At 59.9% G+C, this 224,934-nt stretch carries 221 protein-coding genes, 3 tRNA genes and 1 riboswitch (1 of these 225 only partly in view); of the genes, 133 read left to right on the top strand and 91 right to left on the bottom strand.

Translation table 11 applies throughout. The annotated features are described in order from the left end of the window. The 23 genes from rpsB to ispD all read left to right on the top strand — a co-directional run. A protein-coding gene (rpsB, locus tag ACM6IQ_RS18495; protein WP_007907989.1) for a 30S ribosomal protein S2 crosses the window boundary here: on the top strand, positions 1-301 show its final stretch. It extends 437 nt beyond the left edge of the window; the window shows 301 of its 738 coding nt (coding positions 438-738); the start codon falls outside the window, past its left edge; the stop codon is at positions 299-301. A gap of 193 nt (positions 302-494) precedes the next feature. Then, complete coding sequence (gene tsf, locus ACM6IQ_RS18500) at positions 495-1,358, top strand: translation elongation factor Ts (protein ID WP_017336701.1); 864 nt, start codon at positions 495-497, stop codon at positions 1,356-1,358. Between the two features lie 209 nt (positions 1,359-1,567). Further along, complete coding sequence (gene pyrH, locus ACM6IQ_RS18505) at positions 1,568-2,311, top strand: UMP kinase (RefSeq protein WP_003172271.1); 744 nt, start codon at positions 1,568-1,570, stop codon at positions 2,309-2,311. Continuing rightward, complete coding sequence (gene frr, locus ACM6IQ_RS18510; RefSeq protein WP_008028968.1) at positions 2,308-2,865, top strand: ribosome recycling factor; 558 nt, start codon at positions 2,308-2,310, stop codon at positions 2,863-2,865. Before pyrH ends, frr begins: the two co-directional genes overlap by 4 nt. 13 nt (positions 2,866-2,878) lie before the next feature. Further along, positions 2,879-3,634, top strand: coding sequence for a polyprenyl diphosphate synthase (gene uppS, locus ACM6IQ_RS18515; protein WP_017336702.1), 756 nt, complete (start codon positions 2,879-2,881; stop codon positions 3,632-3,634). After that, positions 3,634-4,446 carry a phosphatidate cytidylyltransferase gene (locus ACM6IQ_RS18520; RefSeq protein WP_017336703.1) on the top strand — a complete coding sequence of 271 codons (813 nt, stop codon included), beginning with the start codon at positions 3,634-3,636 and terminating at the stop codon, positions 4,444-4,446. Before uppS ends, ACM6IQ_RS18520 begins: the two co-directional genes overlap by 1 nt. Beyond that, complete coding sequence (gene ispC, locus ACM6IQ_RS18525) at positions 4,443-5,633, top strand: 1-deoxy-D-xylulose-5-phosphate reductoisomerase (protein ID WP_414879501.1); 1,191 nt, start codon at positions 4,443-4,445, stop codon at positions 5,631-5,633. Before ACM6IQ_RS18520 ends, ispC begins: the two co-directional genes overlap by 4 nt. A gap of 53 nt (positions 5,634-5,686) precedes the next feature. Further along, positions 5,687-7,039, top strand: coding sequence for a sigma E protease regulator RseP (rseP, locus tag ACM6IQ_RS18530; RefSeq protein WP_017336705.1), 1,353 nt, complete (start codon positions 5,687-5,689; stop codon positions 7,037-7,039). A gap of 75 nt (positions 7,040-7,114) precedes the next feature. Beyond that, on the top strand, positions 7,115-9,490 hold the full coding sequence (gene bamA / locus ACM6IQ_RS18535; protein WP_017336706.1) for an outer membrane protein assembly factor BamA: 2,376 nt from the start codon (positions 7,115-7,117) through the stop codon (positions 9,488-9,490). A gap of 45 nt (positions 9,491-9,535) precedes the next feature. Beyond that, positions 9,536-10,039: an OmpH family outer membrane protein gene (locus ACM6IQ_RS18540; protein WP_414879502.1), complete on the top strand. Its 504-nt coding sequence runs from the start codon at positions 9,536-9,538 to the stop codon at positions 10,037-10,039. 3 nt (positions 10,040-10,042) lie between these two features. Beyond that, the gene (gene lpxD / locus ACM6IQ_RS18545; RefSeq protein ID WP_017336707.1) at positions 10,043-11,098 is read left to right on the top strand and encodes a UDP-3-O-(3-hydroxymyristoyl)glucosamine N-acyltransferase; all 1,056 of its coding nucleotides are present in this window, start codon (positions 10,043-10,045) and stop codon (positions 11,096-11,098) included. Between the two features lie 108 nt (positions 11,099-11,206). Continuing rightward, complete coding sequence (gene fabZ / locus ACM6IQ_RS18550; RefSeq protein ID WP_017336708.1) at positions 11,207-11,647, top strand: 3-hydroxyacyl-ACP dehydratase FabZ; 441 nt, start codon at positions 11,207-11,209, stop codon at positions 11,645-11,647. Further along, on the top strand, positions 11,644-12,420 hold the full coding sequence (gene lpxA, locus ACM6IQ_RS18555) for an acyl-ACP--UDP-N-acetylglucosamine O-acyltransferase (protein WP_017336709.1): 777 nt from the start codon (positions 11,644-11,646) through the stop codon (positions 12,418-12,420). The genes fabZ and lpxA overlap by 4 nt, the downstream gene beginning before the upstream one ends. A 2-nt stretch (positions 12,421-12,422) precedes the next feature. Beyond that, the gene (lpxB, locus tag ACM6IQ_RS18560) at positions 12,423-13,553 is read left to right on the top strand and encodes a lipid-A-disaccharide synthase (protein ID WP_414879503.1); all 1,131 of its coding nucleotides are present in this window, start codon (positions 12,423-12,425) and stop codon (positions 13,551-13,553) included. An 11-nt stretch (positions 13,554-13,564) separates the two neighbouring features. Continuing rightward, positions 13,565-14,191 carry a ribonuclease HII gene (gene rnhB / locus ACM6IQ_RS18565; protein ID WP_017336711.1) on the top strand — a complete coding sequence of 209 codons (627 nt, stop codon included), beginning with the start codon at positions 13,565-13,567 and terminating at the stop codon, positions 14,189-14,191. Between the two features lie 76 nt (positions 14,192-14,267). Beyond that, positions 14,268-17,789 (top strand): DNA polymerase III subunit alpha, encoded by a 3,522-nt coding sequence (gene dnaE, locus ACM6IQ_RS18570; protein ID WP_017336712.1) that lies wholly within the window; start codon positions 14,268-14,270, stop codon positions 17,787-17,789. A gap of 140 nt (positions 17,790-17,929) precedes the next feature. After that, positions 17,930-18,877: an acetyl-CoA carboxylase carboxyltransferase subunit alpha gene (locus ACM6IQ_RS18575; RefSeq protein ID WP_084322283.1), complete on the top strand. Its 948-nt coding sequence runs from the start codon at positions 17,930-17,932 to the stop codon at positions 18,875-18,877. A 134-nt stretch (positions 18,878-19,011) separates the two neighbouring features. Further along, on the top strand, positions 19,012-20,340 hold the full coding sequence (gene tilS, locus ACM6IQ_RS18580) for a tRNA lysidine(34) synthetase TilS (protein ID WP_414879504.1): 1,329 nt from the start codon (positions 19,012-19,014) through the stop codon (positions 20,338-20,340). Between the two features lie 274 nt (positions 20,341-20,614). After that, positions 20,615-22,246 carry a CTP synthase gene (locus ACM6IQ_RS18585; RefSeq protein WP_017336716.1) on the top strand — a complete coding sequence of 544 codons (1,632 nt, stop codon included), beginning with the start codon at positions 20,615-20,617 and terminating at the stop codon, positions 22,244-22,246. Positions 22,247-22,251: 5 nt separating this feature from the next. Then, positions 22,252-23,097 carry a 3-deoxy-8-phosphooctulonate synthase gene (kdsA, locus tag ACM6IQ_RS18590; RefSeq protein WP_017336717.1) on the top strand — a complete coding sequence of 282 codons (846 nt, stop codon included), beginning with the start codon at positions 22,252-22,254 and terminating at the stop codon, positions 23,095-23,097. A gap of 156 nt (positions 23,098-23,253) precedes the next feature. Continuing rightward, positions 23,254-24,543: a phosphopyruvate hydratase gene (gene eno, locus ACM6IQ_RS18595; protein WP_008039408.1), complete on the top strand. Its 1,290-nt coding sequence runs from the start codon at positions 23,254-23,256 to the stop codon at positions 24,541-24,543. A 171-nt stretch (positions 24,544-24,714) separates the two neighbouring features. After that, positions 24,715-24,993, top strand: a complete 279-nt coding sequence (ftsB, locus tag ACM6IQ_RS18600; protein ID WP_008028992.1) for a cell division protein FtsB — start codon at positions 24,715-24,717, stop codon at positions 24,991-24,993. Further along, positions 24,990-25,697, top strand: a complete 708-nt coding sequence (ispD, locus tag ACM6IQ_RS18605; RefSeq protein WP_017336718.1) for a 2-C-methyl-D-erythritol 4-phosphate cytidylyltransferase — start codon at positions 24,990-24,992, stop codon at positions 25,695-25,697. Before ftsB ends, ispD begins: the two co-directional genes overlap by 4 nt. Before the next feature lie 79 nt (positions 25,698-25,776). Here ispD and ACM6IQ_RS18610 read toward each other — a convergent pair whose 3' ends face one another. Continuing rightward, entirely contained in the window at positions 25,777-26,673 is an 897-nt protein-coding gene (locus ACM6IQ_RS18610) for a LysR substrate-binding domain-containing protein (protein ID WP_414879505.1), read from the bottom strand. 107 nt (positions 26,674-26,780) lie between these two features. Between ACM6IQ_RS18610 and ACM6IQ_RS18615 the strand changes: the two genes are divergently transcribed. The 15 genes from ACM6IQ_RS18615 (at position 26,781) to ACM6IQ_RS18685 (ending at position 41,201) form a co-directional block, all read left to right on the top strand. Then, entirely contained in the window at positions 26,781-27,893 is a 1,113-nt protein-coding gene (locus ACM6IQ_RS18615) for an S-(hydroxymethyl)glutathione dehydrogenase/class III alcohol dehydrogenase (RefSeq protein ID WP_414879506.1), read from the top strand. 8 nt (positions 27,894-27,901) lie between these two features. Next, a complete protein-coding gene (gene fghA / locus ACM6IQ_RS18620) occupies positions 27,902-28,747 on the top strand; it encodes an S-formylglutathione hydrolase (RefSeq protein WP_414879507.1) in 846 nt (281 codons plus the stop codon). 43 nt (positions 28,748-28,790) lie between these two features. Then, complete coding sequence (gene ispF, locus ACM6IQ_RS18625) at positions 28,791-29,264, top strand: 2-C-methyl-D-erythritol 2,4-cyclodiphosphate synthase (protein WP_084322292.1); 474 nt, start codon at positions 28,791-28,793, stop codon at positions 29,262-29,264. Then, the gene (gene truD, locus ACM6IQ_RS18630) at positions 29,261-30,319 is read left to right on the top strand and encodes a tRNA pseudouridine(13) synthase TruD (RefSeq protein ID WP_017336723.1); all 1,059 of its coding nucleotides are present in this window, start codon (positions 29,261-29,263) and stop codon (positions 30,317-30,319) included. Before ispF ends, truD begins: the two co-directional genes overlap by 4 nt. Beyond that, positions 30,307-31,056, top strand: coding sequence for a 5'/3'-nucleotidase SurE (gene surE / locus ACM6IQ_RS18635; protein WP_017336724.1), 750 nt, complete (start codon positions 30,307-30,309; stop codon positions 31,054-31,056). The genes truD and surE overlap by 13 nt, the downstream gene beginning before the upstream one ends. A gap of 38 nt (positions 31,057-31,094) precedes the next feature. Then, the gene (locus ACM6IQ_RS18640) at positions 31,095-31,730 is read left to right on the top strand and encodes a protein-L-isoaspartate(D-aspartate) O-methyltransferase (protein WP_174602683.1); all 636 of its coding nucleotides are present in this window, start codon (positions 31,095-31,097) and stop codon (positions 31,728-31,730) included. A gap of 202 nt (positions 31,731-31,932) precedes the next feature. After that, entirely contained in the window at positions 31,933-32,790 is an 858-nt protein-coding gene (locus ACM6IQ_RS18645; RefSeq protein ID WP_017336726.1) for a peptidoglycan DD-metalloendopeptidase family protein, read from the top strand. Between the two features lie 105 nt (positions 32,791-32,895). Next, a complete protein-coding gene (rpoS, locus tag ACM6IQ_RS18650; protein WP_008154012.1) occupies positions 32,896-33,903 on the top strand; it encodes an RNA polymerase sigma factor RpoS in 1,008 nt (335 codons plus the stop codon). A 228-nt stretch (positions 33,904-34,131) separates the two neighbouring features. Next, a complete protein-coding gene (locus ACM6IQ_RS18655; RefSeq protein ID WP_414879508.1) occupies positions 34,132-35,145 on the top strand; it encodes a LacI family DNA-binding transcriptional regulator in 1,014 nt (337 codons plus the stop codon). Beyond that, complete coding sequence (locus tag ACM6IQ_RS18660) at positions 35,145-36,149, top strand: ABC transporter substrate-binding protein (protein ID WP_017336728.1); 1,005 nt, start codon at positions 35,145-35,147, stop codon at positions 36,147-36,149. The genes ACM6IQ_RS18655 and ACM6IQ_RS18660 overlap by 1 nt, the downstream gene beginning before the upstream one ends. Further along, complete coding sequence (locus tag ACM6IQ_RS18665) at positions 36,150-37,019, top strand: ABC transporter permease (RefSeq protein WP_414879509.1); 870 nt, start codon at positions 36,150-36,152, stop codon at positions 37,017-37,019. It abuts the gene before it with no gap. Next, on the top strand, positions 37,016-37,810 hold the full coding sequence (locus ACM6IQ_RS18670; RefSeq protein WP_414879510.1) for an ABC transporter permease: 795 nt from the start codon (positions 37,016-37,018) through the stop codon (positions 37,808-37,810). The genes ACM6IQ_RS18665 and ACM6IQ_RS18670 overlap by 4 nt, the downstream gene beginning before the upstream one ends. After that, positions 37,807-38,838 (top strand): ABC transporter ATP-binding protein, encoded by a 1,032-nt coding sequence (locus ACM6IQ_RS18675; RefSeq protein WP_017336731.1) that lies wholly within the window; start codon positions 37,807-37,809, stop codon positions 38,836-38,838. The genes ACM6IQ_RS18670 and ACM6IQ_RS18675 overlap by 4 nt, the downstream gene beginning before the upstream one ends. Positions 38,839-38,863: 25 nt before the next feature. Then, positions 38,864-39,694 (top strand): phosphodiesterase, encoded by an 831-nt coding sequence (locus ACM6IQ_RS18680; protein ID WP_017336732.1) that lies wholly within the window; start codon positions 38,864-38,866, stop codon positions 39,692-39,694. A 187-nt stretch (positions 39,695-39,881) separates the two neighbouring features. Beyond that, positions 39,882-41,201 carry an OprD family porin gene (locus ACM6IQ_RS18685; protein WP_414879640.1) on the top strand — a complete coding sequence of 440 codons (1,320 nt, stop codon included), beginning with the start codon at positions 39,882-39,884 and terminating at the stop codon, positions 41,199-41,201. Positions 41,202-41,632: 431 nt separating this feature from the next. Here ACM6IQ_RS18685 and fdxA read toward each other — a convergent pair whose 3' ends face one another. Beyond that, a complete protein-coding gene (gene fdxA, locus ACM6IQ_RS18690) occupies positions 41,633-41,956 on the bottom strand; it encodes a ferredoxin FdxA (protein WP_007908827.1) in 324 nt (107 codons plus the stop codon). 142 nt (positions 41,957-42,098) lie between these two features. Continuing rightward, a complete protein-coding gene (gene mutS, locus ACM6IQ_RS18695; protein WP_414879511.1) occupies positions 42,099-44,678 on the bottom strand; it encodes a DNA mismatch repair protein MutS in 2,580 nt (859 codons plus the stop codon). A gap of 210 nt (positions 44,679-44,888) precedes the next feature. Between mutS and ACM6IQ_RS18700 the strand changes: the two genes are divergently transcribed. The 23 genes from ACM6IQ_RS18700 to recX all read left to right on the top strand — a co-directional run bounded on the left by ACM6IQ_RS18700 (position 44,889) and on the right by recX (position 62,069). After that, positions 44,889-45,623, top strand: a complete 735-nt coding sequence (locus ACM6IQ_RS18700; RefSeq protein WP_031318438.1) for a helix-turn-helix transcriptional regulator — start codon at positions 44,889-44,891, stop codon at positions 45,621-45,623. Positions 45,624-46,141: 518 nt separating this feature from the next. After that, the gene (locus tag ACM6IQ_RS18705; protein ID WP_414879512.1) at positions 46,142-46,717 is read left to right on the top strand and encodes a DUF642 domain-containing protein; all 576 of its coding nucleotides are present in this window, start codon (positions 46,142-46,144) and stop codon (positions 46,715-46,717) included. Between the two features lie 70 nt (positions 46,718-46,787). Then, positions 46,788-47,135 carry a phage holin family protein gene (locus tag ACM6IQ_RS18710; protein WP_017336738.1) on the top strand — a complete coding sequence of 116 codons (348 nt, stop codon included), beginning with the start codon at positions 46,788-46,790 and terminating at the stop codon, positions 47,133-47,135. A gap of 88 nt (positions 47,136-47,223) precedes the next feature. Continuing rightward, positions 47,224-47,748, top strand: coding sequence for a hypothetical protein (locus tag ACM6IQ_RS18715; protein ID WP_017336739.1), 525 nt, complete (start codon positions 47,224-47,226; stop codon positions 47,746-47,748). 3 nt (positions 47,749-47,751) lie between these two features. After that, positions 47,752-48,363: a phage baseplate assembly protein V gene (locus ACM6IQ_RS18720; protein ID WP_414879513.1), complete on the top strand. Its 612-nt coding sequence runs from the start codon at positions 47,752-47,754 to the stop codon at positions 48,361-48,363. Positions 48,364-48,373: 10 nt separating this feature from the next. Further along, positions 48,374-48,706, top strand: coding sequence for a phage baseplate protein (locus ACM6IQ_RS18725; RefSeq protein ID WP_017336741.1), 333 nt, complete (start codon positions 48,374-48,376; stop codon positions 48,704-48,706). Further along, positions 48,703-49,698, top strand: coding sequence for a baseplate J/gp47 family protein (locus ACM6IQ_RS18730; RefSeq protein WP_017336742.1), 996 nt, complete (start codon positions 48,703-48,705; stop codon positions 49,696-49,698). The genes ACM6IQ_RS18725 and ACM6IQ_RS18730 overlap by 4 nt, the downstream gene beginning before the upstream one ends. After that, on the top strand, positions 49,695-50,330 hold the full coding sequence (locus ACM6IQ_RS18735) for a phage tail protein I (RefSeq protein WP_414879514.1): 636 nt from the start codon (positions 49,695-49,697) through the stop codon (positions 50,328-50,330). The genes ACM6IQ_RS18730 and ACM6IQ_RS18735 overlap by 4 nt, the downstream gene beginning before the upstream one ends. Beyond that, a complete protein-coding gene (locus tag ACM6IQ_RS18740; protein ID WP_414879515.1) occupies positions 50,331-52,232 on the top strand; it encodes a phage tail protein in 1,902 nt (633 codons plus the stop codon). A 14-nt stretch (positions 52,233-52,246) separates the two neighbouring features. After that, complete coding sequence (locus ACM6IQ_RS18745) at positions 52,247-52,675, top strand: phage tail assembly chaperone (RefSeq protein ID WP_414879516.1); 429 nt, start codon at positions 52,247-52,249, stop codon at positions 52,673-52,675. 101 nt (positions 52,676-52,776) lie between these two features. Then, positions 52,777-52,986, top strand: a complete 210-nt coding sequence (locus ACM6IQ_RS18750; protein WP_017336746.1) for a hypothetical protein — start codon at positions 52,777-52,779, stop codon at positions 52,984-52,986. Positions 52,987-52,988: 2 nt separating this feature from the next. Next, a complete protein-coding gene (locus ACM6IQ_RS18755; RefSeq protein WP_017336747.1) occupies positions 52,989-54,155 on the top strand; it encodes a tail protein in 1,167 nt (388 codons plus the stop codon). After that, positions 54,155-54,661: a phage major tail tube protein gene (locus tag ACM6IQ_RS18760; RefSeq protein WP_017336748.1), complete on the top strand. Its 507-nt coding sequence runs from the start codon at positions 54,155-54,157 to the stop codon at positions 54,659-54,661. Before ACM6IQ_RS18755 ends, ACM6IQ_RS18760 begins: the two co-directional genes overlap by 1 nt. Before the next feature lie 76 nt (positions 54,662-54,737). Further along, positions 54,738-55,322, top strand: a complete 585-nt coding sequence (locus tag ACM6IQ_RS18765; RefSeq protein ID WP_414879517.1) for a phage tail assembly protein — start codon at positions 54,738-54,740, stop codon at positions 55,320-55,322. Positions 55,323-55,450: 128 nt separating this feature from the next. Beyond that, positions 55,451-57,133, top strand: coding sequence for a hypothetical protein (locus ACM6IQ_RS18770; RefSeq protein ID WP_414879518.1), 1,683 nt, complete (start codon positions 55,451-55,453; stop codon positions 57,131-57,133). Then, positions 57,133-57,516: a phage tail protein gene (locus ACM6IQ_RS18775; protein ID WP_017336752.1), complete on the top strand. Its 384-nt coding sequence runs from the start codon at positions 57,133-57,135 to the stop codon at positions 57,514-57,516. Before ACM6IQ_RS18770 ends, ACM6IQ_RS18775 begins: the two co-directional genes overlap by 1 nt. After that, complete coding sequence (locus ACM6IQ_RS18780; protein ID WP_414879519.1) at positions 57,509-57,721, top strand: tail protein X; 213 nt, start codon at positions 57,509-57,511, stop codon at positions 57,719-57,721. Before ACM6IQ_RS18775 ends, ACM6IQ_RS18780 begins: the two co-directional genes overlap by 8 nt. 9 nt (positions 57,722-57,730) lie before the next feature. Then, positions 57,731-58,747, top strand: coding sequence for a phage late control D family protein (locus ACM6IQ_RS18785; RefSeq protein WP_414879520.1), 1,017 nt, complete (start codon positions 57,731-57,733; stop codon positions 58,745-58,747). 47 nt (positions 58,748-58,794) lie between these two features. Then, the gene (locus tag ACM6IQ_RS18790; RefSeq protein WP_414879521.1) at positions 58,795-59,358 is read left to right on the top strand and encodes a glycoside hydrolase family 19 protein; all 564 of its coding nucleotides are present in this window, start codon (positions 58,795-58,797) and stop codon (positions 59,356-59,358) included. Next, positions 59,340-59,876, top strand: a complete 537-nt coding sequence (locus ACM6IQ_RS18795; RefSeq protein ID WP_414879522.1) for a lysis protein — start codon at positions 59,340-59,342, stop codon at positions 59,874-59,876. The genes ACM6IQ_RS18790 and ACM6IQ_RS18795 overlap by 19 nt, the downstream gene beginning before the upstream one ends. Before the next feature lie 80 nt (positions 59,877-59,956). Beyond that, positions 59,957-60,457: a CinA family protein gene (locus ACM6IQ_RS18800; protein ID WP_031318442.1), complete on the top strand. Its 501-nt coding sequence runs from the start codon at positions 59,957-59,959 to the stop codon at positions 60,455-60,457. A gap of 83 nt (positions 60,458-60,540) precedes the next feature. Next, positions 60,541-61,593, top strand: a complete 1,053-nt coding sequence (recA, locus tag ACM6IQ_RS18805; protein WP_017336758.1) for a recombinase RecA — start codon at positions 60,541-60,543, stop codon at positions 61,591-61,593. 8 nt (positions 61,594-61,601) lie between these two features. Next, on the top strand, positions 61,602-62,069 hold the full coding sequence (gene recX, locus ACM6IQ_RS18810) for a recombination regulator RecX (protein WP_017336759.1): 468 nt from the start codon (positions 61,602-61,604) through the stop codon (positions 62,067-62,069). Positions 62,070-62,112: 43 nt separating this feature from the next. Here the strand turns inward: recX and ACM6IQ_RS18815 are convergent, their stop codons facing one another. Beyond that, positions 62,113-63,231 (bottom strand): TIGR00730 family Rossman fold protein, encoded by a 1,119-nt coding sequence (locus ACM6IQ_RS18815; RefSeq protein WP_017336760.1) that lies wholly within the window; start codon positions 63,229-63,231, stop codon positions 62,113-62,115. 366 nt (positions 63,232-63,597) lie between these two features. Between ACM6IQ_RS18815 and ACM6IQ_RS18820 the strand changes: the two genes are divergently transcribed. Then, positions 63,598-63,798: a hypothetical protein gene (locus ACM6IQ_RS18820; RefSeq protein ID WP_017336761.1), complete on the top strand. Its 201-nt coding sequence runs from the start codon at positions 63,598-63,600 to the stop codon at positions 63,796-63,798. Position 63,799: 1 nt separating this feature from the next. Here the strand turns inward: ACM6IQ_RS18820 and ACM6IQ_RS18825 are convergent, their stop codons facing one another. Beyond that, a complete protein-coding gene (locus ACM6IQ_RS18825; RefSeq protein WP_017336762.1) occupies positions 63,800-64,225 on the bottom strand; it encodes a PA3611 family quorum-sensing-regulated virulence factor in 426 nt (141 codons plus the stop codon). A 188-nt stretch (positions 64,226-64,413) separates the two neighbouring features. Between ACM6IQ_RS18825 and ACM6IQ_RS18830 the strand changes: the two genes are divergently transcribed. From ACM6IQ_RS18830 to ACM6IQ_RS18840, 3 genes are all read left to right on the top strand, one after another. Next, positions 64,414-65,157, top strand: coding sequence for a tRNA-uridine aminocarboxypropyltransferase (locus ACM6IQ_RS18830; RefSeq protein ID WP_017336763.1), 744 nt, complete (start codon positions 64,414-64,416; stop codon positions 65,155-65,157). Between the two features lie 209 nt (positions 65,158-65,366). Beyond that, positions 65,367-66,017, top strand: coding sequence for a response regulator transcription factor ErdR (erdR, locus tag ACM6IQ_RS18835; RefSeq protein ID WP_017336764.1), 651 nt, complete (start codon positions 65,367-65,369; stop codon positions 66,015-66,017). Between the two features lie 75 nt (positions 66,018-66,092). Next, positions 66,093-66,455 carry a diacylglycerol kinase gene (locus ACM6IQ_RS18840; RefSeq protein WP_017336765.1) on the top strand — a complete coding sequence of 121 codons (363 nt, stop codon included), beginning with the start codon at positions 66,093-66,095 and terminating at the stop codon, positions 66,453-66,455. On the opposite strand, the gene ACM6IQ_RS18845 is transcribed toward ACM6IQ_RS18840, so the two are convergent. Further along, the gene (locus ACM6IQ_RS18845; protein WP_031318445.1) at positions 66,452-67,378 is read right to left on the bottom strand and encodes a LysR family transcriptional regulator; all 927 of its coding nucleotides are present in this window, start codon (positions 67,376-67,378) and stop codon (positions 66,452-66,454) included. The genes ACM6IQ_RS18840 and ACM6IQ_RS18845 overlap by 4 nt on opposite strands. Before the next feature lie 122 nt (positions 67,379-67,500). On the opposite strand from ACM6IQ_RS18845, the gene fpr reads away from it, so the two are divergent. Further along, on the top strand, positions 67,501-68,280 hold the full coding sequence (fpr, locus tag ACM6IQ_RS18850) for a ferredoxin-NADP reductase (RefSeq protein WP_003443014.1): 780 nt from the start codon (positions 67,501-67,503) through the stop codon (positions 68,278-68,280). Positions 68,281-68,412: 132 nt separating this feature from the next. On the opposite strand, the gene tsaA is transcribed toward fpr, so the two are convergent. From tsaA to rimO, 6 genes are all read right to left on the bottom strand, one after another. Next, entirely contained in the window at positions 68,413-69,111 is a 699-nt protein-coding gene (gene tsaA / locus ACM6IQ_RS18855) for a tRNA (N6-threonylcarbamoyladenosine(37)-N6)-methyltransferase TrmO (RefSeq protein ID WP_017336767.1), read from the bottom strand. A 192-nt stretch (positions 69,112-69,303) separates the two neighbouring features. Further along, a complete protein-coding gene (locus ACM6IQ_RS18860) occupies positions 69,304-70,074 on the bottom strand; it encodes an SDR family oxidoreductase (protein ID WP_414879523.1) in 771 nt (256 codons plus the stop codon). Positions 70,075-70,269: 195 nt separating this feature from the next. After that, entirely contained in the window at positions 70,270-70,740 is a 471-nt protein-coding gene (locus tag ACM6IQ_RS18865) for a DUF1456 family protein (protein ID WP_017336769.1), read from the bottom strand. 75 nt (positions 70,741-70,815) lie between these two features. Beyond that, positions 70,816-71,526: an rRNA pseudouridine synthase gene (locus tag ACM6IQ_RS18870; RefSeq protein WP_017336770.1), complete on the bottom strand. Its 711-nt coding sequence runs from the start codon at positions 71,524-71,526 to the stop codon at positions 70,816-70,818. A gap of 187 nt (positions 71,527-71,713) precedes the next feature. Beyond that, entirely contained in the window at positions 71,714-72,187 is a 474-nt protein-coding gene (locus ACM6IQ_RS18875; protein WP_017336771.1) for a GNAT family N-acetyltransferase, read from the bottom strand. Between the two features lie 114 nt (positions 72,188-72,301). Beyond that, positions 72,302-73,639 carry a 30S ribosomal protein S12 methylthiotransferase RimO gene (rimO, locus tag ACM6IQ_RS18880; protein WP_017336772.1) on the bottom strand — a complete coding sequence of 446 codons (1,338 nt, stop codon included), beginning with the start codon at positions 73,637-73,639 and terminating at the stop codon, positions 72,302-72,304. Between rimO and ACM6IQ_RS18885 the strand changes: the two genes are divergently transcribed. After that, complete coding sequence (locus ACM6IQ_RS18885; RefSeq protein WP_414879524.1) at positions 73,638-73,874, top strand: hypothetical protein; 237 nt, start codon at positions 73,638-73,640, stop codon at positions 73,872-73,874. The genes rimO and ACM6IQ_RS18885 overlap by 2 nt on opposite strands. Before the next feature lie 52 nt (positions 73,875-73,926). After that, complete coding sequence (locus tag ACM6IQ_RS18890; RefSeq protein WP_414879525.1) at positions 73,927-75,828, top strand: potassium transporter Kup; 1,902 nt, start codon at positions 73,927-73,929, stop codon at positions 75,826-75,828. A 209-nt stretch (positions 75,829-76,037) separates the two neighbouring features. Here ACM6IQ_RS18890 and ACM6IQ_RS18895 read toward each other — a convergent pair whose 3' ends face one another. Beyond that, positions 76,038-76,343: a DUF3077 domain-containing protein gene (locus ACM6IQ_RS18895; protein WP_414879526.1), complete on the bottom strand. Its 306-nt coding sequence runs from the start codon at positions 76,341-76,343 to the stop codon at positions 76,038-76,040. A gap of 575 nt (positions 76,344-76,918) precedes the next feature. Here ACM6IQ_RS18895 and ACM6IQ_RS18900 point away from each other — a divergent pair. From ACM6IQ_RS18900 to ACM6IQ_RS18910, 3 genes are read left to right on the top strand one after another with little or no spacing between them, the layout of a single operon-like run. Further along, positions 76,919-77,683, top strand: coding sequence for a MarR family transcriptional regulator (locus ACM6IQ_RS18900; RefSeq protein ID WP_414879527.1), 765 nt, complete (start codon positions 76,919-76,921; stop codon positions 77,681-77,683). A gap of 1 nt (position 77,684) precedes the next feature. Continuing rightward, entirely contained in the window at positions 77,685-78,383 is a 699-nt protein-coding gene (locus ACM6IQ_RS18905; RefSeq protein ID WP_414879528.1) for a hypothetical protein, read from the top strand. Beyond that, on the top strand, positions 78,380-79,051 hold the full coding sequence (locus tag ACM6IQ_RS18910; protein WP_414879529.1) for a PP2C family protein-serine/threonine phosphatase: 672 nt from the start codon (positions 78,380-78,382) through the stop codon (positions 79,049-79,051). The genes ACM6IQ_RS18905 and ACM6IQ_RS18910 overlap by 4 nt, the downstream gene beginning before the upstream one ends. Before the next feature lie 122 nt (positions 79,052-79,173). Here the strand turns inward: ACM6IQ_RS18910 and ACM6IQ_RS18915 are convergent, their stop codons facing one another. The 4 genes from ACM6IQ_RS18915 to ACM6IQ_RS18930 form a co-directional block, all read right to left on the bottom strand. Beyond that, complete coding sequence (locus ACM6IQ_RS18915; RefSeq protein WP_414879530.1) at positions 79,174-80,469, bottom strand: AcvB/VirJ family lysyl-phosphatidylglycerol hydrolase; 1,296 nt, start codon at positions 80,467-80,469, stop codon at positions 79,174-79,176. Then, complete coding sequence (mprF, locus tag ACM6IQ_RS18920; protein ID WP_017336777.1) at positions 80,469-83,111, bottom strand: bifunctional lysylphosphatidylglycerol flippase/synthetase MprF; 2,643 nt, start codon at positions 83,109-83,111, stop codon at positions 80,469-80,471. The genes ACM6IQ_RS18915 and mprF overlap by 1 nt, the downstream gene beginning before the upstream one ends. Positions 83,112-83,388: 277 nt before the next feature. After that, positions 83,389-83,465: transfer RNA gene (locus ACM6IQ_RS18925), tRNA-Met, on the bottom strand. Positions 83,466-83,671: 206 nt separating this feature from the next. After that, positions 83,672-83,748, bottom strand: a tRNA-Met gene (locus tag ACM6IQ_RS18930). Positions 83,749-84,049: 301 nt separating this feature from the next. Between ACM6IQ_RS18930 and dinB the strand changes: the two genes are divergently transcribed. Further along, positions 84,050-85,111, top strand: a complete 1,062-nt coding sequence (gene dinB, locus ACM6IQ_RS18935; RefSeq protein ID WP_414879531.1) for a DNA polymerase IV — start codon at positions 84,050-84,052, stop codon at positions 85,109-85,111. Positions 85,112-85,203: 92 nt separating this feature from the next. On the opposite strand, the gene ACM6IQ_RS18940 is transcribed toward dinB, so the two are convergent. The 4 genes from ACM6IQ_RS18940 to ACM6IQ_RS18955 form a co-directional block, all read right to left on the bottom strand. After that, the gene (locus ACM6IQ_RS18940) at positions 85,204-86,157 is read right to left on the bottom strand and encodes a hypothetical protein (RefSeq protein WP_017336779.1); all 954 of its coding nucleotides are present in this window, start codon (positions 86,155-86,157) and stop codon (positions 85,204-85,206) included. A gap of 17 nt (positions 86,158-86,174) precedes the next feature. After that, positions 86,175-87,890: a proline--tRNA ligase gene (locus ACM6IQ_RS18945; protein WP_414879532.1), complete on the bottom strand. Its 1,716-nt coding sequence runs from the start codon at positions 87,888-87,890 to the stop codon at positions 86,175-86,177. A 130-nt stretch (positions 87,891-88,020) separates the two neighbouring features. Further along, complete coding sequence (locus tag ACM6IQ_RS18950; RefSeq protein WP_017336781.1) at positions 88,021-89,580, bottom strand: AmpG family muropeptide MFS transporter; 1,560 nt, start codon at positions 89,578-89,580, stop codon at positions 88,021-88,023. 43 nt (positions 89,581-89,623) lie between these two features. Beyond that, complete coding sequence (locus ACM6IQ_RS18955; RefSeq protein ID WP_238588318.1) at positions 89,624-90,004, bottom strand: MGMT family protein; 381 nt, start codon at positions 90,002-90,004, stop codon at positions 89,624-89,626. A gap of 135 nt (positions 90,005-90,139) precedes the next feature. On the opposite strand from ACM6IQ_RS18955, the gene ACM6IQ_RS18960 reads away from it, so the two are divergent. Continuing rightward, positions 90,140-91,150 carry a DUF481 domain-containing protein gene (locus ACM6IQ_RS18960; RefSeq protein WP_414879533.1) on the top strand — a complete coding sequence of 337 codons (1,011 nt, stop codon included), beginning with the start codon at positions 90,140-90,142 and terminating at the stop codon, positions 91,148-91,150. Between the two features lie 110 nt (positions 91,151-91,260). Here ACM6IQ_RS18960 and ACM6IQ_RS18965 read toward each other — a convergent pair whose 3' ends face one another. Beyond that, positions 91,261-91,470: a cold-shock protein gene (locus tag ACM6IQ_RS18965; RefSeq protein WP_002554837.1), complete on the bottom strand. Its 210-nt coding sequence runs from the start codon at positions 91,468-91,470 to the stop codon at positions 91,261-91,263. Positions 91,471-91,824: 354 nt separating this feature from the next. Here ACM6IQ_RS18965 and dcd point away from each other — a divergent pair, with 354 nt between their 5' ends. Both dcd and ACM6IQ_RS18975 read left to right on the top strand, forming a co-directional pair. Further along, complete coding sequence (dcd, locus tag ACM6IQ_RS18970; protein ID WP_007904652.1) at positions 91,825-92,391, top strand: dCTP deaminase; 567 nt, start codon at positions 91,825-91,827, stop codon at positions 92,389-92,391. 106 nt (positions 92,392-92,497) lie between these two features. Further along, the gene (locus ACM6IQ_RS18975; RefSeq protein WP_017336784.1) at positions 92,498-92,707 is read left to right on the top strand and encodes a hypothetical protein; all 210 of its coding nucleotides are present in this window, start codon (positions 92,498-92,500) and stop codon (positions 92,705-92,707) included. A gap of 48 nt (positions 92,708-92,755) precedes the next feature. On the opposite strand, the gene pdeM is transcribed toward ACM6IQ_RS18975, so the two are convergent. The 11 genes from pdeM to ACM6IQ_RS19030 form a co-directional block, all read right to left on the bottom strand. Further along, positions 92,756-93,412, bottom strand: a complete 657-nt coding sequence (pdeM, locus tag ACM6IQ_RS18980; RefSeq protein WP_414879534.1) for a ligase-associated DNA damage response endonuclease PdeM — start codon at positions 93,410-93,412, stop codon at positions 92,756-92,758. Continuing rightward, positions 93,412-95,895 (bottom strand): ligase-associated DNA damage response DEXH box helicase, encoded by a 2,484-nt coding sequence (locus ACM6IQ_RS18985; RefSeq protein WP_414879535.1) that lies wholly within the window; start codon positions 95,893-95,895, stop codon positions 93,412-93,414. The genes pdeM and ACM6IQ_RS18985 overlap by 1 nt, the downstream gene beginning before the upstream one ends. 204 nt (positions 95,896-96,099) lie before the next feature. Further along, a complete protein-coding gene (locus ACM6IQ_RS18990; RefSeq protein ID WP_017336787.1) occupies positions 96,100-96,864 on the bottom strand; it encodes an ABC transporter ATP-binding protein in 765 nt (254 codons plus the stop codon). A gap of 13 nt (positions 96,865-96,877) precedes the next feature. Next, positions 96,878-97,996 (bottom strand): succinylglutamate desuccinylase/aspartoacylase family protein, encoded by a 1,119-nt coding sequence (locus ACM6IQ_RS18995; RefSeq protein WP_017336788.1) that lies wholly within the window; start codon positions 97,994-97,996, stop codon positions 96,878-96,880. A gap of 12 nt (positions 97,997-98,008) precedes the next feature. After that, on the bottom strand, positions 98,009-98,719 hold the full coding sequence (locus ACM6IQ_RS19000; protein ID WP_017336789.1) for an ABC transporter permease: 711 nt from the start codon (positions 98,717-98,719) through the stop codon (positions 98,009-98,011). Continuing rightward, the gene (locus ACM6IQ_RS19005) at positions 98,716-99,444 is read right to left on the bottom strand and encodes an ABC transporter permease (RefSeq protein WP_017336790.1); all 729 of its coding nucleotides are present in this window, start codon (positions 99,442-99,444) and stop codon (positions 98,716-98,718) included. Before ACM6IQ_RS19005 ends, ACM6IQ_RS19000 begins: the two co-directional genes overlap by 4 nt. Before the next feature lie 56 nt (positions 99,445-99,500). After that, positions 99,501-100,283 carry a transporter substrate-binding domain-containing protein gene (locus tag ACM6IQ_RS19010; RefSeq protein WP_017336791.1) on the bottom strand — a complete coding sequence of 261 codons (783 nt, stop codon included), beginning with the start codon at positions 100,281-100,283 and terminating at the stop codon, positions 99,501-99,503. Between the two features lie 319 nt (positions 100,284-100,602). Continuing rightward, entirely contained in the window at positions 100,603-102,291 is a 1,689-nt protein-coding gene (locus ACM6IQ_RS19015; protein ID WP_414879536.1) for an ATP-dependent DNA ligase, read from the bottom strand. Beyond that, on the bottom strand, positions 102,288-103,322 hold the full coding sequence (locus tag ACM6IQ_RS19020) for a ligase-associated DNA damage response exonuclease (RefSeq protein WP_414879537.1): 1,035 nt from the start codon (positions 103,320-103,322) through the stop codon (positions 102,288-102,290). Before ACM6IQ_RS19020 ends, ACM6IQ_RS19015 begins: the two co-directional genes overlap by 4 nt. Positions 103,323-103,500: 178 nt before the next feature. Beyond that, the gene (locus ACM6IQ_RS19025) at positions 103,501-105,951 is read right to left on the bottom strand and encodes a penicillin acylase family protein (RefSeq protein WP_414879538.1); all 2,451 of its coding nucleotides are present in this window, start codon (positions 105,949-105,951) and stop codon (positions 103,501-103,503) included. A 279-nt stretch (positions 105,952-106,230) separates the two neighbouring features. Further along, positions 106,231-106,875, bottom strand: a complete 645-nt coding sequence (locus tag ACM6IQ_RS19030; protein WP_414879539.1) for a glutathione binding-like protein — start codon at positions 106,873-106,875, stop codon at positions 106,231-106,233. Positions 106,876-107,021: 146 nt separating this feature from the next. Here ACM6IQ_RS19030 and ACM6IQ_RS19035 point away from each other — a divergent pair, with 146 nt between their 5' ends. Further along, complete coding sequence (locus tag ACM6IQ_RS19035; protein WP_414879540.1) at positions 107,022-107,579, top strand: cysteine hydrolase family protein; 558 nt, start codon at positions 107,022-107,024, stop codon at positions 107,577-107,579. A 106-nt stretch (positions 107,580-107,685) separates the two neighbouring features. Here ACM6IQ_RS19035 and ACM6IQ_RS19040 read toward each other — a convergent pair whose 3' ends face one another. The 4 genes from ACM6IQ_RS19040 to ACM6IQ_RS19055 are packed head-to-tail and all read right to left on the bottom strand — an operon-like array spanning position 107,686 to position 109,412. Continuing rightward, complete coding sequence (locus ACM6IQ_RS19040) at positions 107,686-107,895, bottom strand: SEC-C metal-binding domain-containing protein (RefSeq protein ID WP_007906737.1); 210 nt, start codon at positions 107,893-107,895, stop codon at positions 107,686-107,688. After that, positions 107,892-108,386 carry an LEA type 2 family protein gene (locus ACM6IQ_RS19045; RefSeq protein ID WP_017336798.1) on the bottom strand — a complete coding sequence of 165 codons (495 nt, stop codon included), beginning with the start codon at positions 108,384-108,386 and terminating at the stop codon, positions 107,892-107,894. The genes ACM6IQ_RS19040 and ACM6IQ_RS19045 overlap by 4 nt, the downstream gene beginning before the upstream one ends. Positions 108,387-108,433: 47 nt before the next feature. Further along, positions 108,434-108,910: a YchJ family protein gene (locus tag ACM6IQ_RS19050; RefSeq protein WP_414879541.1), complete on the bottom strand. Its 477-nt coding sequence runs from the start codon at positions 108,908-108,910 to the stop codon at positions 108,434-108,436. 4 nt (positions 108,911-108,914) lie between these two features. Next, on the bottom strand, positions 108,915-109,412 hold the full coding sequence (locus ACM6IQ_RS19055) for a DUF6231 family protein (protein ID WP_017336800.1): 498 nt from the start codon (positions 109,410-109,412) through the stop codon (positions 108,915-108,917). 189 nt (positions 109,413-109,601) lie between these two features. Here ACM6IQ_RS19055 and ACM6IQ_RS19060 point away from each other — a divergent pair, with 189 nt between their 5' ends. From ACM6IQ_RS19060 to ACM6IQ_RS19075, 4 genes are all read left to right on the top strand, one after another. Further along, a complete protein-coding gene (locus ACM6IQ_RS19060) occupies positions 109,602-110,297 on the top strand; it encodes an OmpA family protein (protein ID WP_414879542.1) in 696 nt (231 codons plus the stop codon). 91 nt (positions 110,298-110,388) lie between these two features. Continuing rightward, the gene (locus ACM6IQ_RS19065; RefSeq protein WP_414879543.1) at positions 110,389-111,099 is read left to right on the top strand and encodes an OmpA family protein; all 711 of its coding nucleotides are present in this window, start codon (positions 110,389-110,391) and stop codon (positions 111,097-111,099) included. Between the two features lie 148 nt (positions 111,100-111,247). Next, the gene (locus tag ACM6IQ_RS19070; protein ID WP_017336803.1) at positions 111,248-111,526 is read left to right on the top strand and encodes a DUF1145 domain-containing protein; all 279 of its coding nucleotides are present in this window, start codon (positions 111,248-111,250) and stop codon (positions 111,524-111,526) included. Next, positions 111,519-112,277, top strand: coding sequence for a collagen-like protein (locus ACM6IQ_RS19075; protein WP_017336804.1), 759 nt, complete (start codon positions 111,519-111,521; stop codon positions 112,275-112,277). Before ACM6IQ_RS19070 ends, ACM6IQ_RS19075 begins: the two co-directional genes overlap by 8 nt. Before the next feature lie 175 nt (positions 112,278-112,452). On the opposite strand, the gene ACM6IQ_RS19080 is transcribed toward ACM6IQ_RS19075, so the two are convergent. Then, positions 112,453-112,917, bottom strand: a complete 465-nt coding sequence (locus tag ACM6IQ_RS19080; protein ID WP_017336805.1) for a CopD family protein — start codon at positions 112,915-112,917, stop codon at positions 112,453-112,455. A 99-nt stretch (positions 112,918-113,016) separates the two neighbouring features. On the opposite strand from ACM6IQ_RS19080, the gene dinG reads away from it, so the two are divergent. The 5 genes from dinG to pdxH all read left to right on the top strand — a co-directional run bounded on the left by dinG (position 113,017) and on the right by pdxH (position 121,012). Next, positions 113,017-115,161 (top strand): ATP-dependent DNA helicase DinG, encoded by a 2,145-nt coding sequence (gene dinG, locus ACM6IQ_RS19085; protein WP_017336806.1) that lies wholly within the window; start codon positions 113,017-113,019, stop codon positions 115,159-115,161. A 95-nt stretch (positions 115,162-115,256) separates the two neighbouring features. Then, positions 115,257-117,767: a beta-galactosidase gene (locus ACM6IQ_RS19090; protein WP_414879544.1), complete on the top strand. Its 2,511-nt coding sequence runs from the start codon at positions 115,257-115,259 to the stop codon at positions 117,765-117,767. A 221-nt stretch (positions 117,768-117,988) separates the two neighbouring features. After that, on the top strand, positions 117,989-119,134 hold the full coding sequence (locus ACM6IQ_RS19095) for a serine hydrolase domain-containing protein (protein ID WP_414879545.1): 1,146 nt from the start codon (positions 117,989-117,991) through the stop codon (positions 119,132-119,134). 114 nt (positions 119,135-119,248) lie between these two features. Continuing rightward, on the top strand, positions 119,249-120,340 hold the full coding sequence (locus ACM6IQ_RS19100; RefSeq protein ID WP_017336809.1) for an OmpA family protein: 1,092 nt from the start codon (positions 119,249-119,251) through the stop codon (positions 120,338-120,340). 24 nt (positions 120,341-120,364) lie between these two features. After that, positions 120,365-121,012: a pyridoxamine 5'-phosphate oxidase gene (pdxH, locus tag ACM6IQ_RS19105; protein ID WP_414879546.1), complete on the top strand. Its 648-nt coding sequence runs from the start codon at positions 120,365-120,367 to the stop codon at positions 121,010-121,012. Positions 121,013-121,017: 5 nt separating this feature from the next. Here the strand turns inward: pdxH and ACM6IQ_RS19110 are convergent, their stop codons facing one another. After that, positions 121,018-121,254: a hypothetical protein gene (locus ACM6IQ_RS19110; RefSeq protein WP_017336811.1), complete on the bottom strand. Its 237-nt coding sequence runs from the start codon at positions 121,252-121,254 to the stop codon at positions 121,018-121,020. A 168-nt stretch (positions 121,255-121,422) separates the two neighbouring features. Here ACM6IQ_RS19110 and ACM6IQ_RS19115 point away from each other — a divergent pair, with 168 nt between their 5' ends. Further along, positions 121,423-121,887 (top strand): glycine zipper 2TM domain-containing protein, encoded by a 465-nt coding sequence (locus ACM6IQ_RS19115; RefSeq protein ID WP_017336812.1) that lies wholly within the window; start codon positions 121,423-121,425, stop codon positions 121,885-121,887. Positions 121,888-122,204: 317 nt separating this feature from the next. Here ACM6IQ_RS19115 and nhaA read toward each other — a convergent pair whose 3' ends face one another. Then, positions 122,205-123,392 carry a Na+/H+ antiporter NhaA gene (nhaA, locus tag ACM6IQ_RS19120; protein ID WP_414879547.1) on the bottom strand — a complete coding sequence of 396 codons (1,188 nt, stop codon included), beginning with the start codon at positions 123,390-123,392 and terminating at the stop codon, positions 122,205-122,207. Between the two features lie 238 nt (positions 123,393-123,630). Here nhaA and ACM6IQ_RS19125 point away from each other — a divergent pair, with 238 nt between their 5' ends. Next, positions 123,631-124,725 (top strand): PLP-dependent cysteine synthase family protein, encoded by a 1,095-nt coding sequence (locus ACM6IQ_RS19125; RefSeq protein WP_414879548.1) that lies wholly within the window; start codon positions 123,631-123,633, stop codon positions 124,723-124,725. A gap of 87 nt (positions 124,726-124,812) precedes the next feature. Here ACM6IQ_RS19125 and ACM6IQ_RS19130 read toward each other — a convergent pair whose 3' ends face one another. The 3 genes from ACM6IQ_RS19130 to ACM6IQ_RS19140 form a co-directional block, all read right to left on the bottom strand. Further along, positions 124,813-126,426 carry an NAD(P)/FAD-dependent oxidoreductase gene (locus ACM6IQ_RS19130; protein ID WP_414879549.1) on the bottom strand — a complete coding sequence of 538 codons (1,614 nt, stop codon included), beginning with the start codon at positions 126,424-126,426 and terminating at the stop codon, positions 124,813-124,815. Between the two features lie 95 nt (positions 126,427-126,521). Continuing rightward, positions 126,522-127,175, bottom strand: a complete 654-nt coding sequence (locus ACM6IQ_RS19135; RefSeq protein ID WP_017336816.1) for a COG3650 family protein — start codon at positions 127,173-127,175, stop codon at positions 126,522-126,524. 59 nt (positions 127,176-127,234) lie between these two features. Beyond that, positions 127,235-127,834 carry a short chain dehydrogenase gene (locus tag ACM6IQ_RS19140; protein WP_017336817.1) on the bottom strand — a complete coding sequence of 200 codons (600 nt, stop codon included), beginning with the start codon at positions 127,832-127,834 and terminating at the stop codon, positions 127,235-127,237. A 105-nt stretch (positions 127,835-127,939) separates the two neighbouring features. Here ACM6IQ_RS19140 and ACM6IQ_RS19145 point away from each other — a divergent pair, with 105 nt between their 5' ends. Next, positions 127,940-128,848 (top strand): LysR family transcriptional regulator, encoded by a 909-nt coding sequence (locus tag ACM6IQ_RS19145; RefSeq protein ID WP_414879550.1) that lies wholly within the window; start codon positions 127,940-127,942, stop codon positions 128,846-128,848. Between the two features lie 98 nt (positions 128,849-128,946). Here ACM6IQ_RS19145 and ACM6IQ_RS19150 read toward each other — a convergent pair whose 3' ends face one another. From ACM6IQ_RS19150 to ACM6IQ_RS19170, 5 genes are all read right to left on the bottom strand, one after another. After that, the gene (locus ACM6IQ_RS19150; protein ID WP_017336819.1) at positions 128,947-129,648 is read right to left on the bottom strand and encodes an ABC transporter ATP-binding protein; all 702 of its coding nucleotides are present in this window, start codon (positions 129,646-129,648) and stop codon (positions 128,947-128,949) included. Beyond that, positions 129,649-130,416: a high-affinity branched-chain amino acid ABC transporter ATP-binding protein LivG gene (gene livG, locus ACM6IQ_RS19155; RefSeq protein ID WP_017336820.1), complete on the bottom strand. Its 768-nt coding sequence runs from the start codon at positions 130,414-130,416 to the stop codon at positions 129,649-129,651. After that, complete coding sequence (locus tag ACM6IQ_RS19160; RefSeq protein ID WP_017336821.1) at positions 130,413-131,669, bottom strand: high-affinity branched-chain amino acid ABC transporter permease LivM; 1,257 nt, start codon at positions 131,667-131,669, stop codon at positions 130,413-130,415. Before ACM6IQ_RS19160 ends, livG begins: the two co-directional genes overlap by 4 nt. After that, positions 131,666-132,589, bottom strand: a complete 924-nt coding sequence (gene livH, locus ACM6IQ_RS19165) for a high-affinity branched-chain amino acid ABC transporter permease LivH (RefSeq protein WP_017336822.1) — start codon at positions 132,587-132,589, stop codon at positions 131,666-131,668. The genes ACM6IQ_RS19160 and livH overlap by 4 nt, the downstream gene beginning before the upstream one ends. A gap of 232 nt (positions 132,590-132,821) precedes the next feature. After that, complete coding sequence (locus tag ACM6IQ_RS19170; RefSeq protein ID WP_017336823.1) at positions 132,822-133,949, bottom strand: branched-chain amino acid ABC transporter substrate-binding protein; 1,128 nt, start codon at positions 133,947-133,949, stop codon at positions 132,822-132,824. A 339-nt stretch (positions 133,950-134,288) separates the two neighbouring features. Between ACM6IQ_RS19170 and ACM6IQ_RS19175 the strand changes: the two genes are divergently transcribed. Beyond that, positions 134,289-134,594: a DUF2288 domain-containing protein gene (locus tag ACM6IQ_RS19175; protein WP_414879551.1), complete on the top strand. Its 306-nt coding sequence runs from the start codon at positions 134,289-134,291 to the stop codon at positions 134,592-134,594. 299 nt (positions 134,595-134,893) lie between these two features. Here ACM6IQ_RS19175 and ACM6IQ_RS19180 read toward each other — a convergent pair whose 3' ends face one another. Next, positions 134,894-137,089, bottom strand: a complete 2,196-nt coding sequence (locus tag ACM6IQ_RS19180) for a hypothetical protein (RefSeq protein WP_414879552.1) — start codon at positions 137,087-137,089, stop codon at positions 134,894-134,896. A gap of 197 nt (positions 137,090-137,286) precedes the next feature. On the opposite strand from ACM6IQ_RS19180, the gene ACM6IQ_RS19185 reads away from it, so the two are divergent. Next, positions 137,287-138,183 (top strand): NAD(P)-dependent oxidoreductase, encoded by an 897-nt coding sequence (locus tag ACM6IQ_RS19185; protein WP_414879553.1) that lies wholly within the window; start codon positions 137,287-137,289, stop codon positions 138,181-138,183. Here ACM6IQ_RS19185 and ACM6IQ_RS19190 read toward each other — a convergent pair. Continuing rightward, entirely contained in the window at positions 138,074-140,356 is a 2,283-nt protein-coding gene (locus tag ACM6IQ_RS19190; RefSeq protein WP_414879554.1) for a putative bifunctional diguanylate cyclase/phosphodiesterase, read from the bottom strand. The genes ACM6IQ_RS19185 and ACM6IQ_RS19190 overlap by 110 nt on opposite strands. 287 nt (positions 140,357-140,643) lie before the next feature. Between ACM6IQ_RS19190 and ACM6IQ_RS19195 the strand changes: the two genes are divergently transcribed. After that, positions 140,644-141,993, top strand: a complete 1,350-nt coding sequence (locus tag ACM6IQ_RS19195; protein WP_017336829.1) for a spinster family MFS transporter — start codon at positions 140,644-140,646, stop codon at positions 141,991-141,993. A gap of 190 nt (positions 141,994-142,183) precedes the next feature. Here the strand turns inward: ACM6IQ_RS19195 and rapA are convergent, their stop codons facing one another. Continuing rightward, a complete protein-coding gene (gene rapA / locus ACM6IQ_RS19200) occupies positions 142,184-145,030 on the bottom strand; it encodes an RNA polymerase-associated protein RapA (RefSeq protein WP_414879555.1) in 2,847 nt (948 codons plus the stop codon). A gap of 252 nt (positions 145,031-145,282) precedes the next feature. On the opposite strand from rapA, the gene ACM6IQ_RS19205 reads away from it, so the two are divergent. Beyond that, positions 145,283-145,624, top strand: a complete 342-nt coding sequence (locus ACM6IQ_RS19205) for a hypothetical protein (RefSeq protein WP_017336831.1) — start codon at positions 145,283-145,285, stop codon at positions 145,622-145,624. Here the strand turns inward: ACM6IQ_RS19205 and ACM6IQ_RS19210 are convergent. The 3 genes from ACM6IQ_RS19210 to ACM6IQ_RS19220 form a co-directional block, all read right to left on the bottom strand. Further along, on the bottom strand, positions 145,621-146,802 hold the full coding sequence (locus ACM6IQ_RS19210) for an aminotransferase class V-fold PLP-dependent enzyme (protein ID WP_414879556.1): 1,182 nt from the start codon (positions 146,800-146,802) through the stop codon (positions 145,621-145,623). The genes ACM6IQ_RS19205 and ACM6IQ_RS19210 overlap by 4 nt on opposite strands. Next, positions 146,799-147,269 carry a RidA family protein gene (locus ACM6IQ_RS19215; protein WP_414879557.1) on the bottom strand — a complete coding sequence of 157 codons (471 nt, stop codon included), beginning with the start codon at positions 147,267-147,269 and terminating at the stop codon, positions 146,799-146,801. Before ACM6IQ_RS19215 ends, ACM6IQ_RS19210 begins: the two co-directional genes overlap by 4 nt. An 88-nt stretch (positions 147,270-147,357) precedes the next feature. Beyond that, the gene (locus ACM6IQ_RS19220) at positions 147,358-148,230 is read right to left on the bottom strand and encodes a LysR substrate-binding domain-containing protein (protein ID WP_017336834.1); all 873 of its coding nucleotides are present in this window, start codon (positions 148,228-148,230) and stop codon (positions 147,358-147,360) included. A gap of 186 nt (positions 148,231-148,416) precedes the next feature. On the opposite strand from ACM6IQ_RS19220, the gene ACM6IQ_RS19225 reads away from it, so the two are divergent. Beyond that, entirely contained in the window at positions 148,417-148,578 is a 162-nt protein-coding gene (locus ACM6IQ_RS19225) for a hypothetical protein (RefSeq protein ID WP_007998358.1), read from the top strand. A 142-nt stretch (positions 148,579-148,720) separates the two neighbouring features. Continuing rightward, positions 148,721-148,837: a cytochrome c oxidase subunit CcoM gene (gene ccoM / locus ACM6IQ_RS19230; RefSeq protein ID WP_007906619.1), complete on the top strand. Its 117-nt coding sequence runs from the start codon at positions 148,721-148,723 to the stop codon at positions 148,835-148,837. 176 nt (positions 148,838-149,013) lie between these two features. On the opposite strand, the gene ACM6IQ_RS19235 is transcribed toward ccoM, so the two are convergent. Continuing rightward, the gene (locus ACM6IQ_RS19235) at positions 149,014-150,489 is read right to left on the bottom strand and encodes an inorganic phosphate transporter (protein ID WP_017336835.1); all 1,476 of its coding nucleotides are present in this window, start codon (positions 150,487-150,489) and stop codon (positions 149,014-149,016) included. A gap of 377 nt (positions 150,490-150,866) precedes the next feature. Next, positions 150,867-151,067 carry a hypothetical protein gene (locus ACM6IQ_RS19240; RefSeq protein ID WP_007935837.1) on the bottom strand — a complete coding sequence of 67 codons (201 nt, stop codon included), beginning with the start codon at positions 151,065-151,067 and terminating at the stop codon, positions 150,867-150,869. Positions 151,068-151,737: 670 nt separating this feature from the next. Between ACM6IQ_RS19240 and pcaR the strand changes: the two genes are divergently transcribed. From pcaR to pcaC, 11 genes are all read left to right on the top strand, one after another. Next, a complete protein-coding gene (gene pcaR, locus ACM6IQ_RS19245) occupies positions 151,738-152,580 on the top strand; it encodes a pca regulon transcriptional regulator PcaR (RefSeq protein WP_008025635.1) in 843 nt (280 codons plus the stop codon). A 127-nt stretch (positions 152,581-152,707) separates the two neighbouring features. Next, complete coding sequence (locus ACM6IQ_RS19250; RefSeq protein WP_017336836.1) at positions 152,708-154,054, top strand: MFS transporter; 1,347 nt, start codon at positions 152,708-152,710, stop codon at positions 154,052-154,054. Positions 154,055-154,247: 193 nt separating this feature from the next. Next, a complete protein-coding gene (locus ACM6IQ_RS19255) occupies positions 154,248-155,105 on the top strand; it encodes a CoA transferase subunit A (protein ID WP_414879558.1) in 858 nt (285 codons plus the stop codon). After that, positions 155,105-155,884: a CoA-transferase subunit beta gene (locus tag ACM6IQ_RS19260; protein WP_017336838.1), complete on the top strand. Its 780-nt coding sequence runs from the start codon at positions 155,105-155,107 to the stop codon at positions 155,882-155,884. Before ACM6IQ_RS19255 ends, ACM6IQ_RS19260 begins: the two co-directional genes overlap by 1 nt. Then, entirely contained in the window at positions 155,881-157,086 is a 1,206-nt protein-coding gene (pcaF, locus tag ACM6IQ_RS19265; protein WP_193393005.1) for a 3-oxoadipyl-CoA thiolase, read from the top strand. The genes ACM6IQ_RS19260 and pcaF overlap by 4 nt, the downstream gene beginning before the upstream one ends. A 36-nt stretch (positions 157,087-157,122) precedes the next feature. Next, a complete protein-coding gene (pcaH, locus tag ACM6IQ_RS19270) occupies positions 157,123-157,827 on the top strand; it encodes a protocatechuate 3,4-dioxygenase subunit beta (protein ID WP_414879559.1) in 705 nt (234 codons plus the stop codon). 1 nt (position 157,828) lies between these two features. Then, positions 157,829-158,395, top strand: a complete 567-nt coding sequence (gene pcaG / locus ACM6IQ_RS19275) for a protocatechuate 3,4-dioxygenase subunit alpha (protein ID WP_017336841.1) — start codon at positions 157,829-157,831, stop codon at positions 158,393-158,395. A gap of 223 nt (positions 158,396-158,618) precedes the next feature. Continuing rightward, positions 158,619-159,923, top strand: coding sequence for an MFS family transporter (locus ACM6IQ_RS19280; RefSeq protein ID WP_017336842.1), 1,305 nt, complete (start codon positions 158,619-158,621; stop codon positions 159,921-159,923). 45 nt (positions 159,924-159,968) lie between these two features. After that, the gene (locus ACM6IQ_RS19285; protein ID WP_414879560.1) at positions 159,969-161,333 is read left to right on the top strand and encodes a 3-carboxy-cis,cis-muconate cycloisomerase; all 1,365 of its coding nucleotides are present in this window, start codon (positions 159,969-159,971) and stop codon (positions 161,331-161,333) included. Between the two features lie 11 nt (positions 161,334-161,344). Then, positions 161,345-162,136: a 3-oxoadipate enol-lactonase gene (gene pcaD, locus ACM6IQ_RS19290; protein ID WP_414879561.1), complete on the top strand. Its 792-nt coding sequence runs from the start codon at positions 161,345-161,347 to the stop codon at positions 162,134-162,136. Between the two features lie 11 nt (positions 162,137-162,147). Continuing rightward, positions 162,148-162,540 carry a 4-carboxymuconolactone decarboxylase gene (gene pcaC / locus ACM6IQ_RS19295; protein WP_017336845.1) on the top strand — a complete coding sequence of 131 codons (393 nt, stop codon included), beginning with the start codon at positions 162,148-162,150 and terminating at the stop codon, positions 162,538-162,540. Between the two features lie 67 nt (positions 162,541-162,607). On the opposite strand, the gene ACM6IQ_RS19300 is transcribed toward pcaC, so the two are convergent. From ACM6IQ_RS19300 to emhA, 4 genes are all read right to left on the bottom strand, one after another. Further along, positions 162,608-163,867, bottom strand: coding sequence for an OprD family porin (locus ACM6IQ_RS19300; RefSeq protein ID WP_017336846.1), 1,260 nt, complete (start codon positions 163,865-163,867; stop codon positions 162,608-162,610). Between the two features lie 351 nt (positions 163,868-164,218). Then, positions 164,219-165,679: an efflux RND transporter outer membrane subunit EmhC gene (gene emhC, locus ACM6IQ_RS19305; protein WP_017336847.1), complete on the bottom strand. Its 1,461-nt coding sequence runs from the start codon at positions 165,677-165,679 to the stop codon at positions 164,219-164,221. Then, positions 165,679-168,825, bottom strand: coding sequence for an efflux RND transporter permease subunit EmhB (gene emhB / locus ACM6IQ_RS19310; protein ID WP_414879562.1), 3,147 nt, complete (start codon positions 168,823-168,825; stop codon positions 165,679-165,681). The genes emhC and emhB overlap by 1 nt, the downstream gene beginning before the upstream one ends. Before the next feature lie 3 nt (positions 168,826-168,828). Next, a complete protein-coding gene (gene emhA, locus ACM6IQ_RS19315; protein WP_017336849.1) occupies positions 168,829-169,986 on the bottom strand; it encodes an efflux RND transporter periplasmic adaptor subunit EmhA in 1,158 nt (385 codons plus the stop codon). 266 nt (positions 169,987-170,252) lie between these two features. On the opposite strand from emhA, the gene emhR reads away from it, so the two are divergent. Further along, complete coding sequence (gene emhR, locus ACM6IQ_RS19320; protein ID WP_017336850.1) at positions 170,253-170,885, top strand: efflux system transcriptional repressor EmhR; 633 nt, start codon at positions 170,253-170,255, stop codon at positions 170,883-170,885. Between the two features lie 191 nt (positions 170,886-171,076). On the opposite strand, the gene ACM6IQ_RS19325 is transcribed toward emhR, so the two are convergent. The 4 genes from ACM6IQ_RS19325 to ACM6IQ_RS19340 form a co-directional block, all read right to left on the bottom strand. Next, positions 171,077-171,724, bottom strand: coding sequence for a hypothetical protein (locus ACM6IQ_RS19325; protein ID WP_414879563.1), 648 nt, complete (start codon positions 171,722-171,724; stop codon positions 171,077-171,079). Between the two features lie 147 nt (positions 171,725-171,871). After that, positions 171,872-172,921: an alkene reductase gene (locus ACM6IQ_RS19330; RefSeq protein ID WP_414879564.1), complete on the bottom strand. Its 1,050-nt coding sequence runs from the start codon at positions 172,919-172,921 to the stop codon at positions 171,872-171,874. Between the two features lie 29 nt (positions 172,922-172,950). After that, complete coding sequence (locus tag ACM6IQ_RS19335) at positions 172,951-174,117, bottom strand: MFS transporter (protein ID WP_017336853.1); 1,167 nt, start codon at positions 174,115-174,117, stop codon at positions 172,951-172,953. Positions 174,118-174,151: 34 nt separating this feature from the next. Beyond that, positions 174,152-174,454 carry an ArsR/SmtB family transcription factor gene (locus ACM6IQ_RS19340; RefSeq protein ID WP_017336854.1) on the bottom strand — a complete coding sequence of 101 codons (303 nt, stop codon included), beginning with the start codon at positions 174,452-174,454 and terminating at the stop codon, positions 174,152-174,154. Positions 174,455-174,626: 172 nt separating this feature from the next. Between ACM6IQ_RS19340 and ACM6IQ_RS19345 the strand changes: the two genes are divergently transcribed. Beyond that, positions 174,627-175,205 carry an ACP phosphodiesterase gene (locus ACM6IQ_RS19345; protein ID WP_414879565.1) on the top strand — a complete coding sequence of 193 codons (579 nt, stop codon included), beginning with the start codon at positions 174,627-174,629 and terminating at the stop codon, positions 175,203-175,205. 110 nt (positions 175,206-175,315) lie between these two features. On the opposite strand, the gene ACM6IQ_RS19350 is transcribed toward ACM6IQ_RS19345, so the two are convergent. Both ACM6IQ_RS19350 and olsB read right to left on the bottom strand, forming a co-directional pair. Further along, complete coding sequence (locus tag ACM6IQ_RS19350) at positions 175,316-176,107, bottom strand: lysophospholipid acyltransferase family protein (RefSeq protein WP_017336856.1); 792 nt, start codon at positions 176,105-176,107, stop codon at positions 175,316-175,318. Then, positions 176,107-176,862, bottom strand: a complete 756-nt coding sequence (olsB, locus tag ACM6IQ_RS19355) for an L-ornithine N(alpha)-acyltransferase (RefSeq protein WP_017336857.1) — start codon at positions 176,860-176,862, stop codon at positions 176,107-176,109. The genes ACM6IQ_RS19350 and olsB overlap by 1 nt, the downstream gene beginning before the upstream one ends. 154 nt (positions 176,863-177,016) lie before the next feature. On the opposite strand from olsB, the gene ACM6IQ_RS19360 reads away from it, so the two are divergent. The 5 genes from ACM6IQ_RS19360 (at position 177,017) to ACM6IQ_RS19380 (ending at position 181,336) form a co-directional block, all read left to right on the top strand. Further along, positions 177,017-177,904: an acyl-CoA dehydrogenase gene (locus tag ACM6IQ_RS19360; RefSeq protein WP_414879566.1), complete on the top strand. Its 888-nt coding sequence runs from the start codon at positions 177,017-177,019 to the stop codon at positions 177,902-177,904. Between the two features lie 91 nt (positions 177,905-177,995). Further along, positions 177,996-179,087 carry a serine hydrolase domain-containing protein gene (locus ACM6IQ_RS19365; protein WP_414879567.1) on the top strand — a complete coding sequence of 364 codons (1,092 nt, stop codon included), beginning with the start codon at positions 177,996-177,998 and terminating at the stop codon, positions 179,085-179,087. Continuing rightward, on the top strand, positions 179,084-179,413 hold the full coding sequence (locus tag ACM6IQ_RS19370; protein WP_017336860.1) for a hypothetical protein: 330 nt from the start codon (positions 179,084-179,086) through the stop codon (positions 179,411-179,413). The genes ACM6IQ_RS19365 and ACM6IQ_RS19370 overlap by 4 nt, the downstream gene beginning before the upstream one ends. 173 nt (positions 179,414-179,586) lie before the next feature. Continuing rightward, positions 179,587-180,177: a YceI family protein gene (locus ACM6IQ_RS19375; protein WP_017336861.1), complete on the top strand. Its 591-nt coding sequence runs from the start codon at positions 179,587-179,589 to the stop codon at positions 180,175-180,177. 1 nt (position 180,178) lies between these two features. Next, entirely contained in the window at positions 180,179-181,336 is a 1,158-nt protein-coding gene (locus ACM6IQ_RS19380) for a phospholipase D-like domain-containing protein (RefSeq protein ID WP_017336862.1), read from the top strand. 141 nt (positions 181,337-181,477) lie between these two features. Here the strand turns inward: ACM6IQ_RS19380 and bglX are convergent, their stop codons facing one another. After that, the gene (bglX, locus tag ACM6IQ_RS19385; RefSeq protein ID WP_414879568.1) at positions 181,478-183,769 is read right to left on the bottom strand and encodes a beta-glucosidase BglX; all 2,292 of its coding nucleotides are present in this window, start codon (positions 183,767-183,769) and stop codon (positions 181,478-181,480) included. A 238-nt stretch (positions 183,770-184,007) separates the two neighbouring features. Here bglX and ACM6IQ_RS19390 point away from each other — a divergent pair, with 238 nt between their 5' ends. From ACM6IQ_RS19390 to ACM6IQ_RS19405, 4 genes are all read left to right on the top strand, one after another. After that, positions 184,008-184,616, top strand: coding sequence for a LemA family protein (locus tag ACM6IQ_RS19390; RefSeq protein WP_017336864.1), 609 nt, complete (start codon positions 184,008-184,010; stop codon positions 184,614-184,616). A 34-nt stretch (positions 184,617-184,650) separates the two neighbouring features. After that, positions 184,651-185,406: a TPM domain-containing protein gene (locus tag ACM6IQ_RS19395; RefSeq protein WP_414879569.1), complete on the top strand. Its 756-nt coding sequence runs from the start codon at positions 184,651-184,653 to the stop codon at positions 185,404-185,406. A 27-nt stretch (positions 185,407-185,433) separates the two neighbouring features. Further along, positions 185,434-186,051 carry a TPM domain-containing protein gene (locus ACM6IQ_RS19400; RefSeq protein ID WP_017336866.1) on the top strand — a complete coding sequence of 206 codons (618 nt, stop codon included), beginning with the start codon at positions 185,434-185,436 and terminating at the stop codon, positions 186,049-186,051. 265 nt (positions 186,052-186,316) lie between these two features. Next, on the top strand, positions 186,317-187,534 hold the full coding sequence (locus ACM6IQ_RS19405; RefSeq protein ID WP_414879570.1) for a class I SAM-dependent methyltransferase: 1,218 nt from the start codon (positions 186,317-186,319) through the stop codon (positions 187,532-187,534). On the opposite strand, the gene ACM6IQ_RS19410 is transcribed toward ACM6IQ_RS19405, so the two are convergent. Further along, positions 187,522-188,433: a DMT family transporter gene (locus tag ACM6IQ_RS19410; RefSeq protein ID WP_414879571.1), complete on the bottom strand. Its 912-nt coding sequence runs from the start codon at positions 188,431-188,433 to the stop codon at positions 187,522-187,524. The genes ACM6IQ_RS19405 and ACM6IQ_RS19410 overlap by 13 nt on opposite strands. Positions 188,434-188,669: 236 nt before the next feature. Here ACM6IQ_RS19410 and ACM6IQ_RS19415 point away from each other — a divergent pair, with 236 nt between their 5' ends. The 3 genes from ACM6IQ_RS19415 (at position 188,670) to ACM6IQ_RS19425 (ending at position 190,080) form a co-directional block, all read left to right on the top strand. Further along, positions 188,670-189,251 carry a DJ-1/PfpI family protein gene (locus ACM6IQ_RS19415; RefSeq protein ID WP_008025704.1) on the top strand — a complete coding sequence of 194 codons (582 nt, stop codon included), beginning with the start codon at positions 188,670-188,672 and terminating at the stop codon, positions 189,249-189,251. A gap of 14 nt (positions 189,252-189,265) precedes the next feature. After that, the gene (locus ACM6IQ_RS19420; RefSeq protein ID WP_017336870.1) at positions 189,266-189,571 is read left to right on the top strand and encodes a ribbon-helix-helix domain-containing protein; all 306 of its coding nucleotides are present in this window, start codon (positions 189,266-189,268) and stop codon (positions 189,569-189,571) included. Between the two features lie 164 nt (positions 189,572-189,735). Then, positions 189,736-190,080, top strand: a complete 345-nt coding sequence (locus ACM6IQ_RS19425) for a YegP family protein (RefSeq protein ID WP_017336871.1) — start codon at positions 189,736-189,738, stop codon at positions 190,078-190,080. Between the two features lie 144 nt (positions 190,081-190,224). Here ACM6IQ_RS19425 and ACM6IQ_RS19430 read toward each other — a convergent pair whose 3' ends face one another. After that, the gene (locus ACM6IQ_RS19430; protein ID WP_017336873.1) at positions 190,225-191,112 is read right to left on the bottom strand and encodes a dihydrodipicolinate synthase family protein; all 888 of its coding nucleotides are present in this window, start codon (positions 191,110-191,112) and stop codon (positions 190,225-190,227) included. Positions 191,113-191,141: 29 nt separating this feature from the next. Continuing rightward, entirely contained in the window at positions 191,142-191,924 is a 783-nt protein-coding gene (locus ACM6IQ_RS19435) for an aldolase (protein ID WP_017336874.1), read from the bottom strand. Between the two features lie 108 nt (positions 191,925-192,032). Here ACM6IQ_RS19435 and ACM6IQ_RS19440 point away from each other — a divergent pair, with 108 nt between their 5' ends. Continuing rightward, positions 192,033-192,575, top strand: a complete 543-nt coding sequence (locus tag ACM6IQ_RS19440) for a helix-turn-helix domain-containing protein (protein ID WP_414879572.1) — start codon at positions 192,033-192,035, stop codon at positions 192,573-192,575. A 147-nt stretch (positions 192,576-192,722) separates the two neighbouring features. Here ACM6IQ_RS19440 and ACM6IQ_RS19445 read toward each other — a convergent pair whose 3' ends face one another. After that, the gene (locus ACM6IQ_RS19445) at positions 192,723-193,742 is read right to left on the bottom strand and encodes a DUF4917 family protein (protein WP_414879573.1); all 1,020 of its coding nucleotides are present in this window, start codon (positions 193,740-193,742) and stop codon (positions 192,723-192,725) included. Between the two features lie 158 nt (positions 193,743-193,900). On the opposite strand from ACM6IQ_RS19445, the gene yiaY reads away from it, so the two are divergent. The 5 genes from yiaY (at position 193,901) to ACM6IQ_RS19470 (ending at position 199,800) form a co-directional block, all read left to right on the top strand. Beyond that, positions 193,901-195,049 (top strand): L-threonine dehydrogenase, encoded by a 1,149-nt coding sequence (gene yiaY / locus ACM6IQ_RS19450; RefSeq protein WP_017336877.1) that lies wholly within the window; start codon positions 193,901-193,903, stop codon positions 195,047-195,049. A 69-nt stretch (positions 195,050-195,118) separates the two neighbouring features. Beyond that, positions 195,119-196,027, top strand: coding sequence for a LysR family transcriptional regulator (locus tag ACM6IQ_RS19455; RefSeq protein ID WP_414879641.1), 909 nt, complete (start codon positions 195,119-195,121; stop codon positions 196,025-196,027). Between the two features lie 235 nt (positions 196,028-196,262). Beyond that, positions 196,263-197,456 carry a CaiB/BaiF CoA transferase family protein gene (locus ACM6IQ_RS19460; protein WP_414879574.1) on the top strand — a complete coding sequence of 398 codons (1,194 nt, stop codon included), beginning with the start codon at positions 196,263-196,265 and terminating at the stop codon, positions 197,454-197,456. Continuing rightward, entirely contained in the window at positions 197,453-198,379 is a 927-nt protein-coding gene (locus tag ACM6IQ_RS19465; protein ID WP_017336880.1) for a hydroxymethylglutaryl-CoA lyase, read from the top strand. Before ACM6IQ_RS19460 ends, ACM6IQ_RS19465 begins: the two co-directional genes overlap by 4 nt. An 89-nt stretch (positions 198,380-198,468) precedes the next feature. Beyond that, entirely contained in the window at positions 198,469-199,800 is a 1,332-nt protein-coding gene (locus ACM6IQ_RS19470; protein WP_414879575.1) for an MFS transporter, read from the top strand. 78 nt (positions 199,801-199,878) lie between these two features. Here the strand turns inward: ACM6IQ_RS19470 and ACM6IQ_RS19475 are convergent, their stop codons facing one another. Further along, positions 199,879-200,367, bottom strand: a complete 489-nt coding sequence (locus ACM6IQ_RS19475) for a DMT family transporter (protein WP_414879576.1) — start codon at positions 200,365-200,367, stop codon at positions 199,879-199,881. Positions 200,368-200,444: 77 nt separating this feature from the next. Between ACM6IQ_RS19475 and ACM6IQ_RS19480 the strand changes: the two genes are divergently transcribed. The 6 genes from ACM6IQ_RS19480 (at position 200,445) to ACM6IQ_RS19505 (ending at position 204,808) form a co-directional block, all read left to right on the top strand. Then, the gene (locus ACM6IQ_RS19480; protein WP_414879577.1) at positions 200,445-201,350 is read left to right on the top strand and encodes a LysR family transcriptional regulator; all 906 of its coding nucleotides are present in this window, start codon (positions 200,445-200,447) and stop codon (positions 201,348-201,350) included. A gap of 47 nt (positions 201,351-201,397) precedes the next feature. Beyond that, positions 201,398-201,862: a fosfomycin resistance glutathione transferase gene (gene fos / locus ACM6IQ_RS19485; RefSeq protein ID WP_414879578.1), complete on the top strand. Its 465-nt coding sequence runs from the start codon at positions 201,398-201,400 to the stop codon at positions 201,860-201,862. Between the two features lie 18 nt (positions 201,863-201,880). Continuing rightward, on the top strand, positions 201,881-202,519 hold the full coding sequence (locus tag ACM6IQ_RS19490; protein ID WP_414879579.1) for a LysE family translocator: 639 nt from the start codon (positions 201,881-201,883) through the stop codon (positions 202,517-202,519). 87 nt (positions 202,520-202,606) lie between these two features. After that, positions 202,607-203,956 (top strand): diguanylate cyclase domain-containing protein, encoded by a 1,350-nt coding sequence (locus ACM6IQ_RS19495; protein ID WP_414879580.1) that lies wholly within the window; start codon positions 202,607-202,609, stop codon positions 203,954-203,956. A 116-nt stretch (positions 203,957-204,072) separates the two neighbouring features. Then, positions 204,073-204,231, top strand: coding sequence for a KGG domain-containing protein (locus tag ACM6IQ_RS19500; protein WP_080995118.1), 159 nt, complete (start codon positions 204,073-204,075; stop codon positions 204,229-204,231). Between the two features lie 73 nt (positions 204,232-204,304). Next, positions 204,305-204,808 (top strand): DUF4142 domain-containing protein, encoded by a 504-nt coding sequence (locus tag ACM6IQ_RS19505; RefSeq protein WP_414879581.1) that lies wholly within the window; start codon positions 204,305-204,307, stop codon positions 204,806-204,808. Positions 204,809-204,911: 103 nt separating this feature from the next. Here ACM6IQ_RS19505 and ACM6IQ_RS19510 read toward each other — a convergent pair whose 3' ends face one another. From ACM6IQ_RS19510 to ACM6IQ_RS19520, 3 genes are all read right to left on the bottom strand, one after another. After that, complete coding sequence (locus tag ACM6IQ_RS19510) at positions 204,912-205,322, bottom strand: low affinity iron permease family protein (RefSeq protein WP_414879582.1); 411 nt, start codon at positions 205,320-205,322, stop codon at positions 204,912-204,914. A 105-nt stretch (positions 205,323-205,427) separates the two neighbouring features. Next, positions 205,428-205,967, bottom strand: coding sequence for an AidA/PixA family protein (locus ACM6IQ_RS19515; RefSeq protein ID WP_414879642.1), 540 nt, complete (start codon positions 205,965-205,967; stop codon positions 205,428-205,430). A gap of 126 nt (positions 205,968-206,093) precedes the next feature. Beyond that, positions 206,094-206,597, bottom strand: a complete 504-nt coding sequence (locus tag ACM6IQ_RS19520) for an inclusion body family protein (protein WP_017336890.1) — start codon at positions 206,595-206,597, stop codon at positions 206,094-206,096. Positions 206,598-206,990: 393 nt separating this feature from the next. Between ACM6IQ_RS19520 and tam the strand changes: the two genes are divergently transcribed. Then, a complete protein-coding gene (gene tam / locus ACM6IQ_RS19525) occupies positions 206,991-207,761 on the top strand; it encodes a trans-aconitate 2-methyltransferase (protein ID WP_414879583.1) in 771 nt (256 codons plus the stop codon). Positions 207,762-208,186: 425 nt separating this feature from the next. Here the strand turns inward: tam and ACM6IQ_RS19530 are convergent, their stop codons facing one another. The 16 genes from ACM6IQ_RS19530 to ACM6IQ_RS19605 form a co-directional block, all read right to left on the bottom strand. Continuing rightward, entirely contained in the window at positions 208,187-208,456 is a 270-nt protein-coding gene (locus ACM6IQ_RS19530; RefSeq protein WP_017336893.1) for a hypothetical protein, read from the bottom strand. Positions 208,457-208,926: 470 nt separating this feature from the next. Next, a complete protein-coding gene (locus ACM6IQ_RS19535) occupies positions 208,927-209,235 on the bottom strand; it encodes a hypothetical protein (RefSeq protein ID WP_017336894.1) in 309 nt (102 codons plus the stop codon). A gap of 186 nt (positions 209,236-209,421) precedes the next feature. Beyond that, positions 209,422-209,829 carry a type II toxin-antitoxin system HicB family antitoxin gene (locus ACM6IQ_RS19540; protein ID WP_031318476.1) on the bottom strand — a complete coding sequence of 136 codons (408 nt, stop codon included), beginning with the start codon at positions 209,827-209,829 and terminating at the stop codon, positions 209,422-209,424. Positions 209,830-209,865: 36 nt separating this feature from the next. Beyond that, positions 209,866-210,045: a type II toxin-antitoxin system HicA family toxin gene (locus tag ACM6IQ_RS19545; RefSeq protein WP_017336896.1), complete on the bottom strand. Its 180-nt coding sequence runs from the start codon at positions 210,043-210,045 to the stop codon at positions 209,866-209,868. A gap of 306 nt (positions 210,046-210,351) precedes the next feature. Further along, positions 210,352-210,425 (bottom strand) — tRNA-Gly (locus tag ACM6IQ_RS19550). A 181-nt stretch (positions 210,426-210,606) separates the two neighbouring features. Beyond that, positions 210,607-211,491: an alpha/beta fold hydrolase gene (locus ACM6IQ_RS19555; RefSeq protein WP_017336942.1), complete on the bottom strand. Its 885-nt coding sequence runs from the start codon at positions 211,489-211,491 to the stop codon at positions 210,607-210,609. A gap of 314 nt (positions 211,492-211,805) precedes the next feature. Beyond that, positions 211,806-212,498: a pseudouridine synthase gene (locus ACM6IQ_RS19560; RefSeq protein ID WP_414879584.1), complete on the bottom strand. Its 693-nt coding sequence runs from the start codon at positions 212,496-212,498 to the stop codon at positions 211,806-211,808. Between the two features lie 57 nt (positions 212,499-212,555). Continuing rightward, positions 212,556-212,750: a cysteine-rich CWC family protein gene (locus ACM6IQ_RS19565; RefSeq protein WP_017336944.1), complete on the bottom strand. Its 195-nt coding sequence runs from the start codon at positions 212,748-212,750 to the stop codon at positions 212,556-212,558. 6 nt (positions 212,751-212,756) lie between these two features. Next, on the bottom strand, positions 212,757-214,244 hold the full coding sequence (locus tag ACM6IQ_RS19570) for a diguanylate cyclase (RefSeq protein WP_414879585.1): 1,488 nt from the start codon (positions 214,242-214,244) through the stop codon (positions 212,757-212,759). A gap of 191 nt (positions 214,245-214,435) precedes the next feature. After that, on the bottom strand, positions 214,436-216,208 hold the full coding sequence (atzF, locus tag ACM6IQ_RS19575) for an allophanate hydrolase (protein WP_414879586.1): 1,773 nt from the start codon (positions 216,206-216,208) through the stop codon (positions 214,436-214,438). Between the two features lie 25 nt (positions 216,209-216,233). Continuing rightward, a complete protein-coding gene (uca, locus tag ACM6IQ_RS19580) occupies positions 216,234-219,875 on the bottom strand; it encodes an urea carboxylase (RefSeq protein ID WP_414879587.1) in 3,642 nt (1,213 codons plus the stop codon). 281 nt (positions 219,876-220,156) lie between these two features. Beyond that, positions 220,157-220,798, bottom strand: a complete 642-nt coding sequence (locus ACM6IQ_RS19585) for an urea amidolyase associated protein UAAP2 (protein WP_017336948.1) — start codon at positions 220,796-220,798, stop codon at positions 220,157-220,159. Positions 220,799-220,809: 11 nt separating this feature from the next. Continuing rightward, complete coding sequence (locus tag ACM6IQ_RS19590; RefSeq protein ID WP_414879588.1) at positions 220,810-221,535, bottom strand: urea amidolyase associated protein UAAP1; 726 nt, start codon at positions 221,533-221,535, stop codon at positions 220,810-220,812. Positions 221,536-221,547: 12 nt separating this feature from the next. Then, on the bottom strand, positions 221,548-222,336 hold the full coding sequence (locus ACM6IQ_RS19595; protein ID WP_017336950.1) for an ABC transporter ATP-binding protein: 789 nt from the start codon (positions 222,334-222,336) through the stop codon (positions 221,548-221,550). Next, entirely contained in the window at positions 222,333-223,148 is an 816-nt protein-coding gene (locus tag ACM6IQ_RS19600; protein WP_407012078.1) for an ABC transporter permease, read from the bottom strand. The genes ACM6IQ_RS19595 and ACM6IQ_RS19600 overlap by 4 nt, the downstream gene beginning before the upstream one ends. 15 nt (positions 223,149-223,163) lie before the next feature. Further along, complete coding sequence (locus tag ACM6IQ_RS19605; protein ID WP_017336952.1) at positions 223,164-224,231, bottom strand: putative urea ABC transporter substrate-binding protein; 1,068 nt, start codon at positions 224,229-224,231, stop codon at positions 223,164-223,166. 62 nt (positions 224,232-224,293) lie between these two features. Further along, a riboswitch (guanidine-I (ykkC/yxkD leader) is annotated at positions 224,294-224,394 on the bottom strand. A gap of 277 nt (positions 224,395-224,671) precedes the next feature. Here ACM6IQ_RS19605 and ACM6IQ_RS19610 point away from each other — a divergent pair. After that, positions 224,672-224,914: a hypothetical protein gene (locus ACM6IQ_RS19610; protein WP_017336953.1), complete on the top strand. Its 243-nt coding sequence runs from the start codon at positions 224,672-224,674 to the stop codon at positions 224,912-224,914. The last annotated feature ends 20 nt before the right edge of the window (positions 224,915-224,934 follow it).

Below are 224,934 nucleotides of genomic sequence, written 5' to 3' on the forward strand. Positions count from 1 at the left end.
TTCCCTGGGTGGTATCAAGGACATGGGTGGTCTGCCAGACGCTCTGTTCGTTATCGACGTTGATCACGAGCGCATCGCGATCACCGAAGCCAACAAGCTGGGCATCCCGGTTATCGGCGTAGTCGATACCAACAGCAGCCCGGAAGGCGTTGACTACATCATCCCAGGCAACGATGACGCAATCCGCGCTATCCAGCTGTACATGGGTTCGATGGCTGACGCTGTAATCCGCGGTCGCAACCACGTTGCTGGCGGCACCGAGCAGTTCGTTGAAGAAGCTCCGGCAGCTGCAGCTGAGTAATTGACGCCTTGGCGTTGACTCAGTAAGCAAAAAGGGGGCTTGGCCCCCTTTTTGCCACCTCGAAAACCATTTGTCTGGTGGCGCAATTACAGCGTTTGTAACTTGCAGCTGCTAACAAGGGTGGTTCGGGAAGAATTGAACGCCCGTTCGATCGGGTGGAATGGTTGAAAACCTATCCAAGAGGAATTTTGAAATGGCAGAGATTACTGCAGCGTTGGTCAAAGAACTGCGCGAGCGTACTGGCGAAGGCATGATGGACTGCAAAAAGGCCTTGACCAAGGCTGGCGGCGACATCGAAAAAGCCATTGATGACATGCGCGCTTCGGGCGCCATCAAGGCTGCCAAGAAAGCAGGCAACGTAGCTGCTGAAGGCGCGATCGCACTGAAGGAAGACGGTAAATCCGCCGTTCTGCTGGAAGTGAACTCGCAGACCGACTTCCTGGCTCTGCAGGACGACTTCAAGGCATTTGTCGCTTCCAGCGTTGAAAAGGCGTTCGCTGACAAACTGACTGACGTCGCTCCGCTGATCGAAGCTCAAGAAGCCGATCGCCTGGTTCTGGTCGGCAAGGTTGGCGAAAACGTCAACATCCGTCGCCTGGTTCGCGTTGAAGGTGATGTGGTTGGTGGTTACCTGCACGGCAACAAGATCGGTGTTGCGGTTGTTCTGAAGGGCGGCAACGTTGAGCTGGCCAAAGACATCGCTATGCACGTAGCGGCCAGCAACCCTGAGTTCCTGCTGCCATCGGAAGTTTCGGCTGAAGCTATCGAGCGCGAAAAAGCCGTGTTCCTGCAGCTGAACGAAGAAAAAATCAAAGGCAAGCCAGAAAACATTGTTGAGAACATGGTCAAAGGCCGTATCAGCAAGTTCCTGGCTGAAGCGAGCCTGGTTGAGCAGGCGTTCGTCAAGAACCCTGAAGTCAAGGTCGGCGAACTGGCCAAGAAAGCCGGTGCTGAAATCGTTTCTTTCACCTACTTCAAAGTAGGCGAAGGCATCGAGAAGCCGGTCGACAACTTCGCTGAAGAAGTTGCTGCCCAGCTGGCTGCCGCCAAGCAATAAGACGGTTTTTCAACTGTCGCCCTGAAGAGGCTGCCCGCTTACGCGCGCAGCCTCTTTTCAGATGGGGCACCAATTTTTATTGGTTTCCCTTTGGAACTGGCTTACAAAGCCATGTTCCGATGGCGCTGAAGCAGCGCCAAGCTAGAGTGAACGCCAGCTGTAAACAGCTCGCAAAGAATTTTTAAAATACGCCGCAGGAGAGATTCGCAATGGCTCAGCAGGGCAGTGGTTATCAGGCTCGCTATAAACGCATTCTACTCAAGCTTAGCGGCGAGGCCCTGATGGGCTCGGAAGAGTTCGGGATCGATCCGAAAGTTCTGGATCGCATGGCGCTGGAAGTCGGCCAACTGGTCGGCATCGGTGTCCAGGTCGGTCTGGTGATCGGCGGCGGCAACCTGTTCCGCGGCGCAGCGCTGAGCGCAGCCGGCATGGATCGGGTCACGGGCGACCACATGGGCATGCTGGCCACTGTGATGAACGCCCTGGCCATGCGCGACGCGCTGGAACGTGCCAATATCTCGGCCATCGTGATGTCGGCCATTTCCATGGTTGGCGTGACCGATCACTATGATCGCCGCAAAGCCATGCGCCACCTGAACGCCAAGGAAGTCGTGATCTTCGCGGCTGGCACCGGCAATCCGTTCTTTACCACGGATTCGGCAGCCTGCTTGCGTGCGATCGAAATCGACGCTGACGTCGTGTTGAAAGCGACCAAGGTCGATGGTGTCTACACCGCCGATCCATTCAAGGACCCGCATGCCGAGAAGTTCGATCATCTGACCTACGATGAAGTGCTGGATCGCAAGCTGGGCGTGATGGATCTGACGGCCATTTGCCTGTGCCGCGACCACAAGATGCCGTTGCGCGTATTTAACATGAACAAGCCCGGCGCCCTGCTGAACATCGTGCATGGCGGCGCTGAAGGGACCCTGATCGAGGAAGGCCAACAATGATCAACGAAATCAAGAAAGACGCTAAAGAGCGTATGCAGAAATCCGTCGAGTCGCTGATGCACAACTTCGGCCGTATTCGTACCGGTCAGGCGCACCCGAGCATTCTGGAAGGCGTGATGGTGCCGTACTACGGTTCCGATACTCCGATCAAGCAAGTGGCGAACATCACCGTCAAGGACGCCCGTACCCTGCAAGTCGTTGCCTTCGAGCGCAACATGCTGGGTGCTGTCGATAAAGCCATCGGCAGCGCCGGTCTGAACCTCAACCCGACCAACCTGGGTGAGCTGCTGCTGATCTCCATGCCGGCCCTGACCGAAGAAACCCGCAAGGGCTTCACCAAGCAGGCCCGCGATGTTGCTGAAGACGCCCGTGTTGCCGTGCGCAACATCCGTCGTGACGCGAACAGCCAGCTCAAGGATCTGGTCAAGGAAAAGGAAATCAGCGAAGACGAAGAGCGTCGCGCCACTGGCGAGATCGATGATCTGACCAAAAAGTACGTGGCTGAAATCGACGCGAATCTGGCGCAGAAAGAAAAAGACCTGATGGCCGTATAAGGGTCGCGTTTTCATGGAAAAGACCAAGCAGGTTGCGCCGTCCGCGGTGCCGCGCCATGTCGCGATCATCATGGATGGCAATAATCGCTGGGCGAAAAAACGCTTTATGCCGGGTGTCGCCGGGCATAAAGCGGGTGTGGATGCGGTTCGTGCAGTGATCGAGGTGTGTGCCGAGGCCAAGGTCGAGGTATTGACCCTGTTCGCCTTTTCCAGCGAGAACTGGCAGCGCCCGGCCGATGAGGTCAGTGCCTTGATGGACCTGTTCTTCAAGGCATTGCGTCGCGAGGCCAAGCGCCTCAACGAAAACAACATCAGTCTGCGCATCATTGGCGACCGTTCGCGTTTTCATCCAGAGCTTCAGGCGGCCATGCGCGAGGCTGAAGCCATGACCGCGGGCGCCAATCGCTTCGTCCTGCAGATCGCCGCCAACTACGGCGGTCAGTGGGACATCGCGCAAGCCGCGCAGCGTCTGGCGCGGGAAGTTCAGGCCGGTCATCTGCGTCCGGAAGACATTACCCCGGAACTGTTGCAAGCCTGCCTGGCCACCGGCGACCTGCCGTTGCCGGACCTGTGCATTCGCACCGGTGGCGAACACCGCATCAGCAACTTCCTGTTGTGGCAACTGGCCTACGCCGAGTTGTACTTCTCCGACCTGTTCTGGCCGGACTTCAAACACGACGCCATGCGCACCGCGCTGGCCGATTTCGCTTCTCGTCAGCGTCGCTTCGGTAAAACGAGCGAGCAGGTCGAGGCTGGAGCCCGGGTTTAATGCTTAAACAACGAATCATCACTGCGCTGATACTGCTGCCGATTGCCTTGTGCGGGTTTTTCCTGCTTGAAGGTTCCGGCTTCGCGCTGTTCATCGGGTTGGTCGTAACCCTCGGTGCCTGGGAATGGGCGCGCCTGGCGGGTTTCGCCGCTCAACCGATTCGCGTCGCCTACGCAGCAGTGGTCGCGTTGATGTTGTTTGTCATGCATATCCTGCCGGGACTTGCACCCTGGGTGTTGGGTGCCTCGGTGCTGTGGTGGGGCGTGGCGACGTATCTGGTGCTGACCTATCCGCGTTCGAGCGAGCATTGGTCCGCAGCAGCGACCAAATTGGTGATCGGCCTGTTGATTCTCCTGCCGGCATGGCAAGGTCTGGTCGAAATCAAAAAACACGATTCCGGCAATGGCAATCTACTGATTTTGGCCGTGATGGTGCTGGTCTGGGGTGCCGATATTGGCGCCTATTTTTCCGGCCGGGCCTTCGGCAAGCGCAAGCTCGCGCCGCTGGTCAGCCCCGGCAAGAGCTGGGAAGGCGTGTATGGCGGCCTGGCGCTGAGCCTGGTCATCACCGTCATTGTCGGCCTGGTTCGCGACTGGACGGTTGCCGAGCTTTTCAAAGGGTTGATCGGTGCGGCCATTATCGTGTTCATCTCGGTGGTGGGCGACCTCACCGAAAGCATGTTCAAGCGCCAGTCCGGGATCAAGGACAGCAGTAATCTGCTGCCCGGTCACGGCGGTGTGCTGGATCGCATCGACAGCCTGACGGCCGCGATCCCTGTATTTGCTGTGCTGCTGTGGATGGCGGCACCGTGAGCCGCCCGCAGCAGATTACGGTCCTGGGTGCGACCGGTTCGATCGGTCTGAGCACGCTGGACGTCATTGCCCGACATCCCGAGCGGTATCAGGTTTTTGCCTTGAGCGGCTTCACGCGTCTGAGCGAGTTGCACGCGCTTTGCGTCCGGCATGTGCCGCGGTTCGCCGTCGTGCCAGAGCACAACGCCGCCCGGGTGTTGCAGGACGATTTGCGTGCAGCCGGTCTGTCGACTCGCGTGCTGGTGGGGGAGGCGGGCCTGCGTCAGGTCGCCTCCGATCCTGATGTCGACACGGTCATGGCGGCCATTGTCGGTGCGGCGGGCTTGCGTCCGACCCTGGCGGCAGTTGAGGCCGGTAAGAAAATTCTGCTGGCCAACAAAGAAGCGCTGGTGATGTCCGGCGCGCTGTTCATGCAGGCCGTACGCAAAAGCGGTTCGGTGCTGCTGCCGATCGACAGCGAGCACAACGCGATTTTCCAGTGCATGCCACAGGATTTTTCCCGTGGGCTCGGGGTCGTGGGCGTTCGTCGGATCTTGCTGACAGCCTCTGGCGGTCCGTTCCGGCAGACACCCTTGGCCGAACTGGCCGATGTAACGCCTGAGCAGGCCTGTGCGCACCCGACCTGGTCCATGGGGCGCAAGATCTCCGTGGATTCGGCGAGCATGATGAACAAGGGGCTCGAGCTGATCGAAGCCTGCTGGCTGTTCGACGCCAAGCCTTCCCAGGTCGAAGTGGTGATTCACCCGCAGAGTGTGATTCATTCGCTGGTCGACTACATCGACGGTTCGGTATTGGCGCAGCTGGGCAATCCCGACATGCGCACGCCGATCGCCAACGCCTTGGCCTGGCCGGAGCGTATCGATTCGGGCGTTGCTCCGCTGGATCTGTTCGCCATCGCACGTCTGGACTTCCAGGCGCCCGATGAAGAGCGTTTCCCATGCCTGCGCCTGGCGCGTCAGGCCGCCGAGGCGGGCAATAGCGCGCCAGCCATGCTCAATGCGGCAAATGAAGTAGCAGTCGCCGCCTTTCTCGACGGGCGGGTTCGCTATCTGGAAATCGCGAGTATCATCGAGGAAGTCTTGAATCTCGAGCCTGTGGTAGCGGTGAATGATCTCGAGGCGGTGTTCACGGCTGACGCGAAGGCGCGAGCCCTGGTGGAGCAATGGTTGAGTCGCCACGGGCGGTAAGTGCTGCAACAGGTTGGCCCATGCAGCACTGGATAGGATTGCGGAGAAAGTAGATGAGCGCGCTCTATATGATTGTCGGCACCCTGGTAGCCCTGGGCGTGCTGGTCACCTTCCACGAATTCGGCCATTTCTGGGTCGCGCGTCGCTGTGGGGTCAAAGTGCTGCGCTTCTCCGTGGGCTTCGGCATGCCGTTGCTGCGCTGGCACGACAAGAAAGGCACTGAGTTCGTCGTCGCCGCGATTCCGCTGGGTGGCTACGTGAAAATGCTCGACGAGCGCGAAGGCGAAGTGCCGGCCGATCAGCTCGATCAGTCCTTCAATCGCAAGTCCGTCCGTCAGCGCATCGCAATCGTGTCGGCGGGGCCGATTGCCAACTTTTTACTGGCGATGATTTTTTTCTGGGTGCTCGCGATGCTCGGCAGCGAGCAGGTGCGGCCTGTCATCGGTGCCGTAGAGTCCGGCAGTATCGCGGCCAAGGCCGGTTTGAGCCCGGGTCAGGAAATTGTCGCCATCGATGGTGAGCCAACGTCGGGTTGGGGTGCGGTCAATCTGCAGCTGGTTCGTCGTCTGGGTGAGAGCGGTTCGCTGCAGGTGCTGGTGCGCGATCAGGGGTCCACAGCGGATTCGCCTCGTGAACTGGTCCTGGATAAATGGCTCAAGGGCGCGGATGAACCGGATCCGATTCGCTCGTTGGGTATTCGTCCTTGGCGTCCGGCGTTGCCGCCAGTGCTGGCCGAGCTTGACCCGAAAGGTCCGGCGCAGGCAGCGGGCCTGAAAACCGGTGACCGGTTGTTGGCGCTTGATGGCAAGGCGCTGGATGACTGGCAGCAGGTGGTCGATACCGTTCGTACGCAACCAGATACCAAAATCATGCTGCGCATCGAGCGCGATGGTGCTCAAATCGACGTCCCCGTGACGCTGGCCGCTCGTGGCGAGAAGAAAGCCCCCAGCGGTTATCTGGGGGCTGGGGTGAAAGCGATCGATTGGCCACCGGAGATGATTCGCGAGGTCAGTTACGGTCCTTTGGCTGCGATTGGCGAGGGGGCTCGACGCACTTGGACCATGAGCGTACTGACCCTCGATTCACTCAAGAAAATGTTGTTCGGTGAGCTCTCGGTAAAAAACTTGAGTGGACCGATAACCATTGCTAAAGTGGCGGGCGCTTCTGCCCAGTCGGGCGTCGCTGATTTCCTGAATTTCCTTGCTTATCTGAGTATTAGCCTGGGGGTTCTGAATTTGTTGCCCATTCCTGTACTGGATGGGGGGCATTTGTTGTTTTATCTGATCGAGTGGGCGCGTGGTCGTCCCTTGTCGGATCGGGTGCAGGGTTGGGGGATACAGATCGGCATCAGTTTGGTGGTCGGGGTGATGTTGCTTGCTCTGGTCAATGATTTGGGCCGTCTGTAACACTTCGCTGATATTGCGAATCTGCCGCATTTTGCGGCAGTTTGTTTATTGCCAGTTGGAATAAGAAAGGACTTCATGAAACGTCTGCTGCTAACTGCGGTTCTCACCGTATTGATGATCGCCGAAGTTCACGCCGAGTCCTTCACTATCTCTGATATTCGCGTCAATGGCCTCCAGCGGGTCTCCGCGGGTAGCGTCTTTGGTGCCTTGCCGTTGAACGTCGGTGAACAGGCGGATGATCGTCGCCTGGTGGAATCCACTCGTGCGCTGTTCAAAACCGGGTTCTTTCAAGATATCCAGCTGGGCCGCGATGGCAACGTCCTGGTCATCACGGTAGTCGAGCGCCCGTCAGTCGCCAGTATCGAGATCGAAGGTAACAAGGCGATCTCCACTGAAGACCTGATGAAAGGCCTCAAACAGTCCGGTCTGGCCGAAGGCGAGATCTTCCAGCGTGCCACCCTTGAAGGTGTACGTAACGAACTGCAGCGCCAATATGTCGCGCAGGGTCGCTACTCGGCTACCGTCGACACCGAAGTGGTGCCGCAGCCGCGCAACCGCGTCGGCCTGAAGGTCAATATCAACGAAGGCACCGTCGCTGCTATCCAGCACATCAACGTGGTGGGTAACACGGTCTTTCCTGACGAAGACCTGATCGACCTGTTCGAACTCAAGACCACCAACTGGTTGTCGTTCTTCAAGAACGACGACAAGTACGCTCGTGAAAAGCTTTCCGGTGACCTGGAACGTCTGCGTTCCTACTACCTGGACCGTGGCTACATCAACATGGATATCGCTTCGACCCAGGTGTCCATTACACCGGACAAGAAGCACGTCTACATCACCGTCAACGTCAACGAAGGCGAGAAGTACACCGTTCGTGACGTCAAGCTGAGCGGCGACCTGAAAGTCCCTGAGGACCAGGTCAAGTCGTTGCTGCTGGTTCAGAAAGGCCAGGTGTTCTCGCGCAAGCTGATGACCACCACCTCCGAACTGATCACCCGCCGTCTGGGTAACGAGGGCTACACCTTCGCCAACGTCAACGGCGTGCCTCAGCCGCACGATGAAGACCACACCGTCGATATCACGTTCGCCGTCGATCCGGGCAAGCGTGCCTACGTCAACCGCATCAATTTCCGAGGCAACACCAAGTCCGAAGACGAAGTGCTGCGCCGTGAAATGCGTCAGATGGAAGGTGGCTGGGCTTCGACTTACCTGATCGACCAGTCCAAGACCCGTCTTGAGCGTCTCGGCTTCTTTAAAGAAGTGAACGTCGAAACCCCTGCCGTGCCGGGTGTCGATGACCAGGTTGACGTGAACTACAGCGTTGAAGAACAAGCTTCCGGTTCGATTACCGCCAGCGTCGGCTTCGCACAGAGTGCCGGTCTGATCCTCGGTGGTTCGATCACCCAGAACAACTTCCTGGGTACGGGTAACAAGGTCAGCGTCGGCTTGACCCGCAGCGAATACCAGAGCCGCTATAACTTCGGTTATGTCGACCCGTACTGGACTGCTGATGGCGTGAGCCTGGGTTACAACGCGTTCTATCGCACCACTGACTACAAAGACCTCGACGTCGACGTAGCCAGCTATGCCGTGGACAGCCTGGGTGCGGGCGTGAGCGTCGGCTACCCGATCAGCGAAACGTCGCGCCTGACCTTCGGCCTGACTGCGCAACAGGACAAGATCAAGACTGGCCTGTACACCGTTGACGAGATCTTCGACTTCGTTAACAAGGAAGGCGACAACTACCTGAACTTCAAGGCTTCGGCCGGTTGGTCGGAATCGACCCTGAACAAGGGCGTACTGGCGACACGTGGTCATTCCCAAAGCCTGGTGCTGGAAACCACGACGCCGGGCAGCGACCTGTCGTTCTTCAAACTCGATTACCGTGGCCAGTTGTTCCAGCCACTGACCGAAAACTACACCATGCGCCTGCATACCGAGCTGGGTTATGGCGATGGCTACGGTTCGACCGATGGCTTGCCGTTCTATGAAAACTACTATGCTGGTGGTTTCAACTCGGTTCGTGGTTTCAAGGACAGCACCTTGGGTCCTCGCAGTACGCCGAGCCGCGGCACCAACCCGGGTACGGCTCTTGATCCGGACCAGGATCCGCTGCCGTTCGGTGGTAACGTCTTGATCCAAGGCGGGGTAGAGGTCCTGTTCCCTCTGCCGTTCGTCAAAGATCAGCGCTCCCTGCGCACCTCGGTATTCTGGGATGTGGGTAACGTTTTCGACTCAACGTGCAAAGACACCACCAATGCGAACGGTTCGTCGTCCAACACCAAGTGCAACGACATCAGCCTGAGCAACATGGCTAGCTCTGTCGGTGTGGGTGTGACATGGGTTACCGCGCTGGGTCCTCTGAGTTTCGCGTTGGCCATGCCGATCAAGAAACCGGATGAGGCTGAAACTCAAGTGTTCCAATTCTCCCTCGGCCAGACGTTCTAAGCGTCTGACCCAAGATAACGACAATGGATTTTGTAGGAGTGCATCGTGCGTAAGTTGACTCAATTGGTTCTCCTGGCGACCTTACTGGTAGCAGGTCCGGCTTTTGCCGACATGAAAATCGCCGTTCTGAACTATCAGATGGCTCTGCTGGAATCCGACGCGGCCAAGAAATACGCCGTGGATGCCGAGAAAAAGTTCGGTCCGCAGCTGACCAAACTCAAGTCGCTGGAAAGCAGCGCCAAGGGCATTCAGGACCGTCTGATGGCGGGCGGCGACAAGATGCAGCAAGGCGAGCGTGAGCGCCTGGAACTTGAATTCAAGCAAAAGGCCCGTGACTTCCAGTTCCAGTCCAAGGAGCTGAACGAAGCCAAAGCCGTTGCTGACCGTGAAATGCTGAAGCAGCTCAAGCCGAAACTGGACAGTGCTGTGGAAGAAGTCATCAAGAAAGGTGCTTTTGACCTGGTCTTCGAGCGTGGCGCAGTGATTGATGTCAAGCCTCAGTACGACATCACTCGCCAGGTTATCGAGCGCATGAATCAGCTGAAGTAATCCATGACAGCGACCATAAAACTCGGCCAGTTGGCCGAGTTCCTCGGCGCCACCCTGCGTGGCGACCCGGAGAAGGAAATAACTGGGCTGGCCACTTTGCAAGAGGCTGGCCCAGCTCAGTTGAGCTTTCTGGCAAATCCTCAATACCGTAAATACCTGGCCGATAGCCGGGCTGCAGCCTTGTTGCTGAAAGCCGCTGACGCAGAAGGTTTTTCCGGTGAGGCGCTGATCGTGCCCGACCCGTATCTTGCTTATGCACGCATTTCCCACCTCTTCGATCCCAAGCCCAAGGCGGCTGCCGGTATTCATCCGACAGCGGTAGTGGCAGAGGACGCGGTGGTCGATCCGGCGGCGAGTATCGGTGCATTTGTGGTCATCGAAAGCGGGGCGCGAATTGATGCCGGGACAACCATCGGCGCGCACTGCTTCATCGGCGCTCGTAGTGTCATTGGCGAAGGTGGCTGGCTTGCACCGCGCGTCACGCTGTATCACGACGTGCGTATCGGCAAGCGGGTGGTGATTCAATCCGGTGCGGTACTGGGTGGCGAAGGTTTCGGTTTCGCCAACGAGAAAGGCATCTGGCAGAAAATCGCCCAGATCGGTGGTGTTCTGGTCGGTGACGATGTGGAGATTGGCGTGAATACCGCCATCGACCGCGGTGCGCTGGCCGATACCGTCATTGGTAATGGCGTCAAGCTCGACAATCAGATTCAGATCGCTCACAACGTCCAGATCGGTGATCACACCGCCATGGCCGCGTGCGTGGGGATCTCCGGCAGCACCAAGATCGGCAAGCATTGCATGCTCGCCGGTGGCGTCGGGCTGGTGGGGCATATCGAAATTTGCGACAAGGTTTTCATCACTGGGATGACCATGGTGACCCACTCGATTACCGAGCCGGGCTCCTACTCTTCCGGTACGGCCATGCAACCGGCTGCCGAATGGCGCAAAAGCGCGGCACGTATCCGTCAGCTCGATGACATCGCGCGGCGGCTGCGACAGCTGGAAAAGCGGACAGGGGAAGTGACCCCTGACGGTAATGCTTCATCAGATGGCTGATACCATTTCCATATCAAGTGTGCACAGCCGCTAGACTGCCTCCTTGATTTGCTAGAGGAACGCGCGTCAGTCGCGCGTTTCCAATCTTTACATAGGCTTCCCCCCGAAATGATGGACATCAACGAGATTCGCGAATACCTGCCTCACCGTTACCCGTTCCTGCTGGTGGACCGGGTCGTGGAACTGGACGTGGAAGGCAAGCGCATTCGCGCCTACAAGAATGTCAGCATCAACGAACCGTTCTTCAATGGTCACTTCCCCGCGCATCCAATCATGCCGGGCGTACTGATCATCGAAGCGATGGCTCAGGCTGCCGGTATCCTTGGTTTCAAAATGCTCGACGTGAAGCCTGCCGACGGCACGCTCTACTACTTCGTCGGCTCCGACAAGCTGCGTTTTCGCCAGCCCGTCACTCCAGGCGATCAATTGATCCTCGAAGCCCGTTTCATCAGCTGCAAGCGTCAGATCTGGAAGTTCGAGTGCCAGGCTTCGGTCGATGGCAAGCCAGTCTGCTCCGCTGAAATCATCTGCGCGGAACGCAAACTATGAGTTTGATTGACCCTCGCGCAATCATCGATCCGACGGCCGTTCTGGCTGAAGGTGTCGAGGTCGGCCCATGGTCGATCGTCGGCGCAGGTGTGGAAATCGGCGAGGGGACAGTGATCGGGCCGCATGTGATTCTCAAGGGCCCGACCCGAATCGGTAAGCACAACCGCATTTACCAGTTTTCTTCGGTAGGTGAGGACACGCCCGATCTGAAATACAAAGGCGAAGAAACCCGTCTGGTCATCGGTGACCACAACATCATCCGTGAAGGCGTGACGATTCACCGTGGCACGGTTCAGGACCGTTCGGAAACGACCCTGGGCGATCACAACCTGATCATGGCCTATGCCCACATCGGCCACGACAGTGTCATCGGTAACCACTGCATCCTCGTCAACAACACTGCGTTGGCTGGCCATGTGCACGTTGAAGACTGGGCGATCCTGTCCGGCTTTACCCTGGTTCACCAGTATTGCCACATCGGCGCCCACAGCTTTTCCGGCATGGGTACCGCCATTGGCAAGGACGTTCCCGCCTACGTCACGGTGTTCGGCAACCCGGCCGAAGCCCGTAGCATGAACTTCGAAGGCATGCGTCGCCGTGGTTTCAGCGAAGACGCGATCCACGCCCTGCGTCGTGCCTACAAGGTGGTTTACCGCCAGGGCCTGACCGTCGAGCAGGCGCTCGCCGAACTGGCCGAACCTTCGGCGCAGTTTCCGGAAGTCGCGGTGTTTCGTGATTCCATCCAGTCTTCGACCCGCGGCATCACGCGTTAATCATGGCTAATCTGCGTATTGCGCTGGTGGCGGGTGAGGCTTCCGGTGACATTCTGGGCGCCGGTCTCATGCGTGCGCTCAAGGCACAGCATCCGGCGGTCGAGTTCATCGGTGTCGGTGGTCCGCTGATGCAGGCCGAAGGCCTGACCTCGTATTTCCCGATGGAACGTCTCTCGGTCATGGGCCTGGTGGAAGTGCTGGGTCGGCTGCGCGAGTTGCTCAAGCGCCGCAAGCAGCTGATCGCCGACCTGATCGCCGAGAAGCCGGATGTGTTCATCGGTATCGATGCCCCGGACTTCAACCTGAATATCGAACTCAAGCTGCGTCAGGCCGGAATCAAGACCGTGCACTACGTCAGCCCGTCGGTCTGGGCGTGGCGGCAGAAGCGGGTGCTGAAGATTCGCGAAGGTTGCGACCTGATGCTGACGCTGTTTCCGTTCGAAGCAAAATTCTATGAAGAGCAAGGCGTGCCGGTGCGGTTTGTCGGGCATTCCCTGGCCGATGCGATCCCGCTTGAAGCGGATCGCGCTGCTGCACGGGCCGAGCTCGGTCTGCCGGACGGGCCGTTGGTCGCGCTGATGCCCGGCAGTCGCGGCGGTGAAGTGGGGCGTCTGGGGGCGTTGTTCCTCGATACCGCCCAACGTCTGCGCGCCGTGCGTCCTGGCGTGCGGTTCGTCATGCCTTGCGCCAGTCCTCAGCGACGTGCGCAGCTTGAAGAGTTGCTCGTCGGCCGCGATCTGCCGCTGACCCTGCTCGATGGCAAGTCCCATCTGGCGCTGGCCGCCTGCGACGCGGTGTTGATCGCCTCCGGTACGGCTACCCTCGAGGCCTTGTTGTATAAGCGGCCGATGGTCGTTGCCTATCGTCTGGCGCCACTGACGTTCTGGATTCTCAAACGCATGGTCAAGAGTCCCTACGTCTCGTTGCCGAACCTGTTGGCCCAGCGCCTGTTGGTGCCCGAGTTGCTGCAGGACGATGCGACCGTTGAAGCGCTGGCCCAGACGCTGTCGCCATTGATCGAAGGTGGCGAAGAGCAGACTCGCGGCTTTGATGAAATTCACCGGACCCTTCGTCTGGATGCCTCCAACCAGGCTGCAGATGCAGTGCTGAAGCTGATCGGCCAAGTACAATGAGTAAAACAAGCATGCAAATGGGGCTGGATTTCACCTTGGTCGCTGAAGTTGAAGATCTGGTTGCCGGTGTTGACGAAGTCGGTCGCGGCCCGCTCTGCGGTGCCGTGGTAACCGCGGCTGTGATCCTCGATCCGAACCGTCCGATCCTCGGTCTCAACGATTCGAAGAAGCTCACCGAAGCCCGCCGCGAAAAGCTCTACGACGAAATTTGCGAAAAAGCCTTGAGCTGGTGCATCGCGCGCGCGGAAGTCGAAGAAATCGACGAGTTGAACATCCTTCATGCCACCATGCTGGCCATGCAACGCGCGATCGAAGGCCTGCACATTCAACCGAAACTGGCGATGATCGACGGTAACCGCTGCCCGAAACTGTCCATGCGCGCCGAAGCGGTAGTGCAGGGCGACGGCAAGGTTCCGGCCATCGCTGCTGCATCGATTCTTGCCAAGGTCAGCCGCGACCGCGAGATGGCTGCCTTCGAATTGATTTACCCGGGTTACGGCATCGGTGGTCACAAAGGTTATCCGACGCCCGTTCATCTGGAAGCGCTGGCACGCTTGGGCCCGACCCCGATTCACCGCCGCTCGTTTGCTCCAGTGCGGTTGGCATATGAAGCTCGGGAAAGCCTGATCGAGAGTTAGTTGCAAGGCTGATGTTTTTCCCAAGGCCCGGTACAATCCGGGCCTTGTTGTTTTCATGACATAACGCAGGATCACTATGCCGGCTTCATTCGTTCATCTACGCCTGCACACTGAATATTCCCTGGTCGACGGTCTGGTGCGGATCAAACCGCTGGTCAAGACCCTGGTCGGCATGAACATGCCTGCCGTGGCGGTCACCGACCAGAACAACATGTGTTCCCTGGTCAAATTCTATAAAGCCGCCATGGGCGCAGGTATCAAGCCGATCTGCGGCGCCGACCTATGGCTGTCGAACAAGGATCCGGACAACGCCCTGAGCCGGATCAGCCTGCTGGCCATGAACGCTGTCGGCTATCGCAACCTCACTGAACTGATCTCCCGCGGCTTCATCGACGGCCAGCGCAATGGCTCGGTCATCATCGAGCGCGAGTGGGTGGCCGAGGCCAGCGAAGGCTTGATCATGCTGTCGGCGGCAAAAGAAGGCGAGATCGGCCTGGCCATGCTCAGCGGCAATCCGGCTGAAGCGGAAAATCTGGCGCGCGAGTGGATGGAGGTGTTCCCGGATCGCTTTTACCTGGAAATCCAGCGCACCAATCGTCCCAACGATGAAGAGCAGTTGCACGGCGCCGTGGCCCTGGCGGAGAAGATCGGCGCGCCACTGGTCGCGACCAACGACGTGCGCTTCATCAAGCAGGAAGACTTTGCCGCTCACGAGACCCGCGTCTGCATCGGTGAGGGCCGCGCCCTCGACGATCCGCGACGTTCGAAGAATTACAGCGATCAGCAATACCTCAAAAGCGCCGAGGAAATGGCCGAGCTGTTCAGCGACATTCCCGAGGCGCTGGAAAACACCGTCGAGATCGCCAAGCGCTGCAACATTGAAGTGAAACTGGGCACGCACTTCCTGCCCAACTTCCCGATTCCCGATGGCATGACCATCGACGAGTATTTCCGCAAGGTGTCCTTCGATGGCCTGGAAGAGCGCCTCAGCGTTCTGCTGCCCAAGGACACCACCGAAGACTACGAAGCCAAGCGTCAGGTCTACGTCGACCGGCTGAATTTCGAGCTGGATATCATCATCCAGATGGGGTTCCCCGGTTACTTCCTCATCGTTATGGACTTTATCCAGTGGGCCAAGAGCAACGGCGTGCCGGTAGGTCCGGGCCGTGGTTCGGGTGCCGGTTCGCTGGTGGCCTATGTGCAGAAGATCACCGACCTCGACCCGCTGGAATATGACCTGCTGTTCGAACGTTTCCTTAACCCGGAACGGGTATCGATGCCCGACTTCGACGTCGACTTCTGCATGGACGGTCGTGACCGGGTCATCGACTACGTGGCCGAAAAGTACGGGCGCAACGCGGTAAGTCAGATCATCACCTTCGGTTCCATGGCCGCCAAGGCTGTGGTCCGCGACGTGGCGCGGGTGCAGGGCAAGTCCTACGGCCTGGCGGATCGTCTGTCGAAGATGATTCCGTTCGAAGTCGGCATGACCCTGGAAAAAGCCTACGAGCAGGAAGAAATCCTCCGCGACTTCATCAAGGTCGATGAAGAGGCCGCGGAAATCTGGGAAATGGCGCGCAAGCTCGAAGGCGTCGTGCGTAACGTCGGCAAACACGCCGGTGGTGTGGTGATCGCACCGACCAAGCTGACCGACTTCTCGCCGATCTATTGCGACGAGGCCGGTGACGGCCTGGTGACCCAGTTCGACAAGGACGACGTTGAAGCTGCCGGCCTGGTGAAGTTCGACTTCCTCGGCCTGCGGACCCTGACGGTCATCGACTGGGCGCTGAAAACGATCAACCGCGACCGCGCCAAGGTCGATGAGCCGCCGCTGGACATTGCGTTCATCCCGCTCGATGACAAACCGACCTACCAACTGCTGCAAAAAGCTGAAACCACCGCGGTGTTCCAGCTCGAGTCGCGCGGCATGAAAGAGCTGATCAAAAAGCTCAAGCCCGACTGCCTGGAAGACTTGATCGCACTGGTGGCCCTGTTCCGTCCGGGCCCTTTGCAATCGGGCATGGTTGACGACTTTATCAACCGTAAGCACGGTCGCGCCGAACTCGCGTACCCGCACTCGGACTACCAGTACGAAGGTCTGAAACCGGTATTGGCACCGACTTACGGCATCATCCTGTATCAGGAACAGGTGATGCAGATTGCCCAGGTCATGGCCGGTTACACCCTCGGTGGTGCGGACATGCTGCGTCGGGCCATGGGTAAGAAAAAGCCCGAGGAAATGGCCAAGCAGCGCGGTGGTTTCATTGAGGGTTGCGCCACCAACAACATCGATGCTGACCTCGCCGGTAACATTTTCGACCTGGTGGAGAAATTCGCCGGTTATGGCTTCAACAAATCCCACTCCGCTGCTTACGGCCTGGTTTCGTACCAGACCGCGTGGCTGAAAACGCACTACCCGGCGCCGTTCATGGCCGCGGTACTGTCGGCGGATATGCACAACACCGACAAGGTCGTGACCTTGATCGAAGAAATTCGCACCATGAAGCTGCGTCTCGACGCGCCGGATGTGAATACTTCGGAGTTCAAGTTCACGGTGAATGACGAAGGCCGCATTATCTATGGCCTCGGCGCGATCAAGGGTGTGGGCGAAGGGCCGGTGGAAGCGATCACCGAGGCGCGTCAGGACGGGCCGTTCAAGGACCTGTTCGATTTTTGCGCCCGTGTCGACCTCAAGCGCATCAACAAGCGCACGCTGGATGGTTTGATCCGAAGCGGTGCGCTGGATCGTCTGGGGCCCTGTTTCCATGACGAGCCGAAAGCCTATCAAGCGAGCATCGACCAGAACCGCGCGGTCTTGCTGAATGCGATGGAAGGGGCGATCAAGGCCGCCGAACAAACCGCCCGCACCCACGACAGTGGTCACGCCGACCTGTTCGGCGGGCTGTTCGTAGAAGAAGACGCGGACGTCTATGCCAATCACCGCAAGGCGAAAGAGCTGACCCTGAAGGAACGCCTTAAAGGGGAGAAAGACACCCTGGGCCTGTACCTGACCGGTCACCCGATCGATGAATACGAAGGCGAAATCCGCCGTTTCGCCCGCCAGCGGATCATCGACCTGAAGCCGGCTCGTGATACACAGACCGTCGCAGGCATGATCATCGCCCTGCGGGTGATGAAGAACAAAAAGGGTGACAAGATGGGGTTCATCACCCTTGACGATCGTTCTGGCCGGATCGAAGCCTCGCTGTTCGCCGACGCGTTCCATTCCGCGCAGTCGCTGTTGCAGACTGACGCGATGGTGGTGGTCGAAGGCGAGGTCAGCAACGACGACTTCTCCGGCGGTTTGCGCCTGCGGGTCAAGCGGGTGATGAGCATGGAGGACGCGCGCACCAACCTGGCCGAAAGCCTGCGATTGAAGCTGCAGACCAAGGATTTGAAGGGCGATCAGCTACGCTGGCTGGGTGAGTTGTTCAAGCGTCACCGCGGCGCATGCCCGATCACCATGGAATACACGAGCCCCGATGCGAAAGCCTTGCTGCAGTTCGGCGAGACCTGGCGAATCGACCCGGCGGATGCGTTGATTCAAGCCCTGCGTGACCAGTTCGGGCGAGACAACGTCTTCCTCCAATACCGTTGACGGTCAGGTGCCTTCCATACGCCCTGATCTCGACCTGAATTTTTAATCTCGACCTGAACGCGCCTGTCCCTTAAGGTAGGGCGCGAATAGACAACCGGCCGGCCCAAGCTCTCTTGGACGTCGACCCTAGACGGACGCCTATGAACCCGAATTTTCTAGATTTCGAACAGCCGATCGCCGACCTGCAAGCCAAGATCGAAGAGTTGCGCTTGGTCGGTAACGACAATTCGCTGAATATCGGCGATGAGATCTCCCGCCTGCAGGACAAAAGCAGCACGCTGACCGAGGATATCTTCGGCAAGCTGACCAGCTGGCAGATCGCGCGTCTGGCGCGTCATCCGAAACGTCCATACACCCTGGACTACATCGAACACATCTTCACCGAGTTCGACGAACTGCACGGCGACCGTCACTTTTCCGACGACGCTGCCATCGTTGGCGGCGTGGCCCGTCTGGATGACCAGCCGGTGATGATCATCGGTCACCAGAAAGGCCGCGAAGTGCGCGAGAAGGTTCGCCGCAACTTCGGCATGCCGCGTCCGGAAGGCTACCGCAAGGCGTGCCGCCTGATGGAAATGGCCGAACGCTTCAAGATGCCGATCCTGACCTTCATCGATACGCCGGGCGCCTACCCGGGCATCGACGCTGAAGAGCGCAACCAGAGCGAAGCGATCGCCTGGAACCTGCGCGTCATGGCCCGCCTGAAAACCCCAATCATCGCCACCGTGATCGGTGAAGGTGGTTCCGGTGGTGCACTGGCCATCGGTGTGTGCGATCAGCTGAACATGTTGCAGTATTCGACCTATGCGGTGATCTCGCCGGAAGGTTGTGCTTCGATTCTGTGGAAAACCGCAGAAAAAGCACCGGATGCCGCTGAGGCCATGGGCATCACTGCCGAGCGCCTGAAAGGCCTGGGCATCGTGGATAAAGTGATCGGCGAGCCTTTGGGCGGCGCTCATCGTGATCCGGCTGCGGCCGCTGCATCGATCCGTGCCGAGCTGAGCTCGCAGCTGGCGATGTTGAAGAAGTTTGATAACGAAGCGCTGCTGGCCCGTCGTTACGAGCGTCTGATGAGCTACGGTCTCTGACCTGACTGCGCTGTACCCCATGTGGGAGCGAGCCTGCTCGCGATGAGGGTTTAACATTCAACAAATTTGTTGGCTGTTGTACCGCTATCGCGAGCAGGCTCGCTCCCACATTTGATTTGTGCAAAGGGAAAGATATGGATCGGCCCTCGATTGATTTGCCTTCCCGGCTTTTGCTGAATCTGAAACCGTGGCGCAACGCCCCGGCCTGGCGCATCGCTTTCAGCGGCGGCCTTGATTCCACCGTCCTGCTGCACCTTCTCGCCTGTCTCGCAAAAACCGAAATCCTCCCCGATCTCAACGCCATACACATTCATCACGGCCTCCAGGCTGTGGCTGATGCGTGGCCGGAACACTGCCAGTCGGTCTGTGATGAGCTGGGTGTACCTTTGCAGCTCGTTCACGTTCAGGTTCGGCCCGGCGCCAGCCTCGAGCGTGCAGCCCGTGATGCGCGATATGGCGCGTTCATCGAGGCCACGCAAACCAACGAAGTGCTGCTGACCGCCCAACACCGCGATGACCAGGCCGAAACCCTGTTGTTCCGATTGCTGCGTGGGGCAGGGGTAAGAGGCTTGTCGGGGGTGCCGAGCCAACGCCCGTTGGGTCGGGGGCATCTGCTGCGGCCGCTGCTCGATGTTTCGCGCGCAGAGCTTGAGGCTTACGCGACCGAGCATCAATTGAGGTGGATCGAAGACCCTTCGAACCAGGATCATCAATTCTCGCGCAATTACCTGCGGCATCAGGTGTTGCCGGCCATGACCAAGCGTTGGCCTCAAGCCGTGGCGAGCATGGCCCGCAGCGCTGCGCATCTGAGTGAAGCCCGGGGATTGCTTGATGAGCTGGCGCAAATCGATCTGGCGCATGCCCGCACCGTCGGTGAATTCGATTGGCTGGGTGTGCCGTCCCTTGAGCTGTCGCCGATTGCAAAGCTGTCCGCCGCTCGCCAGCGAAATGCAGTGAGTCACTGGCTCGCCGCGCTGACGCGTCTGCCAGACAGTGACCACTGGTCGGGTTGGGAGGATTTGCGTGATGCCACCGGCGATGCTCGTCCGATTTGGCGTTTGGCGGACGGTGAGCTGCATCGGGCGGGCGGACGCCTCTGGTGGTTATCCGGTCATTGGCTGAGACCGGCACTGGGCATCGGGAGCTGGACTGATCCCTCGCAAGCGTTGGTTTTGCCTGGCAACGGCGAACTCAAGTTCACCGGGCAACCCCCGGAAGGCCCGCTACATATCCGCTATCGCGAGGGCGGCGAGGCCATGAGCCTGCCCGATCGCGGCCATCGGGACCTGAAGCGCTTGCTCAATGAGCGCGGGGTTCCAGGGTTCGTCCGTGGCAGATTGCCGCTGCTGTACCGGGGCGAGCAATTGCTGGCGGTAGCCAACCTGCGGGGCTTGAATGGCAGTGAGCAGGACGGCTGGAATTTACATTGGCAGCCACCGAGCGAAGATCAAGGTTTGAGCTGAAAGGGGCTTTCCGGTAGACTACGCTCCCTTCTTGATACAACTTCTGTGGATTCGCCTGAATTGCAGGAGTTGCCGATTACCAAGCAGTCTTTGCTGGGCGATTCCAAAAAATGTGTAGCGAGCAACGTACCGGTGTTTCAACTCCCGGTCTGTCCCAACGCGGCGGTTTTTTTGAAAGGTGCACTGTGATTAATGCAGGTGATCGGGGGCTTCGGCCTTCCTTCGCTTTCCCCGGCGGCTCGGACCGCTTTAACGCAGACTTCTAGGGTTTTTCATGACGCGCTACATATTCGTCACGGGCGGTGTTGTTTCTTCATTGGGGAAAGGCATTGCATCGGCTTCATTGGCGGCCATCCTGGAGGCGCGGGGACTTAAGGTCACCATGCTGAAGCTGGATCCGTACATCAACGTCGACCCGGGCACCATGAGCCCGTTCCAGCACGGTGAAGTGTTCGTCACCCACGACGGCGCCGAGACCGACCTGGACCTGGGCCACTACGAGCGGTTCATCCGCACGACCATGACCCAGAACAACAACTTCACCACCGGCCGTGTCTACGAACACGTCCTGCGCAAAGAGCGCCGTGGTGATTACCTGGGCGCCACCATCCAGGTCATTCCCCACATCACCGACGAAATCAAGCGCCGGATCATCAAGGGCGCCGGCGATGCCGACGTGGCGATGGTCGAGATCGGTGGCACCGTGGGTGACATCGAATCCCAGCCGTTCCTCGAAGCCATCCGTCAACTGCGTTTCGAAGTCGGTGCCAAGCGCGCGATGCTGATGCACCTGACACTGGTGCCGTACATCGCCACCGCCGGCGAAACCAAAACCAAGCCAACCCAGCACTCGGTCAAGGAACTGCGTTCCATCGGCCTGCAACCTGATGTGCTGGTGTGCCGCTCCGATCACCCGATCGACATCTCCTCGCGCCGCAAGATCGCGCAGTTCACCAACGTTGAAGAACGTGCGGTGATTGCGCTGGAAGACGCCGACACCATCTACAAGATCCCGGGCATCCTGCATTCGCAAGGCCTGGATGATTTCGTCGTCGAGCGTTTCGGCCTGCAATGCGGCGGCGCGGATCTGTCCGAGTGGGAAGCCGTGGTCGACGCCAAGCTCAACCCAGAGCACGAAGTCACCATCGCCATGGTCGGCAAGTACATGGAGTTGCTGGACGCCTACAAGTCGCTGATCGAAGCGATGAGTCACGCCGGCATCAGCAACCGCACCAAGGTCAACCTGCGCTACATCGATTCCGAAGACATCGAAAACCAGGGCACCGCGCTGCTGGAAGGCGTCGACGCGATCCTGGTTCCTGGCGGCTTCGGTCTGCGTGGCGTGGAAGGCAAGATCACCGCCGTCCAGTACGCTCGCGAAAACAAGATTCCGTACCTCGGCATCTGCCTGGGCATGCAAGTGGCCGTGATCGAGTTCGCTCGTAACGTCATGGGCTGGAAAGACGCCAACTCCACCGAGTTCGATCGTGCAAGCGGTCATCCGGTCGTGGGTCTGATCACCGAGTGGGAAGATGCCACCGGTGCTGTCGAAACCCGTACCGAAACATCCGATCTGGGCGGCACCATGCGTCTTGGCGCGCAGGATTGCCTGCTGGAGTCGGGTTCCCTGGTTCACGACTGCTATGGCAAGGACGTGATCGTCGAGCGTCACCGTCATCGCTACGAAGTGAACAACAACCTGCTGCCGCAAATCATGGAAGCCGGCCTGAAAATCTCCGGTCGTTCCGGTGATGGCGCGCTGGTTGAAGTGGTTGAAGCGCCGGATCATCCATGGTTCGTCGCTTGCCAGTTCCACCCTGAGTTCACCTCGACACCACGTGACGGTCACCCGTTGTTCAGCGGTTTCGTCAAAGCAGCTTTGGCTCAACACCAGAAGAAGGCGTGAACCTTATGGCGCAGAAGATCATCCGCGTAGGCGAAATCGAGATTGCCAACGACAAGCCAATGGTGCTGTTCGGTGGCATGAACGTGCTGGAAAGCCGCGACATGGCGATGCAGGTCTGCGAAGAGTACGTGAAGGTTACCGAGAAACTCGGTATCCCTTACGTGTTCAAGGCCAGCTTCGACAAGGCCAACCGTTCCTCCGTGACCTCTTACCGTGGCCCCGGCCTGGAAGAGGGCATGCGGATTTTCCAGGACATCAAGCAAGCCTTCGGCGTGCCGATCATCACCGACGTCCACGAGCCTGAGCAGGCCGCGGTCGTCGCTGAAGTCTGCGACATCATCCAGCTGCCGGCCTTCCTGTCGCGCCAGACCGACCTCGTGGTCGCGATGGCCAGGACCGGTGCGGTGATCAACATCAAGAAAGCCCAGTTCCTCGCGCCTCAGGAGATGAAACACATCCTGAACAAGTGCGTGGAAGCGGGTAACGATCAGTTGATCCTCTGTGAGCGCGGTTCGAGCTTCGGCTACAACAACCTGGTCGTCGACATGCTCGGCTTCGGCATCATGAAGCAGTTCGAATACCCGGTGTTCTTCGACGTGACCCACGCGCTGCAAATGCCCGGCGGTCGCTCCGATTCCGCCGGCGGTCGCCGCGCCCAGGTCCTCGATCTGGCGAAGGCTGGCATGAGCCAGTCATTGGCCGGTCTGTTCCTCGAAGCGCACCCGGACCCGGACAACGCCAAATGCGACGGCCCTTGCGCCTTGCGTCTGGACAAACTGGAGCCATTCCTGGCCCAGCTCAAAGCTTTGGACGAACTGGTGAAGAGTTTTCCGACGGTAGAAACCGCGTAATCCTCATTTCTCCGGTAAAGTACCGCACGATTTGTTGCTCAGGCCCTTGGGCCTGAGCCTTGTCGTCCGCAAGTCTGCCCGTTGCACATCACTTGCCGGCGATAAAAGATTTCCTTCAGCTGCGTCGTTTTCGTCAACTTTGGAGTGTTTACAACAATGGCAAAAATCGTCGACATCAAAGGTCGTGAAGTTCTCGACTCCCGTGGCAACCCCACCGTGGAAGCGGACGTGCTTCTCGATAACGGCATCATCGGCAGCGCTTGCGCGCCGTCCGGTGCTTCCACTGGCTCGCGTGAAGCGCTCGAGCTGCGTGATGGCGACAAGAGCCGTTACCTGGGCAAGGGCGTTCTGAAAGCCGTCGCCAACATCAACGGTCCGATCCGCGACCTGTTGAAAGGTACTGACCCAAGCGACCAGAAAGCACTCGATCACGCGATGATCAAGCTCGACGGCACTGAAAACAAAGGTTCCCTGGGCGCCAACGCGATCCTCGCCGTTTCCCTGGCCGCGGCCAAGGCAGCAGCACAGGACCAGGACCTGCCGCTGTACGCACACATCGCCAACCTGAACGGCACCCCGGGTGTGTACTCGATGCCGGTTCCGATGATGAACATCATCAACGGTGGCGAGCACGCCGATAACAACGTCGACATCCAGGAATTCATGGTTCAGCCGGTTGGCGCCAAGTCTTTCTCGGAAGGTCTGCGCATGGGCACCGAGATTTTCCATCACCTTAAAGCCGTACTGAAGGCCCGTGGCCTGAGCACTGCCGTAGGTGACGAAGGTGGTTTCGCGCCGAACCTGGCGTCCAACGAAGATGCTTTGAAAGTGATCTCCGAAGCGGTGGCCAACGCCGGTTACAAACTGGGCACCGACGTGACCCTGGCACTGGACTGCGCGGCCAGCGAATTCTACGAAGACGGCAAGTACAACCTGTCCGGCGAAGGCCAGGTGTTCACCGCTGAAGGGTTCGCCGACTACCTCAAAGGTCTGACCGAGCGTTACCCGATCATCTCCATCGAAGATGGCCTGGACGAGTCCGACTGGGCTGGCTGGAAAATCCTCACCGACAAGATCGGCGAGAAAACCCAGCTGGTAGGCGACGACCTGTTCGTGACCAACACCAAGATCCTGAAAGAAGGCATCGATAAAAAGATCGCCAACTCGATCCTGATCAAGTTCAACCAGATCGGCACCCTGACCGAAACCCTGGAAGCCATCCAGATGGCCAAGGCTGCCGGTTACACCGCGGTGATCTCCCACCGCTCCGGCGAAACCGAAGATTCGACCATTGCCGACCTGGCTGTGGGCACTTCGGCTGGCCAGATCAAGACCGGCTCACTGTGCCGTTCCGATCGCGTCTCCAAGTACAACCAACTGCTGCGTATCGAAGAGCAGTTGAACGGCAAAGCCAAGTACAACGGCCGCAGCGAGTTCCGCGGTTAAGCTGTAGAGGGTAAAAAGTCAGCGGATTGTGTCGGAAAAGTCGCGACAGCGACGGATTTGCCACTAATCTGATGCCTTAAGAGCACAAGCCTGGAGATTCCAGGCTTCGTGCTATCAGACACTTCAAAGTTTTGGCATAGCTGTCTTTTTTCACTGGATACCTGATATTCGATGCGCAGTCCCAATTGGTTGTTCCTCGTCTTGCTCTTGTTGCTGGCTGGCCTGCAATACCGCCTGTGGGTGGGTAATGGCAGTCTTGCGCAAGTGGCCGAGCTGACTCAGCAGATCGCGGATCAACACGCTGAGAACGAAGGGCTGCTTGAGCGCAATCGGGTGATGGACGCCGAAGTCAGTGAATTGAAAAAAGGCATGGAGACCGTTGAAGAGCGGGCTCGCCATGAGCTGGGCATGGTCAAGGACGGTGAAACCCTTTACCAGTTGGCTCAATGAATTCCCCGTTACCGGCCTTCTGGGCCGTGATTCCTGCCGCGGGCGTCGGTGCCCGTATGGCCGCGGACCGTCCCAAGCAATACTTGCAACTGGGCGGGCGCACTATTCTCGAACACAGCCTTGGTTGTTTCCTTGATCATCCTTCCCTGAAGGGGTTGGTGGTCAGTCTTGCTGTGGATGATCCTTATTGGCCGAATCTGGCGTGCGCTGGCGATTCGCGTATACAGCGGGTTGACGGCGGCGCCGAGCGTTCCGGGTCGGTGCTCAACGCCTTGCTGCATTTGCATGCGCAGGGCGCTGACGATGAGGATTGGGTGTTGGTGCACGATGCTGCACGGCCCAATCTGAGTCGTGATGATCTGGACAAGTTGCTGGTTGAACTGGCTGACGACCCGGTCGGCGGACTGCTGGCGGTTCCGGCTCGCGATACCCTGAAGCGGGTCGACAAACTCGGTCGTGTCGTTGAAACCGTGGATCGCAGTGTGATCTGGCAGGCTTACACGCCGCAGATGTTTCGCCTGGGTGCGCTGCATCGGGCATTGGCTGACAGCCTGGTGGCTGACGCGGTTATCACCGACGAGGCTTCGGCCATGGAATGGGCCGGGCTGGCGCCACGCTTGATTGAAGGGCGTGCCGATAATCTCAAGGTCACCCGGCCTGAAGACCTCGACTGGCTGCGGCAGCGCTGGGCTAATCGTCGCTAAAAGATCGCAGCCTGCGGCAGTTCCAACAGCAGACCGCATTTCCAATGCAGGAGCTGCGGCAGGCTGCGCTCTTTTGATCTTAAATCCGATACTCCGGCCGCTCGGCCAACCCTTCCTTCAAATAATCCACCAACTTGCGAACCTTCGGCGACAGGTGTCGTTGCTGTGGATAAAGCGCCCACACCGCAGTGTTCGGCGGTTGGTGGGCATCCAGCAGCGAAATCAGTTCGCCGCTTTTCAGGTATTCCAGCACGTAGTAATCCGGCAACTGACACAACCCGACACCCTGTAACGCCGCATCCAGCACCGCTTGCCCACTGTTGCAGCGCCAGTTTCCCTGTACGCGCTGGGAAAATTCCCGCCCGTTCTGTTCCAGTTGCCAGAGATCCGAGCTGCCGATGAGGCAGTTGTGGCGGCTCAGTTCCGACAAGCTGTGTGGGCGTCCGTACCGTTCCAGGTAGGAAGGCGACGCGCACAGATACATGCGCCGCGGCGCCAATCGCGCTGCCACCAGCCGCGAGTCCTGAAGGCGGCCGAGGCGGATCGCCAGGTCCAGGCCTTCATGCACCAGGTCCAGTTGCCGGTTGCTCAGTTCGATATCGATTCGAAGTTGCGGGTAAATCCCCATGAATCGCGTTACCAGCGGCACGATGAACCGTTCGCCGTATGCCACGGCGCAGGTCATGCGCAGCATGCCTTTGGGTTCGCTGGTCAGGTCGCCGACCGCTCTTAGCGCTTCTTCACGACCGTCCTGCAAACGCTGGCAATGCTGCAAAAAGGTCTGGCCCGCTTCGGTCAGCGTGACGCGACGGGTGCTGCGGTACAGCAGTCGCGTCTGAAGGCGCTCTTCGAGGCGTACTATCTGTCGACTGATGTGGGAAGAAGAAACCCCAAGCCGTTCTGCGGCAGCCGTGAACTGGCTGCACTCGGCCACGGCGACGAATTCGTCGATACCTTCCCAACGATTCTCGGACATCGAAGATTATCCCTGTATGGCAATAATGTTTTGCTTTTGTCCTGATTATTCATCGTAAAGCGCTGTATTACACTCCCTGTCTCGTTTTTATTCACTGGAGAATCCACATGATCAAGTCGCGCGCTGCCGTTGCCTTCGAGGCCAAGAAACCCCTCGAGATCGTTGAAGTCGATGTCGCCATGCCCAAGGCCGGTGAAGTTTTGCTGCGTGTGGTTGCCTCCGGTGTCTGCCATACCGATGCGTACACACTGTCGGGCGCTGATCCGGAAGGTATCTTCCCGTCGATCCTCGGTCACGAAGGTGGCGCGGTGGTTGAAGCCGTCGGCGAGGGCGTGACCTCCGTGACGGTCGGCGATCACGTCATTCCGCTGTACACCCCGGAATGCCGCCAGTGCAAATTCTGCCTGTCGGGCAAGACCAACCTGTGTCAGGCGATTCGTGCGACCCAGGGCAAAGGTCTGATGCCTGATGGCACTACGCGTTTTTCCTACAAGGGTCAGCCGATTTTCCACTACATGGGCACCTCGACGTTCTCCGAGTACACCGTGTTGCCGGAAATCTCCGTCGCCAAAATTCCTAAAGAAGCTCCGCTGGAAAAAGTCTGTCTGCTGGGTTGCGGCGTCACCACCGGCATCGGTGCGGTGCTCAATACTGCCAAGGTAAAACCGGGTGATACCGTGGCCATTTTCGGCCTCGGCGGCATCGGTCTGTCGGCGGTGATCGGCGCAGTAAAAGCCAAGGCGGCGCGGATCATTGCCATCGACATCAACCCGGCCAAATTCGAGATCGCCAAGCAGCTCGGTGCAACCGACTGCGTGAACCCGAAAGACTTCGACCGCCCGATCCAGGAAGTCATCGTCGACATGACCGATGGCGGCGTCGACTTTTCCTTCGAATGCATCGGCAACGTCCAATTGATGCGCGCCGCACTTGAGTGCTGCCACAAAGGTTGGGGCGAGTCGGTGATCATCGGCGTGGCCGGTGCAGGCCAGGAAATTTCGACCCGTCCGTTCCAGTTGGTCACCGGTCGCGTCTGGCGTGGTTCGGCGTTCGGCGGTGTGCGTGGCCGCACCGAATTGCCAAGCTATGTCGAAATGGCTGAATCCGGCGAAATCCCGCTGGATACGTTCATCACCCACACCATGGGCCTGGAAGATATCAACAAGGCTTTCGACCTGATGCATGAAGGAAAAAGCATCCGTTCCGTCATCCATTTCTGAGGTCCGCCATGAGCCTGGAAAATATCTCCTGTCAGAAAAGCTTCGGCGGCTGGCACAAGCGTTATCGGCACCGCTCCGATGTGCTGGGCTGCGACATGGTGTTCGCTGTGTACCTGCCGCCACAAGCGGAGCAGGGCGGCAAACTGCCGGTGCTGTACTGGTTGTCCGGCCTGACCTGCACCGACGAGAACTTCATGCAAAAGGCCGGCGCCCTGCGCATGGCCGCGGAGCTCGGGCTGATCATCGTTGCGCCGGACACCAGCCCACGCGGTCCTGATGTGCCGGGTGACCCGGATGGCGCCTGGGACTTCGGTCTCGGCGCCGGGTTTTATCTGAATGCCACGCAGGAGCCGTGGTCGCGCCACTATCGGATGCATGACTATGTCGTGCAGGAATTGCCGGCATTGGTCGAGGCTCATTTCCCTGCTTCGGACAAGCGCGGCATCAGCGGTCATTCCATGGGCGGCCACGGCGCTCTTGTCTGCGCATTGCGCAATCCGGGTCGGTATCAGTCGGTGTCGGCGTTTTCGCCAATCAACAATCCGATGGACTGCCCTTGGGGCCAGAAGGCCTTTTCCCGTTACCTGGGGGAAGACCGTTCGAAATGGCGCGAATGGGATGCCTGCGCGTTGATCGCCGAGGCCGAGGAGAAGCTGCCGCTATTGGTCGACCAAGGGGATCGTGATGATTTCCTGGCTACCCAGCTCAAGCCAGAAGCCTTGCTACAAGCAACCAGGCTGGCCGGTCATCCGCTGACGTTGCGCCTGCAACCCGGCTACGACCACAGCTATTTCTTCATCGCCAGCTTCATCGACGACCACTTGCAACATCACGGACGCGCCCTAGGCGTCTAATGCAGGTAGAATCACGCCCTGACAAAAATCGGGGCGTTTTTTTATGCGTATTGGCCACGGCTATGATGTGCACCGTTTCGCTGAAGGCGATTTCATTACTCTGGGCGGCGTGCGCATTGCACACGGCTTCGGGCTGCTCGCTCACTCCGACGGTGACGTCCTGCTGCACGCCTTGAGCGATGCCTTGCTCGGCGCCGCTGCGCTGGGTGATATCGGCAAGCACTTCCCGGACACCGACCCAAAATTCAAGGGCGCCGACAGCCGTGTGCTGTTGCGTCACGTCGTCGCACTGGTCCACGCCAAAGGCTGGAAAGTCGGCAACGTCGATAACACCATCGTCGCCCAGGCGCCGAAAATGGCCCCGCATATCGAATCGATGCGCGCGCTGATTGCCGCGGATCTTCAAGTTGAGTTGGATCAAGTGAACGTGAAAGCTACCACCACCGAAAAGCTCGGCTTTGTCGGTCGCGAAGAAGGTATCGCCGTGCATTCCGTTGCCTTGTTGCTGCGCGCATGAACGACCTGCAATTGCTCGGCCCGCGTGCCTACGGTGAAGCCCTCGGCACCGCAGTGTTGAAAGCCACGGCGGAAGACTTCCAGGTCGATGAAGTGCTCGACATCCCGCTCAGTGGCGATGGCGAACATTTGTGGATCTGGGTGGAAAAGCGCGGCCTGAACACCGAAGAAGCGGCACGGCGAATTGCCAAGGCAGCGGGTGTGCCATTGCGCACCGTCAGTTACGCCGGACTCAAGGATCGTCAGGCGCTGACGCGCCAGTGGTTCAGCGTGCAGCTGCCGGGCAAGGCTGATCCTGATTTGTCGTCGGCGGAAAACGAGACGCTGAAAATCCTCAAGACCGGTCGACATAAACGCAAGCTGCAGCGCGGCGCTCATTCGGCTAACGGTTTCACCTTGCGCCTGACCCAATTCGCGGGCGACAAAGCGGCCATCGAAGCGCGCCTGCAACTGATCGCCAAACAAGGTATCCCCAATTATTTCGGCGCCCAGCGGTTTGGGTTCGACGGCGGCAACGTGGTCGATGCCCGTGGCTGGGCCGCGCGCAAGGCCTTGCCGGAGCAGCGCAACGTCCGTTCGCGCTTGCTCTCCACTGCCCGTAGTTTTCTGTTCAACCAAGTGCTGGCGGCGCGTGTCGCCGATGGTACGTGGCAGCGGGCTCAAGTCGGAGATCTGCTGGCGTTCACCGACAGCCGAAGCTTCTTCCCGGCCGGTGAAGCCGAGTGCAGCGACCCGCGACTGGCGATTCTCGACCTGCACCCGACCGGCCCGCAGTGGGGCGAAGGTGACTCGCCGGCGATGGGCGCAGTCCATGAACTGGAGCAGGCAATCGCCGCGCGCGAAGCGGATCTGCGCGATTGGTTGATTAACGCCGGTATGAGCCACGAACGTCGCATCCTGCGACTGCCCATTGGTGGGTTGACGTGGCATTATCCCGAGCCTGACATTCTGCAACTGGAATTCGTCCTGCCGGCCGGATGCTTCGCTACCGTATTGGTGCGTGAGCTCGTTGATCTGGTGCCGGTGGGGCAGACGGACAGCCCATGCGTATTCTGATTTCTAACGACGATGGGGTAGCCGCACCCGGTCTCGCCGCGCTTTATGCTGCGCTGGCGGATTACACCGAATGCGTGGTTATCGCCCCGGACCAGGACAAAAGCGGCGCCAGCAGTTCGCTGACGCTCGACCGTCCCTTGCACCCGCAAACCTTGGCCAACGGCTTTATCAGCCTCAACGGCACACCGACCGATTGCGTGCACCTGGGCCTCAACGGCTTGCTGGAGCGCGAACCGGACATGGTGGTTTCCGGTATAAACCTGGGCGCCAACCTGGGGGACGATGTGTTGTATTCCGGCACCGTGGCCGCGGCCCTTGAAGGGCGTTTCCTGGCGCGTCCTTCGTTCGCCTTTTCGTTGGTCTCGCGGCAAGTCGAGAACCTTCCCACAGCCGCTTACTACGCGCGCAAACTGGTGGAAGCCTACGCCGACCTTGACCTGCCACCGCGCACGGTACTGAACGTGAACATTCCCAATTTGCCGCTGGACCACATTCGCGGAATCCAGCTGACTCGCCTCGGTCATCGCGCCCGCGCGGCGGCACCGATGAAAGTGGTCGACCCGCGTGGCAAGTCCGGTTACTGGATCGCTGCGGCGGGCGATGCCGAAGACGGCGGTCCGGGCACCGATTTCCATGCGGTGATGCAAGGCTATGTGTCCATCACGCCACTGCAACTGGATCGCACCTTCAATGATGCCTTCCGAAGCCTCGATGGCTGGCTGGAGGGATTGCGCTAATGGCTCGTGAACAAGACCCGATGCATCGCGGCATCGGGATGACCTCGCAACGCACCCGCGAACGCCTGATTCAGCGGCTGTATGAAGAGGGCATTTCCAACGCCAAGGTTCTGGAAGTGATCCGCCGAACGCCGCGTCACCTGTTCGTCGACGAGGCACTGGCGCACCGTGCCTATGAAGACACGGCGTTGCCGATCGGCAACAACCAGACGATCTCCCAGCCTTACATGGTGGCCCGCATGAGCGAGCTGCTGCTGGAAGCGGGTCCGCTGGACAAGGTGATGGAAATCGGCACGGGGTCGGGGTATCAGACTGCAATCCTGTCGCAATTGGTCGAGCGGGTTTTTTCCGTCGAGCGCATCAAGGTTTTGCAGGACCGGGCCAAGGAACGTCTGGTCGACCTCAACCTGCGCAACGTGGTCTTTCGTTGGGGCGATGGTTGGGAAGGCTGGCCGGCGCTGGCACCGTACAACGGCATCATCGTGACGGCGGTGGCGACCGATGTGCCCCAGGCATTACTCGACCAGTTGGCACCCGGAGGGCGACTGGTGATACCGGTCGGGTCGGGTGAGGTTCAGCAGTTGATGCTGATCATCCGTGAAGAACACGGGTTTTCCAGGCGTGTTCTGGGGGCGGTGCGTTTCGTTCCACTGCTCAACGGGCCACTGGCCTGAGCATTTGTTTCGTCCCGGTGAATTCTCTTCGATTGCCCCTGTCTTACAGCGGCGTCGATCAGTTAAACGGGATTCATCGTCAGGTAGCAAACGTGTGCTTCGCTTCATTAAAGGTAAAGCCTGCACCGCTCGTTATACTGACGACACTTCATGCCGGGAGCACGGCAATTCCACATTTCAGCCACCACAAAGGGAGCGGCGGGTGAGTCTCACAGTCATTGCGCAGCGAATGGGTATAACGAGCTTTCAGCGCCTGGTGACTGGCCTTGTCTTAAGCACCTTGCTGGTCGGTTGTTCCAGCACCAAATCGGGCGCGGTGCGCGTCGTCGATCGCAACAACGCCGTCGCCCAGCGTCCGGCAGTAACCACGGGCCAATACGTGGTTCGACCTAAAGACACGCTGTTCTCGATCGCCTTTCGCTACGGCTGGGACTACAAAGCCCTCGCGGCGCGCAACAACATTCCTACGCCGTACACGATACATCCGGGTCAGACGATCCGCTTTGACGGTCGCACCGGTTCAACGCCGACGGCGGTGGTCAGCCCGGCCGATTCGGCGCCTTCTTCGTCGAGTAAAACCACTGTAATCCGGCGCCAGCCAAATGGCGCAACTACGACGACAACGGTGGTTGCACCGTCCGTCGCCAACAAGCCAGCACCCGCTCCGATGCCTCCCGCAGGCCCGGCCCCGACCGGCTGGGGATGGCCTTCTAATGGCATCCTGATTGGAAAATTCTCTTCAAACGGTAGTTTGAATAAAGGAATTGATATCGCCGGAGATTTGGGACAGCCTGTTTTAGCTGCGTCTGATGGGACGGTGGTATACGCCGGGAGTGGCTTAAGGGGCTACGGCGAATTAGTCATCATCAAACACAGCGATACCTACGTCAGTGCCTACGGTCACAACCGCAGGCTGTTGGTTCGGGAGGGGCAGCAGGTCAAGGTCGGACAGACAATTGCCGAAATGGGGTCAACGGGTACAGACCGGGTGAAACTGCATTTTGAGATTCGCCGACAAGGTAAACCTGTAGATCCGCTGCAGTTCCTGCCACGTCGTTGATTTGTTACCAGCCTGTTCCGTCACGTAGAGGGAACAGGCTCCAGCGTTGCCAGGGATAAAGGCGCCGCTCGAGCTTGAGGTCGAACTCACCAAAGGACTATAACAATGGCTCTCAGTAAAGAAGTGCCGGAGTTTGACATCGACGATGAGGTTCTCCTGATGGAGACCGGCATCGGTACGGATTCGATGTCGAATGATGAAGGGGCTGCTCCACCTTCCGTTCGTGCCAAATCCAAACACTCCGCCTCGTTAAAGCAGCACAAATACATTGACTACACGCGTGCACTCGATGCGACGCAGCTGTACCTCAATGAAATCGGCTTTTCCCCTCTGCTGTCCCCCGAAGAAGAAGTTCACTTTGCACGCTTGTCGCAAAGTGGCGATCCGGCCGGGCGCAAACGCATGATTGAAAGCAACCTGCGGCTGGTGGTGAAAATCGCCCGACGCTATGTCAATCGTGGCCTGTCGCTGCTGGACCTGATCGAAGAGGGCAACCTCGGGCTGATCCGGGCGGTAGAGAAGTTCGACCCCGAACGTGGCTTCCGCTTTTCGACCTACGCAACCTGGTGGATTCGTCAAACCATCGAGCGCGCGATCATGAATCAGACCCGGACCATCCGGTTGCCGATCCATGTGGTCAAAGAACTCAACGTGTACCTGAGGGCCGCACGGGAGCTGACGCAAAAACTCGATCATGAACCCTCACCCGAAGAAATCGCCAACCTGCTGGAAAAACCGGTGGGAGAAGTCAAGCGCATGCTCGGCCTGAACGAGCGGGTATCTTCGGTCGACGTCTCGCTGGGTCCGGATTCGGATAAAACCCTGCTGGACACCCTAACCGACGACCGTCCAACCGATCCGTGTGAGCTGTTGCAGGATGACGACCTGTCTCAGAGCATCGATCAATGGCTCTCGGAACTGACCGACAAGCAGCGCGAGGTGGTGATACGCCGCTTCGGTCTGCGCGGTCATGAGAGCAGCACGCTGGAAGATGTGGGCCTGGAAATTGGCCTGACCCGTGAGCGCGTCAGACAGATCCAGGTGGAAGGCCTGAAGCGTCTGCGGGAGATTCTGGAGAAAAATGGCTTGTCGAGCGAGTCGCTTTTCCAATAAGCACAGCGCTTGAGCAAGTAGCAAACAACCCCGACTGGTTCGGGGTTTTTTGTGTCTGTAAATCCTGCCGGTCATTCCGCGGCTGTCTGCCTGAGCACAGTGCTGTTCAATCGCGGGTCGGCCCATCGAACGTCGCTTCTGCAATAGAAATGTCATGTTCCTTAACTGGGAACGCCATATTCGCCAAGTAATGTGCTCGTCAATGAGATCGATCTCAAGCGAGTGACAATGACTGATTTAATTGAAGTTGCACGGCTGGCAGGCGTTTCGCGGGCGACCGCGGCCCGGACCTTTTCCTCCCCGGAAGTGGTGCGTCCGGCGACCCGAGAGCAAGTCATGGCGGCGGCGCGTCAACTGGGTTTTCGGCCCAATCGGCTTGGCCGGCAGTTGCGCCTGCAAACCACCAACCTGATCGGGGTCGTGGTGCCCAATCTGCTCAATCCGGTATTCGCTGAGCAAATCCAGGCGATGGAGCGTGCCGCACGTTCACGAGGTTACAACCTGTTGCTGGCGACTACCGACTACAGCAGTGAGCGCGAAAGCTCGGTGGTCGAGGAGTTGTTGCGACAGCGGGTCGACGGTCTTGTTCTCACGGTGACGGACGCCGAGAGCAACCGCGTGTTGCAGAGCCTTGCCAGCGAAGACACCCCGTTTGTGTTGGCCTATCACCAGCCGGGTCATCCGGATTACAGCACCGTGTCGGTCGATAACCGCGCCGGCATGGCGATGGCCACCCGGTATCTGCTCGACGCCGGGCACTCCCGGATCGGCATGGTCGCGGGCCCCGCGTTGCAGTCCGACCGTGCTCGTCTGCGGTATGCCGGGTATTGCGACGCGATGCGCGAGGCTGGCCTCGACAGTTTACCCGTGATTGAAATGCCTGCTCACACCGAGGCGGAATTCGCCGCCATCGAGCCTCTGCTGCGAGGCCCCCAGGCGATCAGCGCGGTGGTCTGCTCCAACGATTTGCTCGCCATCAGTCTGATCGCGCAATTACGGCGCAACGGTTGGAGCGTTCCCGGGCAACTTTCAATCATTGGTTTCGACGGCATCGCCCTTGGCGCTCAGATGCATCCGACGCTATGCAGCGTTGTTCAACCTATTTCGGAACTGGCCTGCACGGTGGTCGAGCAACTGTTGGCACAGATCGCCGGTGCAGCGCCGAATTCCCATTGTCTGTCTTGCCATATCAGGCCGGGCGACAGTATCCAACCCTACGAAATCATACCTGGAGATGTCTGATGTTCCCTTTGCGTAAAACACTGGCGACATTGTTGCTCTGCGGATTGGCCAACCTGAGCCAGGCCGCTGACACTGCGATTTGCTACAACTGCCCGCCGGAATGGGCGGACTGGGGCACGCAGCTCAAGGAAATTGCCAACGCGACCGGCGTGCAGGTGCCGCTGGACAACAAGAATTCAGGTCAGGCCCTGGCGCAGTTGGTCGCCGAACAAGCCGCTCCAGTGGCTGACGTGGTGTATTACGGCGTCACCTTCGGTTTGCAGGCTCAAAAAGCCGGCGTGGTCGACACGTATAAACCCAAGGGTTGGGACCAGATTCCCGCTGGCCTGAAGGACCCGGACGGTCACTGGTTCGCGATTCATTCCGGCACGTTAGGCATCATGGTCAACGTCGACGCACTGGGCGGATTGCCGGTGCCGCAAGGCTGGAACGATCTGCTCAAGCCCGAATACAAAGGCATGGTCGGCTACCTCGACCCCTCAAGCGCTTTCGTCGGTTATGTCTCTGCCGTAGCGATCAACCGGGCCATGGGCGGCAGCCTCGATAACTTCGCGCCTGCCATCGATTATTTCCAGAAGCTGGCGAAAAATACGCCGATCGTGCCCAAGCAGACGGCGTACGCCCGAGTGCTGTCAGGCGAACTGCCGATTCTGGTCGATTACGACTTCAACGCTTATCGCGCGCGCTATAAGGACAACGCCAACGTCGCCTTCGTCATTCCCAAGGAAGGTAGCATCAGCGTGCCTTACGTGATGAGCCTGGTGGGCAACGCCCCGCATCGCGACAATGCGCAGAAGGTGTTGGATTTCGTCCTGTCCGATCAAGGCCAGGCACTCTGGGCCAAGGCTTATCTGCGCCCTGTGCGCGCGATAAAAATGCCCGCCGAGGTGGCCGCGCAGTTCTTGCCGGATAGCGATTATGCCCGGGCGGGTGTGGTCGATTACCAGGAAATGGCCGCGGTCCAGGAAGCCTTTTCGGCACGCTACTTGAAAGAGGTCAAGTAAGTGACGACCTCGTTCTTGAAAGTTCGGGAGGTCCGGTCGGGGCGCGCCATTTTTCCGCGCTGGCGCCCGACCGCTGCTTGGGCGCTGGCGCCGGCCGCAGCCCTGTTGTTCGCGTTCTGGCTGCTACCGCTGGCGCACCTGATTGTTCTGGGTGGGCAGGGACGCGATGGTAGTGCAAGCGGTTACTGGCAGGTGCTGAGTAGCGCGCAATACCTGAGTAGCCTGGCACAAACCTGCCTGCTTGCGCTCGTGGTGACCCTGGCGGCGCTCGTGGTGGGCGGTATCACCGGCGTGTTCCTCGCTCGTCAGCGCTTTTTCGGACGCTCGACACTGGTGGCTTTGCTGACCTTTCCACTGGCGTTTCCTGGTGTGGTCGTCGGCTTCCTGGTGATTCTGCTGGCGGGGCGCCAGGGATTGTTCAGTGCCCTGGGCGTCACGCTGGCGGGGGAGCGCTGGGTCTTTGCCTACTCGTTGGCGGGCTTGTGTGTTGGTTACCTGTACTTCTCGATTCCGAGGGTGATCCTGACGGTGATGGCCGCTTGCGAAAGCCTGGATCGCAGCCTTGAGGAAGCCGCCCACTCGCTGGGAGCGGGTTCCTGGCGAGTGGTCGTGGACGTCATTATTCCCGGTTTGGCGCCGGCCCTGGTTTCCTGCGCGGCTATCTGCTTTGCGACCTCCATGGGCGCGTTCGGCACGGCGTTCACCCTGGGCACGCGCCTCAACGTAACCCCGGTCGCGATTTATAACGTATTTACCAACTACGCCAATTTTGCCGTGGCCGCAGCGCTGTCGGTGGTGCTTGGCGCGGTGACCTGGATCGCGCTCCTGCTGGGCCGGCGACTGGTCACTCCATCGAGGACAACCTTGTGAAGCGTTCCACACTGTTTGTCGGGCAACTGGTCTTCACCTTGCTGGTGTGCGCCTTCATGTTGGTGCCGGTATTGATGTCGCTGATGGCCGGATTGACGCGCAATTATTTTCAGGGGCTGTCCAGCGGCCTGACGTTCGATTGGCTGGTGCAGGTCTGGCTCGCTTACTCATCCACGGTCTGGTTGTCCCTGCAATTGGCGCTAGCCTGTGCGCTCTGCGTCAGTGTGCTTGGCGTGCCGGCGGCGTATGCGCTGGTGCGAATGAACAACCGCTTCAGCCGCGGGTTCGAGGAACTGATGGTGTTGCCAGTGGCGATGCCGGGACTGGCCAGTGCTTTGGCCTTGCTGCTTACCTACGGCCAGTTCGGTGGGTTTCGCAGCAGCTGGTTATTCATCCTTGTAGGTCATGTGTTGTTCACTCTGCCATTTCTGGTGCGTCCGGTCATGGCGGTGATGCAACGCCAGCATCTGCCGGTATTGGAAGAGGCTGCGGCGAGCCTTGGCGCGGGACCGTTGCGGCGACTCTTCGGCGTGGTGATACCCAACTGCCGAGCAGGGATTCTCGCCGGGGTGCTGATGGTCGTCACGTTGTCGCTGGGCGAGTTCAACCTGACCTGGATGCTGCACACGCCGATGACCAAAACGTTGCCGGTGGGCCTGGCTGACAGTTATGCCTCGGCACGACTGGAGGTCGCCAGTGCTTACACACTTCTATTTCTACTGATGATCGTGCCGCTGCTTATTGCGTTGCAGGCTATCAGTGCCCGTCTCTCCCGCGGAGAAAGTCGATGAGCGGAATCACCATTCGCCTGGAAGGGTGCCGCAAGGCATTTTCCGATGGCACCGTTGCTGTACATGATCTGAACCTGACCATTGAAGCCGGGGAAACGCTGGCGATTCTCGGCCCTTCGGGTTGCGGTAAAACCACCACCCTGCGCCTCATCGCCGGCCTGGAACGGCCGGATGTGGGCCATGTGTTTTTCGCTGACAAGGATGTCACGCGCTTACCGATCGAGCGTCGTGATGTGGGTATGGTGTTTCAAAATTATGCCTTGTTTCCGAATCTGGACGTGGCCGCCAACATTGTTTACGGCCTGAAAATTCGCGGCCTTTCACCCGCCGAGCGCAACAAGCGGTGCTCGGAGTTGCTGGAGCTGGTGGGGCTGCAAGGTCACGAAAAACGCAGTGTTCACGAATTGTCCGGGGGGCAGCGTCAGCGAGTCGCCCTGGCTCGGGCCCTGGCACCCAGACCCAAAGTGCTGCTGCTCGACGAACCTCTGGCGGCGCTGGACGCACAATTGCGTGAACGCCTGCGCAGCGAGCTGGATCAGTTGCTCCGCGGATTGGGGGTGACCTCCGTATTTGTCACCCATGATCAGGGCGAGGCGATGGCGCTGGGCGATCGCATTCTGGTCATGGAGCGCGGTCGGGTCGCGCAATTGGGCACTCCACGGGAAATCTATCGGCAGCCGGCCAACACGTTTGTCGCCAGTTTCGTCGGCAATCTCAACGCTTTTCCGGTGATCGAGCACACGCCCTCGGGCTTGAAAGTCAGCGGCGGTGAATTGCCGTGGAGGGGCGCGCATCCCCCTTCCACCGTATATTGCCGCCCTGAACACTTACGGGTGATGCCCGGCGGCGGTCATCTGTCCGGGCGCCTGGTAGGGCAATTTTTCCAGGGGGCACAAAGCCGCTTGTTGGTCGATGTCGGCGCTGCACAGCCGCTGATGGTGGACAGCGCAGACGGCGTGATCCACGACTTTGGCGCGCTGATTGCTCTGGGCATTGAGCCGCAGCAGCTGTTCACCCTGCAACCGTAATGTTCTGGTCATTAGTGAGTGAATTTTGAATCGTTCGTTTCTCATTGCGCAGCTCAGTGATCTGCACCTGAAAGCTGATCACAAGCTGACCTACGGCGTCGTTGATACCACTGGCGCGCTGCGTCGTGCGGTCGATCAATTGAATGCCAGTCATCCGCGCCCGGATATTGTGGTGATCAGCGGCGATCTGGTGGACTTCGGCCGTCCTGATGAATATGCCGTGCTGCGTTCCGAACTGGAGCGGCTGCACATGCCTTGCTACCTGGTGCCTGGCAACCACGACATTCGCGAGCATTTGCAGGCGGCCTTTACAGATCACGCCTATTTGCCGACATCGACGGGTGCTCCGCTGGACTGGGTGGTGGAGCAGCATCCGGTGCGCCTTATCGGTTTGGATACGACCATTCCCGATGCCCATGGTGGCCGTGTGCTGGACAGTCAATTGCGTTGGCTCGACGAACAATTGGCACGTCGCCCCGACGTCCCGACGCTGTTGATCCTGCATCACCCGCCGTTCATCAGCGGTATTGGCCACATGGATCGTGAACCGTTTATCAACGCCTTGGCGCTGGAGCGGGTCATTGCCCGGCACCCGCAGGTGGAGCGCTTGCTGTGCGGGCATTTACATCGATCAATGCAGCGGCGTTTCGGCGGCAGTCTGAGTTGCGTATGCCCGGGGACCTCACATCAGATCGTGCTGGATCTGCAGCCCACGGCGCCGGCGCATTTCAATCTTGAACCACCCGGTTATCTGCTGCATCGCTGGGATGCACAGGCGCTGACGACCCACAACGTCGTTGTTGGCGAGTATCCCGGCCCGTATCCGTTTTATGACGCTCATGGACTGATCGACTGAAACAAAGGGACTTTCAAGGCGCTTTCCTGACAGGGTTCTTCGGAGGTTTTTAACCACTATTACTTCTGCTGATTCGCAAGTTTTTTGAAGACTATTTAATGCATCGGCCAATCCTTTGATTGGCGGGGTGCTTCCTGCTGCCATTTTAATAGACCCGGAACAGAGTTCCGCGCTGGAGTTCGTCCTGATGAAAACCACGTTAAAAGTACTGAGTTGTTTGACCGGCGTTCTGGGTGTTGCCATGAGTCCGTTAGCGAGTGCTGAATTTATCAAAGACAGCAAAGCCAACTTGAATTTGCGTAACTTCTATTTCAACAACGATAACCGCGACGGTGCCGCCGCTCCTTCGAAGACCGAAGAGTGGGGGCAAGCCTTCATGCTCAATTATCAATCCGGATTTACCGATGGAACCGTGGGGTTCGGTCTGGACGCCATAGGCCTGCTGGGTTTGAAGCTCGACAGCGGCGCGGGGCGCCATGTCGGCGGGTCAATGTTTCCCAACGATGGCGACAAAGCGGCAGATCAATGGAGCCGTATGGGCGCGACGGCCAAGATGCGTTTCTCCAAAACCGAACTGCGCTACGGGACCTTGCAGCCCAAGTTGCCCATTCTGGTTTCCAATGACGGGCGTCTCCTGCCTCAAACTTTTGAAGGCGGACAAGTCACTAGCAATGAAATCGACAATCTGACCCTCACCGCCGGTCAACTGGAGCACGCCACCGGGCGTGCTTCCAGTGATCGCGCGGGGCTGGCCGTTGCGGGCGCCACTCAGGAAAGTAATAAATTCAGCTTTGCCGGTGGCGACTACAAACTGACCAAGGATCTGACCGCCCAGTATTACTACGCCAATCTTGAAGACTATTACAATCAGCACTTCGTCGGGTTACTGCATGTTTTGCCCCTGGACGAATACGGTTCATTGAAAACCGACTTGCGTTATTTCAAGACCACCTCCGACGGTAAAAACAGCACCGTGGCCGGTCGCGCCAGTGGCTATAAAATGGGCGGCTACAGCAAAGACCGTAGTGGTGAAATCGACAACGATACCTGGAGCGCGGCGTTCATTTATTCATTGGGCGGGCATGCGATTACCGCGGGCTATCAAAGCGTTTCCGACGACAGCAACTTTGCACAGCTGAATCAGGGTGGGCTGGTGGGCAAAGGTGAAGGCGGCGCGAGTCTTTATCTCTATACCGACCGTACCATTCAAACATTCATCCAGGCCGGTGAGCGCACCGCATTCGCACAATACGCATATGACTTTTCCGCGCTGGGCGTTCCTGGGTTGAAGGCGTCCGTGATGTACCTCAAAGGCGACAATATCAAGACTGTCAGCGGCAATGATGCCAGCGAATGGGAGCGCGATATCTCGCTGGACTATGTGATTCAGAGTGGCGCACTGAAAAATGTGGGGTTTGGCTGGCGTAACGGCATGGCCCGAAGCGATATCGCTCGCGATCAGGATCAGAATCGTCTGATCGTGAGCTATACGATTCCATTGATGTAGGTATGGAGGCGTGTAAACGATAGAGCATAACGGTTGGTGACCTTCCTAAAGCGTTGTAGGTCTTGGCTTACTCTTCCGTAAGTGTTCGTTGTGTTTACACCCGGCCAAAGTGCCCAAGGGAGTCGGGTATGAGACCTGCCTCCCCGATTTAACGGGGTGTTGGTCAACGTTAACGCTACACGGCCACGTTTTTTTCGCCGCGGGTCCCGATTGCGTTACGCCATTAACCCTCTAGTATCGGTGCTGTGTCGACGGACAGACACGCCCTTCAAGGATGAGGGGAAAGGACATTGCAGGACGCGATTCATCAGGACGATGAAAAGGAACACAGGGAATAGGGAAAAAATGTGGGCGGGTCAAACCGCCCCTTTTTTTGCCTGCAGAAAAGCAAAAAAGGCCCGCAAGGGGCCTTTTCGGGAACGCGGGGGAAATCAGCGTTCGAGATCTTTGATCTTGCCTTTGACGCCATCCCACTCTTCGGCATCGGGCAGCGATTCTTTCTTCTCGGTGATGTTGGGCCAGATTTCGGCCAGCTCAACGTTCAGCTGAATGAATTCCTGCATCTCTTCCGGGACTTCATCTTCAGAGAAGATGGCCACGGCAGGGCATTCTGGTTCGCACAGTGCGCAGTCGATGCACTCATCCGGGTGAATCACCAGGAAGTTCGGGCCTTCGTAAAAGCAGTCCACCGGACAGACTTCTACGCAGTCGGTGTACTTGCACTTGATGCAGTTGTCGGTGACGACGAAGGTCATTTCTAATTTTCTCCTCAGGCGGCGGCAGCGGAGCCCCTTCACGTTGGGGTCGCCAGGTTTGGGAGCGATAGTCTGCAGGCCAGGCTATTGGCCTGCAGCATCCCAAACCGCGCGAGATTCTAACAGCTTGCAGGCAAGTGCGTTAGATCCGTGTCTTTAGTGTATAGAGCATTTCGAGCGCGCGACGCGGCGTCAGGTCATCCAGATCCAGTTTGGCCAGTTCATCGAGCACCGGATGGGGCAGGCTGGCGAACATGTCGCTCTGTTGCGGCGCGGCCGTTTTGCCTTTGGCAGCCTTGGGCACTTCATGGGGCAGCGCGGTGGCTTCCAGGCGACCCAGGTGCTCGCGAGCGCGCACGATCACTTCGCTCGGCACGCCGGCCAGCTGCGCAACGGCCAGGCCATAGCTCTGGCTGGCAGGCCCTGGCAGCACGTGGTGCAGGAACACGATGCGCTCGTTGTGCTCGGTGGCATTGAGGTGCACGTTGGCCACCAGCGGTTGCGCTTCCGGTAGCTCCGTCAGTTCGAAGTAGTGGGTGGCGAACAGCGTGTAAGCCCGCAGGTGCGCCAGGCGTTCGGCCGCAGCCCACGCCAGGGAAAGACCGTCGAAGGTGCTGGTGCCGCGACCGACTTCGTCCATCAGCACCAGGCTGCGCTCGGTGGCATTGTGCAGAATGTTGGCGGTTTCGCTCATTTCGACCATGAAGGTCGAACGTCCACCGGCCAGGTCATCGCTGGAACCGATCCGGGTGAAGATGCGGTCCACCAGCGACAGTTCGCAACTGGCCGCCGGCACGAAACTGCCGATGTGTGCCAGCAACACGATCAGTGCGGTCTGGCGCATGTAGGTGGATTTACCGCCCATGTTCGGACCGGTGATCACCAGCATGCGGGTATTGTCGTCGAGGCTCAGGTCGTTGGCCACGAACGGCGTGGTCAGCACTTGCTCGACCACCGGGTGACGGCCCTGGCTGATGCGCATGCAGGGCTCGTCGACGAAGCGCGGGCAATTCAGATCGAGATTCAATGCGCGTTCGGCGAGGTTGCTCAGTACATCCAGTTCGGCCAATGCCGCGGCGGTGTCTTGCAGCGGTGGCAACTGGGCGATCAGGTCTTCGAGCAGCGCTTCGTAAAGCATCTTTTCGCGAGCCAGGGCGCGGCTCTTGGCCGACAGTGCCTTGTCCTCGAACGCCTTGAGTTCCGGCGTGATAAAACGCTCTGCGCCCTTCAGCGTCTGGCGACGAATGTAGTCGGCCGGCGCCGATTCGGCCTGCTTGCTCGGCAGTTCGATGAAGTAACCGTGAATGCGGTTGTAACCGACTTTCAGGTGCGACAGGCCCGTGCGGGCCTTTTCGCGTGCTTCCAGATCGATCAGGAACTGTCCGGCGTTTTCGCTCAGCGATTGCAGGTCGTCGAGCTCGCTGTCGTAACCGGTTTTCAACACGCCGCCATCGCGGATCACCGCAGGCGGGTTGTCGATGATGGCTTTTTCCAGCAGTGCCGCCAGTTCCGGGTAGGTGCTGGTGGTCTTGGCCAGTTGAATGATGTGCGGCGCTTCCAGCTCGGTCATCGCCACTTGCAACTCAGGCAGTGCTCCGAGTGCATCGCGCAGACGAGCGAGGTCGCGAGGACGGGCGTTACGCAGACCGATCCGCGCCAGAATCCGCTCGATGTCACCGATTTCCTTGAGCTGCGGTTGCAGCTTTTCGAATCGGTAGCCGTCGAGCAGGCAAGTGATCGAGGTCTGGCGTGACAGCAAAACCTTCAGGTCGCGCAACGGCCGGTTCAACCAGCGGGTCAGCAGGCGACTGCCCATCGCGGTCTGGCAGCGATCAACCACCGATTGCAGCGTATTGTCGCGACCACCGGCGAGGTTGGTATCGAGTTCCAGGTTGCGGCGGCTCGCGCCATCCAGCACCACGGTGTCGTCGAGGCGTTCATGCCGCAGGCTGCGCAAATGGGGCAGGGCGGTGCGCTGGGTTTCCTTGGCGTAGCTGAGCAGGCAACCGGCGGCGCCGATGGCCAGGGTCAGGTTCTCGCAACCGAAACCTTTCAGGTCCTGGGTCGAGAATTGCTGGCAGAGACTTTTCAGTGCTGAGTCACGCTCGAAATCCCACGGCGCACGGCGACGTACCCCACGGCGTTTTTCCGCCGGCAAATCCTTCGGCCAGTCATCCGGGATCATCAGCTCCACCGGATTGACCCGCTCCAGTTCCGCCAGCAGGTTTTCCCAGCCCTTGATCTCCAGCACGGTGAAGTTGCCGCTGGTGATGTCCAGCACCGCCAGCCCGAACAGGCGCTCGTCACCCAGCACCGCCGCGATCAGGTTATCCCGACGCTCATCCAGCAGCGCCTCATCACTGACCGTACCCGGCGTGATGATCCGCACCACCTGGCGATCCACTGGCCCCTTGCTGGTGGCCGGATCGCCGACCTGCTCACAGATCACCACCGATTCGCCAAGCTTCACCAGTTTCGCCAGGTAACCTTCCGCGGCATGGTAGGGAATCCCGCACATCGGAATCGCCTGACCGGCCGACTGCCCACGGGCGGTCAGGGTGATGTCCAGCAACTTGGCGGCCTTCTTCGCGTCTTCATAGAAGATCTCGTAGAAGTCACCCATGCGGTAGAACATAAGCTGGTCGGGGTGCTGGTTCTTCAGGCGCCAGTACTGCTGCATCATTGGCGTGTGAGAGGACAGATCGGTGAGTGCTTTATTCATCGGATATCAGGCAAATTCGTTGAAAGGTGTAGGGCAAAGGAGGGACATCGGCCCGGCTTTTCCGCGATGGGCGCAAGGTTAACATGGGCGGTCCACCCGACGCAGGCATGAAAGCGGCGGGATACCTTTCTGCCGTCCATACACAATTTATGCGCTGTTTATGCAATTCTGCATTTGCCTACGAAAAAAAGATCAAGCACTATGCGCGTTATGCAAAAACGCAATGTTTCTACCGTATTAAGAGCGCTGCTCGATCAGCACGGGATCTCCCCCACGGAGCTTCACCGTCGCACGGGCGTGCCTCAATCCACTCTCTCGCGCATCCTCAGCGGGAAGATCGTCGATCCTTCGGACAAACACATTTCGAAGATCGCCGAATACTTCGCCGTGAGCACCGACCAGTTGCGGGGCCGTGCGGATGTCGCGCCTACCGTCAATTCCAGTCGCGATGAACTGCATTCGGAACTCAAGGACATAAGCCTGTGGGATGACGATACGCCCGTCGATGACGACGAGGTGTCCGTCCCCTTTCTTCGCGAGGTTGAATTGGCTGCTGGATCAGGAAGATTCGTCATCGAAGAAAGCGAGCGCTCTAGCCTGCGCTTCGGCAAACGCAGCCTGCGCCACAACGGTGTGCAGTTCGACCAGGCCAAATGCGTGACGGTGCGTGGCAACAGTATGTTGCCGGTACTGCGCGACGGCGCCACCGTGGGGGTCAATGCCGGCAAATGCGGGATTGGCGACATCGTCGATGGCGACCTGTATGCCATCAACCATAACGGCCAGTTGCGGGTTAAACAGCTTTATCGCCTGCCGACGGGAATTCGCCTGCGCAGCTTCAATCGCGATGAGCATCCGGATGAGGACTACACCTTCCAGGAGATCCAGGAAGAACAGATTGTCATCCTCGGCCACGTCTTCTGGTGGGGCATGTACGCCCGTTAACCTCATCGCTGTCAGATAAAACCCGCCACTGCGCGGGTTTTTTTTCGCCTGCTGAAAACCGTCAACGCCTTTGTCTGTGGGGCTTTCATGCGCCAACGCATTCAAAGTGCATAAATAAATGCATTTATGCATTGACTGTATATGCATCCATGCATATTCTTTGTCTCAAGCCGCTCAACAAAGCAGCTCGAAACGAAGTTCTTTAGTTCCACCACAAAGGCAGCGATGAACCGGCCTCAACGGTTCAGAGGGTTGGCAACTGACCCGGGTGTGCAGCGTAAAGCACCAGAAGCAGTTATCCGGCGGGCAGGGACCGCGGTCGGAAAAACAATCTGAATGGACCCGTACCGCGCCAGTAGCGCCGAAAGGTCAACGCGAAGGATCGCATTACTGAAAAGCCTGGGTGACCGGGCTTTTTGGAATGCCTGCCTGAAGTCAGGCATATCAACCCCGCATTTGGGGTTTGCCTGTGCAGCAACTGCTGCGTAATCAATACATCTCACTCAATAGGTACAACCATGAACGGAATCAAAAAAATCATTGCCCCGCTGATGCTGGCTCTCGTCGGTGCTGCCGGCAGCGCTACTGCGGCGAACCTTCTGGTCAACGGCAGTTTTGAACAACCGGGTTGCAGCGACAGTTGCATTCTGGATACGACGGCGAAAGCCAACTTCATCACGGGCTGGACGACCTTTCTGTCGGGAGTCGAATACTTCAACGTGCGCGCCTCGGTCCCCGGCTCCGCCGCAGTGGAGGGCGCGGTGATTGTTGATCTGGCTAACTATGTTTATGGCAACGGCGGTGGCATTCAGCAGAATTTCGCCACCGTCGTAGGGGCCAAGTATCGATTGACCTTCAGCATGGGCAACTCGTTGTACGCCAGTCGCTCCGGTGACGGTGTAGTTCAGGTGAAAGTCGCCGGTCAGACCGCCACCTTCAATACGCCAAAGGCCAAGGGCAGTGTTGTCGAGTGGAGCACCGTGACTTATGACTTCACCGCGACTACGTCCCAGACAACGCTGGCCTTTTCCAACGAGCAGAACCCTTACGTCAACTTCGCTTTCATCGACAACGTGATCGTTGAAAAGCTGTAGTTCTTCGTCGATCAAAACCAGCCGGCTCATTTCCGAAAGGCCCATCTCATCGATCCCAAGGAGGCGTGACATGACAAACGAGCAACAAGCGTTGCTGGACATGCCGATCTGGCTGGTCATCGTGCTCGCCGTGATGGGCGGGGTGTCTGGCGAAATGTGGCGTGCCGACAAGGAGGGCGCCCGGGGCTGGTCATTGCTGCGGCGCCTGGCCTTGCGTTCCGGGGCGTGCATGATCTGCGGGGTCTCGGCCATCATGCTGCTGTACGCCGCCGGCATGTCGATCTGGGCGGCTGGCGCGTTCGGTTGCCTCACGGCAATGGCCGGCGCCGACGTCGCCATCGGCCTTTATGAGCGCTGGGCAGCCAAGCGGATCGGCGTGTGCGAAGTACCGCCGCGTGATTCCCGCCCGGATCAATAAAACCAATCCCCGTTGCCGTTCTGGCAACGCCGACACGCTGCATCCCCCGCGCAGCCGAACGCTTCAATCTTTGAACTGGAAACCCCCTATGTCCCTCGACATCGATAAGCCGTCGCGGCTGTTGTTTGCCATTGCCGAAGCGCTGCGCTCGGCTGACCCGGGTTTGAACGTCGGAGCTCGTCAGGACTTCGACGGCACGTTCGATCAGGCGTGGATCCTGATCGCCCTCGAACGCAATGCAAGCGGCGAGCGCGCCCAGGACGGACGCATCGCTCATGTCCTGACGTTCTCGCTGCAAATCGTTGTTTCCCCAACGCTGGATAACCCTGGGTTGGCCGCTTGCGATCTGGCAGCCGTCCTCAAGGGATGGGTGACGGATAACCGATGGGGGCTGCCAGGTAGCCAATGCGATTTGCCCGTGAACATCGATGCCTTGCCGTCGACGCTCATCAGCGGTTCGCAGGAGTACCTCGCCTGGACCCTTTCCTTCACCCAGACGATTTACCTCGGCGCATTACTGCTGGACGACCCGCTGGGCATCCCGAAATTCGCCAAAACCTGGGAAGTCTCGAACATCGACGACCCGGACCAATACACCGCACTCGAGGGCTGAGCCATGTTCGATGCGCTTTTACGTCAGCAGCTCGGCCCCATCATCGAGCGCCTGGCCGAGATGGAGGCTGAACTTGAAGACTTGCACCGGCGAACCGACAGCTTGTGTCGCATCGGCGTGTGCCAGGAAGTCGATGCGGCCAGTAACACGTGCCGGGTCAGTCATGGTGAGTTACTGAGCCCGGCCATCCGTTTTTTCAACCCCAGCGCCGGGGCGCAAAGCGAGTCGCGGATCCCCTCGGTCGGCGAGCAATGCCTGCTGCTGAACCATGGCGGCGGCGAGGGCGGCGCTCAATCCGTGGCGTTGTTCGGGCTCAACGGCAATCAGTTTCCACCCGCTTCGACACAGGCGTCGCTGACGCGTCGCCTCTATCTGGATGGCACTGAAAGCGGTTACGACGATGCCCGTCACGCCTTGCACTGGAAGAACGGCCCGGCGGCGTTCAGTGGCTCTCGCGAAGCGCTCGAGTTGAATCTCGGCCCGGCGAGGCTTGCGATCACGCCTGAGGCCATCGAACTGCAACTGGGCGCGGTCGGCTTGCGACTCGACGCTTCCGGTGTGCACCTGAGCGGCCCGGTGGTGGATCACCAGGGACGCGTCATCAGTACCGCATAAAGAGTTTCCCATGATCGGAATCGATAGAAACACCGGGGCGGCGGTCGACGACTGGCCGCAATTCGTGCAGCGCGCCACCCGGGCGCTGACCACGCCGTTGGGCACCCGTCAGAAGCGTCCTTTGTATGGCTCGCTGATCCCGGATCTGCTCGGCCGCAACCTTGGCGACGACCTGCTGATCCTTGCCCAGAGTCATGCGGCGCAGGCGTTTTACAACGAGCAGAACGGCATCGGTGATTTCCAGCCGCAGGTCATTGTCGCCGGCCGGCGAGGCGCCGGGCTGGTGTTGCGATTCGCCGGCATCTGGAAAAACCGCAACCAGACCTTCGAGGTGGTGACATGAGCATGTTGATCCCTGGCCAGAACCAGTTGGCCGAACCGTCGATCGTCACCGTCGACGCGTTCGAAGACCTGCTCGCCGAGTTCAAGACGTTTGTCGTCGAGTACGTCGGCGCCCGGTCTCCCGAGACGGCGGCGAAACTCAAGGCCAGTCTTGAAAACGAAAGCGAGTTACTGACCCTGGCGCTTGAGGCGTTTTGTGTGCGCCTGCAAATCCACGAACGAAAATACAACGCCCGCATCAAGCAGATGCTGGCCTGGTGGGCGACCGGCAGCAATCTGGATGCCCGCCTCGCCGACATGGGGCTTGAGCGTCAGTTGCTCGACCCGGGCGATCCGGCAGCGTACCCGCCGGTAGCGCCCGTGTATGAAAGCGACGATGACGCCCGGTTGCGTTACTACCTGGCGCCGCACGCACCGGCCGCCGGTTCGCGCATGCAGTATCGCCGCGAGGTGTTCACCCTCGGCGAGCGTCCTGCGGTGAAGGTGGAAAGCGCGGCGGCGGGCGAGGTGACGGTCACGTACACCTTCGATCCGGACGGCCATGCGGCGCAGGTCAAGGATGGCAACGGACGTCGCACGGCACCGGGCGAGGTGATGGTCACGGTGCTGGCACGGGAAGGCGATGGCACCGCGTCAGAGGAACTGCTCGAAGGTGTGCGCGAACACTTCGCCCGACCTGATGTGCGACCGGAAACGGATCGGGTCACGGTGCAGGGCGCCCACATCAAGAACTACAAAATCCGCGTCGTCGCGAGGATCAACGCCGGCCCTGATTCGGGGCTGACCAAGGTCGCCGCACAACAGCAACTGCAAGCGTATGCCCAGAGTTGTCATCGGCTGGAAGGGCGGGTCGACCCGAGCTGGATCGACTACACGCTGCACAACGCTGGCGCGGTTCAGCTCGAGATTCTCGAACCGGTCGAACCGATTGTCACGACCGCCTTCGAAGCGCCTTGGTGCACGGGGGTCGAGGTCGAGGTGCTCACGCTATGAGTGACCCAAAACCTCGTCCGAGCCTGTTGCCGTCCAACAGCTCAGCGCTGGAAAAAGCCCTGGACCTCGGTTTCGGCACGTTGCTTGATCGCATCACGCCGCCGTTTCCCGAGCTGATGAACCCGACGGTGACGCCCTTGGCGTTTCTGCCGTATCTCGCCGCCGATCGAGGTGTCAGTGAATGGAGCTCCGAGGCGGCCGAGGCGGAAAAGCGCCTGACGGTCGAACTCGCCTGGCCCACGGCGCGGCAGGCCGGGACGCGACTGGCGCTGGAAAACGCCGCGAAAGGATTGCGCTTGATGCCTGAAGTGCGGGCCTGGTACGAGCAGACGCCACCGGGCCAGCCCTACAGCTTTTCCGTCAGGGCGTTTACCGAGCAACCCTACAGCGAAGAAATCGACGCCCGTCTCGACCGACGCCTGGCGGACGCCAAAAGCGAACGCGACATCCTGTCGGTGTCCGTTGGGTTGAGCGCATTCGGCAGTCACGTCATCGGCGCGGCGACGGTGTGCGGCGAACTCACCACGGTGTATCCGATTGTCATCGAAGGGCTCGAAGCCTCGGGTCAGGCCTTTATGGCTGCTGGGCTCTACGCCGTTGAAACATCCACTATTTATCCTCAGGGGGCCTGAATGGCTGACTATTACACCCTGCTCACGAATGCAGGGATTGCCTACGAAACCGCCTGCAAGGCGGCGGGCGTGCCGATCAAGTTGTCACAGATTTCGGTCGGTGACGGCGGCGGCACGGTCTACAACCCGGCGGCGACCGCCACTGCGCTTAAACGAGAAGTGTGGCGCGGGCCACTGAATGCGCTGTTCCAGGACGAGAAGAATCCGAGCTGGTTGTTGGCCGAAGTGACCATCCCGCCAGAAGAGGGCGGTTGGTATGTGCGCGAAGCGGGGCTCTGGACTGACACCGGGATTTTGTACGCCATCGTCAAATACCCGGAGTCGTTCAAGCCGGTGCTGGCGACGTCGGGCTCGGGGAAAGAGTTCTACATTCGCTCGATTTTCGAGACCAGCAATGCGTCGAACGTCACGCTGCTGATCGACGACACCGTGGTCAAGGCGACACGGGCCTGGGTGATGGGGTATCTCGCCGATGAACTGGCGAAGCTGGATGGCAAACAGTCGGTGCGCGTGGTCTCCACCGGGAACATCGTACTAAGCGGAGCGCAGCAGATTGATGGTCTCGCGGTGGTGGCGGGTCAGCGGGTGCTGGTGGCGGCGCAAACGGCGGCGAAGGATAACGGTATTTATGTTGCCGCCAATGGTGACTGGCTGCGTTCGGTTGACTCGAACACCAGCGCCAAGGTGACGCCGGGTCTGAGCGTGATGGTTGAAGAGGGCACGGCGAACGGCGATTCGCTTTGGCACTTGGTCACGAATGGTCCGATCACGCTGGGGACTACTGCGCTGAGCTTTGAAATGCTGGCGGGTAGGACGGGGATTCAGGCGGGGACTTACAAGAGTTTGACGGTTGATAAATACGGTCGCGCCACTGCGGGCACGAATCCGGAAACGTTGGCTGGTTTTGGGATCAAGGACACTTATACGAAGCCTGAAATCGAGGCGCTGATTGCGCAGGCTTCGGCGTTGCCGGTTGGTGCCATGGTGACCTTTCCTGCGGAAAGCGTTCCACCAGGTTTTCTTGAGGTGGACAACAGCCTGTTTAAAGACACGCTTTATCCAGATCTGGCGAACTATCTGAATCGTAAGTACAACTTGCCGGGCGATGGGGCGGGCTACACCCGATTACCTGAGTCCCGTGGCGAGTTCGTGCGCGGTTGGGATCATGGTCGCGGCGTAGATCCGGGCCGCGTAATTGGCAGTTGGCAGAAAGGTAGTATTTCGGCGATTGATACCAATCTTCCGGCCACCCAATCCATAGCTTCCAATATCAATGATCATGCTGCATCAAGGATCAAAACGGGGTACGACAGTGGCGATACGGGGCTTTATTCGGGTGTAACGCTTATGGGGGTGAACCCGGCATCGAACTTTGCGCTGCCCGGCGGTCCCGAGGTTACGTATGGCATTACCCGACCTAACAACGTGGCGTTCATGTTGTGCATCAAAGCATGGAACGCCCCGATCAATCAGGGGACCATCGACATTGCAACGCTGGTAATACTTGCGTCTCAGGCTACTGAGGTCAATCAAGGAACGGCAAGGGTCGCGACTCAGGCTCAGATGAATGCTGGTGCGGACGACGCGACTATCGTCACGCCGAAGAAATTGCGGTTTGGGTTTTCGATCAGCTTGGCACTCAACGGCTACATCATTTTCCCGACGTGGCTAGGTGGGCTTGTATTTCAATGGGGGCGGGTTGCTCAAGCGTTGGGCTCCATCAGCACCGTATCTTTCCCGGTTGCCTTCCCGAATTCCTGCATGTTCCTCATTGGCGGAGCCTACGGAAACCTGGCGCCAGCAGTTGGCGAGTTTGTTGAGGTACTTGGTGAGACGAAGGAAACCTTCAAAGTCGCAAACAGTGCAAACGGCAGCGCATCGTTTTTCGCTATCGGAAATTAGGGAGGGTAGAACAAATGAAGCGTTTTTATAGTCCGAGTACAGGCACTACTTATTTGGAGGGTATTCATACAGAAATGCCTCCAGACGCTGTTGATATTTCCGAAGCGTTGTACCTGTCGGTCATTGGTAATCCTACGCCTGGCAAGGTACGCGCTCATGACGAGCGTGGTTTGCCCTATCTGATAGACGCACGTGAGCCGGACCCAGATCTTCCAGCGCAGGAGCGCACTTGGCGCGATGTTCAATTGCCGGCGGTTATGTGGCTGCGAGAGCGCCATCGCGATCAACTTGAAATCGCTGGCCCTACAACGCTTTCCGCTGAGCGGTTCGATGAACTTTTGGTGTACATCCAGGCCCTGCGCGACTGGCCACAATCAGCAGATTTCCCTGACAGCCAATACCGCCCGGTCGCCCCACTCTGGATCGCCGAACAAACCCAATAAACGCCCCGCACCGTCGGGGCGTTTTCTTTCCCGCAATACAACAAACACAACACCCGACAGCCCCTTCCCCAAGGGGCTTTTTCGTTCAAGGAGAAACAGAAATGGCAGAACGCCAAACGTACACCGTGCTCCTCCCATTCCCCACCGGGGGTGGTCACTGGTCGAGCATCGGCCAGGAATTGCAACTGCTCGATGTGGAGGCCAGTGCGTTGCGCAGCGCTGGTCGTCTGGAGCTGAAAAATACCGCGGTTGCCGAGTCGGCCGCATCCTCCACCCCGGCCAAGAAGGCCGCTGCCAAGAAGGCTGAATAACCATGGCTGAGGTTCTGAACTTCGAGCACAACGGCATTACCGTCAATGCCACCGAATCCCCCGAGGCCATGGGTGGCCTGGGCGACAACGTCATCGGTCTGATCGGCACCGCGCCGAAGGCGGATCCGTTGATTCCACGCAATGCGCCGTTTCGCATCAACAGCTTCACCACCCAGGCGCTGCTCGATCCGACCGGCACCGAGGCGGGCACGCTGTATCACGCGGTCTTCCAGATCCTGAAAGTGGTCAAGGTGCCGGTCTACGTGGTCATCGTCGAAGAGGGCGCGACCCCGGCGGACACGCTGAATAACGTCATCGGCGGCATCGATCCGCTGACCGGTCGCAAGCTCGGCCTCGCGGCGTTGGGCAGCGTGCCTGAGGACCTGACCATCATCGGCGCGCCGGGCTTCACCAGCACCAAAGCCGTGGCCGGTGAGTTCGCGTCTTTCGGCAAGCGCATCAAGGCCCGTGTGGTGCTCGACGGCAAGGACGCCGCGGTCGCCGACCAAGTGACTTACAGCCAGGAACTGGGCGGCGCGGAGCTGGGTTTCGACCGCTGCCTGCTGGTGCACAACATGCCGTCGGTGTACTCCAAGGCCGCCAAGAAAAACGTGTTCCTGTCGCCGTCGAGCCTGGCCATCGCAGCGCTGGCCAAGGTCAAGCAATGGGAAAGCCCGGGCAATCAGGTGACCTTCGCCGAGGACGTTTCGCGGGTCGTGGAATACAACATCCTCGACACCTCCACCGAGGGCGATCTGCTCAACCGCTACGGCATCAGCTACTACGCCCGCACCATCCTCGGCGGCTTCTCACTGCTGGGTAACCGCTCGATCACCGGCAAGTTCATCAGCTACGTCGGCCTCGAAGATGCGATCAGCCGCAAGCTGGTCAAGGCCGGCCAGAAAGCCATGGCCAAGAACCTGACCAAGTCGTTCATGGACCAGGAGGTCAAGCGCATCAATGACTGGCTGCAAACCCTGGTCGCCGACGAAACCATTCCAGGCGGCAGCGTGTACCTGCACCCGGAATTGAACAGCGTCGAGAAGTACAAGAACGGCACCTGGTACGTGGTCATCGACTACGGCCGCTACGCGCCGAACGAACACATGGTTTATCAACTCAATGCCCGCGATGAAATCATCGAGCAGTTCCTGGAGGACGTTCTCTAATGTTTACCAACCGCGTAAGACAGGCCATCGCGGCCACCCTGCAAGGCCTGCCGTTGTCGGCGACGGTGGAAGAGTTCACCCCGCCGAAGATCGAGTTCGAGATGGAGAACATGACCGGCGGGCGCTTCATCGGCGAGGAAATGGCCAAGAGCGGCAAAGCCCTCACCGCCACGCTCAAGCTGCAAGGCGTGGGCGCAGAAGTCATGCTCGCCCTGGGTGTGAAACTGGGCGACGACATTTTGCTGAACGTCCGTGAGGCCGGTCAGGATCAGGATGGCAACACCTGGTTCACCTACCACACCGTCGGCGGCAAGTTGAAGTCCCTGGCCGAGACGGCGCTCAAAATGAATGACAAACCGACCACCACGCTTGAGCTCTCCTGCCGCACCTACAACCGTCTGGAAAACGGCATCCCGGTGATCGACATCGACGTGCGCACCCAGAAGTTCGTGCTCAACGGCGTCGACATTCTCGGCGACGCCCGCCGCGCAGTGCTGATCCCTTGAACCTGTGGGAGCGAGCCCACCCAGGTTCGCTCCCACAAGGTTTGCTGGTCTCATGATTCACCAAGGAATTCATTTCATGTCCTGGACACCTCCTGTTCACGCCTTGTTGTCGCCGATCGCGGCCGACGATCAGTCGTCGATCGAGCAGATTCAGCTCAAACCGTTGTACTACGCCGCACAGAAAGAAGCCCTGACCCGTGCCGGCGACGATGAGGACGATCAGTTCTTCGAACTGGCGCTGCTGGCCACCGGCCTGTCGGTCAAGGAACTCGATCAACTCAAGCGCCCGGACTACGTGAGCATCGCGCAGTACGTGCACGAGATGTCGACGTTGCCGACGTCGCATTTCCTTGAGCAAGCGTACGAGGGTGAACCACCGTCGGCCGATCCCGACGACGTGACCTTGTTGCAACCGCTCGCCGTGGCGGGTCGAACCCTCACCACGCTGACTCTGGAAATGCCGGTGCTGCGCGCGACCAAAGCGATGAAAAAACTCAAGACGCCCAAGGAACGCGCCGAGTTCATCACCGCTCATTGCACCGGGCTGATGATTCCCGATCTGGCCCTGCTGACCGTGCCCGACTGGACACAGCTTCAGGTACGCATCGACGATTTTTTAAACAAACCGGCGGCCTTCTTTCGGAGCGCGACATCGAAGTAATCCTCGATGTGGTGCCGCTCATTTACCCGGTAAGTGAAGCGGACATTCTGGAGTGGGACGTCGGCAAGGCATTGCGCCGCTACGACATCGCGATCACTCGCCTTGGCGTGAAACAGGAGTAGAGCGGGATGGCAGACAGTCAATATTCGCTGGCCAGTGCGGCGATCAATAGCATGGGGTCGCCGGCAATGGGCGGCGGGTCAGCAACCCTCGGGCTGGCCGGTTTCATCGCCCCGCTGGCGCAGCTCAACCAGGCACTGAACACGGTCAGCCTGGACATACGCTTACTGACGGCAGGGCAGAACAAGCTGGGTGAAGCGCTGACGTCGCTGACAGCGGTAGTGTCTTCAGCACGCTCGGCATTCAAACGGCTCGGAGTGGGACCTGCCGCTGACAGCCCATCGCCATCGAACCTCGATGGCATGGCGGCGACTGAAACGCCCGATCAATTGGGCGCCCCCAACCTGAATGTCGATGGGGCAGGCCTGCGCTCCACTCTGCGCAGCAGTGGCGAGGCCGGTGTGGTGGCGGTGACGGCGCCCGAGCGGACGGCTGCAATCGCCGCCACGCCTCAGAATCCCGTTGTGCGCAAGGACGCGTCCGATAAAGCCGCCACTGCGACGTCAACGGTCGAAAGCAATGGCTCGACAGGGCAGACCGTCAAAGACGAAGGGCGCAATTCGACACCCGGCAGGGACGTGCTGGATGCGAGTCTCAGTCGCCTGGGGCGCGCAGTAACGCCAGACATGTCCGGCCCGCTGACGTCTCTTTCTGCTCAGGTCGACAAGCTCAGTTCGGTTGCCGAGCAACATCCCGTAATTGCCACAGGGCTGGCGGCTGTTGCGGTCACGCTCTCTTCCATCGCGTCCGTCGTGGGTGCCGCCGTCGCCACCGAAGCGTTGACCAACGTTGCCAAGAAAATCCTGAAGCGAACGGCGCCACGCCTGGCCTGGGGCCTGGGGGATCTGATCGGCGAGGACAATCGCGGCGCCGACCAGGACAACAAGCCTCCGCCGCCGAAAAAGAGGACGGAAAGCAGCCTGGGTTACACGGGTGATCAGGCACGCAAGAAACGCAGGAACGCAAAACCGGACAAAGCCAAGGGGCAGGGCAATCCGAAGGGTCAATCGCAATTTGATGTCACTGTGCAGCCTCGGGTCGATAGACCGGCAGTGGCCCCGATTCTGGCTCAGGCTCAAACTCTGGCTCCAGCTCCAGCTCCAGCTCCAGCTCCAGCTCCAGCTCCGGCTCCGGCTCAGCGTCTGGTGCAATTTGCTGGCTCCAGTCCGGCCAGCCCGTTGCTCGGCAAAGCCGCCAAGGTCGGCTCCTTCCTCCCTAAAAGAGCACCAGGGCTGAACTTGCTCAGCGCCGGGGTCGATATCGCACAAGGTGTCGCCACTGGAGACACCAAAGCCGTCGCGTCCTCTGCCGGGATGGTGGCCGGTTCTTATGCGGGCGCAGCGCTCGGTACGATGATATTTCCAGGCGTGGGCACGGCCATCGGCGGCTTTCTCGGCGGCATCGCCGGATCCTGGCTGGGCGAAAAACTGGCCACACCTTCCGACCAGCTCGGTGCCCCTGATCAAGTCAGCAAAGACCTGACCAGCGCCTCGACACAGACACAAACACAGCAGATCAATTATTCACCGTCAATCCAGGTCACCTGCACGGGGGCGGATAACTCCGAGCACATCCGAACGATCGTGGCGCAGCAACTGCAGACGCAGTTCCACGGTGAATTTGTCCCCCTGATAACCACCAACGCCCTCGCCACTCGACGAGGTGCGGCCCTGACCGATGGAGGTCTGTAATGCGTCAGCAAATGGCATTGGGCAGTTTCATTTTCGGCCTGTCCCGTCACTTCGCGTACAGCGGCATCGTGCACAGCTCGGATGGAGGCTGGGTGGAGCTGGACATTGTGACCGGCAAGCCGAAATCCAGTCAGACCGGGCAAAAGGCCCAGACATTGAGGATTACGGGGACGTCGATGTACGCGGTGGCCATGGACCGGCTCAATGAGCTGCGCACGCTACAGGAACAGCGCAAACCGGTGCCGTTGGTAGATGGCATCGGACGCAGCTGGGGGCTTTGGCGAATCAACACGGTGACGGAAACCCAGAGCATGATCATCGATGACGGTACGGCGATGGTCGTCAGTTGGGCAGTAGACCTGTCGGAGTTCATCCATGCGTAGAGTTCGAAGTCTGGCCGGTGATTCGGTGAACCTGTTGCTGTACCGCGAACTGGGTCGCTGTGACGATGCCGTCGAAGAAGCACTGTGGCGGCTCAACCCCACACTGGCGGAACCGGGGCCGGTATTGCCTGCGGGCGTCTGGGTGGTACTGCCGGAAATTGACGCAAAACCCGTTGTGATCACGCCGGTTACCGCGTGGGATTAAGGAGGCTCCATGGCATTGGGTTTCACGCCAGCGGTATACATTTATGGGGCCAATGAGGCCCTGATCAATAAGCGCCTGATCAGCTGGGAGCACATCGATGCCGCCGGTATCGAGTCCGATCAATTGACCTTGACGCTCGACCTGGAAGGGCTCGAAGGCCTGCCGATCCTGGGCGGCAAGGTGGGCTTGCGGGTTGGTTACGTGGAGTCCGGGTGGGTGGACAAGGGCCAGTTCATGGTGTCTCGCCTGACACCGACGCTGTTCCCGCTTCGCTTGACACTGGTGGCCACCGCGGCGCCGTTCAGTGTCGCGGACAAGACCGGGTTCCTGCTGCGTCGATCCGCCAGTCACGGCCCGACCACCCTGGGTGCGCTGTTTCGCGAGATAGCTTCCCGGCACGGCTTTTCGCCACGTGTGGCTCCCCAACTGGCACTGAAAAAAATCGATCACATCGATCAGTCCAACGAAAGCGACATGGCGTTCCTGACACGCCTTGCCCTCAGGCATCACGCAATCGCCAAACCGGTGAATGAACTGTATGTGCTGGCGCTTCCCGGTCAGATCAAGTCGCTGTCGGGCAAGGTGTTGCCCGAGGTGAAATTGTCGGTGACCACGGACAATCGTCCAGGCGATCGCGCCTTCATCTCCGCCACGCTCGATGACACTGCCCGGGCGAAAAACCAGGGCTGCAAGACGAGTTGGTGGGACGCGGCGGCCGGGGTGGTGCGGGTGGTTGAAACCGGTAGCGCGCCGTTCAAGGTCATCGGCCGGCTTTGTCAGAATGAAGAAGAGGCCAGGGACGTCGGAGAGGGTGAGGTGCGCAAATTGTTGCGTGAAAAACTCAAGGTAAAAATCGCCTGTCCTGGCAATCCGGCCCTGTCCGCCGAGGGCGTTTTGCTGCTGGACCCTTCCTGGCCGGATTTCATGCGCGGTTACTGGTCAATCGACAAGGTCACTGCCAGCGGCGACAAATTTCAAAGCTATCGCTGCGTGATCGACGCGACCTGCCTGGACGCCACCCAATAACGCATTGGCGCGGTCTGGCTAATCAAATGGCGAAGGGAACACGACTCATGCCGCTGACGGTTCTGCAATTACAGCAAATACTTCCAGACGCCCGCAGCCAAGCGGGCGTTTTCATTTCCGCCCTCAATGGCGCCATGGATGGCCATTCCATAAACACGCCCAAACGCCGCGCCGCTTTCCTTGCGCAAGTGGGTCACGAATCGGGGCAGTTGCAGTACGTGCGCGAACTCGGCAGTGACCGGTATTTGAGCAAATACGACACCGGCCTGTTAGCCGCTCGTTTGGGTAATACAGCAGCGCTCGACGGCGACGGTCAAAAGTACCGCGGTCGTGGCTTGATTCAGATCACTGGCCGCCACAACTATCAACAGTGCAGTGTCGGTGTATTCGGCGACGAGCGACTGCTCGAATTACCGGAACTGCTGGAGCAACCGCGATGGGCTGCGGAATCTGCCGCCTGGTTCTGGGCACAAAACGGCCTCAACGAACTGGCTGATCGTGACCAGTTCAACAGCATCACCCGCCGGATCAATGGTGGGCTGAACGGGCTGCAAGACCGTTTGCAACTGTGGGCGCGGGCGAGGGCGGTGTTATGCCAGCCTTCGGTTTGATCCCTTTATCGTGGCGGGTTGCTGGAATTGTTGTGTTACTGGCCGTGTTGGCCGGTGGCTCGGCGGCGGTGGCCTGGCGATTTCAGGATGGACGTTACGGGCGCCAACTGGCGGAGCTCGACAGGCAGCACGCGGCGACGCTCAACCGGCTAACCCTGGCGGCCGCCGCCCGGCAACAGGCCGAGCAGGACAAGCGCCTGGCGCTGGAGCAACGGCTGTCGGTCAGCGAACACACCCATTATCGAGCGCTTAACGATGCCCAACGTGATCAAGGTCGCTTGCGCGACCGTCTTGCCACTGCTGATGTGCGGCTGTCAGTCCTCCTCGATGCCAGCGACACTGCCACTGGCTGCGCAGTGCCAACCGCCTCCGGCACCGGCGGCGTGGATCATGGCCCCCTACGCGCCCGACTTGACCCGGCGCATGCTCAACGAATTATCGCCATCACCGACACCGGCGACCGTGCACTGATTGCCTTGCAGGCGTGTCAGGCCTATATCCGGGCGCTGCGGCGCTAACATTTTGATCGATCCTGTAACTTGCAAGCGCGATCCGCTCGTGTACGGTAGTTCCCATTCCGCTCGCTCAGGAGATGACCGTGAAAGAAATCACCCAACTGGCCGCTGAACTTGGCAGGCGCCTTCAGGTTCTCAATGCTCACGTCACGGCGGCCGAGTCCTGCACCGGCGGTGGGATTTCCGAGGCCATCACACGCATTCCCGGGAGTTCGGCATGGTTCGAGGCGGGTTATGTCACGTACTCCAACCGTCAGAAAACCGAGCAATTGAATGTCCCGGCCGAGTTGTTTGCGACGGTGGGGGCGGTCAGTCGCGAGGTGGTCGAGGCCATGGTGCGAGGTGCGCAGGAAAAAAGCCGGGCGTCTTTTGCAGTGGCGGTCAGCGGTGTAGCAGGGCCGGACGGTGGTTCGCCGAACAAGCCGGTAGGCACGGTCTGGCTGGCGTGGGGGGTGGGTGAGCGGGTCTTCAGCGAGGTGCAGCACTTCCCCGGTAACCGCGACGAGGTCCGCCGACAAACGGTGAAGGCCGCGCTAGAGGGGCTGCTGCGCCATGCCTCTGGAGAAATCTCAAATCAGGGGTAGGCGATACTGAATCGCTGTGGAATAATACTGTCTACTTATACAGGTGTTGGCCGTCAGGCCTTATTGATTACGTGAGGACTTTAATGGACGACAACAAGAAGAAAGCCTTGGCTGCGGCCCTGGGTCAGATCGAACGTCAATTCGGCAAGGGTGCCGTAATGCGTATGGGCGATCAGGACCGTCAGGCGATCCCGGCTATCTCCACGGGCTCTCTGGGGCTGGACATCGCGCTCGGCATTGGCGGTCTGCCAAAAGGCCGTATCGTTGAAATCTACGGTCCTGAATCCTCCGGTAAAACCACACTGACCCTGTCGGTGATCGCCCAGGCTCAGAAAGCCGGCGCGACCTGCGCATTCGTCGACGCCGAACACGCTCTCGACCCTGAGTACGCCGGCAAACTCGGCGTCAACGTCGACGACCTGCTGGTTTCCCAGCCGGACACTGGCGAGCAGGCCCTGGAAATCACCGACATGCTGGTGCGTTCCAACGCGGTTGACGTGATCATCGTCGACTCCGTGGCTGCCCTGGTACCCAAGGCTGAAATCGAAGGCGAAATGGGTGACATGCACGTGGGCCTGCAAGCCCGTCTGATGTCCCAGGCGCTGCGTAAAATCACCGGTAACATCAAGAACGCCAACTGCCTGGTGATCTTCATCAACCAGATCCGTATGAAAATCGGCGTGATGTTCGGCAGCCCGGAAACCACCACCGGTGGTAACGCGCTGAAGTTCTATGCGTCGGTTCGTCTGGACATCCGCCGTACTGGCGCGGTGAAAGAAGGTGATGAAGTCGTCGGTAGTGAAACCCGCGTCAAGGTTGTGAAGAATAAGGTCGCTTCGCCGTTCCGCCAGGCCGAGTTCCAGATTCTTTACGGCAAGGGCATCTACCTCAACGGTGAGATGATCGACCTGGGTGTTCTGCACGGTTTCGTAGAGAAGTCCGGTGCCTGGTATGCCTACGAAGGCACCAAGATCGGTCAGGGCAAGGCCAACTCGGCCAAGTTCCTGGCGGACAACCCGGAAATCGCCGCGAAACTTGAGAAGCAGCTGCGCGACAAACTGCTGACTCCAGCGCCGGACGTCAAAGCATCGCCAGTCAAAGAGACTGAAGATGACCTGGCTGACGCTGATATCTGATTGATCCGATGACCGCCGTACTCGATACACTCGTCGCAGTGCGGCGAACCGCAATGGACCTGCTCGCACGCCGCGAGCATGGTCGAGTCGAGCTGACGCGTAAACTGCGTCAGCGCGGCGCCCTCCCTGAAATGATCGACACTGCACTCGACCGCTTGACGGAAGAAGGCCTGCTGTCCGAATCCCGTTACCTCGAAAGCTTCGTTTCCTACCGTGCCCGTTCCGGCTATGGCCCTTTGCGTATCCGCGAAGAGTTGAGCCAGCGTGGCCTGCAACGCAGCGACATCGAACTCGCGTTACGTGAGAGCGGTATCAACTGGCAGGAACAACTGGAAGACACCTGGCGGCGCAAGTTTTCCGGGCATTTACCGATCGACGCCCGGGAACGTGCCAAACAAGGGCGGTTCCTGAGTTATCGGGGCTATTCCATGGAAATGATCAGCCGCTTGTTCAGCGGCCGAGGGATGGACGATTGACTGAAACGGCTCGCTATTTCGATAGCGGGCCGTTTTTTTTGCCTCACGTAACCTTCGAGGGTTCCCGCGTGCGTTGTTGTGCCTGAGGTTTGGGCTGCGCCCAGTTTTCCGGCAGGTTGATGTAATCCACCAGTTCCCGCAGGCGTCCATGGTCACGCGCGTTGAAGGTAAAGGCCAGGCGTGCAAGGTGGCTGAACTGCGGCTCGTCGTGCTCCTCACCGCTGTAGACATGCTGATGGAAGTGATCGCTCAGGCACAGGTCGGCGAAGGCGTGCTGCATGTGTTCCAGCGCATCGTCACTGAGCTGGTGATTCATGCGGATCACGAACTGATGCTTGAGCCAGCGGCTGGAGTGGAAGTTGCTGTAGAACTGATTGATCTGTTCCACCGCCTCTTCGGCGCTATAGACCAGGCTCACCAGCTTCATGTCGGTGGGCAGGATGTAGCGGTTTTCCTCCAGTTGATGGTGAATGAAGTCCAGGGCGCCTTGCCAGAATTTGCCTCCCGGAGCGTCCAGCAGTACCACCGGCACCAGCGGGCTTTTACCGGTCTGGATCAGCGTCAGCACTTCAAGCGCCTCGTCCAGCGTACCGAAACCGCCGGGGCACAGGACCAGCGCATCGGCTTCCTTGACGAAGAACAGCTTGCGGGTAAAGAAGAAGTGGAACGGCAGCAGGTTGGCGGTGCCGTTCACAGTGGGATTGGCATGTTGCTCGAAGGGCAGGGTGATGTTGAACCCCAGGCTGTGTTCCAGGCCGGCACCTTCGTGGGCGGCCGCCATGATGCCGCCGCCGGCACCGGTGATCACCATCAGGTCCGAGCGCGCCAGTGCCGCGCCGAGTTCTCGGGCCAGACCGTATAACGGGTGTTCTATCGGCGTTCGGGCCGAGCCGAACACAGTAACTTTACGCCGCCCCCGGAACTGTTCGAGCACGCGGAAGGCATGTTCCAGTTCGCGCAGGGCTTGCAGGGTGATCTTGGCATTCCAGCGATTGTGATCTTCCTGGGCCATGCGCAGCACGGTCAGGATCATGTCTCGGTAGATCGGGATGTTCGGGCTGTTGGGCGAAACCAGGTTGAGTTGTTCTTCGACCTTGCTGGTGAGGTCGTGGCCGCTTTCTTCGAAATGACGGCTCAGGAGGTCATTCGGTTGGTAAGGCATCAACTTCTCCTTCCATACAGGCTCTGTTGTTCCTTTGGATGAAGGAAACATTCGCATCAAACATCGCAAACCAGGCAGCCCCTTTTCTGCCCTGAAAAGTGAACGGGAATACTATGAATCTAGACCCTCGCGGTGATTTGCGCTGGCCTGATCATTGCGCTGCAAAGTCTTTCCTGGCAACCGCTTAATGACGATTTGCAAAGTGATTTCACCGCTCGTCTGAACGCACGCCGAGTGAGCTGTACTCTGATTTACTGAATAACAGGCGTGACATGACAACTTTGCGTCAATGGCAGGGCGCACGATACAAGCGGTTCAAGGATTTTGTCGCTCAAGCAAGGGCGAAGTGCAAGGAGGCGGGATGCTATGGCCAGAGTCATTCTGGAGATCGATACGCAACTGTATCGATTATTGAAGTCATCGGCCGAGACCAATCATTTGAGTCTTGAAGAGGAGTGCTGCCGGCGTCTGGAGGGAGCCGACCGGCGCTCACGCTATTTGCAGGCGCTTCTGGCAGAACTGCGCGCCGAGGATGAACAGCGGCGCGCCAATTCCCATTCCCCTTGAATTACTTTTTCTTCGCCGGTGTCGCTTTCGGGCAATCCGATTCCTGATAGCTGGCGGAGCCGACCGAGCGGTTGGTCTTCACCTCGGTGAAGTCGTAACGCATGACCGCGCCCTTGGCCATCAGTTTGCGGAACGACGGGTTGTTGCACACAGAGGCGCCCAGTTGGAAATACACGGCTTTGGGGTCAGCGCGCATCTTGTTGGCGTGGCTGCTTTGCACGCTCAAGTGGTTGATCAACACATTGCCTTCGGCGGTGTAGCCCTGATCGAGAATGTCTTCGTTGATCGCCCGTGGCGTGCCGACGCTGCTTTGGGCGGCGACGTTGCGCAGCTCTCTGTTGAGATTCTGCTCACTCAAGGACGCAGCCTGAGCGTTGAAGGACGACGCCAGCAGAATGGCAGCGGTGGGAACGATAAGGCGCAACATGAAACTCTCCTGGTTCAGTGACTGGTGCTTCGACCCGTCACATGACTGTGCGTTCAGTGGTGACGAATTATAGGGGAGCCTGTCTGGACGGTACAGGCTTGCGCCGGCCGCTCTGGTAAACTGCCGGCCTTTATGGCCCCCTGAGTGTTATTCGTGCCGAGTTTTCCTGTCTGCCGGTGTTACCTGCGATGAACCACGCCCCCAACGCCGTAGCCCGCTTGCGTGACCAGCGCGAAGAGGAGGGCATCAAGCCGATTCAGGCCCGTGGCTGGCGGGCACCCCGTTGCCGTGCCTGTCGCGTGATCGAGAGCCATTGCCTGTGCGCGTGGCGTCCGCAGGTCGAGACCCGCTCTGGCGTGTGCCTGATCATGACCAACAAGGAAGTGTTCAAACCGAGCAATACGGGGTGGCTGATCGCTGACGTGGTGCGCGACAACCATGCGTTCATCTGGTCGCGTACGGAAACCGATCCGCAGCTGCTGGCATTGCTCGCCGACCCGCAATGGCAACCGTATCTGGTCTTTCCCGGCGAGTACGTTGCGCCTGAACGAGTGACGAACACGGTCGAAGTCGATAGCGCCAAGCGGCCGCTGTTCATTCTGCTGGACGCGACCTGGACCGAAGCCCGGAAGATATTCCGCAAAAGTCCTTATTTCGATGCGCTGCCGATCCTGAGCCTGTTGCCCGAGAAGCTTTCACGTTATCGGCTGCGCCGGTCGACCCGCAGCGAGCATTTGTGCACGGCCGAAGTGGCGGCGTTGTGCCTCGATCTGGCGGGAGATGGCGCTGCCGCGTCGGCACTGGACGCTTATTTCGATGTGTTCAGCCAGCATTACCTCGATGCCAAACGCCAGCTGGAAATGGACGTCACGACACCGGCACATGCCGAGCTGATGCCTTTCGTGCAGAAAACGGCTGCTGTCTCGGCCTGATTGTCGCCCATACTGCAAAGAACTGTACCGGCCAGACACCTTGACCACCCCGGTTTCGCTGGGCATGCTTGGCGCCGATTAGGGCGCGGCCAAAGTTTGATACGCCGTTTCTTTACGTGAATTGCCACGTGATTGGCGTTGAACGTGCCCTGTTGGTGCAGCTCCGTGGCTGTACCTCGAGTTGTTAGAAAAACAGGATCATTTGAAAAATGGCCACATACGAAATCCTGATTGCCGATGACCACCCTCTTTTTCGTAGCGCCCTGCATCAGGCGTTGACCCTTGGCCTTGGCCCGGACGTCCGTCTGGTGGAAGTGGCTAGCATTGCCGAGCTGGAAACCCGTCTGGACGAAAAGTCCGACTGGGATCTGGTGCTGCTGGACCTGAACATGCCGGGAGCCTACGGTTTTTCCGGGCTGGTGCTGTTGCGCGGTCAGTACCCGCAAATTCCAGTGGTGATGGTGTCGGCCCAGGAAGAGGCCTCGATCATGGTCAAGTCCCGTGAGTTCGGGGCCAGTGGTTTCATTCCCAAATCGAGTGACCTGAGCGTTATCCAGAAAGCCGTACGTGCGGTGCTGGATGGCGATGTGTTCTGGCCGCCCCAGGCGTTTGAAGCAGTCAGCGTTTCCGACGAAGCCAAGGCCGCCAGCGAAGGCCTTGCCAGCCTGACGCCGCAGCAGTTCCGGGTGTTGACCATGGTCTGCGAAGGTTTGTTGAACAAGCAGATTGCCTACGAACTGAGCGTGTCCGAAGCAACAATCAAGGCACACGTCACGGCGATTTTCCGTAAGCTGAATGTGCGCACCCGGACCCAGGCGGCGTTGCTCCTGCAACAACTTGAGTCAATTTCAAGCCACTAAAGGTTGGCCCCTTCACGCTTTTTTGACTTCGGTTGATCTAGCTTTCCCACTCCTTTTTTGGTCAGTTGCCACTTTATGTCCCCTTTCAAAGGCCAGACCGGCCTGAAACGCATCCTCAACGCTTCCGGTTACTCCCTGGACGGCCTGCGCGCAGCCTTCACCGGCGAAGCGGCTTTTCGGCAACTGGTGTTGCTCAATGTCATCCTGATCCCGATTTCGTTCTTTTTGAACGTCAGCCGCGTCGAGCAGGCGCTGTTGATTGCCGTCTGTTTGTTGGCATTGATCGTCGAGTTGCTCAACTCTGCGGTGGAAGCGGCCATTGACCGCATCTCCCTTGAGCTTCACCCGCTGTCCAAGAACGCCAAGGACATGGGCAGCGCCGCCCAGTTCGTAGCGTTGACCATGATCGGGCTGGTGTGGGCGGTGATCCTGCTTTAAGCGATGGTGGGCAGCACGATCTCGTCGCTGCGCTGCACCCCGGCGGTGAAGGCGCGGCACAGGTCGAGGAATTCGCGCATCGCTGACGTCTGATATTTCTGTTTGTGCCAGATGAAGTAGAACTGCCGCGCCAGGTCCAGGTCCGGTGTCTCCACCGGCACCAGGCTGCCGCGGCGGAATGCATCGCGCAGGGCCAGCCGTGAAATGCAGCCAATGCCCAATCCCGACTCTACCGCGCGCTTGATCGCTTCAGTGTGTTCCAGCTCCAGGCGGATATTCAACGCGCTGCGATGGTGACGCATGGCCTGATCAAAGGTCAGCCGCGTACCAGAGCCCTGTTCCCGCAGGATCCACGCCTCATGGCTCAGTTCTTCCATGGTCGCCGTGCCGCGAATGGCCAGCGGGTGCTGGGGCGCGCAGAACACCACCAGCTCATCCTCGACCCAACTCTGTACTTCGATGTCCGGATGGCTGCAGTCGCCTTCGATTAGACCCAGATCAATTTCATAGTGGGCAACTTGCTGCACGATGTTGGCAGTGTTTTGCACGTGCAGCTTCACCTGGCTTTCCGGGTGGAGTTGCATGAAGCTGCCGATCAGCAGCGTGGCGAGGTAATTACCGATGGTCAGCGTCGCGCCGACAGCCAAAGAGCCGAAGCCGGACTTGCCGTTGAGCAGGTCTTCGATTTCCTTGGACTGGTCGAGCAGCGCCACCGCTTGCGGCAACAGCTGTTTGCCGAGGGCGTTGAGACTCAACCGTTTGCCCGCGCGATCGAACAGCTGACAGCTCGACTGGCGTTCCAGTTCGGTGATGGAGGTGCTCGCCGCCGATTGCGACAGGTTGAGCAAGCCCGCAGCACGGGATACGCTTTCCTGCTGGGCGACGGCGACAAAGACTTGAAGTTGACGGAGAGTAAATCGCATATCTATATAACCGATAACCCTTATCTTAATAATCCATTTAACAGATATTGTCGCTGCCATTAGAATGCTATGCAATTGCGCACATCATAGGCGCAGGCAAAATCTCCAGGAGTCCCACGTACATGAGCAACATGAACCACGAGCGTGTCCTCAGTGTTCACCACTGGAACGACACTCTGTTCAGCTTCAAGTGCACCCGCGATCCGGGCCTGCGCTTCGAGAACGGTCAGTTCGTGATGATCGGCCTGCAACAGCCCAACGGCCGGCCGCTCATGCGCGCCTACTCGATTGCCAGCCCGAACTGGGAAGAGCATCTCGAGTTCTTCAGCATCAAGGTGCCTGATGGCCCGTTGACTTCCCAGTTGCAGCATCTGAAGGAAGGCGACGAGATCATCATCAGCAAGAAGCCTACCGGCACGCTGGTGCTGGATGACTTGAAGCCTGGCAAACATTTGTACCTGCTCAGCACCGGTACCGGCCTGGCGCCGTTCATGAGCGTCATCCAGGACCCGGAAACCTACGAGCGTTTCGAAAAAGTGATCCTGTGCCACGGCGTACGTTACGTCAACGAAGTCGCTTACCGCGAATTCATCACCGAGCACTTGCCGCAGAACGAGTTCTTCGGCGAGGCCCTGCGTGACAAGTTGATCTACTACCCGACCGTGACCCGTGAGCCGTTCGAGAACGAAGGTCGCCTGACCGACCTGATGCGCAGCGGCAAGCTGTTCAGCGACATCGGTCTGCCACCGATCAACCCGCAGGACGACCGTGCCATGCTGTGCGGCAGCCCGAGCATGCTCGACGAGACCAGCGAAGTGTTGAACAGCTTCGGCCTGAAAGTTTCGCCGCGGATGCGCGAGCCGGGTGATTACCTGATCGAGCGTGCGTTCGTCGAGAAGTAAGCACAACGCCTGACGGCTTTGCTTTCCCTGTGGGAGCGAGCCTGCTCGCGATAGCGGTGTATCAGTCAGCATTATTGCCGACTGCCACACCGCTATCGCGAGCAGGCTCGCTCCCACAGTGGTTTCTGGCGTTCAGGTTTTTGCGGGAATGACTTCCAGGACGCGGATGACGCCCGCCTCGGGATAATGCCAGCGCACATCCAGATCCCAGAACTGCGCTCCATATTCCCGCTCAGGCGCAGGCGTCTGATACGCCGGCCGTGGATCTTGCGCTAGGCACTGTTCAATCAACTCCACCAGCGGCTCTTCAAGACGCTGAGCGTGGCCATGAGCCTGCTGCAGCGCCGAGTCCGTCCACTGCACGGCAATCAACGGCGGCGCAGCGCTGGCGATGCTGTTGGAGGCTGTGTCGATGATGTCGGCGTAAGGCACGTAGGGTTTTATGTCGAGAATCGGCGTGCCGTCGAGCAGGTCGATGCCGGATATCCACAGGCGATTGGCTTCGACCTTGTCCAGCTTCACCACGGATTGGCCTATGCCATTGGGTCGGTGCGTCGCGCGGGTGGCGAACACGCCCATGGACTTGTTGCCGCCGAGGCGAGGAGGGCGGACTTTAAGGCGGGGTTTTTCTTCCAGGGCCTGGTGGAACAGAAACAGCAGCCAGATATGACTCACTTGCTCCAGGCCTTGCACCGCATCGCCCTGATCGAACGGCGCCACCAGTTCCAGCACGCCGCGAGCGGCCGGGGCCAGTTGTGGCTGGCGCGGGATGGCGAACTTCTCCTTGAAGCAGGAGCGAACGAAGCCGATGGGGGAAACGCTGTAGGTCATGGTTTGCGATCGAGGCGGGAATGAGGGCGAACATGATAGCCCATGCGCACCCTGTGGCGAGGGAGCTTGCTCCCGCTGGGGCACGAAGCGCCCCCAACCACCTTCACTGGTTTTATCCAGGGGAAACTCGGTGCTGTAGGCGGTTGCTTCGCAACCGAGCGGGAGCACGCTCCCTCGCCACAAAAGCGGGTATCAGAGACTAAACCCACCATCCAGCGGAATGATATTCCCGGTCATATACGCCCCGGCCGTACTCGCCAGACTGATCGCCAACGCCGCCATCTCTTCCTCGCGGCCCCAACGCTTCATCGGAATCAGCGCCGTATCGTCCGCCAGCGCCTGTTCATCGTTGCCTATGTGCTGCGTCATCTTGCTCGGAAAACGTCCCGGCGCGATCACGTTGACGTTGATGTGCTGGCTCACCAGCTCCCGCGCCAGAATCCGCGACAATTGGTGCAAGGCCGCTTTGCTCGGCCCATAGGCATACGCCTGTTCGCCGAAGGAGGAAATCGCCGCCACCGAGCCGATGTTGATGATCCGCGCCGGATTGGCTTCTGAACCGGCCTTGCGCAACAGCGGCAAGAACTGCTGGATGCAGTTGAACACCGACGTCACGTTGAGCTGCATGACCTTTTCCCAGCCCTTGACCGGGTAGCTTTCCAGGGGCGCGCCCCAGGTGGTGCCAGCGTTGTTCACCAGAATATCCAGATGGTTGATCTGTTCGCCCAGTCGCGTGGCGAGCTGAAGCACACCTTCTTCGGTGGCCAGATTGGCCGCCACGCCGTGGCAGTGACCGAGGGCACTCAGCTCCTCGGCGGTTTGCAGGCAGGCTTCGGCGTCCCGCGAGCAGACGTACACGGTGGCGCCGGCCTCGACATAGGCCTTGGCGATCATTTTGCCGATACCACGGGTGCCGCCGGTCACCAGAGCGGTGCGGCCTTGCAGGGAAAAGTACGGGTGCATGGCGAATCCTGAGAGCTGAGGGTCAATACACCCTAGTCGTCAGCCGCCCGAAGCGGAGCCACTATTTTTGCGAGGAATGAAGCTCTATACAGCCTTGTAGGCGCTGCTGAAGGCTGCGATCTTTTGATCTTGATTTCGAAAATCAAAAGATCGCAGCCTTCGGCAGCGCCTACACAGAAGATCCGCGGGGCGCGCTTACTGCGGGCGAACGCGCAGGGTCAGGCCCTTGAGGAAGTTGCGCAGCAACTGGTCGCCGCACGGGCGATAGTTGGTGTGGCCGAACTTGCGGAACAGCGCGCTCAGTTCAGGCTTGGAGACCGGGAACTCGGCGGCCTTGAGGATCGCGTGCATGTCGTCTTCTTTCAGTTCGAAGGCCACGCGCAGTTTCTTCAGGATGATGTTGTTGGTCACCGGCACTTCGATCGGCTGCGGCGGACGGCTTTCGTCCTTGCCGCGCTTGAAGATCACCAGACCGTCGAGGAAATGCGCCATGACTTCGTCCGGGCAGCGTACGAAACCTTCTTCGTCTTCTTCTTTCTTGTCGAGGTAGGTCAACAGGTCTTCCAGGGACACGTCCATGCCGCCGAGCTTGATGATCTCGATGACTTTCTTGTCGCTGATGTCGAGCATGTAGCGCACGCTGCGCAGTACGTCGTTATGAATCATGGTGTGCAATCCTGATATTCAGCAGTGGGCGCCGCACAAGCCGCGGCGCCGAAATGTATGGCGGCGTGAAAAGCCTTAGAACTTCTCTTTGCCGGACAGGTAGCGCCATTGACCCAACGGCACTTTGCCGATGGACACGCCGCCGATGCGGATGCGGCGGATGGCGACGACCTTCAGGCCGACGGCCTGGCAGAATAGGGCGATCACGCCCGGTTGTGGGTTCTTCATCGCAAAACGCAGGCGGTTTTCGTTCTGCCAGCTGGCTTTGACCGGCGGCAGTTCCTTGCCCTTGTAGGTCAGGCCGTGGTTCAGGCGGTTGAGGCCGTGGGCCACCATGTCGCCTTCAACCTCGACCACATACTCTTGCTCGATTTTCGCGGAGTCGGCGGTGAGCTTGCGCAGGATCTTCCAGTCCTGGGTGAACACCAGCAGCCCGCTGGCGTTGGCCTGCAGGTCAGTGCTGGCGGTCAGGCGCAGGAAATGGCCCTTGAGCGGACGTTTGCTGAAGCGGTGTTCCTCGCTCAGGGTGTCGGCGCTGATGGTCGCCATGGCGGTGTCCGCGTCCATGCCGGCCGGCACGTTGAACAGGATGGTCACCGGCTCCGGCGCGGTGGCCTTGGCCTCCGGGTCGAGCTCGACTTTCTGGGTGTCGACCTTGAACTGCGGCTCGTCGATGACTTCGCCGTCCACGGTGACCCAGCCGCCCTCGATGAACAGCTCAGCCTCCCGACGGGAACAGCCGACGAGTTCGATGAGGCGTTTGGAGAGACGAATCGGGTCAGTCATGACAGGGCCGTAACAAAAAAGGGGTGAGCATTGTACCTGCTGGGCGCCGGTTAATCCCGGCTCCATTTCAGTACGGTTGAATTTCCTGTGGGAGCTGGCCTGCCAGCGATACAGACGCTACGGTTTGTCGGATACACCGAGGTGATGCAATCGCTGGCAGGCCAGCTCCCACACGGGTTCTATGATGTCAGCCATTGCGCGTCCGTTGTTGCGCCTGGCGCAGCCGCATGTGCAACAGCGGATAAGGCTGGCCCATGCCGTCGACCTCCGAGCGGCCGATCACCTCGAACCCTTGTTTGAAGTAGAACCCCAGCGCCTGCGGGTTCTGCTCGTTGACGTCCAGTTCATCGGCGTTCAGGTGTTCCATGGCGTAACGCAGCAACTGTTTGCCCAGGCCCTGGCCGCGATGAGCAGGGTCGATGAAGAGCATTTCGATCTTGCCCGCCGCGACGCCGGCGAACCCGGTGATGCGCTGGCGCGCGTCCTTGGTGCAGATCAGCATGACCGCGTCGAGGTAGCGGGTCAGCACCAGGTTCTTCAACAGTTCGATGTAGCTGTCCGGCAGAAAGTCATGGGTGGCGCGCACCGAGGCCTCCCAGACTTGCGTCAGTTCCTGATAATCGCTCTGTTTCGGTGTGTGAATGACCGAATGTTGGCGCATGGCCGAATGCCCCTTTTCACCGATGGTTGTGCGAGTCCTTTCTTCCACAAAACGATAGACGTAAAAAAGCCCCGCATCTCGTCAAGAGAGCAGGGCTTTTCGTATTTTTTGCGTTTAGATCTGTTCAGCCCACAGGTCGTATTCGTCGGCGTCGGTCACTTTGCACCAGACCTTGTCGCCTGGCTTGAGGTTGCTGCCGTTGTCGATGAACACGTTGCCGTCGATTTCCGGGGCATCGAAGAAGCAGCGGCCAACGGCGCCTTGCTCGTCGACTTCATCGACCAGCACTTCGATTTCACGGCCGACGCGCATTTGCAGACGCGCCGAGCTGATGGCCTGCTGGTGCGCCATGAAGCGGTCCCAGCGGTCTTGCTTGACGTCGTCCGGAACGATGGCCGCGTCCAGCAGATTGGCCGGTGCGCCTTCGACCGGCGAGTACTGGAAGCAGCCGACGCGGTCGAGCTGGGCTTCGGTCAGCCAGTTCAGCAGGTACTGGAAGTCTTCTTCGGTTTCGCCGGGGAAGCCGACGATGAAGGTCGAACGGATGATCAGGTCCGGGCAGATCTCGCGCCAGTTCTTGATGCGCGCCAGGGTCTTGTCTTCGAACGCCGGGCGTTTCATGGCTTTCAGGACTTTCGGGCTGGCGTGCTGGAACGGGATGTCCAGGTACGGCAGGATCTTGCCAGCAGCCATCAGCGGGATCAGCTCGTCGACGTGCGGGTACGGGTAGACGTAGTGCAAGCGCACCCAGACGCCGAGGGTGCTCAGGGCTTCGCAGAGTTCGGTCATGCGGGTTTTCACCGGCGCACCATTCCAGAAACCGGTGCGGTATTTCACGTCGACGCCGTAGGCGCTGGTGTCCTGCGAGATCACCAACAGCTCTTTGACGCCGGCCTTGACCAGGCGCTGGGCCTCGTCGAGCACGTCACCGACCGGACGGCTGACCAGTTTGCCGCGCATCGACGGAATGATGCAGAAGCTGCAGCTGTGGTTGCAGCCTTCGGAAATCTTCAGGTACGCGTAGTGGCGCGGGGTCAGCTTGATGCCTTGCGGCGGCACCAGGTCGATCAGCGGGTTGTGATCCTGACGCGGCGGCACAACGTCGTGCACGGCATTGACCACTTGCTCGTACTGCTGCGGACCGGTCACGGCCAGCACGCTCGGGTGCACGTTGCGGATGGTGCCTTCTTCGACGCCCATGCAGCCGGTCACGATGACCTTGCCGTTTTCCTTGATGGCTTCACCGATCACTTCCAGGGATTCGGCCTTGGCCGAGTCGATGAAGCCGCAGGTGTTGACCACCACGACATCGGCGTCCTGGTAGGTGGACACAACGTCATAACCTTCCATGCGCAGCTGGGTAAGGATGCGCTCGGAGTCGACCAGTGCTTTGGGGCAACCCAGGGATACGAAGCCAACCTTTGGATTGGCCGGCGCAGGAGTGGTGGACATGTCTAACCTCGGTATTTGTGACGCCTCCAGCCGAAGACGGCAAGGCGACAAACGGGCGCTTGCTGCGCCTCTGATCAAAAAGTGCGCAATTCTAGCGATGAGACGTTCAATTGACCAGCTTTATGGAGGGAAATACGACGAGTGCTGCGCTATGCTTCGCGCCGTTACGCTTTACCGATTTTTTACAGTCAACAAAACGTCTGTAACAGTACGTAAAACAGCGCATGCTGCGTGACAAAGCATAGTGCTTCTTTAAAGAAGTCCGGTCTGGGTAGTGGGAGTGTTGGATGGGTCAGGCAAGTAGTCAGGCAGCGAGCGCCGGGCATTCGGCGGCGAAGCCGATCGGCATGCTGGTCGCGGCGGTCGGGGTGGTTTATGGCGACATCGGCACGAGCCCGCTGTACACCCTTAAAGAGGTTTTCTCTGGACATTACGGCGTCCCCGTCAACCATGACGGAGTGTTCGGGATTCTTGCGCTGATCTTCTGGTCGCTGATTTGGGTGGTTTCGATCAAGTACGTGTTGTTCATTCTGCGCGCCGACAACCAAGGTGAAGGCGGGATCATGGCGCTGACGGCCTTGGCCCGGCGTGCTTCGACGCCTTATCCAAAGTTGCGCGCCGTACTGGTAATACTCGGGCTGATCGGTGCCGCACTGTTCTATGGCGACAGCATGATCACCCCGGCCATTTCCGTACTATCAGCGGTGGAAGGGCTTGAGTTGGCCTTCGACGGGCTGGAGCGCTGGGTCGTACCGTTGTCACTGATCGTGCTGGTTGGGTTGTTCCTGATCCAGAAACATGGCACGGACCGAATTGGCAAGTTGTTCGGTCCCGTGATGGTGTCGTGGTTTGTGGTGCTGGGTGTACTCGGTATCAACGGGATCATCAAGCATCCTGAAGTCCTCAGTGCGCTTAACCCGGTCTGGGGAGTGCGTTTCTTCATTGTGCACCCGGGCATGGGGGTGGCGATTCTTGGCGCGGTCGTGTTGGCATTGACCGGTGCTGAGGCCCTTTACGCCGACATGGGCCACTTTGGTCGCAAGCCGATCGCACGTGCCTGGTTTGCGCTTGTGCTGCCCGCGCTGGTGCTGAATTACTTCGGTCAGGGCGCCTTGCTGTTAGAGGACCCGGAAGCGGCGCGTAACCCTTTCTACCTGTTGGCGCCGAACTGGGCGTTGATTCCGTTGGTGATTCTGTCGACGCTGGCCACCGTTATTGCCTCGCAAGCAGTGATCTCCGGTGCGTTCTCGTTGACCCGGCAGGCGATTCAGTTGGGCTACATCCCGCGCATGCACATTCAGCACACCTCAAGTGCCGAACAAGGGCAAATTTACATTGGCGCAGTGAATTGGGCGTTGATGGTCGGCGTGATTCTGCTGGTGCTGGGCTTCGAATCATCCGGTGCGCTGGCTTCGGCCTACGGTGTTGCCGTGACCGGGACCATGCTGATTACCAGCATTCTGGTCTCGGCGGTAATTCTGCTGCTGTGGAAATGGCCACCGGTGCTGGCAGTGCCGATATTGATCGGTTTCTTGCTGGTAGATGGACTGTTTTTCGCGGCCAACGTGCCGAAAATTGTTCAGGGCGGTGCCTTCCCGGTATTGGCGGGGCTTGTGCTGTTTGTTTTGATGACCACCTGGAAGCGCGGTAAAGAGCTGCTCGTGGATCGTCTGGACGAGGGCGGGCTGCCACTGCCGATTTTCATCAGCAGTATCGCCGTGCAACCGCCGCATCGCGTCCAGGGAACTGCGGTGTTCCTCACTGCGCGCCCGGACGCCGTGCCCCACGCGCTGTTGCATAACTTATTGCATAACCAGGTACTGCACGAGCAAGTGGTGCTGTTGACCGTGGTGTACGAAGACATCCCGCGAGTACCGCCGACGCGGCGCTTCGAGGTCGATTCCTACGGCGAAGGGTTCTTCCGGGTGATCCTGCACTTTGGCTTCGTCGACGAACCGGACGTGCCGCAAGCGCTCAAGCTGTGTCATCTCGATGACCTCGACTTCAGCCCGATGCGCACCACCTACTTCCTCAGCCGCGAGACGGTCATCGCCTCCAAACTCGAAGGCATGGCGCGTTGGCGCGAGGCGTTGTTTGCGTTCATGTTGAAGAATGCCAATGGCAATCTGCGGTTCTTCAATCTGCCGTTGAACCGGGTGATTGAGTTGGGGACGCAGGTCGAGATGTAAGCCCGCGACATCAAAAAGCCCCCGTTGCCAGTGCGGCAGCGGGGGCTTTTTTGTGTCTTGCACTTGATCCGAGCTTCGCGCAGCCCCCTGTGGGAGCCTGCTCGCGAAAGCATTCTGTCAGTCACAGGTATATTGGATGTACCGCCGTCATCGCGAGCAGGCTCGCTCCCACAAGGAATCTTGGCGCCTGCTGATTTGGGCTCATGCCATCATTTTTTAGATTCGGTTTTCGTCGCAGCCGGTCGCTCCAACACTTTCACCGCATCATCCAACACGGCCTTGCTCATCGCCGTCAGATAGTGCGCGGCCCAGATATGGCGGTCGGTATCACGATTAAAGGCAGCATCTCGGGTCAGTTCCTTGGCCAGGAACAGAAAATCGGAGGCCATGGCTAGCGCATCGCCGAGGGGAACGTCTCGCGTGACATGGAACAGCGGTTGGTTTGAACAGTAGATGAAGGGGGTGAGGCCGATGGTTTTTAATTCTGAGGCTTCGGACTGTTTTGTATTTGTCATGGTTTTACTCCAGGGTTCGAGGAGCTGCCACATTCGTTTCCAAGCGAATGGGTGGCAGCTATGCGCAGGTTGGAAACCGGGAACCATGGAACCGGCACGCCCGAGGGCGTCCCACGCACAGCCGCCATTACTCTAGATTGCAGCCATAAAATCGGTTGCATTCATGCAGGGGGCTCTAGCGCTTTGATTCGACGGGTTTCCAAGCCCGATCGCTGAATGGTCAGCGACGTCCGGAGACTATCCCGTCAAAGAAAAGCGCAACAAGGCATCAAAGTGCCCAAAAAACACGATTCGGAGTTTGCCTACAAGGTCTGCGGGCGTCATCTGATATTGCGTCACCTTAAGTTAAACGAAGCTCAACACGGCGAGCGATTTTATAAGTCGCTGGAGTTTTTGCGTCGTTGTAGCCGGCGAATGAAAGCGGAGTCGTCACTCTCCTCTCTGTTGGCGAATTGGCAGATGATCTGCAGGTTCCTCAGCGATAACTGATTTCTAAAAAACTTGACGGCCCAATATTTTCAATGAGACAAGTGTCCACGTTTTATGGAATGTGGACACTTGGGGTTTCTAGTTTCATGAAGAGTCAAGACATATTGCTTTTGTTCAAGATGGCCAGCCTTCACGCCCAGGAAGAGAATCTTTTTGGGAGGATGGAATCTCAATCGAATTCCAATACGGTTGAGGAATTGCTGAGGCCCACGCAGATAAATCTGAGGGCAGGGGGGCGAGTGGGGCAGCCGCTAGTGACTTACCCCGCTGATGGTGAAGAAGCTGTATTCCGCCGCCAGGAGTTCGACTCATCCTTGGGCGAGGATAATGGGTGGGAAGGGTGGTTAGAGCCGGTACCTTCTGCGCCGCTGACGAGCTGGAGTGAAGGTTATTCATTGCGTGCGTTGTCTGCGTCTCTTGGGCTAAGCAAAAGCGAAATTTCAAATTCGATAGCCAGATGTCGCGAGGCTGGATTGCTGACCAATGACTACGACACCGGACTTGCGAAAGTTAATCGGCGAGAGCTGCTGAAAATCACCGAGCATGCTTTGAAATACTTTTTCCCCGTGAAGCCGGGCGCAATGGTTCGCGGCATTCCAACAGGCTTCGCAGCACCAGCGCTGTCCAAAAGCATCAAGAGCGCTGGCGGGCTGATTCCGGTTTGGCCTGATCCACTCGGAACTGAGCGTGGCCAGGCGATAGAGCCGCTCTACAAAACCGTGCCGGAAGCGGTCAAGAAGGATAGGACCCTTTACCATTACCTTGCGCTTGCTGATGCGATCCGTCTTGGCGGTCCGCGAGAGTGTGGCGTGGCGATTAACATTCTAAAGGCAGGGATGGGGCTCAAATAGCATGTCATCAAACGCTGATCACATCTTTGAGCTCATCGAGTTTGTTGCAGACGGATTGGGGGAGGAGTTTCTCGCTGAGGTTGCCTTCGTCGGCGGCTGCACTACGGCCATGCTGATTACTGACGCTACTGTGCTGGATGACATTCGTTTCACGGATGATGTTGACTTGGTGATCGAACTGGCAGGTATTAGCGCCTGGCAACACCTCACAGAACGGCTGGCAGCCAAGAACTTTAAGATCACCGGTGAGGATGAAGTCAACTGTCGTTTCCGCTTCAACGACGTTGTGGTTGACGTGATGCCTTCCGACCCCGCTGTTCTCGGATATGCCAACCGTTGGTTCGTGGAGGGGCTGTCGAGGGCCGATAGATTTACGTTGCCCAGCGGTACGGTCATCCAGATATTTAAACCGACCTACTTTCTTGCGACGAAGCTAGAGGCCTTTTGCGGTCGCGGTCAGGGCGACCCGTACCACAAAGACGTCGAAGACATCATCATCTTGATTGATGGTCGTACAGAGTTATTGGAAGAAGTTCGCCAAGCTGAGACTGAGCTCAAGAACTTCATCACGACTGGAATTCGAGAGCTCACGGCGCTCAGTGGAATCGACTACGTGATTGAAAGCTCGGGCTCGGTGCAGGCGAATCCGGGTAGAGGACGAATCATCCACACGCGCATGAAGGATCTGGGCAACGCATGAAATACAACACCAGATCAGTAATAGGACGAGCCAGGAAAACCAATCATGACTACGCTGGAGCTTTCTGCGACGGCGACAGAGGGCTGTTCGTCATCACGGACGGAACGTCAAAGCCCGGCAGTGGGCAACTGGCCGAGCGCTTCGTAAAAGGTGTTTTAGAGGCCTACCCGAAACACATGGCGCAGGGGACTGATATCCCTGAGCACGGAGCAGTTGAGCGGGCACTTGGTTCAGTGCTGGCTGAGCTTCACTCCACTTTGTTTGTGGACCAGACAGGGACCACGTGTTACCTGGTCGGTCTCGCGGCTCATGGGAAGCTCACGCTTGCCTATGAGGGTGACTGTTCGTGCGGTGTGGTGACACCGGCAGGCACGATCGAGTGGATTACGCCGCCCCACTGCAAGGCGAATTGGAGGCGGGACCGTTCGCATCGTGAGCTGGCGCAAGATCCGGCTCGAAACTGGATAACCCGATGCCTGAAAGTTGATCGTGTCCCGAACCCTGACTTTGTTTTCCACCCATTGGCCGCCGGTGAGCGACTGGTGTTCGTGACCGATGGATTCTGGGCCGAGTTGACTGAGTCGCAGCAAAGCAGCTTGCTGGCAGCACCTTATGGCGACTTTTATGCTGTTGAAGATGACGTCACATGGATAGATGTTCAGCTTTAGTCTTGGAAGCAAAGAACATCGACATAAAGTCCGGCTAGCTGAGAGCGCTTCATTTTCGTACATGTAAAAAAAGCCCCCGCTACCATTGGGTAGCAGGGGCTTTTTGTTGGGCGGGGTTCAAATCACTCCTGCGCCGCCTCTTCCTTCGCCTGACGCTTCTCAATCACTTCCACCAACCGCTGGGCCAGTTTCGGGTAGTTCTCGTCGAAGTGGTGGCCACCGGGCAGTTTGATCGCTTCGCCCACGGCGGTCTTGTCGGTGCAGCCGCTTTCGTCGGTTTCTTCTTCACCGTAGATGCACACCACTTTCTCGGCGGGCAGCTTGGCCATTTCCGGGCCGGTGGCGGCTTCTTTGCCGGCGTTGCCGAGCCAGCCTTCGACTTCGATCTCGAAGCTGCCGGTGCGGGCGAAGGCCAGCAGGATGATTGCGTCGACGCGTTGCTGTTCCGAGGCTTCCAGGCGGTTGTAGATCGCCGGCAATACGTCAGCACCGAACGAGTAGCCGGTCAGGATGAAGCGCTTGGTGCCCCATTTCTGCCGGTAGTGCTGCATCAGTTCGGCGAGGTCCAGGGCGCTTTGCTCCGGGCTCTTGTGCTGCCAGTAGTAGCGCAGGGTGTCGATGCCGACCACCGGGTAGCCGATCTTGGCCATCTCGCCCGCCACGTCGCGGTCGAGGTCGCGCCAGCCACCGTCGCCGGAGAGGAACAGGGTGACCGTATCCTTGGCCTGGCCGGCCGGCACTTCAACCACTGGAATCTGCAGGCCGCCAGCGGCTTTGTCGCCACCGACGAGGAGCTTGCGCAGTTCGTTGTTCAGCACTTGTGGCAGGTTGATGTCGTAGTCGCTAATGCTGGTTTCGGCGTTGGGTTGGTCGCGTACGAAACCGGCGCTGGTGTCGTCCGGGTTGTCGTTCCACGCCACCAGCCAGTGGCCGTGAGCGGCGCTTTTCGGCAGCAGGTGGGTGCAGCCGGGTTTTTCCAGGGCCAGGTCCACCGAAACGGCCTGGGACTTGTCGTCCTTCTGCTCGGACAACCAGCGCCACGCCAGCACGGCGCCAGGGCCGATGCCGCTGACCAGGGTCGCCGGGCCTTTGAGTTCTCTCAGGCCCGCTTGCAGGGCGCGGCTTTGCAGCAGGCATTCCTTGGGCAGGATCACTTGAACGATCTGCGCCGAACCGCTGCGGCTGAGGGTCATCAATTGCTTGTCGCTGAGTTTCTGGTCTTCATTGACCGCCACCAGCACCTGGGCGCGGGGCGTGTTGCCGGGAATGACACGGGTCATCGCCGCGCCGCCGGCCGGTGTCAGCTGTTCCAGGGTCGGTTCTGGCGCCGGACGTTTGAGGTACCAGTAACCGCCACCGAGAATCAGGGCCAGCACTACCAGTGTGGCCAGTACGTACCGCAGGGAGCGTTGAATCATCAGCGTTTCACCAATCCAGTCAAGCCGCCCGCAATCAGGGCAGCAGTGTCGGCCAGGGCAACCAGCGGATCGAGTCCGGCGGGCACGGCCATATAACGGGGTTCCCAGTCAGGCTGGAACTTGTCTTTGAAGCGGCGCAAACCTTGGAAGTTGTAAAGCTGCTCACCACGGCGGAAGACCATCGAGCCCAGGCGCTGGGTCAGCGGTGCACCGCGACGGGGTTGCAACCCCGACAGCGGCACCATGCCCAGGCTGAAACGCGCGTATCCATGATTTTTATAATGTTGAATCAGGCCGACCATCATGAACTCCATGGTCAGCTTGGGGGCATCCGGGTGCGCGCGCATCAGGTCGAGGCTGGCCAGGTCGTGGCCGTAAGTCTCGAGCAAGTTGGCGAACGCTACCGGACGCCCTTCGAAACGAATCACCGCGACGCGGAAATGCTTGAGGTAGTCATCGCTGAAACGGCCGAGGGAGAAACCTTTCTCGCGCACGTTCTTGCCGGTCAGCCAGGCATCGGAAATCACCTTGAGCTCATCCATTGGCGCATGTCCTGGTTCATGGATCTCCAGCGACAGGCCATCGCGGGTGCCACGGTTCCAGGTGTAGCGCAGGTCTTTCATCTCCTTGCCCTTGGCTTCGAGATCAAAGCGCTGCAGATCGACCCGGGCTTCTTCGCCGAGCTTGATCGCGGTCAGGCCGATGTCCATGTAGTACGGCAGGTTTTCCGCGCGGACCTGATAGAACACCGGCCGGGCGTGGTGGATGTCGCAGAGGTCGCGGAACTGCCAGATCATTTCGGCCCGTTGCTGGGTCGGGCCGATCGGGTCGTACAAGGCCACGAGGCTACGCCCACGGCGGGCGTACATCAGGAACGCCTCGTCGTTGGGGTGGAACAGTAGCGCCTTGTCACCGGTCAGGGCGAGGCCACCATCCGGTTGTGCGGAAGCCATCAGGATTTTTACCGCGCGGTCCAGCTCATCCGGCGTCGGCAGGTGAATCACCGGGCGCGCAGTGCGCAGCAGCCAGGTCAGGGACACCACCACCAGCAGCACGGCGGCGCCCAGCAACGAGCGCAAGCCACGCGGGGCGTCGGCGTCGAGTGTGAACTGCCACCAGAGTTGATGGCTGTACGGAACGTCCTGATAGGCGAACAGCAGCAACCAGATCGACGCACCGAGCACGCACAGGCTCGACACCAGATACAGCGGCGAAAACGGCAATTCAGTCAATCGGCTCGGGCGATAGAACGAGCGGCGGAAAACCCCCAGCAGGCTCGCGGTCAGGGTCATCAGGCAGGCTTCTTCCCAGTCGAAACCTTTGAGCAGCGAGAGCACGGCACCGACCAGCAACAGAATGGTGGTGAGCATCCAGGCGGCCGACAGTCTGCGGCGCAGGCCCTGAGCCAATAGCAGGCAGAGCACGCCGACGAGGCTGGCGCCGAAGTGCGAGGCGTCGACCAGTCGATGGGGAATCAGAAAACCGATGTGTTCCAGGCGCGTGTCGATTTCCGGAGTTACGCCGGAGAACAGCAGCACCACGCCAGACAGGAACACCAGCACCGCCAGAATCGGCGCGGCCAGGCCGGACGCGGCGCGCAAAGACTGACGCGTCTGAAACAGGCGCTGGCCTTCGTTGATGAGAAGCAGCAGACAAGCCACCAGCAGCGGCAGCACCACGTAGATCAGGCGATAGAGCAGCAGTGCGGCGGCCAGTGGTGCAGCGCCGAGTTTGTCGGCGAAGGCGGCCAGCAGAATCGCTTCGAATACCCCGACACCGCCGGGCACATGACTGAGCACGCCTGCGGCCAACGCCAGCAGGTACACCAGCAAGAACGCACCGAAGGGCGGCGCTTCCGGCAACAACAGATACAGCACCGTTGCGGCGGCAGCGACGTCAAGGGCGGTAATGATCAGTTGCAGGAACGTCAGGCGGCGGCCCGGAAGGCGCAAGGTGCGACGACCGACCTTGACCAGCAGGTTGTCCGCATAAGGCTGCTCCGGCAGGCGACGACGGTAGATCCCGACCGCCAGTACGATAAACAGCAGCAGCACGGCGGCAGCGATCACACCCAGCAATATCTCGGAGAGACCGAGGGCGGCGGACGCGGCTGGCAGGTTGCTCAGTGTCGCGAGGGCGGCCAGCGGGGGCAGGGCGCAGCCAAGCGAGAGACTGGCGAACAGCGTCATGTGCGCGACTTCGGAAGCCCCCAGGCCATGACGTGCATATAAACGATAGCGAACCGAGCCCCCCGAGAGCATCGACAGACCGATGGCATTGCCGATGGCGAATGCCGTGAATCCGCCGAGGGCAAGAATTCGCGGCGCCAGCGTTACGCCGGCATAGCGGCTGGCCGACCATTCATAGCCGAGCAATATGATGAAGCCCACGACCGTCGCTGCCAGTGCGCCCAACAGTGCCGGTTTCGGTACTTCAAGAATCGAGTCGTGCAGAGCGTACAGATCGAGTTCGCTCAGCAGATGGCGACAGGCAATCAGCGCGATCGCGAACAACAGCAGGGTGACCGCCAGGCCGATGGGCTGGCGATACTTGCTGACCTGATCAAGCAAGCGCAAACGCTCGGGCTTGATGGGTTGTGTCGCTGTGACAGTGTCTTGTGGATCAGACGAGTTGGCGCGCATCAATCACCTCTTGGATTGTGCGCGACAGGATGGGGGTATCCAGCCAAGTTACCAATCCCTGTAGAAAAAAATAATCACAAATATTAACGCCTCTCGCCGGGTGTCGGCGATGGCAGGTCATCCGTCGTGGAGGATTCCGTCTGCGATCCAGCATAGTCTGATCTCAGCGCTACAGGGATCCCGAACACTTCCCCACAGAGTGACAGGTCATTGTTGCGAAAGGACTTTTTCAACAGATACAAAAAAGGCCACTCTTTCGAGTAGCCTTTTTTGATGTTGGTTGCGGGAGCCGGATTTGAACCGACGACCTTCGGGTTATGAGCCCGACGAGCTACCAGACTGCTCCATCCCGCGTCTGTGTGGCGGCATTCTATAGAGATACGCCTGTGTGTCAACCGTTAATCCGGAACCGGGTCAAATAAGCGTGAATAAGCGGCGAACGGTCGCAGGGGAGCGCTAAGTTTCGGAAGCAGAACGATTTCTCGGTTCTGGTGAAAAGAGGGGGCAAAAACAGGCGCGCACAAAAAAGGCCACTCTTTCGAGTAGCCTTTTTTGATGTTTGGTTGCGGGAGCCGGATTTGAACCGACGACCTTCGGGTTATGAGCCCGACGAGCTACCAGACTGCTCCATCCCGCGTCTGTGTGTCGGCATTCTACAGAGGATCGCCGGGCTGTCAACCTTCAATCTGGATAAAACCTGTTCTGGTTCAATCGGTTAGCTTGAAAGAACGCCAGTGTAATCGGCTGGGAGTCAGGCGTGGCAAGGCTTCCAGCTCTATCGCAGGCGGTCTTTCGATTGAGAAAATAAATTCATCTGCGACTTTTCCTACGGGCAGGAAAGAACATTCAGACTACTGGTGCTATATACAGGTGTCAGTGAGATACTGCCAATCCGGCCTGCCATGTCTCCTTTTCTACGCCATGAACACCGCTTTCATATGACCCAGCGAAAAATCATCCACGTCGATTGTGACTGCTTCTACGCTGCCATCGAGATGCGTGACGACCCGCGCCTGGCCGGAAAACCGTTGGCGGTGGGCGGGTCGGCGGATCGGCGCGGAGTGATTGCCACCTGCAACTATGAAGCGCGAGCATATGGCGTGCGTTCGGCGATGTCTTCCGGGCACGCCTTGAAGTTGTGCCCGGACCTGACCATCGTCAAGCCGCGCATGGACGCCTACCGAGAAGCCTCGAAGGAAATTCACACGATCTTTCGCGATTACACCGACCTGATCGAGCCGCTTTCCCTCGATGAGGCCTACCTCGATGTGTCGGACAGTGCGCACTTCGGCGGCAGCGCCACACGAATTGCCCAGGACATTCGCCGACGGGTGTCCAATCAGTTGCACATCACGGTTTCGGCCGGCGTGGCGCCGAACAAATTCCTGGCCAAGATTGCCAGCGACTGGAAGAAACCCAATGGTTTGTTCGTCATTACGCCGGATCAGGTCGAGGACTTTGTCAGTGGCTTGCCCGTGAGCAAGTTGCACGGCGTGGGCAAAGTGACGGCCGACAAACTGGGCAGGCTCGGCATTGTCGATTGTTCGCATTTGCGCGAGTGGGACAAGTTGGCGCTGGTGCGTGAATTCGGCAGCTTTGGCGAACGACTTTGGAGTCTGGCCCGTGGGATCGATGAGCGGCTGGTGCACAACGACAGTCGGCGGCAATCGGTCAGTGTCGAAAACACGTATGACGTGGATCTGCCGGATCTGGTGAGCTGCCTGGATAAATTACCGGAGTTGCTGGAAACCCTGGCGGGCCGCATGGCTCGGATTGACGACAGTTATCGACCGGGCAAGCCGTTCGTCAAAGTGAAGTTTCATGATTTTACCCAGACCACCCTTGAGCAGGCCGGGGCAGGGCGGGACCTGGGGAGTTATCAGTTGTTGCTGACCCAGGCGTTCAATCGCGGCGGAAAGCCGGTGCGGTTGTTGGGGATTGGGGTCAGGCTGGAGGATTTGCGCGGCGGGTTTGAGCAGATGGAGTTGTTTGAGCGATAACCTCTAAAAACAAAAGATCGCAGCCTTCGGCAGCTCCTGCGGAGGAAAAATACCGCGTAGGAGCTGCCGAAGGCTGCGATCTTTTAGGGGACTTAATTCGGTCCCGGATCCGCCACCAATCGCCCGGCATCCTTGGTCAATGACTTGAGGAATTCAGTCTGCAACTCCGGATCGTTGCGAGTCAGCTCGATCAGGCTCTGTTCCAGCTCGCTGGCTTCTTCTTCCAGGCCCAGCTCCGACAGGCGTTTGACCCGGTGGACCCACTGGCTCACTTCGTCGTCTTCAAGATCGTCGTAAATCAGCCCATGGGCTTCAAGCAGTTTGCCGCGCAACGAGCTGCTGACCGCCAGGGTTGAGTCGGTATGCACATCGTCCTGACCATCTTCGACCTTGATCAGCAGCCGGCTCAGATGGTTGATGTCATGTTCGGCGAACGGGCTGTCCAGCAGGTTCAGGCGCAACACACCGTTTTTGTCGGTGCTCAGCTCGAACGTTTCCTTGCCGGCCTTGACCTCCACCGGGCGCTCACTCCACGGCAGGCTCGAGTATTCCGTGCGCTTGTCGAGCTGGACCTCGTCGATACCCGCCAGGTTCTGCTGCGCACGACCGTGCGACGGCGCGTTCATGAACGGATTTAGCCCGGCAAAACCGTAACTGAACCAGTCCTTGGTCACGCTATCCGGCAAATTGCCGAGGGTGAACACGTTGACCACGTTCGCGCCGACACCAGCCACCACGGCCACCGCGCCCAGCGGGATCTCGTAGATCTCCCGCCAGGGTTGGTAAGGCGTGTAGCGGTCGTAATGCCGCGTGACTTCGAACTCGGTGACTTCGAAGGTCTTCTGCTCGTGGATTTTCACCCGGCGTTGCGGCAGCTCAAGCACCTTGGGCTCACCGACATCGATCTGCAGGCTGTGGTCGAGCAATTTGCGCTCGACACGTTCCTCGTGCTCGCTGCGTTGCGACATGTGATTGGCGCAGCCGCTGACCAGCAGGGTGCCGCACAGGGCGGCACCACCGAGGCCTAAGGTGTTTCGCTTGAACATGACTTCTCTATCTGGTGTCAGCGGCGGATACGGGCCTGGAGGAAGGACAGCACGTCAGCGACCGGCAGCGCTTGCGCCTCGGGCTCGGTGCGGCTCTTGTATTCCAGATTGCCTTCGGCGAGGCCGCGGTCACTGACCACGATCCGGTGAGGAATGCCGATCAGCTCCATGTCCGCGAACTTGATGCCCGGGCTGGTTTTCTTGTCGCGGTCGTCCAGCAGCACTTCGAAGCCGGCCGCAGTCAGTTCTGCATACAGCTTGTCGGTGGCTTCGCGAACCTGCTCGGTTTCGTAGCGCAGCGGCACCAGGGCAACCTGGAATGGCGCCAGTGTGTCGCTCCAGATGATCCCGTTCTCGTCGTTGTTCTGCTCGATGGCGGCGGCCACCACGCGGGAAACGCCGATGCCGTAGCAACCCATTTCCAGGGTGACCGGCTTGCCGTTCTCGCCCAGCACTTCGCACTTCATCGCCTTGCTGTACTTGTTGCCCAGCTGGAAGATGTGCCCGACTTCGATGCCGCGCTTGATTTCCAGGGTGCCTTTGCCGTCAGGGCTAGGGTCGCCCGCCACGACGTTGCGCAGGTCGGCAACGGTCGGAACCGGCAGGTCACGCTCCCAGTTCACGCCGAAGTAGTGCTTGTCATCGATGTTCGCACCGATACCGAAGTCGCTCATCAGCTCGACGGAACGGTCGATGATGATTGGCAGCGGCAGGTTCAACGGGCCGAGCGAGCCGGCACCGGCGCCAATCGCGTCACGCAATTCGTTTTCCGACGCCATGACCAGCGGGCTGGCAACGCCTGGCTGGTTGGCGGCCTTGATTTCGTTCAGCTCGTGGTCGCCACGGATGATCAAGGCAATCAGCTTGCCTTTCTCTTCGGCGTGCACCACCAGGGTCTTGATGGTCTTTTCGATCGGCAGATTGAATTTTTCCACCAGCGCGGCGATGGTTTTGGTCTCTGGCGTGTCGACCAGGCGCAGCTCTTCAGCCGGCGCCGGACGGGAGGTTTCCCGTGGCACGGCTTCGGCCTTCTCGATGTTCGCGGCGTAGTCGGAACCGTTGCTGAAGACGATGTCGTCTTCGCCGGATTCGGCCAGTACGTGGAACTCGTGGGAGCCGGCGCCGCCGATGGAGCCGTTGTCGGCTTCAACAGGGCGGAATTTCAGGCCCAGACGGGTGAACACGTTGCAGTACGCCTGGTGCATGCGGTCGTACGTGACCTGCAGCGAAGGCTGGTCAGCGTGGAACGAGTAGGCGTCCTTCATGATGAATTCGCGGCCGCGCATCAAACCGAAGCGTGGGCGGATTTCGTCACGGAATTTGGTCTGGATCTGATACAGGTTGATCGGCAGCTGTTTGTAGCTGCTCAGCTCGTTGCGCATCAGGTCGGTGATGACCTCTTCGTGGGTCGGGCCGGCGCAGAAGTCGCGACCGTGGCGATCCTTGAAGCGCAGCAACTCAGGGCCGTATTCTTCCCAGCGACCGGATTCCTGCCACAACTCAGCCGGTTGAGTACTCGGCATCAACACTTCGAGAGAGCCCGCGGCGTTCATTTCTTCACGAACGATGGCTTCGACCTTGCGCATCACTCGCAAGCCCATCGGCAGCCAGGTGTACAGGCCCGAGGCGAGTTTGCGGATCATGCCGGCGCGCAGCATCAGCTGATGGCTGATCACGACCGCATCGGAAGGCGTTTCTTTCTGTGTGGCGAGCAAAAATTGACTGGTGCGCATGGTTGGCCGTTGTCGGTTGCTGATGACGAGAAATGACGGAGCATTGTACGGGCGAGATCTGCTGGCGTACAGGCGTGCGGTCGGTGGTGTGGCTCGAGGGCAGGATTCTCCACGCCCTCGGCGAAGCGTCCTACGATTCTTCCGCGACCTGGGTCGGCACCGGTTCTGGCGTCGGTGTCGGGCCTTCGCGGCGGTTCTCCTGGAACCAGTGCAGGGCGATCAACAGCAGTGTCGGAACACCCAGCAACGCGGTGATCAGGAAGAAATTGTGATAGCCGAACTTTTCCACCATGACCCCGGAATAGCCGCCGATCAGGCGTGGCAGCAGGAGCATGATCGAGCTGAGCAGGGCGTATTGGGTGGCCGAGAACTTGAGGTTGGTCAGGCTCGACAGATAGGCGACGAACGCCGAGGTCGCCAGGCCCGAGCTGAAGTTGTCGAGGGAAATGGTCAGGATCAGCATGTTCAGGTTGGCGCCCATGTCGGCGAGCATCAGGAACAGGATGTTGGTGCCCGCTGACGCCACGCCGCCGATGAACAGGATCGGCAGGATGCCGAAACGCACGATCAGCAGTCCGCCCATGCCGGCGCCGACCAGGGTCATGATCAGGCCGAAGATTTTGCTGACGCTGGCAATCTGATCCTTGGTGAAGCCTTGGTCGATATAGAACACGTTGGCCATCACGCCCATTACCGTATCCGACATCCGATACGTGGCGATCAGTCCGAGTAGCAGCAGTGCCTGCCAGCGGTAACGCAGAATGAAGTCGTTGATCGGGGTGAGTACGGGCGCGAGGCCTCGGCGGCCTATGGCCGAAAGGCACAGCGCGGTGAGCGTGGTGTAGAGAATCGCCCGCAGGAACGCGCGATCTTCCAGCAGCAGGTCGAGCAGGCTCGTGCCTTGGAACAGCACGCTGGCGAAGTCGGTGTTGTAGAGCTGGGTAAACATGGCCGGCACGGACACCAGCAGCACGATCAGCACGAACACCGAGGCCAGTTGATGCGCAAAGCTGTAGCGCCCGGCCTGGAGTTGCGTGCGTAACGGCACTGGCGGTTCACGCATGAAAAACGAGGTGAGCAGCGCCGGAACCATCAGGGCACCGAACAGCAGGTAAGTGCCGGCCCATGCCGAATGCTTGTAGTTGAAACCGGTGGAGCCGAAGCCTTCGGCAAAGAACAGGGCGCCGGCAGTGGCCAGCAGCGCCGCGATCCGGTAGCCGGACATGTAGCTGGCGGCGAGGGCGGCCTGACGGGTGTCGTCGGCGATTTCCAGGCGATAGGCGTCGACCGCGATGTCCTGCGTCGCCGAAGCGAAGGCTACGACCACGGCGATTGCGATCAGCCAGGACAGATGTTTTTGCGGGTCGCAGAAACCCATCCCGATCAGGCCGAGGATTACCAGTGCCTGGGACAGCACCAACCACGAGCGACGGCGACCGAGCTTGCCAAGCAAGGGCAGGCGCCATTGGTCGAGCAGCGGCGACCAGACCCATTTAAAGGCGTAGGCCAGGCCGATCAGGCTTGCATAGCCGATGGTTTCGCGAGCCACACCGGCTTCACGCAACCAGACCGACAGTGTCGAAAACACCAGCATGTAGGGCAGGCCGGCGGCGAAACCAAGCAACAACAGCACAAGTGTTGAGGGGCTGGCATAGGCGGCGAGCGCGGCGCGCCAGGTTTTACGGGGCATGGGCTGAAGTCTGCCTCAAGATTACGGAAACAAAGCGCGCACTCTAACCGCTGTGCTCTACCGGGCGCCAGCCATGGCGCTGAATATCAACACGATTGTTCAGGACACTGATCCCTTCGGAGCGTAATCGCGCGCGCTGCTCATCCCCTGAGGGACTGCCCACCGGCAGGCTGATTCGACCGCCGGCGCCGAGCACGCGGTGCCAGGGCAGTTTGGTGTCGCCGGGCAACTGGCTCAGGGTACGACCGACCCAGCGCGCCGCGCGGCCGAGTCCTGCCAGTTCGGCCAGCTGACCATAACTCACGACTTTGCCCTCGGGCACCTGCGCCAGGGTCAGATAGAGCGCCGTGCGTCGGATTTGCGCGGCACTTTCTGTTTCGAGGGTGGGGTCAGTCACGTTCGGGCTTCCTGAAGAGGTTCGCATTACCGTCTGTAGAGTAAATCCTTGATCGCTTACTGAGAAATGAACTCGGTGGGAATAGTCGTGTCAGTCCAAGCTAGGGCCTTGTTCCTTGGGATAATGCCGACTTTTTTCGCAAACTTGAGCCTGTATTTGCTTATGGTGTCCAGAACCCTGCTGTGCCTCGCTGTCTTGAGTGCTTCCTCGCCCGTGCTCGCCGATACCGTCTGGTTGAAGAACGGCGACAAACTGAGCGGCAAGATCACGCTGTTTGACGGCGGCAAACTGTTGATTCAGACCGAGTACGCCGGCTCGGTGCCTATCGACTGGAAGCAGGTCAAAACCCTGGAAAGCGATCAGGAGTTGCTGGTCAAGCAGGAAACCTACAAAGGCGAGAAAGCCAAGTCGCTGCACGCGGCAGACGACGGCAAGGTGACGCTGGAAAACGGCGAGGCACCGAAGACGGTCGAGCTGGCGAGTATCCAGCAGATTCTCAAACCCAAGCCGGTCGTCGAAGATCTGGTCTGGAAAGGCAATATCGATGCGGCGCTGGATTACCAGCGGGCGGAAAAAGACACCGACGATTACGACATCGACTTCAAGACCACTGCGCGTCATGGCAGATGGCGGCATATCGCGGAAGGCGAGTACAACCGTGAATTCCAGGATGACGTGGTTACCACCGACAACTGGCGGGGCGAGTACTCCCTCGACCGCTTCCTGACCGAGAAATGGTTCTGGCAGGGCCGCGCGGTCTATAAGCGCGACAAGGTTGAAGAGCTCTCCCGTCAGCGCACCGTCGGTACCGGGCCGGGTTACCAGTTCTGGGATGACGAGCTGGGCGCATTCTCGCTGGGCTCGCTGGTCAACCGCACGGACTACCAGTTCGACGACGGCAGGAAAGAAAACTTCTATTCCCTGGCGATGAAGTGGGATTACAACCGCTACCTGATCGGCAAGAAGGTGGAGTTCTTCACCAATGGCGAAGTGGGCAAGCCGTTGTCGGGCGTGGCAGATTATGCGCTCGATGCGGAAGTGGGCCTGCGCTACAAAGTGACCGAGTGGGCGTCACTTAACCTGAAGGCCGAACGAGACATCATCAGCGGTACCGATGACGATGCCGATCTGGACAAGACCCGCTACACCGCAGGATTCGGTGTGGCCTGGTAAGCCACAAAAAATCGCAGCCCACGGGCTGCGATTTTTTTTGCCTGCAAAACACACAGGCACAAAAAAGCCCCGCTTTTAAGGGCGGGGCTTTTTACTAAAGCAAGTACAAGTTAGATAACTTGAACTTCTTCAGCTTGCATGCCTTTCTGACCGCGGGTAGCGATGAAAGAAACCTGTTGGCCTTCTTTCAGGCTTTTGAAGCCGTCGGATTGGATAGCTTTGAAGTGAACGAACAGGTCGTCACCGGATTGTGGAGTGATGAAGCCGAAGCCTTTTTCATCGTTGAACCACTTAACGGTACCAGTTTGGCGATTAGACATGGTGTAACTCCTTGAACAAAGATAACTGCGACACAGGAAGAACCCTGGCCGAGACTGAGTGCAAAGAGCAGGAAAAATTCTTGTAGATGGTTGGATCGAAATTCAACATATCGTGTAGAGATTCTCAGTGACACAAGCAGCACAGTGGCGCCACCTTAACCCTTTTTCCGGGACGTGCCAATGCTTCCTGCGAAGGTTTCTCTGTTTTCGTGACTGACGGTGCATCGTATTGCGGCGAAGCGCCGGAATTTACGGGGGATCGGCGAGAATTGCGCCACGGTCTTTGAACCCGAAGCGCGCGCCCGGTAAGATGCCGGACAGATTTTTTCCACCTCGCTATTCAGGACACCCGCCATGAGCATCAAATCGGACAAGTGGATTCGCCGCATGGCGCAAGAGCACGGCATGATCGAACCGTTCGTCGAGCGCCAGGTGCGCGGCAGCGACGATAGCCGTGTGATCTCCTACGGCGTGTCGAGTTACGGCTACGACGTTCGTTGCACTAATCATTTCAAGGTGTTCACCAACATTAACTCGGCTATCGTCGACCCGAAAAATTTCGATGCCGGCAGTTTCGTCGACATCCACAGCGATGTCTGCATCATCCCGCCGAACTCTTTCGCCCTGGCGAGCACCGTCGAGTACTTCCGTATTCCGCGCAACGTATTGACCATCTGCCTGGGCAAAAGCACCTACGCCCGCTGCGGCATCATCGTCAACGTGACCCCGCTCGAGCCTGAGTGGGAGGGGCACGTGACCCTGGAATTCTCCAACACCACCAACCTGCCGGCGAAAATCTACGCCAACGAAGGCGTGGCACAGATGCTGTTCCTTGAATCCGACGAAGAGTGCGAAGTTTCCTACAAAGACCGTGGCGGCAAGTATCAGGGCCAACGCGGCGTGACCCTGCCACGTACCTGATCGATTCATCTGGCAGCTAGCGGGAATTCTTGAGCGGGTAGACACTCTACTGAGTGTACTGCCCGGTTCGCGCACAGCGGACCAGGCCTTTGCTCAGGAGTGCTTTATGAAGATCGATCCGCGAATAAGTGCCGAACTGGCAAGGCTTGAGCCCAATCAGGTTGGCGTCTTGGCCTGGTCCTTGTTGGCACATCCGCCAATCAGCATGGCGGGGGGCATCCCCGGCCAGCCTGATCCCGATACCCCTAACGAACAACCCACCGAACCCGGCGAGCCGACCCTGCCGGATGAGCCGCCTCCCGCGCCGGTTGCCTGATTGACAGGTTGTAGACGAATGGCCAGTCAGCTGATGTCCTTGAAGACTTCAGCTGACTGGCCATATTTCGTTATCACCGATGACAAAAATCCTACAGCTGTCGTCCCTTTCGACCTGATACCCACCGGTGAACGCACCGAAGGCCGGAAGCAGGCTGATTTCCCCGGCAAATCTGAAGCACGCCAGCCGCAGGCTTTGCCGACCTCGACCGTTCAACCGATAGACCGGATGCACATGGCCAGCGAGCACGTGCCGCTGCGGATGCGGTTGAGGTTCGTGCTGCAACGCAAACGGCCCCAGTAGCAAAGGCTCAGGCACCACGCGAATGTTCAGCGACGCCGGTGGATCCCCGGCACGTTTGTCGTGATTTCCCCGAATCAGTGTCATGGGCAGCTGGCAGTGTCGCGCTCTCCAGTCGGCCAAGGCCTTCAGCGTCTCGGCGGCATGGGAGCCGGGCCCGTGAAGAAAATCTCCGAGGAAAATCAGCTGACGGCAGGGCAGGGCCGCCAGCAATCCGTCGAGCACGGCGATATTGCTGGAGGTGGTGCCCCGGGGCACCGGCTGGCCGAGCGTTCGGTAGGCGGCGGCCTTGCCGAAATGCACGTCGGCAATCAGCAGGGCTTGTTGCGCAGGCCAGTAGAGGGCCTTTTCCGGCAACAACCATAGTTCTTCACCAGCCAGGCTTATGGGATAGGGCGTACTCATCAGACTTTTCCGGTTTCGGCAGTGTTCTCAAGGTCGCTGACCATGCGCCTGATGCGATCGGCGAGTTTTTCCGAACTCATGCTTTCGCGCATGCGTTCTACCAGCAGTGGAAACCCGAGGGGCGTAGGACGTTTGACCGGATGCACGTCGAGCCTGAGTCGACTGATGTGCTCCAGCGTCTTTTCCAGACGATGAATATCCAGCTCGTTGCGCAGGACTTCTTCCCCGGCCTGGGCCAGGAGCAGGTTCCCGGCGTCGTATTGCTTGAACACTTCGTAAAACAAACCACTGGAGGCCTGAACCTGCCGCGTACTTTTCGGGGCGCCGGGATACCCGGCGAACACGAGCCCCGCAATCCGTGCGATTTCCCGAAAGCGCCGCAGCGCCAGTTCGCCAGCGTTCAGGCTGGCGAGCACATCGTTCAATAACTGCTCAGGACTCAGCAGTCCGGGGTTCAGGACACTGGACCACTCCACACAGGTGGCGCTGAGCAATTCCAGTCCGTAATCGTTGACCGCAATGGAAAACGTCACCGCCTGTTGCTGACTGACACGCCATGCCAGCAGACTCGCCAGCCCCAAATGCACCTGGCGCCCGGCGAAGGGGTAGAGGAAAAGGTGCCAACCCTCACGGGATTTCAGCGTTTCAGCCAGCAGACTGTTCTCGGTTGGCAATCCCGACCAGCGCTGTTGCACCTCCAGTAACGGACGCAAGGCCTGCATTTCAGGACCGATGAACTCGCCCAGCGCCGCTGCACCGAAACGCTCGACTACCGCCCGGGCCAACTCGCTGGAAAGCGGCATGCGCCCACCGTTCCATCGTGGCACCGCGGCTTTCTTTACCGTGCTGCGTTTGACGTAAGCGGTCATGTTTTCCACGCGCACCAATTCGAGCAGTCGGCCGGCAAACAGAAAGCCGTCGCCCGGTTTGAGACGTGCGATAAACCCTTCCTCGACGCTGCCCAGTTGCTTGCCCCCGCCGCCCTTGCTCCAGAACTTCAGCTGGATGCTTGCGTCGCTGACAATTGTGCCGATGCTCATGCGATGGCGCCGGGCCAAGCGCGCATCCGGCACGCGCCAGACACCCTGTTGATCCGGTTCAACGCGGCGATAATCCGGATACGCCGTCAGGGAAAGCCCTCCGTGGCGTACGAAAGCCAGCGCCCAGGTCCAGTCTTCCAGCGTGAGATCACGATAAGCCCAGGCCCCGCGGACTTCTTCATACAACTCATCGGGCAAAAAACCACCGCCCAAGGCCATGCTGACCAGATGCTGAACCAGCACATCCAGCGGTTTATGCGGCGATTCTCGGGGTTCGATCCGGCGCTGCGCCACGGCGTCCTGAGCGGCGGCGGCTTCGATCAACTCCAGGCTGTGCGTTGGCACGAGCGTCACCCGCGACACGCGTCCCGGTGCATGGCCGGACCGCCCGGCACGCTGCATCAGTCGCGCCACTCCTTTGGCCGAGCCGATCTGTAGCACCCGCTCCACCGGCAGGAAGTCTACGCCGAGGTCCAGGCTGGAGGTGCAGACCACCGCTTTGAGCTGGCCGTCATTGAGTGCGCGTTCGACCCAGTCGCGGGTGTCGCGTGACAGCGAGCTGTGATGCAAGGCAATCAAGCCGGCCCAGTCGGGGCGTGCTTCCAGCAGCGCCTGATACCAGATTTCGGACTGGGCACGGGTGTTGGTGAAGACCAGGCTTGCGGGGCTGGCATCCAGTTCCGCGACCACCTGCGGCAACATCTTCAACCCGATATGCCCGGCCCATGGAAAACGCTCGATGGCTGGCGGCAACAGCGTGTCGACGAGCAGCGCCTTGCGGGTCTCGCCCTGAACGCTAATGCCACCGCCTTGTGGGATTAGGACCTGTTCGGCGTGGGCCTGATTACCCAGCGTTGCGGAAACACCCCACACGATCAGTTCGGGATTCCACCGACGCAGGCGAGCGAGGGCGAGTTGCAGTTGTATGCCGCGTTTGTTGCCGAGCAATTCGTGCCATTCGTCCACCACCACCATACGCAAGGTCGACAGCGCGGTTTGCGCGTCGGCACGGGCGAGCATCAGGGTGAGGCTTTCCGGCGTGGTGATCAGCGCGGAGGGCAGCCGCCGGGTCTGCCGCGCGCGTTCGCTGCTGCTGGTGTCGCCGGTGCGCAGGCCAACACTCCACGGGAGCTGCAAGTCGCGCAACGGCGCTTCCAGTGCGCGGGCGGTGTCCGCGGCCAAGGCGCGCATGGGCGTTATCCACAGAACCGTCAGTGGTTCGGCAAGCGGTTTTCGTTTGCGGGATTTTTCAACAGGGGCGGCAGAGGCGAAGCGGTTGAGGGCGGCAAACCAGACGGCGTAGGTTTTGCCGGCACCCGTGCTGGCGTGCAGCAACCCGGATTGCCCTTGTTTGACCGCGGCCCACACCTGTTTCTGAAAGGCGAACGGTTTCCAGCCGCGAGCGGTGAACCAGTGCTTTGCGAAGTCGGAGGAGGTTCCCATGCCGGCGGTGTGCGCTCTGAACGTGTTCTTTCAGTGACCGCGGGGGAATGCGACAAGTTTAATTGCTTTGCTGTCGTGTCAGCGATTGACACCTTACCCCGTGGTAGCGAGCTTGCTCGCGATAGCGGTGTGTCAGTCACCCTATGTGGCGGATGACATGGCCTCACGCAAGCAAGCTGGCTCCCACAGGTTTATCGGCGACGTTTACTTGAGATTACCGCTGAGGAATTGCTTCAACCGCTCGCTCTTCGGATTGCCCAGCACGTCTTCCGGCGCGCCTTCTTCCTCGACCAGTCCCTGATGCAGAAAAAGCACCTGGCTCGATACCTTGCGGGCGAAGCTCATTTCGTGGGTGACCATGATCATGGTCCGCCCTTCTTCGGCCAGACCCTGGATCACCCTGAGCACTTCACCCACCAGCTCGGGGTCGAGCGCCGAGGTCGGTTCGTCGAACAGCATGACTTCCGGTTCCATGGCCAACGCTCGCGCAATGGCCACACGTTGTTGCTGACCCCCGGAAAGAAACGCTGGGTACTGGTCTGCCACGCGTGCAGCCAGGCCAACCTTGTCGAGATAACGACGGGCGCGGTCTTCGGCTTCCTGCTTGCTGCAGCCCAGCACCCGGCGCGGGGCCATGGTGATGTTTTCCAGCACCGTCATGTGGCTCCACAGGTTGAAGTGCTGGAACACCATGGCCAGGCGCGTGCGGATTTTTTGCAGTTCATCGGCGTCGGCCACGTGCATGCCGTGGCGGTCCTTGATCATGCGGATGTTCTGACCGTCCAGGGTCATGGTGCCGTCGTTGGGTTGTTCAAGAAAGTTGATGCAGCGCAGAAAGGTACTTTTACCCGAGCCGCTGGCGCCGATCAGGCTGATGACGTCGCCGGTGTTGGCCTTGAGTGAAACGCCTTTGAGCACATGATGATCGCCATAGCTTTTATGCAGGCCTTCGATGGTCAGTTTGTACATGGGGCATGCATCCTCAAGGCGAAAGTAGGTAACCGCTGCGATAGGCTTCGGTGCCCGCGACGTGGGCGATCACCATGCCGGCAGTGGCCATGCGCCGCAGCGAGCGGGCGTACATCAGCCCGGCGACGGTGCAGTGAACGGGGGTGACGCGGTCATTGACCGGGTCGATGATTTCGGCGACCCGTTGCCCGGCTTCGAGGTATTCCCCCGGCAGCGCTGTGAACACCAGCAAGCCGCCCACGGGCGTAGCCACCGGTTCGACGGCGGCCAGCGGCGTGGCGGGATACGGCAGCTCCGGCAGGGGCGCCGGTTCGCCGGCAATGGCGCCGTGGTGAATCAGGTAATCAAGCAACGCCTGGCAGTCGAGGCTGGCCAATGGATGATTGACGTCACCCTGGCCGCGCAATTCGACGGTCACCGAAAAACTCCCCAGCGGAATATCGAAATGCTCGCCGAAGCGCTCCTTCAACTGCCACCAGAGCAGGGTGAAGCACTCGTCGAACGACTGGCCGCCGGAGTCGGTGGCCAGCAGACTCGCTTCGGCACCGATGTAACGGGCCAGCGGCTCGACCTGCGGCCAGGCCTCTGGCGTGGTGTAGAGGTGCGCGACCGCTTCGAAATCGCAATGCAGGTCCAGCACCACGTCCGCATCACAGGCCAGGCGTTGCAGGATCAGGCGCTGGGATTGCAGTTGAGTGCTGGCGGTCTGTCGCGCCAGCGCCTGACGCAGGCTGCTGCGGATCAGTTCGAGGTTGCGCTGCGGATCGTCGCCCAGTTGGCCTTCGATTTCGTTGCCGACTTCTTCGCTCAGATCGACGAACCAGCGGTTGAAGTTCTGGCCGCTTTCGAGCTCGTAGCGCCCCAGCGGCACATCCATCAGCACTTGTTCGAGGCCGACCGGGTTGGCCACCGGCACCAGCACGATTTCGCTGCGCAGGCGACCGGAGGCTTCGAGTTCCGCCAGGCGCTGCTTGAGGTGCCAGGCGACCAGCATGCCGGGCATTTCATCGGCGTGCAGGGACGCCTGGATATAGATCTTGCCCTGGGCCGTCGTCGGGCCGAAGTGGAAACTGTGAATCTGTCGTGCGGTCCCCGGCAGCGGGGCCAGCAGGTCATGTATCTGGTGGCGCATTTGCAAGAAGTCCTAGTGGGTCGGCCCGAGGAACGCCAGCCATCGGCGTTCGGCGAGGCGGAACAGTCCGACCAGCGCAAAGGTAACGGTCAGGTAGATCAGCGCGGCGATGCCGAACGACTGAAAGGTCAGAAAGGTCGCCGAGTTGGCGTCCCGCGCGACTTTCAGGATGTCCGGGACGGTCGCGGTGAACGCCACCGTGGTCGAGTGCAGCATCAGGATCACTTCGTTGCTGTAATACGGCAACGAGCGCCGCAGCGCCGACGGCATGATCACGTAGGCATACAACTTCCAGCCGGTCAGACCGTAGGCCTTGGCCGCTTCGACTTCACCATGGGCCATGCTGCGGATCGCCCCGGCGAAAATCTCCGTGGTGTAGGCGCAGGTGTTCAGGGCGAACGCCAGGATGGTGCAGTTCATCGCGTCGCGAAAGAACGCATCGAGTATCGGCTGCTCGCGCACGGCGGCCAGGCTGTAAATGCCGGTGTAGCAAATCAGCAGTTGGATATACAGCGGCGTCCCGCGGAACAGGTAAGTGTAGAACTGCACCGGCCAGCGAATGTAGAAATGCGGTGACACCCGGGCGATGGACAACGGGATCGACACCAGGAACCCGATGAAGATCGACGCGCTGAGCAGCCACAGGGTCATGGCCAGGCCTGTGATGTTGTAGCCATCGGTATAGAGGAAAGGTTTCCAGTATTCCTGCAGGAGTTCGATCATCGTACGGCCTCCCGGGAGCCGGCGGAGTAGCGGCGTTCAAGCCAGCGCAGGATGAAGTTGGAGGCGCTGGTGATCAGCAGGTAGATCAACGCGGCCAGCACCAGGAAGTAAAACAGCTGATAACTGCTTTTGCCGGCATCCTGCGCGGCCTTGACCAGGTCGGCGAGGCCGATGATCGATACCAGCGCGGTGGCCTTGAGCATCACCATCCAGTTGTTACCGATGCCCGGCAGGGCAAAGCGCATCATCTGTGGAAACACCACGATCCAGAACCGCTGGCCACGCTTGAGGCCATAGGCGGTCGCCGCTTCGACCTGGCCCCGTGGCACCGCGAGAATCGCGCCACGAAAGGTTTCGGTGAAGTACGCGCCATAAATGAAGCCCAGGGTGATGACCCCGGCGCTGAACGGGTTGATCTCGATGTATTCCCATTCCATGAAGTCGGTGAGCGACGTCAACCAGGTTTGCAGGCTGTAAAAGATCAGCAGCATCAGCACCAGGTCTGGCACGCCGCGAATCAGCGTGGTGTAGATCTGTGCCGGAACGCGCACCAGTTTGACTTTTGACAGTTTGGCACTGGCGCCGAGCAGGCCGAGCAACACGGCCACCAGCAGCGACAACGCCGATAATTTGATGGTCATCCAGGTGCCTTCCATCAGCAACGGGCCGAAGCCCTTGAGGCTGAAGGCAGAGAGCCCCAGATTTTGTAAGAGGTTTTCGAACATAAATCAGCAACCTGATCGGATGAAAAAAGCGCCCATCGCGAGATGGGCGCCGGGCATTATTTGCCGCTGTACAGATTCAGATCGCCAAAGTGTTTCTTCTGAATGGTGGCGTAGGTGCCATCGTCGTGTAACGCTTTGATACCTTTATCCAAAAGTGCCTTGAGGTCTTTGTTACCTTTAGAGATACCGATAGCTGTTTTGGCTGGCAGCAATTCGCTGTCGACCGGCTTGCTGACTTCGTAGCCTTCGCCTTTAGGCGACTTCAAGAAGCCCAGTTCGGCTTGCAGCATGTCCTGGATTGCCGCATCGAGGCGACCGGACATCAGGTCCGAATACACCTGGTCCTGGTTCTGGTAAGCCTGGGTTTTCACGCCAGCCTTGTCCAGCACGGCCTTGGCGTAGGCTTCCTGGATGGTGCCTTGCTCGTAGCCTACGGTCTTGCCCTTCAGGGACGCGACGTCTTCGCTCAGCCCGGAACCTTTCTTGAACACGTAAGCGGTTGGGCCGGAGAACAGCTCGCTGGAGAAGTCGATGACTTTTTCGCGGGCCGGGGTGACGGTCATCGAAGAGATCACACCGTCGAATTTATTGGCCTTCAGGCCCGGAATCATGCCGTCGAAATCGCTTTCGACCCATTTGCACTTGACCTTCAGCTCGGCGCAGATCGCGTTCCCCAAATCGATGTCGAAGCCCACCAGGCTACCGTCGGCCGCTTTCGACTCGAACGGTGCATAGGAAGGGTCAACGCCGAAACGCAGTTCTTTGTATTCCTTGGCCAGCGCGGAGCCGGCAGCCATGCACAACGCCAGTGCAGAAAGGGTCAGCAATGCTTTTTTCATTATTCAATCCCTAAGAACCAATATGAGCGCTTGTGGCGCAGAATTATTGTTACTGGAAAGCGTAAGACCCATTGAAAGTAGCAATTTCCGAACCAGAGTGCCGAACAAGCGTTTTAAAAGGTGATACGAGAAATGGCAAGGCGGGATTTGTGCACGAAAACGGGCGTCGCAAACAGGTTGCACCAAATCAGGTCGTTCGGACGCAATCCTGTGGCGAGGGAGCTTACTCCCGCTCGATTGCGCAGCCGTCGTAAATCTCTGTAAACCGGGACCGCTTCGCGTTCCAGCGGGCGCAAGCGCCCTCGCCACAAGGCCTCTTTCAGCCCAACAAATCCTGCAATGTGGCCAGATTGTCAGCCTCTTCAACGGATTTATCCTGCCGCCACCGCAACATCCGCGGAAACCGCACCGCTATCCCGCTCTTGTGCCGCTTGGACAGGGCAATCCCTTCAAACCCCAGCTCAAACACGAGGCTCGGTTTCACGCTGCTGACCGGTCCGAATTTTTCGACGGTAGTCTTGCGCACAATGCTGTCGACCTGGCGCATCTCTGCGTCGGTGAGCCCCGAATAGGCCTTGGCGAACGGCACCAGAGTGCGTTCGCTGGCGTCCGGCGGGCCGTCCCACACGGCGAAGGTGTAGTCGCTGTAGAGACTGGCCCGACGGCCATGCCCGCGTTGCGCGTAGATCAGCACCGCGTCGACGCTGAACGGGTCGACTTTCCATTTCCACCAGACGCCCATGTCCTTGGTGCGGCCGACGCCATATAACGCATCGCGGGCCTTGAGCATCATGCCTTCGACGCCGAGGCGGCGGGAGGCTTCGCGTTGGCGGGCGAGGTCGAACCAGTCTTCCCCGGTGAGCACGGGGGAGGGCAGTAACACCGGGTTGCTGCAGTCAGCGATGACGTGCTCCAGTTGGGTGCGACGCCTGGCTTGAGGCTGGTTGCGCCAGTCTTCGCCCGCCCATTCCAGCAAGTCGTAGGCGAGCACAACCACCGGGACTTCTTCGAGGATTTTCTTGCCCAGGGTTTTACGGCCGATCCGCTGTTGCAGCAGGGCGAACGGTTGGACCGCGGGCGGCGTTGGCGCCAGTGGATCGAAGGCATCCTCGGTGTCCGGTGGCGAGGTTTTCCAGGCAACGATTTCACCGTCGATCACCGTGCCGTCGGGCAGGCCGTGGACCAGGCTGTCGAGTTCGGGAAAGCGTTCGGTGACCAACTCTTCACCGCGGGACCAGATCCACAGTCGGCCGTCGCGCTTGACCACTTGGGCACGGATACCATCCCACTTCCATTCCACTTGCCAGTGGCTGGCCGGGCCGAGCAACCCGTCGAACTGTTCGACCGGTTGGGATAGCGCATGCGCCAGAAAAAACGGATAGGGCTGACCGCCGCGCTGAGCATGTTCATCCGACGATTCGGCCGCAATCAGCTTCAGGTAACTGGCCGCGCTCGGGCGATTGGACAGGTCGGTGTAACCCACCAAACGCTGGGCCACGCGTTTGCTGTCGAGCTGTGCCATCGCCGCCAGGGCGCGGGTCACCAACAACTTTGAGACGCCGACGCGGAAACTGCCGGTGATCAGTTTGATGCAGAGCATCAGGCTGGGGCGGTCCAGTTGCGACCAGAGTGTTGGCAACTGTTCGGCGAGCACTTCGGGAGATTCGCCGCGCAACGGCAGCAGTTTTTCTTCGATCCACACCGCCAATCCGTCGGTGGAGCTGTGGGGCGTTTCAGGCAGTACCAGCGAGATGGTTTCCGCAAGATCGCCGACCGCCTGATAACTCTCTTCGAACAACCACGGCGACAGGCCGGAGTACGCTACGGCGAGTTCTCGCAGGATGCGCACTGGCACCAGTTGGCGAGGGCGTCCGCCGGACAGAAAATACACCGCCCATGCCGCGTCTTCCGGCGCGGCCTGGGCGAAGTAATGTTGCATGGCCGCCAATTTGGCGTTGCTCGAGGTCGTGGCATCAAGTTCCGCATACAACTCGGCGAAGGCCTTCATGGCAGCACCTCGGTGCTCTCGGGGTCGGTGGTTGTAATGTCTTCTTCATCGTCGCCGTACTCGGTGGTGAACCCTTGGGCGTCGAGACCTTGTTCGCGCAGATGGCGCACCAGGACCGCCACCGAACCATGGGTGACCATGACGCGCTCGGCGCCGGTCTGCTCGATGGCCCAGAGCAGGCCTGGCCAGTCGGCGTGGTCGGACAACACGAAGCCACGGTCGACACCGCGCCGGCGCCGTGTGCCGCGTAAACGCATCCAGCCGCTGGCAAAGCCATCGCTGTAGTCACCGAAGCGGCGCATCCAGGTGCTACCGCCAGCGGAAGGCGGGGCCAGAATGAGCGCGTTGCGCATCATCGGGTCGCTCTTTTTGACATCGCCGGCGTAGATCGTCGGCGGTAAATACACGCCGCTCTCGCGATACACCCGGTTGAGCGGCTCGACGGCACCGTGCACCAGAATGGGGCCGATACTGGCGTCGATGCCGTGGAGAATCCGCTGTGCCTTGCCGAAGGAATAGCAAAACAGCACGCTGGCCTTGTCTTCGACGGCGTTGGCTTGCCACCACTGATTGATCTCTGCAAACACCTGCGCCTGGGATTGCCAGCGGTAGATCGGCAGGCCAAATGTCGATTCGGTGATGAAGGTGTGGCAGCGCACCGGTTCGAAAGGCGCGCAAGTGCCGTCGGGCTCGACTTTGTAATCTCCTGAAGCGACCCAGATCTCGCCGCCGTATTCCAGCCGCACCTGTGCGGAGCCGAGCACATGGCCGGCGGGATGAAAACTCAGGGTGACGCCGTGGTGCAGCAGCCGTTCGCCATAGGCCAGGGTTTGCAGGTTGATGTCCTGGCCCAGTCGCGCGCGCAATATCCCTTCGCCGGGGGCGGCCGCCAGATAGTGCTGGTTGCCGCCTCGGGCATGATCGCCGTGGGCGTGGGTGATAACCGAACGCTCGACCGGCCGCCACGGGTCGATATAGAAATCGCCGGCGGGGCAATACAAGCCTTCGGGACGCGCGATAACAAGATCCATGTTGTTACCAAAATGGAGGGACTTGTTAGCTATGAGGTTTGGCCGAGGTCAGAAGTTCTATGGATTTTTTGCAACGATCAAAAGCAAAAGATCGCAGCCTTCGGCAGCTCCTGCAGATGAACGCGAATCCACTGTAGAAGCTGCCGAAGGCTGCGATCTTTTGATCTTTTCTTTGCTCTTATTTTCCGGGTGTCAGCGTCAATCGCTTGGTCCCGTACACCTTGTCGTAGTTCTGCGGTTGCATCGGCAGACTCACGTATTGCCCCTTGAGCCACGGCTGCACGCTGTCGAGGTAATGGGGGCTGGCCGGATTACCGGACTGACCCGTGCCGTTCTGGCCCATCAGCGGTTCGGCCTGGCCGAAGTCGACGATGAAGCGCATGGCCGGCGCCAGCGTGGTGTTGAAATCCTGGCCCCAGGCGAACGCCGCGGTGTTCAGCGTAGTGTGATCGCCGCCGGCCGCGAGCGGGCCGCGCACGGTCTGGCCACTGGCGTTTTTCCACTCATAACGGTGCAATTTTCCCCACTGCCAGGCTTTGTGGTCGCCACCCAACTGGCTGTCGCCGGCGGTGATGGCGGCTGCAAGGCTGCGGGCGAGGATCGCTGGTTTGTCTTCTTTCTGCGGCGTGCGCGCGTCATCCCAGAACGGGCTGTCTTCACGGCCCAGCAGGTGATCGGCCTGGGCCGCGTAGGACAACTTGCCGTTGGCGATAAAGGCTTTCCATGCGGGGCTACTTTCCGGGCCCAATTCGTCGAGGAAAATTTGCTGCGCGCTTTGCTGCAGGAACAACTCGTAAATCGCCGCATCGGCGGAGGTCGGCGCGAGTTTGCCGTCGAATGCCATCAGGCGGGTCAGCGCTTCATGAGCCTTGCCGCGATCAGCGACCGGCAGCGCCTCGATAGCCTGTTTCAGCGGTTGGGCCATACCCGGCGCTGCAAACATCTTCTTCAGTTTGGCGGCGAAGGTGGTGGTCTGATCGTATTGCATGGCGATCACACCGCGCGTGTCGTGTTTGCCCGCGCCGGCCAGTTCGGCCATGCGTTCGCCGCGCTCCGGCGCCGACCACGAGTTGGACAGCTGCATGCCGTAGCCATGGGGAATGACCCGCTGGTTGGCGGTGCCGAGCCAGCCTTGCGCCGGATCCTGATCGTACGGGTGCAGCATCGGGTCAGCGTAACCGTCCCAGTCGTAACGACCTTCCCAGCCCGGCGACGGTAGCAGGCCTTCGCCTTCGCGGCGGTTCGGGTAACGGCCGGTGACTTGCCAGCCGATGTTGCTGGCGTCGGCGAAGACCAGGTTCAGCGTGATCGCGCGGATTTCACGGCTGGCGTCCGAGGCTTTCTCGACGTTCTGCGCCCGGGACAGGTCGAAAAACGCGTCCAGGGATTTGTCATCGGTGAAGTTCGGCGTCTGCAATGCCAGACCCAGGCCGTTATCCAACGCTGTGCCTTTGGCACTGTTGAGCAGCGGTCCATGGCGGGTTTCGTACACCGCTTCGCGAATCGGCCGCTGGCCTTTGACGAAGTAGGTTTCGTTGCGAACGATGGCCGGCTGCCATTTGCCGCCGACTTCGTAGGAAAGTCCGTTGCCCTGGCGTTTGATTTTTTCCAGGAACAGGTCCTGGTTGTCGCCCATGACCGACGCCATGCTCCACGCCACTTTGCCGTTGAAGCCGCCCAGCACCATCGGCAAACCGGCGATGGTCACGCCGGACGCCTGATATTTCGGTGTACGAATCTGCACGTAACTGAGCAACGACGGCACGCCCAGCGGCCCATGGCTGTCGCTGGCCAGCAGGCTTTTGCCGCTGCGGCTGCGTTGCGGGGCGATCGCCCAGTTGCTCGATGACGTAGCGCCCAGCAGATTCAGGTCGGACAGTTGAGCTGTGGCCTTGCTGATGTCGGTGAGCCCCGCAATTGCACCGTTCAGCTTGAGGCCCTGAAGTTTTTCGGCTTCGGCCACGGGCAGTTTTTCGTCGGGAGCGGACGGTGTCAGCCAGGCGAGTTTGTCGGTGGTGACCGTTTGGGCCAGCACCAGCGAGGAAATTTCCTCGGGCAGGTTCGCCGATTGACTGAAGTTCAGCAGGCAGAAAATCAGCGCCGAGTCTTCCGGTTTCCAGTACTCGGGCTTGTAGCCGGTGGCCGCGAGGTCTGCCGGGAGCTTGTCGCGGTAGCGGAACAGGTAGGCGTTGACCCCGCGGGCATAGACTTCGAAGAAGCGTTTAAGGCGCGGCGACGAGGCCTTGTACAACTCTCCGGCGCTTTTCTTCAGGTTGACGGCGCGCATGTAACGGTCGGCATCCAGCAGGTCCGAGCCGGACATCTCCGACAAACGGCCCTGGGCCAGCAGGCGCAGGGTGACCATTTGCGTGATGCGGTCGCTCGCGTGCACGTAACCGAGGGTGAACAGTGCGTCGTGGAACGTGCTGCTTTCGATCAACGGCATGCCCATGGCATTGCGGCGCACTGAAACGTTCTGCGCCAGACCCTTGAGCGGCTGCACGCCAGTCGTCGGCGGGAGGGTGTCCTGGGTGTTCCAGGTCTGACAACCGGTCAGGCTCAAAACACCGGCCACTGCTGCGGCAACGCCGAACCGGGGAAGAAAATGTGTGAGGGCTGGCGAGGCCATGGCAAAGCTCCTGCGGGGGTAGAGGCGCAATAAAGGCGCTACGTTAGAGAGCAGGAGGTGGCCGCGCAAGCGGGGTATGGGGTTATTTCAGGATTTGTCTGATAAACCGAGGTCAGCGATGTCCCTGTGGCGAGGGAGCTTGCTCCCGCTGGAGTGCGCAGCGCTCCCAAACCGGGCTCATCGGAAACAGAGGTGTCTGGATTGCGTCTGCTGCGCAGCCGGGCGGGAGCAAGCTCCCTCGCCACAGGGGTTGTGAATACTGAGGGGCTGTGGTGTTCCTCAGGGCTTGGGTGGGTTGATTTTCGCCGCAAGGGCATACGCCTTCACCGTCGCCGGCCGATCCTGGATGTGGTTGAACCAACGCAGAACATTCGGGAAATCCTCCAGATTCTGGCTCTGCCATTTGTGGGAAACGATCCAGGGGTAGATCGCCATGTCGGCAATGCTGTATTCGTTGCCGGCGACAAACTCGTTGTTCGCCAGTTGCTTGTCGAGTACGCCGTAAAGGCGCGCCGTCTCATCGATGTAGCGCTTGATCGCGTAAGGGATTTTCTCCGGCGCGAACTGGCTGAAGTGATGATTCTGCCCGGCCATCGGCCCCAGCCCGCCCATCTGCCAGAACAACCATTGCAGCGCCTGCTGGCGACCGCGCAGGTCCTTGGGCAGGAACTTGCCGGTCTTTTCCGCCAGGTACAGCAGAATCGCCCCGGACTCAAACAGCGACAGAGGTTCCCCGCCATCGGCTGGCTCATGATCGACGATCGCTGGAATTCTGTTGTTCGGAGAGATTTTCAGGAAATGCGGCTGGAACTGTTCGTTCTGGCTGATGTTGATCGGGTGCACGTTGTAAGGCAGGCCGGCTTCTTCCAGGAAAATCGAGATTTTGTGGCCGTTGGGGGTGGTCCAGTAATACAGGTCGATCATGAAGTACTCCACATCAAGAGACATTGTCAGGAATGGACAGCAACCGCGGGCATCAGGTCGTCCTGTTTGCGATCGAAGGCTTGTCTGCAGGAGGAGGTGATGCTGAAGTGCGTGAAATTCAATGACCTTGCGTGAGAATAGTCGGCATGGAGCTCAAGACCAACGCGGTACTGATCATCATCGATCAACAAAAAGGCATCCTGGAGCCCCGGCTCGGCCGGCGAAACAATCCTCAGGCTGAGGCGCGGATTCTGGAACTCCTGGGTTATTGGCGTGAAACCGGGCGCCCGGTGATTCACGTCCAGCATCTGTCGCGTTCGCCGGACTCGGTGTTCTGGCCGCAGCAGTCGGGCGTGGAATTTCAGGAGCGGTTCCAGCCATTGGCCGGCGAGCAGTTGATTCAGAAACAGGTACCGGATGCGTTTTGTGCAACGGGGTTGGAGGCGGGATTGCGCGAAGAGGGGATCGATCAGTTGGTCATCGTTGGCGTAGCGACCCACAATTCGGTGGAGTCCACGGCGCGAACGGCCGGGAATCTGGGGTTCGAGACATGGGTGGCGGAGGATGCGTGCTTCACGTTCGACAAGGCGGATTACTTTGGTAATGCCCGTTCTGCCGAGGACGTGCATGCCATGTCGCTGGGGAATCTGCAGGGGGAGTATGCGACGGTTGTCCGCACGGCGCAGGTATTGAACGCAAACTGAAAAGCCTGTGCGTTAACTGACAAATTGAGGGTGAACAGTACGGCTGCCATCGCGGGCAAGCCCGCGATAGCGATTCAAGAGGCGAAGAATTTTTTCGCCTGAAACATCAAGCGCCGTGGCACTTCTTGAATTTCTTGCCATTGCCGCACGGGCAAGGATCGTTACGGCCGACGTCCTTCAAGGCGTTGCGTACCGGTTCCTGGTGCGCGTGGCCGCAGTTCGGGCCGTGAACATGGCCATGGTCGTGATCATGGTGGTCGTGATGGTCATGATCGTGGTTGCAGTCAGGGCCATGGACGTGGGGTTGCTGGGTCATCGGGTGTGCTCCGGAATTAAATCGGCGGGGATTATCACGCCTTTGCGCGCCAGGTGCACGTAGTGCGCGATGAACACACCAGTTTCCAGCTCACCTTCAAGACGATAGGGGATGGGTTGCTCGGGTTTTTTCAACAGTTTCACCAGATCCCGCACCTTCGGCCACAGGTTGGTGCGGATCGGCACTTTGAAATACGCGCTGCGCCTGGGGCTGACCGTAAACCAGTGTTCATGCTCGCCTTCGGTCAGCAGCATGTCGCCCAGGTGAATCCGGTATTCGAGGCCGCGTACCGTCAGGTCGCTGTCTCGAGGGTTGTCGACGCGAAAGAACAACAGGAAGCGTTGCTCCATCAGCTTCGCCCGGACTACTTCGACCTTGACCAGATGCACTTGAGGTTCCGGCTCATCGTCGCTGAACCAGGACGCACAGCCGCCAAGCCCGAGAAACAGGAGCAGGGTGAGCAGAAAAAGTGCGAATCGCCTGGTGATCATGGTTGTGTTTCTCCCTTGACCCCCAGTCTAGCCCTTCACGGATCACTTCAGCTCGCGAAATACCCCGCACAACACTTCTTGAACTTCTGCCCGCTGGCGCAAGGGCAGGCATCGTTGCGTCCGGCCTTGAGGGGCACGGTGGGGTCGATGAAGTACCAGTGGCCGGCGTTCTGTACGAACGACGAACGCTCGCGGTGGCTGTGTTCGCCGCTGCCGTCGTGCCAGCGTGCGGTGAACGTCACGAACGCGTGTTCCGGCTGACCGCCGAACACCTCGGAGCTTTCCACCTCCAGGCCCAGCCAGGTGCTCTTGGCGCTCCAGTCACTGATGGACTGACGATCGAGGCCGGCCTGTTGTGCCGGCAGGGTGGTCGCCACCAGATAGTCAATCAGCCCCAGCACATAAGCGCTGTAGCGCGACCGCATCAAGGCTTCGGCGCAGGGCGCCGGGTGACCGGCATGGTAATGACCGCAGCAGGCGTCAAGCAGGGTGCCGCTGCCGCAAGGGCAAATGGATGTACTCATTGCGTTACCACCAATATTTCCCGAAGTTTTCCGGATTGGCCCAGAACCGTGAGTTGAGCCAGTCGGGCACTTGTTTGTAGTCAAGCAGATCGTAGGTGAACAGGGTCAGCACCTGATCGTCGCGCTGGAAACGTTCACTGGCTTGCAGGGCCAGGGAGAAAAAGTCCGTCTCCTGCCAGCCGCTGGCCGGCAAGTCCGCGAGCACCGCAATGCGACTGGCATTGAGGTTGCGGATTCCGCCGAGCAAATTCAGACCCTCGCGTTTGGGCAAGTGTTCGAGGCAGTCGACCACCAGCGCCAGATCGAAGCGGCGCGCCGCCAGCTCGACCGGCAACGGCCCGGGCGCGGCATGGGCGACGCAGGTGTCCGGGTGCGCGAGCTTGAACGCTTCAAGCGCGGGAAACTCACTGGCGCCGATCAGCAACAGGCGCGGCGGGGCGTAGCGATCGAGCAAAGCGGCCAGCGCCTGCTGCGGCGTGCGCGAAGAAATACCTGAAATCATCGAAGATCCTCAATCAGAGCGCCAAGACTAGCCTGCCCAAACGCCCAGATATAGAGCGGCTTAGCGCCAAAAGTGCCGATCACCCGTGAACACGGGACAAAACAGGCATGGCCTATTGCTGGCGGAGATTAAAACTCGGGTCTTTACTCCCTGAATCGGTTCTAAGCCGATCCCTCAGGAGAAAACTAGATGAGCATAGTTCGGACAGCATTACCCTTGGTTCTGCTAACCAGTGTGTTGACTGGTTGCGCAGGTTTGCAGAAAACCGACTGGCCGACCTGTGCGGCAGTCGGTGGTGTGGTAGGTGCGGGTCTCGGCGCGACCGAGAGCACGGCATGGGCAGGGTACGGCGCGCTGTTGGTTGGCGGTACGGCCGCAGCCTATTGCTGGGTTCACGGTGATGGCGACGAAGACGGCGATGGCGTGCCGGACAGCCGCGACAAGTGCCCGGGTACGCCTAAAGGCGTGCAGGTCGATGCCGATGGCTGCCCACCACCAGTCCCTGCGCCAGTGGTTGAAGAGGTGGTTGTGGTCAAGGAAGAAACCATCGTCATCCGCGATGTTCACTTCCAGTTCGACAAAGCCACACTCACTCCTTCCGACAAGCTGGTACTCGACAAAGTCGCCACTCGCCTGAAACAGGAATCTACCACCGCACGCCTGACCGTCACTGGCCATACCGACAGCGTGGGCAGCGATGCCTACAACCAGAAACTGTCTGATCGTCGCGCGCACTCGGTGGTTGATTACCTCGTCAAGGATGGCGTGCCGCGCAGTAGCTTCGTGTCTGTGACCGGTGCCGGTGAAAGCCAGCCTGTTGCCGATAACAAAACCGCTGACGGCCGTGCGTTGAACCGTCGTACCGAAATCAAGATCGAGCGTTGAGTCCCTTCCGCTCCGCGGCTTGTGCAGTCGCGGATGCGGGTCTTTACTCCTGTGTGACCGGCATCTGCCGGTAACACAGGAGCTTTCAACCATGAGCCTTCTCCCCAGAACCCTCTTGCCGGTGCTGCTGCTTGGCGGCGTATTGACCGGTTGCGCGACTCACAGCGATGGCACTGCCCCCCTCAATCAACGTACCTGGCCTGTCTGCAGCGTTATCGGCGGTCTGGTCGGTGGAGGCCTGGGCGCTCTGGAGAGTAGCGGCTGGGCGGCGGGCGGAGCGGCACTGGGGATCTTGACCGGGGGCTTGATCTGTTATGCCCAGGACGGCGATGAAGACGACGATGGTGTATTCGATCGACGCGATCGCTGCCCTGATACCCCGGCCAATACCCCGGTTGAACATCATGGTTGTCCGTTGCCGCAATACCCGGCCAGCGTGAAAGCTGTGCAAACCGAAGTCATCACTCTGAGCGATGCGGGCGACGTGCTGTTTGCCTTCAATAATTCCGACCTGACGCCCTCGATGCAAAGTCAGCTGGATGCGCTGATGCCCACACTGCAAAGCGCCGATGTGGTGAGCATTAAAGTGATCGGCCATACCGACAGCGTAGGTTCGGACACTTATAACCAGGCGCTGTCAGAACGACGCGCCAGCAGCGTGGCGGCTTACTTGTTGGGCATGGGCCTGGCGCCGAACAAACTCACCAGCGAAGGCCGGGGCGAAAGTCAGCCCGTGGCTGATAACGAAACAGACGAAGGCCGCGCGAAAAACCGTCGCGTGGAATTGCACATCAATCGCTGAGCCACGTGATAGAGCCGTCGGACAGCCATTTCGGTTGTTCCGATGGCCATTCGGCGGCCTTCATGAAGAATTTTCCGTTGCCCTCTGGCTTATCCCGCGTGGAAGCCGTTACTGTGCGCGCAAAGAATAATTCTCAACGGGGGCGCGTATGAAGGTGTTTTGGGGACTGGGGAAGCTGTTGACCCTGCTGTTCTGGCTGGTGGTCCTGGTCAATCTGATGACGCCGTTTGTCAATCCGCTGCACCTGTTGGTCAATCTGGCCGGCGGTCTGTTGGCGTTCCTGCATCTTCTCGAGGCGGTGTTCTGTTTCCGCAGCCTCAGAGGTCGTGCCCACCCTTGGCGCGATCGCTTGAAGATTGTCTTTTTCGGTGTTTTCCACCTGCAAACCCTTCCGGCTCCTGCCGTCTCTAAGGCATCCCATGCGTAAACTCTGTCTGCTCGCCGCTTTCATCAGCCCGCTCGCCTGCGCCCAAGTGATCAGTGTCGAAACCAACTCGCTGATGCGCCTGCCCAACACTGTCAGCACCATGCAGCTGGAACGCCTGGAAGTGGCCGATTACGGCACGCTGCTGATTCCCTCGAACGTGACCGAAGTCACCGTGGGCGAATTGCACCTGGGGCGTGAAGCGCGGATCGCCATCGTGCCGAGCGAAAATGCCCTGGAGTTGAAGATCAACCGTGCCGAACTCTCCGAAGGCAGCCAGATTACCGCTCGCGGCGCGCCGGGCACTTACCTCAAGGCAGCCCGCTCGGGGCGCAATCTGAACGTGCAGATCAAGGCACTGAACGCACCGCAGTTGTCGCTCGATGCACGCGGCGGCGCAGGGGCGCCGGGTTTTGTCGGTCTCGATGGTGCCAACGGTCAGGCGCCGGGGTGCACTTGGGGCCAGGCTGGCCGCGGAGCGGATGGCAGTAATGGCAGCGATGGTCAGCCAGGTGCGCCGGGCGCGCTGGTCAGGCTGGAAGTGCCGCGGGACTATCCGGCGGAGCAGATCAAGGTTCAAGTGGCGGGCGGCGCGGGTGGTCTGGCCGGTCCTGGCGGCAAGCCGGGCGCGGGCGGCAAGGCCAAGGGATGCCTGGTGTACAAGGCTGATGGCGGCAAGAGCGGCAAACCTGGCGTGGACGGCCAGCCGGGGCCTGCGGGTGCGGCGGGCTCGGTGACTGTTCAGCGGTTGTAAGAACCACCGAGAACCCTTGTGGCGAGGGAGCTTTGTGGCGAGGGGATTTATCCCCGTTGGGCTGCGAAGCGGCCCCAATCCGGACTCCGCGTTGCCTGGTTTTACGACTGCTTCGCAGCCGAACGGGGATAAATCCCCTCGCCACGGAGTCCCTTACCACAAAGTTGGCGAAGCCTTAGAACATCGGCCGCGCTGCGGCAATGGCTACCAACACCAACCCAACGATCAGATTGATCCCCACCAGCTTGCGAATCCGCCCCAGCACCGCAGCTCCCGTCGGCCAGTCCTGCGCCGCCACCGCCGTGCGCAACTCGGGCAACAGCAACGCCTGAATCCGGATAAACAGCGCCGTCATCACCACGTACAAGCCCATCATTACCTGCACATAACGCGGCGCGGCCTCAAAACCGGCGTATTGCAGATGGATCATGCCCACCCCGCTGATCGGCAACAGCACCACCGCCACCCAGACCCAGCGGAAAAAACCTTGAAACACTTCCACCCACAGTTTCAAGCGGGCAGGGCCTTCCAGCGCCTTCATCGCCGCAGGACGCAAGACCATCCACGCGAAAAACATGCCGCCGACCCACACCAGGGCGGACAGGAGATGCAGGGTGTAAACGATGCCAAAAGGTGTCATTGAGGTACTCCGTTCTGCGCGGGATTAATTAGCGGGGTATGATAGCCGCCGAACCGAACCACTGAAAATTTATCCAGCGTTTTTTGCGCCCGACAATCCATGATCAGCACCGAACTCAAAACCACGATCCAGGGCGCCTACTCGCGTTTTCTCGAAGCCAAGAGCCTCAAGCCGCGCTACGGCCAACGCCTGATGATCGCCGAAATTGCCAAAGTCCTCGGTGACATCGACACCGACGACGAAGGCCGGCGCAGTGGCGACCCCGCGATTGTCGCGGTGGAAGCCGGCACCGGTACCGGCAAGACCGTGGCCTACAGCCTGGCAGCGATCCCGACCGCGAAGGCCGCCGGCAAACGCCTGGTGATCGCCACGGCCACCGTGGCCCTGCAAGAACAGATCGTCTACAAGGATCTGCCCGACCTGATGCGCAACAGCGGGCTGAATTTCAGCTTCGCCCTGGCCAAGGGCCGTGGGCGCTACATGTGCCTGTCCAAGCTCGACATGTTGCTCCAGGAAGGTCACGCACAAACCGCCACGGCGCAGCTGTTCGAGGAAGAAGGCTTCAAGATCGAGGTCGATGAGGCCAGTCAGAAGCTGTTCACCAGCATGATCGAGAAACTCGCCGGCAATAAATGGGACGGCGACCGCGACAGTTGGTCCACCGCTCTGGAAGACGCCGACTGGGCGCGCCTGACCACCGACCACAGCCAGTGCACCAACCGTCATTGCCCGAACTTCGGCCAGTGCGCCTTCTACAAGGCCCGCGAAGGCATGGGCAAGGTCGACGTCATCGTCACCAACCACGACATGGTCCTGGCCGATCTGGCATTGGGCGGCGGTGCGGTTCTGCCGGACCCGCGCGACACCATCTACGTGTTCGACGAAGGTCACCACCTGCCGGACAAGGCTATCGGCCACTTCGCTCACTACACGCGTCTGCGTTCCACCGCCGACTGGCTGGAAACCACCGCCAAGAACCTCACCAAATTGCTTGCCCAGCACCCGCTGCCGGGCGATCTGGGCAAGTTGATCGAACAGGTGCCGGAACTGGCCCGTGAGATCAAGACCCAGCAACAGTTCATGTTTTCTGCCTGCGAACAGGTCGCCGATTTCAAACCCGGCGAAGACGTCGAAGGTCGTGAACGGCCGCGTCACCGCTTCGTCGGTGGGGTGATTCCCGAGCACATGCGCGAAATGGGCGTTGAGCTGAAGAAAGGCTTCGCCCGTCTCACCGACCTGTTTACCCGGCTCACCGAATTGCTCAAGGAAGGCATGGACGGCGAGGTCAACATCGGCATCGCCAGCAACCAGGCCGAAGAATGGTATCCGCTGTTCGGCAGCCTGTTGTCGCGTTCTTCGGGCAACTGGGAATTGTGGGTCGCGTTCACCGCAGAAGACCCGGAAGACAACCCGCCCATGGCGCGCTGGCTGACCCTGGCCGAAAGCGGTTCGCTGTTCGACATTGAGGTCAACGCCAGCCCGATCCTCGCGGCGGAAATGCTCCGGCGCAACCTGTGGAACGTCGCTTATGGGGCGCTGGTGACCTCGGCAACGCTGACCGCGCTGGGCACTTTCGACCGTTTCCGCATGCGTGCCGGCCTGCCAAAAAAGGCCGTGACCGCCGTGGTCCCGAGCCCGTTCCATCACGCCGACGCGGGTGTGTTGCGGGTGCCCGACCTGAAAGCCGACCCGCGTGATGCGCCGGCGCACACCGCCGCCATCATCCGAGACCTGCCGCAACTGGTCGAAGGTTCGCGCGGCACGCTGGTGCTGTTCTCCTCGCGCAAGCAGATGCAGGACGTGTTCGACGGCCTCGACCGCGACTGGCGCAAGCAAGTGTTCATTCAAGGCAACCTGTCGAAACAGGAAACCCTGAACAAGCACAAGGCGCGGGTCGACGGTGGCGATTCCAGCGTGCTGTTCGGCCTGGCGAGTTTCGCTGAAGGGGTCGACTTGCCTGGTGCTTACTGCGAACACGTGGTGATCGCGAAGATTCCGTTCTCGGTGCCGGATGATCCGGTCGAAGCGGCACTGGCCGAATGGATCGAAGCACGGGGCGGCAATCCGTTCATGGAGATCTCCGTGCCGGACGCCTCGCTGAAACTGGTCCAGGCCTGCGGTCGCTTGCTGCGGACCGAAGAAGACCGCGGCACCATCACGTTGCTCGACCGACGCCTGGTCACCCAGCGTTACGGCAAAGCGATCCTCAATGCGTTGCCGCCATTCCGTCGAGAAATTTCCTGATACAGCGGTGGGCAAATCTGCCCGCCGCGTTGTCTATCTCTCTGCCACCGCTTTTCCATTGGCCCATTGAGGTCGTTAGGGAGAATTTCGTTCTCATGATTCACCGTTCCTTGCCCGCCGTATTTGCCCTGTTGTTCGCAACGCCCTTGTTGGCCGCTCCGGCAGGCCAGCAGACGCTGTTCAACTTTGTGCGCCCCGCCGACGTGGTCCAGGTGGCGACTCAGGACGCCAGCCTGCCGCAATCCAATGCCGAGCAAACAGCCGAAGGCGAAGTGCTGCGTCGGGTGACGTTCAACCCTGTGGCACAGCCAACCCTGCGTTTGACTCCGCAAACCGGTGCCTGGGACTGGTCGCAGTCGGCCATGATGAGCCTGCGGATCCAGAGCGCGATGAATTGGGCCGTGACCCTCTATGTGAAAATCCAGAGCAACGATGGCAAGACGCTGATCAGTCGCGTCGACCTGCCGGCCGGTCCTGCGCAGACGCTGCTGGTGCCATTGGTCGCCACTTCACCGCTGAGCCTGGGCATGAAGGCCGGGCCGCCGATGCCGATGACCGTCGACGGTCAACGTATCCTGCTGGCCAGCAGCGCTGGCGAACTGGAGCGCAGCCAGGTGGTGTCGGTGACCTTGTCGATGGATCAGCCGAAAGTCGCCCAAAGCATCCTGCTGGAACGCTTTGGCGTGCAGGACGGCGAGGCTGTGACTCAGGCCGTTTACGGCGGTCTGGTGGACGCTTTCGGGCAATCTACCCGGGCCAAATGGCCGGAAAAGGTCGGCAGCGACGAGCAACTCAAAAGCGCTGCCGCCAAGGAACAGCAACAAACCAAAACCTGGTTGGCCGAGCGCGAGAAGGCGTCGCTGGACAAATTCGGTGGCTGGATAAAAGGCCCGTCGTTCAAGGCCAGCGGCTTTTTCCGCACCGAGAAACGTGACGGTCGCTGGTACCTCGTGACGCCGGAAGGCCATCCGTTCTACTCGCTCGGGGTCAACACCGTTACCCCGGACGTCAACCAGACCTACATCGCCGGCCGCGAGTGGATGTTCGAGGCGTTGCCAAAACCCGACGAGCCGCTGGCCAGTCACTTTGGCGAAGGCGACAACCGTGGCGGCAATGGCGTCGATCAGGGCCGTGCCTATAACGCCGGTCGCTGGTACGACTTCTATGGCGCCAACCTGCAGCGTTTGTATGGCGCCCCTTGCGCACTGGGCAGCGACACCAAGGCCGGTGTCGCCGAAGCGGCCAAGGCCGACGCAGTTGAGGCGACGGTCGAAAAAGCCGCTGAGCAACCCGTCGTGCCTGCCACCGCCGAATCCGGTGTTGCCGAAGCCGCCAAGACTGGCGCAGAGGAAGCAAAGGTCGCGAAAGCGGTCGAGCAGAAACCCGCCGAGCCCTGCACCGCGGTGATTGATGAACAACGCTGGGCCAGCCACACCCTGGATCGCCTGCAAGCCTGGGGGTTCAACACCATCGGCAACTGGAGTGCCCCGGCACTGGCCAACGCTGATCGCCTGCCCTACACCTTGCCGCTGTCAATCGTCGGCGATTACGCCAGTATCAGCACGGGCACCGACTGGTGGGGCGGCATGCCCGATCCGTTCGACCCGCGTTTCGCCATGGCCACCGAGCGTGCCGTGGCCATCGCCGCCCGCGATCATCGCGACGATCCGTGGCTGATCGGTTACTTTGCCGACAACGAACTGGCCTGGGCCGGTCCCGGCGACGACCCGAAAGCCCGCTATGCGCTGGCCTACGGCACTTTGAAAATGACCACCGACGTGCCGGCCAAACGCGCGTTCCTCAAGCAATTGCGCGACAAATACCGCAATCAGGCAGGCCTTTCCAAAGCCTGGGGCATCGACTTGCCGGCGTGGGAATTGATGGAAGATCCGGGCTTCGTACCGCCGCTGCCAAGCGCCGAGCATCCGGAAATCGAGGCCGACTTCAAATACTTCCAGAAGGTCTTTGCCGACACGTACTTCAAAACCATTTCCGACTCGCTCAAGTGGCACGCGCCGAACCAGCTGTTGCTGGGCGGTCGCTTTGCCATCAGCACGCCGGAAGCCGTGGAATCCTGCGCGCAGTATTGCGACGTGCTGAGCTTCAACATGTACACCCTGCAACCGCAGGACGGTTACGACTTCGCGACATTGCGCAGCCTGGATAAGCCGGTGCTGATTACCGAGTTCAACTTCGGCTCCGCCGATCGTGGCCCGTTCTGGGGTGGCGTGACGCAACTGGCCAAGGAAGAAGACCGCGGCCCGGCTTACGCCAACTTCCTGAAACAGGGGCTCGGTGAACCGTCGATTGTTGGCGTGCACTGGTTCGAGTACCTCGATCAACCGGTGACCGGCCGTCTGCTGGACGGTGAAAACGGCCACTTCGGTTTGGTGGGCGTTACCGATCTGCCGTTCCAGGGCTTTGTCGACAGTGTGCGCAAGAGCAATCTGGCGGCCGTTGATCAGCTGGGCAAAGAGGCCGAGAAGGCCAGGGCTGAGGCGGATAAAGCCAGTCACGATGCCGTGGGTGGGCGAAAAGCCGAAGCCGGCAAGGGCCCGGGGCAGGGCGCCGGGCAGGCGGGCGGGCATTCAGGCAAAGGCCATTAATCGCTGAGATCCGTGTGGCGAGGAAGCTTGCTCCCGCTGGACTGCGCAGCAGGCCTTTTTTGGGCCGCTGCGCAGCCTAGCGGGAGCAAGCTCCCTTGCCACAAAGGGTTCTGATCATTTCCATGGGCAAACCGACCGCCCAGCCCGCCCCTGTTCCCAAAACCGCCAATGGCTGGAACAATGCGGGCCACTTTGTAGAGCTTTGTCCGAGGGAGTAGCGGGTGCAGATTCAGGGTCATTACGAACTCAGGTTCGAAGCGGTGCGTGAAGCGTTCGCCGCGTTGTTCGACGATCCCCAGGAACGTGGCGCAGCGCTGTGCATCCAGGTCGGTGGCGAAACCGTTGTCGATCTCTGGTCCGGCACCGCCGACAAGGATGGCCATGAGGCCTGGCACAGCGACACCATCGCCAACCTGTTCTCCTGCACCAAGACCTTCACCGCCGTCACGGCCCTGCAACTGGTGGCCGAAGGCAAGCTGCAACTGGACGCCCCGGTTGCCCGCTACTGGCCCGAATTCGCCGCCGCCGGCAAGGAATCCGTCACCCTGCGTCAATTGCTCTGCCATCAGGCCGGTCTGCCGGCGCTGCGTGAATTGCTGGCCCCCGAGGCGCTTTACGACTGGCAGGCCATGGTCGATGCCCTGGCGGCCGAATCGCCGTGGTGGACGCCGGGCACCGCGCACGGTTATGCCGCGATCACCTATGGCTGGCTGGTCGGCGAGTTGCTGCGGCGGGCTGACGGTCGTGGGCCTGGCGAGTCGATTGTTGCCCGCGTCGCCAAACCGCTGGGGCTGGATTTCCATGTCGGTCTGGCGGATGAAGAATTCCAGCGCGTGGCGCACATCGCCCGCGGCAAGGGCAACGTCGGTGATGCCGCGGCCCAGCGCTTGTTGCAAGTGACGATGCGCGAACCGACGGCCATGACCACGCGGGCCTTCACCAACCCCCCGTCGGTCCTGACCAGCACCAACAAACCCGAGTGGCGGCGCATGCAGCAACCGGCGGCCAATGGCCACGGCAATGCCCGCAGCCTGGCCGGGTTCTACGCCGGCCTGCTCGACGGCAGCCTGCTGGAAAGCGAAATGCTCGACGAGCTGACCCGCGAACACAGCCTCGGCGAAGACAAGACTTTACTGACCCGGACCCGTTTCGGCCTGGGTTGCATGCTCGATCAACCGGACGTCCCCAACGCCACTTACGGCCTCGGCCCACGTGCGTTCGGCCATCCGGGGGCGGGCGGTTCCATCGGTTTTGCTGACCCGGAGCACGATGTTGCCTTCGGTTTTGTGACAAATACACTGGGGCCTTACGTCTTGATGGATCCGCGCGCGCAAAACCTTGCGCGGGTACTGGCCACTTGTCTGTAAAACGCGCTCACGGGTTCCAGGGCCGGAACCTGAAGGCCTTTATGTTTTCCAACCGTCTGTTTATCCGGGTCAAGCCGGCCTGATTTTTTATGACTTCATTTTTGTGGATATCCAATGTCATTCAATAAAACCACCCTCGCTTTGGCCCTGTGTGTCGCTGTTACCGGTTGTGCGCAGACTCCACAAAATGATTCGGATGGCAGCAGCTGGTGGCCGTTCGGTTCCTCCGACAAAGTTGCGGCAAAAGAGCCGGCGCCGGCGCCAGCACCTGTGAAACCAGTCGCTGCGGCTCCGGTGGCCAAGGCTGAAAGCTCCAGTCCCTGGTACTGGCCGTTTGGCTCTGAGGAAGTTCTGGACAAGAAGCCAGAGGTGAAACCTGAAGCCAAACCGGTCGAAGTGGCCAAGGCTGAGGCGCAAGCAGGTGGCAAATGGTGGTGGCCGTTCGGCGGCAAGGATCAGAGCACCGCTAAAGCTGTACCGATGCCGGATCCGAAAGTCACCCAGGCCTGGCTCGACGACTACGAACCGCGCCTGCGCGAGGCGATCAAGGACAGCAACCTGCAACTCGAGCGCCGTGAAAACGTGCTGGTGGTGACCGCGCCGGTAGAAGGCTCGTTCAACCCCGACCGCCCGGCCATGTTGCTGCCGGTCACCTTGGGGCCGTTCACTCGCGTGGCGAAAATCCTCGAAGTCGATCCGAAGACTGCCGTGCTGGTACTCGGTCACAGCGATACCTCGGGCGCCGCACCGGCCAACGTAAAACTGAGTCAGGAGCGGGCACAAGCGGTGGCGGCAATCTTCCGTCTCAGCGGCTTGCAGCGTGATCGTCTGATGTTGCGCGGCATGGGCGGCGAAGCCCCGCGTGCAGCGAACGACAGCACTGAAGGCCGTGCCTTGAACCGTCGCGTTGAACTGTTGGTGACCCCGCAAAACACCATGGTCGCGCTGCTGAGCAAATACAACATGCCAGCCCCGGCGCCGGTCAAACTGGTCGCAGCCCAGGACGTGAAGCCAGTGGTCAAGCCGGTCACTCCCGCACCTGCCGCGAAGAAAGCCGCTGTGCCTGCCGCGAAAAAAGCGCCGGCCAAGAAAGCCGCCGCCAAGAAGGCACCAGCCAAAACAGCGACGCCGGCTAAAAAGACCGCGCCGGCCAAAGCCGCAGCAACTGACAAGAAAGTCGCTGCCGCCGATGCTGTGAAAAAGTGATTCGTTAACCAAAAGGAATGCGCCATGACCCAGGGCCTGGCTGATATGCGTCGCGACTACACCCGAGATGGCCTGACCGAGGCACAAGCCCCGAGCGAGCCGTTCGCGCTGTTCCACCACTGGTTCGCCGACGCGGTGAAAACCGAGCAGGCGCCGGTGGAAGCCAACGCCATGACCCTGGCCACCGTCGACCCGGACGGTCGGCCGCATTGCCGCATTCTGCTGCTCAAGGGCCTGGATGAACACGGCTTCACGTTCTTCACCAACTACGACAGCGCCAAGGGCCAGCACCTGGCCGCGAATCCGTTCGCAGCCATGACTTTTTTCTGGCCGGCCCTGGAGCGTCAGGTGCGCATCGAAGGTCAGGTGGTGAAAGTCACGCCTGAAGAGTCCGACGCCTATTTTCAGGTCCGGCCGTTGGGTAGCCGGCTTGGCGCCTGGGCTTCACCGCAAAGCCGCGTGATCGCCGATCGCGCCGAACTGGAAGCGCTGCTCAAGAACACCGAGCAACGTTTCAGCGATACACAGCCCCATTGCCCCGAGCACTGGGGCGGTTATCGCCTGCTGCCTGAGCGCATCGAATTCTGGCAGGGCCGTTCGAGCCGCCTGCATGATCGCCTCAACTACCGCCTACAGGGCGCCGACTGGATTCTTGAACGTCTGGCACCCTGAGCAGTCTACCGACCGGGATAGCCTGCTGCCGCGGCCTCCAGCCACTGCGGCAGGTCCCGACGCTTGATTTTCTGCGCTTGAGCGTTCGCCAGTTGCTGGAGCATGAAGACTTTCTTATGCTCGTCGTCACCAGCCAAGGCTAACGCGAGGTCGCGGTCCATCCAGCGTTTGATCCGTACGTACAACCACCCATGGAAGTACAGACCGGCGACAGTGGTGACGACAATGATGAAGTAATCCATGACAATTCCTGGTTCAGCGGCGCAGATACCATCATTTGCCGCTACTGTGTGCTGAGTTCGTGGAGGCGCCTGTACCTGGCCTGAATCAAACCAATTTTATCCGGGCGACGTCGTGACAGGCGTCAAGCAGCGGAGTTTAATGGCTACCTGTCCTTTGGAGTTGATGCTATGCGTAAGTCTGTTCTGCTGGTTGCTTCCTTTTCCACCATGGCGATGTTGCTCACTGGTTGCCAATCGAGCCTGACCGGTGACTCCTATTCCCGTGACGAAGCGCGTCGTGTGCAGACCGTTCGCATGGGCACCATCGAATCCTTGCGTCCGGTGAAAATCGAAGGCACCAAGACCCCGATCGGCGGCCTGGCCGGTGCGGCGGTTGGTGGTGTCGGCGGCAGCGCCATTGGCGGCGGTCGCGGCAGTATCGTTGCAGCGGTCATCGGCGCCGTTGCCGGCGGCTTGATCGGCTCGGCCACTGAAGAAGGCCTGACCCGCGCCCAGGGCGTGGAAATCACCGTTCGCGAAGACGACGGCAGCATGCGCGCCTATGTTCAGCAGGTTCAGGAGAATGAAGTGTTCCGTGTGGGTGAGCGGGTACGGATTGCTACTGTTGATGGGACTAGCCGCGTTTCGCACTAAGCGGAGTGGTTACAAAGAAAACCCCGATCAGGTGACTGGTCGGGGTTTTTATTTGGTTTTTCATGGCATCCCGGAGCAATACAGAAACGCCGATTTTGATTGGGGGCATATCCGTTTCTGCGGTTGCGGTTGCTGGCGGTTCCGCTTTTACAGCGGGTCACTTGGAGACGCGCCGATGGAGGCACTCACAAGTTGACGGACAGGCTCAGGGCGTGAGGGGGGCGACTACCGCCACAGCCCACCGAGGCGGCCTACCGGCCTGGCTGATCGTGGCGGTAGGACGCGTCTCGAATGACGCCAGGAGTCGTCTCTGTCGATCAGGCTGGCAGCGCGGCGTTCTTGCGACTCGACGCCGCCGTCACCGCGTAACCGATCAGTGCCGCCAGTATCGAACCGGTCAAGATCCCCATTCGGTCCATGCCGGCGTAGTCACTGACGCCCGGTTCAAACGCCAGAGAGCCCACAAAAAGACTCATGGTGAAGCCGATCCCGCAGAGGATCGCGACCCCCAGCACCTGACCCCAGTTGGCGCCTTGGGGCAGGGCGGCGATGCCGATTTTCACCGCCAGCCAGGTCAGGCCGAACACGCCTAAGGTCTTGCCCAGCAGCAGGCCGACCGCAATGCCCATCGGTACGTGGTGGGTGAAGCTTTCGACGGTCACGCCGCTCAGGGACAGGCCGGCGTTGGCGAAGGCGAACAGCGGGAGGATGCCGTAAGCCACCCATGGGTGCAGGGCATGTTCCAGGGTCAGCAGCGGTGAAGGTTCGGCGTTTTTCGTGCGCAGCGGGATGCAGAAGGCCAGGGTGACGCCGGCCAGCGTTGCATGCACACCACTCTTGAGCACGCACACCCACAGGATCAGACCGATGATCATGTACGGCCCGAGCTTGACCACGCCAAGCCGGTTCATCGCGATCAGCGCCACGATGCAGGCCGCCGCGAGCGCGAGTGACAGGGTCGACAGGGTGCCGGAATAGAAGATCGCGATGACAATGATGGCGCCGAGGTCGTCGATGATCGCCAGGGTCATCAGGAACAGCTTCAGTGACACCGGCACCCGTTTGCCCAGCAGGGCGAGGACACCGAGGGCGAAGGCGATGTCGGTGGCCATCGGGATGGCCCAGCCACCCAGCGCTGCGGGATTGTCGCGGTTCAGGAACCAGTAGAGCAGCGCCGGCACGACCATGCCGCCGATCGCGGCCGCGCCTGGCAGCACGATCTGCGAAGGTTTCGACAGCTGACCATCAAGGACTTCGCGTTTCACTTCCAGACCGATCAGCAGGAAGAACAGTGCCATCAGCCCGTCGTTGATCCATAGCAACAATGGCTTGGCGATTTTAAGCGCGCCGATCTGGGCGACCACGGGGGTGTCCAGCAGACCGTTGTAGAGCCACGACAACGATGAGTTGTTAATGATCAGTGCCAAGGCTGCAGCGGCGATCAACAACAGACCGCTGGCAGCTTCCAACTGAAAGAAACGCGTGAAAGTGCTACGCAGAGGCAAGGTCGCTCTCCATCGAATTATCAAAAAGGTGGCACACCCTAACCCGTACCGTTGGTTGTTAAAACAAAAGTTATATTCTTTTTTGTTATATGCCGTTGCAGCCGAAAGATCGACACGGACCTGAGCCTAGCAGTTGTCGGACGTATTGAAGCTCAGCTGTATCTGTGCGGGATGTCGGATTTTTCCTAAGCTTCAGGGCTGAGCCTTGTGACAAGGCCGACTCAACGAGAAAATCACCATGAGCGACAATCGACAGTGGGCCCGCGAAGCCATCCGCATCATCGAAGCCGACTTCCAGCGCAGCGCCGACACCCACCTCATCCCGTTACCCCTGCCGGGTTTGCCGGGCATCGAGTTGTATTTCAAGGATGAGTCGAGCCATCCCACCGGCAGCCTGAAGCATCGGCTGGCGCGTTCGTTATTCCTCTATGCGCTGTGTAACGGCTGGCTCAAACCCGGTGCGCCGGTGATCGAAGCGTCCAGCGGTTCGACGGCGATTTCCGAGGCGTACTTCGCCCGGTTGCTGGGCCTGCCGTTTATTGCGGTCATGCCGGCGACCACCTCAAAAGAGAAGATCGCGCAGATCGCTTTCTACGGCGGCAAGAGTCATCTGGTGGACGACCCGACGCAGATCTACGCTGAGTCCGAGCGCCTGGCGCGCGAGCATGACGGGCACTTCATCGATCAGTTCACCTACGCCGAACGCGCCACCGACTGGCGGGCAAACAACAACATTGCCGAATCGATCTTCCATCAGATGCGCTTCGAGCAGTACCCCGAGCCGAGCTGGCTGATTTCCAGCCCCGGCACCGGCGGCACCACCGCGACCCTCGGCCGTTACGTGCGCTATCGCCAGCATTGCACCCGCGTGTTATGCGCCGATGCCGAGCGTTCAGTGTTTTTCGATTACTACCTGACCGGCGATGCCAGCCTGCGCCTGGATCACGGTTCGCGGATAGAAGGCATCGGACGGCCACGGGTCGAGGCATCGTTCCTGCCGAAGGTGATCGATGCGATGGTCAAGGTACCGGACGATCTGTCACTGGCCGCCATGCATTACCTGGCGCAGCGCCTGGGGCGGCGTGTCGGCGGTTCGAGCGGGACCAACCTGATCGGCGCGTTGATGGCGGCCCAACAGATGGTAGCGGCGGGGGAGTCGGGGTCGATCGTGGCGATTCTGTGCGACGGCGGCGAGCGATATGAGACCAGTTACTACGATCAGGATTGGCTCAAGGCCCAAGGGTATGAGCTGAGTGGGTTGATGGATATCGTGGCGGCGAGTGTCGAGCGGGGCGAGCCGTTGCCGGACACCGTGATGCGCGCCAATATCTAAAAAAGATCGAAACCTTCGGCAGCTCCTACATAGAAATGCATGCTCATGCAGGAGCTGCGGAAGGCTGCGATCTTTTGATGTTAAGGCTTAAGCCTCCAGGCCAAGGATGTCGCGAGCCACTGCTTCGGCGATGCGGATCCCGTCCACACCTGCCGACAGAATCCCGCCCGCATAACCTGCACCTTCACCCGCCGGGAACAGGCCCTTCACGTTCAGACTCTGCATCGACTCGTTACGGGTAATGCGCAGCGGCGACGATGTACGCGTTTCGATTCCGGTCAACACCGCGTCATGCAGCGAGTAGCCACGAATCTGCTTCTCGAACGCCGGCAGGGCTTCGCGAATGGCTTCGATGGCGAAAGCCGGCAAGGCCAGCGCCAGATCACCCAGTGCAACACCTGGCTTGTAGGACGGTTCAACACTGCCCAGCTCGGTGGACGGTTTGCCCGCAATGAAATCGCCCACCAGTTGCGCCGGCGCTTCATAGTTGCTGCCACCCAGCACAAAGGCGTGGGATTCCAGGCGTTCCTGCAACTCGATACCGGCCAGCGGGCCGCCCGGATAATCGACTTCCGGGGTGATGCCGACGACGATCCCGGAGTTGGCGTTGCGTTCGTTACGCGAGTACTGGCTCATGCCGTTGGTCACGACGCGATTCGGCTCGGACGTCGCCGCGACCACGGTGCCGCCCGGGCACATGCAGAAGCTGTAGACCGAACGACCGTTCTTGGCGTGGTGCACCAGTTTGTAGTCGGCGGCCCCCAGCTTCGGGTGGCCGGCGTATTTGCCCAGGCGCGCGCGGTCGATCAGCGACTGCGGGTGTTCGATACGGAAACCCACCGAGAACGGCTTGGCTTCCATGAACACGCCACGACCGTGAAGCATGCGGAAGGTATCGCGGGCGCTGTGGCCGAGGGCCAGAATCACGTGTTTCGAATGGATCTGCTCGCCGCCGTTGAGCTCGACGCCGACCAGTTGGCCGTCTTCGATCAACACGTCGGTGACGCGCTGCTGGAAGCGCACTTCGCCGCCCAGGGCGCGAATCTGCTCACGCATGTTTTCCACAACGCCGGTCAGACGGAACGTACCGATGTGCGGCTTGCTGACGTAGAGGATTTCTTCCGGCGCACCGGCTTTGACGAATTCATGCAGGACTTTGCGACCGATGAATTTCGGGTCCTTGATCTGGCTGTAAAGTTTACCGTCGGAGAATGTCCCCGCGCCGCCTTCACCAAACTGTACGTTGGACTCGGGGTTGAGCACGCTTTTACGCCACAGGCCCCAAGTGTCCTTGGTGCGCTGGCGAACTTCGGTACCGCGTTCGAGGATGATCGGCTTGAAGCCCATCTGCGCCAGCAGCAGCCCGGCGAAAATCCCGCACGGACCGAAACCGACCACGACCGGACGTTGCTCGAGATCGGCCGGCGCCTGGCCGACCACTTTGTAGCTGACATCCGGCGCCACGTTGACGTTTCGGTCATCGGCGAACTTGTGCAGCAACGCCGCCTCATCTTTCGCAGTGAGGTCGATGGTGTAGATGAAGCACAGTTCGGAGGACTTTTTGCGCGCATCGTAGCTGCGCTTGAACAAGGTGTAATCGAGCAGGTCATCACTGGCGATGCCCAGGCGCTGCACGATGGCAGGGCGCAGGTCTTCATCGGGATGGTCGATCGGCAGCTTGAGTTCGGTGATTCGTAACATGACAGGATCCGGTTCGCGGGGCGCACAACTGCGCCAAGGCGTTTGAAGCCCGCGATTATAAGCCTCAAAGAATGAATCCCGTGAGGCTTAAACGATCAGTCGTCGCGCGATCCGCCGAAATACCCGCAGCCACGTTGTACCTGGCCATCGATGCGCAATTCGGCGCTCATGTGCTGGACGCTGCCGGTGCTGCTGTCGACGCACCGTTGCGGCGCGACCCACAGTTCGATGTGCTGGTTGTTGGCTTCAGTGCTGAGGTTGAAGCGTCCATCACCCAGTTGTTCTTCAACATAAGGGACGGCCAATGGCGGTTGGCCCGCACGGTCGATGACCATGCCTTTGCCGCTGACTTTTACGTTCCACTCCGGACCATGGCCGGCGGCACGCAGGATCAGCAATTTGAAATTCGGATCGTCGCACGCTGTGCCCGAGCGTTCGACGCGGTACAACTGCGCAAGATCCAGGCGGCTGCCCTCGACCCGGCCACGCACGTCGGCGAATAGTTTGCCCCGGTCATCGGCCAGGCTCGCGGCCTCCTGCAGGACGCTGGTGCCGCCGGTGTCGTTGACCACGAAACTGCGCTGCTCATTGCATGGCTGGAACAACAGCTTGCCGTCGGCTGCCGTCAGTTGACCCTGCATTCGGGTCTGGCCCACGTGGGAAGCACTTTCACGCGGGCCATCCAATAACTGGCAGGCGGCGAACAGCGGAAGCAGGGCAACAAGGACTAAGGAACGGGCAACACGCATCTTTGGCTCTCCAGACAAGTGCCGCCACGTTACTCAGCCTGACCGTTCATCACAAGGGCTCAGCCCACATGAAAGGTCTGGCCCGTTTGCAGGCCTTCCACGCTTTTGGCGTAGGCCAGTGCCACATCGGCTGCGGGAACCGGTTTGTAGCCGCGGAAGTACGGTGCGTATTTGCCCATTGCTTCGAGCAAAACGTTAGGACTCACGGAGTTCACCCGCAGACCGCGCGGCAGTTCAATCGCGGCGGCACGCACGAAGCTGTCGAGGGCGCCGTTGACCAGTGCAGCCGAGGCGCCGCTGCGAATCGGATCGTGGCTGAGCACGCCGGTGGTGAAGGTGAACGATGCACCGTCATTGGCGAACTCGCGGCCGATCAGCAGCAGGTTGACCTGGCCCATCAGCTTGTCTTTCAGACCCAGGGAGAAACTGTCTTCGGTCATTTCACCCAGCGGTGCAAAGGTCACGTTTCCCGCAGCGCAGACCAGCGCGTCGAACTTGCCGGTCTGTTCGAACAGTTTGCGAATCGAGGCGCTGTCGCTGATATCCACCTGCAGATCGCCGCTATTGCGACCGATGCGGATGATTTCGTGACGCTCGGACAATTCCTTGTCGATCGCCGAACCGATGGTGCCGCCTGCGCCAATCAAAAGAATCTTCATGCTGTTTATCCTCATGTGTGTTGAAAGTGGCTTCAGTCTAGAGTGGTTTTTTCTGCGGATAAGCGCGCTAATAGGCAACCTTTGGTTTTCAAATGGAAACAATCCATGAGCGAGATGGATGATCTGGCGGCGTTTGCGGTGTTGATCGAAGCGGGCAGTTTCACCCTGGCGGCGCAGCAACTGGGTTGCAGCAAAGGCCAGTTGTCCAAGCGCATCAGCCTGCTGGAGACGCGGTTTTCGGTGGTGCTGTTGCAACGCACCACCCGCCGCTTGAGTCTGACGGCGGCAGGCGCGGCGCTGTTGCCGCAGGCTCAGGCCTTGGTGGTGCAAGTGGAAAGGGCGCGCCAGGCATTGGCACGGTTGAAGGACGACATGGCCGGGCCGGTGCGGATGACGGTTCCGGTCTCGTTGGGGGAAACCTTCTTCGATGGCTTGTTGCTGGAGTTTTCCCACCAGTACCCCGAAGTGCAGATCGAACTCGACCTCGACAACAACTACCGTGATTTGTCCCGGGACGGTTTTGATCTGGCGGTGCGTTCCGATGTGGGCAATGACGAGCGTCTGGTGGCGCGGCCGCTGTTGGCCTGGCACGAACTGACCTGCGCCAGCCCGGCCTACCTTGAGCAGCACGGCGAACCGCTGACGCCGCAGGCACTCGCCGAACATCAGTGTTTACTCAACAGTCACTACAGCGGCCGTGAAGAATGGTTGTATCACCAGCAGCACGAGTTATTGCGCGTGCGGGTGTCGGGACCGTTCGCCAGCAACTACTACAGCCTGTTGAAGAAAGCCGCATTGGGTGGCGCGGGTATTGCGCGTCTGCCGTCCTACCTGCTGCAAAAGGAATTGGCTGACGGGCGTTTGCGCTGGCTCCTGCGTGACTATCAGACACGTCGCATGCCAATGTACCTGGTGCATCCGTATCAGGGTGGGTTGCCCAAGCGCACGCAAGTGCTGGCGGATTATTTGATTGGGTGGTTCAAGCGCAGTGGGGAGGCACTGGACAGGCTTTAACGATAATGTCTGCCTCCCACAAGGGGCTTCATTGTTGGTGAGATTGTGCCAGGCATAAAAAAACGGCCCGCAGGCCGTTTTTTGTTTACCGCAAACGCTTAACCACCAAGGTACGCTTCGCGCACTTTCGGGTCGGTCAGCAGCGCTTCGCCGGTGCCTTGCATCACCACCCGGCCATTCTCCAGAACGTACGCGCGGTCAGCGATTTTCAGCGCCTGGTTAGCGTTCTGCTCCACCAGGAACACCGTCACGCCATCCTTGCGCAGTTGCTCGATGATGTCGAAGATCTGCTGGATGATGATCGGTGCCAGGCCCAGCGATGGCTCGTCGAGCAGCAACAGCTTGGGCTTGCTCATCAGCGCACGGCCGATGGCGAGCATTTGCTGTTCGCCGCCGGACATGGTGCCGCCGCGCTGGGCAAAGCGTTCTTTCAGACGTGGGAAAAGTCCGAGAACCTTTTCCATCTGTTCCTGATAATCGCCCTTGTTGGTGAAGAATCCGCCCATGGACAGATTCTCTTCCACGGTCAGACGGGCAAACACCCGACGACCTTCCGGTACGACCGCAATGCTTTTACGCATGATCTGCGACGAGTCCTGGCCGACGAGCTCTTCGCCCATGTAGCGGATGCTGCCGCTGTGGGCTTGCGGCGAACCGCAGAGGGTCATCAGCAGGGTCGACTTGCCGGCACCGTTGGCACCGATCAGCGTCACGATCTCGCCCTGACGGACTTCGACGTTGACGCTGTGCAGGGCCTGGATCTTGCCGTAGAAGGTGGAAACGTTTTCGAATTGCAGCATTTACGCTTCCCCCAGGTAGGCTTTGATCACTTCAGGATTGTCGCGGATCTGTTCCGGCGTGCCGTCGGCCAGAGGCGTGCCCTGGTTGATCACGACGATGTGGTCGGAAATGCTCATGACCAGTTTCATGTCGTGTTCGATCAGCAGCACGGTGACGTTGTGCTCTTCACGCAACATGCTGATCAGCGCCTTGAGGTCCTCGGTTTCCTTCGGGTTCAGGCCGGCGGCCGGTTCGTCGAGCATGAGGATCCGCGGACGGGTCATCATGCAACGGGCGATTTCCAGGCGGCGTTGCTGACCGTAGGCCAGGGTGCCGGCCGGGCGGTTGGCGAACGCCGTGAGGTTGACCTTGTCCAGCCAGAACTCGGCGAATTCCATCGCCTCGCGTTCGCTCTTGCGGAACCCCGGCGTCTTGAACAGACCGGACAGGAAGTTGGTGTTCAGGTGACGGTGCTGCGCGATCAAGAGGTTCTCGACCGCGGTCATGTCCTTGAACAACCGCACGTTCTGGAAGGTTCGCACCACGCCTTTGAGGGCGATCTTGTGGCCGGGCAGGCCTTCGATCGGCTCGCCGTCCAGCAGGATGCTGCCGCCGCTTGGTTTGTAGAAACCGGTCAGGCAGTTGAACACGGTGGTCTTGCCGGCGCCGTTGGGGCCGATCAGCGCAACCACCTGTTTTTCCTTCACGGTCAGGGCTACGCCGTTGACCGCCAGCAAACCGCCGAAGCGCATGCTCAGATTTTCGACTTTAAGGATCTCGCGGCTCATTTGCGCAGCTCCATGTGAGGACGTTGCATGGGCAGCAGGCCTTGAGGTCGCCAGATCATCATCAGCACCATCAAGGCGCCGAACATCAACATGCGGTACTCACTGAACTCACGCATCATTTCAGGCAGCAGGATCATCACCACGGCCGCGAGGATCACGCCCAGTTGCGAGCCCATGCCACCCAACACGACGATGGCGAGGATGATCGCCGATTCGATGAAGGTGAAGGACTCCGGCGTCACCAGACCCTGACGGGCGGCGAAGAAGCTGCCGGCGAAACCGGCGAAGCTGGCGCCCAGGGTAAAGGCCGACAACTTGATGACCGTAGGATTGAGACCCAGTGCACGGCAGGCGATTTCGTCTTCACGCAACGCTTCCCATGCGCGACCGATCGGCATGCGCAGCAAGCGATTGATGACGAACAGGGCGCCGAGGGCCAGCAACAGCGCAACCAGGTAGAGGAAAATCACCTTGTTGATCGAGTTGTATTCCAGGCCGAAGTACTCGTGGAACGTCTGCATGCCTTCGGCTGCTTTACGTTCGAAGGTCAGGCCGAAGAACGTTGGTTTCTCGATGTTGCTGATGCCGTTCGGGCCACCGGTGAGGCCGGTGAGGTTACGCAGGAACAGACGGATGATTTCACCGAATCCCAAGGTCACGATCGCCAGGTAGTCACCGCGCAGACGCAGGACCGGGAAGCCGAGCAGGAAGCCGAAGGTGGCCGCCATCAGGCCGGCGATCGGCAGGCAGATCCAGAAGCTCAAGCCGTAGTAATGCGACAGCAGTGCATAACTGTAGGCCCCGACGGCGTAGAAACCGACGTAACCGAGGTCGAGCAGGCCGGCCAGACCGACCACGATGTTCAGGCCGAGGCCGAGCATCACGTAGATCAGCACCAGGGTGGCGATGTCCACCGCGCCGCGAGAGCCGAAGAACGGCCAGACCAGGGCACCGGCGATCAACGCAATGATGATCCAGCGCTGGGTGGTCGGCAGGGTCAGGAAGTTACTGGCTTTGGCCGGCATCAACGGCATGTTTGGCGAAGAGCGCCAGGCCGAGCTGATCTGCTGATCGAACAACACCCGCAGGAACATCAGCACAGAGCACACGGCTATGGTGATCAGCGTTGCAGTGCTGGTGCCGTGGACTTCCAGGTTGATACCGACGATGGTCAGTTTCAGACCGAGTACCGGGTAGGCAACCGCCCACACCAGCAAGGCGCTGAACAACGCCTGTTTAAGATTCCTAGTCATACTTTCTCAACCTCCGGACGGCCCAGCAGGCCGGTTGGCCGGAACAACAACACCAGAACCAATAGACCGAACGCCACGACGTCCTTGTACTGGTCGCCGAAGATATCGGCACCGAAGGCTTCCGCGACCCCAAGCACCAGCCCGCCGAGCATGGCGCCCGGGATGCTGCCGATACCGCCCAGTACCGCTGCGGTGAAGGCCTTGAGGCCGACGAGGAAACCGGCGTTCGGGTTGATCACGCCGTATTGCATGCTCAGCAGCACGGCGGCGATGGCGGCCAGTGCGGCACCGATGACAAAGGTCAGGGCGATGATGTTGTTGGTGTTGATACCCAGCAGGTTGGCCATCTTGATGTCTTCTGCGCAGGCGCGGCAGGCGCGACCCAGGCGAGAGCGGGAGATGAACAGCGTCAGGCCGACCATGGCGACCAGCGTCACCACGAACACCACGATTTGCATGTAGGAAATCAGCACTTCATGTGCGCCACCTGGCCCGATGGTGAAGTTGCCGGGGATCAGGTTGGGGATGGATTTGTCCTTGGAGTCTTGCGCCAGCAGAACCGTGTTCTGCAGGAAAATCGACATGCCGATGGCGGAAATCAGCGGGATCAGACGGTTGCTGCCGCGCAAGGGGCGGTAGGCGATCCGTTCGATGCTGTAACCGTAGGCACTGGTCACGACAATGGTCGCGAGGAAAGCGGCGGTCATCAACAGCGGAACACTGTCGAGTCCCATCATGGCCAGCCCGGCGATGGCGATGAACGCCACGTAGGAGCCGATCATGTACACCTCGCCGTGGGCGAAGTTGATCATTCCAATGATGCCGTAAACCATCGTATAGCCGATGGCGATCAGGGCATACGTGCTGCCAATGGTCAGACCATTAACCAGCTGTTGGAAGAAGTGATAGATGTCAGGCATTACAGCGCTCCTAAAAACCTGATACGCATTTCACTGGTGGAGTCATTTTCCCGCTCGAGCCCCGTGGATCTGCATCCACTTCGAACGCGAGGTTTGCCAGCGAACCGCTGATGACGGTTTTGAGATTTTCAGGTGGGGAGACTGGCGGATCACGCCAGCGCGGCCCAATACGTTCGTAAAACAAAGCCCACGGCACGCCGTGGGCTTTATTGGCAGTCAGTCAGGCAACGCCTTACTGAGGCTTGGCTTCAGTTTTTGGTTTGCCGAAGTGCCACTCGTAAACCACAAATTTGAAGTCTTTCAGGTCGCCCTTGTCGTCGAAGCTCAGGTCGCCGGTAGGCGTCTTGAAGGTGCCTGCGTGGATGGCAGCAGCCACTTTGGCGGTGTCTTCGGACTTGGCAGCCTTGATGCCTTCAGCGATCACTTCCACAGCCGAGTAGGCCGGGAATACGAACGGACCGCTCGGGTCTTCTTTCTTCGCTTTGAAGGCGTCAGCCAGGGCAACGTTGGCCGGATCCTGGTCGAAGGATTTCGGCAGGGTGACCAACAGACCTTCGGAAGCATCCTTGGCGATCTGCGAAATGGAGTCGTTACCCACGCCTTCCGGACCCATGAACTTGGCTTTCAGGCCTTTTTCCTGGGATTGACGCAGGATCAGGCCCAGCTCAGGGTGGTAGCCGCCGTAGTAGACGAAGTCGACGTTGGCTTGCTTGAGCTTGGCGATGATCGAGGAGAAGTCCTTGTCGCCGGCGTTAATGCCTTCGAACACGGCGACCTTGGTGCCTTTCTTCTCGAGGGTCTGTTTAACGGCGGTGGCGATGCCTTCACCGTATTGCTGTTTGTCGTGCAGGACAGCAACGATTTTCGGTTTTACGTGATCGGCAATGTAGTTACCGGCGGCAGGGCCCTGGGCGCTGTCCAGACCGATGGTGCGGAACACCATTTTGTAACCACGGTTGGTGATGTCCGGGCTGGTGGCAGCCGGGGTGATCATGATCACGCCTTCGTCTTCGTAGATGTCCGAAGCCGGTTGAGTGGAGCTGGAGCACAGGTGACCGACCACGAACTTGACGCCGTCGTTGACGACCTTGTTCGCGACAGCCACAGCTTGTTTTGGATCACAGGCGTCATCGTACTCAACGGCTTCGAGTTTCTTGCCGTCTACGCCGCCCTTGGCGTTGATTTGTTCGATGGCCATTTTGGCGCCACTGAACTGCATGTCGCCGTATTGGGCTACAGGACCGGTCTTAGGGCCGGCGATGCCGATCTTGATGGTGTCAGCTGCGAACGAATGGCTGGCAACCCCGGCCAGAACCATAGCGGCAAACAGTTTGGAAATCTGCTTAGTAGCCTTAGTCATAGTGCTCCACTCTTACTGTTGTAGTTTTTATAGTCCTGGCGCCGTAGCAGCAGAACCGGGTCAGATATCTTCGACATCCTCCGGAAAATGCCCCCGGCAACTGTACCGGTACAGTGTAGAGCGCCGATTGTTAGCCTGGGAAGCTGGCGCCAGGGGGCAAAATCAGGGGGTGTCGCTTTTTTGAAAGAAAAAGACAGAATTGCGGCGGGGGCTTCAGCTGAAATATCAGCAATCCTTGGCTTTCCTGCAGTTTTCAATCGGCGACTCAATTGCTTCCGGGTTTTTCTGCCAGACCACCAACGTTATCATCCACGTCGATTTCTTTTCCGGACAGGACCCATGACTCAAGAACCTAGCACCCTCTATGCCAAGCTGCTTGGTGAAACCGCATCTATTACCTGGAAAGAGCTGGAGCCGTTCTTCGCCAAGGGTGCCCTATTGTGGGTCAGTCCTGAGCTGGATTTGATTGCGGCGGCGGAGGCTGTAGCGACCGATGACGGTGAGAAAGTGGCTGCCTGGCTGGCCGCCGACGAGGTCGCCAAGCTGCCTGAAACGCGGGCGCTGGATCTTTTTGAACGTGACCCGGAGCTGTGGGCAGTGGTGGTTTCGCCGTGGATTATGATCCAGGAAAGGGCGACGAAGTGAATCTCTGCACCGAATGAGTGCGCGAGTTCGCCGAACAAAAGTGTGTAGCCGAGTAGCGTGATGGCATGTTGCCGTAGAGAAAGGCCACAGGCGTGGCCAGCATCACGGTGACGTAAACGTAACGGGAACAGTTTATTGAGCAGCCGATGGGCTGCTTAATTGTTTCTGGATGTTGGATTTCGCGGTGAATGTGCCGCCGCCATCGCGAGCAGGCTCGCTCCCACAGTTAACCGCGTTTCTTCAGAAGAAATGCGATCCCTGTGGGAGCGAGCCTGCTCGCGATTGGGCGCGACGCGGTTTTAGAAGGTTTTACCAGTATGGTTATTGAGCGAAATAACCTTGGTCTTGCCGATCCGGTGACGGTAGATCTCGCGCAGATACTTGATCGCCTTCTTCACGCAATCACGCGACAGCCGAATGTCGTTGATCGAGACAAACTTGTCCTTGTCGTTGATCAGCTCGCGGTACTTCTTCTCGTACATCGGTTTGATCGCATACCAGTTGGTATCGAGGATCTTCGCCGGGTTTTCGAACTCGTTGAGCAAGTCGTCGATCAGGTCTTCGTCGAACTCTTCATTGATGATGAAGTCCAGGATCGAGTTATCCAGCGTATCGTCGAAGCGGTACGGGTTCTTCGCGAAGCAGCGCTTGATGAACGCGACGATCAGCGTCAGGAAATCGTCCGACAGGCACGGGCTCTTGGCGATCAATGTGGTCAGCGACAAGTTGGCCGACGCGCCGATCACCAGCGCGTAGCGCTTGAGCGTGGTGTTCGGGAACAGGCTGTTGAGGTGAGTCTTCAACCGGTTCAGGTCCATGTAGGACAGTTTGTAGTCTTTGGGCAGGGACACGATCGAGACCACCGACGAGCAGTTCTTGAAGAAGTGCAGGTCGTGCAACGCGGCCGCGTCATAACCGGAATTCTTGTACTGCTCCAGCGACGCCCGATAGCGCTTGGATTCGATCGGCAACAGGCTGATGCCTTCGATGGCCTGGGTGACTTTATTGAAGTGCGGCAGGTCGATGGAGCGGAAGAACAGGTCATCGATGTTCAGGCGCTGCGGTTCTTTTTCGAACACCTTGAACTTGTCGCTGCTCGGTGGCGGCGTTTCCGGTACCACGGATTCGGCGTAGGCAATCGCCACCGGGCCAGCCAGACTCATGAACAGGTCGTTGGCGTCGAGGCGAATGGTCTCGCCGATGTCGATGCCGGCGCGACGGAAATAGTTCTGGTCGTAGTCGGTCGTGACCGCCTGCGCCGTCAGGATGTTGAAGATCTGCTGCGAGATGTACTGGTTGGCGTGCTTTTCCATCGCGTTGACGTCGATGTTCTGGATGTTGCCGTCATCGCTTTCTTCGGCATACCGCATGATGTCGTTGGAGATCAGCATCATGGCGTTCCATGGGCGGATACGACCCATGACGCTCGCTTCGCTGCTGTCTTCGTTGGCGAAGTTGTAGGAGAAGTCCCACTCTTCCGACAGGTATTTGCACAGCAGACGACCGGCGTTGATGTGCAGCGCCTCGGACATTTCACTGCGGTGATCGGAAATGTTCGGCAGTACGCAAATGCCGCTGGTGAAGATCGGTTCGAAGACGAAGGAATGACCGCTCTTGCCGTCATGCTCGTCCATCGGTTTGGTGTCGAACGTCTTGTTCATGTACGAGTGCTGCTGGGCCAGGCCGAATTCCGACGCCATGCCCGAACCGGTACCGCCGCCGGCACTGAAGATCGAGAAATACAGGCGCGACTGGTTGGCCTTGATACCGCAGCTGTCGATCAGGTACGAGTGAATCATCTTCCAGTCAGGGCTGGAAAAACGCTGGGTGTCCTTGTTCAGGATGATCTTGGCCAGGTACTGGCCGAGGATCGGCGCGTTACCGGCACCACCGGCGTGGACTTCCGACAAGTCCATGATTTTCATTTTGCTGTAGTCGCGCAGGAAGCCGCTTTTTTCGCCCTTGCGCGAGAAGCGGATACGACCGGCGATGTCTTTGTCCAGGTCGCCGAGCATCACCAGCGGCTCGACCAGGAACACCGGTTTGGTGGCCTTGTTCGTCCCCAGGCGCAGGTTGTTGCGGATCCACTGGGCCGGGCTGTAGCCCTTTTCGGCGTAGCGTTTGTCCGGCGACAGGCGGTCTTCGTTGTTGAATTCGTTGAGGTAGAACTTGCGCGCGTTGTACACCAGCTCCGCGACGTCCAGCGCAATGTTCGAGCCGCAGCGACCGAGGCCGATCAGGCACACTGACGGGAATTCCTGGTCGCTGTGTTGCTCGTTATCGCCTTCCAGGTGCGGCGGGCGCGGGAATACCAGGTCGCGCAGGCCGTCGAGGTTATCGAGGATGCGGTCGGTGTTGGTTTCGGTGAAGTACAGGTATTGCTGAGTCGCCAGCGGGCGCGACGGCGTCAATGGCTTCGACGGTGCGGGGCTGTTCGCCGCGGGGCTCAGCGTCAGATCGGATATCGCAGTGGCCGGATTGTTTTTGGAAGTCATTGTGCGCCATGTACCTGGGCTGGTCGGTCGGGCGACTACTGTCGTCGAACCGTCACGGATGGGTTCTCGCGTCTTGTTTTCAGCGCGTCATTGGCCCAAGCGTCAGGGGGTGGCCTGAGCATCACTCGGGGGAATCCTTTCCTTAGTCATGATGAATCGGCCAATATTTGGCGATCTTTAATCGAAAAGAAGGCCAAATGATGTCAACGCTACCTTCGTTGGGTTTTGCCGGGATCGGCCTGATGGGTTTGCCGATGTGTCGGCGCTTGCTGGCGGCGGGTTATCCGCTGGCGGTGTGGAACCGTAATCCGGACAAGTGCGCGCCTTTGGTAGAAGCGGGAGCGCGGCAGGTGAAGACGCCCGCCGAACTCTGTCGGCACGCGGAGGTGGTGATGCTGTGTCTGGCGGACACGCCAGTGGTGCGCGAGGTGGTGTTTGGTCCGGGCGGGATTGCCGAGGGTGGGAAAAGCGGCCAGCTGTTGGTGGATTTTTCCAGCCTGGAACCCACCGCGACGCGGGAAATGTCAGCGCGGCTGGCCAGCCAGACCGGCATGAGCTGGCTGGACGCTCCGGTGTCCGGCGGTGTGGTCGGCGCCGAGGCCGGTAGCCTGGCCATCATGGTGGGCGGCGAAGCGGCGGACCTTGAGCGTGTCAAGCCTGTACTGCTGAACCTCGGCCAGCGCGTCACCCATATGGGCGCGGTCGGGGCGGGGCAGGTGACCAAAGTCTGTAATCAGATGATTGTCGCTTGCAACGCCCTGGTCATCGCCGAAGTGGTGGCGCTGGCCGAGCGTTCCGGTGTGCAGGCCAGCCTGATCGCCGAAGCCCTGGCAGGTGGTTTTGCCGATTCCCGACCCTTGCAGATCCTCGCCCCGCAAATGGCCGAAAGCCGCTTCGAACCCGTGAAATGGCACGTGCGCACGCTGCTCAAGGACCTTGACACCGCGGTGAAATTTTCCCGTGAACAGGGCTCGGCCACGCCAGTCAGCGGATTGGCTGCGCAACTGATGCGCCTGCATGGGGCTCAGGGCTTTTTGCAAAAGGACCCGTCAACGTTAGTGCAGCTGTACCGCGAGCCAGATTCAAAGGAGTGAACCCGCGCGTATGTTTGCGTTGGTTGATCTCGTCCAGCACAGGACGCAACTCCGTCAGCGGCACCGGGCGACTGAGCAGGAAGCCCTGCACGAAATCGCAGCCGTTGCGCTCCAGAAACGCGAATTGCTCGGGGGTTTCGACGCCTTCGGTGACGACCTGCAAATGCAGCGTGTGGGCCATGACGATGATCGCCTGGACAATTTCCATGTCCTGGGTCGCATTGGGGATGTCCTGAAGGAACGAGCGGTCGATCTTCAGCGTGTTGAGCGGCAGGCGCTTGAGGTAAGCCAGCGATGAGTAGCCGGTGCCGAAATCGTCGATCGACAGCGAAACGCCGAGGGCGCGAATCTGGCGCAGTAACACCAGCGTCTCGGCGATGTTGTTCATCAGTGCGTTCTCGGTCACTTCCAGTTCCAGGCGCTGCGGCGCAATCCCGGTTGCCCACAGTGCCTGTTCGATTTCAGTGGCCAGCTCTTCACGCGCCAGGTTCAGGGGCGAGCAGTTCACCGCGATATGCAGGGTTTCACAGCCTTCGCGCGACAATGTGGCCAAGTCCTCACAGGCTTTGCGCAGGACCCAGTTGTCCAGCTCGGCGATCAGGCCGTTGGCCTCGGCAATGGCAATGAAGCGGTCCGGCGCCAGCAGTCCGTGAACCGGATGTTGCCAGCGGACCAGTGCTTCAAGCTTGCTGACCTGGCCGGTTTTCAGGTCCTGGACGGGTTGGTAGTGGAGCACCAGCCCGCTGTTTTCGCTGAGGGCCTGGCGCAGCTCTTCTTCTAGCTGCAATTCCAGCGTGGCACGGGTTTTCAGGTTTGAGCTGAAGAAATTCAGACCATTGCGACCGTTGCCCTTGGATTGGTACAGCGCCAGGTCGGCGTGTTTGAGCAGTTCTTCGCAAGTGGTGCCATCGTCGGGAAACAGGCTGATACCGATGCTGGTGGTCATCACCATGCGCCGCCCTGACAGCTCGATCGGCTCCTTCATTTTCAGCATGATGCGCTGGGCCATGTGCCGTGCTTCTTCGCGATCGCGCAGACTGATGAGCAGGCAGAACTCGTCACCACCGAAGCGCGCCACCACATTTTCGTGGCCGCGTACCGAACCCTTGATGTGCTGGGCCAGGACTTTAAGCAGTTCATCGCCGGCATCATGGCCGAGGCTGTCATTGATTCGCTTGAAGTGGTCGATGTCGAGAAACATCACCGCCAGCATGCCGCCTTCATTGGTTTTCTGGAGCAGCCTTTCGGCGAAGATCTGGTTGAAGCCTCGCCGGTTGATCAGGTTGGTCAACGCGTCATAGTTCGCCACGTGTTGCAGCGACAGGCGCGCCTGGTCCAGTTGGCCGAGCAGCGTGTTGACCCGTTGCAGGTCGCGTTCCTTGTACTGCAGTTTCTTGTCCGCCAATGCCGCGCTGATGCTGCTGCCGATGATCAGCAACGTCATCACCGCCACCGTCAGCCCCAGTTGCAGGTGATTGTTGTCACCGGGCAGTGTCAGCGGGCTGCCGGTTGGCAGCACCAGGTTGAAGGCGGCCATACCGGTGAAATGCATGCTGATAATGCCTGCCCCGAGTACCAGGCTGGCGCTGAACTTGACCAATTGATGGGTCGTGCCAGAGCCATCGCGCAGGCGACTCGACAGCAACAGTGCCGCGAAGCTGGCGGCAATGGCGATCACGATGGAGAGGGTGAACAGCGCCGGCTGGTAATAGGTCATCGCATTCGAACGCATGGCCGCCATGCCCACGTAATGCATGGTGGCGATGCCCAGCCCGATGCAGATCGAAGCCTGGGCGTATTGCCAGATGTTCAGGTGAGGGTGACTGAGGATGAGCATCGCCAGCCACGAGGCGGACAGTGCAATCAGCAGAGAGGCAATGGTGATGGGCAGTTCGTAGTTAATCTCGACGGGCGCCTGAAACGCCAGCATGCCGATGAAATGCATGGCCCAGATCCCGCCTGCCAGGCAGGCGGAACCCACCCAGCGCCAGAGTCGTTGAGAGGCGGGATTTTCCGAATGACCGACTCGCTCGGCCATGTCCAGTGTGGCGAAACCGCCCACGCAGGCGACCAGATAGGCCAGTAGCACCAGAAAGGGGTCATGTGTGCAATTGAGGAAAACCTGCCCGTTTGCGGTCAGCTCGGTAATAAAACGCAAACCAAGCCACTCCATAGCATTCCTCGTCTTGTCCTGGCCGCGTCATGCACGCTGGCGAATGCTTGGGAGTATAGAACTCATAGAAAGGCCGCAAGCCGTAGTGGCATATTGATTTCGATCTTTTTGGAATGAGTTTTGGATTGCTTAGACATAAATTGTTGCATGCACCGCGCCGGGTTCCATGGGGCGGTATCAGCTTTACGAATAATTACAGACAGCTCTGGCGGGCCTGACTAGATTGCAGGTTCCGGGCTCGGATGCATCGGCAGTGAAGCCCCAATAACAATAAAAGAGACGGACCCATGCAGAACTCGACCCAAGCGGCGAATGCCTGGCGCATTCTGTTCCTGCTGTTCCTGGCCAATCTGTTCAACTTCTTCGACCGCACCATTCCCGCCATCATCATCGAGCCGATCCGAATGGAATGGAGCCTCAGCGATTTTCAACTGGGGATCATCGGGACTGCATTCACCATCGTCTACGCAATTGCCGGCCTGCCTCTGGGGCGGATGGCCGATACCGGCTCGCGGGCCAAACTGATGGGCTGGGGCCTGGCAGCGTGGAGCGCGCTGACCGCCGTCAATGGGCTGGTGGGCAGTTTCTGGAGTTTCCTGATCGTGCGCATGGGCATCGGGATTGGTGAAGCCAGTTATGCACCCGCCGCCAATTCATTGATCGGCGACCTGTTCCCGGCCCATCGCCGCGCGCGTGCGATGGGCATTTTCATGCTGGGCTTGCCACTGGGCCTGCTGCTGGCGTTCTTCACCATCGGCTGGATGGTCAAGGCATTCGATAGCTGGCGTGCACCATTTTTCATCGCGGCAGTGCCGGGGCTTGTCCTGGCGATCTTCATGTTTTTCATCAAGGAGCCGAAACGCGGCGCGGCCGAAAGTGTGCAGGTTTCGCAGGAGCGTGTGGACCGGCCGATCCGCCGGGTGCTGGCGGTGCCGACCTTTCTATGGCTGGTGATGGCGGGGTTGTGTTTCAACTTCGCCACCTATGCCTGCAACTCCTTCCTGGTGCCGATGTTGCAGCGTTATTTCCTGATGCCCTTGCATGAGGCCGCCGTGGCAACGGGCGTCATCGTCGGTGTGACGGGGCTGTTCGGCCTGACGTTGGGTGGTTGGGTCGCGGACAAGATTCACCAGCGCGTGGCCAATGGACGACTGCTGTTTGCAGCGTTCAGCCTGATCATCTCGACGGTGTGTACGGCTTGGGCGTTGCATGCGGGACGGATCGAAATCGGGGTATTCGTGGCGGTGTTCAGCGTCGGCTGGTTATTTGCCTACAACTTCTATACCTGCGTCTACACGGCGATTCAGGACGTGGTCGAACCTCGCCTGCGGGCGACGGCCATGGCGTTGTTCTTTGCCGGGTTGTATTTGCTCGGCGGTGGATTGGGGCCGGTGGTGGTGGGCGCTCTGTCCGATCACTTTGCGCACACGGCCATGCTGGCGGCTGGTGCCGGGCAGATGACCGAAGCGTTCAAGGCCGTCGGGCTGCATGACGCGATGTACCTGATCCCGGTAGCGCTGTTCCTGACGATGGTGTTTCTGTTTCTGGCATCGCGGTGTTTTGTGCGGGATGCGAAGCGGATGAAGGAAGGGTTGGTGGCGGTGGTTGAGCCCGGGGTTTCTGCTGTCACCGCATAACAGGAGCGAACAGAAAACCTGTGGCGAGGGAGCTTGCTCCCGTTGGGGCGCGAAGCGGCCCTGAAATCTCAACGCGACGACTGCTTCGCAGCCGAGCGGGAGCAAGCTCCCTCGCCACAATGGTTTGTCTCGAAGCATAAAAAGGCCCGCATCGCTGCGGGCCTTTTTGTTTATCGGTGGAGCAGGGGACTTAACCCGCCACCAACACCCGAATCGCTTCCAGTCGCAACGCAGCCTTGTCGAGCATGGCCAGGCCTTGCTCGCGCTGTTTGCGCAAGGCAACCAGTTCGCTGTCGCGTACGGTCGGGTTGACCGCTTGCAACGCCGTCAGGCGTGCCAGTTCTTCGTCGGTGTCGGCCGCCAGGCGACGCTGCGCCTCAGCCACACGCTCGGCGTGACGCGGGAAGATCTTCTCTTCACCGGCGTTGATCCGTGGCGTCAGCTGATCGCGCTGGGCCTGGATGAACTTGTTGGCGCTGGCGCGCGGCACGCTTTCCAATTGATCGTTCAGGGTTTCGAACGAGACCCGGGCCGACAGGTCGTTGCCATTGGCATCGAGCAGGCAGCGCAGCGCGGCCGGCGGCAGGTAACGGCCCAGTTGCAGCGAGCGCGGCGCAACCACTTCGCTGACGTAGAGCAACTCCAGCAACACGGTGCCAGGTTTCAGCGCCTTGTTCTTGATCAGTGCCACGGCGGTGTTGCCCATCGAACCGGACAGCACCAGGTCCATACCGCCCTGCACCATCGGGTGTTCCCAGGTGATGAACTGCATGTCTTCGCGAGACAGTGCCTGGTTGCGGTCGTAGGTGATGGTCACGCCTTCGTCGTCGCCCAGCGGGAAGCTGGCGTCGAGCATTTTTTCACTCGGCTTGAGGATCAGCGCGTTTTCCGAATGGTCTTCGCTGTCGATGCCGAAGGCGTCGAACAGGGTTTCCATGTAGATCGGCAGGGCGAATTGATCGTCTTGCTCAAGAATGTCCTCGACCAGCGCATCCCCTTCGCCAGCGCCGCCGGAGTTGAGCTCCAGCAAACGGTCACGGCCGGTGTGCAGCTCGGCTTCCAGACGCTCACGCTCGGCGCGGGCTTCGTCGATCAGCGCTTGCCACTCGCCATCGTCGGCGTTTTCCAGCAGCGGCAGCAGGCGCGGGCCGAACTGGTGCTGCAGGGCGTTGCCGGTCGGGCAGGTGTTGAGGAACGCGTTCAGTGCTTCGTGATACCACTGGAACAACCGCTCTTGCGGGCTGGTTTCCAGGTACGGCACGTGCAGTTCGATGATGTGCTTCTGGCCGATCCGGTCGAGACGACCGATCCGCTGTTCCAGCAGGTCCGGGTGCGACGGCAGATCGAACAGCACCAGATGGTGCGAGAACTGGAAGTTGCGACCTTCACTGCCGATTTCCGAGCAGATCAGCACTTGCGCGCCGAACTCTTCGTCGGCGAAGTAAGCGGCGGCGCGGTCACGCTCGAGGATGTTCATACCCTCGTGGAATACCGTGGCCGGGATGCCGGAGCGCACGCGCAGGGCGTCTTCCAGGTCCATGGCGGTTTCGGCGTGGGCGCAGATCACCAGCACTTTGGTGCGCTTGAGCATCTTCAGCGTATCGATGAGCCACTCGACGCGGGGGTCGAATTTCCACCAGCGTTCTTCTTCGTTGGCGTCCGGCTGGGCCTGGAAGCTGACTTCCGGGTACAGCTCGGCGTGATCGCCCAGCGGCAGTTCGAGGTATTCGTCGGGGCAGGGCAGCGGGTACGGGTGCAGTTTGCGTTCCGGGAACCCTTGCACCGCGGCGCGGGTATTACGGAACAGCACGCGGCCGGTGCCGTGGCGGTCGAGCAGTTCGCGGACCAGACGGGCGCTGGCTTCGGTGTCGCCATCGTTGACGGCGGTCAGCAGCGCTTCGCCTTCGTTGCCGAGGAAGCCGTGAATGGTCTTGTGCGCTTCAGGCGACAGGCGTCCTTTTTCCAGCAGCTCCTGAACGGCTTCGGCGACCGGGCGATAATTTTCGCTCTCGGCGCGGAAAGCGTGCAGGTCATGGAAACGGTTCGGGTCAAGCAGGCGCAGACGGGCGAAGTGACTGTCCTGGCCCAGTTGTTCCGGGGTTGCGGTCAGCAGCAATACGCCAGGAATGACTTCGGCGAGTTGTTCGACCAGCGAGTATTCCGGGCTGGCCTTGTCTTCGTGCCACACCAGGTGGTGGGCTTCGTCGACGACCATCAAGTCCCAACCGGCGGCAAACAGCGCGTCCTGAGCCTTCTCGTCTTCCACCAGCCATTCCAGCGCAACGAGTGCGAGCTGGGTGTCTTCGAACGGGTTGGCGGCATCGCTTTCGATGAAGCGTTCTTCGTCGAACAGCGCGACTTGCAGGTTGAAGCGGCGGCGCATCTCCACCAGCCACTGGTGCTGCAGGTTCTCTGGCACCAGGATCAGTACGCGGTTAGCGCGGCCCGACAGCAGTTGGCGATGGATCACCAGACCGGCTTCGATGGTCTTGCCCAGACCCACTTCGTCCGCCAGCAGGACCCGCGGCGCAATGCGGTCGGCCACTTCACGGGCGATGTGCAACTGGTGCGCGATCGGTTGCGCACGCACGCCACCCAGGCCCCAGAGCGAGGATTGCAATTGACGGCTGGTGTGTTCCAGCGTGTGGTAGCGCAGGGAGAACCAGGCCAGCGGGTCGATCTGCCCGGCGAACAGACGGTCGCTGGACAGACGGAACTGAATGAAGTTCGACAGCTGGGTTTCCGGCAGGGTGACCACTTCGTTCTGTGCGTTGAGGCCGTGGTAGACCAGCAGGCCGTCGACGTCGTCGACTTCCTGGACAGTCAGTTTCCAGCCTTCGAAGTGAGTGATCGAGTCGCCCGGCGAAAACCGCACGCGGGTGAGGGGCGCATTCCGTAGCGCGTACTGGCGAGTGTCGCCAGTGGCCGGATAGAGCACGGTCAACAAGCGGCCGTCCTGTGCCAGAACGGTGCCCAAACCCAGCTCGGCTTCGCTGTCACTGATCCAGCGTTGCCCCGGTTGATACTGCTGCGCCATGCTGCCTGACTCCCACCTTGAAAAAGCGGGCTATCTTAACGGAATCGGCCCTCCAGACCAAAAGGTTTACGGCGTAGGAGCTGTCGAAGGCTTCGATTTTTTGATCTTGGGGAACGCTTGAGTTCTATGTTGTCCGATAAAGATCGTAGCCTGCGGCAGCTCCTGCAAGTGCCAATCAGGTCACAGTTTGCGACCGATGGCTCAAGTCGCCATCCCCGCAGCCGACAGCCTGCTCACAGGAGACAACTAATTATGCTGCCACCGATGCTCCCATTGAGTGCCGTGCCGATCACTTCCCAGCACGACCCGATCCGCCAGCGCCCGGATATTCCGCCCGTTGTGCCGGTGCAGGAAAGCTCCAACGAAAGCACGATCGATCTGCAACAGCGCGACCCGGAAGAAGCGGCATTTCAGCTGCGCGAGGAACAGCGCCGCAAGCAGGAACAGCAACGGCGTCGTCGTGAAGCCGATGAAGATCCTGATGTGCATCTGGCCATTCCTGGCACCGAACTCAACGCCGACAACACCGTGCCGGTCGCGCCGCTGATTGAAGACGAGCCGCGCCAGGGCTTGTGGGTCGACATTCAGATCTAAGCCTTGGAGAGTTGGTTGAGAGCGTTCAGCAATACCTCCATTTCTTCTTCGGTGTTGAGGTGACTGACGGCAATCCGTGCGATGCTTTCCAGTCCTCTTGCCTGCATGTCCAGTGGCGTATAGGCCACTCCATTGGCGCCGATGTTGATCCCCCTCAGCGCCAGTTGCTGCTTCAAATCGACACTGTCCCAACCCTTGAGCGTGAAGGCGATCAGGCCTGATTGCTGATCGGTGTCCCCCAGGTTGTGCAGCGTCAGCCCGCTGATAGTGCCGAGGCGTTCGCACAGGTGCCGACACAGCCCATCGATCCGCTGACGAATGCGGGTCGCTCCCAGCCGGTTGAATTCCTCCAGCGCATTGGCCAATCCCGCCAGCAAGGCCACCGACACTTCGCTGGTTTCAAAGCGCCGCGCATCGTCGCGCACGGAAAAGCTTTCGCCGTCCCAGGGGGCGGACAGCACGTCCAGATGGCCGGGCACGAGTCGTTCGAGGAACCCCTGCCTGACATACATCAGCGCCGTACCTCGCGGACCACGAAGAAATTTGCGCCCGGCGCCCTTGAGCACATCGCAGTTCAGCGCCTGCACATCGCAGGGCAGTTGACCGAGTGCCTGGCCTGCGTCGATGAAGTAGGCAATCCCGTGCTGTCGCGCCACGGCGCCAATGGCCTCGGCCGGGTTGATCAGGCCGCCATTGGCCGGGAGCCAGGTCAGCGCGATCAGCTTTACCTTCGAGTCGATCATCTGCTTGAGGGCAGGGACGGATACCGCGCCTGCCTCATCGCAGGGAATCACTTCAAGCCGCGCGCCCGCGCTGACGGCCCGGGCCATGCAGGCCAGGTTGCCGCCCCATTCATGGCGCCCGACAAGAATCCGGTCGCCGACCCGCCATGGCCCCAACGCATTGAACGCCATACCCCACGCCGCCGAGCCGCTGCTGGCGAAGGCGATGCTTTCAGTGTTGGCGTTGAGCAATTTCGCGGCCGCGTGGCGGGCGCGGGCCTGGATGCTCTGGTCGGCGGCTTCCATCGGGCCGCCGGTGGCTTCGCGCTGCAACTGCTCGATCATCGCGTCGAGGGTGCCCTGGCTGGGCAAGGAAGCGCCGGCATGGTTGAAGTGAATCACGCTGTAGCAACCCGGTGTAGCCGCGCGCAAATGCTCCACCTCGGCACGATTCACGGCCGCAACTCGAATATTGCGTCGATTTCCACCGCCACGCCGCCCGGCAGGCTCGATACACCCACGGCCGTGCGTACATGCCGGCCTTTCTCGCCGAGAGCATTGACCAACAGATTGGACGCGCCATTGGCAACCGCGCCGTGTTTCTGGAAGTCAGGAGCGCTGGCGATAAACACGCCCAGGCGGATGATGCGCACCAGTTTCGCGAGGTCATCGTTCAGCGCATTGCTGAGTTGTGCCAGCAGGGCCAGGGCAGCGAGTTCGGCGGCGTTAGCCCCCTCTTCATCGGAGATCGATTCGCCAAGTCGCCCGATGAACGCTGGTTTGCCGTCCTGCAAAGGAATCTGCCCGGAAATGAACAGCTGGTTCTGGCTGACCACATGATTGACGTAGTTGGCAATGGGCTGGCTCGGCGTCGGCAGGCACAGGCCCAGTTGCTGGACGCGGTGGGCGAGTGAATCGGTCATGGTGAGTCCTCCTGAATGAAGGCTTCAGCATGTTTGCGTCCGGGGAGCGCGACAAACGGATAGATCTAATTCGACGTATTCAAATAACTCATGCATGGGCCATTTCATACAGCCATTCACCGAAACATTCCGCTGCGTCGCTGGCAGGCCGATCGGGAGTGACCAGCCAATAACCGATTTCGCTGATGAAGGGCGGGGTGTCGAAAGCATCTACCAGCGCACCTTCCTTCAGTCGGCGTTCGATCAAATGACCACGACCCATGGCAATGCCCTGACCGGCCACGGCGGCTTCGACGACGATGTTGTAGTCGTGGAGCATCACGCTGGGGTAGTGGCTGAGGTCGATGCCATTGCGCGCGCTCCAGTCAGTCCACTCGAACGGTTGAAGGGATTTGGCCATCAGTAACGGGCCGATGCCGGTGCCCTGGGTTTTGAATGCGGGACTGCAAACCGGTGCCAGTGTTTCTGCCATGAAGCGGCGAGCCCGGACTTTCGGCCAGCCGCCCTTGCCATAACGAATCGCCAGGTCAACTTCGCCACCGCCAACGTCGGACAGTTCTACCGAAGGCAGCAGCTCGACATGGATGTGTGGATAGCGCGCGTTAAAGTCGGCCAGACGCGGCACCAGCCACAACGTGGCAAATGACGCGAGGAGGCCGATGCGCAGGGTGGTTTCATGATGATCGTTGCCGCGCAGTCCGCGGGTGGCCAGGGCAATGGATTCCAGGGCTGGCTGAATCTGCCGGTAGTACGCTTCGCCGGCTGGCGTCAGATCGATGGCCCGGGTGCGGCGGATAAACAGCCGCTGATTCAGATACTGCTCCAGTTTCTGCACTTGATGGCTGATTGCACTTTGGGTCACCGACAACTCATCGGCGGCCTTGATGAAGCTCAAGTGGCGAGCCACGGCCTCGAAGGCGCGCAGGGCCATCAAGGGCGGCAGATCCTGGTGCAATTCCACGGCGCGGGTCCTTTGGGTCCATCGCAAAAACGCGATTGTGCGGTGAAAAAACCGCTTCGGTACATATTTTGTTAAGTCGTCGTTACGCGAGTGACTGGTCAGCGCCGGCGCCAGACCGCATTATTGGCGCAATCCTGTCGAGCGATGCGGCAGTGTAATTTTCCTTCACGCGATGCACTGAACACCATGAGCCAAGACGACAAGCTGATCGACCTTAACGCCGAACGCGCCAAGCGAATTCACGACCTCAACGACAAACGCCTGAATGAAGTGCGCCAGGCATTCGAGCAAGCGATGCCTTTGGGTAAAGCGAAGAAAAAGCCGAAAAACAAACCGAAAAAGCGTTAATCCCCCTGCATCTGTTGATGTAGATCAGTTTTCCCCCTCCTTTGCGCCCTGTCTCGGGCGATATTGACCTCGATCAATTTTCTCTCCTGCCTGATTGGTTAACTTAGCCCCATCGCAACAGGGCAAGTCCAGGAGGCCAGTCATGTTTTTCGACAACGTGGTGATCGCCGGAGTGCTGACAGTCGGCCTCATGGTTCTGTTTTTTGCAGGGTTTGGATTTTTTATCTGGAAGGACTCGCACAAGCGGAAAAAACCGTAGGTCTTTCTTGATGCAATGAGCACGCAAGGCATTTTGGGCAACTTCGGTTGCCCTTTTTTTTGCGTGCGGGAAACGACCGTTGTGCGCTCCCACAGGGATTTTTGGTGTTTAGAGAATTGCAGGCATGAAAAAGGCGCGAACCTCACGGAACGCGCCTTTTTCGTAGCAGCGATCTATCAGCTGCCCAGTGCCTTCGACGCCAGCCAGAACAGGCCGGCCGACAGGGCCACGGTCGCTGGCAGGGTCAGGACCCAGGCCAGCAGGATGGTTCTGACGGTGCCGCCCTGCAGGCCGCTTTTGTTGGCGACCATGGTACCGGCCACACCTGAAGACAGGACGTGGGTGGTGGAAACCGGCAGGCTGAAGATGTTGGCCATGCCGATCAGGCTGGCGGTCGTGATCTGCGCCGACATGCCTTGGGAGTAAGTCATGCCTTGCTTGCCGATCTTCTCGCCGATGGTCAGTACCACGCGTTTCCAGCCCACCATGGTGCCCAGGCCCAGGGCCAGTGCGACCGCCAGAATCACCCAGAACGGGGCGTATTCGGTAGTGGTGGTCAGGTCTTTGCGCAGTTTGTCCAGGTCAGCCTTTTCACGGGCAGCGAGACCGGGCAGTTTGCCGACTTTCTTCGCCGTGTCATCCAGGCAGAGCAGGTAGCGGCGCACTTCGATACGGCTTTCCGCCGACAGCGAATGGTAGTCCGCGACGCCTTTAAGGGTGTCGAGCAGGGCGGTGATGGTCGGTTCGGTCTGTTGCGGGTTGCAACGGAATTTCTCCGGCAGATCACCATCCACGCTTTTGCCCAGGGCCAGGTATTCACCCAGAGTATCGGCATTGCGCTTGTAGAACTGGCTCAGGTGCAAAGTCGCATCGCGAGTGCGTTCGATCTGGTAGGTGGTGCTGCCCAGGTCGAGTACGAACTGTGCCGGAACGATACCGATCAGCACCAGCATGATCAGGCCGATACCTTTCTGACCATCGTTGGAGCCGTGCACGAAACTCACGGCCATGGCCGAAATCACCAGCACCAGGCGGTTCCAGAACGGCGGATGCTTCTTGTCGTCGATCTTGCGGCGCTGTTCCGGCGTCTTGTGCATCTTCGACAGTGGACGCCACCATTTAAGGCCGATCAGGATCAGCGCAGCGATCAGGAACCCGGCCATCGGCGAAAACACCAGCGAAGCCGCGATATCGATCGCCTTCTGCCAGTTGACGCCATCGGCCAATGGAATGTCGTTGATCAGGGCGTTGGCCAGGCCAACCCCGAGGATCGAACCGATCAGCGTATGGGAGCTGGAGGCCGGGATACCGAAGTACCAGGTGCCCAGGTTCCAGGTGATGGCGGCGGCAAGCAACGAGAACACCATGGCCAGTCCGTGACCGGTGTTCACATTGATCAGCAGTTCTACCGGCAGCAGGTGGACGATGGCATACGCCACGCCAACACCGCCCAGCAGCACGCCGAGGAAGTTGAACACACCGGAAAAGAACACGGCCAGATGCGGCGGCATTGCTTTGGTGTAGATAACAGTGGCCACCGCGTTTGCAGTGTCATGAAAGCCGTTGATGAACTCGAAGGCGAGGACAAAGGCGAGGGCGAGCAAGAGGCTCACAAGCACCCAAGCATCCAGTCCGCTGAATAAATCGATCATGAAGGTTTTCTGACCCGGTCGTAAGGGGGCGCGATTATGCCAGAAAAGACTGTAAATCGATGCACTAGCTGCTCATCGGTAACATTCTTCAACGAATTAGTAAGAGACGACGCCCTAAGTTCCGGGTGTTTAGCGGGTTTTGCAAGTCGTTGAATTGCCTTGAAAAGCCCGCAGGCACAAGGGTTTCTCTCGAAACGGCAAGAGAAGCAAAGACTTGTATGAAATTTCTGAGAAGAGGGCCAGACATGAGCCAATTGCCTCATCAGATAGATGAGGTAACCGCTGCCCGCTCGTAGCGGGCGCGAATGGCAACATCAATGCATCCCGCTTTTAACGGGGGCAGACGCAGGCCCTTGAAGGGAGTCAGGCCGAGGCGATCATGGCTCTTCGGCTTTGAGTTCCTTTTCCATCTTCTGCAGTTCTTGCGTGAAAGCCTGGTCCTGAACGGTGGCGCGTTTACGCCAGGGTTTGCGTTCCGGTTCGGGCTGAGCGGCGTAGGTGGTGACTTCCCCGCCGTAAACTTCCTTGTAACGTTGTTCCTGGCGCTCAAGTTCCGCGCGCAGTTCGTCTTTCGTCACAGTGCTACCTGTATAGGTTGAGATTAATTCTGGTAAATCGCGCTGCATCAAATGCACCGACCACGCTCGTCGAAAGGACAATGCCCGCAAAGGCATCGTTTTACGGCACGGCGATCAATACTTCCATGTTGCAGGCGGCCACGGCACCAGAGCAAAACAGCTGACGTAGCATCAGTTTCCTGTTTCAGCGAGCGCGCTGTCAGAGCATTTGAAATGAGCGTCAGGCGCTTGCTGCGGGCAGCAACGATGGAACATCGTGCTGCCGGATGACGGAACCGGCGAATAGAGAAACCGGTTCGTCACTGAATTGCATTATAGCGGTCGATTTGAAGAACACTATCGCCAAAGAGTTAAAAATGGATGTTCATGTGTGATCGTTTTATTACTTGCAAGTTTTTACCTTCACTTGGCCGCGCTGTCTTTCTGGCGTCATTAAGTCGAACAAGTTAGGACATTACATGGGGACTTTAACTCAGGGTTCAAGCCCGGGGTAAAACCATGTAATAGAGAAGGGCGCACGCGTGTCCGACCAAGGCTCTATAACGGCAACCGATTGCGATTATCGGTCGAGGGTTCGATAATCGCCCAGTCTCGGCTGCCTTTGGCTTGTGTGTCGAATCGGAGCCGCCTGTAATAGCCGTCGCTGATCCGTGTGGGAAAAGGACCTGATATGAACGAGCAAATGCGCAATTCCTTCGCTTCAGTGGCGCCGCCTATCGTCGCGTCGCCCGCCAAGCGAATCCAGGCCCTGACCGGCGACCCGGATTTCATGACTTCACTGGCCCGAGGCCTGGCCGTGGTGCAAGCGTTCCAGGAGCGCAAACGGCACCTGACCATCGCCCAGATCAGTCACCGCACGGAAATTCCCCGCGCCGCCGTGCGACGTTGCCTGCACACCCTGATCAAACTCGGCTACGCCACCACCGACGGTCGCACCTATTCGCTGCTGCCCAAAGTGCTGACCCTCGGTCATGCCTACCTGTCCTCGACCCCGCTGGCGGTCTCTGCCCAACCTTACCTCGACCGCATGAGCGAACAACTCCACGAGGCCTGCAACATGGCCACGCTGGAAGGCGATGACATTTTGTACATCGCTCGCTCGGCGACGACTCAGCGGCTGATTTCCGTCGACCTGTCGGTAGGCGGACGCCTGCCGGCCTATTGCACCTCAATGGGCAGGATTCTTCTCGCGGCACTGGATGACACGTCGCTGCGCGAGTACCTCGACCACGCAGACCTGCAAGCCAAGACCAGCCGCACCTTGCACACTCCCGAAGCGTTGCTCGAATGCCTGCAGGAAGTGCGGCAGCAAGGCTGGTGCATCGTCGATCAGGAACTGGAACAAGGCCTGCGCTCGATTGCCGTTCCGGTGTACGACGCTTCCGGGCAAGTCGTGGCGGCGCTCAACGTCAGCACGCACGCCGGTCGGGTCAGCCGCAACGAGCTGGAGCAACGGTTCCTGCCGGGTCTGCTGGCGGCCAGCCGTAACCTCAGCGCCCAGCTGTTTGCCTAAGCTGTTCGATAATCGCCCAGACTCGCGTTTAACGAATTGACGCACTTTCCCCAGGCTCACTAATGTCGCGGCAGCGCCAGCTCAGGCTGGCACCTGTCCGACTGCGTTCTTGCGTGGAATAAAAATAATGAACCAGCCTCAGTCTGCTGTAGGTAACTGCCTCGACGTGCAGTCCTTCATCAATGCTCAACCCATCTCGCGCTACCAGTGGCGAGTGGTGATCCTGTGTTTCCTGATTGTTTTCCTCGATGGCCTCGACACCGCGGCCATGGGCTTCATCGCGCCGGCACTGTCCCAGGACTGGGGCATCGATCGCGCCAGCCTTGGTCCGGTGATGAGTGCGGCGTTGATCGGCATGGTCTTCGGCGCACTGGGTTCCGGGCCGTTGGCTGACCGCTTCGGACGAAAAGTCGTACTGGTGGGCGCGGTGCTGTTGTTCGGCGCCTTCAGCCTGGCCTCGGCCTACAGCAGCAACGTCGATCAGTTGCTGGTGTTGCGCTTTCTGACCGGCCTGGGCCTTGGCGCCGGGATGCCGAACGCTACGACATTGCTGTCGGAATACACCCCGGAGCGCAAAAAATCCCTGCTGGTGACCAGCATGTTCTGCGGCTTCAACCTCGGCATGGCCGGTGGCGGATTCATTTCGGCCAAGCTGATTCCGGCGTTCGGCTGGCACAGCCTGCTGTTGATCGGCGGAATTCTGCCGCTGATCCTTGCCGTCGTCTTGTTGTTCTGGCTGCCGGAGTCGGCGCGTTACCTGGTCGTGCGCAATCGCGGCACCGACAAAGTGCGCCAGGCGCTGGCGCCAATCGATCCGACGGTCGTCGCTCAAGCATCCAGCTTCAGCGTACCCGAACAGAAAACCGTGAAGGCCCGTAACGTGTTTGCGGTGATCTTCTCCGGCACCTACAGCACCGGCACCTTGTTGTTATGGCTGACCTACTTCATGGGCCTGGTGATCGTTTACCTGTTGACCAGTTGGCTGCCGACGCTGATGCGTGACAGTGGCGCGAGCATGGAACAGGCGGCATTCATCGGCGCGCTGTTCCAGTTCGGCGGCGTATTGAGCGCGGTGGGCGTGGGCTGGGCGATGGACCGGTTCAATCCGCACAAGGTCATCGGTACTTTCTACTTGCTGGCCGGGGTGTTTGCCTACGCGGTAGGGCAGAGCCTGGGCAACATCACGCTATTGGCAACCCTGGTGCTGGTGGCCGGGATGTGCGTCAACGGCGCGCAATCGGCGATGCCTTCTTTGGCGGCGCGTTTTTACCCGACTCAAGGTCGGGCGACCGGTGTGTCGTGGATGCTCGGGATTGGCCGGTTCGGCGCAATTCTGGGGGCGTGGATGGGCGCGACCTTGCTGGGGTTGGGCTGGAACTTTGAACAAGTGCTGACGGCATTGGTGATTCCGGCGGCCTTGGCGACGACGGCGGTGGTGATCAAGGGCATGGTCAGTCATGCGGATGCGACCTGATTCTGGATTGAAATTGATCTTTTGACAGGCGATGGAGAACGATAGCGAGACAACAATATGTTCGATAAACGAACACTTAGTCGATTATCGGATTGTTTGGCGTTTTGCACAGGCTTAACCTTCAGTCATTCCGGCGCGCGCATCGCGTCGTTTCCTACCACTGTCGGTTCACAACAAAACGGGAGCCTGCCCCATGGCTGAAATCCTTTCGCTGCACGACGCGGTGAAGCAATTCGTCAACGACGGCGATACCGTCGCGCTCGAAGGCTTCACTCACCTGATCCCTACGGCGGCGGGTCACGAAATCATTCGTCAGGGCAAGAAAGATCTGACGCTGGTACGGATGACGCCTGACCTGATCTACGACCAGTTGATTGGCGCCGGTTGTGCTCGCAAGCTGATTTTCTCCTGGGGCGGCAACCCGGGCGTCGGTTCGCTGCACCGTCTGCGTGACGCAGTCGAGAAGCAGTGGCCGCACGCGCTGGAAATCGAAGAACACAGCCACGCCGACCTGGCAAATGCCTACGTCGCTGGCGCCTCCGGCCTGCCGTTCGCGGTGTTGCGTGCCTACGCCGGCTCCGACCTGCCAAAGGTCAACCCGCTGATCAAGAGCGTCACTTGCCCGTTCACCGGTGAAGTATTGGCGGCGGTGCCTTCGGTGCGTCCGGACATCACCGTGATCCACGCGCAAAAAGCCGACCGTAAAGGCAACGTGTTGCTGTGGGGCATTCTCGGGGTGCAGAAAGAAGCCGCACTGGCCGCCAAGCGTTGCATCGTCACCGTCGAAGAAATCGTCGACGACCTCAACGCACCGATGAACTCCTGTGTACTGCCGACGTGGGCCTTGAGCGCGGTTTGCCACGTTCCTGGCGGCGCGCATCCGTCCTACGCTCACGGTTACAACGAGCGCGATAACCGTTTCTATCAGGCCTGGGACCCGATTGCCCGCGACCGTGACACCTTCACCGCGTGGATCAACGAATACATCCATGGCTGCGCTGACTTCAGCGAGTTCCAGGCCAAGCTGGCCGCTGCATCGGAGGCGAAGTAATGACTTACACCACCAATGAAATGATGACCGTCGCCGCTGCTCGCCGATTGAAGAACGGTTCGGTGTGCTTCGTCGGTATCGGGCTGCCGTCGAAAGCGGCCAACCTGGCGCGGCTGACGTCCTCGCCGGATGTAGTCCTTATCTACGAATCGGGTCCGATTGGTGCCAAGCCGAGCGTACTGCCGCTGTCGATCGGTGACGGTGAACTGGCGGAAACCGCTGACACCGTCGTGCCGACCGGTGAGATTTTTCGCTACTGGCTGCAGGGCGGGCGCATCGACGTCGGTTTCCTCGGCGCCGCGCAAGTCGACCGTTTCGGCAACATCAACACCACGGTGGTGGGTGACTACCACGCACCAAAAGTCCGTCTGCCGGGTGCCGGTGGTGCGCCGGAGATTGCCGGTTCGGCCAAAAGCGTCTTGATCATTCTTAAACAGTCGGCGCGTTCCTTCGTCGACAAGCTCGACTTCATCACCTCGGTCGGCCATGGCGAGGGTGGTGATTCGCGCAAGCGTCTCGGTCTGCCAGGCGCCGGTCCGGTTGGCATCATCACCGACCTGTGCATCATGGAACCGGAAGCGGGTACTCATGAATTCGTGGTCACTGCGTTGCACCCTGGCGTGACCCGTGAGCAAGTGACCGCCGCGACAGGTTGGGCCATTCGTTTCGCCGAGACGGTTGAAAACACCGCCGAGCCCACCGAGGTCGAACTGAAAGCGCTGAGGGATCTGGAAGCCCGCACCGCTGCCGCCCACGGCCAAGCACCTGGAGAAGCGTGATGCGTGACGTTTATATCTGCGACGCGATTCGCACCCCCATCGGCCGTTTCGGCGGTGGCCTGTCGACGGTTCGCGCCGACGATCTGGCCGCCGTGCCGATCAAGGCGTTGATGGAACGCAACCCTTCGGTGGACTGGAATGCAGTGGACGAGGTGTTCCTCGGCTGCGCCAACCAGGCCGGCGAAGACAACCGCAATGTGGCGCGCATGGCGCTGCTGCTGGCGGGCCTGCCGGAAACGATTCCGGGCGTGACCCTCAATCGCCTCTGTGCTTCGGGCATGGATGCCATCGGCACCGCGTTCCGTGCCATCGCCAGCGGCGAAATGGAACTGGCGATTGCCGGCGGCGTCGAGTCGATGTCCCGCGCGCCGTTCGTGATGGGCAAGGCGGATGCGGCGTTCTCGCGCAACATGAAGCTGGAAGACACCACCATCGGCTGGCGCTTCATCAACCCGTTGATGAAAGCCCAATACGGTGTCGATGCGATGCCGCAGACCGCCGACAACGTGGCGGACGATTACGAAGTGTCCCGCGAGGATCAGGACGCTTTTGCACTGCGCAGTCAGCAGCGGACAGCCGCCGCGCAAGCGGCAGGATTTTTCGCTGAAGAAATCGTCGAAGTGCGCGTTGCCCACAAGAAGGGTGAAACCGTCGTCAGCCAGGACGAGCATCCTCGCGCCGACACGACGCTGGAAACCCTGGCCAGACTGAAACCGGTCAATGGTCCCGAAAAAACCGTCACCGCCGGCAACGCGTCGGGTGTGAACGACGGTGCTGCAGCGCTGATCCTGGCCTCGGCCGAGGCGGTGAAAAAACACGGTCTGACCGCTCGCGCCAAAGTGCTGGGCATGGCGAGTGCCGGCGTTGCACCGCGGGTCATGGGCATCGGCCCGGTCCCGGCGGTGCGCAAGCTGACTGAGCGCCTGGGCCTTGCCGTCGGCGATTTCGACGTGATCGAACTCAACGAAGCCTTCGCCAGCCAAGGCTTGGCGGTGTTGCGAGAACTGGGGCTGGCGGACGACGCGGCTCAGGTCAACCCGAACGGTGGTGCCATTGCCTTGGGCCATCCGTTGGGCATGAGCGGTGCGCGTCTGGTGCTGACGGCGCTGCATCAGCTGGAAAAAACCGGTGGCAAGAAAGGTCTGGCGACCATGTGTGTCGGCGTCGGCCAGGGGCTGGCCTTGGCGATCGAACGCGTCTGACGCGCAGCTGTGATAATAAGAACTGAGGAAAGCGAAATGACTGACAAGCCTGGTTACCGTCGCCCGCAGGAAGGCACCCAGCCGGACTACCTGCACCCGACTTATCAATCGACCAACCTGCGCTCGCCGTCCAAGCCGTTGGTGTTTCTGCCCCATTCGTTGTCGGAAATTACCGGCCCGACGGTCGGTGCCGAGCGCGTCAGCGAGAAGGACAACGACCTGACCGCGCAGCACACGGGCGAGCCATTGGGCGAACGCATCATCATTCACGGCCGCGTGCTGGATGAAAACGGTCTGCCGGTGCCGGGGATTCTGGTGGAGATCTGGCAGGCCAACGCCGCTGGGCGCTACAACCATGCACGCGACCTGCATGACGCACCGCTGGACCCGAACTTCACCGGCACCGGCCGCACGGTGACCGACGCCGATGGCTGGTATCAATTCCAGACCATCAAGCCCGGCGCTTACCCGTGGGGCAACCACCACAATGCCTGGCGTCCGGCGCACATCCATTTCTCGCTGTTCGGGCCGAGCATTCTGACGCGGCTGGTCACGCAGATGTATTTCCCCGGCGACCCGCTTCTTGCGTATGACCCGATCTATAACTGCGTGCCGGACACCCGCGCCAAAGAGCGCCTGATCGCCAGTTTCGACCTGGAAAAAACCATCCCTTCCTACGCCCTCGGTTATCGCTGGGACATCGTCTTGCGCGGCCGCGATGCCACGCCGATGGAGAAATAAGATGACGCTGACTGCGACCACGTCCCACACCGTCGGGCCGTATTACCACATCGGCCTGACCTGGCTGAACCGCGAAAACCTGACCGTCGAGCAAACCCTGGGCGAGCGCGTGGCGATCACCGGGCAAGTCGTCGATGGCAACGGTGACATCGTCAACGACGCCATGCTGGAAGTCTGGCAGGCCAACGCCGCCGGCAAGTACGACCACCCCGAAGACGATCAGGACAAACCCCTGGACCCGAACTTCGAAGGCTTTGGCCGGATTCCGGTGGATGCCGAAGGGCGCTTCCGCTTCACTACGATCAAGCCGGGCACGGTGCAAGGGCTGAAAGGCACGACCCAGGCGCCGCACCTGGTGGTGCTGGTGTTCGCTCGCGGGTTGGTGAAGCACTTGCTGACGCGGATTTATTTTGAGGGCGAGCCGGCGAACGTATCGGACCCGCTGCTGGAGTGCGTGCCGGCTGAGCGTCGCGGTACCTTGCTGGCGAAGCAGGATGCGAGCGGTGTGTATCAGTGGAATGTGATTTTACAGGGCACCGACGCCGAGACGGTGTTCTTCGATTATTGAGTGAAAGCACTACACCTGTGGCGAGGGAGCTTCTCCCGCTCGGCTGCGAAGCCGTCGTAAAACCGGCTGGCGAGTGACAGAGCACGTTTGAAGGTTTTGGGCTTGCTCCGGGAGCAAGCTCCCTCGCCACCGGATGTGTAGCAGGCTTCTGATGAGTGATCTGTGGAACGGGACTGTTGCAAAGTGTGTCTAGACTGTCACTGTCCCCAAAGAGTGAAGAACAATGACAACCCCAACCGCGATTCCAGCGCATTACACCGGCGAAGAGCGCAGCAAGCGGATCTTCGCGATTGTCGGCGCCTCGTCCGGCAACCTCGTCGAATGGTTCGATTTCTACGTCTACGCCTTTTGCGCGATCTACTTTGCGCCCGCGTTTTTTCCGTCCGATAACCCGACCGTGCAACTGGTCAATACGGCAGGCGTGTTCGCCGCCGGGTTCCTGATGCGACCGATCGGCGGCTGGATTTTCGGCCGTGTCGCGGACAAGCACGGGCGCAAGAATTCGATGCTGATTTCGATTCTGATGATGTGCTTCGGCTCGTTGCTCATCGCGTGCCTGCCAACCTACAAGGACATCGGCGTCTGGGCGCCGATCATGCTGCTGTTCGCCCGTTTGCTTCAGGGCTTGTCAGTGGGCGGCGAGTACGGCACCACGGCGACCTACATGAGCGAAGTTGCGCTCAAGGGCCAGCGCGGTTTCTTTGCCTCGTTCCAATACGTGACGTTGATTGGCGGGCAACTGCTGGCGGTGTCGCTGGTGGTGATCCTGCAACAGTTCCTCACCGAAGATGACCTGCGTGCCTACGGCTGGCGGATCCCGTTTGTGGTCGGTGCGGTGGCCGCGTTGATTTCGTTGTTCCTGCGTCGCTCGCTGAAAGAAACCACCAGCAAGGAAATGCGCGAGAACAAAGACGCCGGCAGCATCCGCGCGTTGTTCCGCGACCACAAAGCCGCATTCATTACCGTGCTGGGTTACACCGCCGGGGGCTCGCTGATTTTCTACACCTTTACCACGTACATGCAGAAATACCTGGTGAACACCGCCGGCATGCACGCCAAGACGGCGAGCTACATCATGACCGGCGCGCTGTTCCTTTATATGTGCATGCAGCCACTGTTCGGCATGCTCGCCGACAAGATCGGCCGACGTAATTCGATGCTGTGGTTCGGTGCCTTGGGTACGTTGTTCACCGTGCCGATTCTGTTGAGCCTGAAAAGCGTCAGCAGTCCGTTCCTGGCTTTTGTGTTGATCACCGTGGCGCTGGCAATCGTCAGTTTCTATACCTCCATCAGCGGTCTGGTGAAAGCTGAAATGTTCCCGCCGGAAGTGCGCGCATTGGGCGTAGGCCTGGCGTACGCGGTGGCGAATGCGATCTTCGGCGGCTCGGCAGAATACGTGGCGCTGAGCCTCAAAGCCGTAGGCATGGAAAACTCTTTCTACTGGTACGTCACGGTGATGATGGCGGTGGCGTTCCTGTTCAGCCTGCGCTTGCCGAGACAGGCGAAATACCTGCATCACGACCTTTGATCCATCTGCGTGGGCCGCACCGGCCCACGCCTTCAGGGACTGTTTATGAACCAGCGACCGGGCAATCAATTGTTCGATGCCTATTTCACTGCCCGCGATATGCGTGAGGTGTTTTGCGATCAGGGCCGGGTTCAGGCCATGCTCGATTTCGAAGCGGCGCTGGCTCGGGCCGAGGCGAAGGTTGGCTTGATTCCGCAGACGGCTGTGGCGTCTATCGAAGCCGCCTGCCGCGCCGAACATTTTGATTTCGCGGCCCTCGGCGAGGCGATTGCCACGGCCGGCAATTCGGCGATTCCGCTGGTGAAAGCGTTGGGCAAGCAGATCGCAACCACCGACGCCGAAGCCGAGCGCTATGTGCATCTGGGCGCGACCAGTCAGGACGTAATGGACACTGGCCTGGTGTTGCAACTGCGCCGGGCGCTGGAACTGATTGAAGGCGATCTGGCACAACTGGGCGAAACGTTGGCGACCCAAGCGTTACGCTTCGTCGCCACGCCGCTGGCCGGGCGCACCTGGTTGCAACATGCGACACCGGTCACCCTGGGCATGAAAATCGCCGGTTGGCTGGGCGCGGTCACCCGCAACCGGCAACGCCTGCAAGCGCTCAAACCGCGTTTGCTGGTGCTGCAATTCGGCGGCGCCTCCGGAACCCTCGCGGCCCTCGGCTCACAGGCGATGCCGATTGCCGAAGCGCTGGCCGGGGAACTGCAACTGACCTTGCCCGACCAGCCCTGGCACACCCAGCGCGATCGTCTGGTGGAGTTCGCTTCGGTACTGGGATTGATCGCCGGCAGCCTCGGCAAACTCGGCCGCGACATCAGCCTGTTGATGCAGACCGAAGCGGGCGAAGTGTTCGAACCGTCGGCGCCGGGCAAGGGCGGCTCTTCGACCATGCCGCATAAACGCAACCCGGTGGGAGCTGCGGTGCTGATCGGTGCCGCTACGCGCGTGCCCGGTTTGCTCTCGACCCTGTTCAGCGCGATGCCGCAAGAACATGAGCGCAGTCTGGGCCTGTGGCATGCCGAGTGGGAAACCCTGCCGGAGATTTGCTGCCTGGTGTCCGGCAGCCTCAAACAAGCGTTGCTGGTGGCGGACGGACTGGAAGTGGACGTCGAACGCATGGCCCGCAACCTCGACCTGACCCAGGGCCTGGTGTTGGCCGAAGCGGTGAGCATCGTCCTTGCGCAACGGGTCGGCCGCGACACCGCACACCATCTGTTGGAACACTGCTGCAAACGTGCCGTGGCCGAGCAACGGCAATTGCGTGCGGTCCTCGGCGACGAGCCGCAAGTGACCGCCGAACTCTCACCTGCTGAACTCGATGATCTGCTGGATCCCGCCCACTACCTCGGTCAATCCCGTACATGGGTCGAGCGAGCGGTGGCTGAACATTCTGCGTTGACTGCCTGAAGGAGATTGCTGTGGCTTTCGTACAACTCGCCGAGGGCGAACTGAATTACCAACTCGACGGACCTGAAAACGCGCCGGTGCTGGTGCTGTCCAACTCGCTGGGCACCGACCTGCACATGTGGGACGCGCAGATGGCGGCATTCACCGAGCATTTCCGGGTGCTGCGTTTCGACACGCGCGGGCACGGCAAATCGCTGGTCACACCGGGGCCGTACACCATCGAGCAACTGGGCCGTGACGTGCTCGCGTTGCTGGATGCGTTGCACATCGAAAAAGCGCATTTCTGCGGCCTGTCGATGGGAGGGCTGATCGGCCAGTGGCTGGGCATCCATGCCGGTGATCGATTGAACAAGCTGGTGGTGTGCAACACCGCGGCGAAAATCGGCGATCCGTCGATCTGGAACCCACGTATCGAAACCGTGCTGCGTGATGGCGCGGCGGCCATGGTCGCGCTGCGCGATGCGTCGATTGCGCGTTGGTTCACCGCGGATTTCGCCCAAGCCAATCCTGCGGCGGCGAAGAAAATTACCGACATGCTCGCGGCCACTTCGCCAGAAGGTTATGCGGCCAATTGTGCGGCGGTACGCGATGCCGATTTCCGTGATCAGCTGTCCTCGATCAAGGTACCGTTGCTGGTGATCGCCGGCACTGAAGACGCCGTAACGCCGCCATCCGGTGGACACTTTATCCAGGAACACGTGCAGGGCGCCGAGTACGCCGAGTTCTACGCCGCACACCTGTCCAACGTTCAGGCCGGTGCTGAGTTCAGCAAGCGGGTGCTGGCGTTTCTGTCAGCTGATTGAGGGGATTTGTTGTGGACGAGAAACAACGTTACGACGAGGGCCTGAACGTCCGCCGTGCCGTGCTCGGCGACGCCCATGTCGACCGCAGCCTGAACGCGCTGACCGAGTTCAACTCGGAGTTTCAGGAAATGATCACCCGCCACGCCTGGGGCGACATCTGGACGCGTCCGGGCCTGCCACGGCACACCCGCAGCCTGATCACCCTGGCCATGCTGATCGGCATGAACCGCAATGAGGAACTCAAGTTGCACTTGCGCGCCGCCGCCAACAACGGCGTGACCCGCGGCGAGATCAAGGAAGTGATCATGCAGAGCGCGATCTACTGTGGCATCCCGGCGGCGAATGCGACGTTCCACCTGGCGGAGTCGGTTTGGGATGAGTTGGGGGTTGAATCGCGGGAGTGACTCCTCGCGATGTGGGGTGTTTGATCTGACGCCATCGCGGGCTTGCCCGCGATGGCGATGGTGAGGTTTACAAAAGGCTGATCGGATAGCTGACGATCAACCGGTTCTCATCGAACTCGTTGTTGCTGTAGTCGCGGCGTATGGTCGAGTTGCGCCATTTGACGTTCAGGTCCTTCAGCACGCCGCTCTGCACGGTGTAGCCCAGTTCACTTTCGCGTCCCCATTCCTTGCCGTCGGTGACGGTGCCGGTGTGGACGTTGTCGCCGCTGATGTAGCGGTTCATCAGGGTCAGGCCGGGAATGCCGAGCGCGACGAAGTTGTAGTCATGACGCACCTGCCAGGATTTTTCCTGGGCGTTGTCATAGCTGGCGTTGTAGCTGTCGTTGGCCAGGGTGCCGCCGCTGGTGCCGTTGACCCGCATCCAGGCGCTGTCGCCGGTGAGTTTTTGCAGACCGACGTAGAAGGTGTTGCCGCCGTACCTGGCGGAGAACATCCCTGACCAGGTCTTGTTGTCCAGATCACCGGCGCGGGCACTGCCGTCATCCTTGCCGTAGAAGAAACCGAGGTTGGCGCCCAGGGTCCAGTCGCCGATGGGTTGGGTGTGAATCAGGTTGAGGTATTGCTGGCTGTAGATGTCCTTGAGCTCGGCGTTCCACAGGCCGATTTGCGTGCGCTTTTCGTTGAACAGGTATTCGCCGCCCTGGAAGTTGAAGCGGTCCGAGGTGAACGCCGCTTTGCCGGTCATCGACATATCGCTCATGCTGCTGTCGTCACGCGGGCTGTTTTGGCGGAACTGACCGCCGTAGAGCGTCAGGCCATTGATCTCCTTCGACGTGATCTGGCCGCCGCGAAAGGTTTGCGGCAATGAGCGACCATCGTCCGAACGCAGGATCGGCAGCACCGGCATCCATTCGCCGACCTTCACTTCGGTCTGTGACAGCTTGGCCTTGAACGCTACGTTGGTGCGACCGAAGCTGTCTGCCGGGCGACCGTCGTGATCCAGCGGCAGCAGTTGCGTACCGCCGGTGCCTTTACCGCCGTCGAGCTTCACCGAGTACAGCCCCAGCACATCCATGCCGAACCCAACGGTGCCCTGGGTGAACCCGGACTTCGCGTCGAGGATGAAACTTTGCGTCCACTCTTCAGCCTTGCCCTGGGCCTTGGTCGGGTTGGTGAAGTTGCGGTTGATGTAGAAGTTGCGCAGGTTGAGGTTGACCTTGGCACCTTCGACAAAACCTGACTCTTCGGCCGTGGCGGGAAGGGCCGCGCCGGTCAGCGCGATGGCGATCAGGCCGGGAAAGACGTACTGCGCAGTGGAAGGGGTCATGTGCTCGGGTCTCTCTGATTCTTGGGGATGAAACGGGTTGATGCCGCAACCGACGGGTTGCAGACAAAAGCTTCGGATTCGAATGGAACGGGACGAGATCAGCCGGACAGGGCAGGGCGCGGGGGCATGGTGTAGAACCTGTTGTTATTGGTTTTGTGAGGCGAATGGTGCGGGGAATGAACTGGATGGTTCAATCGGGGAAAGCGGGTTTTGGGCGGTTATCGAACGCAAGATTGGGCTGGGGAATTGGTGTTGTTTGCGCCGGCTCATCGCGGCCAATGTGGTCGGCACACCCTTTCCCGCAGCCAACAAAAAGCCCACCAAAAGGTGGGCTTCTTATTTACGGCGTGATCAGAACAATTTCAGCTTCGGCGCTTCTTCTTTCAGTGGCTCGACTTTCGCCGTCTGCTCATTCCAGCCACCGCCCAGTGCCTTGTACAGATTCACGGCGCTGGTCAGTTGCGCCAGGCGATCGGTGATCAGCGCCTGTTGGGCACTGAACAGCTGACGCTGGGCATCGAGGAAGGTCAGGTTGCTGTCGACGCCAATGCGATAACGACGCTCGGCCAGACGGTAGTAGTCCTGGTTGGCGGTGACGAAATCACGCTGGGCCTGCAACTGCTCGGTGTAGGTCTGGCGGGCGGCCAGGCCGTCGGCGACTTCCTGGAAGGCCGTTTGAATGGACTTCTCGTAGTTCGCCACGCCGATGTCTTTCTGGATTTTCGAGTAATCCAGGCTGGCGCGCAGGCTGCCGGCGTTGAAGATCGGCAGATTGATTTGCGGCTGGAACAACCACGTACCCGAACCACCCTTGAACAGGCCGGAGAGATCAGGGCTCAGGGTACCGGCGTTGGCGGTCAGGCTGATGCTCGGGAAGAACGCCGCCCGTGCCGCGCCGATGTTGGCGTTGGCCGCTTTCAGGTTGTATTCGGCCTGAAGGATGTCCGGACGACGTTGCAGCAAGTCCGACGGCAGGCCGGGCGGTACGTCGCTCAGCAGGTCGTCAGACAGCGGCTTGGCTTCTCGCAGATTGGCCGGGATGCCAGTGCCGAGCAGCAGCACCAGGCTGTTTTCATCCTGGGCAACCTGACGCGTGTAACGGGCCAGTTGTGCACGGGCGTTTTCCACCGAGGTACGCGACTGAGCCAGATCCAGGGCCGAAGCTACACCCACTTCGTTGCTGCGGGAGGTGAGCTTGTAGCTCTCCTCGAACGCACCGAGGGTGTCTTGAGTGAGCTTGCGCAGCTCTTTGTCAGCCTGCCAGGTCAGGTAGGCATTTGCCACGCTGGCGACCAGGCTGATTTGCGTGCTGCGACGGCCTTCTTCAGTGGCGAAGTACTTCTGCAGCGCTTCTTCGCTCAGGCTGCGAACCCGACCGAACAGGTCGAGTTCATAAGCGCTGATGCCGACGGTGGCGGAGTAGGAACTGGTGATGCCTGCCTGACCGGTCTGCGATGCATCCGCCGGAACCCGCTGACGGCTGCCGGTGCCATTGGCCGACACGGCCGGGAACAGGTCCGCACGCTGGATGCGGTACTGCGCCGCGAACGCATCGATGTTCAGCGCCGCGACACGCAGGTCACGGTTGTTTTCCAGGGCGACCTGGATCAGCTGTTGCAACGCCGGGTCATGGAAAAACTGCTTCCAGCCCTGTTCGGCGGCGGCCTGTGCAGGCGCCTGGGTCGGCGAATACGCCGGACCTTGCGGGTACTGCGCTGCCACCGGTGCTTCAGGCTGCTGATAATCGGGTATCAGCGAGCAGCCGCTCAGCACGAAGGCCGCGACTGCGATGGAGAGTAGCGACTTGCTCATTAGCCAGCCTCTTTAGAAGGTTCAATAGCGTCGTCCTGATCGGCGGTTTTACGCTGACCAATCGACGACACGGTGACAAAGAAAAGTGGGACCCAGAAGATCGCCAGAACCGTGGCCGTGATCATACCGCCAATAACGCCGGTTCCGATCGCATGTTGGCTGCCTGAACCGGCACCAGTGGAAATCGCCAGTGGCACCACGCCGAGGACGAAAGCGAGCGAGGTCATGATGATCGGTCGCAAACGCATGCGGCAGGCTTCGATCGCCGCGTCGCGCAGGCTGCGCCCTTGCTCATGCAGTTCCTTGGCGAATTCGACGATCAGGATGGCGTTTTTCGCCGCCAGACCGATCGTCGTCAACAGGCCCACCTGGAAGTAAACGTCGTTCGACAGGCCGCGCAGACTGGTGGCCAACAGTGCACCGATGATCCCCAACGGCACCACCAACATCACCGCGATCGGGATCGACCAGCTTTCGTACAGCGCTGCCAGACACAGGAACACCATCAGCAGCGACAGGGCGTAAAGCGCCGGTGCCTGTGAGCCGGACAGCCGTTCTTCGTACGACAGACCTGTCCAGGAAATACCGACACCGGCCGGCAGTTTTTTGGCCAGGGCTTCGACTTCCGCCATGGCTTCACCGGTGGAGTAGCCCGGCGCCGGGGCACCGAGGATTTCCATCGCTTCTACGCCGTTGTAACGCGAAAGCTTCGGCGCCCCGTAGATCCACTGCCCCTTGGCGAAGGCGGAGAAGGGCACCATGGTGCCTGCGCTGTTACGCACATACCATTTCTTGATGTCTTCCGGGCTCATCCGCGAATCGGGTTGGCCTTGCACGTAGACTTTCTTCACCCGACCACGGTCGATGAAGTCGTTGACGTAGCTACTGCCCAAGGCAATCGACAAGGTGCTGTTGATGTCAGAGAGGGTAATGCCCAGTGCGCTGGCCTTCTCGTCGTCGATTTCCAGCTGATATTGCGGCTCGTCGTTCAGTCCGTTCGGACGCACCTGGTAAAGCACCTTGCTCTGTGCCGCCATGCCGAGGAACTGGTTGCGAGCTTCCATCAACTTCTCGTGACCGATACCGGCGCGGTCTTGCAGGAACACATCGAAACCGGTGGCGTTACCCAACTCCAATACCGCAGGTGGCGCGAAGGCGAACACCATGGCATCGCGGAAGGTGAAGAAGTGTTGCTGGGCACGGGCGGCGAGTTTGAACACGCTGTTTTCCGCATCCCGCTGATCCCACGGCTTGAGCATGATGAACGCCAGGCCCGAGCTTTGGCCGCGACCGGCGAAGTTGAAGCCGTTAACGGTAAACACCGACGCCACGGCGCTCGATTCCTTGTCCAGCAGGTAAGAGCGCATTTCATCGATCACCACCTGCGTGCGCTGGGCGCTGGAACCGGCCGGGGTCTGCACTTGGGCAAACAGAACGCCCTGGTCTTCTTCCGGAAGGAACGCCGTTGGAATACGGGTGAACAGCCAGATCATGCCGACGACAATGATCAGGTAGGCCAGCAGGTATGGCGCCTTGTGCGCCAGCATGTTGCCCACGCCCCGTTCGTAGCTTTTGACGCCACGGTCGAAGCTGCGGTTGAACCAGCCGAAGAAGCCGCGTTTCGGTGTGCCGTGCTCGCCTTTCGGAATGGCCTTGAGCATGGTCGCGCAAAGCGCCGGTGTGAAGATCAGGGCAACCAGCACCGACAGGGCCATGGCGGACACGATGGTGATCGAGAACTGCTTGTAGATCACACCCGTGGAGCCACTGAAGAACGCCATCGGCAGCAATACTGCCGACAGCACCAGGGCGATACCGACCAATGCACCCTGGATCTGCCCCATGGATTTCTTGGTGGCCTCCTTGGGTGACAGGCCTTCTTCGCTCATGACCCGTTCGACGTTTTCCACCACGACGATGGCGTCATCCACCAGCAGGCCGATGGCCAACACCATGCCGAACATGGTCAGGGTGTTAATGCTGAAACCGAACGCCGCGAGGATGCCGAACGTACCCAGCAATACCACCGGCACCGTCATCGTGGTGATGACCGTGGCGCGGAAGTTTTGCAGGAACAGGAACATCACCAGGAACACCAGCACGATCGCTTCGACCAGGGTTTCAACCACACCCTTGATCGATTCGGTCACCACCGGTGTGGTGTCGTACGGGAACACCACTTCCATCCCTTGCGGGAAGAATGGCTTGAGCGTGTTAATGGTGTTGCGTAGCGCTTTGGCCGTGTCGAGGGCGTTGGCACCGTTGGCCAGTTTCACCGCCAGGCCGGAAGCCGGTGCACCGTTGAACTGAGCGTTGATGCTGTAGTTTTCACCGCCCAGACCCACATCGGCGACATCGGACAGACGCACTTGCGAACCGTCCTTGTTGACCTTGAGCAGGATCTTGTTGAACTGCTCGGCGGTCTGCAGACGGGTCTTGCCGATGATGGTGGCGTTCAACTGCTGGCCGGGCGCGGCAGGCAGGCCGCCCAGCTGACCGGAGGACACCTGGATGTTCTGCGCCGCGATAGCCGCTTTCACGTCCACTGGCGTCAGGCTGAAGTTGTTCAGCTTGGCCGGGTCGAGCCAGACACGCATCGCGTACTGGGAACCGAAGACCTGGAAGTCACCGACACCGGCGGTCCGCGAGATCGGGTCCTGCATGTTCGACACGATGTAGTTGGACAGGTCGTCCTTGGTCATGCTGCCGTCGCGCGACACCACGCCGATTACCAGCAGGAAGTTCTTCACTGACTTGGTCACGCGAATACCCTGTTGCTGCACTTCTTGCGGCAGCAGCGGGGTGGCCAGGTTCAGCTTGTTCTGGACCTGGACCTGCGCGGTATCGGAGTTGGTGCCTTGCTCGAAGGTCGCGGTGATGGTCATGCTGCCGTCGGAGTTACTTTCCGAGGAGACATAACGCAGGTTGTCGATACCGTTGAGCTGCTGCTCGATGACCTGCACCACGGTGTCCTGCACGGTTTGTGCGGACGCGCCTGGGTAAGTCACCTGAATTGCAATGGCCGGTGGCGCAATGCTCGGGTATTGGTTGATCGGCAGTTTGAGGATCGATAGAGCCCCGACCAGCATGATCACCAGGGCTATGACCCAGGCAAAAATCGGACGGTCGATAAAAAATCTGGACATGGTTTACTCCCCTTTGCCGCTGGAAGCCTTGCTAGCTGCCTGTGCGGGGGCCGGGTTCTTTGCGCCAACGTTAGTCGCCTCGGTGGCCTTGACTTCAATGCCAGGTTTGACGAATTGCAGTCCTTCGGTGATCAGGCGGTCGCCGGCCTTCAGGCCGTCTTCGATCAGCCATTGGCTGCCGACCGTGCGGCTGGCCTTGAGCTGACGCAGTTCGACCTTGTTGTCCGGACCGACGACCAGCGCGGTCGGGGTGCCTTTGAGGTCGCGGGTCACGCCTTGTTGCGGTGCCAGAATGGCGGCGGCGTTGACGCCGGCCTGAAGCTGGGCGTGAACGAACATGCCAGGCAGCAGGGTGTGATCCGGGTTGGGGAACACCGCACGCAAGGTCACGGAGCCAGTGGTCTGGTCAACCGAGACTTCGGAGAACTCGAGCTTGCCGTCCAGCTTGTACTGGCTGCCGTCTTCGAGGGTCAGCTTGACCGCGGCCGAGTTGTCGCCGGCCTTTTGCAGGCGACCGCTTTCCAGTTCGCGGCGCAGTTCAAGCAGCTCCACGGAAGACTGGGTGACGTCGACGTAGATCGGGTCGAGTTGCTGGATCACCGCCATGGCGTCCGCTTGACCGCTGGTGACCAGAGCGCCTTCGGTCACGTTGGAGCGGCCGATGCGACCGGACAGTGGCGCGTACACTTTGGTGTAGCGCACATTGATCTGGGCGCTTTGCAGCGCGGCTTCCGATTGCAACCGGTTGGCCAGGGCCGTGTCGTATTCCTGACGGCTCACCGCCTGTTCGTCGACCAGTTGCTTGTAGCGATCGGAGATCGATTTGGTCTGCTGCAGATTGGCTTCGGCGCTTTTCAACGTGGCTTCATAGACGGCTGGATCGATCTGATACAGCTGCTGACCGGCCTTGACGTCGCCGCCTTCCTTGAACAGGCGCTTGAGAATGATGCCATTGACCTGAGGGCGAACTTCGGCGATGCGATAGGCGCTGGTGCGGCCCGGCAGCTCGGACGTCAGGGTAAAGGCTTGGGGTTGCAAGGTTACAACGCCGACCTGAGGGGGTGGCGCGGCCGGTGCCGCTTCTTCCTTTTTGCATCCGCTGAGCAGCGATGCCAAGGCGACGGCAGTGACCAGAGCGGTAACAGCTGGCTTGAATTGCATGAAAATCCTCGGGTCAGGCGCGCAAATTGCGCACTAGAAATGTGTAAGGGTAAAAAATGTGCGCTGAGTGGATAAGTAGCTTGCTAAGGAATATACTTACGTTCATGGTTGTTTGTAAATACCTTGGCTGCGTACCCACATCGTTACAAAAGCCGTTTCAAAGGTTCGAATTGTAGGCCGGGGACGACACCCAAGAGCGTTCGCCCCACTTTTATTCAGCGGCTGTTCAGGCATCGCTGAAGCACCCTGATTGAGGTTGTACTGCCATGGTCCGTCGTACCAAAGAGGAAGCTCAGGAAACCCGTAGCCAGATACTCGAAGCGGCAGAAAAGGCCTTTTACGAACGGGGCGTAGCACGCACCACGCTGGCGGACATCGCAACGCTGGCGGGCGTGACGCGCGGGGCCATCTACTGGCATTTCAGTAACAAGGCGGATCTGGTGCAGGCCATGCTCGATACATTGCATGAGCCGCTGGATGAAATGGCCAAGGCGAGTGAAAGCGAAGATGAACTCGACCCACTGGGTTGCATGCGCAAGCTGCTGATTCATTTGTTTCATCAAGTTGCCCTGGACCCGAAAACCCGACGCATCAATGAGATTTTGTTTCACAAGTGCGAATTCACCGATGAAATGTGCGATCTGCGCCAGCAGCGCCGGGAGGTCAGCCTCGATTGCAATGTGCGTATCGGCCTGGCCCTGAGTAATGCGGTGAATCGGGGGCAGTTGCCGGACAACCTCGACACGGCCCGCGCGGCCATCAGTCTGCATGCCTACATCGATGGCATTTTGTATCAATGGCTATTGGCGCCCGACAGCTTTCAACTGCATACCGAAGCCGAGCGTTGGGTCGATGCAGCGTTGGACATGCTGCGCCTGAGCCCCAGCCTGCGCAAATGAAACAAAATGCTTAATTGGATCCGAATCTGTCAATAGACGCGGGCGAAGATCAACACTTCGCCCGCGTTGTTGTGATGGAGTGCTTTTATATACGGACGCGCTCCGGGATGACAGGTAGCGAGCTACGTATTTTGTAGGAAATTTGTGTCGCAGATGTGAAAAGGTGAGAGTGATCCCGAATGGTCGCTGCTTCAGCCGAGCGTGATTTCCACCTCGAAGCTGAACGGTTCTTCCTCTGCCATGCGGGTGATTCTGGTTGAACAATCGATCCTGGATGAGCCAATGGAAGTGACGGTATTTTTTACCGTTGCCCTGTGTCTTGGCGAAATGACGCCGAAGGATTTGTTCATGATCATGCCCAGGTCAAAACGGACCCCGACGTTCTGATCGATAAAATCAACGAACTGATTGAACATGATTTTATTTTTGGGCCAAGGGTAACCGTACGTATAGGCGAAATCGAATTTCAATGCGGTTTTTGTGCGAGGGGGAAGCTGGAATGACTGGCGCTCTGATGTGTGCAAAGGCAGGCTGGTTTGTGCAATTTTAAAAGTGTGCGGCGTGTTGTTAATGAGCTTGACGATCACGCGAGTGGCCTTCGTGCTTTTATCTTCATTTCGCCACAGCTCGATGCTCTGTTTCAGCGCACGCTCTGACTCAAGCCCTTCAAGAAAGTCGATTAACTCGACCTTGGCGACCCCGATCAATTCGTCCAGTGCCTGCTGATTTTCCTCGCTGAAAAACAGCGGTGTCAGGTTGTACAGTGTGCCAATGGAGGTGTAGTTGAAGAACGATAGCAAGTCTTCGTGTGGGTTACTGGTTTGTTTGATGTCGTTCATATCGATTCCTTTCGATCAAATTAGGGGACGCTGAAAGTAACCTCGCTCTAAGTTCTGCTGCAATGAAGAGGTTGTTTCATGAGTTGAGCGTTATTAAATAAAAAACCCCAGGTATTTCTACCCGGGGCTTTTTTATACAGGCAGGACTTACATCATTGGATAGTCGATGTAACCCACCGGACCTTTGGCATAAAACAATTCCGGACGTGCTTCGTTCAGCGGTGCATCGGCCTTCAAACGTGCAGGCAAGTCCGGGTTGGCAATGAACGGCACGCCGAAGGCGACCGCGTCAGCCTTGCCACTGGCCAGCCAGGCGTTGGCGCTGTCCTTGGTGAAGCGTTCGTTGACGATGTAGGGGCCGCCGAAGGCTTCTTTCAATTGTGGGCCAAGGCTGTCGCCGGCTTCTTTTTCGCGCGAGCAGATGAACGCAATGCCACGTTTGCCCAGCTCGCGAGCGACGTAGGTGAAAGTCTCGGCCAGGTTGTCGTCGCCCATGTCATGGGAGTCGGCGCGCGGTGCCAGGTGCACACCGACGCGGCCGGCGCCCCAGACTTCGATCGCTGCGTCAGTCACTTCCAGCAACAGGCGAGCACGATTTTCCAGGGAGCCGCCGTAGTTGTCGGTGCGCTGGTTGGTGCTGCTTTGCAGGAATTGGTCGAGCAGGTAACCGTTGGCGCCGTGGATTTCCACGCCGTCAAAACCGGCCGCCTTGGCGTTTTCTGCACCGGTGCGATAGGCGTCGACGATATCGGCGATTTCAGCGGTTTCCAGAGCACGCGGCGTTGGGTAGTCGGCCAGTGGGCGAACCAGGCTGACGTGACCCTTTGGCTGGATGGCGCTCGGTGCGACCGGCGCTTCACCGTTCAGGTACGACTCGTGGGACACCCGGCCAACGTGCCACAGTTGCAGGAAGATCTTGCCGCCCGCGCCGTGGATCGCTTTGGTCACGTTGGCCCAGCCGCGCACCTGGTCGTTGGACCAGATACCCGGAGTATCAGGGTAGCCGACGCCCATCGGCGTGACCGAGGTGGCTTCGCTGAGGATCAGGCCGGCCGAGGCACGTTGCACGTAGTACTCGGCCATCAGCGCGTTCGGCACTCGGCCTTCGTCGGCGCGGCAGCGGGTCAGCGGCGCCATGATGATGCGGTTGGCCAACTCGAGGTCGCCCAGTTTGATCGGATCGAAAATAGTCGTCATGAAATGCACCCTCGTGAGGTATCAGTGAGTCAGTTGGTAGCAGAGGCCAGTTCGGGATTACCGCTCTGACGGAAAGTAATCAGGGTCACCAGCAGGGCGAGTACCGCCAGTGCGGCGGCCGCGAGAGGTACGCTGGTCAGGCCGTAGCCGTGGGCGATGACGCTGCCGCCGACCCAGGCGCCGAGTGCGTTGCCGACGTTGAACGCGCCGATGTTCAGGGTCGACACCAGGTTCGGTGCAGCCTTGCCGTAGGTCACCACGTTCACTTGCAGGGCTGGCACGGCGGCGAAGCACGCGGTAGCCCAGAGGAACAGGGTGATTTCGGTCGGGATCAGTGCAACGCTGGTCCAGGTCAACACGGTGGAGACCACCGCCATGCTGATGAACACGCCGATCAGCGTCGCCGCCAGGCCTTTGTCCGCCAGCTTGCCGCCGATGATGTTGCCGACGGTCAGGCCCAGGCCGATGAGCATCAGGGTCCAGGTCACGCCGCGTGGCGAGACTCCGGTCACTTCGCCCAACAGCGGTGCGACGTAGGTGAACAAGGTGAACACCGATGCCGCGAACAATGCCGTCATGCTCAACGACAGCCAGATGCCGGCGCCTTTGAGTGCGCGCAGTTCGGCGCGCATGTCGAGTTTTTCTTCGTCGCGCTTGGCTGGCAGGAAGCGGATCAGGCCGATCAGGGCAATTACGCCGATCACGGTCACGGCCCAGAAGGTCGAGCGCCAGCCGGCGTGTTGACCGAGCGCGGTGCCCAGTGGCACGCCGAGGACATTGGCCAGGGTCAGGCCGGTAAACATCAGGGCCACGGCCGACGCGCGTTTGTTCGCCGGGACCAGGCCTGCTGCCACCACCGAGCCGATGCCGAAGAAGGCGCCGTGGCAGAGGGCAGTCACCACCCGGGCAAACATCAGTACGTTGTAGTCACTGGCCACGGCGCAGAGCAGATTGCCGATGATGAAGATGCCCATCAACGCCACCAGGGCGGCCTTGCGTGGCAGCTTCGCGGTGGCCAGTGCCATGAACGGCGCACCGATGGCCACGCCGAGGGCGTAACCGGTCACCAGCCAGCCGGCACCGGGGATCGACACGCCGAGGTCGGCCGCCACATCGGGCAGCAGGCCCATGATGACGAACTCGGTGGTGCCGATGGCAAAGGCGCTCAGGGCCAGAATGAGGAGCGAGAGGGGCATGGGTGATTCCTTATCGGCGTACTGACGTAAAGGGTCAGAGCTCTTTGCTGAAGGTGCTGAGGAATGCCTGGATGGTTTCCTCGTTGCGTTTGAAAAAGTGCCACTGGCCGACTTTGCGGCTGCTGATCAGGCCCGCGCGTTGCAGGGTCGCCAGGTGAGCGGACACCGTGGACTGCGACAAGCCGCAGCGTTGATCGATCTGACCGGCGCAGACACCGTGCTCATTGCTGTGAGACTGATCGGGAAATTCGACGTCCGGGTTTTTGAGCCAGTGCAGGATTTCTCGCCGTACCGGGTGTGCCAGGGCTTTTATTATTTCGTCGAGGTCGAGGTTCATGGTGTGGGGGCTCGTGATGTGAATAACGCTATATCGCGATGGGGCGAACTTTAAATCGTTAGTTCGCGATATACCAATATGATTTTGCTCTGATAACCGTGTAAATCGGTATATCGGGTTATAACGATACGATGAGTGTAAAGACCAGCCTGGGCGATGCTAAGCTGCGCCCATGAACTATCTCGCACATCTTCACCTCGGTGGCCAGCGTCCCGGTCAATTGCTCGGCAGTCTGTATGGCGATTTCGTCAAGGGTCGGCTGCAGGGGCAGTTCGACCCGGAGGTCGAGGCGGCCATCCAGCTGCATCGCAGCATCGACGTGTTTACCGACCGCCATCCTTTGGTGGATGTGGCGCTGTCGCGGTTTTCCCTGACCCGCCGGCGTTACGCCGGGATCGTGCTCGATGTGTTTTTTGACCATTGCCTGGCGCGGGACTGGACGCTGTATGCCGACCGGCCACTGGCGCTGTTCACTAGCGACGTGTATCGGGTGCTGTCCAATGAGCCGCAATTGCCGGAGCGATTGGCAAGGATCGCGCCGCACATGATGGCAAATGACTGGTTGGGTTCTTACCGGGAGTTCGACGTGCTGGAGCAGGTTTTGCGGGGGATTTCGCGGCGGCTGACCAAGCCTGAGGAGTTGGCGGCGGCGATGCAGGAGTTGCGGGTGTTGTATGAGCCGTTGAGCGAGGATTTTCGGTTGTTCTACCCTCAACTTCAGCTCTTTGTGCAGAAACATCCAGCAAAATAAGCCCTGCTCGCGATTGCGGTCTGTCATCCAACATAGTTGTCGACTGATACACCGCTATCGCGAGCAGGCTCGCTCCCATAGGGGATTTGTGTTTTTCCGGGGGAATTGCGTCAGGCCGCGATGGCAGGCCGCATCGGAACCTGCTGTTTCTCCGGAATCGCCCCAAACAACGCCTTCTGCACCGCCTGCTGTGCTTCAAACGCCAGCGCCGCCCTTTCGCGACCTTCACAAGCGATCGGCTTGAGCAGATGAATCTCCACCTCACCCCGATCATTGGCAAACAAGCGCATCAGGTGCGAGAGCAAATCATCGTCGCCAATGAACGGTGCCAGCGAGTCCACTTGACTCTCGCGCAGATAACGAATCGCTACCGGCTGCAGCTTCACTTGCGAATCAATCGCCGCCGACAGCAAGCGACCATGAAAGGTGCGCAACGAACGGCCATCGGTGGTGGTGCCCTCCGGAAACATCAGCAACGCATGTTCCTGTTCCAGATGACGGGTCATCTGTTTGCGGATCAACTGGCTGTCGCCTGAACCACGACGGATAAACAGGCTGCCAGCCTTGGCCGCCAACCAGCCCGCTACCGGCCAGGTACGCACTTCGGCTTTTGACAGAAACGACAGCGGCGTCAGCATGCCCAGCAGCGGGATGTCGGTCCAGGACACATGGTTGCTGACCCAGAGCATCGATTCCTTCGGCAATTCACCGTGCACGGTCACGCGAAAGGGCAGGGCATTGGCCAGCCGCGCCATGAAGAAACGCGACCAACGCTGACGGCGGACCATCGAATGGGCGATGCCCAAGCGTTCGAACAGCCCAAAGATGCTGGCCATGCTCAAGCCCAGCGCAACCACCACCAACACTCGCGCAATCCGCGCGTACACCCGCAGACGGCTCATTACACAGCCGCCTTGAAGTGCTTGGCGTAGCGCGGGCAGAGTTCGTCGCGCTTGAGCAGGATGAACACGTCGGCCACCTGGAAATCTTCATCCCAGCACGGCTCGCCGCAGATCTTCGCACCGAGGCGCATGTAGGCCTTGAGCAGCGGCGGCATTTCCGCGATGACGTTGGAGGGGATGTCTAAAACAGGCAGCGGTTTTTTCGGTTCGGCGCGCAGGTTTTCGGTGCACAGGTAACGTTCGCGCAGACGCTGCATGATCGCGTGGGCCTGGATGCCGCCGTCCTGCATCGGGATGCTCGCGCAACCCATCAAATAGCTGTAGCCGCCCTGGTTCAGGACTTCGGCCAGTTCACCCCAAAGCACGGCGATGGTGCCGCCGTTGCGGTAGGCCGGGTCGACGCAGGTGCGACCGATTTCAAGGATCGGGCCTTTGAGGTGGACCAGGCCGTGCAGGCTGAATTCTTCTTCGCTGTAAAACCTGCCCAGGCTGCTGGCGGCGGTGTGGTCGAGCAAGCGAGTGGTTGCCACCAGGCGTCCGGTGTTCAGGTCACGCACGCCGATATGGGCGCAGTGAACATCATAGTCATCCATGTCCAGACCCAGTTCCGCGCCCTTCAGCTTGGCGTTGAACTCGCCGCTGAACACGTTGAAGCGCAAAGCCTGGGCTTCCTGCAAGGCCTCGGCGCCCACCAGGCGTTCGGCTTGCAGGCGGCGTTCGTTGCCGGTGTCGCTGATGCGGGCGATCTGAGTCATTGCGAATCTCCGTGCGGGCTGGTCACCCGTCTTGGGTTAGAGCCGATCGACTTTCTTTATGCGGCCGTGTTGTGCAAAGTCAGGCTATGTAGCCCCGGTGTCATCGCCATGAAGCTTTGGTGATGCTTATATGACAGCCCATGAGGAGCCTCTTATGCCCTGGCAAACCCTGTTGAAACGTCGCGATCGCTTGCCCGCCAACCCGGACCTCGCAGAGGGTTTCGCGACCTTGTTGCAGCAGTTGGGCGCGGTCTCGCCGTTCGAGCTGGCGGTGGTTGGTGGACGTCTGATGGCAACACCGGGGCTGGCCTTTCTGGTGGGTTATCAGGCGGCGTTGCGCATGCTCTGGCCGAGCGCGCCGCCTAGCCTCGGCGCGTTGTGCGCGACCGAACAGCGCAGCCTGCGGGTGGCGGACATGCAGACACGTCTGACTGACCTGCGCCTGAGCGGGCGCAAGGATTTCGTCACCGCCGGCGATGCCGCGGACTGGCTATTGATTGCCGCCCGCAGTGAAGGACCCGGCGAGGCTCCGCGCTTGAGCCTGGCCGTCGTTTATCCCGGCGAACCGGGTGTGCGGGTGGAAAAGCTCCCGGCGATCCCGCTGATGCCGGAAATCAGCCACGGTCGGTTGTTTCTCGAGAGCGCCTTGTGTGAATTGCTGGCGGGGGATGGCTGGGACGCGTACGTCAAACCGTTCCGGACGCTGGAAGATGTCTATGTGCTGAGCGCCATGACGGCGTGGTTGTATGGGGTGGGTCAGGACAGTGACTGGCCGCAGGGCTTGTCATTGCGTTTGCTGGCGCTGTTGGCCGGGTGCGCGGAAGTCAGCCGGCAGGCGCCGAACAACCCGGCCGGGCATGTGTTGTTGGGCGGGTTGTTTGCGCAGTTTGAGGGGTTGAAGGTTGAAGTGAATCAAGCGTTGGCCGATGGACCGCCGGAGTGGGCGGTGATGTGGCAGCGGGATCAGGCGGTGATGGATCTGGCGGCGGGGGCACGGGGGAAGCGGTTGGCCAAGGCACTTGCCGGATATTCGCTGAATTGACCGCGATGGCGGGCGGCACGGTCAACACAAGCTTCAAAACTGTCATCAACCTCGACTAGGCTCAGCAGGTTCAACTTTCCGAGCCCCCTCCATGTTCAAAGGCTTGCCCCTGCTGTTCATGCTGCTAAGTCTCACAGCCCAGGCCGAAAACTGGCCCGCCGAGCAATGGTCCACCGGCCCGGCCCTCAGCGGCCCGGCCATTCAAGCCCTGGAAACCTACGCCTTCCCACCCCGCGACGAGAGCGACCTAAAAGGTATCCGCACTGACGCCTTGCTGGTGATCCGCGACGGCCAGTTGATTTACGAACGCTACGCCGGCCCGACCACTGCCGATACGCCGCACCTGACCTGGTCGGTCAGCAAAAGCCTGATGGCCGCGGTCCTCGGCGTGGCCTATGGCGAAGGCCTGTTCAGGCTCCAGGACCCGGTGCTGAAATACTATCCGGCGCTGACAAACCACCCTGCAATCACCTTGGCCGATCTGCTGCACTGGGCCTCCGGTCTGGACTGGCAGGAAGACTATGAATACGCCCCGCTGAAGTCGTCGGTGGTGGCGATGCTTTACACCCGCGGTCATCGCGACATGGCCGCATTCACGGCCGATCACGCCGAGTATGCGCAACCCGGCCAGGCTTTTCGGTATTCCAGTGGCGACAGCAATCTGCTGGCCGCCGCGCTGAAAAACATCGTCGGCCCGGCCCGGTATGCCGACTATCCATGGACTGCGCTGTTCGAACCCTTGGGCATTCGCCACGCCGTTTGGGAAACTGACGCCACGGGTACTTTCGTCGCCTCGTCATACGCCTACCTCACCGCGCGCGACTTGGCGCGAGTCGGCCTGTTGATGGCTCGCGACGGTCGTTGGGGCGACCGGCAATTGCTGCCCAAGGATTGGGTCGCCTTCAACCTCCAGCCTTTCGACCGCTATCGAGCCCATCAGGACGAGGCGGTGCCGGGCGGTCATTGGTGGCTCAATCGTGCCGCGGAGGGTGCCGCACAACCTTGGCCCGATGCCCCCGCCGACACCTTCGCCGCACTCGGGCATTGGGGCCAGGCGATGTACGTGATCCCCAGTGAGCACCTGGTGATCGTGCGTTACGGCGATGATCGCGACGGCAGTTATCGACACAACGAACTGCTCAGACTCGCGCGCCTGGCATTCGCCGGGAAGGTGCAGCCATGAATCGCCGCCCTTTTGTCCGCCGCCGACCGTTCAGCTCGCTGGGGTTGATCCTGCTGATCGCCTTGCTCGGCTGGATCTGGCAGGAACGGGTGGCGCTGTGGGCGTTCCCGGACATCATCAGCGCCTACACCGCCAAGGAATACTGCTCGTGCCGCTATGTGATGAATAACGACGTCGAGTATTGCCATGGCTATGTCAAACAGTGGCTGCCTACCAGCAGCTTTACCGATGACCCCGCCAGAAAACGAATTACCGTCAGCGGGATGGGGCGCAGCAACAGCGCCGAGTGGGTCGGCGAACGCCAGGGCTGTCGGTTGATGCCTTGAACAGATCGCAGCCTGCGGCAGCTCTTACAGGGATTGTGTGTCCACCCATGCAAACAGTGATGTAACCCGATCTTGTAGGAGCTGCCGCAGGCTGCGATCTTTTGATCTTCGCGGTTTGCAATGCGCTCACGGGCGGTTAAGGTTCGTGCAGGTTTATTTCCCCACGAGTCTTTATGTTCAAGCGGTCCCTTATCCAAACCCTGGCCTTTGTGCTGCTGACCGGTGCCACACTCTCGGCCCAGGCCAATTGGTACCTGGACGGCGAGTCTTCACGGCTGTCGTTCGTCAGCACCAAAAACGCCAACATTTCCGAAGTGCAGCGCTTTCTGGTGCTGCATGGCAAGGTCAGTCCCAAAGGCCTGGCCGAGGTGGAAGTCGAGCTGGAATCGGTGAACAGCGGCATCCCTTTGCGTGACGAACGCATGCGCAAGGAACTGTTCGAGATCCAGACCTTCCCCGAAGCCTTGATCACCGCGCAGATTGATCTGCGCCCGATCAACGACCTCGCGCCCGGTGCGCAACTCGAATTGCGTTTGCCGGTGACCGTCAATCTCCATGGCAAACAACACGACTACAACGCCGAACTGCTGGCGACCCGTCTCGATGACCGGCGCTTTCAGGTGGTGACGCTCGAACCGCTGGTGATCAACGCCGCGGATTTCGATCTGGCGCCAGGGCTGGACAGTTTGCGCAAGCTCGCCGGTTTGTCGGCGATCAGTCTGTCGGTGCCGGTGGGTGCGGTACTGATTTTCACGGCGCGCTGACATGGCCGGCGCGATTTTTCCCTGGCGTGAAGGCAACAGCTTCGAGCTGCTGATCGACGGTCCGCAGTTTTTCCCGCGCATGCTGGTCGCCATCGCTCGCGCTGAGGAACAAGTCGAACTGGAGCTGTACCTGGTGGAGGCGGGCGCCTGTGCCGAGGCCATGGTTCAGGCATTGGTCCAGGCCGCCGAGCGGGGAGTTCGTGTGCGCTGCCTGTTCGATGATTATGGCAGCCTCGCGTTTACCCTGACCTTGCGTCAGCGGCTGATGGCGGCGGGCGTGGAGCTGCGTTTCTACAATCGCCTGAGCTGGCGGCGCTGGGTCGGCAATTTCTATCGCGATCATCGCAAACTGTTGTTGGTCGATCAGAGCATGGCTGTGGTCGGTGGCACCGGTGTCACCGATGAATTCTGGACGCCAGGCGAAGACACCAGCGAATGGCATGAGGTGATGGTGGAAATTACCGGCCCTCTGGTCATCGACTGGCAGTTGCTGTTCGACCGCCAATGGATCGCCAACCGCCACCGCCGCGCTTGGAAACCTGCTGCGCATTTCGGCCTGCCACGATTGCCGCGCGTGCCGTCCACAGGCGAGGGCATGGGCCGGGTGGCGTATGCCGACGCCCGTCAGCACCGCGACATTTTGCAATCGCTGGTTCGTGCGCTGAACAGCGGACAAAAGCGAATCTGGCTGGCCACGCCGTATTTTCTGCCGACGTGGAAAGTCCGCCGCTCGTTGCGTCGGGCCGCCGGTCGAGGCGTTGATGTACGTTTGCTGCTGACCGGGCCGCGCACCGATCACCCCTCGGTGCGCTACGCCGGGCATCGCTACTACCCGCGATTGCTCAAGGCCGGGGTGCAGATTTTCGAATACCAGCCGTGTTTCCTGCACCTGAAAATGGTGCTGGTCGATGACTGGGTGAGCATTGGTTCGTGCAATTTCGATCACTGGAATCTGCGTTTCAACCTGGAAGCCAACCTTGAAGCACTGGACCCCGGGTTGACGCGGGCGGTGGCGGCGAGTTTCGAACGGGACTTTGCGTTGAGCCAGGAGGTGAGCCTGGAAGCATGGAAACGCCGACCGTTGTGGCGACGCGTGAAGCAGAGGGTGTGGGGATGGGTGGATCGGCTGGTGGTGAATCTGCTGGATCGACGGGGCTGAACCCAGTCTCCTCAACACCCCAAAACCACTGTGGGAGCGAGTCTGCTCGCGATGAGGCCATAACATTCAACATCATTGTTGACTGTCAGGCCGCCATCGCGAGCAGGCTCGCTCCCACAGGTTTTTGTGGTGTTTGAATAATTACAGCAATTCAAAACTCTGCTGCGTCACGTCCTGGGAGTCCAGGCCGATCTGCACGTTGAACTTGCCTGGCTCCGCCGCGTACTTGAGCTGGGCATTGAAGAACTTCAGGTCATCCTCGGTGATGGTGAAGTGCACGACTTTCTGCTCACCGGCCTTGAGCGTGATTTTCTGGAAGTTCTTCAGTTCCTTGATCGGCCGGATCATCGAGCCGGTGACGTCCTGGATGTACAACTGCACCACGGTTTCGCCATCACGCTTGCCGGTGTTTTTCACCATGACGCTGGCGTCGAGCTTGCCGGTCTTGTTCAGCGTGGTCGATGACAGGGCCATGTCGGTCAGGCTGAAATCGGTGTAGCTCAGACCGAAGCCGAACGGGAACAGGGGACCGGTGGTGTCATCGAAATACTGCGAGGTGTAGTTGCCCGGTTTGCCCGGTGTGAATGGCCGGCCAATGCTCAGGTGGTTGTAGTAGGTCGGAATCTGGCCCACCGAACGCGGGAAGGTGATCGGCAGTTTGCCCGACGGGTTGTAGTCGCCGAACAGCACATCGGCGATGGCGTTGCCGCCTTCGGTGCCGCTGAACCATGTTTCCAGGATTGCGTCCGCCTGGTCTTTCTCTTCGAGAATCGACAGCGGACGGCCGTTCATCAACACCAGCACCAGCGGTTTGCCGGTGGCTTTCAACGCCTTGATCAGATCGCGCTGGTTGGCCGGGATGTTGATATCGGTGCGGCTCGACGATTCGTGGGACATGCCACGGGACTCGCCCACCGCTGCCACCACCACATCGGCATCCTTGGCGGCTTTCACTGCTTCGTCGATCAGCACTTGCGCCGAACGCGGATCGTCCACCACTTCCGGGGCGTCGAAGTTGAGGAAGTTCAGGTAATCCAGGACTTTCTTGTCGCTGGTGATGTTGGCGCCACGGGCGTAGATCAGCGTCGATTTATCGCCCAACGCGCGGGTCATGCCGTCAAACAGAGTGACCGATTGAGCCGGACGGCCAGCGGCAGCCCAACTGCCCATCATGTCGATCGGTGCTTTGGCCAGCGGACCGACCAGCATGATTTTCGCGGTTTTCTTCAGCGGCAGGGTTTCGCCCTGGTTCTTCAGCAGCACCAGGCTGCGGCGTGCAACGTCGCGGGCCTCGGCACGGTGCAGGCGGCTGTCGGCGTAAGTGTCGGCCGGATCATCCTCTGCCTTGCCGATGCGCAGGTACGGGTCCTTGAACAGGCCCATGTCGTACTTGGCTGCGAGCACTTCGCGGACGGCGTTATCGATGTCTTTCTGTTCGATCTCGCCCGCCTTCAACAGCCCCGGCAGCTCTTTGCCGTACAGGGTGTCGTTCATGCTCATGTCGATGCCAGCCTTGATCGCCAGCTTCGCGGCTTCGCGACCATCACGAGCGACGCCGTGCTTGATCAGCTCGAAAATCGCCCCATGGTCGCTGACTGCCAGGCCCTTGAAGCCCCATTCCTTGCGCAGCAAGTCGTTCATCAGCCAGGTGTTGGCCGTGGCGGGTACGCCATTGATCGAGTTCAACGCGACCATCACGCCGCCGGCACCGGCGTCAATCGCCGCGCGGTACGGCGGCAGGTAGTCCTGGTACATCTTGACCGGGCTCATGTCGACGACGTTGTAGTCACGACCACCCTCGACCGCGCCGTACAAGGCAAAGTGCTTGACGCTGGCCATGATGCTGTCGGCTGCGTTCGCGCCAGAGCCCTGAAAAGCCTTGACCATCACGCCGGCGATGCGCGACACCAGATAAGTGTCTTCGCCGAAGCCTTCGGAAGTCCGACCCCAACGCGGGTCGCGGGAGATGTCGACCATTGGCGCGAAGGTGATGTCGAGGCTGTCCGCCGCGGCTTCCTTGGCGGCGATGCGCCCGGACAGGCCGATGGCGTCCATGTCCCAGCTCGACGCCAGCGCAATCGGGATCGGAAAAATGGTGCGATGGCCGTGGATCACGTCATAGGCGAAGAACATCGGGATCTTCAACCGGCTGCGCATGGCCGCGTCCTGCATCGGACGGTTTTCCGGGCGGGTGATGGAGTTGAACGTGCCGCCGATGTTGCCAGCGGCGATTTCCTTGCGGATCATCTCCCGAGGCATTTCCGGGCCGATGCTGATCAGGCGCAACTGGCCGATTTTTTCATCGAGGGTCATTTGCTTCATCAGGTTGCTGATGAAGGCGTCCTTGTTCTCCAGGGGTGCAGGGGTCGTGGCGGCCAATACGTTATGACTGGCCAGGCTGACGAACAGGCCCAGCAAACACAGCTTCTTCATGAATGGTTTTCTCTAAAGCCTAAACGGCGGGGAATACGCGCCGGTCAGCCAAAATTTAGGGAGCGACTATTGTTGTTCAGGTAAATGCAGCACACTTCTGCGTGTCTTTGCGCTGGGGCATCTTTTAGCCCATTGGCTCGATGCAATCCAGTGGCGGCGGCAGATTATGCCCCAAGAGGCGGTCCAGAAGGTCGCTGGTTGTTTTTTCAACGGAATGTACAAGGGAGCGTCAAACCAGATGAATGTACGACACCACACTCGGTCAAGCCTGCGGATCGCAGCCTTGATGTTGCTGACCACGTTGCTGGCCGGTTGCGGCATCAACAACATTCCGACCCTCGACGAACAGGCCAAGGCCGCCTGGGGCCAGGTGCAGAACCAGTATCAGCGTCGCGCCGACCTGATCCCCAACCTGGTGGAAACCGTCAAGGGCTACGCCAAGCATGAAGAGGAAACCCTGACAGCGGTGATCGAAGCCCGGGCCAAGGCCACGTCGATCCAGGTGGATGCCAGCACCCTCGACAATCCCGAGAAGCTCAAGCAGTTCCAGCAAGCGCAGGATCAGCTGACCGGCGCCTTGAGTCGTTTGATGGTGGTGTCCGAACGCTATCCGGACCTCAAGGCCAACCAGAATTTCCTCGCGTTGCAATCGCAACTGGAAGGCACCGAGAATCGCATCGCCGTGGCGCGTCGTGATTTCATCCTCGCGGTGCAGAAGTACAACACCGAAATCCGTACTTTCCCGGGGCGCTTGTGGCACACCGTGATGTACAGCGATCTGCCGATTCGTGAAACCTTCGAAGCCACCAGCCCCGGTGCCGAGAAAGCACCGGAAGTGAAGTTCTGACCGGCCTGATGCATTACCACGGATGAGGTTGCCAATGCGTTTGTTGAAAGTGGGCCTGGCGCTGTTGCTTTGGGTGTTTGTCGCCACGGCGCAAGCCGAGCTGAAGTTTCCGCAGCTGACCGGGCGGGTGGTGGATAACGCCCAATTGATTGAACCCTCAGTGCGCGAGCAGTTGACGCAACAGCTCAACGCCCATGAAAAAGCCACCGGTGAACAATTGGTGGTGGTGACGTTGCCGGACCTGCAGGGCACTGACATTGCAGACTTCGGCTATCAGCTCGGTCGCCACTGGGGCATCGGGCAGAAGGACAAGAACAACGGTGCGCTGCTGATCGTCGCTCGCGACGAGCGCCGGTTGCGGATCGAAGTCGGTTATGGCCTGGAAGATCGCCTGACCGATGCGCAGAGTTCGGTGATCATCAACCAGGTGATCACCCCGGCATTCAAGACCGGCAACTTCAGCAAGGGTATCAGCGACGGGGTCGCGGCGATGCTGGTGGTATTGGGCGGCAGTCCGCTGGATGAGCCGTCGACGGTGTACGACTCCGGCGGCAATCAGGAGAGTGACTTCGTTTCGCGGCATCCCGGGGTGTTTGTGTTCCTGGTGTTGCTGTTCATCCTGACGATATTCGTCTTGCAGATGTTCGGGATCCTGCCGGCTGGCCGAGGTGGCTCGGGCGGCTCGAGTGGTGGTTTCGGCGGTGGTGGATTTGGCGGCGGCGGTGGAGGCGGGGGCTTCAGCGGCGGTGGGGGCAGTTTCGGGGGCGGCGGTTCGTCGGGCGGCTGGTGATAACAACAATGAACGGGCATTCGTAAAATGGCACTACTGACTGAACACGAACAACGCAAAGTCGCCGAGGCAATTGCCCGGGTCGAGCGCGACACCGACGCCGAACTGGTGACCGTGCTCGCGGCCCGCGCCGACGACTATGCGTACATCCCGCTGCTATGGGCCAGCTTGCTGGCGCTGGTGATGCCGGGTGTCGTGCATTACCTGACCGGATGGCTGACCATGCACAGCCTGCTGCTGGTGCAATGGGTCACCTTCATCGTGTTGTGCCTGGTGTTCCGTATTCCGAAAGTCACCACCCATTTGATCCCGCGCTCCGTACGACACTGGCGCGCCTCGAACCTGGCGCGTCGGCAGTTTCTGGAGCAGAACCTGCACCACACCGTGGGCAGCACGGGCATGCTGATTTTCGTTTGCGAGGCCGAGCGTTATGTGGAAATCCTGGTGGATGAAGGGATTTCCAAACGGCTGGACAACAAGAACTGGGACGCGATTGTGGCGGCGTTCACCCAGCAGGTGAAGCAGGGGCAGACGTTGCAGGGGTTTGTGACGTGTGTCGAAGCGTGTGGCGAATTGCTCAAGGTGCACGTGCCGGTGACGCATGTGAGGAATGAGTTGCCGAATCGGTTGGTGGTGTTGGGCTGATACACCTTCTGTGGTGAGCGGGCTTTTGTGGCGAGGGAGCTTGCTCCCGCTCGGCTGCAAAGCAGTCGTAAAACCTGAGAACTCGGTCTGACTGATGAATCGAATGGGGCCGCTTCGCGACCCAGCGGGAGCAAGCTCCCTCGCCACAGGGGACTCGACTCGCTCAGGATTCGCACCGTTCGGTAAATAACTGCGTGTCCCGAACGGCCATCCCCCCTAAAATACCCGCCATTCCCGATTCGCTCCGCCCGAGGCCGTTTTTTTCATGTCCGTCACCGCCACTCCCGCCAGCCTCGCGCCGGATCACCACGCCCAGTTCATCGACCTGCTGCAAACCAGCCTCGACGCCAACGCCTTCATCAAGCTGGTGCTGGCCAAGTACGTCGGCACCGAAGCGGATCTGCAACGGCTGATCATCAAGCAACTGACCGTCAAGGATCAGCCTTGCCTGTCCTTCGTCTACCGCTACAAGACCCGCGACATCACCAAGAACCTGCCGCTGGCCGAGGGCGTGGCGACCATCGCCGCGTTGTTGCCGGCCTCGTTCAAAAATGCGCATTTGTTGTCGCTGACCGACGAAGCCCAGCTCGAATACAGCAAAAAGGGCAAGTCTTCGCTGTTCAAGAGCAAACCTCAGCAATTGCGCGAAGTGCCGTCTGCCGAGCACAACCGCGAGAAGAATCGCTTTCTCGACCTGAGCCGGCCGTTTCTCGCCGACCTTGGTGTGACGAACAGCAAGCACGAGCTGATCCCGGCGATGTCGCGCAAGTGGAAGCAGATCAACAAGTTCATCGAAGTCTTCAGCCATGCGCTGACCACCTCGCCACTGGCGCTGGACAAACCGGTGCGGGTCGCGGATTTCGGTTCGGGCAAGGGTTACCTGACGTTCGCGATCCACGATTACCTGCGCAACACCTTGAACGCCGAAGGTGAGGTGACCGGCGTCGAGCTGCGTGAAGAGATGGTCACGCTGTGCAACGCCGCCGCCGCGAAACTGGAGCATCCGGGCCTGGTGTTCAAGTGCGGTGACGTGCGCAGCGTCGCACCGAGCGAGCTGGACGTGATGATCGCGCTGCACGCCTGCGACATTGCCACGGACTATGCGATCCACACGGGCATCCGCTCCGGCGCGTCGATCATCATGTGCTCGCCGTGCTGCCACAAGCAGATCCGCCTGCAAATCCAGAGCCCGGCGCTGCTCAAGCCGATGCTGCAATACGGACTGCACCTGGGCCAGCAAGCGGAAATGGTCACCGACAGTTTGCGAGCGCTGTTCCTCGAAGCCTGCGGTTATGAAACCAAGGTGTTCGAGTTCATCTCACTGGACCACACCAACAAGAACAAGATGATCCTGGCGGTCAAACGCGCCGAGCCGGTGGACCCGGCCCAGCTGTTGGTGAAGATTCAGGAGCTGAAGGATTTCTACCACATCAGCGAACATTGCCTCGAAACCTTGCTGCGGGCCGACGGCTATTTGAGCTGAACCCCGGCCGGTAACGTGCCCGGTTGCGCCGGGCGCACAGCGGTCTTGCGTCCGAGCATCACCGTCACGATCACCCCGGCAGCAAACAGCCAGGTGATCGGCTCGATGTGTTCACCAAAGAACAACGCCGAGAACGCGATGGTGAAGAAAATCTGTAACAACTGAATCTGACTGACCCGGGCAATGCCGCCCATCGCCAAACCGGCGTACCAGGCAAAGAAACCGATGAACTGCGAGAACAGCGAGACGTAACCAAACGCCCACCAGGTCTTGGCCGAAATCTCGCCCTGATGTTGCAGCGCCAAGTACACCACCGGCCCGATCAACAGCGGTGTCGACAGCACCAGCGCCCAGCAGATCACCTGCCAGCCGCCCATTTCCTTGGCCAAGCGGCCACCTTCGGCATAACCCAGACCGCCCACGGCAATTGCGCCGAGCATCAGCAAATCACCGGCCTGAATGCTGCCGGCGCCGCTGATCAACGCGTAACCCAGCACCAGCGCGCTGCCCAGCGCGGCACAGGCCCAGAAGGCTTTCGATGGTCGTTCGTGGGACAACCACGCGGCGTACAACGCCACGCACAGCGGTTGCAGGCCATTGACCAAAGCGCCGTGGGACGCGGGCAACGTTTGCATCGCCCAGGCCGAGAGCACCGGGAAACCGAGGATCACCCCGGCGATCACCAGTGTCAGGCCTTTGACCTGTTTCCAGGTCGGCCATTTTTCCCGGCGCCACAGTAACAATATCGCGGCCGGAATCGCCGCGAACAGCGCACGACCCAAGCCGTTGAGCAGCGGATGGAGTTCCTGCACGACGATCCGTGTGAAGGGCAGGGTGAGGCTGAAAATCACAACGCCAAGCAGGCCGAGGGCCATGCCGGTGTTTTCGCGCGAGGACATGATGGGGACCGGAATTCAGGGTGATGGGAGATGGCTTCATCTAGCCACAAACCTCAGGGATAGCTCTGTTACAGCTGGGCGCAGAGTTATCCGTACAGTTGCGAGTAATCCCTGTGGTGAGGGAGCAAGCTCCCTCGCCACAAAAGCTCATTGTTCGTAGTAGCTGGTTATTACCCACTCTCACGGATAAGGACTACCTTGAATACTCCTACGCATTTCACAGAGGAGTCCTCCCCATGGCTGCCAAGAAAATCCTGATGCTGGTCGGCGATTACGTCGAAGACTATGAAGTGATGGTGCCGTTCCAGGCCTTGCTGATGGTCGGTCACACGGTGCACGCCGTCTGCCCGGACAAATCCGCCGGCCAGACCGTGCGCACGGCGATCCATGACTTCGAAGGCGACCAGACCTACAGCGAAAAACCCGGCCACCTGTTTGCCCTGAACTTCGATTTTGCCAAGGTCGCCGAAGCCGACTACGACGCGCTGCTGATCCCCGGCGGTCGTGCCCCGGAATACTTGCGCCTGAACGAAAAAGTCCTGGACCTGGTGCGCGCCTTCGACAAGGCCGGCAAGCCGATCGCCGCCGTGTGTCACGGTGCACAATTGCTGGCAGCGGCAGGTGTCCTTGAAGGTCGCGAGTGCAGCGCCTATCCGGCCTGCGCGCCGGAAGTGCGCCTGGCGGGCGGCACGTTCATCGATATCCCGGTGACGGAAGGTCACGTTCAAGGCAATCTGGCCACTGCTCCGGCCTGGCCGGCCCACCCGAGCTGGCTCGCCGGTTTCCTCGGCTTGCTGGGCACCAAAATCACGCTGTAACGAGGGACGATTCCATGTGCGAGCTCTACGTCAAAGCCGATCCGATTCTCTACGAATCGCGCTCCCGCTCGCTGCGCATCTGCGGGGTGGTCACCACCCTGCGGCTGGAGAATCAGTTCTGGGACATCCTCAGCGAAATCGCCGAGGTCGATGGCATGACCACCAACCAGTTGATCACCAAACTGTATGAAGAGGTGATGGACTACCGCGGCGAAGTGGTTAATTTCGCCTCCTTCCTGCGGGTGAGTTGCACGCGGTATTTGAGCCAGCGGCGCGTGCAGGCGCCGGAGTTGTCGGTGGTGCGGACGGCTGCGAAGTAGCACAAACCGTGTTGCCACATTCGCGGCAAGCCCACTGCCACATTTGATCGCACTCCAAATATGAGAGCGGGCTTGCTCGCGAAGGGGGCCGTACAGGCGACAAAAATACAGGGCTGGTCTTTACTCTGAAGCGCGAAACCTCTCAATCGCCAAGGAGAAAGAGCATGTCTGGATGGTATGAGTTAAGCAAAACCAGCAACGGCCAGTTTCGCTTCGTGCTGAAAGCGGCGAATGCCGAAACCATTCTGAACAGCGAGCACTACACCACTCGCAGCGCCGCCGAAGGCGGCATAGCCTCGGTGCAGAAGAACAGCCCGCTGGATGAGCGCTATGAGAAAAAGACCACCAAGGACGGTCAGCCGTACTTCAACCTCAAGGCTGGCAATCACGAAATTATCGGCAACAGCGAAACCTATTCCTCTGATGCCGCCCGGGACAAAGGCATCGCGAGCGTGAAGGCCAACGGCCCGACGACGGTGATCAAGGACAAGACCTTGCCGGTGCTCTGATCGCATCCTTCAAACCCAATGCAAATCCACTGTGGGAGCTCGCCTGCTAGCGATGTCTGCTTAACATTCGACGAAGATGTTGAGTGTCAGGCCGCTATCGCTGGCAGGCTTGCTCCCACATTGGTTTTTGTGTGTGCCCGGGGATCAGCGCAATGCTTTCAACAAGCCTTGAAGCTGACCAAGCCCAGCCTCACCGAGCGCAAACACCGGCAACCGCGGATCACCCGCCTCCAGCCCGGTCGCGCGCAAGCCGGCCTTGATGGTCGCCGGCAACCCACCTTTCAAAATGAAATCCAGCAGCGGCAACTGGCGATAGAACAGGTCACGCGCCGTGCTCAAATCGTTGGCCAGGACCGCTTCATACAGCTCCAGGTTGAGCTGCGGAATCAGGTTCGGCGCCGCCGTGCACCAGCCCTTCGCACCTGCCGCGAAGGCTTCCAGCGCCAGCGGATTGCAGCCGTTGTAGAACGGCACCTGACCTTCGCCGAGCCGTTGCAGTTGGTGCATGCGCTGGATGTCGCCGGTGCTCTCCTTGACCATGGTCACGTTATCCACGGTGTTGACGATGCGCAGGATCAGGTCCACCGACATGTCGGTGCCGCTGGTGGCCGGGTTGTTGTAGAGCATGATCGGTACGCCGATGCTGTCGCTGATGGCGCGGTAGTGGGCGAGGATTTCCGCTTCGCTGAGTTTCCAGTAGGACGTCGGCAGTACCATCACCACATCGGCGCCGTGGGCTTCGGCAAACCGTGCGCGGCGCACGGCTTTGGCGGTGGTCAGGTCGGACACGCTGACGATGGTCGGCACTCGTTTGGCCACGTGCTTGATACTGAATTCGGCGACCTGATCCCACTCCGCATCGCTGAGGTAGGCACCTTCGCCGGTGCTGCCCAGCGGTGCGATCGAGTGGACGCCGCCGTCGATCAGGCGGTCGATGGAACGCCCGAGCGCGTCAAGATCAACGCCTTCGCCATTGGCGGTGAACGGAGTGATGGTGTAGCCGATGATGCCGTGAATCGTTGGGGTCGACATGGCGACGCTCCTCTTCAAAGTGAGTGGGGTCAGTTCAGGCAATCGGCGTGTTGACGCAGGTTCTGCCGAGCGTAGTAGTTGAAAGCGGCGCCATGGCGCTTGGGTTTCGAGATCCAGTCATGGGCTTCACGACCCAGCTCCGCAATGATCGGCTTGATGGTCCCGGCGCTCATCGCCAGCAGTTGCAGCCTGGCGGCGCGTTCAATCAGTTGCGCGATGACACAGGCTTCCTCGATGGTCGTGCCCGTCGACAACTGGCCGTGGTGGGAAAGCAGGATCGCCCGTTTGTCGCCGAGTGCACCGGCAATCAGTTCACCTTCTTCGTTGCCGACCGGCACACCCGGCCAGCCTTCGAGAAAGGCGCAATCGTCGTAGAGCGGGCAGAGGTCCATGTGGGAAATCTGCAGCGGCACTTCCAGCATCGACAGCGCCGCGACGTGGGTCGGGTGCGTGTGGATGATGCAGTTCACGTCCGGCCGGGCGCGGTACACCCAGCTGTGGAAACGATTGGCCGGGTTGGGCATGCCGTGGCCTTCAAGCACTTCCAGGTCTTCGTTGACCAGCAGAAGGTTGCTGGCGGTGATTTCGTCGAAACCCAGGCCCAGTTGTTGAGTGTAGTAAGTGCCCGGTTGCGGGCCGCGGGCGGTGATTTGCCCGGCCAGGCCGGAGTCGTGACCGTTCTCGAACAGAATACGGCAGGTCAGGGCCAGCTTTTGCCGGTCGGTCCACGTATTATCCGCCAGGGTATTTTGCATCTGGGTCAGTGCTTGCTTGACCAGTTGCTCTTTGGGTAGTGCTAAGGTCTTCGCCATATCAGTGTCCTCGGGTGTTTCACGCAAATGACACTAACGAGGCTATATGACACATTGTGTCATTGGCAAGGGCAAATCGTCGCCTCCTTGATGGGTTAATCGATCTCCATGTCTATCCGTTTGAAATTATTGAGAAAAAGACTAGGCGTGACGCTCGAGGCCTTGGCCGAAAAATCCGGCATGACCAAGAGCTATCTGTCAAAAGTCGAGCGTGGGCTGAATACGCCGTCCATCGCGGCCGCGCTGAAACTGGCCAAGGCGCTGAACGTCAAGGTCGAGGAATTGTTCTCCGAGGACAGCGTCAGCCTCGATAGCTACAGCCTGGTGCGCAGCCATGAGCGCCAGTCGTTGGCGGCCAATGACGAAAGTCCTGGTTATGCGGTGCTGGCGCATCAGGTGAGTGAGCGCAGTCTGTTGCCGTTTATCATTTATCCGCCGTTCGAATTCGCGGACAAAACCTTCAAGGAACACTTGGGGGAAGAGTTTCTGTTCGTCCACGAAGGGCAGGTGGAAGTGGATTTCATGAACGAGCGCGTGCTGCTCGAGCGGGGGGATGCGCTGCACTTCAATGCGCAGAAACCGCACCGCATCCGCTCGGTAGGCGAGGTCAAGGCGCAGTTGCTGGTGGTGGTGCATAGCGCGGAAGAATGATTAGGCGCCTTGGTGGCGAGGGAGCTTGCTCCCGCTGGGCTGCGAAGCGGCCCCCTGCTTTTTTCAGAGAGAAAGCATCGTCCAGTTTTGTGGCTGCTGCGCACCCGAGCGGGGGCAAGCTCCCTCGCCACAGGTACGGTGTTTGCTTCAGACCTCGACGGGAACGGTCAGCTTTGGATTGCCAAGCGCATGCGTCTTCGAATCAAAAAACCGCAGTTCTGATCCGGTCCCTTCAAACACCTTCGCGTAATGCCGCTTCTGATGCTGGATAAACGCTTTGCTGCGCGGATAAATCGACACCGCCACCACCTTCGGTTTCGCCTGGCGTAGCGCATGAACGATGTGGCTGTCCTGCTCACCCAACGCGTGGCCAAAGACGCACAACCCCTCGCCATGCCCCAAAAGCTGGTCATAGCAAAACGACAAATAATCCGAACTGCGGATGGTCTTGAGCTTGTCCGCGCTCGGCCCTTCGTTCACAAACAAGGGCACGTCATCCAGCGTCTTGATCGTGTTGTTGATCGCGAAACTGCCCAGCAACGTGCCCTCGGTCGACATCAGTTTGCGCGCCGTGCCGTCCTGATTGCGCACCAGATGCAAACCGCCGTGCAGGTACAGCAAGCGGGTTTTATCGGTCGCCGTGGCGCTCAGGTCAAAACCCGGCTCGGTGCCCTGGAAGAGGTCAGTGATGGCATCAGGCTGGTGTTGAATGGCCCAGTAGTTGAGCAAGTCGTAATTGGTGGTCAACACCGTCCGGTAACACCCCAGTTCCTGACTGATCGTCGCCAGCGTCGAGGGCACCACCAGCCGCCACGGGATGTGCACCGCGTGCACGGTGTTGATCAGCGCTTCCTTGATCGCGTAGTAGCGATTGCGCGGCGCGGCGGAGCTGACAGCCAGGGCCTTGTTCACGCGGCTGGTGGTTTTCAGAGCGCCCAGCACCTGCTCGAAACTGCGTGTCTGCATCGCATCGAACACACTCAGTTCGGACTGGCTCAGTGGCTTTTCTTCCACGGTGCGGGCGTTTTCGAACAGCGAGTCGTAGCCGAAATCGTCCCAAACCGTACGGCTGGCACCGTTGCCCACCAGCAGGCCGCTGATCGAGGTGGTGGCGCGCAAGGCGTTCCAGTCTTCAAGCTGGGCATCGACATCCTGGAAATCGGTCATTGCGGTCGTTGTCTCAAAAAAGCAAAAGGTCGGATGGGCGGCGACTTTATCACGACCCGGACTTGAGCCAGATCAAGTTAGCGTTTGGTCGATGAGGCGATCCTGTGAGTATTCGCCGAATCGAACAGCCGATACGGTCCTAGCCCTGGAGATTCGCCATGAGCAGCACGTTTTTCATCCCCGCCGTGAACATCATGGGTATTGGTTGCCTCGACGAAGCCATGGACGCGATTGGCAAGTACGGCTTTCGCAAGGCGCTGATTGTTACTGACACCGGGCTGGCCAAGGCCGGCGTGGCGGCGATGATCGCCGAGAAACTGGCGATGAAGGATATTGACTCGGTCATCTTCGACGGCGCCAAGCCCAACCCGAGCATCGCCAACGTCGAAAGTGGCCTGGGCCTGCTCAAGGAAAGTCGCTGTGATTTCGTCGTGTCGCTGGGTGGCGGTTCGCCCCACGACTGCGCCAAGGGCATCGCCTTGTGCGCGACCAACGGCGGGCAGATCCGCGATTACGAAGGCGTCGATCAATCCGAGAAGCCGCAATTGCCGCTGATCGCCATCAACACCACCGCGGGCACGGCCAGCGAGATGACGCGTTTCTGCATCATCACTGACGAATCCCGTCACGTGAAAATGGCCATCGTTGACCGCAACGTCACGCCGCTGCTGTCAGTCAACGACCCGGCGCTGATGGTCGCCATGCCCAAAAGCCTGACCGCCGCCACCGGCATGGACGCGCTGACCCACGCCATCGAAGCCTACGTGTCCACCGCCGCCAACCCGATCACCGATGCCTGTGCGTTGAAGGCCATCACGTTGATCAGCAACAACCTGCGCCTTGCCGTGCGAGATGGCAGCGACCTGTCCGCGCGGGAAAACATGGCTTACGCACAGTTCCTTGCGGGCATGGCGTTCAACAATGCGTCTCTTGGCTACGTGCATGCCATGGCCCACCAGTTGGGTGGTTTCTACGACTTGCCCCACGGCGTCTGTAACGCCGTGCTGTTGCCGCATGTGCAAAGTTTCAATGCGCTGGTGTGCGCCGACCGCCTGACCGACGTGGCCCATGCAATGGGTGCCGATATCCGCGGCTTCAGCCCGGAAGAGGGCGCCCAGGCGGCCATCGCGGCGATTCGTAGCCTGGCGAAAGACGTCGAAATTCCCGCTGGCTTGCGCGAACTCGGTGCCCGGCTCAACGATATCCCGACCCTCGCCGCCAACGCCTTGAAAGACGCGTGTGGCGTGACCAATCCACGGGCCGCGGATCAGCGGCAGATCGAGGAGATTTTCCGCAGCGCGTTTTGACGGTCGCACGGCACGGGCGCAAAGGACGTTATGCTGCGTCTTCGTCCGAGCCGACATCGCGAGTCCCAGATGCTGCAAAAAAGCCTGATCCGCCGCCTCGACCTCATCACCCTCCAGCTATTCGTCGCCGTCCACGAAGAAGGCACGCTGACCCGTGCCGCGACCCGCGAGGCCATCGCGGTGTCGGCGGCGAGCAAGCGGTTGATGGAGTTGGAGGAGGCGCTGGGCATTAGCCTGTTCGTGCGTCAGGCCAAGGGCATGACCCTGACGCCGGCCGGCGAAACCCTGTTGCACCATGCTCGGCAGATGCTGTTCAACGTCGAGAAAATGGGCTTTGAACTGGGTGAACACAGCCATGGCATTCGTGGTTATGTGCGGATGCTCGCCAACCTGTCGGCGATCATTCAGTTTCTGCCGGAAGACCTGCGGGGCTTTTCCGAACGACATCCGCAGGTCAAGACCGATCTCGAAGAGCGTCCCAGCGGCGGTGTGATTCAAGGCGTGCTGGATGGCGTGGCGGACCTCGGGATCTGTTCCAGCGACAGCGATGTGAAAGGCCTGCACAGCGTGCTGTATCGCCAGGACAAACTGATGGTGCTGATGCTGCCGGATCATCCATTGGCCAGCCGTTCCAGCCTGGCGTTCGCCGATACGCTGGGCAGCGATTACGTCGGCCTGCATTCCGCCAGTTCCATCAACATGCGCACCCACGCCGCCGCGCGTGAGGCGGGCAAGGTGTTGCGATTGCGGATTCATGTGCCGGGGTTCGATGCGATGTGCCGGATGGTCCAGGCCAACATGGGCATCGGGATTTTGCCGCAGAAGGCTTACGAATTGTTTGGCCGGGCGCTGGGGTTGCGTGCGGTGCCGTTGACCGATGACTGGTCGGATCGGGCGTTGATTCTGGTCGTGCGCGATGAAGCGGCGTTGTCGCCGGTGAGCAGGATGTTGTTTGAGCAGTTGCGGGGGCAGGTCTGAGATTTTCATTGCCGGGGCCGGCCTCATCGCGGGCAAGCCCGCTCCTACAGAGGATTGGTGAACGCCGCAGATCACTGTGGGAGCTGGCCTGCCAGCGATGACCGACCTGAGGTCGCGGTAATCTCCCCGAGCGTTCGCGTTTCACGAACGCCCGTTGCCAACAGAAGGTTGGATTCCAGTCCCCTCGCTCCTCTAGCCTTGGCGCATATTCCAAGAACAACAGAGGTACCCCGCGATGACTGCCCCCCTGAGTGCAATCAAGGTGATCGAAATCGGCACGCTGATCGCCGCGCCGTTCGCCGCGCGCATGCTCGCCGAGTTCGGCGCCGAGGTGATCAAGATCGAAGCCATGGGCCAGGGCGATCCCCTGCGCAAATGGCGCAAGCTGCACGAAGGCACCTCGTTGTGGTGGTACCTGCAATCGCGCAACAAGAAGTCCCTGGCGCTGAATCTGAAATCCCCCGAAGGCATTGAACTGGTCAAGCAACTGGCGACCAGCGCCGACGTGCTGATCGAAAACCTGCGCCCTGGCGCTCTCGAGAAACTCGGTTTGGGCTGGGACGTGTTGCACGCCTTGAATCCCAACCTGACTCTGGTGCGCATTTCCGGCTACGGCCAGACCGGTCCGTACCGCGACCGTCCAGGATTCGGCGCCATCGGCGAGGCCATGGGCGGGATTCGCTACACCACCGGCACCCCCGGTTCACCACCGGCGCGGGTCGGTGTCAGCCTTGGCGATTCACTGGCGTCGCTGCACGCGGTGATCGGTGCCTTGATGTCGCTGCTGCGGGTCAAGACCGGGCAGGGCGGCGGGCAAGTGGTCGATGTGTCGCTGGCCGAAAGCGTGTTCAACGTCATGGAAAGCCTGGTGCCGGAATACGACATGCTCGGTCATGTGCGTGAGCGCAGTGGCGGGGCATTGCCCGGCATCGCGCCGTCCAACACCTACCTGACGGCCGATGGGGCCTACGTGGTGATCGCCGGCAACAGCGATCCGATCTACAAGCGCTTGATGGAAGTCGTCGGTCGCCGCGATCTGGCCGACGCGCCGGAGTTTGCCCACAACGATGGTCGCGCAGCCAAGAGCAATGTGCTGGATGCTGCCATCACTCACTGGACCAGCAGCCTGCCGATCGACGAAGTCCTGTCGGCGCTGGAAGCCGCTGAAGTACCGGCCGGACGCATCTATTCGGTGGCTGACATCGTCGCTGATCCGCACTATCAGGCGCGGGACATGCTGCTCAGCGCCGACCTGCCTGGCGGCGCGACAGTGACGATGCCGGGCATCGTGCCCAAACTCTCCGAAACCCCCGGTGGCGTGAACTGGTCGGGGCCGAGCCTGGGCCAGCACACCGACGGGATTCTCGCGGGGTTGGGCCTGACGGACGCAGACATCGAACGCCTGAAAACTGAAGGGGTGGTGCAATGATCACTGATTTTTCCGAGACCCTGATCGTTCAGGAAGTCTCCCCCCGCGACGGCCTGCAGATCGAGCCGACGTGGGTTGAAACGGTCGACAAGATTGCCCTGATCGATCAGCTGTCGCTGGCCGGATTCAGCCGCATCGAAGCCGGCTCGTTCGTGTCGCCCAAGGCCATTCCGGCGCTACGCGACGGCGAGCTGGTGTTCAAGGGCATCACCCGTCAACCGGGAGTGATTTACGTCGCGTTGATCCCCAACCTCAAAGGTGCGCAACGGGCGCTGGCGACAAGGGCCGATGAGCTGAACCTGGTGATGTCCGCCAGCCAGACCCACAACCTGGCGAACATGCGCATGCGGTGCGAAGCCTCATTGGCCGCGTTCGGCGAGATCGTGCACTACGTGGGTGACACTCAGGTGCGACTGAACGGCAGCATCGCCACCACGTTCGGTTGCCCGTTCGAAGGCAGGATCGATGAGGACCGTGTACTGCAAATCGTCGAGGCCTATCAGGAACTCGGCATTCAGGGCATCACCCTGGCCGACACCACCGGCATGGCCAATCCGCGTCAGGTCGACCGACTGGTGCGCCGGGTCTTGCAGCGGGTTTCGCCAGCGGACCTGACCCTGCATTTCCACAACACCCGCGGCCTCGGTTTGTGCAACGTGCTGGCCGCTTACGAGGCCGGCGCCCGACGCTTTGACGCAGCCCTCGGCGGCCTCGGCGGGTGCCCGTTTGCACCGGGTGCCTCGGGCAATATCTGCACCGAAGACCTGGTGAACCTGTGCGATGAAATCGGCATTCACACCGGCATCGACCTGCCGCTGTTGTTGAGGTTGTCGCAAGGATTACCCGCGCTGTTGGGGCACGAAGTGCCAGGCCAGTTGGCCAAGGCCGGACGCAATTGCGACTTGCACCCAACCCCTTTCTGACACACCGAACAACGCCCACAGAAGCTACATCTCAACCAGACAACAAAAACAATCGGACACCCAAGGGCAGTCCGCCTGGAGAAAGCACCATGAGCCTCAATGTACTGGAGGCGGGCGCGAGCCCGTCCGTTAGCCACGACGAAGAAAAAGCCCTGGTCAGCAAAGTCGCCTGGCGCCTGATGCCGCTGATCATGGTCTGCTACCTGTTCGCGTTTTTCGACCGCATCAACATCAGCTTCGCCAAGTTCCAGTTGCAGACTGACCTGAGCCTGAGCGACACCGCTTACGGCCTCGGCGCCGGGCTGTTCGTGGTCGGTTACGTGATCTTCGAAGTGCCGAGCAACATGATGCTGTACAAAGTCGGCGCACGCCGCTGGATCGCGCGGATCATGATGTCCTGGGGACTCGCGACGGCGGCGATGGTCTTCGTCAACAGCGAATGGCAGTTTTACGCGCTGCGCTTCGTGATCGGTGCGATGGAGGCCGGTTTTGCGCCGGGCGTGCTGTATTACCTGACGCTGTGGTTCCCGCAGCACTATCGCGGACGCATCACCTCGATGCTGTTCCTGTCATCGGCGTTTGCCGGGCTGGTCGGCGCACCGTTCTCCGGGCTGGTGCTGCAACACCTCGACGGCGTCCTCGACATGCGCGGCTGGCATTGGCTGTTTCTGCTCGGCGGCGTGCCCTGCATCGGCCTCGGATTGCTGGTGCTGACCCTGCTCAAGGACCGCATTGAAGACGCCCACTGGCTGACACCGTCGGAGAAAACCCTGCTGGCCAGCCGCATCGCCCACCATGAACCGCACAAGAGCGGCGGCTCGTTGCTCGCGGCGCTGCGGATTCCCGGTTTCCTCACGCTGGGGCTGATCTACTTCCTCATTCAAGTGGCGTCCTACGGCTTGAATTTCTGGGCGCCGCAACTGATCCGCAGCGCGGGCACCGAGAGCCCAGTGATGATCGGTTTGCTGACGGCGATTCCGTACATCTGCGGGGCAATCAGCATGGTGGTGATCGGGCGGGTGTCCGACTCGACCGGCGAGCGTCGCAAGTTTGTCGCAGGGTTGGTGGCAGTGGGTGCGCTGGGCTTCTTCTGCGCCGGTATCTTCGCCAACCACACGACCTTCCTGATCGTCGCACTGGGCTTGCTCGGCGCCGGGATCATCGCCTCCATTCCGAGTTTCTGGACCCTGCCGCCGAAACTGCTGGCCGGTGCCGGCGCGGGGGCTGCGGGCGGGATCGCGGTGATCAACACCCTCGGCCAATTCGGCGGCATCGTCAGCCCTGTCATGGTCGGACGGATCAAGGACCTGACCGGCAGCACCACACCGGCGCTGTATGTCATCGGGGTCTGCGCGCTGATCGCTGTTGCCCTGCTGCTGTGGGGGTTGCCGCAGAAACTGCGCACGCTCGACAAGTTTTGAAAGATTGCAGCCTTCGGCAGCGCCTACAGGGACCACGCATCCCCGCAGGATCTACCGAAGGCTGCGATCTTTTGATTTTCAAGACGTCGCAATCACCGCTTTGGCGGGTGAATCACTGAACTGAATCAGCGCAACACCACCGATCAACAAAGCCGCCCCCAACACCCGCGGCACCGTCATCTGCCGCTCCACCAACCCAAACCATCCAAAGTGATCCAGTACCAACGAGGCTACCACTTGCCCCGCCAGCGCCAAGGCAATAAACCCCGACGCTCCCAGCTTGGGCAGCAACATCAGCGCGAGTGAAATAAAACACACCCCCAACGCACCGCCGGCCCACATCCACAAGGGTGCCCGAGTGATGAAATCCAGTGACGGCATCGGCAAGCGCAGCGCCAACATGATCGGCAACAGCACCGCAATACTCACCACCAGCGACGCAAAAGTCGCCCACAGCGGATGACCCAACCCACGTGTAAGGTTGGCGTTGATCGCACTCTGAAAAGGCACCACCGCTCCGGCAATCACTGCCAACAGCAACAAACCGGCCCAATGCAACGTACTCATGATCATTCTCCAACAGGTTTTGCTGGACTCTAGAGTATTCGTCGCGCAGATTTAAATTCCAAATCGCTATCCAGAACATGCATCGGATGAATGATCTTCGGCGTATTGATCTTAACCTGTTGGTGATTCTCGACGCCTTGCTCAGCGAGCAACATGTCACTCGTGCGGCTGAGCGTTTGCACCTCAGTCAGCCGGCGGTCAGTCATGCGCTGGCGCGGTTGCGACATGTGCTTGGCGATCCATTGCTGGTCAGGGCAGGAGCTGGTCTGGTACCCACCCCACGCGCCCTCGAACTGATCGCACCGCTTGCGGAAGCCCTGGCCCAGGTGCAATCGCTGCTGGCGCCCGATGCCTTCGATCCGGCCACGGCCAAGCGCACGTTTCGCCTGGCGATGTCCGACTACGGCGCCGCCATCGTCCTGCCGGGCCTGATCCGCACGTTACGCCGGGAAGCACCGGGCATCGACCTGCAAATCAGCCACGCCAGCCGCGAAGGCATGCTCGACGCAGTGCTCAACGGCGACATTGACGTGGCGGCGGGCGTCTTTCCAGAGCTGCCGAACGAGTTGCGCAGCACTCCTTTGTTCGAAGAACATTACGCCTGCCTCGTGGACCGCAACAGCCTGCCCGCCGATGGCGTGCTCGACTTGCCAACCTACCTGTCGCGCCCGCATGTCTTGTTGGAAATGCGCGGCAGCGGCACTCCGGAGATCGAACGGGCGTTGACCGCGATACGTGAGCGCCGCCGCGTAGCGATCAGCCTGCCGCACTGGAGCGTGGCGCCGGAGTTCATCAGTGGCACGGACCTGATTCTCACGGTTGCATCGCGCGCCTTGCGCAATATTGATGAACAGTCGCTGGTCGTTGTTCCGCCGCCGTTTGCTATTCCGTCGTTTACGTTCGTGTTGGCGTGGCACAAGCGGCGAGGCGGGGATCAGGCGTTGAACTGGTTGAACGGGCGGATTGAGGTTGCCTCACCATGACGGTAAAAACTACGTCGTGCCTGAAAAACTCAAGGGTTACTGAAAAAATGTTATCTGGCCTCAACCACCTGACCCTCGCCGTCACCGACCTGAACCGCAGCGTGGCGTTCTATCACGACCTCCTGCAACTTCAGCTCGAAGCCACTTGGGATAGCGGCGCCTACCTCTCGCTGCCCGGCCTTTGGCTATGCCTTTCCCTCGACCCCCTGCGCAACGCCGGGCCCGCCGCCGATTACACCCACTACGCCTTCAACATCAGCACACCCGACTTCCCGCCCTTCGTCGAGCGCCTGCGAGCGGCCAATGTCCGGGAATGGCGCGCCAACCGCAGCGAAGGCGCGTCGTTCTACTTCCTCGACCCGGAGGGTCACAAGCTTGAAGCCCATGTCGGCGATCTGGCCTCACGACTGGCAGCTTGCCGGCAGCGTCCCTATGCGGGAATGAAGTTCTTTGACGATCAGTCAGTCGATTCGCAAGGACCTGATATAGACTTGCGGCCATTCACCAAATAGTTCAACAGGATTTCCCCGATGACCCCATCGCTGCTAATGGCCGTTCTCGCCTCGGGCTTCATTTACGGAATCACACCGGGGCCGGGGGTGTTGGCGGTGTTCGGCATCGGCGCGGCGCGTGGGCGGCGGGCAGGGGCGGGTTTTTTGTGCGGGCATTTGCTCGGGGACGTGGTCTGGTGCAGCACTGCGCTGATCGCGATAGTCGGGGCACGGGAAATCGGCAGTACGGCGTTTGACGTGCTGGGTGTGCTCAGCGGGTTGTATCTGTTCTGGCTCGGTTTACGCGCGGTACGGGCCAAACGCAGCGGCGCCGAAACGCCGCAGGGCCCGGCGCGGCAACCGTTCTGGCACGGCATTCTGTTCGGTCTGACCAATCCGAAGGCGTATCCGGTGGCGGTGGCGACCTTTACGGCGTTACTGTCCAGCCGTGCGGAGTTGCTGCATTGGTCGATGCTGCCCTGGCTGATCGTTCTGAGCTTCGTCGGTGGTCTGATCGCCTACGCTATCCTCATTGGCATCGTTGGTGCGCGGCAGGTGCGCAGCCTGTATCAACGCCATGAACTGGCGATCACCCGCCTGTGCGGGGTGATGTTTATCGGTTTTGCCATCAACGCCCTGGCGCATGCCTTGCCGGGGCTGATGCCGAACAAGGCTTGAAACTGATCGCAGGGACGCGTCAGCGGCTACATCACGGGTCAGGGATGGTTCTTTTTTGTTGCATTGTTCGGACATGCTCTCTGCACCATGGCATCCAGGAATTCCGCGCCGCTGGCGAGTTACATCGATCTACTGCTGGACGCCGTTTGCGCGGTTGATAAACAAGGTCGCTTTGTTTTTGTCAGCGCAGCCTGCGAACGCATTTTCGGTTACACGCCTGAAGAGCTGGTCGGCCTGCCAATGATCGATATGGTGCATCCCGCCGATCGCCAGCGCACCCTCGACGCTGCGCGGGAAATCATGGGCGGTGACCCCAAACTCAACTTCGAAAACCGCTACTTGCGCAAAGATGGCCGCGTGGTACACATCCTGTGGTCTGCGCGCTGGTCGGAAGTCGATCAACTGCGCATCGCCGTGGCCCGCGACATCACCGAGCGCAAGCAGGCCGAATCCCGGCAAGCGGCGTTGTATGCGATCTCCGAAGCGGCCCACGCGGCAGAAGATTTGCTGGCGTTGTTCAAACGCATCCACTTGATCATCGGTGAATGGCTGCCGGCGCTGAATTTTTCCGTCGCGCTGTATGACGAGCACTGCGCGCAGCTCAATTTCCCTTACCACGTCGATGACAATGAACAGCAACCCGAGCAGCCCGGAACCGTCACCGGACGGCTGTGTGCCGAGGTGATCCGCAGCGGCCAGCCGATTCTGCTGACCCCGGACCAGGACGACGCCCCGGCAGGATTCGAGCTACTGGTCGCCGGCCAGCACTCGCCCTGCTGGCTGGGCGTGCCGTTGAACTCGCAGAACGGCACCATCGGCGCGCTGATCGTAAAAAGCGTGGCGGGCGGCGAGCGCTACACCGAGCAAGACAAGGAACTGTTGCAGTTTGTGTGCGCCCAGGTCGCGACTGCCATCGAGCGCAAGCAATTGCATGCCCGGCTGCAGCGCATGGCCCAGTACGATCAACTGACCCAACTGCCCAATCGCGAGTTGCTCCGTGACCGGCTGAAAGCCTCGCTGACACTGGCCAAGTTGGAGTGCGGGCGCATGGCGCTGCTGTACGTCGATCTCGACCGCTTCAAGGAAGTCAACGACACCCACGGCCATGCCGTCGGCGACATGCTGCTGCAAGCGGTCGCCAATCGTCTGAAAGGATGCGTGCGGGAAACCGACACCGTGGCGCGCATCGGCGGTGATGAGTTTGTGGTGTTGTTGCACAGCATTCAGGCTGCGGAAGACGCTGACGGCGTTGCCGGAAAAATCCGTCAGATCCTGGCTCAGCCGCTGCGGCTGGATGGCCACAGCCTGAACATCCAGCCGAGCATCGGCGTTGCGCATTACCCCGAACACGGTTCGGAAGAAAAGCAATTGTTCCGCCATGCCGACGAGGCCATGTACAGCGCCAAACGCCAGAATCACCTGAAGTACAGGGCTTGAGAATCAGTCACCGTTCGTCGCATCGATCCCAGTTTTTCTAAACCTTTGCAGTGATCGAAATTCAGATTCTATGCGGGCTCCTGCTCGCCGCGATCATTACCAAGAGGTAGAGAATCATGCCTAACTCAAGAAACTCGAACTCGGGAAATTTCGCCAACGATCGAACGAAGGCGTCTGAAGCCGGTCGCAAAGGAGGGAAGACCACCACCACGACTGTCGATAAAGAGCCTGCGAAACCCGATATGGGCCGCAAAGGTGGCCAGAAATCCAAGTAGTGGTGAAGGTGGTTTTGATTGAGAGGCGGGAGCGAAAGCTCCCGTTTGAATTTATAGAGAGGAGGGCGCGACCATGAGCCGGATGGCCACCCGATTACGCAATGCCAGTATCGCCACGTTACTGGGCCTGTGCGCCAGCACTGCCTTTGCCCAGTCCCCCGCCGAATTCATCAACGATGCCTCGGCCAAAGGCATGGCCGATATCGAGGCCAGTCGCCTGGCGCACCAGAAGTCCGAGTCCAAAGAGGTCAAGGATTACACCATCGTCGTCATCAACGACCGCACTACCGCCAACCAGCACCTGGCGAAAATCGCCAAGCAACTGGATCTGCCGGTGGCCCCACGGGAAGAGGTCGTCGACAAGGCCAAAGCCTTGATGCCGGAGGTGCAGGACGGCGCATCGTTTGATCAGGCGTACGCCGCCAGTCAGGTGAAGACAACGCAGGAGGCTATCGAGCAGCTTCAGCAGACTGCGCAGACGACCGACGTGCCGGAAATCAAAGCCTTTGCTGAAGAAACCCTGCCGAAGTTGCAGAATCATTTGCAGATGGCCAAAGCGCTACAGGCCAGTCGCTGACGCACATGTTTGGTAACCGGCTCCTGCTGCAGGAGCCGGCTTGCTGCGGGCGGCGTTCCAACGATCCAATCGCCGTGGGGTATCAGACACGCCGCTCCCGCACTCAGCAATCGTTCAAATTCTGTTTGTGCTTGTCCTTGGTCGCTAACCCCGCCAGGTCATGCACCTCATTTTCGCCCATGGCACGGTAGTGTTTACGCAGGGCCTCCAGTTGCTTGAGATCCAGCGCCTCGAGCCCGAGCATCGCGTTTTTCGCCTCTTTGTTCACCCGCAGCAACTCATCGATTTTCAAATGCAAAATGTCAGTGTCGCGGTTCTGCGTGTTCTGGATCAGGAACACCATCAGGAACGTGATGATCGTGGTCGAGGTGTTGATGATCAGTTGCCAGGTGTCGTTGTAATCAAAAATCGGCCCGCTCAACCCCCACAGACCGATGAGAATCAACGCCCCCATGAACGTCTTGGGACTGCCGGCCCACAAGGCGAGTTTCTGCGAGATTTTTGCGAATTTCATTGCCGTGTTCCTTATTGGATGCGCCTGAATGTCAGACAGCGACGGCGTGTTGAAAATTCTACTTACATCTTCATATTCGGCAGGCGACGCACGGTGCGTAAAGGGCTACTCCGTCAGCTTCATTTCAACTACCCAACTGAAGTAACCCAGCGCTTCACAGTTTTTATCAATCAGCATGAATCTCAGCTCACACGCCCCAACACCGGCGGCGAGTTTTCTGCACCTCCAGTAATGGTCATCGGCCCGGTGAGTACTCGGTTCAGACGGATTTTCAGGATCGGGTGCAGGCACTGCCAGGTCGCCTTGCACCACCAGTTCAGGCGCAGAAAGGACGCCGGCATCGCCAACGGACATGTCGTAAAACACCACGCTGTGCTCGGCGAGCAGGCTGACGGTTCTGCCACGGATATGGAAGGTCGCGGATTTGTCGGTGATCAAGGTAATTGAGCTGTCATTTATAGTACTTTGTGGCTTTGGCGATCCGTTGATGGCGAAAACAAATCCGTCAGAAATGGACGTTGGATTGTCCGCCTCCAGACTGGGCTGCGGATAACGTAAAAGCAGTGATTCGGCATCGACAACCAGCAACACATTGTTGGCGGTCGCGACGCTGGATGAAGGCGATTTGATCGGTTCGGAAGTCATCATGGATTCCTTTCATGATGGTGACACATGACGGCAGCCGCTTCGGTGCATGCAAGGCATCCCGTTCCTGTCGAGGCGGCAACGTAAGTCGGCAAAGCCCCTCGTTGCCAAGGGGCCGGACGCGCATCAGTTACGGATAGTAATGAACGGGTCCCACGAGCAACAGCCGACGATCTTGCAATCGCGGTCCACGATCAGGAAGTGGAAGTGATACGTCACGCTGCCGCAGGACAGGGTTTCCGAAGACCAGTAATGGTTATCGACTTTCTGGCAGCTGGGCACCGACGGATTGCTGGTGTTGGGCACGGCCACGCAAGCGGTAGCCTTGCGCGGCGTGGGTGTGGAGATCAAGTCGTTGCCGACATTGCCGATGAACTTGTAGAAAATCACGGCGGTTTCGAAACTCTGCGACAGGCTGGTTTCACGCCAGCGAATCAGGTCGCCCACCTGTGCTTTCAAGTTGAGTTCGCCACCGGCCTGGCCGCTCACCACGTTGTTCTGGTTGGTCACCATGTACACGTGATTGACGTCGATCAGCGTCGGCGAAGCCGGGTTTTTGCTGATGTTCGGGTAGTTTTTCAGAATGGTTTCGGTGTCGATGGAAACCAGCACGTCCGTGACTCGAGACATTGTAAAGCTCCTTGTTCATAGTGAATGCCTGGCATCTTTCCAGGCACAACAACGCTTGCTTGCCTTGCGGTCGTTGCGCAAACACTACGGGCGGAACCCACCTGTCACGGGCATGAGCTGGCCTTGCTCCTTGAGTACAAACTGACGGGTTCGGGTTCCTTCCGATGGGCCGCGATTGGACTATAGAAGTGAAATTCAGGCTGTCAAAATTGCTTGGCTGGTAGCTCGACGAACGGTCGACTTTGGTTATGGCTTTCGATGATTTGGCGATAAGAAACTGCCTTCATATCCTTCGAGCATTCATAAGTCGGATTGGGCTGGCACACGGGGCGATGTATCGTAGCGAACCGGTTGTCGGCCCAGGTCCGGACAACGATTCGACAGGAGAACGCAATGAGTTGGTCCGCCAAGCAATACGTCGCTTTTGAAGATGAACGCACCCGCCCTGCACGCGACCTGCTTGCGGCGATCCCGCCTGTGGACGCACGCTCGGCCATCGACATCGGTTGCGGCCCCGGCAACTCGACCGAATTGCTGGTGGAGCGCTTCACGAACGCCACAGTGCGAGGCGTTGACAGTTCGACCGACATGATCGAAGCCGCCCGCAAGCGTTTGCCGCAATTGCAGTTCGATACCGTGGATATTGGCACCTGGAATGAGAGCGGCCCGTTCGACGTGATCTTCGCCAACGCGGTGCTGCAGTGGCTGCCCGATCACGCGACGTTGCTGCCTTCGCTGGCCGCCCGACTGACCCAGGGCGGCAGCCTGGCCATTCAGATGCCCGACAACCTCAACGAAGCGTCCCATCGCCTGATGCGCGAAGTGGCCGCCGATGGCCCGTGGGCCAGCAAGTTGGTAGACGCCGCCGGGCAACGCACGGAAATGGCCAGTGCCAGCGATTACTACTCGATGCTGCGACCGCACTGCGCGCGCGTCGATGTATGGCGCACCACCTACCATCATCCGCTGGCGGGCGGGGCGTCCGGCGTGGTCGAGTGGTTCAAGGGCAGTGGTTTGCGGCCGTTTCTCGAACCGCTGGATGATGCGGAAAAGGCGCAATACCTCAAGCAATATCACGCCGCGATCGAGCAGGCGTATCCGGCCCTGAGTGATGGTTCGGTGCTGCTGCCGTTCCCGCGATTGTTCATCGTCGCGACCCGCTGATGCCAGAAAGGGACAGATAACGTTATCTGTCCCTTCGTTTGGCACTCAGGTAATCGAATAGAAACGACGCAAAGCCGAACAACCCAATCATTGAAATGATCATGATCCCCAACTCTGAATTGTCCATGCTGATCTCTGCGTGAAAGGTGAGAGGGCAGGGTAGGGGTTTTTTGGTTGGGGTTGATGCTGGGCTACGGCTTCTTTACTGGGGGGCGGGGATCTATACGGAAACTATACGTGGGGCGCCAAAAAAACCTGTGGCGAGGGAGCTTGCTCCCGTTGGACTGCGCAGCAGTCCTTGTTTTGGGGCCGCTTCGCGACCCAGCGGGAGCAAGCTCCCTCGCCACATTATTGTTAAAGAAATTCACGGCGCAGCAGTTGATCTACAAATCAAAAGGGGCGTCAAAAAGACGCCCCTTTTGGTGTCAGGACGGTTCCGCATCCATACGTCGTGCAATGACATCCAGTACATCGCAGCCATCGCGCAAGGGGATGCTGCAGAGCATTGCGAAGTCGCTGAGAATCACCGAATCCGAATTGATTTCGCCGCGCATCGCGAGGTTTTCCAGGACCTGTGTCACCGCGCCGATTCTGTAACGGGCGGAGCTGAGAAGGGAATGCAGCGGTTGGGTGGTGTTGACGTAGAAGGTGGGAAGGTCGTCGGCGTTGCTGGTTAAAGCCATGTAGTCATTCATGAGTGATCACCATATCGGAGGGAAGACCTACCACTCAATCGTCGCCAAACAATAGGGTGGTAGCTGTACGTGGGTTGGCGAACCGGGACATGGTAAAACCGGCAGACCGTGGGGTCTCCCACGCACAGCCACCAAAAAAAGAGGCAGCCAAGTGCGTTCAAAAGCACTCCGAGAAATTCTCGGAGGCTTCTGTACCAGTCATCGAGTCGCCAAACCCAATACGCCATTTGGGCGCGCTCGGACTATAGGTCTCATGACAAAGGCACAGCAATGCGCAAGTCTACGGACAATTCCCAGAGTAGTGTAGGACCTTGCCTTTTCCGCATACGGCCTCGTTTAAACCCCCGGAGAATGGGCATTGGCTCTGCGGCGTCAGTGGCGGCAACCCTTTAATTCGCCAGCGAAAACGCTAACAAAACGCCGACTTCATGGAAAAACGTTAATTTCCGTGTTGAAACGGCTAATGATGCTCACGAGGCCGGTTGCTTCACGCCACCAGGATGGCTTTCACGTTGTTTTTTCTGGTACTCCTCCGCTTTGTGCGAAGAACCTGAGTCTTTCTCCAGCGTTTTCGAATCGGCTCCGGAATTTGCACCCGAAGACTCCTCGCCCTTTTTGCTGGCCTTCTCCTCGTTTGATTCAGCGCTTTGCCCCTGATTAAGACCGGGAAGAGCGGCAGGAGGAACGGCAGTTCCTGTCGTCTTCTCAGCCGCTAGCGCATAAAACGAGCAGGAAGACAGTAGGCCCGCAAGCGTCAGAGCAGCGATTTTGGTGTTCATGCTTAAGCCTTCCGTCCGAGGGATGTACTCATTGGAAGGCAGGTTCGAGGGAGTGTGCCGGACAGCTGACGAGCGGCAGGATTTAACGGCAGGCGGAGCCGAGCAATGAATGCGGCGTGTCACCGAATCCGAACCATAAAAAAACCGGCCGTTGGGGCCGGTTTTTGCTGTTTGGAAACAAGGGCATCAGCTCTGCTGCAACACCTTCAGTGCTGCCGATGCCAGAAAACCTGAACGGCTTTTCTCTTCCGGGTGATGCAATACGTATTCGTCAATGCGGTTGAGCAGGTACCCCGGCAGGGTGATGTTCAGCTTCTGGGCTTTGCCCAGGTACTTGGTAACATCGATGTCCACCACCGCCCATGTACAACCGGCGTACTGCGGATTCGCCGCATGCAGGGTCACTTTATTCGCAGGTGGAATCGGTGAACCGTCTTCGGCAAGAATTTCGAAATGGCCCTCAATGGCTTCACGAGCCATGGCCATCGCATCATCCAGATCCTCACCTGCGGAGAAACACCCTGGAATATCCGGTACCTCCACGCCCCAAGCGTGTTCGTTATCGCCCATTGAAATCGCAATCGGGTAAAGCATCTTCACTGTCCTCTGAGGCGCTGCGCTTTGAATTCGTCAGAGCAGCGCCTGTTGCAAAATACTCAAGGCGGTTTTTTTGAGCAGGTCCTTTTTCGGATGAGGAACTGTCACCAGCCCCGGTTTGGTCGGGTGCTTGAAGTGATGATGACTGCCCTTGATACGCACCAGATACCAGCCATCCGCAACAATTTGGCTTATCAAAAATCGGCTATTCACATCACCTCCGTGTGGTGTGCTTAGGTGGTTACTATACCCACTGAATTTATATGATCAACACTATAACCACTGAGCCTTCTCGGTCACGATGGAAAGGTGGTGTGAAAAACGAGTCTAGGAGGGCGTGAGGATAGAGTTCGGAGATGGCCGCAAATGAGGCGTTTTCTGTATTGCAGGTTTTTGCCGCACCCCTTGAAGCGCTCCTGCAGCTCAATCGACGGGTATAAAAAAACCGGCCACATGGGCCGGTTTTTTTCTTTCTACATCCCCGTCAAAACCATCTTAACGCGAGACCAAAAATTCGATTGGAGCGGGTGAAGGGAATCGAACCCTCGTTATCAGCTTGGGAAGCTGGAGTAATGCCATTATACGACACCCGCTCAGAGCGGCTGACTTTGTACCAGATGTGCGCGTGGAAATGAAGTTTTTCTTTGCGCGGAATGGCTTTAGCGCAGGTGAATCAAGACATCGGACCGGGTGACGGTCGTTCGCGGGCAAGCCTCGCGCCTACAGGAATGCGTTTAACGCTATAGGGCGAAGCTTGCTCGCGATGACGCTGTTTCAGATTGCGAATGCATGGTGGTCCTGGACGTAGTGGTAACGCGGTCGGCTTGCCTGTTGCTCAGGTTTCAGGAAACCCAGCAATGCGTTGCGACTGTCTCGGCAGGCGGCTTTGTGTTCCATGTCGAGAAAGTGGCCCGTCGCATCCAGCGTCGTGAAGGTGGCTTGTTTCACGTGGTCGGCGAACAACCGGGCACCATCGGCGGCGGTGTATTCGTCCCATTCGCCGTTCATGAACAGCACTGGCACGTTGATTTGCTCAGCGGCTTTGAAGAAGCATTGGCGGTCGCTGTGCAGCAGGTCGCTGATGTGGAAGTGCATCTGCCCGTATTCATGATCGGCCAGGCTGCTGACGTGCCGATAGTTGAAGCGCTTGAACAGGGTCGGCAGGTGTTTGCCGATGGTGCTGTTCACCAGGTTGCCGACCCGGTCGCCGTCACGGCTGCCGAGGTAGTCCACACCGCGCTCGAGGTAGTCGAGCATGTGCGCGTTGATCTCCGGGGAGAACGAGCTGATCACGGCTTTTTCGATGCGCCGTGGCCGTTGGGCGAGGGCAACCAGGGTCGCGGCGCCACCCCAGGAAAACGACAGCACGTGTTCGGCGGCGAAGTGGTCGATCAGCTCCAGGAGGATCTGCCCTTCGACTTCCTTGGTCAGCAATTTCTCATGCAGGTTGTGGGCTTTTGACTTGCCCGCGTAGGGCTGGTCGTAGCAGACCACATTGAACTGCGGGTGCAGGTTTTTCACGGTTTGTGCAAACGACGCAGTCGTGGCCATCGAGCCGTTGACCAAGATAATGGTCTTCTCTGCGGCGTCTGCGCGATAGAACTCCGTGTAAACCCGATACTGACCCTGTATATCCAGCACAGCGATTTCTGGCCTCATGTCATAAGACTCCTGGCAAGCGGGTATGCGCGCAAATGAGATTGCACGAGCTTTGTGACAGGTAGGCATACGCCTGGAATTTTGGAGGCCCATGTCGATCCATTGCAGTCCGGTCGACGGGTATTGTTATTGGCGGGCAGTCTGCCGGTCTGAGGCGGAACCTGAGGGTTCTCTAACCGACAAAAAGTTTCTTAGAAGTATGTTGTGACTCGTCAGTCACATTTCGGCTGACGACCTGATTCAAGCAGGGGAGAGGGGTTCGCGCAAGTGCCATTGGTAAATTGTTCGACAACTTCTGCTGAGCGGTAGGCTGCTTAGATCAAATGGATCTCTTCGGTGCGCAACGCGCGGTACTCGCCCGGTTTTAGCGCGTTATCGAGCACCAGCGGGCCCATGCGTTCGCGGTGCAGGCGCAGCACTTTGTTGGCGAAGTGGCCGAACATCCGCTTCACCTGGTGATAACGGCCTTCGACGATGCTCAGTCGTGCCGATGTCGGCCCGAGCACGATCAGCTCGGCCGGTTGGGTAGTGAGGTCTTCAAAAGCGAAGTACAGGCCTTCTGTGAATTTCAGTGCGTATTCCGGGCCGATCTCCTGTTCGGTCTCGACGTAATAGACCTTGGGCAGTTTGGTCTGCGGTTGAGTCAGGCGTCGCGACCAGCTGCCGTCGTTGGTGATCAGCATCAGACCGGTGGTGTTGAAGTCGAGGCGGCCGGCGATGTGCAGGTCTTGCTTGTCCGGTTCGTGGATCAGATCGAGGACGGTCGGGTGTTCCGGGTCGCGGGTGGCGCTGACGCATCCGGGCGGTTTGTGCAGCATGAAGTAGCGGGCGGGTTTGCCGACTTGCAGGACTTCCTCATCGACCTCGACACGGCTGAACTCCAGCACTTCGGCATGCGGGTCGCTGACGACTTTTCCGTCAACCCGCACGCGCTTTTCCACCAGCAACAGGCGAACCTGCTGACGGTTGAAGCGGGGCAGGTTGCTGAGGAAGCGGTCAACGCGCATGAATTGAGATCGGCAGGAAAAGGGCCGCGCATCTTACGCGATCCGCCGGGCCGCTGCTTACAACTGCGACTCGACCTGCGCGCAGCGTGGGCACAGGCAGGATTGGTCGCGCAGCTCGGCGGGCAGCGCTTCGAGTACCGCCGGGTCGATGCTGACGCTGTAGCACCAGCAGGGCCGATCGGCGGTTCGCGGGTCGGCCAGGGTGCAGGCATTGGAGGCGCCGCAAGCGGGGCAGATTTCAGGCTTGTTCATGTAGGACTATGCATAACTGGTGTGAGGCATTTCCGCGCAGGTACGGTTACGGCCGGATTGCTTGGCCCGATACATCGCATGATCGGCCCGAGAGAGCAGGGTGTGCAAGGTGTCATCCGGTTGCAAAGTGGTCAAGCCGATGCTCACCGTCAGGTGCAAGGCCTGATCGTTGTAGGCATAACGCTGTTCCTCGACATGTTGGCGAATTTTCTCGGCGATCTTCAGACCGGTTTCACCGTCCGTGTCCTTGAGCAACACAATGAACTCTTCACCGCCCCAGCGACAAACGATGTCGGAATGGCGCAGGCAACTCTCCAGGTCCCGTGCGAAGCCGATCAGCACTTGATCGCCGGCGAGGTGACCGTAGGTGTCGTTCAAGGCCTTGAAGTGGTCCAGGTCCAGCAGCAACGCGGTCAGCGGTTTCGGTTCGCGTTGGGCTTCGTGCATGGCTTGCGCGGCCAGCAGGTCGAAGCCGCGACGGTTCGGCAGTTCGGTGAGGCTGTCGAGCGTCGCCTGCGCCTGGATCTTGCCCTGATAGCGTTTGATCACCCGGTTGAGCAGCATCAGCACGATCAGCGTGACGAGCAGGCAGATCAGCAGATTGAGGTACAGCGACTGACGGATTTCACTCAGGGCGCCGTCTTCGCGCTTGTCGACGAACAGGTACCAGTTCAGCTCCGGAATGAACCGCACGTTGAGGAAATGTCCCTGGCCCTGGACGGAATATTCGTAGCTGCCGCTGTGGGGTTTGGGCAACTGGCTAACCAGGCCCGTCATGCTCTCGAGTTCGCTGAGTTTTTGCCCGATATGCGCACCCTGGGGGCCACCCTCGGCGCCGGTGAGCACCAGTCGACCGAAGCTGTCGACGAAATACACACTGCGTTGATAGCGCTGTTGATACTTGTCGATCAGCTTGATCACCGCATCCACCGTCAGGCCGACGCCCGCCGCACCGATGAAACGGTCGTTGTAGTCGTAGACCTTGTAGTTGATGAAGAAGGTCAGGTTGTCCTTGTTGGCAAGATCCGGGTCGACGTTGATCTCGTAGGGGTCGGCCATGTCACGCACGCGGAAATACCAGGCGTCGCGCGGTTCATTGGCCTTGACCTGCTTGAGCACGCCTTTGGCGTGGTAGTAGGTGAGCGTGCCGTTGGAGACGAAAAATGCGGTGTAGGCGCCGTAGTGGGTCATGACCTCGTTGAGGTAGCGGGTCATCTGGTCGGGGTCGTTTTCGCCGTTGACCACCCAGTCGCGCATGAAGGTATCGCGGGACATCATCGAGGAAATCAGGATCGGTCTGACGAGGTCTTTCTGGATTTCCGAATAGACCGTGTCCGACGTCAGCGGCAGCTCGGTGTTGACGATGTTGTCGCGGATCGAGGCGCGCGAGGCGTAGTAGCTCAGGAATGACGTGGCGAGAAACCCCGCGCCCAGCAGCGCGATCAGCGTGAGGACCAGCGAACGTTGCGAATACAGCGGCGAGTGAAGCGGCATGACGATTCCGTTGGCAGTGACCCGTTGGGGAGCATTCTAGTGGGACTGCGGGGAAATAACTGCGGGATTTGTGGGGTGAATCGGTCGGGATCAGGTGCGATAGCGTCTGTGCGGACGCCATCGCGGGCAAGCCCGCTCCCACAAGGACTGCGCAAAACCTGCGGGAGCGGGCTTGCCCGCGAATCGTGAGATCAACCCCGATCTGTCAGATACGCCCGCCATCCACCCAGATGACTGATATTCACCGCACCTTCCAATCCATATGCCTCACAGATAAACCCGCTCTCCCAACGCCCATCCGCCAGTTGCACCTTGCCCAACCCCAGCGGCGCCGGAATCCCGGTCAGGAACGAACCCAGTTCACTGCTCGGCAACTCCCAGACCTCCACCGCAATCGCCACGCCGCCGTCCTTCACCCGAACCATCCCCGGACGAAACGGCGGACCACCGGCCAACGCGTAGAGCTGATAGTCCGGTGAGCTGAACGTCGACTCGACCAACGTCGCGCCGCGCCGCTTCAGTTGCCAGTTCAGTGCCAATCCATCCAGATGCGCACCGCACACCACCAACCGAGCGCGGTCATTACGGGCGACTGCCGAAGCGGCAGGCGCCTGCGAACGACGCTGAAACGCATCCGCCACGCTCAACAGATACTGGTCGGTAAACGCCCGGCCAAACAGCGTCACACCCCACGGCAAACCATTGCCCATGAACCCGCTCGGCACGGCGACGGCGGCGTAATCAAGCAGGTTCATGAAGTTGGTGTAGTAACCCAGTTCAGAATTGCGCAGCACCGGCTCAGCTTCAAGTTCCGCCAATGTCACCGGGCGGCCAATGGTCGGGGTGACCACGCAATCCAGTCCTTCCAGCGCCTTGTCGCACAGGGCTTTCAAGGCTTGCAGCCGATACTGCGCACGGAACGTTTGCACGCCGCTCACCGCTGGCGCCTTGGCCAGCACGGCACGAATCACCGGCAACACCGCTTGCGGGTTCTGCTCCATCAACTCACCGGCAACGCTGTAGCGCTCCGCCACCCACGGGCCTTCGTAAAGCAAACGCGCGGCTTCGAGAAACGGCGACATATCCAGTTCCACCGCTTCACCGCCCAACCCTTTGAGCTGATCGACGGCGTCTTCAAACAACAGCGGACCTTGCGGGCAACCGAAGAACTCCAGGTCCTGCGCACGTGGCACACCAAAGCGGAAGGGACGCGGAGTGCCAAACGCCGAGCCGTCATTCCACAGCGGATTCCTGCGGCTGTATTCGTCCCGCGGATCAAGGTGTGCGGTGAGCGCCAGCAACTGGCTCGCTTCCCGCGCCGTCGCGGTAAACGTCGTGACGCAATCGAGCGTGCGACACGCCGGCACCACACCCGCCGTGGAGATCAGCCCTTTGGTGGCTTTCATCCCCACCAGATTGTTCAGTGCCGCCGGCACGCGCCCGGAACCTGCAGTGTCCGTGCCCAACGAAAAACTCGCCACCCCCAGCGCCACCGCCAGCGAAGAGCCGGCGCTGGAACCGCCCGACGGATACTCCGGCAACACGCTGTTCGGGCAGGCGCCATACGGCGAGCGACTGCCATTGAGGCCAGTGGCGAACTGATCAAGATTGGTCTTGCCCAGCGGGATCGCCCCCAGCGCCAGCAACTGCTCGACGATGGTCGCCGACTGCTGCGGCACATAGGCAAACGCCGGGCACGCTGCCGTGGTCGGAATGCCCGCCAGATCGATGTTGTCCTTGATCGCGAACGGCACGCCATACAAGGGCAGGCTGTCGATGTCCCGACCGTCGAGCGCGGCGAGGTACGGTTCCAGTTCTTCAACACTGAGCAAGTGGATGAACAGGTGATAGTCCGGGTTCAGCGCCGCGGCTCTGTCGCGCAGGTTCAGCAGCAATTGACGAGGCGTGATGTTGCCGACGCGATAAGCACTGCGCAGGGCGTCGAGTTGTAGATTGATAGTCATGGCGTTAATCCTTTTTCAAATGGGTTCAGTCGAGTTCCAGCACCACGACGCGCTGTCCGGCGCGCACCGCCGAACCCGGTTGCACGCGGATCTCGCGCACCACGCCGGCCATGGGCGCGAGCAGCGGAATTTCCATCTTCATCGACTCCAGAATCACCAGCACATCGCCGGCGGCCACGCGGCTGCCGGTCTGCACCTGAACCTGCCAGAGGTTGCCGGCGATGTGGCTGTCGACGCTCATTTCGCCGCTGGCCAGCGCTGAATCTTCGGTCGTCTCCGAGACCGCTTCTTCACTGTCGAAATGCGCCTGGCCGCTGGCGATCCAGCGCTCGCGTTCGGCGTTGAACGCGCCTTGTTGCTGCTCGCGAAACGCGGCAATGGTCTCGGCTTCTTTCACCAGAAACGCCTGATAGTCCGCGAGGTTCAACTGGCTGTGCTCGATGTTCAGATCGAAACGCCCGAGGGGGAAATCCCGACGGATGCGCAGCAGTTCATCGGCGCTCACCGGGTAGAAGCGGATCTGGTCGAAGAAGCGCAGCAGCCATGGTTTGCCATCGAACGCGGCGACTTCGCGGTAGCGGTTCCACATCTGTAACGTGCGCCCGACGAACTGATAACCGCCGGGGCCTTCCATGCCGTAAACGCACATGTAGGCGCCACCGATGCCCACCGAGTTTTCCGCGGTCCAGGTGCGCGCCGGGTTGTATTTGGTGGTTACCAGGCGATGGCGCGGATCGAGCGGGGTGGCGACCGGTGCGCCGAGGTACACGTCACCCAGGCCCATCACCAGGTAACTGGCGTCGAACACGGTGCGCTGTACTTCGTCGAGGTTCGGCAGGTCGTTGATGCGGCGGATGAACTCCAGATTGCTCGGACACCATGGCGCGTCCTTGCGCACGGTAGTCATGTATTTATCGATCGCCAATTGGCAGGCCGGGTCGTCCCAGGACAGTGGCAAATGAACGATGCGCGAAGGGACTTGCAGGTCCTTGGCGGCGCACACTGCATCCCATTCACCGGCGACGATACCGAGCAGATCGGTCAGCGACAGTTGCTCGGGTTGGTAGTGCACTTGCAGCGAGCGGATGCCGGGTGTGAGGTCGATGACACCGTGCAGGTATTTGCTTTCCAGGGCTTGCATCAGGGCGTGGGCGCGGAAGCGCAGAACAAGGTCCAGTTCCGGTGCACCAATCTCCAGAAGCAAATGCGTATCGCCCGAAAGGCGTGCAACCAACCGCGTATCTCCCTGACCCAAATCCAAAACCACAGGCGACACAATCCCCTGTGGGAGCGAGCCTGCTCGCGATAGCGGTGTGTCAGTCTCATTGATGCTGAATGCACTGCCCTCATCGCGAGCAGGCTCGCTCCCACAGGGGGGATTCCATTTCAGGGCGAGAGTGCGGGCGGTCTGGAGATCGACGGGGAAGAACTGGACTTTGTCGCCAGCCTTGAGTTGCCCAAGCTGCCAGAGATCCGCCTCGATCACCGTCACCGGGCACACAAACCCGCCCAGGCTCGGACCATCCGGCCCCAGGATCACCGGCATATCCCCGGTGAAATCCACGGCGCCAATGGCGTACGGATTGTCGTGAATGTTCGACGGATGCAGCCCCGCCTCGCCACCGTCCGCACGTACCCATTCCGGCTTCGGCCCGATCAGCCGCACGCCGGTGCGGCTGGAGTTGAAATGCACTTCCCACTGAGTCGCGAAGAAGGTGCCGATGTAGTTTTCGGTGAAGTATTCCGGTGCGCCATGCGGGCCGTAGATCACCCGGATCTGCCGCACGGCAGGCAATTCAGCGATTTCAGACAGTTGCGAGCCGGCGCTTCGGTCGCTCAGGGCAGGCACATGCAATACGTCACCCGCGCGCAACGCCCGACCACCATGCCCGCCAAACTGCCCGAGGGTGAAGGTGCTTTTACTGCCCAGATAATCCGGCACTTGCAGCCCGCCGCGCAGGCACAGATAGCTGCGGGCGCCCGCACCGGCAATCGTCCCGAGGCTCAGTGTGGCCCCGGCCGGAATCAGCAGCGCTGTGTTCATTGCGACGATTTCACCGTTCAACGTCAACGGAATGACTGCGCCGGTGACCGCCACCACGGCGTCGCAATTGAAGCGCAGCAACGGCCCGCTCATGGTGATTTCCAGCGCAGCGGCGCCTTCGTCGTTACCCAGCAAAAGGTTGCCCAGGCGCAACGCGCGACTGTCCATCGGCCCCGACGGCGGCACGCCCACGGCCCAGTATCCAAGGCGTCCTGGATAGTCCTGAACACTGGTCTGCGTACCGGCGCTGAGTACTTCGAACGTGTTGGCCTGATAGACCAGATGTTCGAGGCAACGGGTCCACGGCTGACCGCTGGCGAAGGGAGCATCGAGCAAAATCTGCCGCAGGTAATCGCGGTTGGTTTCCACACCGTAGAGCAGGCTGTCGCCCAATGCCTGATGCAGATCGGCCCGCGCTTCTTCGCGAGTCGGCGCCCAACAAATGACTTTGGCAATCATCGGATCGAAGTACGGCGGAATCTCGCAGCCGGCCTCGACCCAGGTGTCGATGCGCAGCTGTTTGCCATCGGCGACAGGGAAATTCACAGCGGTCAACAAACCGGGGCTCGGCTGAAAATCCCGACCTGGGTCTTCCGCATACAACCTCGCCTGAATCGCATGGCCGGCGGCTTTCAAGCCTTGGCTCAACACGCTCAACGGCGGTAAATCACCGGCCGCCAGTTCCACCATCCAGCGCACCAGGTCCACGCCCCACACCTGTTCGGTGACGCCGTGCTCCACCTGCAAACGGGTGTTCACTTCGAGAAAATAGAAACGTCGGGCCTCGCTGTCGAAGACGAATTCCACGGTGCCGGCGCTGCGGTAATTCACCGCTTTCGCCAGTTTGATCGCGGCTGCACACAACTCATCGGCCATGCCATCGGGCAGGTTCGGCGCCGGGGTTTCTTCGAGGACTTTCTGGTTGCGGCGCTGCACCGAGCAATCGCGTACGCCGAGGGCGATCACTTCACCGCGACCGTCGCCGAACACCTGAACTTCCAGGTGCCGAGCGCGCTGGATGTACTTCTCGATGAACACCCCGGCGTCGCTGAAATTGTTCTGCCCAAGGCGTTTTACCGCTTCAAAGGATTCGCTCAACTCGGCGGCGCTGCGGCACACGCGCATGCCGATGCCACCACCACCGGCGGTACTTTTGAGCATCACCGGGTAACCCACCTGTTCACCGGCGATCAGCGCCGCGTCGAGGCTGTCGAGCAGCTCGGTGCCTTCGAGCATTGGCACGCCGTGTTGCTTGGCCAAGGCACGTGCGGTGTGTTTGAGGCCGAACACGCGCAGCTGTTCTGGGGTCGGGCCGATGAAAGCAATGTCGGCGGCTTCGCAGGCTTCGGCGAACGCGGCGTTTTCCGAAAGGAAACCGTAGCCGGGATGGATCGCCGTGGCGCCGGTGGCTTTGGCGATGGCGAGGATTTTGTCGACCGCCAGATAGGTGCCGGCCGCCGCGCCTTCACCGAGGCTGTGGGCTTCATCGGCGTGCAGAATGTGCAGGCTCGCGGCATCGGCTTCGGAGTACACGGCGACGCCGTTGACGTGCAGTTCACGCAGGGTGCGCAGGATGCGGCAGGCAATGGCGCCACGGTTGGCAATCAGGACTTTTTCGAACATGGCATAGACCCCGGAGGGGATGCGGGCCGTCCCGCAGTTTTTCGTTGGGCGCCGGGGTCGTCCCCGACGGCAAAAAACGTTCACTCAAAAACACCACCGCCCCCTGTGGGAGCGAGCCTGCTCGCGATGGCGTCGGAACATTCAACATCGATGTCGACTGTCACACCGCTATCGCGAGCAGGCTCGCTCCCACATGTTTCAGTGGTGTTTTGGCTGTTTGAGGCATTGGCTGGAACGGGCCTGGCACAGGGCAAACAACCATCTGCGCAACCACACTAATTTCAGTTCCATACCAATAACTCCGCAGGCGTAGGGTTGTAGGCATTGCACGGATTGTTCAGTTGCGGGCAATTGGAAATCAGCACGATGACATCCATCTCCGCCCGCAGGTCCACGTACTTGCCCGGCGCTGAAATGCCGTCTTCAAACGTCAGCCCGCCATCCGCCGTGACCGGCACGTTCATGAAGAAGTTGATGTTCGGTCCGATGTCGCCCTTGCCCAGTCGCCCGTCGTGGACGCAGGCGCGAAGGTAGTTGTCGCGGCAGCTGTGCATGTAGCGTTTTTCCAGCGCGTAACGCACGGTGTTGCTCTCCTGCGCACAGGCTCCGCCCAGGGTGTCGTGGCGGCCGCAGGTGTCGGCGACGATGGTCAGCATCGGTTTGCCGAGGTTGGAATACAGCACGCTGCCGGTGCTCAGGTAGACGCTGTTTTGCCGGCGCAAGGTGCGTTGCACGTCGTAGCGTTCTTTTGGATTGGCGACGCTGTAGAACAAGGTATCGACGGCCTGGTTACCTTCCAGATCGAGGATGCGCAGGGTCTGGCCGGCCTTGACTTCCATCAGCCACGGTTCACCGGCGGGGATGGTGGCGCGGTAGACCGCCGTTTCTGGATGCTTTTGGGCGGTGGCGATTGCGAGTGACATGGCAGCGATCCTCAGGCAAACAAACGGTCGGTGTTGATGAAGCCGCGCTCGTTTTCCGGGCGCGAGGTGCGGCAGTGTTCGGCGACACTGGGGTCGGCGTTCATCCAGCTCAACTTCAAGGGTTTCGGCGCGTAGTCCGGTGACGGGTCCATCGGGTGTTGCAGCGCGGTGAGCACCACCAGCGTGTCCATCGGCGCGTACAACTCGATGTAGTCGCCGGCCTTGGAGTGGCCTTCGACGAAATGGAAATGGCCGGCCTCATCCACGTTCACGCGGCTGAACAGGTTTAGCGTCATCAGCAGATCCGAAAGGCCCAACCCCCACTTGCCGAGTTCCACCAAGAGGTTGTCGGTGCCGTTGCGGAAGAAGCCGTTGCGCAGTTCCTGATAACGGCCTGCGCCGTATTTTTCCGCGACTTCCTCAGCGCAGAGCACGCCGCCGAGGCTGTCGCTCCAACCGCAGGTGTCGGCGGTGATTGCTGCCAGTACGCGGCCCATGTCCGAGTAGAGGCAATGGCCAGTGGTGAGCTTGGCGGTGTGTTGGCATTTGAGGCTGTCGGGCAGGTTCAGTCGTTCGGTTTTTTCATTGGCGTTGAGCAGCGTCAGGCTGACATTGGCACCGCCGCGCAGATCGGTGAGACGCAGCAGTTGGCCGCGTTTCAGGACGAACGAACGATGGCCGCCACCGGGGAGCATTTCTTCGGCGAAGGGCGGGAACAGTTGGGTCGAATCAGTCATGTGAAGATTCCTCTAAGCGATACGAAGCGTGCCTGCCAGCTCAGCCGGCAAGGCATCGACGGCGGCGCGGGAGGCGCGGCGGTCGCTGTTCAAAGGGATGTCGTAGGTGATGCGCGCGCCATAGGCGCCGGGGGCGTGCGGGTCGACTCGGACCTTGTCGAAGACCAGCAAACGGGTGCCGAGGCTGAAACCTTCGGACAGGTCATGGGTGACCATGAACACCGTCAACTGCGTCTCGCGCCACAGCTCCAGGAGCAAGGCGTGCATGTCTTTGCGGATGCCCGGATCGAGGGCACCGAACGGTTCGTCGAGCAGCAACACGCGGGGTTTCATGATCAGCGCCTGGGCGATGGCCAACCGTTGTTGCATGCCGCCGGAGAGCTGCGCCGGGTACTTGTCCAGCGAGTGGCCGAGCCCCACTTTGTGCAGCAGCACCGAGGCCTGTTCCCGCGCCTCTTTTTTAGCGCTGCCGAACAACCGCCCAAGCAGCGGTGAGTGTGGCAGTTCGAGGCCGAGGGCGACGTTGTCGAGCACCGTCAGGTGCGGGAACACCGAATAGCGCTGGAACACCACGCCACGGCTCGAATCCGGTTCTCCGGCCAGCGTTTGACCGTCCAACAAAATCTCGCCGCGACTGGCGCGCTCCTGACCGAGTAGCAGTCGAAGGAAAGTGGATTTGCCACAACCCGATGCGCCGACCAGGGTACAGAACTCACCCTCGTTGACGTTCAGGTTCAAGCCTTCGAGCACCACTTGATCGGCGTATTGCTGCCAGACATTCTTTACCGTGATGAAGCTCATGCGCGGGCTCCTTCATACCAGGGGAACGCGCGCTGGGTCAGGCGCTTGAGGCCCCAGTCCATCAGCCAGGCGAGCAAGGTGATCCACACCACGTACGGCAGAATCACATCCATCGCCAGGTAACGACGCACCAGGAAAATCCGGTAGCCGAGGCCGTCGGTGGAAGCGATGGCTTCGGCAGCGATCAGGAACAACCATGCCGAACCGAGCATCAGCCGCAGCGAGATCAGCAGGCGCGGCAGCAGTTGTGGCAGCACCACGCGCAGCATCAACGTCCAGGTTGAAGCGCCGAGGGTCTGGGCCTTGATCAGCAGCTCGACCGGAATTTCCCGGGCGCGCTGTTCCAGGTCCCGTGCCAGACACGGGGTGATGCCGATCACGATCAGCATCACTTTCGACAACTCCCCCAGCCCGAACACGATGAACAGAATCGGCAGGATCGCCAGCGGCGGCACCATCGACAGCACCGTCAGCAATGGTGACAACGGCGCGCCGAACAGCGGCAACGTCCCGGCGGCGATGCCCAGGCACAGCCCGGCCAGCGCGCTGATACCGAGGCCGATGGCGAGGCGACGCAGGCTGGACGCGGTGTCTTGCCACAGCACGTATTCACCGGTGCGGCTGTCGGCGGTGAACGCCAGGCGCTTCACCGCGTCGGTCATCTGCACGGCGCTCGGCAACAGTTTGTCGTTGGGGTTGTCCAGCAGCCGTTCGGCCGAGCCCATGAAGTAGGCCAGCAGCACCAGGGCGAACGGCAGGATCACCAACAGCAGGCGACTCGGACGATCCGGGTGACGATTGATCAGGCGCATGGCCAGGTCCTCTTCTTACAGCTTGGCGTCGGCGGCCATCTGCACGTAACTCGGGTCGAAGCGCAGCTTGAGGTTGGCCTTGTCGCCGCTGGTCACGCCATTGGCGAAGGCCATGCCGACGGCGCTGGTGTCCTTGGCGCCTTCACCGAGCAAGCCGTGCTGGAAGGAAAACTCGGCGACCTTGCGCATCGTTTCCGGCAGTTGCTTGCTGGTGGAAAACGCCAAGGCTTCTTTGGGCGTGGCGAACAATTTGGTGGTGTCGAGTTGCGCCTGGAAACCCGCGAGGTCAGTGCCCGAGGCCTTGGCCATGTGCTCGAGGGCGGCTTTGCTGGCGGCGTTTTTCGCGTTCATCAACTCGACCACTTCGAACCACGCACCGGTCAGCGCTTTGCCCAGGGCCGGGTTGTCCTTGAGGGTGGCGCTGTTGACCACCATCATGTCCATGATTTCGCCGGGGATCTGGCTGGAGTTGAAGACTTCGGTCACGCCCGGTTTGGCCTTGATGTCCGAAAGCATCGGGTTCCAGGTAGTGACAGCGTTGACTTGATCCGTGTTAAAGGCCGCCGAGATGTCGGCGTCCGAAGTGTTGACCACTTTCAGGTCTTTCTCGGTGAGGTCCACCGAATCCAGTGCCCGGGCCAGCAGGTAGTGGGAAACCGACAGCTCCACCAGATTGACGTCCATGCCCTTGAGGTCGCTGACTTTTTTGCCGTCGCCCTTGAGCACGATGCCGTCGTTGCCGTTGGAGAAATCGCTGACGATCAGCGCGGTGCTGTCGACGCCACCGGCGGCCGGAATGGTCAGCGCGTCCATGTTGGTCATGGTGCAACCGTCGAACTGGCCGGCGGTGTACTGGTTGATGGATTCGACATAGTCGTTGAGCTGCACCACATCAATCTTGATGCCGTACTTCTTCGCCCATTTGTCGACGATGCCTTGGCTGCCGGCGTATTCCCAAGGCATCCAGCCGGCATAAATGGTCCAGCAGACGCTGAAATGGTCTTTTTGCGCAGCGTGGGACGAGACGCTCACGAAGGCTGCGAACGCAGCGGCGAGGAGGGCGGGTAAACGAAGCTTGAGCATGGGTGGTTCTCCAGTTGATCAAGGGCGGGCAGGAGTCAACGCGGCACCGTAAACGGTGGCTTGTCTCCCGGGCTTTTGTCCCGCCGTGTAACCTCAACTGGAGGTCGCCAACTCTCGGACCAGCCACTCGCGTCAGCGAGCCGGAACCCTAGTCAGCCATTGCAAATTGTGGTGCCGCGAACCTGTGATGACTCCTGCACGGGTTTGTTAAAGCGAGAGCCGTGCCAAGTCGGCCGAAGCGCTCTGGGCCGAGGGATTGCCTTTGGCCGACTGAAGGGAAGGGCGGTTCGCTGCTTTGTGATGGTGCGTCCGTGCACTGAGATGCAGCGTGGCCGGCCGCTGATCCGAAGGTCTGCGAGCCCCGGCACTCGCCGCCGCGTTGCCAGTCAAAACAGGTGTCAGCCGGCCTGTATCGGCTGCGGGTCTTTCAGGAGGCCATCATGTTTCGTCGACTGCTGCTGAGTGTTGTGCTCGGTGTCGGGCTGTCCGGCTGCTATTACTACGCCGGGTCCTACGACGTGTATTCCACGCCTTACTACTACCCCGGCTATGCGCCGTATCCCTACTATTACGGCCCGCGCTACTACTATGGCCCACGCTTTTATGGCGGCTATCGCTACTACTATTGGGGCGGGCATGCGCCCCGTCATTACGGCGGTGGATATCGCGGTGGCCACCACTAATCAGTACGTGAATAGATGAA

Source organism: Pseudomonas sp. IT-P100 (assembly GCF_949767185.1).
Taxonomy (GTDB): domain Bacteria; phylum Pseudomonadota; class Gammaproteobacteria; order Pseudomonadales; family Pseudomonadaceae; genus Aquipseudomonas; species Aquipseudomonas fluorescens_B.

Bases quoted from the DNA above. Each gene is read 5' to 3' on its own strand.
- tsf (WP_017336701.1), top strand. From the start codon at position 495: ATGGCAGAGATTACTGCAGCGTTGGTCAAAGAACTGCGCGAGCGTACT.
- pyrH (WP_003172271.1), top strand. From the start codon at position 1,568: ATGGCTCAGCAGGGCAGTGGTTATCAGGCTCGCTATAAACGCATTCTA.
- frr (WP_008028968.1), top strand. From the start codon at position 2,308: ATGATCAACGAAATCAAGAAAGACGCTAAAGAGCGTATGCAGAAATCC.
- uppS (WP_017336702.1), top strand. From the start codon at position 2,879: ATGGAAAAGACCAAGCAGGTTGCGCCGTCCGCGGTGCCGCGCCATGTC.
- ACM6IQ_RS18520 (WP_017336703.1), top strand. From the start codon at position 3,634: ATGCTTAAACAACGAATCATCACTGCGCTGATACTGCTGCCGATTGCC.
- rseP (WP_017336705.1), top strand. From the start codon at position 5,687: ATGAGCGCGCTCTATATGATTGTCGGCACCCTGGTAGCCCTGGGCGTG.
- bamA (WP_017336706.1), top strand. From the start codon at position 7,115: ATGAAACGTCTGCTGCTAACTGCGGTTCTCACCGTATTGATGATCGCC.
- lpxD (WP_017336707.1), top strand. From the start codon at position 10,043: ATGACAGCGACCATAAAACTCGGCCAGTTGGCCGAGTTCCTCGGCGCC.
- fabZ (WP_017336708.1), top strand. From the start codon at position 11,207: ATGATGGACATCAACGAGATTCGCGAATACCTGCCTCACCGTTACCCG.
- lpxA (WP_017336709.1), top strand. From the start codon at position 11,644: ATGAGTTTGATTGACCCTCGCGCAATCATCGATCCGACGGCCGTTCTG.
- lpxB (WP_414879503.1), top strand. From the start codon at position 12,423: ATGGCTAATCTGCGTATTGCGCTGGTGGCGGGTGAGGCTTCCGGTGAC.
- rnhB (WP_017336711.1), top strand. From the start codon at position 13,565: ATGCAAATGGGGCTGGATTTCACCTTGGTCGCTGAAGTTGAAGATCTG.
- dnaE (WP_017336712.1), top strand. From the start codon at position 14,268: ATGCCGGCTTCATTCGTTCATCTACGCCTGCACACTGAATATTCCCTG.
- ACM6IQ_RS18575 (WP_084322283.1), top strand. From the start codon at position 17,930: ATGAACCCGAATTTTCTAGATTTCGAACAGCCGATCGCCGACCTGCAA.
- tilS (WP_414879504.1), top strand. From the start codon at position 19,012: ATGGATCGGCCCTCGATTGATTTGCCTTCCCGGCTTTTGCTGAATCTG.
- ACM6IQ_RS18585 (WP_017336716.1), top strand. From the start codon at position 20,615: ATGACGCGCTACATATTCGTCACGGGCGGTGTTGTTTCTTCATTGGGG.
- kdsA (WP_017336717.1), top strand. From the start codon at position 22,252: ATGGCGCAGAAGATCATCCGCGTAGGCGAAATCGAGATTGCCAACGAC.
- eno (WP_008039408.1), top strand. From the start codon at position 23,254: ATGGCAAAAATCGTCGACATCAAAGGTCGTGAAGTTCTCGACTCCCGT.
- ftsB (WP_008028992.1), top strand. From the start codon at position 24,715: ATGCGCAGTCCCAATTGGTTGTTCCTCGTCTTGCTCTTGTTGCTGGCT.
- ispD (WP_017336718.1), top strand. From the start codon at position 24,990: ATGAATTCCCCGTTACCGGCCTTCTGGGCCGTGATTCCTGCCGCGGGC.
- ACM6IQ_RS18610 (WP_414879505.1), bottom strand. From the start codon at position 26,673: ATGTCCGAGAATCGTTGGGAAGGTATCGACGAATTCGTCGCCGTGGCC.
- ACM6IQ_RS18615 (WP_414879506.1), top strand. From the start codon at position 26,781: ATGATCAAGTCGCGCGCTGCCGTTGCCTTCGAGGCCAAGAAACCCCTC.
- fghA (WP_414879507.1), top strand. From the start codon at position 27,902: ATGAGCCTGGAAAATATCTCCTGTCAGAAAAGCTTCGGCGGCTGGCAC.
- ispF (WP_084322292.1), top strand. From the start codon at position 28,791: ATGCGTATTGGCCACGGCTATGATGTGCACCGTTTCGCTGAAGGCGAT.
- truD (WP_017336723.1), top strand. From the start codon at position 29,261: ATGAACGACCTGCAATTGCTCGGCCCGCGTGCCTACGGTGAAGCCCTC.
- surE (WP_017336724.1), top strand. From the start codon at position 30,307: ATGCGTATTCTGATTTCTAACGACGATGGGGTAGCCGCACCCGGTCTC.
- ACM6IQ_RS18640 (WP_174602683.1), top strand. From the start codon at position 31,095: ATGACCTCGCAACGCACCCGCGAACGCCTGATTCAGCGGCTGTATGAA.
- rpoS (WP_008154012.1), top strand. From the start codon at position 32,896: ATGGCTCTCAGTAAAGAAGTGCCGGAGTTTGACATCGACGATGAGGTT.
- ACM6IQ_RS18655 (WP_414879508.1), top strand. From the start codon at position 34,132: ATGACTGATTTAATTGAAGTTGCACGGCTGGCAGGCGTTTCGCGGGCG.
- ACM6IQ_RS18660 (WP_017336728.1), top strand. From the start codon at position 35,145: ATGTTCCCTTTGCGTAAAACACTGGCGACATTGTTGCTCTGCGGATTG.
- ACM6IQ_RS18675 (WP_017336731.1), top strand. From the start codon at position 37,807: ATGAGCGGAATCACCATTCGCCTGGAAGGGTGCCGCAAGGCATTTTCC.
- ACM6IQ_RS18685 (WP_414879640.1), top strand. From the start codon at position 39,882: ATGAAAACCACGTTAAAAGTACTGAGTTGTTTGACCGGCGTTCTGGGT.
- fdxA (WP_007908827.1), bottom strand. From the start codon at position 41,956: ATGACCTTCGTCGTCACCGACAACTGCATCAAGTGCAAGTACACCGAC.
- mutS (WP_414879511.1), bottom strand. From the start codon at position 44,678: ATGAATAAAGCACTCACCGATCTGTCCTCTCACACGCCAATGATGCAG.
- ACM6IQ_RS18700 (WP_031318438.1), top strand. From the start codon at position 44,889: ATGCAAAAACGCAATGTTTCTACCGTATTAAGAGCGCTGCTCGATCAG.
- ACM6IQ_RS18705 (WP_414879512.1), top strand. From the start codon at position 46,142: ATGAACGGAATCAAAAAAATCATTGCCCCGCTGATGCTGGCTCTCGTC.
- ACM6IQ_RS18710 (WP_017336738.1), top strand. From the start codon at position 46,788: ATGACAAACGAGCAACAAGCGTTGCTGGACATGCCGATCTGGCTGGTC.
- ACM6IQ_RS18715 (WP_017336739.1), top strand. From the start codon at position 47,224: ATGTCCCTCGACATCGATAAGCCGTCGCGGCTGTTGTTTGCCATTGCC.
- ACM6IQ_RS18720 (WP_414879513.1), top strand. From the start codon at position 47,752: ATGTTCGATGCGCTTTTACGTCAGCAGCTCGGCCCCATCATCGAGCGC.
- ACM6IQ_RS18725 (WP_017336741.1), top strand. From the start codon at position 48,374: ATGATCGGAATCGATAGAAACACCGGGGCGGCGGTCGACGACTGGCCG.
- ACM6IQ_RS18730 (WP_017336742.1), top strand. From the start codon at position 48,703: ATGAGCATGTTGATCCCTGGCCAGAACCAGTTGGCCGAACCGTCGATC.
- ACM6IQ_RS18735 (WP_414879514.1), top strand. From the start codon at position 49,695: ATGAGTGACCCAAAACCTCGTCCGAGCCTGTTGCCGTCCAACAGCTCA.
- ACM6IQ_RS18740 (WP_414879515.1), top strand. From the start codon at position 50,331: ATGGCTGACTATTACACCCTGCTCACGAATGCAGGGATTGCCTACGAA.
- ACM6IQ_RS18745 (WP_414879516.1), top strand. From the start codon at position 52,247: ATGAAGCGTTTTTATAGTCCGAGTACAGGCACTACTTATTTGGAGGGT.
- ACM6IQ_RS18750 (WP_017336746.1), top strand. From the start codon at position 52,777: ATGGCAGAACGCCAAACGTACACCGTGCTCCTCCCATTCCCCACCGGG.
- ACM6IQ_RS18755 (WP_017336747.1), top strand. From the start codon at position 52,989: ATGGCTGAGGTTCTGAACTTCGAGCACAACGGCATTACCGTCAATGCC.
- ACM6IQ_RS18760 (WP_017336748.1), top strand. From the start codon at position 54,155: ATGTTTACCAACCGCGTAAGACAGGCCATCGCGGCCACCCTGCAAGGC.
- ACM6IQ_RS18765 (WP_414879517.1), top strand. From the start codon at position 54,738: ATGTCCTGGACACCTCCTGTTCACGCCTTGTTGTCGCCGATCGCGGCC.
- ACM6IQ_RS18770 (WP_414879518.1), top strand. From the start codon at position 55,451: ATGGCAGACAGTCAATATTCGCTGGCCAGTGCGGCGATCAATAGCATG.
- ACM6IQ_RS18775 (WP_017336752.1), top strand. From the start codon at position 57,133: ATGCGTCAGCAAATGGCATTGGGCAGTTTCATTTTCGGCCTGTCCCGT.
- ACM6IQ_RS18780 (WP_414879519.1), top strand. From the start codon at position 57,509: ATGCGTAGAGTTCGAAGTCTGGCCGGTGATTCGGTGAACCTGTTGCTG.
- ACM6IQ_RS18785 (WP_414879520.1), top strand. From the start codon at position 57,731: ATGGCATTGGGTTTCACGCCAGCGGTATACATTTATGGGGCCAATGAG.
- ACM6IQ_RS18790 (WP_414879521.1), top strand. From the start codon at position 58,795: ATGCCGCTGACGGTTCTGCAATTACAGCAAATACTTCCAGACGCCCGC.
- ACM6IQ_RS18795 (WP_414879522.1), top strand. From the start codon at position 59,340: ATGCCAGCCTTCGGTTTGATCCCTTTATCGTGGCGGGTTGCTGGAATT.
- recA (WP_017336758.1), top strand. From the start codon at position 60,541: ATGGACGACAACAAGAAGAAAGCCTTGGCTGCGGCCCTGGGTCAGATC.
- recX (WP_017336759.1), top strand. From the start codon at position 61,602: ATGACCGCCGTACTCGATACACTCGTCGCAGTGCGGCGAACCGCAATG.
- ACM6IQ_RS18815 (WP_017336760.1), bottom strand. From the start codon at position 63,231: ATGCCTTACCAACCGAATGACCTCCTGAGCCGTCATTTCGAAGAAAGC.
- ACM6IQ_RS18820 (WP_017336761.1), top strand. From the start codon at position 63,598: ATGGCCAGAGTCATTCTGGAGATCGATACGCAACTGTATCGATTATTG.
- ACM6IQ_RS18825 (WP_017336762.1), bottom strand. From the start codon at position 64,225: ATGTTGCGCCTTATCGTTCCCACCGCTGCCATTCTGCTGGCGTCGTCC.
- ACM6IQ_RS18830 (WP_017336763.1), top strand. From the start codon at position 64,414: ATGAACCACGCCCCCAACGCCGTAGCCCGCTTGCGTGACCAGCGCGAA.
- erdR (WP_017336764.1), top strand. From the start codon at position 65,367: ATGGCCACATACGAAATCCTGATTGCCGATGACCACCCTCTTTTTCGT.
- ACM6IQ_RS18840 (WP_017336765.1), top strand. From the start codon at position 66,093: ATGTCCCCTTTCAAAGGCCAGACCGGCCTGAAACGCATCCTCAACGCT.
- ACM6IQ_RS18845 (WP_031318445.1), bottom strand. From the start codon at position 67,378: ATGCGATTTACTCTCCGTCAACTTCAAGTCTTTGTCGCCGTCGCCCAG.
- fpr (WP_003443014.1), top strand. From the start codon at position 67,501: ATGAGCAACATGAACCACGAGCGTGTCCTCAGTGTTCACCACTGGAAC.
- tsaA (WP_017336767.1), bottom strand. From the start codon at position 69,111: ATGACCTACAGCGTTTCCCCCATCGGCTTCGTTCGCTCCTGCTTCAAG.
- ACM6IQ_RS18860 (WP_414879523.1), bottom strand. From the start codon at position 70,074: ATGCACCCGTACTTTTCCCTGCAAGGCCGCACCGCTCTGGTGACCGGC.
- ACM6IQ_RS18865 (WP_017336769.1), bottom strand. From the start codon at position 70,740: ATGATTCATAACGACGTACTGCGCAGCGTGCGCTACATGCTCGACATC.
- ACM6IQ_RS18870 (WP_017336770.1), bottom strand. From the start codon at position 71,526: ATGACTGACCCGATTCGTCTCTCCAAACGCCTCATCGAACTCGTCGGC.
- ACM6IQ_RS18875 (WP_017336771.1), bottom strand. From the start codon at position 72,187: ATGCGCCAACATTCGGTCATTCACACACCGAAACAGAGCGATTATCAG.
- ACM6IQ_RS18885 (WP_414879524.1), top strand. From the start codon at position 73,638: ATGTCTAACCTCGGTATTTGTGACGCCTCCAGCCGAAGACGGCAAGGC.
- rimO (WP_017336772.1), bottom strand. From the start codon at position 73,639: ATGTCCACCACTCCTGCGCCGGCCAATCCAAAGGTTGGCTTCGTATCC.
- ACM6IQ_RS18890 (WP_414879525.1), top strand. From the start codon at position 73,927: ATGGGTCAGGCAAGTAGTCAGGCAGCGAGCGCCGGGCATTCGGCGGCG.
- ACM6IQ_RS18895 (WP_414879526.1), bottom strand. From the start codon at position 76,343: ATGACAAATACAAAACAGTCCGAAGCCTCAGAATTAAAAACCATCGGC.
- ACM6IQ_RS18900 (WP_414879527.1), top strand. From the start codon at position 76,919: ATGAAGAGTCAAGACATATTGCTTTTGTTCAAGATGGCCAGCCTTCAC.
- ACM6IQ_RS18905 (WP_414879528.1), top strand. From the start codon at position 77,685: ATGTCATCAAACGCTGATCACATCTTTGAGCTCATCGAGTTTGTTGCA.
- ACM6IQ_RS18910 (WP_414879529.1), top strand. From the start codon at position 78,380: ATGAAATACAACACCAGATCAGTAATAGGACGAGCCAGGAAAACCAAT.
- ACM6IQ_RS18915 (WP_414879530.1), bottom strand. From the start codon at position 80,469: ATGATTCAACGCTCCCTGCGGTACGTACTGGCCACACTGGTAGTGCTG.
- mprF (WP_017336777.1), bottom strand. From the start codon at position 83,111: ATGCGCGCCAACTCGTCTGATCCACAAGACACTGTCACAGCGACACAA.
- dinB (WP_414879531.1), top strand. From the start codon at position 84,050: ATGACCCAGCGAAAAATCATCCACGTCGATTGTGACTGCTTCTACGCT.
- ACM6IQ_RS18940 (WP_017336779.1), bottom strand. From the start codon at position 86,157: ATGTTCAAGCGAAACACCTTAGGCCTCGGTGGTGCCGCCCTGTGCGGC.
- ACM6IQ_RS18945 (WP_414879532.1), bottom strand. From the start codon at position 87,890: ATGCGCACCAGTCAATTTTTGCTCGCCACACAGAAAGAAACGCCTTCC.
- ACM6IQ_RS18950 (WP_017336781.1), bottom strand. From the start codon at position 89,580: ATGCCCCGTAAAACCTGGCGCGCCGCGCTCGCCGCCTATGCCAGCCCC.
- ACM6IQ_RS18955 (WP_238588318.1), bottom strand. From the start codon at position 90,004: ATGCGAACCTCTTCAGGAAGCCCGAACGTGACTGACCCCACCCTCGAA.
- ACM6IQ_RS18960 (WP_414879533.1), top strand. From the start codon at position 90,140: ATGGTGTCCAGAACCCTGCTGTGCCTCGCTGTCTTGAGTGCTTCCTCG.
- ACM6IQ_RS18965 (WP_002554837.1), bottom strand. From the start codon at position 91,470: ATGTCTAATCGCCAAACTGGTACCGTTAAGTGGTTCAACGATGAAAAA.
- dcd (WP_007904652.1), top strand. From the start codon at position 91,825: ATGAGCATCAAATCGGACAAGTGGATTCGCCGCATGGCGCAAGAGCAC.
- ACM6IQ_RS18975 (WP_017336784.1), top strand. From the start codon at position 92,498: ATGAAGATCGATCCGCGAATAAGTGCCGAACTGGCAAGGCTTGAGCCC.
- pdeM (WP_414879534.1), bottom strand. From the start codon at position 93,412: ATGAGTACGCCCTATCCCATAAGCCTGGCTGGTGAAGAACTATGGTTG.
- ACM6IQ_RS18985 (WP_414879535.1), bottom strand. From the start codon at position 95,895: ATGGGAACCTCCTCCGACTTCGCAAAGCACTGGTTCACCGCTCGCGGC.
- ACM6IQ_RS18990 (WP_017336787.1), bottom strand. From the start codon at position 96,864: ATGTACAAACTGACCATCGAAGGCCTGCATAAAAGCTATGGCGATCAT.
- ACM6IQ_RS18995 (WP_017336788.1), bottom strand. From the start codon at position 97,996: ATGCGCCACCAGATACATGACCTGCTGGCCCCGCTGCCGGGGACCGCA.
- ACM6IQ_RS19000 (WP_017336789.1), bottom strand. From the start codon at position 98,719: ATGATCGAACTCCTGCAGGAATACTGGAAACCTTTCCTCTATACCGAT.
- ACM6IQ_RS19005 (WP_017336790.1), bottom strand. From the start codon at position 99,444: ATGTTCGAAAACCTCTTACAAAATCTGGGGCTCTCTGCCTTCAGCCTC.
- ACM6IQ_RS19010 (WP_017336791.1), bottom strand. From the start codon at position 100,283: ATGAAAAAAGCATTGCTGACCCTTTCTGCACTGGCGTTGTGCATGGCT.
- ACM6IQ_RS19015 (WP_414879536.1), bottom strand. From the start codon at position 102,291: ATGAAGGCCTTCGCCGAGTTGTATGCGGAACTTGATGCCACGACCTCG.
- ACM6IQ_RS19020 (WP_414879537.1), bottom strand. From the start codon at position 103,322: ATGGATCTTGTTATCGCGCGTCCCGAAGGCTTGTATTGCCCCGCCGGC.
- ACM6IQ_RS19025 (WP_414879538.1), bottom strand. From the start codon at position 105,951: ATGGCCTCGCCAGCCCTCACACATTTTCTTCCCCGGTTCGGCGTTGCC.
- ACM6IQ_RS19030 (WP_414879539.1), bottom strand. From the start codon at position 106,875: ATGATCGACCTGTATTACTGGACCACCCCCAACGGCCACAAAATCTCG.
- ACM6IQ_RS19035 (WP_414879540.1), top strand. From the start codon at position 107,022: ATGGAGCTCAAGACCAACGCGGTACTGATCATCATCGATCAACAAAAA.
- ACM6IQ_RS19040 (WP_007906737.1), bottom strand. From the start codon at position 107,895: ATGACCCAGCAACCCCACGTCCATGGCCCTGACTGCAACCACGATCAT.
- ACM6IQ_RS19045 (WP_017336798.1), bottom strand. From the start codon at position 108,386: ATGATCACCAGGCGATTCGCACTTTTTCTGCTCACCCTGCTCCTGTTT.
- ACM6IQ_RS19050 (WP_414879541.1), bottom strand. From the start codon at position 108,910: ATGAGTACATCCATTTGCCCTTGCGGCAGCGGCACCCTGCTTGACGCC.
- ACM6IQ_RS19055 (WP_017336800.1), bottom strand. From the start codon at position 109,412: ATGATTTCAGGTATTTCTTCGCGCACGCCGCAGCAGGCGCTGGCCGCT.
- ACM6IQ_RS19060 (WP_414879542.1), top strand. From the start codon at position 109,602: ATGAGCATAGTTCGGACAGCATTACCCTTGGTTCTGCTAACCAGTGTG.
- ACM6IQ_RS19065 (WP_414879543.1), top strand. From the start codon at position 110,389: ATGAGCCTTCTCCCCAGAACCCTCTTGCCGGTGCTGCTGCTTGGCGGC.
- ACM6IQ_RS19070 (WP_017336803.1), top strand. From the start codon at position 111,248: ATGAAGGTGTTTTGGGGACTGGGGAAGCTGTTGACCCTGCTGTTCTGG.
- ACM6IQ_RS19075 (WP_017336804.1), top strand. From the start codon at position 111,519: ATGCGTAAACTCTGTCTGCTCGCCGCTTTCATCAGCCCGCTCGCCTGC.
- ACM6IQ_RS19080 (WP_017336805.1), bottom strand. From the start codon at position 112,917: ATGACACCTTTTGGCATCGTTTACACCCTGCATCTCCTGTCCGCCCTG.
- dinG (WP_017336806.1), top strand. From the start codon at position 113,017: ATGATCAGCACCGAACTCAAAACCACGATCCAGGGCGCCTACTCGCGT.
- ACM6IQ_RS19090 (WP_414879544.1), top strand. From the start codon at position 115,257: ATGATTCACCGTTCCTTGCCCGCCGTATTTGCCCTGTTGTTCGCAACG.
- ACM6IQ_RS19100 (WP_017336809.1), top strand. From the start codon at position 119,249: ATGTCATTCAATAAAACCACCCTCGCTTTGGCCCTGTGTGTCGCTGTT.
- pdxH (WP_414879546.1), top strand. From the start codon at position 120,365: ATGACCCAGGGCCTGGCTGATATGCGTCGCGACTACACCCGAGATGGC.
- ACM6IQ_RS19110 (WP_017336811.1), bottom strand. From the start codon at position 121,254: ATGGATTACTTCATCATTGTCGTCACCACTGTCGCCGGTCTGTACTTC.
- ACM6IQ_RS19115 (WP_017336812.1), top strand. From the start codon at position 121,423: ATGCGTAAGTCTGTTCTGCTGGTTGCTTCCTTTTCCACCATGGCGATG.
- ACM6IQ_RS19125 (WP_414879548.1), top strand. From the start codon at position 123,631: ATGAGCGACAATCGACAGTGGGCCCGCGAAGCCATCCGCATCATCGAA.
- ACM6IQ_RS19130 (WP_414879549.1), bottom strand. From the start codon at position 126,426: ATGTTACGAATCACCGAACTCAAGCTGCCGATCGACCATCCCGATGAA.
- ACM6IQ_RS19135 (WP_017336816.1), bottom strand. From the start codon at position 127,175: ATGCGTGTTGCCCGTTCCTTAGTCCTTGTTGCCCTGCTTCCGCTGTTC.
- ACM6IQ_RS19140 (WP_017336817.1), bottom strand. From the start codon at position 127,834: ATGAAGATTCTTTTGATTGGCGCAGGCGGCACCATCGGTTCGGCGATC.
- ACM6IQ_RS19145 (WP_414879550.1), top strand. From the start codon at position 127,940: ATGAGCGAGATGGATGATCTGGCGGCGTTTGCGGTGTTGATCGAAGCG.
- ACM6IQ_RS19150 (WP_017336819.1), bottom strand. From the start codon at position 129,648: ATGCTGCAATTCGAAAACGTTTCCACCTTCTACGGCAAGATCCAGGCC.
- livG (WP_017336820.1), bottom strand. From the start codon at position 130,416: ATGAGCCGCGAGATCCTTAAAGTCGAAAATCTGAGCATGCGCTTCGGC.
- ACM6IQ_RS19160 (WP_017336821.1), bottom strand. From the start codon at position 131,669: ATGACTAGGAATCTTAAACAGGCGTTGTTCAGCGCCTTGCTGGTGTGG.
- livH (WP_017336822.1), bottom strand. From the start codon at position 132,589: ATGCCTGACATCTATCACTTCTTCCAACAGCTGGTTAATGGTCTGACC.
- ACM6IQ_RS19170 (WP_017336823.1), bottom strand. From the start codon at position 133,949: ATGACTAAGGCTACTAAGCAGATTTCCAAACTGTTTGCCGCTATGGTT.
- ACM6IQ_RS19175 (WP_414879551.1), top strand. From the start codon at position 134,289: ATGACTCAAGAACCTAGCACCCTCTATGCCAAGCTGCTTGGTGAAACC.
- ACM6IQ_RS19180 (WP_414879552.1), bottom strand. From the start codon at position 137,089: ATGACTTCCAAAAACAATCCGGCCACTGCGATATCCGATCTGACGCTG.
- ACM6IQ_RS19185 (WP_414879553.1), top strand. From the start codon at position 137,287: ATGATGTCAACGCTACCTTCGTTGGGTTTTGCCGGGATCGGCCTGATG.
- ACM6IQ_RS19190 (WP_414879554.1), bottom strand. From the start codon at position 140,356: ATGGAGTGGCTTGGTTTGCGTTTTATTACCGAGCTGACCGCAAACGGG.
- ACM6IQ_RS19195 (WP_017336829.1), top strand. From the start codon at position 140,644: ATGCAGAACTCGACCCAAGCGGCGAATGCCTGGCGCATTCTGTTCCTG.
- rapA (WP_414879555.1), bottom strand. From the start codon at position 145,030: ATGGCGCAGCAGTATCAACCGGGGCAACGCTGGATCAGTGACAGCGAA.
- ACM6IQ_RS19205 (WP_017336831.1), top strand. From the start codon at position 145,283: ATGCTGCCACCGATGCTCCCATTGAGTGCCGTGCCGATCACTTCCCAG.
- ACM6IQ_RS19215 (WP_414879557.1), bottom strand. From the start codon at position 147,269: ATGACCGATTCACTCGCCCACCGCGTCCAGCAACTGGGCCTGTGCCTG.
- ACM6IQ_RS19225 (WP_007998358.1), top strand. From the start codon at position 148,417: ATGAGCCAAGACGACAAGCTGATCGACCTTAACGCCGAACGCGCCAAG.
- ccoM (WP_007906619.1), top strand. From the start codon at position 148,721: ATGTTTTTCGACAACGTGGTGATCGCCGGAGTGCTGACAGTCGGCCTC.
- ACM6IQ_RS19235 (WP_017336835.1), bottom strand. From the start codon at position 150,489: ATGATCGATTTATTCAGCGGACTGGATGCTTGGGTGCTTGTGAGCCTC.
- pcaR (WP_008025635.1), top strand. From the start codon at position 151,738: ATGAACGAGCAAATGCGCAATTCCTTCGCTTCAGTGGCGCCGCCTATC.
- ACM6IQ_RS19250 (WP_017336836.1), top strand. From the start codon at position 152,708: ATGAACCAGCCTCAGTCTGCTGTAGGTAACTGCCTCGACGTGCAGTCC.
- ACM6IQ_RS19255 (WP_414879558.1), top strand. From the start codon at position 154,248: ATGGCTGAAATCCTTTCGCTGCACGACGCGGTGAAGCAATTCGTCAAC.
- ACM6IQ_RS19260 (WP_017336838.1), top strand. From the start codon at position 155,105: ATGACTTACACCACCAATGAAATGATGACCGTCGCCGCTGCTCGCCGA.
- pcaH (WP_414879559.1), top strand. From the start codon at position 157,123: ATGACTGACAAGCCTGGTTACCGTCGCCCGCAGGAAGGCACCCAGCCG.
- pcaG (WP_017336841.1), top strand. From the start codon at position 157,829: ATGACGCTGACTGCGACCACGTCCCACACCGTCGGGCCGTATTACCAC.
- ACM6IQ_RS19280 (WP_017336842.1), top strand. From the start codon at position 158,619: ATGACAACCCCAACCGCGATTCCAGCGCATTACACCGGCGAAGAGCGC.
- ACM6IQ_RS19285 (WP_414879560.1), top strand. From the start codon at position 159,969: ATGAACCAGCGACCGGGCAATCAATTGTTCGATGCCTATTTCACTGCC.
- ACM6IQ_RS19300 (WP_017336846.1), bottom strand. From the start codon at position 163,867: ATGACCCCTTCCACTGCGCAGTACGTCTTTCCCGGCCTGATCGCCATC.
- emhC (WP_017336847.1), bottom strand. From the start codon at position 165,679: ATGAGCAAGTCGCTACTCTCCATCGCAGTCGCGGCCTTCGTGCTGAGC.
- emhB (WP_414879562.1), bottom strand. From the start codon at position 168,825: ATGTCCAGATTTTTTATCGACCGTCCGATTTTTGCCTGGGTCATAGCC.
- emhA (WP_017336849.1), bottom strand. From the start codon at position 169,986: ATGCAATTCAAGCCAGCTGTTACCGCTCTGGTCACTGCCGTCGCCTTG.
- emhR (WP_017336850.1), top strand. From the start codon at position 170,253: ATGGTCCGTCGTACCAAAGAGGAAGCTCAGGAAACCCGTAGCCAGATA.
- ACM6IQ_RS19325 (WP_414879563.1), bottom strand. From the start codon at position 171,724: ATGAACGACATCAAACAAACCAGTAACCCACACGAAGACTTGCTATCG.
- ACM6IQ_RS19330 (WP_414879564.1), bottom strand. From the start codon at position 172,921: ATGACGACTATTTTCGATCCGATCAAACTGGGCGACCTCGAGTTGGCC.
- ACM6IQ_RS19335 (WP_017336853.1), bottom strand. From the start codon at position 174,117: ATGCCCCTCTCGCTCCTCATTCTGGCCCTGAGCGCCTTTGCCATCGGC.
- ACM6IQ_RS19340 (WP_017336854.1), bottom strand. From the start codon at position 174,454: ATGAACCTCGACCTCGACGAAATAATAAAAGCCCTGGCACACCCGGTA.
- ACM6IQ_RS19345 (WP_414879565.1), top strand. From the start codon at position 174,627: ATGAACTATCTCGCACATCTTCACCTCGGTGGCCAGCGTCCCGGTCAA.
- ACM6IQ_RS19350 (WP_017336856.1), bottom strand. From the start codon at position 176,107: ATGAGCCGTCTGCGGGTGTACGCGCGGATTGCGCGAGTGTTGGTGGTG.
- olsB (WP_017336857.1), bottom strand. From the start codon at position 176,862: ATGACTCAGATCGCCCGCATCAGCGACACCGGCAACGAACGCCGCCTG.
- ACM6IQ_RS19360 (WP_414879566.1), top strand. From the start codon at position 177,017: ATGCCCTGGCAAACCCTGTTGAAACGTCGCGATCGCTTGCCCGCCAAC.
- ACM6IQ_RS19365 (WP_414879567.1), top strand. From the start codon at position 177,996: ATGTTCAAAGGCTTGCCCCTGCTGTTCATGCTGCTAAGTCTCACAGCC.
- ACM6IQ_RS19370 (WP_017336860.1), top strand. From the start codon at position 179,084: ATGAATCGCCGCCCTTTTGTCCGCCGCCGACCGTTCAGCTCGCTGGGG.
- ACM6IQ_RS19375 (WP_017336861.1), top strand. From the start codon at position 179,587: ATGTTCAAGCGGTCCCTTATCCAAACCCTGGCCTTTGTGCTGCTGACC.
- ACM6IQ_RS19380 (WP_017336862.1), top strand. From the start codon at position 180,179: ATGGCCGGCGCGATTTTTCCCTGGCGTGAAGGCAACAGCTTCGAGCTG.
- bglX (WP_414879568.1), bottom strand. From the start codon at position 183,769: ATGAAGAAGCTGTGTTTGCTGGGCCTGTTCGTCAGCCTGGCCAGTCAT.
- ACM6IQ_RS19390 (WP_017336864.1), top strand. From the start codon at position 184,008: ATGAATGTACGACACCACACTCGGTCAAGCCTGCGGATCGCAGCCTTG.
- ACM6IQ_RS19395 (WP_414879569.1), top strand. From the start codon at position 184,651: ATGCGTTTGTTGAAAGTGGGCCTGGCGCTGTTGCTTTGGGTGTTTGTC.
- ACM6IQ_RS19400 (WP_017336866.1), top strand. From the start codon at position 185,434: ATGGCACTACTGACTGAACACGAACAACGCAAAGTCGCCGAGGCAATT.
- ACM6IQ_RS19405 (WP_414879570.1), top strand. From the start codon at position 186,317: ATGTCCGTCACCGCCACTCCCGCCAGCCTCGCGCCGGATCACCACGCC.
- ACM6IQ_RS19410 (WP_414879571.1), bottom strand. From the start codon at position 188,433: ATGTCCTCGCGCGAAAACACCGGCATGGCCCTCGGCCTGCTTGGCGTT.
- ACM6IQ_RS19415 (WP_008025704.1), top strand. From the start codon at position 188,670: ATGGCTGCCAAGAAAATCCTGATGCTGGTCGGCGATTACGTCGAAGAC.
- ACM6IQ_RS19420 (WP_017336870.1), top strand. From the start codon at position 189,266: ATGTGCGAGCTCTACGTCAAAGCCGATCCGATTCTCTACGAATCGCGC.
- ACM6IQ_RS19425 (WP_017336871.1), top strand. From the start codon at position 189,736: ATGTCTGGATGGTATGAGTTAAGCAAAACCAGCAACGGCCAGTTTCGC.
- ACM6IQ_RS19430 (WP_017336873.1), bottom strand. From the start codon at position 191,112: ATGTCGACCCCAACGATTCACGGCATCATCGGCTACACCATCACTCCG.
- ACM6IQ_RS19435 (WP_017336874.1), bottom strand. From the start codon at position 191,924: ATGGCGAAGACCTTAGCACTACCCAAAGAGCAACTGGTCAAGCAAGCA.
- ACM6IQ_RS19440 (WP_414879572.1), top strand. From the start codon at position 192,033: ATGTCTATCCGTTTGAAATTATTGAGAAAAAGACTAGGCGTGACGCTC.
- ACM6IQ_RS19445 (WP_414879573.1), bottom strand. From the start codon at position 193,742: ATGACCGATTTCCAGGATGTCGATGCCCAGCTTGAAGACTGGAACGCC.
- yiaY (WP_017336877.1), top strand. From the start codon at position 193,901: ATGAGCAGCACGTTTTTCATCCCCGCCGTGAACATCATGGGTATTGGT.
- ACM6IQ_RS19455 (WP_414879641.1), top strand. From the start codon at position 195,119: ATGCTGCAAAAAAGCCTGATCCGCCGCCTCGACCTCATCACCCTCCAG.
- ACM6IQ_RS19460 (WP_414879574.1), top strand. From the start codon at position 196,263: ATGACTGCCCCCCTGAGTGCAATCAAGGTGATCGAAATCGGCACGCTG.
- ACM6IQ_RS19465 (WP_017336880.1), top strand. From the start codon at position 197,453: ATGATCACTGATTTTTCCGAGACCCTGATCGTTCAGGAAGTCTCCCCC.
- ACM6IQ_RS19470 (WP_414879575.1), top strand. From the start codon at position 198,469: ATGAGCCTCAATGTACTGGAGGCGGGCGCGAGCCCGTCCGTTAGCCAC.
- ACM6IQ_RS19475 (WP_414879576.1), bottom strand. From the start codon at position 200,367: ATGAGTACGTTGCATTGGGCCGGTTTGTTGCTGTTGGCAGTGATTGCC.
- ACM6IQ_RS19480 (WP_414879577.1), top strand. From the start codon at position 200,445: ATGCATCGGATGAATGATCTTCGGCGTATTGATCTTAACCTGTTGGTG.
- fos (WP_414879578.1), top strand. From the start codon at position 201,398: ATGTTATCTGGCCTCAACCACCTGACCCTCGCCGTCACCGACCTGAAC.
- ACM6IQ_RS19490 (WP_414879579.1), top strand. From the start codon at position 201,881: ATGACCCCATCGCTGCTAATGGCCGTTCTCGCCTCGGGCTTCATTTAC.
- ACM6IQ_RS19495 (WP_414879580.1), top strand. From the start codon at position 202,607: ATGGCATCCAGGAATTCCGCGCCGCTGGCGAGTTACATCGATCTACTG.
- ACM6IQ_RS19500 (WP_080995118.1), top strand. From the start codon at position 204,073: ATGCCTAACTCAAGAAACTCGAACTCGGGAAATTTCGCCAACGATCGA.
- ACM6IQ_RS19505 (WP_414879581.1), top strand. From the start codon at position 204,305: ATGAGCCGGATGGCCACCCGATTACGCAATGCCAGTATCGCCACGTTA.
- ACM6IQ_RS19510 (WP_414879582.1), bottom strand. From the start codon at position 205,322: ATGAAATTCGCAAAAATCTCGCAGAAACTCGCCTTGTGGGCCGGCAGT.
- ACM6IQ_RS19515 (WP_414879642.1), bottom strand. From the start codon at position 205,967: ATGACTTCCGAACCGATCAAATCGCCTTCATCCAGCGTCGCGACCGCC.
- ACM6IQ_RS19520 (WP_017336890.1), bottom strand. From the start codon at position 206,597: ATGTCTCGAGTCACGGACGTGCTGGTTTCCATCGACACCGAAACCATT.
- tam (WP_414879583.1), top strand. From the start codon at position 206,991: ATGAGTTGGTCCGCCAAGCAATACGTCGCTTTTGAAGATGAACGCACC.
- ACM6IQ_RS19530 (WP_017336893.1), bottom strand. From the start codon at position 208,456: ATGAATGACTACATGGCTTTAACCAGCAACGCCGACGACCTTCCCACC.
- ACM6IQ_RS19535 (WP_017336894.1), bottom strand. From the start codon at position 209,235: ATGAACACCAAAATCGCTGCTCTGACGCTTGCGGGCCTACTGTCTTCC.
- ACM6IQ_RS19540 (WP_031318476.1), bottom strand. From the start codon at position 209,829: ATGCTTTACCCGATTGCGATTTCAATGGGCGATAACGAACACGCTTGG.
- ACM6IQ_RS19555 (WP_017336942.1), bottom strand. From the start codon at position 211,491: ATGAGGCCAGAAATCGCTGTGCTGGATATACAGGGTCAGTATCGGGTT.
- ACM6IQ_RS19560 (WP_414879584.1), bottom strand. From the start codon at position 212,498: ATGCGCGTTGACCGCTTCCTCAGCAACCTGCCCCGCTTCAACCGTCAG.
- ACM6IQ_RS19565 (WP_017336944.1), bottom strand. From the start codon at position 212,750: ATGAACAAGCCTGAAATCTGCCCCGCTTGCGGCGCCTCCAATGCCTGC.
- ACM6IQ_RS19570 (WP_414879585.1), bottom strand. From the start codon at position 214,244: ATGCCGCTTCACTCGCCGCTGTATTCGCAACGTTCGCTGGTCCTCACG.
- atzF (WP_414879586.1), bottom strand. From the start codon at position 216,208: ATGACTATCAATCTACAACTCGACGCCCTGCGCAGTGCTTATCGCGTC.
- uca (WP_414879587.1), bottom strand. From the start codon at position 219,875: ATGTTCGAAAAAGTCCTGATTGCCAACCGTGGCGCCATTGCCTGCCGC.
- ACM6IQ_RS19585 (WP_017336948.1), bottom strand. From the start codon at position 220,798: ATGTCACTCGCAATCGCCACCGCCCAAAAGCATCCAGAAACGGCGGTC.
- ACM6IQ_RS19590 (WP_414879588.1), bottom strand. From the start codon at position 221,535: ATGACTGATTCGACCCAACTGTTCCCGCCCTTCGCCGAAGAAATGCTC.
- ACM6IQ_RS19595 (WP_017336950.1), bottom strand. From the start codon at position 222,336: ATGAGCTTCATCACGGTAAAGAATGTCTGGCAGCAATACGCCGATCAA.
- ACM6IQ_RS19600 (WP_407012078.1), bottom strand. From the start codon at position 223,148: ATGCGCCTGATCAATCGTCACCCGGATCGTCCGAGTCGCCTGCTGTTG.
- ACM6IQ_RS19605 (WP_017336952.1), bottom strand. From the start codon at position 224,231: ATGCTCAAGCTTCGTTTACCCGCCCTCCTCGCCGCTGCGTTCGCAGCC.
- ACM6IQ_RS19610 (WP_017336953.1), top strand. From the start codon at position 224,672: ATGTTTCGTCGACTGCTGCTGAGTGTTGTGCTCGGTGTCGGGCTGTCC.